Annotated in this window: 174 protein-coding genes, 4 tRNA genes and 2 pseudogenes; 92 read left to right on the top strand and 88 right to left on the bottom strand. The window is 65.9% G+C overall.

All coding sequences use genetic code 11. The features are described from left to right. Positions 1–52: 52 nt before the first annotated feature. The 6 genes from ABIR17_RS07355 to ABIR17_RS07380 all read right to left on the bottom strand — a co-directional run bounded on the left by ABIR17_RS07355 (position 53) and on the right by ABIR17_RS07380 (position 6,922). On the bottom strand, positions 53–1,099 hold the full coding sequence (locus ABIR17_RS07355) for a substrate-binding domain-containing protein (RefSeq protein ID WP_348003731.1): 1,047 nt from the start codon (positions 1,097–1,099) through the stop codon (positions 53–55). An 80-nt stretch (positions 1,100–1,179) separates the two neighbouring features. Beyond that, positions 1,180–2,199: an ABC transporter permease gene (locus ABIR17_RS07360; protein ID WP_348003732.1), complete on the bottom strand. Its 1,020-nt coding sequence runs from the start codon at positions 2,197–2,199 to the stop codon at positions 1,180–1,182. Beyond that, the gene (locus ABIR17_RS07365; protein WP_348003733.1) at positions 2,196–3,194 is read right to left on the bottom strand and encodes an ABC transporter permease; all 999 of its coding nucleotides are present in this window, start codon (positions 3,192–3,194) and stop codon (positions 2,196–2,198) included. The genes ABIR17_RS07360 and ABIR17_RS07365 overlap by 4 nt, the downstream gene beginning before the upstream one ends. Beyond that, positions 3,191–4,696, bottom strand: a complete 1,506-nt coding sequence (locus tag ABIR17_RS07370; RefSeq protein ID WP_348003734.1) for a sugar ABC transporter ATP-binding protein — start codon at positions 4,694–4,696, stop codon at positions 3,191–3,193. The genes ABIR17_RS07365 and ABIR17_RS07370 overlap by 4 nt, the downstream gene beginning before the upstream one ends. Continuing rightward, entirely contained in the window at positions 4,693–5,691 is a 999-nt protein-coding gene (locus tag ABIR17_RS07375) for an aldose 1-epimerase family protein (protein WP_348003735.1), read from the bottom strand. The genes ABIR17_RS07370 and ABIR17_RS07375 overlap by 4 nt, the downstream gene beginning before the upstream one ends. Continuing rightward, positions 5,684–6,922, bottom strand: a complete 1,239-nt coding sequence (locus ABIR17_RS07380; RefSeq protein ID WP_348003736.1) for a hypothetical protein — start codon at positions 6,920–6,922, stop codon at positions 5,684–5,686. The genes ABIR17_RS07375 and ABIR17_RS07380 overlap by 8 nt, the downstream gene beginning before the upstream one ends. 220 nt (positions 6,923–7,142) lie before the next feature. Here ABIR17_RS07380 and ABIR17_RS07385 point away from each other — a divergent pair, with 220 nt between their 5' ends. The 4 genes and pseudogenes from ABIR17_RS07385 (at position 7,143) to ABIR17_RS07400 (ending at position 12,653) form a co-directional block, all read left to right on the top strand. After that, complete coding sequence (locus ABIR17_RS07385; protein WP_348003737.1) at positions 7,143–7,904, top strand: DeoR/GlpR family DNA-binding transcription regulator; 762 nt, start codon at positions 7,143–7,145, stop codon at positions 7,902–7,904. An 87-nt stretch (positions 7,905–7,991) separates the two neighbouring features. Then, positions 7,992–9,158: pseudogene (rhaI, locus tag ABIR17_RS07390) on the top strand (L-rhamnose isomerase). Next, a complete protein-coding gene (locus ABIR17_RS07395; RefSeq protein ID WP_348003738.1) occupies positions 9,146–11,200 on the top strand; it encodes a bifunctional aldolase/short-chain dehydrogenase in 2,055 nt (684 codons plus the stop codon). The pseudogene rhaI and the gene ABIR17_RS07395 overlap by 13 nt, the downstream one beginning before the upstream one ends. A 25-nt stretch (positions 11,201–11,225) precedes the next feature. After that, on the top strand, positions 11,226–12,653 hold the full coding sequence (locus ABIR17_RS07400; RefSeq protein WP_348003739.1) for a rhamnulokinase family protein: 1,428 nt from the start codon (positions 11,226–11,228) through the stop codon (positions 12,651–12,653). On the opposite strand, the gene ABIR17_RS07405 is transcribed toward ABIR17_RS07400, so the two are convergent. After that, positions 12,632–13,732: an ABC transporter substrate-binding protein gene (locus ABIR17_RS07405; protein WP_348003740.1), complete on the bottom strand. Its 1,101-nt coding sequence runs from the start codon at positions 13,730–13,732 to the stop codon at positions 12,632–12,634. The two genes, ABIR17_RS07400 and ABIR17_RS07405, sit on opposite strands and share 22 nt — an antisense overlap. A 64-nt stretch (positions 13,733–13,796) precedes the next feature. On the opposite strand from ABIR17_RS07405, the gene ABIR17_RS07410 reads away from it, so the two are divergent. The 4 genes from ABIR17_RS07410 (at position 13,797) to ABIR17_RS07425 (ending at position 17,274) form a co-directional block, all read left to right on the top strand. Continuing rightward, the gene (locus tag ABIR17_RS07410; protein ID WP_348003741.1) at positions 13,797–14,564 is read left to right on the top strand and encodes a hypothetical protein; all 768 of its coding nucleotides are present in this window, start codon (positions 13,797–13,799) and stop codon (positions 14,562–14,564) included. A 55-nt stretch (positions 14,565–14,619) separates the two neighbouring features. Next, the gene (locus ABIR17_RS07415; RefSeq protein ID WP_348003742.1) at positions 14,620–15,264 is read left to right on the top strand and encodes a GntR family transcriptional regulator; all 645 of its coding nucleotides are present in this window, start codon (positions 14,620–14,622) and stop codon (positions 15,262–15,264) included. Between the two features lie 14 nt (positions 15,265–15,278). After that, positions 15,279–16,556, top strand: a complete 1,278-nt coding sequence (locus ABIR17_RS07420; protein WP_348003896.1) for an alpha-hydroxy acid oxidase — start codon at positions 15,279–15,281, stop codon at positions 16,554–16,556. 70 nt (positions 16,557–16,626) lie between these two features. Continuing rightward, on the top strand, positions 16,627–17,274 hold the full coding sequence (locus tag ABIR17_RS07425; protein ID WP_348003743.1) for a prolyl oligopeptidase family serine peptidase: 648 nt from the start codon (positions 16,627–16,629) through the stop codon (positions 17,272–17,274). Between the two features lie 18 nt (positions 17,275–17,292). Here ABIR17_RS07425 and ABIR17_RS07430 read toward each other — a convergent pair whose 3' ends face one another. Further along, positions 17,293–18,129, bottom strand: a complete 837-nt coding sequence (locus tag ABIR17_RS07430; RefSeq protein WP_348003744.1) for a fumarylacetoacetate hydrolase family protein — start codon at positions 18,127–18,129, stop codon at positions 17,293–17,295. After that, complete coding sequence (locus ABIR17_RS07435; protein ID WP_348003745.1) at positions 18,126–19,253, bottom strand: acyl-CoA dehydrogenase family protein; 1,128 nt, start codon at positions 19,251–19,253, stop codon at positions 18,126–18,128. Before ABIR17_RS07435 ends, ABIR17_RS07430 begins: the two co-directional genes overlap by 4 nt. Before the next feature lie 69 nt (positions 19,254–19,322). Here ABIR17_RS07435 and ABIR17_RS07440 point away from each other — a divergent pair, with 69 nt between their 5' ends. After that, complete coding sequence (locus ABIR17_RS07440; protein WP_348003746.1) at positions 19,323–19,814, top strand: DUF4870 domain-containing protein; 492 nt, start codon at positions 19,323–19,325, stop codon at positions 19,812–19,814. A 25-nt stretch (positions 19,815–19,839) separates the two neighbouring features. On the opposite strand, the gene rocD is transcribed toward ABIR17_RS07440, so the two are convergent. Together rocD and ddaH are read right to left on the bottom strand one after the other, a co-directional pair. Further along, positions 19,840–21,081 (bottom strand): ornithine--oxo-acid transaminase, encoded by a 1,242-nt coding sequence (gene rocD, locus ABIR17_RS07445; protein ID WP_348003747.1) that lies wholly within the window; start codon positions 21,079–21,081, stop codon positions 19,840–19,842. Then, entirely contained in the window at positions 21,078–21,968 is an 891-nt protein-coding gene (gene ddaH / locus ABIR17_RS07450) for a dimethylargininase (RefSeq protein ID WP_348003748.1), read from the bottom strand. The genes rocD and ddaH overlap by 4 nt, the downstream gene beginning before the upstream one ends. Positions 21,969–22,071: 103 nt before the next feature. On the opposite strand from ddaH, the gene ABIR17_RS07455 reads away from it, so the two are divergent. The 3 genes from ABIR17_RS07455 to ABIR17_RS07465 are packed head-to-tail and all read left to right on the top strand — an operon-like array spanning position 22,072 to position 24,681. Continuing rightward, positions 22,072–22,509: an Lrp/AsnC family transcriptional regulator gene (locus ABIR17_RS07455; RefSeq protein ID WP_348003749.1), complete on the top strand. Its 438-nt coding sequence runs from the start codon at positions 22,072–22,074 to the stop codon at positions 22,507–22,509. Positions 22,510–22,561: 52 nt separating this feature from the next. After that, on the top strand, positions 22,562–24,403 hold the full coding sequence (locus tag ABIR17_RS07460; RefSeq protein ID WP_348003750.1) for an FUSC family protein: 1,842 nt from the start codon (positions 22,562–22,564) through the stop codon (positions 24,401–24,403). A gap of 44 nt (positions 24,404–24,447) precedes the next feature. Beyond that, positions 24,448–24,681 carry a hypothetical protein gene (locus ABIR17_RS07465; protein WP_348003751.1) on the top strand — a complete coding sequence of 78 codons (234 nt, stop codon included), beginning with the start codon at positions 24,448–24,450 and terminating at the stop codon, positions 24,679–24,681. 21 nt (positions 24,682–24,702) lie between these two features. Here ABIR17_RS07465 and ABIR17_RS07470 read toward each other — a convergent pair whose 3' ends face one another. After that, positions 24,703–28,158, bottom strand: a complete 3,456-nt coding sequence (locus tag ABIR17_RS07470; RefSeq protein WP_348003752.1) for a bifunctional proline dehydrogenase/L-glutamate gamma-semialdehyde dehydrogenase — start codon at positions 28,156–28,158, stop codon at positions 24,703–24,705. A gap of 36 nt (positions 28,159–28,194) precedes the next feature. Between ABIR17_RS07470 and ABIR17_RS07475 the strand changes: the two genes are divergently transcribed. Further along, positions 28,195–28,701, top strand: coding sequence for a MarR family winged helix-turn-helix transcriptional regulator (locus ABIR17_RS07475; protein ID WP_348003753.1), 507 nt, complete (start codon positions 28,195–28,197; stop codon positions 28,699–28,701). After that, positions 28,698–30,248 (top strand): NAD(P)/FAD-dependent oxidoreductase, encoded by a 1,551-nt coding sequence (locus ABIR17_RS07480; protein ID WP_348003754.1) that lies wholly within the window; start codon positions 28,698–28,700, stop codon positions 30,246–30,248. Before ABIR17_RS07475 ends, ABIR17_RS07480 begins: the two co-directional genes overlap by 4 nt. A 3-nt stretch (positions 30,249–30,251) precedes the next feature. On the opposite strand, the gene ABIR17_RS07485 is transcribed toward ABIR17_RS07480, so the two are convergent. Both ABIR17_RS07485 and ABIR17_RS07490 read right to left on the bottom strand, forming a co-directional pair. Then, the gene (locus ABIR17_RS07485; RefSeq protein WP_348003755.1) at positions 30,252–31,154 is read right to left on the bottom strand and encodes a DNA-3-methyladenine glycosylase 2 family protein; all 903 of its coding nucleotides are present in this window, start codon (positions 31,152–31,154) and stop codon (positions 30,252–30,254) included. 95 nt (positions 31,155–31,249) lie between these two features. Next, positions 31,250–31,540, bottom strand: coding sequence for a hypothetical protein (locus ABIR17_RS07490; protein ID WP_348003756.1), 291 nt, complete (start codon positions 31,538–31,540; stop codon positions 31,250–31,252). A gap of 162 nt (positions 31,541–31,702) precedes the next feature. Here ABIR17_RS07490 and ABIR17_RS07495 point away from each other — a divergent pair, with 162 nt between their 5' ends. Together ABIR17_RS07495 and ABIR17_RS07500 are read left to right on the top strand one after the other, a co-directional pair. Beyond that, on the top strand, positions 31,703–32,725 hold the full coding sequence (locus ABIR17_RS07495; RefSeq protein ID WP_348003757.1) for a 6-phosphofructokinase: 1,023 nt from the start codon (positions 31,703–31,705) through the stop codon (positions 32,723–32,725). A gap of 40 nt (positions 32,726–32,765) precedes the next feature. Then, on the top strand, positions 32,766–33,173 hold the full coding sequence (locus ABIR17_RS07500) for a DUF1304 domain-containing protein (protein WP_348003758.1): 408 nt from the start codon (positions 32,766–32,768) through the stop codon (positions 33,171–33,173). Between the two features lie 13 nt (positions 33,174–33,186). Here ABIR17_RS07500 and ABIR17_RS07505 read toward each other — a convergent pair whose 3' ends face one another. From ABIR17_RS07505 to ABIR17_RS07545, 9 genes are all read right to left on the bottom strand, one after another. After that, positions 33,187–33,942 carry a uroporphyrinogen-III synthase gene (locus ABIR17_RS07505; RefSeq protein ID WP_348003759.1) on the bottom strand — a complete coding sequence of 252 codons (756 nt, stop codon included), beginning with the start codon at positions 33,940–33,942 and terminating at the stop codon, positions 33,187–33,189. Between the two features lie 23 nt (positions 33,943–33,965). Beyond that, on the bottom strand, positions 33,966–34,199 hold the full coding sequence (locus ABIR17_RS07510) for a DUF3618 domain-containing protein (protein ID WP_348003760.1): 234 nt from the start codon (positions 34,197–34,199) through the stop codon (positions 33,966–33,968). Beyond that, positions 34,196–34,624 (bottom strand): phage holin family protein, encoded by a 429-nt coding sequence (locus ABIR17_RS07515; protein WP_348003761.1) that lies wholly within the window; start codon positions 34,622–34,624, stop codon positions 34,196–34,198. The genes ABIR17_RS07510 and ABIR17_RS07515 overlap by 4 nt, the downstream gene beginning before the upstream one ends. 3 nt (positions 34,625–34,627) lie before the next feature. After that, on the bottom strand, positions 34,628–34,930 hold the full coding sequence (locus ABIR17_RS07520; RefSeq protein ID WP_348003762.1) for a hypothetical protein: 303 nt from the start codon (positions 34,928–34,930) through the stop codon (positions 34,628–34,630). A gap of 215 nt (positions 34,931–35,145) precedes the next feature. Continuing rightward, entirely contained in the window at positions 35,146–38,637 is a 3,492-nt protein-coding gene (locus ABIR17_RS07525; protein WP_348003763.1) for a choice-of-anchor A family protein, read from the bottom strand. A 335-nt stretch (positions 38,638–38,972) separates the two neighbouring features. Then, the gene (locus ABIR17_RS07530) at positions 38,973–41,618 is read right to left on the bottom strand and encodes a hypothetical protein (protein ID WP_348003764.1); all 2,646 of its coding nucleotides are present in this window, start codon (positions 41,616–41,618) and stop codon (positions 38,973–38,975) included. A gap of 369 nt (positions 41,619–41,987) precedes the next feature. After that, complete coding sequence (locus ABIR17_RS07535; RefSeq protein ID WP_348003765.1) at positions 41,988–42,896, bottom strand: serine hydrolase; 909 nt, start codon at positions 42,894–42,896, stop codon at positions 41,988–41,990. Further along, the gene (locus ABIR17_RS07540) at positions 42,890–44,857 is read right to left on the bottom strand and encodes a M13-type metalloendopeptidase (RefSeq protein ID WP_348003766.1); all 1,968 of its coding nucleotides are present in this window, start codon (positions 44,855–44,857) and stop codon (positions 42,890–42,892) included. Before ABIR17_RS07540 ends, ABIR17_RS07535 begins: the two co-directional genes overlap by 7 nt. Before the next feature lie 58 nt (positions 44,858–44,915). Continuing rightward, positions 44,916–45,992: a LacI family DNA-binding transcriptional regulator gene (locus ABIR17_RS07545; RefSeq protein WP_348003767.1), complete on the bottom strand. Its 1,077-nt coding sequence runs from the start codon at positions 45,990–45,992 to the stop codon at positions 44,916–44,918. Between the two features lie 104 nt (positions 45,993–46,096). Here ABIR17_RS07545 and ABIR17_RS07550 point away from each other — a divergent pair, with 104 nt between their 5' ends. Further along, positions 46,097–47,317 carry an MFS transporter gene (locus tag ABIR17_RS07550; RefSeq protein WP_348003768.1) on the top strand — a complete coding sequence of 407 codons (1,221 nt, stop codon included), beginning with the start codon at positions 46,097–46,099 and terminating at the stop codon, positions 47,315–47,317. Here ABIR17_RS07550 and ABIR17_RS07555 read toward each other — a convergent pair. Further along, positions 47,302–47,670: a VOC family protein gene (locus tag ABIR17_RS07555; RefSeq protein ID WP_348003769.1), complete on the bottom strand. Its 369-nt coding sequence runs from the start codon at positions 47,668–47,670 to the stop codon at positions 47,302–47,304. The two genes, ABIR17_RS07550 and ABIR17_RS07555, sit on opposite strands and share 16 nt — an antisense overlap. Before the next feature lie 63 nt (positions 47,671–47,733). Here ABIR17_RS07555 and ABIR17_RS07560 point away from each other — a divergent pair, with 63 nt between their 5' ends. From ABIR17_RS07560 to ABIR17_RS07575, 4 genes are all read left to right on the top strand, one after another. After that, positions 47,734–48,189, top strand: a complete 456-nt coding sequence (locus tag ABIR17_RS07560) for a MarR family transcriptional regulator (protein WP_348003770.1) — start codon at positions 47,734–47,736, stop codon at positions 48,187–48,189. A gap of 184 nt (positions 48,190–48,373) precedes the next feature. Beyond that, on the top strand, positions 48,374–49,876 hold the full coding sequence (locus tag ABIR17_RS07565; protein ID WP_348003771.1) for an MFS transporter: 1,503 nt from the start codon (positions 48,374–48,376) through the stop codon (positions 49,874–49,876). Beyond that, on the top strand, positions 49,876–50,571 hold the full coding sequence (nucS, locus tag ABIR17_RS07570; protein WP_348003772.1) for an endonuclease NucS: 696 nt from the start codon (positions 49,876–49,878) through the stop codon (positions 50,569–50,571). Before ABIR17_RS07565 ends, nucS begins: the two co-directional genes overlap by 1 nt. Positions 50,572–50,573: 2 nt before the next feature. After that, a complete protein-coding gene (locus tag ABIR17_RS07575; protein WP_348003773.1) occupies positions 50,574–51,245 on the top strand; it encodes an HAD hydrolase-like protein in 672 nt (223 codons plus the stop codon). On the opposite strand, the gene ABIR17_RS07580 is transcribed toward ABIR17_RS07575, so the two are convergent. The 8 genes from ABIR17_RS07580 to ABIR17_RS07615 all read right to left on the bottom strand — a co-directional run bounded on the left by ABIR17_RS07580 (position 51,242) and on the right by ABIR17_RS07615 (position 58,736). Next, entirely contained in the window at positions 51,242–52,270 is a 1,029-nt protein-coding gene (locus ABIR17_RS07580; RefSeq protein WP_348003774.1) for an FAD-dependent monooxygenase, read from the bottom strand. The genes ABIR17_RS07575 and ABIR17_RS07580 overlap by 4 nt on opposite strands. Continuing rightward, positions 52,267–52,803 (bottom strand): isoprenylcysteine carboxylmethyltransferase family protein, encoded by a 537-nt coding sequence (locus ABIR17_RS07585; RefSeq protein WP_348003775.1) that lies wholly within the window; start codon positions 52,801–52,803, stop codon positions 52,267–52,269. Before ABIR17_RS07585 ends, ABIR17_RS07580 begins: the two co-directional genes overlap by 4 nt. Then, positions 52,800–53,861, bottom strand: a complete 1,062-nt coding sequence (locus tag ABIR17_RS07590) for a type III polyketide synthase (RefSeq protein WP_348003776.1) — start codon at positions 53,859–53,861, stop codon at positions 52,800–52,802. The genes ABIR17_RS07585 and ABIR17_RS07590 overlap by 4 nt, the downstream gene beginning before the upstream one ends. A gap of 62 nt (positions 53,862–53,923) precedes the next feature. Further along, positions 53,924–55,045, bottom strand: a complete 1,122-nt coding sequence (locus tag ABIR17_RS07595; protein ID WP_348003777.1) for a bifunctional 2-methylcitrate synthase/citrate synthase — start codon at positions 55,043–55,045, stop codon at positions 53,924–53,926. After that, a complete protein-coding gene (prpB, locus tag ABIR17_RS07600; protein ID WP_348003778.1) occupies positions 55,045–55,971 on the bottom strand; it encodes a methylisocitrate lyase in 927 nt (308 codons plus the stop codon). The genes ABIR17_RS07595 and prpB overlap by 1 nt, the downstream gene beginning before the upstream one ends. Next, positions 55,971–57,488 carry an MmgE/PrpD family protein gene (locus ABIR17_RS07605; RefSeq protein ID WP_348003779.1) on the bottom strand — a complete coding sequence of 506 codons (1,518 nt, stop codon included), beginning with the start codon at positions 57,486–57,488 and terminating at the stop codon, positions 55,971–55,973. The genes prpB and ABIR17_RS07605 overlap by 1 nt, the downstream gene beginning before the upstream one ends. Beyond that, complete coding sequence (locus ABIR17_RS07610; RefSeq protein ID WP_348003780.1) at positions 57,485–58,159, bottom strand: GntR family transcriptional regulator; 675 nt, start codon at positions 58,157–58,159, stop codon at positions 57,485–57,487. The genes ABIR17_RS07605 and ABIR17_RS07610 overlap by 4 nt, the downstream gene beginning before the upstream one ends. A 100-nt stretch (positions 58,160–58,259) precedes the next feature. Further along, positions 58,260–58,736, bottom strand: a complete 477-nt coding sequence (locus ABIR17_RS07615; RefSeq protein ID WP_348003781.1) for a rhodanese-like domain-containing protein — start codon at positions 58,734–58,736, stop codon at positions 58,260–58,262. 111 nt (positions 58,737–58,847) lie between these two features. Here ABIR17_RS07615 and ABIR17_RS07620 point away from each other — a divergent pair, with 111 nt between their 5' ends. Further along, on the top strand, positions 58,848–60,224 hold the full coding sequence (locus ABIR17_RS07620; protein WP_348003782.1) for an MFS transporter: 1,377 nt from the start codon (positions 58,848–58,850) through the stop codon (positions 60,222–60,224). 56 nt (positions 60,225–60,280) lie between these two features. Next, positions 60,281–61,843 (top strand): molybdopterin-dependent oxidoreductase, encoded by a 1,563-nt coding sequence (locus ABIR17_RS07625; RefSeq protein ID WP_348003783.1) that lies wholly within the window; start codon positions 60,281–60,283, stop codon positions 61,841–61,843. 24 nt (positions 61,844–61,867) lie between these two features. Here the strand turns inward: ABIR17_RS07625 and ABIR17_RS07630 are convergent, their stop codons facing one another. Further along, a complete protein-coding gene (locus ABIR17_RS07630; protein ID WP_348003784.1) occupies positions 61,868–63,175 on the bottom strand; it encodes a DUF222 domain-containing protein in 1,308 nt (435 codons plus the stop codon). 95 nt (positions 63,176–63,270) lie between these two features. Continuing rightward, positions 63,271–63,912, bottom strand: coding sequence for a LysE family translocator (locus tag ABIR17_RS07635; protein ID WP_348003785.1), 642 nt, complete (start codon positions 63,910–63,912; stop codon positions 63,271–63,273). A gap of 40 nt (positions 63,913–63,952) precedes the next feature. Between ABIR17_RS07635 and ABIR17_RS07640 the strand changes: the two genes are divergently transcribed. After that, positions 63,953–64,924: a Gfo/Idh/MocA family oxidoreductase gene (locus tag ABIR17_RS07640; protein ID WP_348003786.1), complete on the top strand. Its 972-nt coding sequence runs from the start codon at positions 63,953–63,955 to the stop codon at positions 64,922–64,924. 18 nt (positions 64,925–64,942) lie between these two features. Here ABIR17_RS07640 and ABIR17_RS07645 read toward each other — a convergent pair whose 3' ends face one another. Further along, positions 64,943–65,860, bottom strand: a complete 918-nt coding sequence (locus ABIR17_RS07645; RefSeq protein WP_348003787.1) for a hypothetical protein — start codon at positions 65,858–65,860, stop codon at positions 64,943–64,945. 154 nt (positions 65,861–66,014) lie between these two features. After that, positions 66,015–66,100, bottom strand: a tRNA-Leu gene (locus tag ABIR17_RS07650). A gap of 119 nt (positions 66,101–66,219) precedes the next feature. Between ABIR17_RS07650 and ABIR17_RS07655 the strand changes: the two genes are divergently transcribed. The 7 genes from ABIR17_RS07655 to pknB are packed head-to-tail and all read left to right on the top strand — an operon-like array spanning position 66,220 to position 75,010. After that, a complete protein-coding gene (locus ABIR17_RS07655; protein ID WP_348003788.1) occupies positions 66,220–66,915 on the top strand; it encodes a DUF3662 and FHA domain-containing protein in 696 nt (231 codons plus the stop codon). A 6-nt stretch (positions 66,916–66,921) separates the two neighbouring features. Then, positions 66,922–67,437: an FHA domain-containing protein gene (locus ABIR17_RS07660; protein WP_348003789.1), complete on the top strand. Its 516-nt coding sequence runs from the start codon at positions 66,922–66,924 to the stop codon at positions 67,435–67,437. A gap of 53 nt (positions 67,438–67,490) precedes the next feature. Continuing rightward, positions 67,491–68,702 (top strand): protein phosphatase 2C domain-containing protein, encoded by a 1,212-nt coding sequence (locus ABIR17_RS07665; RefSeq protein WP_348003897.1) that lies wholly within the window; start codon positions 67,491–67,493, stop codon positions 68,700–68,702. A gap of 50 nt (positions 68,703–68,752) precedes the next feature. Then, entirely contained in the window at positions 68,753–70,096 is a 1,344-nt protein-coding gene (locus tag ABIR17_RS07670; protein ID WP_348003898.1) for an FtsW/RodA/SpoVE family cell cycle protein, read from the top strand. 25 nt (positions 70,097–70,121) lie between these two features. Next, the gene (locus ABIR17_RS07675; RefSeq protein ID WP_348003790.1) at positions 70,122–71,576 is read left to right on the top strand and encodes a penicillin-binding protein 2; all 1,455 of its coding nucleotides are present in this window, start codon (positions 70,122–70,124) and stop codon (positions 71,574–71,576) included. After that, positions 71,573–73,231, top strand: coding sequence for a protein kinase (locus tag ABIR17_RS07680; RefSeq protein WP_348003791.1), 1,659 nt, complete (start codon positions 71,573–71,575; stop codon positions 73,229–73,231). The genes ABIR17_RS07675 and ABIR17_RS07680 overlap by 4 nt, the downstream gene beginning before the upstream one ends. Positions 73,232–73,261: 30 nt before the next feature. Then, positions 73,262–75,010, top strand: a complete 1,749-nt coding sequence (gene pknB / locus ABIR17_RS07685) for a Stk1 family PASTA domain-containing Ser/Thr kinase (RefSeq protein WP_348003792.1) — start codon at positions 73,262–73,264, stop codon at positions 75,008–75,010. Positions 75,011–75,039: 29 nt separating this feature from the next. Here pknB and ABIR17_RS07690 read toward each other — a convergent pair whose 3' ends face one another. The 3 genes from ABIR17_RS07690 to ABIR17_RS07700 are packed head-to-tail and all read right to left on the bottom strand — an operon-like array spanning position 75,040 to position 76,654. Beyond that, positions 75,040–75,678: a gamma-glutamyl-gamma-aminobutyrate hydrolase family protein gene (locus ABIR17_RS07690; RefSeq protein WP_348003793.1), complete on the bottom strand. Its 639-nt coding sequence runs from the start codon at positions 75,676–75,678 to the stop codon at positions 75,040–75,042. Next, entirely contained in the window at positions 75,675–75,839 is a 165-nt protein-coding gene (locus tag ABIR17_RS07695) for a hypothetical protein (RefSeq protein WP_348003794.1), read from the bottom strand. Before ABIR17_RS07695 ends, ABIR17_RS07690 begins: the two co-directional genes overlap by 4 nt. A gap of 17 nt (positions 75,840–75,856) precedes the next feature. Continuing rightward, entirely contained in the window at positions 75,857–76,654 is a 798-nt protein-coding gene (locus tag ABIR17_RS07700; RefSeq protein ID WP_348003795.1) for a class E sortase, read from the bottom strand. 71 nt (positions 76,655–76,725) lie between these two features. Here ABIR17_RS07700 and ABIR17_RS07705 point away from each other — a divergent pair, with 71 nt between their 5' ends. After that, positions 76,726–76,977 carry a cell division protein CrgA gene (locus tag ABIR17_RS07705; RefSeq protein WP_348003796.1) on the top strand — a complete coding sequence of 84 codons (252 nt, stop codon included), beginning with the start codon at positions 76,726–76,728 and terminating at the stop codon, positions 76,975–76,977. A 58-nt stretch (positions 76,978–77,035) separates the two neighbouring features. Here the strand turns inward: ABIR17_RS07705 and ABIR17_RS07710 are convergent, their stop codons facing one another. Both ABIR17_RS07710 and ABIR17_RS07715 read right to left on the bottom strand, forming a co-directional pair. Continuing rightward, on the bottom strand, positions 77,036–77,971 hold the full coding sequence (locus ABIR17_RS07710) for a rhomboid family intramembrane serine protease (RefSeq protein ID WP_348003797.1): 936 nt from the start codon (positions 77,969–77,971) through the stop codon (positions 77,036–77,038). A 10-nt stretch (positions 77,972–77,981) separates the two neighbouring features. Beyond that, on the bottom strand, positions 77,982–78,521 hold the full coding sequence (locus tag ABIR17_RS07715; RefSeq protein WP_348003798.1) for a peptidylprolyl isomerase: 540 nt from the start codon (positions 78,519–78,521) through the stop codon (positions 77,982–77,984). Between the two features lie 123 nt (positions 78,522–78,644). On the opposite strand from ABIR17_RS07715, the gene ABIR17_RS07720 reads away from it, so the two are divergent. Together ABIR17_RS07720 and ABIR17_RS07725 are read left to right on the top strand one after the other, a co-directional pair. Next, positions 78,645–79,166 (top strand): hypothetical protein, encoded by a 522-nt coding sequence (locus ABIR17_RS07720; protein ID WP_348003799.1) that lies wholly within the window; start codon positions 78,645–78,647, stop codon positions 79,164–79,166. Between the two features lie 42 nt (positions 79,167–79,208). Then, positions 79,209–80,309 (top strand): crosslink repair DNA glycosylase YcaQ family protein, encoded by a 1,101-nt coding sequence (locus ABIR17_RS07725; RefSeq protein ID WP_348003800.1) that lies wholly within the window; start codon positions 79,209–79,211, stop codon positions 80,307–80,309. A 10-nt stretch (positions 80,310–80,319) separates the two neighbouring features. Here the strand turns inward: ABIR17_RS07725 and ABIR17_RS07730 are convergent, their stop codons facing one another. The 12 genes from ABIR17_RS07730 to dnaA form a co-directional block, all read right to left on the bottom strand. Then, on the bottom strand, positions 80,320–80,523 hold the full coding sequence (locus tag ABIR17_RS07730; protein ID WP_348003801.1) for a DUF1653 domain-containing protein: 204 nt from the start codon (positions 80,521–80,523) through the stop codon (positions 80,320–80,322). Positions 80,524–80,549: 26 nt separating this feature from the next. Beyond that, positions 80,550–81,119: a YceI family protein gene (locus ABIR17_RS07735; protein ID WP_348003802.1), complete on the bottom strand. Its 570-nt coding sequence runs from the start codon at positions 81,117–81,119 to the stop codon at positions 80,550–80,552. 102 nt (positions 81,120–81,221) lie between these two features. After that, positions 81,222–81,297 (bottom strand) — tRNA-Ala (locus ABIR17_RS07740). 134 nt (positions 81,298–81,431) lie between these two features. Further along, a tRNA-Ile gene (locus tag ABIR17_RS07745) sits at positions 81,432–81,505 on the bottom strand. Between the two features lie 50 nt (positions 81,506–81,555). Next, the gene (locus tag ABIR17_RS07750) at positions 81,556–81,960 is read right to left on the bottom strand and encodes a DUF3566 domain-containing protein (RefSeq protein WP_348003803.1); all 405 of its coding nucleotides are present in this window, start codon (positions 81,958–81,960) and stop codon (positions 81,556–81,558) included. Then, positions 81,957–84,509: a DNA gyrase subunit A gene (gyrA, locus tag ABIR17_RS07755; protein WP_348003804.1), complete on the bottom strand. Its 2,553-nt coding sequence runs from the start codon at positions 84,507–84,509 to the stop codon at positions 81,957–81,959. The genes ABIR17_RS07750 and gyrA overlap by 4 nt, the downstream gene beginning before the upstream one ends. A gap of 12 nt (positions 84,510–84,521) precedes the next feature. Beyond that, the gene (gene gyrB / locus ABIR17_RS07760; RefSeq protein ID WP_348003805.1) at positions 84,522–86,501 is read right to left on the bottom strand and encodes a DNA topoisomerase (ATP-hydrolyzing) subunit B; all 1,980 of its coding nucleotides are present in this window, start codon (positions 86,499–86,501) and stop codon (positions 84,522–84,524) included. 144 nt (positions 86,502–86,645) lie between these two features. After that, positions 86,646–87,152, bottom strand: a complete 507-nt coding sequence (locus tag ABIR17_RS07765; RefSeq protein WP_348003806.1) for a DciA family protein — start codon at positions 87,150–87,152, stop codon at positions 86,646–86,648. Further along, positions 87,149–88,390 carry a DNA replication/repair protein RecF gene (gene recF, locus ABIR17_RS07770; RefSeq protein ID WP_348003807.1) on the bottom strand — a complete coding sequence of 414 codons (1,242 nt, stop codon included), beginning with the start codon at positions 88,388–88,390 and terminating at the stop codon, positions 87,149–87,151. Before recF ends, ABIR17_RS07765 begins: the two co-directional genes overlap by 4 nt. Before the next feature lie 25 nt (positions 88,391–88,415). After that, a complete protein-coding gene (gnd, locus tag ABIR17_RS07775) occupies positions 88,416–89,300 on the bottom strand; it encodes a phosphogluconate dehydrogenase (NAD(+)-dependent, decarboxylating) (RefSeq protein ID WP_348003899.1) in 885 nt (294 codons plus the stop codon). A gap of 61 nt (positions 89,301–89,361) precedes the next feature. Continuing rightward, entirely contained in the window at positions 89,362–90,507 is a 1,146-nt protein-coding gene (gene dnaN, locus ABIR17_RS07780; protein WP_348003900.1) for a DNA polymerase III subunit beta, read from the bottom strand. Between the two features lie 462 nt (positions 90,508–90,969). Beyond that, positions 90,970–92,376 carry a chromosomal replication initiator protein DnaA gene (gene dnaA, locus ABIR17_RS07785; RefSeq protein WP_348003808.1) on the bottom strand — a complete coding sequence of 469 codons (1,407 nt, stop codon included), beginning with the start codon at positions 92,374–92,376 and terminating at the stop codon, positions 90,970–90,972. Between the two features lie 290 nt (positions 92,377–92,666). Between dnaA and rpmH the strand changes: the two genes are divergently transcribed. The 8 genes from rpmH to ABIR17_RS07825 all read left to right on the top strand — a co-directional run bounded on the left by rpmH (position 92,667) and on the right by ABIR17_RS07825 (position 97,646). Next, entirely contained in the window at positions 92,667–92,804 is a 138-nt protein-coding gene (gene rpmH, locus ABIR17_RS07790) for a 50S ribosomal protein L34 (protein ID WP_348003809.1), read from the top strand. Between the two features lie 5 nt (positions 92,805–92,809). Beyond that, a complete protein-coding gene (rnpA, locus tag ABIR17_RS07795) occupies positions 92,810–93,148 on the top strand; it encodes a ribonuclease P protein component (RefSeq protein ID WP_348003810.1) in 339 nt (112 codons plus the stop codon). A 14-nt stretch (positions 93,149–93,162) separates the two neighbouring features. Then, on the top strand, positions 93,163–93,474 hold the full coding sequence (yidD, locus tag ABIR17_RS07800) for a membrane protein insertion efficiency factor YidD (protein WP_348003901.1): 312 nt from the start codon (positions 93,163–93,165) through the stop codon (positions 93,472–93,474). A 6-nt stretch (positions 93,475–93,480) separates the two neighbouring features. Next, the gene (yidC, locus tag ABIR17_RS07805) at positions 93,481–94,464 is read left to right on the top strand and encodes a membrane protein insertase YidC (protein ID WP_348003811.1); all 984 of its coding nucleotides are present in this window, start codon (positions 93,481–93,483) and stop codon (positions 94,462–94,464) included. Next, a complete protein-coding gene (locus ABIR17_RS07810; RefSeq protein ID WP_348003812.1) occupies positions 94,461–95,012 on the top strand; it encodes a R3H domain-containing nucleic acid-binding protein in 552 nt (183 codons plus the stop codon). The genes yidC and ABIR17_RS07810 overlap by 4 nt, the downstream gene beginning before the upstream one ends. Positions 95,013–95,088: 76 nt before the next feature. Then, the gene (gene rsmG / locus ABIR17_RS07815) at positions 95,089–95,718 is read left to right on the top strand and encodes a 16S rRNA (guanine(527)-N(7))-methyltransferase RsmG (protein ID WP_348003813.1); all 630 of its coding nucleotides are present in this window, start codon (positions 95,089–95,091) and stop codon (positions 95,716–95,718) included. 105 nt (positions 95,719–95,823) lie between these two features. Further along, complete coding sequence (locus ABIR17_RS07820; protein ID WP_348003814.1) at positions 95,824–96,705, top strand: ParA family protein; 882 nt, start codon at positions 95,824–95,826, stop codon at positions 96,703–96,705. Next, complete coding sequence (locus ABIR17_RS07825; protein WP_348003815.1) at positions 96,705–97,646, top strand: ParB/RepB/Spo0J family partition protein; 942 nt, start codon at positions 96,705–96,707, stop codon at positions 97,644–97,646. Before ABIR17_RS07820 ends, ABIR17_RS07825 begins: the two co-directional genes overlap by 1 nt. A gap of 3 nt (positions 97,647–97,649) precedes the next feature. Here ABIR17_RS07825 and ABIR17_RS07830 read toward each other — a convergent pair whose 3' ends face one another. From ABIR17_RS07830 to ABIR17_RS07855, 6 genes are all read right to left on the bottom strand, one after another. Continuing rightward, positions 97,650–98,597, bottom strand: coding sequence for a D-alanine--D-alanine ligase (locus ABIR17_RS07830; RefSeq protein WP_348003816.1), 948 nt, complete (start codon positions 98,595–98,597; stop codon positions 97,650–97,652). Positions 98,598–98,605: 8 nt separating this feature from the next. Then, positions 98,606–99,907 carry a PLP-dependent aminotransferase family protein gene (locus ABIR17_RS07835; RefSeq protein WP_348003817.1) on the bottom strand — a complete coding sequence of 434 codons (1,302 nt, stop codon included), beginning with the start codon at positions 99,905–99,907 and terminating at the stop codon, positions 98,606–98,608. An 87-nt stretch (positions 99,908–99,994) separates the two neighbouring features. Next, the gene (gene trxA, locus ABIR17_RS07840; protein ID WP_348003818.1) at positions 99,995–100,327 is read right to left on the bottom strand and encodes a thioredoxin; all 333 of its coding nucleotides are present in this window, start codon (positions 100,325–100,327) and stop codon (positions 99,995–99,997) included. A 72-nt stretch (positions 100,328–100,399) separates the two neighbouring features. Continuing rightward, on the bottom strand, positions 100,400–101,365 hold the full coding sequence (trxB, locus tag ABIR17_RS07845; protein WP_348003902.1) for a thioredoxin-disulfide reductase: 966 nt from the start codon (positions 101,363–101,365) through the stop codon (positions 100,400–100,402). Between the two features lie 105 nt (positions 101,366–101,470). Beyond that, complete coding sequence (locus ABIR17_RS07850; protein WP_348003819.1) at positions 101,471–103,129, bottom strand: lipid II flippase MurJ; 1,659 nt, start codon at positions 103,127–103,129, stop codon at positions 101,471–101,473. Then, a complete protein-coding gene (locus tag ABIR17_RS07855) occupies positions 103,126–104,787 on the bottom strand; it encodes a DUF6049 family protein (RefSeq protein ID WP_348003820.1) in 1,662 nt (553 codons plus the stop codon). Before ABIR17_RS07855 ends, ABIR17_RS07850 begins: the two co-directional genes overlap by 4 nt. A 45-nt stretch (positions 104,788–104,832) precedes the next feature. Here ABIR17_RS07855 and ABIR17_RS07860 point away from each other — a divergent pair, with 45 nt between their 5' ends. The 8 genes and pseudogenes from ABIR17_RS07860 (at position 104,833) to ABIR17_RS07895 (ending at position 110,983) form a co-directional block, all read left to right on the top strand. Then, positions 104,833–106,266, top strand: coding sequence for a CCA tRNA nucleotidyltransferase (locus ABIR17_RS07860; protein ID WP_348003821.1), 1,434 nt, complete (start codon positions 104,833–104,835; stop codon positions 106,264–106,266). 106 nt (positions 106,267–106,372) lie between these two features. Further along, positions 106,373–106,735 (top strand): annotated as a pseudogene (gene rpsF, locus ABIR17_RS07865) (30S ribosomal protein S6); the annotation flags it as partial. A 206-nt stretch (positions 106,736–106,941) separates the two neighbouring features. Next, positions 106,942–107,448, top strand: coding sequence for a single-stranded DNA-binding protein (locus ABIR17_RS07870; RefSeq protein ID WP_348003822.1), 507 nt, complete (start codon positions 106,942–106,944; stop codon positions 107,446–107,448). A 45-nt stretch (positions 107,449–107,493) separates the two neighbouring features. Then, entirely contained in the window at positions 107,494–107,763 is a 270-nt protein-coding gene (rpsR, locus tag ABIR17_RS07875; RefSeq protein WP_348003823.1) for a 30S ribosomal protein S18, read from the top strand. Positions 107,764–107,768: 5 nt separating this feature from the next. Beyond that, positions 107,769–108,221, top strand: a complete 453-nt coding sequence (gene rplI, locus ABIR17_RS07880) for a 50S ribosomal protein L9 (protein WP_348003824.1) — start codon at positions 107,769–107,771, stop codon at positions 108,219–108,221. 438 nt (positions 108,222–108,659) lie between these two features. Beyond that, positions 108,660–110,051 (top strand): replicative DNA helicase, encoded by a 1,392-nt coding sequence (gene dnaB, locus ABIR17_RS07885; protein ID WP_348003825.1) that lies wholly within the window; start codon positions 108,660–108,662, stop codon positions 110,049–110,051. A gap of 45 nt (positions 110,052–110,096) precedes the next feature. After that, the gene (locus tag ABIR17_RS07890) at positions 110,097–110,690 is read left to right on the top strand and encodes a DUF308 domain-containing protein (RefSeq protein ID WP_348003826.1); all 594 of its coding nucleotides are present in this window, start codon (positions 110,097–110,099) and stop codon (positions 110,688–110,690) included. Beyond that, the gene (locus ABIR17_RS07895; protein ID WP_348003827.1) at positions 110,687–110,983 is read left to right on the top strand and encodes a hypothetical protein; all 297 of its coding nucleotides are present in this window, start codon (positions 110,687–110,689) and stop codon (positions 110,981–110,983) included. Before ABIR17_RS07890 ends, ABIR17_RS07895 begins: the two co-directional genes overlap by 4 nt. Here ABIR17_RS07895 and purB read toward each other — a convergent pair. Both purB and ABIR17_RS07905 read right to left on the bottom strand, forming a co-directional pair. Continuing rightward, positions 110,980–112,371 carry an adenylosuccinate lyase gene (gene purB / locus ABIR17_RS07900; protein WP_348003828.1) on the bottom strand — a complete coding sequence of 464 codons (1,392 nt, stop codon included), beginning with the start codon at positions 112,369–112,371 and terminating at the stop codon, positions 110,980–110,982. The two genes, ABIR17_RS07895 and purB, sit on opposite strands and share 4 nt — an antisense overlap. Then, the gene (locus ABIR17_RS07905; RefSeq protein ID WP_348003829.1) at positions 112,368–112,886 is read right to left on the bottom strand and encodes a low molecular weight protein-tyrosine-phosphatase; all 519 of its coding nucleotides are present in this window, start codon (positions 112,884–112,886) and stop codon (positions 112,368–112,370) included. The genes purB and ABIR17_RS07905 overlap by 4 nt, the downstream gene beginning before the upstream one ends. Positions 112,887–112,998: 112 nt before the next feature. Between ABIR17_RS07905 and ABIR17_RS07910 the strand changes: the two genes are divergently transcribed. Together ABIR17_RS07910 and ABIR17_RS07915 are read left to right on the top strand one after the other, a co-directional pair. Continuing rightward, entirely contained in the window at positions 112,999–113,277 is a 279-nt protein-coding gene (locus ABIR17_RS07910) for a hypothetical protein (RefSeq protein WP_348003830.1), read from the top strand. Then, positions 113,274–114,662, top strand: coding sequence for a hypothetical protein (locus tag ABIR17_RS07915; RefSeq protein ID WP_348003831.1), 1,389 nt, complete (start codon positions 113,274–113,276; stop codon positions 114,660–114,662). Before ABIR17_RS07910 ends, ABIR17_RS07915 begins: the two co-directional genes overlap by 4 nt. 23 nt (positions 114,663–114,685) lie before the next feature. On the opposite strand, the gene ABIR17_RS07920 is transcribed toward ABIR17_RS07915, so the two are convergent. After that, a complete protein-coding gene (locus ABIR17_RS07920) occupies positions 114,686–115,093 on the bottom strand; it encodes a phage holin family protein (protein WP_348003832.1) in 408 nt (135 codons plus the stop codon). 95 nt (positions 115,094–115,188) lie between these two features. Between ABIR17_RS07920 and ABIR17_RS07925 the strand changes: the two genes are divergently transcribed. From ABIR17_RS07925 to ABIR17_RS07985, 13 genes are all read left to right on the top strand, one after another. Next, complete coding sequence (locus ABIR17_RS07925; protein WP_348003833.1) at positions 115,189–116,274, top strand: histidinol-phosphate transaminase; 1,086 nt, start codon at positions 115,189–115,191, stop codon at positions 116,272–116,274. A gap of 5 nt (positions 116,275–116,279) precedes the next feature. After that, on the top strand, positions 116,280–117,398 hold the full coding sequence (locus ABIR17_RS07930; protein WP_348003834.1) for a thiamine pyrophosphate-dependent dehydrogenase E1 component subunit alpha: 1,119 nt from the start codon (positions 116,280–116,282) through the stop codon (positions 117,396–117,398). Then, positions 117,395–118,375 carry an alpha-ketoacid dehydrogenase subunit beta gene (locus tag ABIR17_RS07935; RefSeq protein WP_348003835.1) on the top strand — a complete coding sequence of 327 codons (981 nt, stop codon included), beginning with the start codon at positions 117,395–117,397 and terminating at the stop codon, positions 118,373–118,375. Before ABIR17_RS07930 ends, ABIR17_RS07935 begins: the two co-directional genes overlap by 4 nt. Before the next feature lie 8 nt (positions 118,376–118,383). Further along, the gene (locus tag ABIR17_RS07940) at positions 118,384–119,763 is read left to right on the top strand and encodes a dihydrolipoamide acetyltransferase family protein (RefSeq protein ID WP_348003836.1); all 1,380 of its coding nucleotides are present in this window, start codon (positions 118,384–118,386) and stop codon (positions 119,761–119,763) included. Positions 119,764–119,850: 87 nt separating this feature from the next. Continuing rightward, a complete protein-coding gene (locus tag ABIR17_RS07945) occupies positions 119,851–120,735 on the top strand; it encodes a zinc ABC transporter substrate-binding protein (protein ID WP_348003837.1) in 885 nt (294 codons plus the stop codon). Further along, positions 120,732–121,562, top strand: coding sequence for an ATP-binding cassette domain-containing protein (locus ABIR17_RS07950; RefSeq protein WP_348003838.1), 831 nt, complete (start codon positions 120,732–120,734; stop codon positions 121,560–121,562). Before ABIR17_RS07945 ends, ABIR17_RS07950 begins: the two co-directional genes overlap by 4 nt. Further along, positions 121,559–122,431 carry a metal ABC transporter permease gene (locus ABIR17_RS07955; RefSeq protein ID WP_348003839.1) on the top strand — a complete coding sequence of 291 codons (873 nt, stop codon included), beginning with the start codon at positions 121,559–121,561 and terminating at the stop codon, positions 122,429–122,431. The genes ABIR17_RS07950 and ABIR17_RS07955 overlap by 4 nt, the downstream gene beginning before the upstream one ends. Beyond that, the gene (locus ABIR17_RS07960; RefSeq protein WP_348003840.1) at positions 122,428–122,832 is read left to right on the top strand and encodes a transcriptional repressor; all 405 of its coding nucleotides are present in this window, start codon (positions 122,428–122,430) and stop codon (positions 122,830–122,832) included. Before ABIR17_RS07955 ends, ABIR17_RS07960 begins: the two co-directional genes overlap by 4 nt. A 123-nt stretch (positions 122,833–122,955) precedes the next feature. Further along, positions 122,956–123,192, top strand: a complete 237-nt coding sequence (rpmB, locus tag ABIR17_RS07965) for a 50S ribosomal protein L28 (RefSeq protein WP_348003841.1) — start codon at positions 122,956–122,958, stop codon at positions 123,190–123,192. Next, positions 123,192–123,362 carry a 50S ribosomal protein L33 gene (rpmG, locus tag ABIR17_RS07970; protein ID WP_120762131.1) on the top strand — a complete coding sequence of 57 codons (171 nt, stop codon included), beginning with the start codon at positions 123,192–123,194 and terminating at the stop codon, positions 123,360–123,362. The genes rpmB and rpmG overlap by 1 nt, the downstream gene beginning before the upstream one ends. Next, a complete protein-coding gene (gene rpsN, locus ABIR17_RS07975) occupies positions 123,362–123,667 on the top strand; it encodes a 30S ribosomal protein S14 (RefSeq protein WP_348003842.1) in 306 nt (101 codons plus the stop codon). Before rpmG ends, rpsN begins: the two co-directional genes overlap by 1 nt. A 182-nt stretch (positions 123,668–123,849) precedes the next feature. After that, a complete protein-coding gene (locus ABIR17_RS07980) occupies positions 123,850–124,137 on the top strand; it encodes an HU family DNA-binding protein (protein WP_348003843.1) in 288 nt (95 codons plus the stop codon). 110 nt (positions 124,138–124,247) lie between these two features. Continuing rightward, entirely contained in the window at positions 124,248–126,233 is a 1,986-nt protein-coding gene (locus tag ABIR17_RS07985; RefSeq protein WP_348003844.1) for a cytochrome c oxidase assembly protein, read from the top strand. Here the strand turns inward: ABIR17_RS07985 and ABIR17_RS07990 are convergent. Next, positions 126,205–127,182 carry a hypothetical protein gene (locus tag ABIR17_RS07990; RefSeq protein ID WP_348003845.1) on the bottom strand — a complete coding sequence of 326 codons (978 nt, stop codon included), beginning with the start codon at positions 127,180–127,182 and terminating at the stop codon, positions 126,205–126,207. The two genes, ABIR17_RS07985 and ABIR17_RS07990, sit on opposite strands and share 29 nt — an antisense overlap. A 23-nt stretch (positions 127,183–127,205) precedes the next feature. Then, the gene (locus tag ABIR17_RS07995; protein ID WP_348003846.1) at positions 127,206–127,487 is read right to left on the bottom strand and encodes a zinc-ribbon domain-containing protein; all 282 of its coding nucleotides are present in this window, start codon (positions 127,485–127,487) and stop codon (positions 127,206–127,208) included. A gap of 65 nt (positions 127,488–127,552) precedes the next feature. Here ABIR17_RS07995 and ABIR17_RS08000 point away from each other — a divergent pair, with 65 nt between their 5' ends. Beyond that, entirely contained in the window at positions 127,553–128,851 is a 1,299-nt protein-coding gene (locus ABIR17_RS08000) for an AAA family ATPase (protein WP_348003847.1), read from the top strand. Positions 128,852–128,968: 117 nt separating this feature from the next. On the opposite strand, the gene ABIR17_RS08005 is transcribed toward ABIR17_RS08000, so the two are convergent. The 3 genes from ABIR17_RS08005 to ABIR17_RS08015 all read right to left on the bottom strand — a co-directional run bounded on the left by ABIR17_RS08005 (position 128,969) and on the right by ABIR17_RS08015 (position 130,502). After that, a complete protein-coding gene (locus ABIR17_RS08005) occupies positions 128,969–129,616 on the bottom strand; it encodes a biliverdin-producing heme oxygenase (protein ID WP_348003848.1) in 648 nt (215 codons plus the stop codon). Between the two features lie 62 nt (positions 129,617–129,678). After that, positions 129,679–130,155, bottom strand: a complete 477-nt coding sequence (locus ABIR17_RS08010) for a hypothetical protein (protein ID WP_348003849.1) — start codon at positions 130,153–130,155, stop codon at positions 129,679–129,681. A 47-nt stretch (positions 130,156–130,202) separates the two neighbouring features. Next, positions 130,203–130,502 carry a DUF2470 domain-containing protein gene (locus ABIR17_RS08015; RefSeq protein WP_348003850.1) on the bottom strand — a complete coding sequence of 100 codons (300 nt, stop codon included), beginning with the start codon at positions 130,500–130,502 and terminating at the stop codon, positions 130,203–130,205. A gap of 77 nt (positions 130,503–130,579) precedes the next feature. Between ABIR17_RS08015 and ABIR17_RS08020 the strand changes: the two genes are divergently transcribed. Further along, positions 130,580–131,536, top strand: coding sequence for an alpha/beta hydrolase (locus ABIR17_RS08020; RefSeq protein WP_348003851.1), 957 nt, complete (start codon positions 130,580–130,582; stop codon positions 131,534–131,536). A 14-nt stretch (positions 131,537–131,550) separates the two neighbouring features. Here ABIR17_RS08020 and ABIR17_RS08025 read toward each other — a convergent pair whose 3' ends face one another. Continuing rightward, on the bottom strand, positions 131,551–132,627 hold the full coding sequence (locus ABIR17_RS08025) for a hypothetical protein (RefSeq protein WP_348003852.1): 1,077 nt from the start codon (positions 132,625–132,627) through the stop codon (positions 131,551–131,553). A gap of 88 nt (positions 132,628–132,715) precedes the next feature. Between ABIR17_RS08025 and ABIR17_RS08030 the strand changes: the two genes are divergently transcribed. Continuing rightward, complete coding sequence (locus tag ABIR17_RS08030; protein WP_348003853.1) at positions 132,716–134,287, top strand: AMP-binding protein; 1,572 nt, start codon at positions 132,716–132,718, stop codon at positions 134,285–134,287. A 17-nt stretch (positions 134,288–134,304) separates the two neighbouring features. On the opposite strand, the gene ABIR17_RS08035 is transcribed toward ABIR17_RS08030, so the two are convergent. The 3 genes from ABIR17_RS08035 to ABIR17_RS08045 all read right to left on the bottom strand — a co-directional run bounded on the left by ABIR17_RS08035 (position 134,305) and on the right by ABIR17_RS08045 (position 135,271). Continuing rightward, complete coding sequence (locus ABIR17_RS08035; RefSeq protein WP_348003854.1) at positions 134,305–134,640, bottom strand: HepT-like ribonuclease domain-containing protein; 336 nt, start codon at positions 134,638–134,640, stop codon at positions 134,305–134,307. After that, positions 134,637–135,098, bottom strand: coding sequence for a helix-turn-helix domain-containing protein (locus ABIR17_RS08040; RefSeq protein WP_348003855.1), 462 nt, complete (start codon positions 135,096–135,098; stop codon positions 134,637–134,639). The genes ABIR17_RS08035 and ABIR17_RS08040 overlap by 4 nt, the downstream gene beginning before the upstream one ends. Before the next feature lie 102 nt (positions 135,099–135,200). Next, a tRNA-Gly gene (locus tag ABIR17_RS08045) sits at positions 135,201–135,271 on the bottom strand. 68 nt (positions 135,272–135,339) lie between these two features. Here ABIR17_RS08045 and dcd point away from each other — a divergent pair. After that, a complete protein-coding gene (gene dcd / locus ABIR17_RS08050; protein ID WP_348003856.1) occupies positions 135,340–135,945 on the top strand; it encodes a dCTP deaminase in 606 nt (201 codons plus the stop codon). A gap of 9 nt (positions 135,946–135,954) precedes the next feature. Here the strand turns inward: dcd and idi are convergent, their stop codons facing one another. Continuing rightward, entirely contained in the window at positions 135,955–136,497 is a 543-nt protein-coding gene (gene idi / locus ABIR17_RS08055; protein WP_348003857.1) for an isopentenyl-diphosphate Delta-isomerase, read from the bottom strand. Positions 136,498–136,517: 20 nt separating this feature from the next. Here idi and ABIR17_RS08060 point away from each other — a divergent pair, with 20 nt between their 5' ends. Genes ABIR17_RS08060 through ABIR17_RS08085 form a run of 6 tightly spaced genes read left to right on the top strand, consistent with a single transcriptional unit; the run spans position 136,518 to position 141,576 of the window. Continuing rightward, positions 136,518–137,582 (top strand): polyprenyl synthetase family protein, encoded by a 1,065-nt coding sequence (locus ABIR17_RS08060; RefSeq protein ID WP_348003858.1) that lies wholly within the window; start codon positions 136,518–136,520, stop codon positions 137,580–137,582. Further along, positions 137,579–138,490, top strand: a complete 912-nt coding sequence (locus ABIR17_RS08065; protein ID WP_348003859.1) for a squalene/phytoene synthase family protein — start codon at positions 137,579–137,581, stop codon at positions 138,488–138,490. Before ABIR17_RS08060 ends, ABIR17_RS08065 begins: the two co-directional genes overlap by 4 nt. Next, complete coding sequence (crtI, locus tag ABIR17_RS08070) at positions 138,487–140,070, top strand: phytoene desaturase family protein (RefSeq protein ID WP_348003860.1); 1,584 nt, start codon at positions 138,487–138,489, stop codon at positions 140,068–140,070. Before ABIR17_RS08065 ends, crtI begins: the two co-directional genes overlap by 4 nt. Beyond that, the gene (locus ABIR17_RS08075; protein WP_348003861.1) at positions 140,067–140,411 is read left to right on the top strand and encodes a lycopene cyclase domain-containing protein; all 345 of its coding nucleotides are present in this window, start codon (positions 140,067–140,069) and stop codon (positions 140,409–140,411) included. The genes crtI and ABIR17_RS08075 overlap by 4 nt, the downstream gene beginning before the upstream one ends. Further along, entirely contained in the window at positions 140,408–140,713 is a 306-nt protein-coding gene (locus ABIR17_RS08080) for a lycopene cyclase domain-containing protein (RefSeq protein ID WP_348003862.1), read from the top strand. Before ABIR17_RS08075 ends, ABIR17_RS08080 begins: the two co-directional genes overlap by 4 nt. Next, entirely contained in the window at positions 140,710–141,576 is an 867-nt protein-coding gene (locus tag ABIR17_RS08085) for a prenyltransferase (RefSeq protein ID WP_348003863.1), read from the top strand. The genes ABIR17_RS08080 and ABIR17_RS08085 overlap by 4 nt, the downstream gene beginning before the upstream one ends. Before the next feature lie 28 nt (positions 141,577–141,604). On the opposite strand, the gene ABIR17_RS08090 is transcribed toward ABIR17_RS08085, so the two are convergent. Then, entirely contained in the window at positions 141,605–141,826 is a 222-nt protein-coding gene (locus ABIR17_RS08090) for a hypothetical protein (RefSeq protein ID WP_348003864.1), read from the bottom strand. Between the two features lie 218 nt (positions 141,827–142,044). Then, a complete protein-coding gene (locus ABIR17_RS08095) occupies positions 142,045–143,502 on the bottom strand; it encodes an MFS transporter (RefSeq protein WP_348003865.1) in 1,458 nt (485 codons plus the stop codon). A 236-nt stretch (positions 143,503–143,738) separates the two neighbouring features. Between ABIR17_RS08095 and dnaK the strand changes: the two genes are divergently transcribed. The 8 genes from dnaK to ABIR17_RS08135 all read left to right on the top strand — a co-directional run bounded on the left by dnaK (position 143,739) and on the right by ABIR17_RS08135 (position 151,767). Further along, a complete protein-coding gene (gene dnaK / locus ABIR17_RS08100) occupies positions 143,739–145,628 on the top strand; it encodes a molecular chaperone DnaK (RefSeq protein WP_348003866.1) in 1,890 nt (629 codons plus the stop codon). Continuing rightward, a complete protein-coding gene (locus tag ABIR17_RS08105; RefSeq protein WP_348003867.1) occupies positions 145,628–146,275 on the top strand; it encodes a nucleotide exchange factor GrpE in 648 nt (215 codons plus the stop codon). Before dnaK ends, ABIR17_RS08105 begins: the two co-directional genes overlap by 1 nt. Positions 146,276–146,329: 54 nt before the next feature. Next, positions 146,330–147,313, top strand: a complete 984-nt coding sequence (locus ABIR17_RS08110; protein WP_348003868.1) for a DnaJ C-terminal domain-containing protein — start codon at positions 146,330–146,332, stop codon at positions 147,311–147,313. Further along, positions 147,310–147,771, top strand: a complete 462-nt coding sequence (locus ABIR17_RS08115) for a MerR family transcriptional regulator (RefSeq protein ID WP_348003869.1) — start codon at positions 147,310–147,312, stop codon at positions 147,769–147,771. The genes ABIR17_RS08110 and ABIR17_RS08115 overlap by 4 nt, the downstream gene beginning before the upstream one ends. A gap of 11 nt (positions 147,772–147,782) precedes the next feature. Continuing rightward, positions 147,783–149,939 carry an AAA family ATPase gene (locus ABIR17_RS08120; protein ID WP_348003870.1) on the top strand — a complete coding sequence of 719 codons (2,157 nt, stop codon included), beginning with the start codon at positions 147,783–147,785 and terminating at the stop codon, positions 149,937–149,939. A gap of 68 nt (positions 149,940–150,007) precedes the next feature. Continuing rightward, positions 150,008–150,301, top strand: a complete 294-nt coding sequence (locus ABIR17_RS08125) for a hypothetical protein (RefSeq protein WP_348003871.1) — start codon at positions 150,008–150,010, stop codon at positions 150,299–150,301. Next, entirely contained in the window at positions 150,298–150,684 is a 387-nt protein-coding gene (locus tag ABIR17_RS08130) for a type II toxin-antitoxin system VapC family toxin (RefSeq protein WP_348003872.1), read from the top strand. Before ABIR17_RS08125 ends, ABIR17_RS08130 begins: the two co-directional genes overlap by 4 nt. A gap of 18 nt (positions 150,685–150,702) precedes the next feature. Continuing rightward, positions 150,703–151,767 (top strand): zinc-binding dehydrogenase, encoded by a 1,065-nt coding sequence (locus ABIR17_RS08135; protein ID WP_348003873.1) that lies wholly within the window; start codon positions 150,703–150,705, stop codon positions 151,765–151,767. Here ABIR17_RS08135 and ABIR17_RS08140 read toward each other — a convergent pair. From ABIR17_RS08140 to ABIR17_RS08170, 7 genes are all read right to left on the bottom strand, one after another. After that, positions 151,764–153,461, bottom strand: a complete 1,698-nt coding sequence (locus ABIR17_RS08140) for a long-chain-fatty-acid--CoA ligase (protein WP_348003874.1) — start codon at positions 153,459–153,461, stop codon at positions 151,764–151,766. The two genes, ABIR17_RS08135 and ABIR17_RS08140, sit on opposite strands and share 4 nt — an antisense overlap. 31 nt (positions 153,462–153,492) lie before the next feature. Further along, complete coding sequence (locus tag ABIR17_RS08145; protein ID WP_348003875.1) at positions 153,493–154,545, bottom strand: beta-eliminating lyase-related protein; 1,053 nt, start codon at positions 154,543–154,545, stop codon at positions 153,493–153,495. Continuing rightward, positions 154,542–155,186 (bottom strand): methyltransferase domain-containing protein, encoded by a 645-nt coding sequence (locus ABIR17_RS08150; RefSeq protein WP_348003876.1) that lies wholly within the window; start codon positions 155,184–155,186, stop codon positions 154,542–154,544. The genes ABIR17_RS08145 and ABIR17_RS08150 overlap by 4 nt, the downstream gene beginning before the upstream one ends. Positions 155,187–155,191: 5 nt before the next feature. After that, positions 155,192–156,283: an ABC transporter permease gene (locus ABIR17_RS08155; RefSeq protein ID WP_348003877.1), complete on the bottom strand. Its 1,092-nt coding sequence runs from the start codon at positions 156,281–156,283 to the stop codon at positions 155,192–155,194. Next, complete coding sequence (locus tag ABIR17_RS08160; RefSeq protein WP_348003878.1) at positions 156,280–157,161, bottom strand: ATP-binding cassette domain-containing protein; 882 nt, start codon at positions 157,159–157,161, stop codon at positions 156,280–156,282. Before ABIR17_RS08160 ends, ABIR17_RS08155 begins: the two co-directional genes overlap by 4 nt. Positions 157,162–157,187: 26 nt before the next feature. Next, on the bottom strand, positions 157,188–158,546 hold the full coding sequence (locus ABIR17_RS08165; RefSeq protein ID WP_348003879.1) for a DUF6421 family protein: 1,359 nt from the start codon (positions 158,544–158,546) through the stop codon (positions 157,188–157,190). A 128-nt stretch (positions 158,547–158,674) separates the two neighbouring features. Continuing rightward, positions 158,675–159,514, bottom strand: a complete 840-nt coding sequence (locus ABIR17_RS08170) for an exodeoxyribonuclease III (RefSeq protein WP_348003880.1) — start codon at positions 159,512–159,514, stop codon at positions 158,675–158,677. A 31-nt stretch (positions 159,515–159,545) separates the two neighbouring features. On the opposite strand from ABIR17_RS08170, the gene pyrE reads away from it, so the two are divergent. Next, the gene (gene pyrE, locus ABIR17_RS08175; protein WP_348003903.1) at positions 159,546–160,100 is read left to right on the top strand and encodes an orotate phosphoribosyltransferase; all 555 of its coding nucleotides are present in this window, start codon (positions 159,546–159,548) and stop codon (positions 160,098–160,100) included. Further along, complete coding sequence (locus ABIR17_RS08180; protein WP_348003881.1) at positions 160,097–161,158, top strand: hypothetical protein; 1,062 nt, start codon at positions 160,097–160,099, stop codon at positions 161,156–161,158. The genes pyrE and ABIR17_RS08180 overlap by 4 nt, the downstream gene beginning before the upstream one ends. A gap of 1 nt (position 161,159) precedes the next feature. On the opposite strand, the gene ABIR17_RS08185 is transcribed toward ABIR17_RS08180, so the two are convergent. Then, entirely contained in the window at positions 161,160–162,008 is an 849-nt protein-coding gene (locus ABIR17_RS08185) for a site-specific DNA-methyltransferase (protein ID WP_348003882.1), read from the bottom strand. A 16-nt stretch (positions 162,009–162,024) separates the two neighbouring features. Then, entirely contained in the window at positions 162,025–162,804 is a 780-nt protein-coding gene (locus ABIR17_RS08190; protein WP_348003883.1) for an HAD-IIA family hydrolase, read from the bottom strand. 132 nt (positions 162,805–162,936) lie between these two features. On the opposite strand from ABIR17_RS08190, the gene ABIR17_RS08195 reads away from it, so the two are divergent. From ABIR17_RS08195 to ABIR17_RS08210, 4 genes are read left to right on the top strand one after another with little or no spacing between them, the layout of a single operon-like run. Further along, complete coding sequence (locus ABIR17_RS08195; RefSeq protein WP_348003884.1) at positions 162,937–164,055, top strand: Fic family protein; 1,119 nt, start codon at positions 162,937–162,939, stop codon at positions 164,053–164,055. Between the two features lie 44 nt (positions 164,056–164,099). Next, positions 164,100–164,738: an RNA methyltransferase gene (locus ABIR17_RS08200; RefSeq protein ID WP_348003885.1), complete on the top strand. Its 639-nt coding sequence runs from the start codon at positions 164,100–164,102 to the stop codon at positions 164,736–164,738. Further along, the gene (locus ABIR17_RS08205) at positions 164,735–165,586 is read left to right on the top strand and encodes a pyridoxamine 5'-phosphate oxidase family protein (protein ID WP_348003886.1); all 852 of its coding nucleotides are present in this window, start codon (positions 164,735–164,737) and stop codon (positions 165,584–165,586) included. Before ABIR17_RS08200 ends, ABIR17_RS08205 begins: the two co-directional genes overlap by 4 nt. A 42-nt stretch (positions 165,587–165,628) precedes the next feature. Further along, on the top strand, positions 165,629–166,915 hold the full coding sequence (locus ABIR17_RS08210; protein ID WP_348003887.1) for an adenylosuccinate synthase: 1,287 nt from the start codon (positions 165,629–165,631) through the stop codon (positions 166,913–166,915). A gap of 19 nt (positions 166,916–166,934) precedes the next feature. Here the strand turns inward: ABIR17_RS08210 and ABIR17_RS08215 are convergent, their stop codons facing one another. The 3 genes from ABIR17_RS08215 to ABIR17_RS08225 are packed head-to-tail and all read right to left on the bottom strand — an operon-like array spanning position 166,935 to position 168,439. Further along, a complete protein-coding gene (locus ABIR17_RS08215; RefSeq protein ID WP_348003888.1) occupies positions 166,935–167,342 on the bottom strand; it encodes a VOC family protein in 408 nt (135 codons plus the stop codon). A gap of 10 nt (positions 167,343–167,352) precedes the next feature. Then, the gene (locus ABIR17_RS08220) at positions 167,353–167,781 is read right to left on the bottom strand and encodes a helix-turn-helix transcriptional regulator (protein WP_348003889.1); all 429 of its coding nucleotides are present in this window, start codon (positions 167,779–167,781) and stop codon (positions 167,353–167,355) included. A gap of 19 nt (positions 167,782–167,800) precedes the next feature. Continuing rightward, the gene (locus ABIR17_RS08225) at positions 167,801–168,439 is read right to left on the bottom strand and encodes a hypothetical protein (RefSeq protein ID WP_348003890.1); all 639 of its coding nucleotides are present in this window, start codon (positions 168,437–168,439) and stop codon (positions 167,801–167,803) included. Positions 168,440–168,471: 32 nt separating this feature from the next. On the opposite strand from ABIR17_RS08225, the gene ABIR17_RS08230 reads away from it, so the two are divergent. The 3 genes from ABIR17_RS08230 to ABIR17_RS08240 are packed head-to-tail and all read left to right on the top strand — an operon-like array spanning position 168,472 to position 170,365. Then, the gene (locus ABIR17_RS08230) at positions 168,472–169,101 is read left to right on the top strand and encodes a GNAT family protein (RefSeq protein WP_348003891.1); all 630 of its coding nucleotides are present in this window, start codon (positions 168,472–168,474) and stop codon (positions 169,099–169,101) included. Positions 169,102–169,127: 26 nt separating this feature from the next. Further along, entirely contained in the window at positions 169,128–169,451 is a 324-nt protein-coding gene (locus tag ABIR17_RS08235) for a chorismate mutase (protein WP_348003892.1), read from the top strand. Further along, complete coding sequence (locus tag ABIR17_RS08240; protein ID WP_348003893.1) at positions 169,448–170,365, top strand: SDR family NAD(P)-dependent oxidoreductase; 918 nt, start codon at positions 169,448–169,450, stop codon at positions 170,363–170,365. Before ABIR17_RS08235 ends, ABIR17_RS08240 begins: the two co-directional genes overlap by 4 nt. 9 nt (positions 170,366–170,374) lie before the next feature. Here the strand turns inward: ABIR17_RS08240 and ABIR17_RS08245 are convergent, their stop codons facing one another. Next, complete coding sequence (locus tag ABIR17_RS08245) at positions 170,375–171,367, bottom strand: DUF4325 domain-containing protein (protein WP_348003894.1); 993 nt, start codon at positions 171,365–171,367, stop codon at positions 170,375–170,377. Between the two features lie 123 nt (positions 171,368–171,490). Further along, positions 171,491–173,785, bottom strand: coding sequence for a phosphoribosylformylglycinamidine synthase subunit PurL (gene purL, locus ABIR17_RS08250; RefSeq protein WP_348003895.1), 2,295 nt, complete (start codon positions 173,783–173,785; stop codon positions 171,491–171,493). Between the last annotated feature and the right edge of the window lie 61 nt (positions 173,786–173,846).

A 173,846-nucleotide genomic window follows, 5' to 3' on the forward strand; every position in this document is an offset into this window, starting at 1 on the left:
GGGTCCGCGCCGCAGTGCGACGCGGACCCCCGCCCTTATTTCAGTCTCCGACTTAGAAGTCGAAGTTGTCCACGTTGGACTTGTCGAAGACGAACAGCGGGCCGAGAACGATCTCGCCGCCCTTTCCAACCGTGTAGTCACCTAGCGGGGTGGTGAAGGTGTCGCCCTCGGCGCCGGTGATCTCACCGTCGATGAGCGCCTTCGCCGTGTACGCGGCGAGCTGGCCGAGCGCTCCGACATCCCACAGGCCGAACTGGTCGAAGACACCGGCCTTGATGTAGTCGCGCAGCTCGCTCGGGAGACCCAGACCGGTCAGCCAGATCGTGTCCTGCAGGGCAGGAGTGTCCTGCAGGTAGTGAGCCGCTTCCTTCACGGAAACCGAGTCGGGCGCGATGATGCCGTCCAGCTCGGGGTGAGCCGTGATGACACCCTTGACCGCGTTGTAGGCGTCCGCGTCAACGTCGTTGCCGTAAACGACATCCACGACCTGGATGTTCGGCGCCTGCGCCACGAGCTTCGCCTTGATCGAGTCGACCCAGGCGTTCAAGTTGGTCGCGTTCGGTCCACCCGAGACGATGGCGATCTGAACGGCATTCGAGGTACCGAAGTTCTTCACCGCGAGGTCAACGAGACCCTGGGCGACACCGTCGACCGTGGCCTGGTTGATGAACGCGTCGCGGCAGTTCGTGTCGGAGTCGAAGGTGACGACCTTGACGCCGGCCGCCATCGCGTCCTTCAGGTCGGCACAGACCGCTTCCGGGTCGTTCGCGGCGAGGATGATCGCACCAGCGCCATTCTGAATGGCGGTCTGGATGAACGGCGACTGCGACGTCGGCGAAGCTTCGTTCGAGCCGGCCTCCGTGTAGGTGCCGTTGAAGCCTTCGATCGCCGACTTGGCACCCGCGTCGGATGCCGCGAAGTACTTGTTGCCCAAGCTCTTCGGCATGACGACGATGTTGTAGTTCGCCGCTCCGCTCGGGGTGCCGCCGCCGGGTCCCGTTGCGGTACAGCCCGCGAGAACGAGCGCTGAAGCCGCAAGTGCGACTGCCGCAGTGATCACACGGTGCTTACGCCCGCGCGTACGTTCGATGAACGTCATTGTTCTGCCCTTCTTCTATTGGTGTGATGCAGGTGTGGTGCTCTGGTGTTCGGTACTTCGGTAGATCAACTTCGCCACCCTTATGCGGTGGACGTGATGGCTCGTCGGCGTTGCGAGATCGCCGCGGCGACACTCGAGACGACGACGGAAGCGATGAGGGCGGTGCCGGTGATCACGTAGATCGCGTCGTCACCGATGCCGAGAACTTGGAGCGACTTGTTGACCGTCGCGATGAACAGGCCCCCGAGGATGCCGCCCAGCAGACTGCCGGTTCCCCCCCAGATCGAAACGCCGCCGAGCACGATCGCCGTGACCGCACGCAGCTCGAAGCCATTCCCGTTCGAGCCGATCGCGTTCGAGTACTGGAGGGTGAAAAGCACCCCGACGAGACCCGCAACGAGGCCACTCAAGACGAACAACGTGAACTTCGTCCGCGAGACGTTGACGCCCGAGAAGGCGGCATTCTCGGGCGACAGCCCGATGGCGAAGACTCCGCGACCAAACGCCGTGAAGTGCAGGAGCACCCCGAATCCGATCGCCATCACGATGAACATCACGATGAGCCACGGGATCGGGGTACCGGGGACGGTCGACCGCACGAAACTAGTGACCGCCGACGGGAAGCCGGTAACCGCCGTCGTACCGAGCACTCCCACCGCAATCCCGCGGAACAGGGCGAGCGTGCCGATGGTCACGGCGAGGCTCGGAAGTCCGACAACGGTGACGAGAACTCCGTTGAACGCCCCGACGAGTCCGCCGATCGCGACGCTGATCAGAGCGGCGACCGGAAGCGGTATCCCGGCCGCGAACATCAGACCGAACGCTGCACTCGACAGACCGAGAACCGACCCGATCGAGATATCGATCTCGCCCGTCACGATGATCAGCGTCAGCGGCAGCGCAAGGATGAGGATCGGGGCCGCGTTGAGCAGCAGCGTGGAGAACGTGTAGTTCGGATTCGGCCGCAGGTAGTTGGGCATCACGATGATCGAGACGACGATCACCAGAATGATCGCGACGATCAGTACCGCCTCCGGCCGCAGCAGCAGCCGACGCCAGAGCGGACGGTCGTGGCGGAGGTACGTCGTTTCGACGGTCATGCGCTGAGTCCCTTTCGAGCTTGCCGCTGCCTGACCACAAAGAACACCCGGTCGAGGGTGATCGCCCCGACGATGAGCACGCCGACGACGGCTTGCTGCCACAGGCTGGGGATGCTGAGCACCGGCAGCGCCGTGGTGAGGGTTGCGAGGAAGAAGGCTCCGAGAGCGACACCCCAAATACGGCCCGCCCCACCGACGACGGCGACCCCGCCGACAACGGCAGCAGCGACGGCCTGAAGCTCGAGACCCAGTCCGACCTTCGAGTCGCCGGTGGCGTAGATCGACACGTAGATGACGCCAGCGACCCCGGCGAGGGTTCCCGAGATGACGAACGGCAGGAGCGTGAGCCGCCTCGTGCGCAGGCCGTACAGTACGGCCGCATCGGGGTTCGATCCGATCGCGTACAGTTCCCGACCGGTGCGTCGGCTGGTCATGAACCACGCGGCGAGCAGGACGACCACCACCGCGACGATCAGCAGCCAGGGCACTCCGAACAGACCGCTCAGCGCCAGCTGGGTGAACTCCTTCGGCACCCACTCCGGCCGGATGAAGTTACCGCCGATCCAGAGGACCGCGATTCCTCGGTAGGCGTACAGCGTGCCGAGCGTGATGACTAGGGCCGGCACCTTGAGAAACGCGACGAGCAGACCATTCACCGACCCGAGGATGCCGCCGAAGAGCACGGTCAACAGGATGACAACCGGGATGGGAAGTGCGGGCGCCTGATGAAACAGGTTGCCGCAGAAGTACGCCGAAAGACCGAGGATGCTGCCGATCGACAGATCGATGTTGCGCGTGATGATGACGATCGCCTCGCCGACCGCAAGCGCGATATACAGAGCCGGGGTGCGCAGCAGGTCACGAACCCCGCCCTCGGAGAAGAGGTATTGCGGCTGAGTCAAGGTCGTGATGACCACGAGCGCGACGATCACGACGATCAGGCTCAACTCGCGGGCGCGGAAGATCCATTCCCACCACGATTGGGTGCGGGTCATGTCTCCACCGCGCTGTCTGGGGCATGGGTCGCCGCGAACATGACGCGCTCGGCCGAAGCGTCGACCCGCGCGATGTTGGCGGTGAGTCGGCCCTCTCGCACGGTCAGGACGCGGTCAGCCATCCCGAGCACTTCGGGCAGCTCCGACGAGATCATCAGGACCGCTACCCCGGTACCGGCCAGCTCGGAGATGAGCCGGTGGACCTCGGCCTTCGTGCCGACGTCGATTCCGCGGGTGGGTTCGTCGACGATCAGCAGTTTCGGGTTCGTCGCGAGCCACTTCGCGAGCACGACCTTCTGCTGATTGCCGCCCGAGAGCATGAACGCGTGGGTGTCGAGCGCGCGCGTCTTGACGTGAAGTCGTCGCGCCCACTCGGCCGCGGGAGCCTGCTCGAGCTTCGAGGTGATGAACCCAGCTTTCGCGACCTGGTTGCGGATCGCGAGCGTGATGTTGGTCGCGACGCCCGCGGTCATCGCCAGCCCCTGCTTACGGCGATCCTCCGGGACGAAACCCATACCGAGTGCCATCGCGGCGGCGGGACGGTGACGCGGGACGACCGTGCCGTCGATCTTCACGGTGCCCGAGTCGTACCGGTCGACACCGAAGACCGCCCGAGCGATCTCGCTCCGGCCAGCACCGACGAGGCCTGCGAGGCAGACAATCTCGCCCGAACGCACCTGGAACGAGACGTCCTCGAACACCCCGGCCCGGCTCAGGTGCTCGACGTCGAGGACGACGTGGCCGATCTCGGCTTCCTCTTTCGGGAAGAGATTCTCGACGCTGCGACCGACCATCTGGCGGATGATCTCGTCGACGGTGACATCGGCGATCGGGTTGGTCGCGATGTAGCGTCCGTCCCGCATGACCGTGATGGTGTCGCACAGGGCGAAGACCTCGTCGAAGCGGTGAGAAATGAAGATGACGCCCTTGCCTTCGTCGCGCAGTTGCCGCGCGACACCCATCAGGCGATCTACCTCGACGCCGCTCAGCGCGGCGGTGGGCTCGTCCATGATGAGCACCCGCGCATTCAGGGAGATCGCTTTCGCGATCTCGACGATCTGCTGGTCGGCGATCGACAGACCGCGCGCCTCCCGGTCGGGATCGATCGGCACGCCGAGCTGCGCCGTCAGCTCTCGTGCCGAGCGGCGCATCGAAGCACGGTCGATCGTTCCGAAGCGCGTATAGGGCTGCCGGCCGACGAAGATATTCTCCGCGACGGTCAGGTCGGGGAAGAGCGTCGGCTCTTGGTAAATGACGGCGATGCCGTGGTGCTTCGCGTCGGCGGTCGAGCGGAAGTCGACCGATTCGCCATCGAGCAGAAACTCACCCGCGTCGCGGCTGTACACGCCGCCGATCACCTTCACCAGCGTCGACTTCCCCGCGCCGTTCTCCCCCACGAGCGCGTGGATCGTTCCCGCGTCGAGCACGAGGTCGGCTGAGGCCAGTGCGGCGACTTGGCCAAAGCCCTTGGCCACCCCGTGCAGCTCGAGCAGATGGCTCATATCCGTGCCACCTCGATGCTGATCTGGTAGGCGACGGTCTCGCCTGGCTCGATGTGCGGGAGGCGCCCACTCTCCCGCGCGGCCGCGCGGCCCTGGATCTCCGGAGTGTTCGCGGGCTCGAGACCGAGCACGTAGTGTCCGGTCGCCGTCATCTTCCATTCGAAGAGGGCAGGCAAAGTCGCCGAGTAGCGGAGCGTCAGCTCGAGGCCGCGTGCTCGGTTCGTGACCCGGGCGGAACGCTCGGCGCCGGCCTCGTGGATGTAGACCTGCTCGCGGAAACCCGTCACGGGGGCTCCGATTTCGTACTTGGCATCGAATCCCGCCTCGGCGTCGGGGTCGCGCGCGACGACCGAGCGAGCCGGGATGTCGAGGGTAACTCCCTCGTCCAGGAGCGGCCAGCCGAGGTTGACGTGGTACAGCACCATGAGCGGGCTGGGGTTCGCGCCCTCGTTCGTCACGGTGTCGGAGATCGTGAGGATGCTCGACCCAATCTCGCTAGAAATCTCGCGCCGCAAGGCCAAGTTCTCGGCGAAGACAGCAGTTTGCCGGACGGTCCCGGCAACGATCACGCGCTCCCGAGTGGCATCGGCCATCGTGACGCGCGCGGGGAGGTGCCCTACCCGACCGTGCATCCCGACCACACCGTCTTCGTCATCGGCGGGCGGGCCGAAGCTGTCGAGCCCACAGGTCGTGACCAGACCGCCGCCGAAGGTGCGCAGCCACCCGCGGCCATCGGGCTCGTAGAACCCGGGGGCTGCGATTCCGGTCGAGCTCAGCCACGCGAGCGGAAGGCCTTCGTAGCTCGCGGCGCCGATGTCGAGTCCACGATCGGGATGAACATCGAACTCCAGCCCGCCGCCGTTCACGACGTGGAGTCGACGCGCACCGCGCGCCGGTCCTTCCGCGTCGATGAACGAGTCGATGCGGGCGACCTGATCGAGCGACCCGACGCGAAGGAGCGCCTGCTCGACGGGGAGTCCGAGAATGTTAGTCAACGTGACCGAGCTCCGTGTTCCCCGGCCCGAAGTGCTTGAGCACGACGAGGTCGTCGGTCCTCGAACGGTTGGTGATGGTCACACCCGATTTCGCTGCAGCGGCAGAGACGAAAAACTCGTCTTCGCTGAGCTGGCCGAAGCGGATCGTGGTGACTGCAGAGGTCTCGAGCGATCCAAACGTGCCATGGCCCTGGATGACGTGTGCACCATAGGCGTCGTCTTCGGTGATCGTGACCGTCTGGCCGGGCTTCACCGAGAGCTCCTTGGCGCTGTATGCGTTCGAGCGGTAAACGATCCAGTTCTCGACGTAGCCCGGGCCCGCCGACTTCGACGCGTCGGTCTCGTACGGAACCATGAACCGGTTCGCGACGAAGTTGGGGTCGACGTTTTTCTCCCAGTCGAGAAGGTCGAGCACGAAGTCGAAATCACCGTGGTGCTTCGGGGGGACGTCTTTCCAGAGCAGTTCGATGGGAACTTCGCGGTTGTTGCTCCAGGACTCGCACATGCAGAAGACATCACTTGCGGACTGGGGCTCGTAGGTGCAGATGCTTGCGGGGGCGTGCAAAACGCCGGCCGGGATATCCCACCCGGTGCCGAGCTGAGTGCGGTAGCCGAGTGCGTAATCCGTGATGCGGTTGTCGCCACCGTCGACGAAACGTTCGAGGCGTTCCTTGAGCTGCGCGCGGGTGGTGCCGGGCTGGAGGCCGAAGAACGAGATCGACTGGTCGCCCTTGTAGTTGTTCATGTGCGGCGAGTAGTAGTACGACTCAGGCTTGCCGACCTTGCCGACCAGCGCGGCCTTCTCGTCGTCGTGGTGCACGTGGAACGGGAGCGGCTGCAGGTTGTCGTAGTACTTCGAGTAGACGGTCCAGCCGCCGTGAGCATCCTGAAGTCGGTGGCCGATCGCGTCGGCCTTGTGATGAGCGACGAACTCGTCGAACGGCAGCAGGCCCCCGTCGGGGTCGATCACGAGGCTGAGGCCCTCGTACGGGCCGGTGAGTGGGCCGTTTTCGGCACGAACCGACGACCCGAGCCAACGCTCATCAATCCCCCCGCGCGTCTGCTCGAACGGGAAGTAGTCATCCGGGTGCAGCCGGATCCGGCGGCCCGGAGTGCAAAACGCCCGAGGAACCCAGGCCGGAGCGAGACGCACGATTCCGTTCCCGGCATCCAGGGCGCGATCCATGCCGGAGGCGCTGGCTGCGATGTTGGAATAGACGTCCGACGCCATCGTCGATGCTCCTTTATTCGGTGCAACGACGACTGCTGGCGCCGCTGCCATGGGGGGACGGGTTCACTGAACCGATCGATTTCGGACGCTACCACCGGGTATTGAATGTGTCAATCGAGGTGTGAGGACACGCAAAACACGCCTAAATGACAGGCGAGACCGAAGCCCAGAATGTTATATTGAGAGCGAAAGTTAACACGAAATATCACGTGAGGGAGCAATGGCGACGACGAGCACGGCGGACTCCGAAGAGCGACGAGCGCGTCTGCTCACCACCCTCGCAAGCGAGAACGTCATCCAACTCGCCGAGGCGGCCGATCGCTTCGGTGTGTCAACGATGACGATTCGGCGCGATCTCGAGACCCTCGAGGCCGAAGGGCTTCTGCGTCGGGTGCGGGGCGGTGCCGTCTCGGTGATCGGACCACGGCCGTTCGGCGAACGGCGCGCCGTGCGACTGCGCGCTAAAGAGGCGATCGCCGAGAAGGCACTCGCGCTCGTGCCCCGCGCCGGCTCCATCGCACTCGATGCATCAACAACGATTGGGACGCTCGCGGCTCAATTCGGCGTTCGGTCGGGTCTGACGGTCGCGACGAATTCGTACCAGACTTACGGCGCGCTGCGATCTGCTCACGGCGTCAATGCCATCCTGATCGGCGGTGAGACCGAGGAGATCACCGACAGTTTCGTTGGACCGCTCGCGGTGCACGCGGCGGAACTGCTGCGGTACTCCCGATTCTTCGCTTCGGCGAGCGCGATCGACACCCAGTACGGCACCTCGGAAGTGTCTCTCCGGGAGGCCGAGATGAAACGCACTTTTTTTCGGATGTCGAAGGAGCTGGTGCTCTGCATCGACTCGTCGAAACTCCGGCAACAGTCGACGGCCGCGTGTCTCCCCCTCTCGGACGTGACCGTTCTGGTCACCGAGCTCGCCCCCACCGACCCGCGTCTCGACGACTTCCGTGACCTCGTGGAGCTGCTGTAATGCCCCGTGTTGCATCTTGAAACTCTTGTTGTTACGTTTCACACGTTAGGACAGGCTCTGTGTCGGGGCCGGACAGAGAGGTCTGACATGTCTGCGTTTGCTGACATCTCCGCGCGCCTGGTCGAGCAGAGCATCGAACTGCCGTCCTGGGCATTCGGCAACTCCGGGACCCGTTTCAAGGTGTTCACCCAACCCGGCGTGCCCCGCGATCCGTTTGAGAAGGTCTCCGACGCAGCGCAAGTGCACAAGTACACGGGGCTTGCCCCCACTGTCGCGCTGCACATCCCGTGGGACAACGTCGACAGCTTCGCCGACCTGAAGAAGCACGCCGCCGACCATGGCGTCGGGCTCGGCACCGTGAACTCGAACACTTTCCAAGACGACGCCTACAAACTCGGCAGCCTCACCCACTCCGACAAGGCCGTGCGCCAGAAAGCCATCGACCATCACTACGCCTGTCTCGACGTCATGAACCAGACGGGGTCGCGCGACCTCAAGATCTGACTCGCCGACGGCACGAACTATCCCGGGCAGGATGACATGCGCGGCCGCCAAGACCGCCTCGCCGAGTCTCTCGCCGCGATCTACGAGCGCGTCTCCGAGACACAACGCATGGTGCTCGAGTACAAGTTCTTCGAGCCGGCTTTTTATCACATGGATGTTCCCGACTGGGGCACCAGCTACTCCCAGGTGGTCGCGCTCGGCGATCGCGCCTTGGTCTGCCTCGACACCGGGCACCACGCTCCGGGCACGAACATCGAGTTCATCGTCATGCAGCTGCTCCGGCTCGGGAAGCTCGGATCGTTCGACTTCAACTCGCGCTTCTACGCTGACGACGACCTGATCGTCGGCGCGGCCGACCCGTTCCAGTTGTTTCGCATCCTGGTCGAGGTCGTGCGCGGCGGCGGGTATGGAGCCGACAGCGGTGTCGCGTTCATGCTCGACCAGTGCCACAACATCGAAGACAAGATCCCCGGTCAGATCCGGAGCGTGCTCAACGTGCAAGAGATGACGACCCGCGCCCTGCTCGTCGACATCGAAGCCCTCTCGGCAGCCCAGAGCGCCGGCGACATCCTCACGGCCAACGGCATCCTGATGGATGCCTTCTACACCGATGTGCGTCCGGACCTCGCTGCCTGGCGGGAGAGCCGCGGTCTTCCCGGCAACCCGATGGCGGCCTACGCGGCCAGCGGATACGGCGCGAGCATCGCGGCCGATCGTGTCGGCGGCAACCAGTTGGGATGGGGCGCGTGAGCGACACGGACGACCTGATCAAGCGCAGCAATCGCCTGGGCGCTGATCCGCGCAACACCAACTACGCGGGGGGCAATACCTCCGCAAAAGGCACCGCCACCGACCCGGTAACCGGCGAAGGCGTCGAACTGATGTGGGTCAAGGGATCGGGCGGCGACCTCGGCACCCTCACCGAATCCGGCCTCGCGGTTCTGCGTCTCGACCGCGTCATGGCGCTGAAGAACGTGTACGCCGGCGTTGAGCACGAAGACGAGATGGTTGCCGCGCTCGACTACTGCCGGCACGGCCTCGGCGGCGCCGCGCCCAGCATCGACACCTTCATGCACGCCTTCGTGGATGCCGCGCACGTTGACCACCTGCATCCCGATTCCGGAATCGCGTTCGCGACCGCCAAAGACGGCGAGAAGCTCACGAAGAAGGCGTTCGGCTCGAAGGTCGTCTGGGTGCCGTGGCGTCGCCCCGGCTTCCAGCTCGGGCTCGATATCGCTGCCATCAAGGCCGCGAACCCGGATGCCATCGGCTGCATCCTCGGCGGGCACGGCATCACCGCGTGGGGCGCGACGAGCGCCGAAGCCCAAAAGAACAGCCTCTGGATCATCACGACCGCCGAGGACTACCTCGCGGCCAACGGCAAGAGGGCGCCGTTCGGCAAGGCCGTGGCAAAGAACGCAGCCCTTCCGAAGGCCGCGCGCCGGGCGAAGGCCGCCGCGCTCGCGGCAACCATCCGCGGCATTGCCAGCCACGACAAGCCGATGGTCGGGCATTTCACCGACTCCGACGTCGTGCTCGACTTCCTCAGCAGCGCGAACGCACCGAAGCTGGCCGCGCTCGGCACCTCGTGCCCCGACCATTTCCTGCGCACGAAGGTCAAGCCGATGCTGCTGGACCTGCCCGCCGACGCTCCCGTCGAGAAGGTCAAGGAGCGCCTCGCGGCCCTCCACGAGGCCTACCGCAAGGACTACACCGCGTACTACGAGAAGCACGCCGGACCGGACAGCCCGGCGATGCGCGGCGCCGACCCGCTGATCGTGCTCCTGCCCGGTATCGGGATGTTTTCCTACGGCGCCAATAAGCAGACCGCCCGGGTTGCCGGCGAGTTCTACGTCAACGCGATCAATGTGATGCGCGGCGCCGAGTCGATCTCGACCTACAGCCCGATCAGCGACGCCGAGAAATTCGCCATCGAGTACTGGGCGCTCGAGGAGGCGAAGCTGCAGCGCATGCCGAAGCCGAAATCCCACGCGACCCGCATCGCGCTGGTGACCGGAGCGGCATCCGGAATCGGAAAGGCCATCGCGACCCGTCTCGCCGCAGACGGCGCCTGCGTGGTGATCGCGGACCTCGACCTCGCGAAGGCGCAGGAGGCCGCCGCGGAAATCGGCGCCGCGTACCCGAACAGCGACGACGTCGCGATCGGACTGCAGGTGAATGTCACGGATGCCGCCGCGATCGAGCGGCTGGTGCAGGATGCCGTGCTCGCGTTCGGCGGCCTCGACATCGTCGTGAACAACGCCGGCGTCTCGCTCAGCAAGCCGCTGCTGGAAACCACCGAGCAGGACTGGGACTTCCAGCACGACATCATGGCGAAAGGCTCGTTCCTGGTCTCCAAGGCGACAGCCCCCGTGCTGATCGAGCAGAAGATGGGCGGAGATGTGATCTACATCGCGTCGAAGAACTCGGTCTTTGCTGGCCCGAACAACATCGCTTATTCGGCGACCAAGGCCGACCAGGCTCACCAGGTACGCCTGCTCGCCGTCGAACTCGGTGAGTACGGCATCAAGGTCAACGGCATCAACCCGGATGGCGTCGTGCGCGGCTCGGGCATCTTCGCGTCCGGCTGGGGCGCGAACCGCGCCAAGACCTACGGGATCGCCGAGGACAAGCTGGGCGAGTTCTACGCGCAGCGCACCATCCTCAAGCGCGAAGTGCTGCCCGAGAACGTCGCGAACGCCGTGTCGGTGCTCACCGGACCCGACCTCTCCCACACCACCGGACTGCACATCCCGGTCGACGCGGGAGTCGCCGCCGCCTTCTTGCGATGACGTCGCCGTCTGAAAAGATCTCGGCATGAGCGCACGTTCGGGAGTGGTCGCAGCGGTCGACCTCGGCGCGACGAGCGGACGGGTGCTGCTCGGGTATGTCGGGCATGACGAACTGGCGCTCACCGACGTCGCCCGCTTTCGCAACTCACCGGTTCGCACGATCGACGGGCTGCACTGGAGCATCCTCGAGCTGTACCGCGACGTCGTCGAAGGTCTCGCGGCGGCCGTGCGACAGGAGCCGCAGCTGGCGAGCATCGGCATCGACTCCTGGGCGGTCGACTACGGTTTGCTGCGCGACGGCCGCCTCGCTGGCGCGCCGTACTCGTATCGCGATGAACGCAACCTCGCGGGAGTCGACGCGGTGCACGCGCTCGTATCGCCCGACGAGCTGTACCGCCGCAACGGCCTGCAGTACCTGCCGTTCAACACCCTGTACCAGTTCACGGCCGACCGTCTGGCGGGACACCTCGAGGTCGCCGACCAGTTTCTGCTGGTGCCCGACCTGTTCGCGTATTGGCTCACGGGCGAAGCCGTCGCCGAGCGGACAAACGCGTCGACCACCGGGCTGCTCGGTGTCGAAACCTCGCAATGGGATGCCGAGCTCACCGCGCGACTCCTGCTGCCGACGAAGATCTTCCCGACCCTGGTCGGCGCCGGAACCGAGCTCGGTGGCCTCGGGTCTTCGGCGGTGCGCGGCATCGGCGACACCCGGGCGGTCTTCACGGCCGTCGGCACGCACGACACCGCATCAGCTGTCGTCGCGGTGCCTGCTCACGGCCCGAATCATGCCTACATCTCGAGCGGAACCTGGTCGCTCGTCGGCGTCGAACTCGAGAAGCCGGTACTCAGCGAAGGGGCCCGCGCGGCCAACTTCACCAACGAGGGTGGCGTCGACGGGCGGGTGCGGTTCCTGCACAACGTCATGGGCCTCTGGCTGCTCACCGAATGCGTCCGCGACTGGGAGCGCGACGGCACGACGATCTCCCTGCCCGCACTGCTCGCTCAGGCCTCAGCGGTGACCTCGGCGGTGCCGGTGTTCGACGCCGACGACGAGACGTTCCTGGCGCCGGGCGACATGCCGACTCGCATCGCGCGGTGGCTGACCGCACACGGTCGACCCGTTCCGGCGTCGCGGCCGGAGTTCGTCCGCTCGATCCTCGTGAGTCTGGCTCAGGCGTACGCGCAAAACATCCGCCTCGCGTCGGAGCTGAGCGGCCTGCCGGTCGAGGTCGTGCACATCGTCGGAGGCGGCAGTCAGAACGAGCTGCTCTGCCAGCTCACGGCTGACGCAACCGGGCTCCCCGTGCTGGCCGGGCCTGTCGAGGCCACCGCGATCGGCAACGTGCTGGTGCAGGCGCGGGCGCAGGGTTTCGTGTCCGGAGACCTCGAGGCCCTGCGCTCAATCGTCGCGCGCGCGTTCCCCCCGCGACGTTACGAGCCGGCCGGAGCGTAGATCGCCCGGGCAAGCGCGTCGAGCACATCGGCAGACCTTGGCCCGAAGCTCAGGATGTCGCCGTCGGCCATGTCAACGAACCGTCGGTTTTTGCCGGCAGCGGTGAGGGCGATCGCGGGCTTCGCCTTCAGCAACCCGTCGATGCCGCCGGCTGAGGCGATGCCATCCGTCATCACCAGGATGAGGTCGGGGTTCGCCGCGACGATCGCTTCGTCGGTCATGGGCTTCTCGCCGTCCCACCCGATCTCGCGCGCGACATCCACTGCGCCGAGGCCGTCGATCAAACGGTCGGCACCCGACTGCTCTCCGAAGAGGTAGTAGATGCCTGAGCTGCCGCGCAGGTAGAGAAAGATGATCCGCACGCGGTTCGCCGGGTCGGCGGGGGCGATGGCCGCGATCTCGGCGATCTTCGCGGCGACATCGGTCTGGATGCGGGTGGCCAGGAGCTCGCCGACATCCGGAGCGCCGAGCGCGGCCGCGACCGTCCGGGCGAGGTCAGCAGCCCCCGTGAAGGAGGGTTCGTTGGTCACGAACACGACCGTGACGCCGGACTGCCGCAGCTGCGTCAGCACGTCGCGCGGGCCGATCGTGCCGTCGGTGATGATCAGAGTCGGCCGCAGCTTGAGCACACTCTCGGCGTCGATGGTGTGTCCGCCGGAGGTCACGACAGGAAGATCCGCTGCCTCGGGGAAGGTCGTCGAAATGTCGCGCCCGACCAGGGTGTCACCGAACCCGAGGCCTTGGATCGTCGCGGCGATCGAGCCAGCCAGGTCGAGTCCGATCACGCGAGAGGTGTCGGAGACCGCGATGTTGAGGTCACCGCCGGGATCGTGCGAGACGACCTGCGCGGGGAGGATCTGGGAGGGGTCGACGGTGACCGGCACGATCCTCTCCGAGGCGAGCACCGCGGTGTTCGGACCAACCTGGCTGCGCGGATCGGCGACGAGGTTGAGATCCGCGAGCGGGCGATCATCCTGAACCGTCTGAACCGGCGGGGTGACGTCGGCAACGGGGACGGTACACCCGGCGAGCGCCGCCACGAGCAGCAGCGCTGGCACTAGCGGGCGGCGGACAGTCACGATCCTCGAGCTTACATAAGGGTTGCCTAACAAAGCCGGGGAGGCTCGGGATTACCATGCGGGGATGAGCAGCGATTCCCTCTTGACGATCATCGCCCTGCTGCTGAGCGTCGGCAGCGTCGTGGTGACCGGGTTGTTCTCCGTGCGCACCCAGCGGCTCAGCCACGAGCTGGAGGCGGAGCGCGACGCCCGCCAGGAGGAGCAGTCGGCGATCAAGGCTGCCGAGCGCGTCTACGAACCACTCGCCCAGGCCGCGGCCGAACTCCAGTCCCGGATCTTCAACATCGTCGAGTCCGGCTGGGTCGGGATCCAAGACCGTTACAAGAGTCACGGTGACTACGCGAAGGCTTCGACCGCCTTTCTGTTCGCGCACTACTTCGGGTGGATCGAGGCCCGGCGTCAAGCGGTTCTGTCGTCGAGCGGCGAGGGTGGTCGCGACCTCTCGGTTCAGCGGCTGATCGACAATGTGCTGAAGACCCTGCGTCGCAGCGAAGGCTCTGAGGGCTTCTTGTTCTTCACCACCGAACAGCGCGCCATCGGCGAACTCATGCTCACCTGGGAGACCCTGCCCGAGTCGTCGGTGCGCATCCCGCACGTCGCCGGCTACGCCGCGTTCGTGGCGAAGTACCGCCGCGAGGAGGAGTTTCGCGACTGGTTCACGTCAATCGACACAGGGATGGCGCTGGTATCGAAGGGGGATTTCGGCAGGCTGGTCGATATCCAGAGGGCCCTGGTCGCCCTCATCGACGAACTTGACCCGAAGCGCAAATACACCGCGGGGTACGCACTCGAGGCGATCGACCTGACCGATGGGCACCCGTCGGCGAAGTAGTCGATCCACATCTCCGTGATTGACATTGCCTGACAAGCTGTGAGATTGTCTGCCAATGTTCACGGCAGACGTCATCCCGGCGAGCGCACTGTATGAGACGCTCCGCGAGCGCATCCTCGACCAGACCGAAGCACCCGGCGCGAGCGTGACCGAAGCCTCCGTCGTGTTGCAGTTCGGCGTGGCACGGCCCACCGCGAAACTGGCGATCGAGCGTCTCGTCGCCGACGGACTCCTGCGGCGGGAGCGTCACCACGCCGCCCGGGTCCCGGATCTGAGTCGGGATGACATCGTCGACCTATACGACGCCCGCGCTCTCGTCGAACCCGAAGCGATGGCGGCCCTAGCACGTGGGGGTCGCATCCCATCGGCGGCGCTGGAGGCGCACCGGGCGCTGCTCGATTCGACTCGCACCGGTAGGTCGATCGCCCGCGAAGACGCCGCCTTCCACCGTGCCCTGGTCGCTGCGCAACCGAGTCCGCGTCTGACCCGCCTGCACGACCTGCTGATGGGTGAGATCGAACTCTGCATTGGACAGGTGCAGGCCAACCACCTGCTCAGCTCGGGGCTGGTTGCTGAGCAGCACCAAGGCATCCTCGACGCGGTCACGGCGGGCAACGCCGACCTCGCACGCGGGCGCGCGCTCGGCCACATCGAGAACGCTCGGGATGCCCTGCTTACGCACTACGACGCCACTCACTGATGAAAGACGCCTCGATGCCCACCCCGAAACCGCCCACTCCAAAACTCACCAAGGCGCAGAAGCAGCGACGCCAGGTCCCGAGCCCACCGCAGATCTTTGAACTGCTGAAGTTCAAGACGCCGGTGCTCAACGCGACGACGCGCCGTTTGCAGGGTGCGCTCACGATCGCCGACCTCAGGATGATCGCGAAACGCCGCACCCCGAAGGCCGCGTTCGACTACACCGACGGCGCGGCCGAGCAGGAACTGTCGCTCGCGCGCGCGCGCCAGGCTTTCGAGGACGTTGAGTTCAACCCCGGCATCCTACGCGGCATGTCGGATGTCGACACCTCATCCACGATCCTCGGTGGGCCGTCAGCGATGCCGTTCGCGATCGCGCCCACCGGATTCACTCGGCTCATGCAGACGCAGGGCGAACTCGCCGGTGCGAGTGCCGCGGGGGCAGCCGGCATCCCGTTCACGCTGTCGACTCTCGGCACGACCTCGATCGAGAACGTGAAGGCCGCCAACCCTGATGGGCGCAACTGGTTTCAGCTCTACGTGATGCGCGATCGCGAGATCTCGTACGACCTGGTGAAACGTGCCGCCGCGGCCGGGTTCGACACGCTGCAATTCACTGTCGACACCCCGGTGGCGGGCGCCCGGCTGCGTGACAAGCGCAACGGCTTCTCGATTCCGCCGGCGCTCACCGTCGGCACGATCATCAACGCGATCCCTCGCCCGTGGTGGTGGTGGGACTTTCTGACGACCCCGAAGCTCGAATTCGCATCACTGTCGACGACCGGCGGCACGGTGGGTGAACTGCTGAACGCCGCGATGGACCCGACGATCTCGTTGGACGATCTCGACGTCATCCGCGGCATCTGGCCGGGGAAGCTGGTGATCAAAGGTGTGCAGACCGTCGAGGATTCGAAGAAACTCGCCGACCTGGGGGTGGATGGCGTCATCCTGTCGAACCACGGCGGACGTCAGCTCGACCGGGCACCGATCCCGTTCCACCTGCTCCCCGCGGTCGTGCGTGAGGTCGGCAAGGATGTCGAGATCGGCGTCGACACCGGCATCATGTCGGGGGCCGACATCGTCGCCTCGATCGCCCTCGGCGCGAAATTCACGATGATCGGACGGGCCTACCTGTACGGCCTGATGGCCGGCGGTCGGCGCGGAGTTGACCGCACGATCGAGATTCTGTCGACCGAGCTGGTGCGCACGATGACGCTGCTCGGCACGGCATCCCTCGCCGAACTCGAACCGAAGCACGTGACCCAGCTCGAGCGGCTGACCCCGCGAGCCTGATGGCTATTTGCCCAACTTGGTGCCCACCCGCGTGCGTGAGACCTCGGTGTCGGGCAAATAGCCTGGGCGCATGACGCGCGACCACGTAATCATTCTGCCCGGCGGCGGGTACGGGCGACTTTCCGACAATGAGGCCGAGCCGATCGTCGAGTGGCTCGAGACCCTCGGCCTGTCGGCCAGCGTGTTCCGCTACCCGGTGCGCACTCAGCATCCGGCCGTGGTCGATGCGATCCGTGGCGAGATCCGGGCACGTCGGGATGCCGGAGCCGACCGGATCGCACTGCTCGGCTTCTCAGCGGGTGGGCACGCAGCCGGCCACGCCGCCCTCGCCCCCGGAGGGTCCGATCGCGAGCGGGTCGACCTCGCCATCCTCTGCTACCCGGTCGTGTCGATGATGCTCGACACCCACCGGGAGTCGCGGCAGAACCTGATCGGTCTCGACGCGTCACCTGAACTGCGGGCGGCCACCTCGGTCGACCTGCTCGTGCACCCGAAAGCGCCGCCGTTCTTCGTCTGGCACACCGCCGAAGACGCCGTCGTTCCGGTGCAGCACGCCTACCTGCTCGGGATGGCGCTCGCCGCCGCCCAGGTGCCGCATGCTTTGCATGTCTTCGAGCGCGGCAAGCACGGGCTCAACCTGGCGAAGGGTGCCGGCGAGGCCGAGCGGTGGACCGAACTCTGCGCCGACTGGCTGCGCGAGCAGGGTTGGCTCGCCTGACCCACGTGCGTGCGCGACTCAGCCGCTCACGACGACGACGTTGCGCAGCGACCCGATCCCCTCGATCGTCGTGACGACCTCCTGTCCCTCCGAAAGGTAGCGGGGGGGCGTTCGAGCGTGCCCGACGCCGCCGGGAGTTCCGGTCGCGATGATGTCGCCGGGGTCGAGCGGGAAGATCTGCGAGATGTACGCAACGATCGCCGCCGGCCCGAATACCAGGTCGTCGATCCTGCCGTCTTGCAGCAGCTCACCGTCGACCTCGGTCGTGATGCGGGCGGATGCCGGTACCTCGTCGGCCGTCGCCAACACGGGTCCGACGGGAGTGGTGTGCTCGAAACTCTTGCCCGGCAGCCACTGCAGCGTGCGGTTCTGCCAGTCGCGCATGCTCACGTCGTTGAGCACGGTGTATCCCGCGATCGCGGCAGCGGCATCCTGCTCCGACGCCCGCCGCACTCGCGTGCCGATCACGATCGCGAGTTCGGCCTCCCAGTCGACGAAGTCAGCGGCGTAGGGCGCAACGATGATGGGGTCGCCGGCGCCAATGAGCGCTTCGGGGTACTTCGTGAACAGGGTCGGGTAGTCCGGCACCTCGCGGCCCATCTCGGCGATGTGGGCGCGGTAGTTCACTCCGACGCAAATGATCTTGCGCGGCTGCGGGATGATCGGCGCCCACGCATCGCTGTCGATCACCTCGAGCGGCGTGGCGTGACCGGTCGCCCGGGTCGCAATCTCGCGCCACGCGGGATCGGCGAGAAGCGCTCCGACATCCGCGAAGCCGGAGATCTCGACCGCACCCTCCGGGTCGATGCGAACCGTGAAGGTGGCGCCATCCCGGCGCAGCGTTGCCAGCTTCACGAAAGGGGTCCCAACAGGTTGGTCGCGACGGTCGAGTGCAGGGACTCGGTGTCGGACGGGTGGTAGATGCCGGCGAGCACGTCGCGTTGCAGGCGGGCTAGTTCCGATGCGGACCGGTAGCCGCCGCCCCCCGCGACCCTCATGGCCTGATCGACGACGTACCGAGCGGTCTCGGTGGCCCGGTGCTTGGCGCCGGTGAGGTAGCGGAACCAGTCGCCGCCGTGGTTCACGAGGTTGTCGACATCCGCGGTGAGGGTTTCAAGATCGGGACGCAGCGCATCGAGGGCGAGCGCGGCATCCGCCAGACGCCACCGGATGTCGGGGTCCTGAGCGTAGGTCGCGCCGCCGTTCTTGAGGCTGGTTCGCTTCTGCGCCGCCTCGACGCCCAGTTCGAGGGCGCGGTCGGCGATTCCGGCGTAGACCGACCCGATCAGCAGCAGGAAGTTCGCGAAGATGCCGAAGACGAAGGGGTCGGCGTTGGGGCCGACCGGCAGAAAGCGCGTCACGTGGTCGGTGGCGACGAGGGCGTGATCGAGTCGTGTCGTGTTGCTCTGCGTCGCCCGCATCCCGAGTGTGTCCCAGTCGTCGAGTGTCGTGACACCCTCAACGGGGGTTGCAGCCGTCTCCCGCGTGAGGAAGCCGTGCACCAACCTCGGCCCCTCCGGGCCGTCGGACTGTTTGCCGAAGATGCCGAGTCGCGTCCAGGCGGGGGCGAGTGAGGTGAAGATCTTCGTGCCCGTGAAGGCGAAGCCGCCGTCGACGGCGTCTGCGGTGGTCAGCGAGTCCCAGAGCACGAGGTCGTTACCTCCTTCGCTGTTGCCGAACGCGAAGAGTTCGCCAGCCTCGGCATCCTTCAGCACCCAATCCAGCGAATGGTCGCCGCGCTCGGAGAGCACCCGAGCGACGCCGGTCCAGACGAGGTGCATGTTGATACCGAGCGCGGTCGCGGGGGCGTAGGCGGCGAGAAGGCGCTGGTCGCGCGCCGTCTCGAGCAGGCTGCGCGGTGCGAGGTAACCGGCGGCGCGCAGTTCGTCGAGGTCCTCAGTGAAGAACACGTTGTCGCGGTCGTACCCGGCGGCGCGGGAGCGGATGCGGTCGAGCAATTCGGGGGTCAGCGAAGACACCCGCTCAGGTTACGCGGAGGGTGTTGATGGCGCTCGGTTGAGGATGCGCAGAGCCGCTACCGTCGGACTATGTCCGATCCGAATGCGCCCACCACGCCACCCGCGTACGGCACACCGCCGCCGCCCTACGGCACGCCTCCGGGTTACCAGATGGGTCCAGCGGCCGCGGTCGCCGACCGGGGAACCCTGACCCACGCTCTCGGCTTCCTGTGCTTCATCCCGGTTCCCTTGGTCGGCATCCTCGTAGCGGGGGTGGCGATGCTGCTCAGTTACCCGTCGGTGCGCGCACGCGGCCCGATCGCTCGACGCACCGCCCGCAGCGGTGCGAACTGGGGCGCCACCCTGCTCATTCTGGCGATCGTGATCGCCGCCGTGCAGATCGTTCTGACCGGCATCGCGGCGGCAAACCACACGACGGGCTTCCTGCCGACGGGCACCCCGCTTCTGGTGCTCGGTGCTCTCGCCATCACTCACGTGATCGTGACCATCATCGGCACCGTCAAGGCATCCAAAGGCGAGGAGTTCAAGAACCCCCTCGCGATCCCCTTCTACCGGAGCTAACGGATCTACCAGAGCTAGCCGGCCCTTAGTGCTTGGCGGGCGACGCGCGCAGTTCGTCGAGCACGGCCGCGAGCGCATCAACGGCGAGGTCAAGGTCGGCACGCTCGACCACGAGTGGCGGGGCGAGTCGGATCGTCGAACCGTGCGTGTCTTTCGCCAACACACCGCGTGCCATCAGCCGTTCGCACACCTCGCGCCCGCTGCCGAGCGTGGGGTCGATGTCGACGCCCGCCCAGAGCCCAACGCTGCGAACCGCGACGACGCCGTGACCGACAAGGGCGAGAAGCCGCTCCCGCAGGTGCTCACCGAGGTCGCGCGCCCGGGCCTGGTACTCCCCGGTCTCGAGCAGGTCGACCACCGCGAGTCCGACCGCCGCCGCGAGCGGGTTGCCGCCGAACGTCGAACCGTGCTCTCCGGGGTGCAGCACCCCGAGAACATCCCGATTGCCAACGACCGCACTGACGGGGAGGATGCCACCACCGAGTGCCTTGCCGAGCAGGTAGAGATCGGGGATGACGTCGTCATTGTCACACTGGAACGTCGCGCCGGTGCGTCCGAGCCCCGACTGGATCTCGTCGGCGATGAACAGGATGTTGCGTTCGGCCGTCATTCGGCGCACCTCGGCGAGGTATCCCGGCGGCGGCACGATGACACCTGCTTCGCCCTGAATCGGTTCGAGCAACACCGCGACGGTGTCGTCGTCGAGGGCCGCCTCAAGTGCCGCTGCGTCACCGTACGGCACGCTGACGAACCCGGGAGTGAAAGGACCGAAACCGTCCCGAGCCTGCGGGTCGGAGGAGAAGCCGACGATCGTCGTCGTGCGGCCGTGAAAGTTGCCGTCCGCGACAATGATCTTCGCCCGGCCGTCGGGCACACCCTTGACCCGGTAGCCCCAGGCGCGAGCAATCTTGATGCCCGACTCGACGGCTTCAGCGCCGGTGTTCATCGGCAGCACCATCTCTTTGCGGGCCAGCTTCGCGAGCGCTTCGAGGAAGGGGCCGAGGCGGTCGTTGTGGAAGGCGCGGCTGGTCAACGTCACTCGGTCGAGCTGGTCGCGAGCGGCAGCAAGAAGCACCGGATGCCCGTGCCCGAAATTCACGGCCGAGTAGGCGGCGAGGCAGTCGAGATACCGGTTGCCTTCGGGATCGGTGACCCAGGCACCCTCCGCCGTCGCTGCGACGACCGGCAGCGGGTGGTAGTTGTGCGCACCGAACTCTTCGGCGAGCGCGATCGCTTCGTCGGAGCCGACCCCGGTGCCGAGCGTCATCGGCGCAGCTCGAGCGTGCAGCACTTGACGCCGCCGCCGCCCAGCAGCAGTTCTGACAGGTCGACACCGATGGGGGTGTAACCGCGCTCGCGCAGCGACGCCTCGAAACCGACCGCACGGGATGCGATGACCACGTTCTTGCCGTCGCTGAAGCTATTGAGTCCGAGGACCGCCGCGTCGTCGTCGTTCACGACCACCGCATCCGGATACAACTCGTCGAGGATGTCGAGCGAGTGCGCGTCGAATGCCTTCGGCAGGAAGGCGATGTTGCTGTGCCCATTCACGGGCACCGGATCGAGCACGGCGATCGCGGTATCGAGGTGGTAAAAGCTGGGGTCGATGAGCGTCAGAGTGACGACCTCGCGGTCACCGTAGATGCGCCGCAGTTCGTCGTGCGATGCGGCGTCGCTGCGAAATCCGGTGCCCGCCAGAATGCGGTCGCCGACCAGCAAAAAGTCGCCCTCGCCCTCGTTGACCGAGACCGGCTCGCGCACCTCGAAACCGTTGGCGGCAAACCACTCCATGTACGCGGGACCTTCGGGGCCACGCTCGGGGTACTGGAACTTGGCACCGTAGGCGATTCCGTCGAGCGTGAAGCCGCCGTTCGCGGCGTAGACCATGTCCGGCAATCCGGGGATGGGAGCGATCAACTCGACCTCGAATCCGAGATCGAGGTAAATCTTGTACAGCTCCTCCCACTGCCGAACGGCGAGTGAGGTGTCGGTGGGGTCTTCGGGATGCATCCACGGGTTGATGCGGTAGCTCACGGTGAAGTGTTCCGGGCGGCACATCAGGACGGTCCGTTGAGTGGCGACCCGTTCCTGCGGCGCCGCCGACTTCGCCGCAGTCGGCTCCTGAGAGGCCGACCGGCGTGCAGTATCCGTCATCCAACCAGGATGACACGCAACCATCCGCTGTTTCGCAGCGTGGTACGCACCATCACTGCAGATTGTTGCGTGGCGACGCAACGATCCCGCGTACCCTGAATCCGTGGACAACCTCGACTACGGGATCATCGACCTGCTTCGGCAGAACTCGCGCGCCGGGTACGGCGATATCGGCAACAAGATCGGTCTTTCAGCGTCAGCAGTCAAGCGGCGCGTCGATCGACTCGTCGCCGACAGGGTCATTCGGGCGTTCACGGTTCAGGTTGACCCTGTCGTCGATGGCCTTGCCACCGAGGCCTACGTCGAACTGTTTTGTCGCGGCACTGTTTCGCCCGACGACCTGCGCCGCATCCTCTCCGCCGTGCCCGAGGTGCAAGATGCCGCAACCATCACGGGCGACGCCGATGCGATCGTGCACGTGCGGTCCCGCGACATCCCGAGTCTCGAGGATGCGCTGGAGCGGATTCGGGTCGCACCCAGCGTCGATCACACCCGCAGCGCGATTGTGCTCTCGCGTCTGGTGCACCGCTCGTACGAGTAGCGGCGAGCGCGGAGCGGGCGTGAGCCCAGCCGCGGGCCGTCATGATTGACCTATGAGCGATCTGCAGCTCGCGGTCTACGCGGCCGACCCGGGTCTTCGTCGGCTGGGCGCAGCGGTGCGCGCAACCGTGAGTTTCGGCGTCGTGGTAATCGTGCTCCTGACAGCCTTCGGTCTGCTCGGGGTCGCGTGGGCGCTCGCCGTACCGGGCATCTTGGTCGCCTCGGTTGCCAGCATGACCATCGGGATGGGGTTTCGGCTCCGGTTGCGCTTTGTGCCGCTGCTGCTGCTCGCGCCCTCGGGCATCGCGGGTCTCGTGCTCGGCATCCTCGTGCTCGACCAATGGATCCTGACCGCGGTGGTCTTCTTTGTGCTCGGGATGGTCGTGGTCGCCTCGACTCTGCTCGGGCGGGCGGGCACGCTGATTGCCCTCGGCGGACTCGCCGCTTACGTGTCGGCGTCCATCGTGCGACCGACCTGGAACGACCTGCCCTGGTCAGCTGGCGCGATCTTGGTCGCCGCAGGCCTGTCGGCGGTCGTGCTCGGGGTTGTCTTGCGCGAGCGTCCGCGACTCGAGATTCGCCGGATCATCGCGAGTGTGCACGCCCTCGCCGAGCAGATGCCGCTCGCCGTTGCGCACGGTGCTGCCGCCGCGCGTCGCCACCTCGCGGCGTTCAGCGCGGCGATTTCGGCGACCCGCGCTCGCATCGCCGCCGATCCTGACGCCTGGCCCGAGGTGCTTCGCGCGGGCGACGGGTCGGCTCTTGCCGACCTCGAGGTGCGATTCGAGGTCGCCGTCGATAAGGCACTCGCGGGGGGCGACTCGGGCGACCTCGACGAACTCATCCGCGACCCGATGTGGCAAGCCGACGACCGGCTCCCCTCGCGCCGCGGAACGGCGCAGGTCACGGCGCTCCGGGCTGGGCTCGACGCGCCGCATGCGCCGGTTGCGGTCGACTGGCGGCGGGTCGGTCGAAGCCTGCTCTCGGTCGGAACCCAACTTCTGGTCGCCGTCGTCTTCGCGCTCATCGTTGGTCAACTCATCGATGCGCGGCACTGGTACTGGTGCGTGCTCGCGGCGCTCGTCATGGTGTTCGGCATGACGTCGGCAACGGCATCCCTCAGTAAGGGCTACCGCCGCGTGCTCGGAGCACTGGTCGGTCTTCCGGTCGGCCTGGCCCTCGCCTGGCTCACCCACGACGCCCTCGTGCTCGTCGCGATCATTGCTCTCGTGGCGATTTTTCTGCAGCAATATGTCGCCGAAATCGCCTACGGCGGCAGCATCTTCTTTCTCACCGTGATCGTCTCGGTACTCTTCGGGCAGACCGGTGACGATCGCCTCGACACCCTCGGATCGCGCGCCCTGCTCACCGCGATCGGTGCCGTCATCGGCGCGGCCGTCGGGTTCGCGGTCCTTCCGGCGCGCGCGGGCGAGGCCCTGCGACGCCACGCCGACAGCGCGATCGCCGAGGTCGCCACGACTCTCACCGCGATTGGCGCCGGCGAACGGGATGACGTGGTCACCCAGGCCGGACGCGTCGCCAACCAGCGCTTCGCCGAGCTGCGCACCGAAGCCCAATCGTCGCGACGTGGGTGGCCGCTGTCACGCCACCAACGCATCCTGGCCGAGCAGATCGGGGCGGGCGGTGTGGTCGCCCGCGAGCTGCGCGCAGCCGTGCACGACTACCGCTCACGGGTGGTTGACCAACCGGGCTTCAGCGACGCGGTCGCGGTCGTCGAGGCGAAGGTCGCCGCAGTGCGCGCCCAGTTGACAGGCACCCCGTCGTTGCGCCGCGAGGAGTCGACACCGGCCACCGAGGCGACCTCTCCCGCCTTCGGCCTGGTTCGGCTGGAACACGCGATCGACGGACTCGCGGTCACCCTTCGCGCGGGCTGACCGTCATCCAGCCTTTGCGCCGCCGGGTGTGGTCGGATCGTCGTATGGCTCCCCCGAAACAACTCACCACCCAAGACACCCTGGGCACCTGGTTGAAACATCCCACCGGCGGCCCGATCGTGCGCGACCTGCTGACGCAGTTCGGGGTCGACGAAAAGATGCTGGGCCCGTTCAAGCTCTTTCGCGTCGAGAAAGTCGTCGCGATGAGCAACGGGGCAATCACCCAGGACATGCTCGACGACATCGTCCGTCAGGCGAACGCGCCTACAACGTCCTAAACGCCGTGCCCTAACGCCGGGCTACAGCACCAGTCCGGCGAGGTCGCGGTCGGGGTTGCCGAACCGGTGAGCGGTGACCGAGATCGCCTGCTCCTTGAGGAATGGCAGCATCTCGATCCGGCCGGCATTGGTGACGGCTCCCGCCCAGATCGCGACGTCGGGCGACCCGCCGGTCGCCTGAGCCAACTCGGAGGCGTCGCCCCCGATGAGCCGAATTCGCGCCGGGAGTCCGCGAGCAACGCGGGCTTCGAAGGCGGCATCGGTTTCGACCTTCACCCCCAGGATGCCGAGCAGCGTTCGGCCGAACGCCGTGCCGTCGTCGACGTAGGGCAGCATCCCGGCAGGAAGGGGAACCGCGGTGCTGATCAGCAGCCGGGCCCGGGCGCGAACTCCCGCGACGAGCACGCGAGCGAGATCGGCCAGGTCTCCCGATTCGGCGAGCCGGATGACGACCTCGGCCGGGCGATACCGAAAGACGTTGCGCTCGACACCGAGCGCCGAGGGGTCGGCTGAGCGGCTGAATTCCGTAGCCCAGGCGTCTTCGTCGCCGAACGCGGCCTGACGCACCCGGTCGAAGGCGGCGAACTCGAGGGCGGGCTGGAATGCTTCGATGGTCGCGCGCACCCGATCATCGAGCCCGTCGAGGGTGATGTCGTCGGCCTGATCGAAGTCGACTGACTCCCAGTCGCCGAGTACGAGCAAGGTGTTCGGGCCGCCGGCCTTCGCGCCGGGTCCGACCGACGAACGCTTCCAGCCGCCAAACGGCTGACGGCGCACGATAGCCCCGGTGATCGGGCGATTCACGTACAGGTTGCCGGCTTGCACCGCGTCGACCCAGGCCGCGACCTCCTGCACGTCGAGGGAATGGATGCCGGCGGTCAACCCGAAATCGGTCGCGTTCTGCAGGGCGATCGCTTCGCTCAGCGTCGCCGCCGTCATCAATCCGAGAACCGGCCCGAAGAACTCGGTGCGATGAAAGTCGCTGCCTGACGCGACGCCGTCCCGCACCCCGGGTGACCACAACTTGTCGGAGTCATCCAGTTGCCTCGGCTTCACCAGCCAACTCTCGCCCTCGGCGAGCTGCGTGAGGCCTCGCGCGAGCTTGCCGGTTGGCGGTTCGATGACCGGCCCGACCTGGGTCGCCGGATCGGTCGGATCGCCGACTGCCAGACTCGTGACGGCATCCGCCAACTGGCGTCGGAAGCGTTCCGAGCTAGCGACCGAACCGACCAGGATGGCGAGCGACGCCGCCGAGCACTTCTGGCCAGCATTGCCGAACGCGCTCTTCACGATGTCGGCCACGGCGAGGTCGAGGTCGGCGCTCGGCGTCACGATGATGGAGTTCTTGCCGCTCGTCTCGGCGAGCAGCGGCAGGTCAGATCTCCACGACCTGAAGAGTGCCGCCGTCTCAATCGATCCGGTCAAGACGACTCGGCCGACCTCGGGAGCCGTAATCAGCGCCTGTCCCGCGTCGCCTTCGCCCGTGTCGACCAGGCCCAGCACCTCGCGAGGCACGCCAGCCTCCCAGAGCGCTTCAGCGAGCACGGCACCGCAGCGCAGCGCCTGCGGGGCCGGCTTGAACAGCACAGCACTTCCGGCGGCGAGCGCCGCGAGGACTCCCCCCGCGGGGATCGAGACCGGGAAGTTCCACGGCGGAGTCACCACGGTCAGCGCAACGGGTATGAAGGTCGCCCCGCTGATGCCGGCCAACTCGCGGGCGCGAGCCGCGTAGTAGTACGCGAAGTCAATCGCCTCGCTGACTTCGACATCCGCTTCGGCCAGGGTCTTGCCGGTTTCGGAGACCATGACCTCGACGAGACGCCCTCGGAAGGCGGCGAGCACCTCGCCCACCTGATCGAGAGTGTCGGCCCGCTTGCTGCCCTCGACCCGGCCCCAGTCGGAACCGGCCGCAGCCGCATCCCGAGCGCGGGCACGCACCCGGTCGACGTCGGTGAGTCGGGCCGCCGCCAGGGTCTCGGCACCCAGCGTCGAGCTCTCTGCCCGAGCGAGCAGCGCCGCCGCCCACAGTCGATTTCCGGGAACAGCGGAGTCGGTATCCGGCTCGTTGGCAAAAGGAACCGGGGCTTGAGGCAGCTCCGGATGCAGGCGGTCTTGCACTCGGTGGGCGGTCGGGATGCCGGGCCGGCTCAGCAGGTCAAGCGCGGCCTCGAAGCGGCCCTCCTCCCGAGTGAAGACACTCTCGTCGTCGAGGTCGCCGAGGGCGGGCAAGAAGTTGTCGGGGCTGGCGTTTTCTTCCAGCCGTCGTACCAGGTACGAGATCGCGGCGTCAAACTCGCCGGGATGCACGACCGGCGTGTACAGCAGCACCCCTCCGGTATCGACCCGCACCGCGTCGGCCAGGGCAGGCGCCATCCCGAGCAGCATCTCGAACTCGACCCGGCTCGCCACCCCACGGCTCTTGGCGAGCAGGTGGGCGAAGGCCAGATCGAACAGGTTGTGGCCGGCGACGCCGATCCGCACGGCGTCGGTGTGCTCGGGATGCAGGGCGAAGTCGAGCATCCGCTTGTAGTGCGCGTCGGTCTCAGCTTTCGACCCCCAGGTCGCGAGCGGCCAGCCGTGCAGCGTGGCGTCGACGCGCTCCATCGCGAGGTTTGCGCCCTTCACGATGCGCACCTTGATGCCGGCGCCACCCGCGGCGACCCGGTCTCGAGCCCAGGCCGTAAGTCGCTGCAACGCGGGCAACGCATCGGGGAGGTAGGCCTGCAGCACGATCCCGGCTTCGAGGTTCTTCAACTCCGGCTGGGAGAGCAACCGGGTGAAGACGGCAATCGTCAGGTCGAGGTCGCGGTACTCCTCCATGTCGAGGTTGATGAACTTCGTCGCGCGCGTCTTGGCGGCCTTCTCGTACAGCGGCGTCAGGCGTTCGACGACGCGCTCGACGGCCGCGTCGAACCCCCACATCGTGATCTGGCTGGCGATCGAGGAGATCTTCACCGAGACGTAGTCGACGTCGGGTCGACTGAGCAGTTCTGTCGTACCCGCCAGGCGGCGGGCGGCCTCGCGTTCGCCCAGGACCGCTTCGCCGAGCAGGTTGATGTTGAGCCGCACGCCGGGCCGTCGCAGGCCACCCAGAATCTTGCCCAGACGCTTCGACGACGCATCCACGACCAGGTGACGCACCATGCGCCGAAACACGAGTCGAGCAATCGGGATGATCGGTTGGGGCAGGATGACGCCGAACCCGCCCCCCGCGATGATGGCGACCCGCAGATACCAGGGCAGGAATTGCGGCACTCGGTGAGAGAGCCGTTCGAGATTGCGCGCCGCGACCCGCAGATCCTCGGGACGAATCACCCGGTCGACGAAACCGAGGGTGAACTCGAGGCCGCGCGGATCCTTGAGCAAACCACTCAATCGCTGCGAGCTCGCGTCGACTTCTGCCCCTTCGCTGCGATCGAGCCAACGACGTACGAGGTCGTCGACGTCCGCGAGCGTCGGGAGCTGCGAATCGGCCATGGGTTCGAGGATAGGCGGCTCGGTAGCATGGCACCCATGTCGACGGTCTCCGAGGTGTCTGCTGCGGACTGGGAGCTCTGGCGTTCCTACCGATCCATGAACCAGCAACTGTCACGTGCGCTTGATCGCCAACTGCAGCGCGACGCCGGGATTTCGCAGGCCGACTACGGCATCCTGCTCGCTCTGTTTGAGGCACCGGATCGTCGCCTGCGCACGGGGGAACTGGGCGAACTGCTCGCCTGGGAGAAGAGCCGGGTGTCGCACCAGGTGGCACGTATGGAGGCTCGCGGGCTCCTGAAGCGCGTCGAGTGTGAAGACGATGCACGCGGAACCTGGGTCACCCTCGAGGCCGAGGGGCGACGGCTGCTGCTCAGCGCGATGAGCGAACACGCCGCCGCGATCCGCGACCTGTTCTTCAACGAACTGGAACCGGAAGAAAAAGACGTCATGCGCCAGGCGGCCGTGCGCGTGCTCGGCAAGCTCAACCCGGTGGCGTGCGAGATTGACGCCGGGCTCGACGCCCAACGCACGGTCGGCGCGTGACCGATCGCGTCGATGTCGCGATCGTCGGCGGCGGCCACAACGCCCTGACTGCGGCGGCCTACCTGGCGGCGGCCGGCAAGCGGGTGGTGGTTCTCGAGCGACTGGATGCTTTCGGGGGTGCCGCGGTTTCGGCGGAAGCCTTCACGGGAATCGCCGCGCGACTCTCCCGCTACTCGTACCTGGTGAGCCTGCTGCCGCAACGGATCATCCGCGATCTCGGCCTCGACATCCGTCTGGCCCGTCGTCGCTACTCCTCGTACACGCCCGAGCCCGGCACCGCGCGCGGGCTTCTGGTCGACACTGGTGACCCGGCCGGGACCGCTGCCTCATTCGGCACCCTCGGTGCTTCGGCGGATGCCGACGCCTGGGGAGACTTCTACGGTGCGACCGCTCGCCTCGCACGGGCGTTGTTTCCCACGGTTACCGAACCCCTTCCCACCCGCTCCGAGGCGCGGCGCCTGCTCGGCGACGACGCGGCTTGGGATGCCTTCATCGAGCAACCCGTTGGCGCCGCGATCACCAGCCGGTTCAGCACCGACCTGGTGCGCGGCGTCGTCGCGACCGACGCCCTGATCGGCACCTTCGCCCCGCCGCTCGACGAGACCCTCGCGGCGAATCGCTGCTTTCTGTACCACGTGATTGGCGGCGGTACCGGTGACTGGGACGTGCCGGTGGGCGGCATGGGATCGGTCAGCGGTGCCCTCTGGCATGCCGCGGTCGAGGCGGGCGCCGAACTGATTTCGGGAGCAGAGGTCACCTCGATCACCCCGGACGGCGAAGTCGTCTATCGCGCTCTCGACGCCGAACATCGGATTGCCGCGGAGGTGGTTCTGTCGGGCGTCGCGCCGCACGAGCTCGCCCGACTGCTCGGCGAAGAGTCGCCCCGCCCCGAAGGTGCTCAGGTCAAGGTCAACCTGCTGTTGAAACGGCTGCCGCGACTGCGCGACGCGTCAGTGGATCCGGTGGCCGCATTCGGCGGCACCTTCCACGCCAACGAAGGCTGGGAGCGCCTCGCCTCCGCCTATGCCGAAGCGGTCGCCGGCCGCATCCCCGATCCACTGCCGTGCGAGATCTACTGTCACTCCCTCACCGATCCGACGATCCTGTCGCCAGAACTGCAGGCGGCCGGAGCGCAAACCCTGACCGTCTTTGCGCTTCAGGCACCGGACCGGCTCGTCACCGAGGGCACCAACGACGCACGCCGTGACGAATTCCAGGCGGCGGTGCTGAGGTCCCTCGACGCCGTACTCGCAGAGCCGCTCGCCGACCTCGTGCTGACCGACGGCGACGGGCGCCCGTGCATCGAGACGAAGACGACCCTCGACCTCGAACACGCGCTCTCGATGCCGGGCGGCAACATCTTTCACGGCCCCCTGTCGTGGCCGTTCGCCGAAGATGACGCGACGCTGTCGACTCCCGCGCAACGCTGGGGCGTCGCGACAGCGAACGACCGCATCCTGCTGTGCGGAGCGGGGGCGCAGCGCGGCGGCGCGGTCAGCGGCATCGGGGGACACAACGCCGCGATGGCCGTACTCGAGGCCTCCTAGGGTTCAGCGAGCGCGGTGCTCGGGCGGCGCGAACCGCGGCCCGTGCCGCTCGTAGCCGATTCCCGCGGCCTCGATCAGCCGCACCACCCGCTGGCGATGACCCCGCCACGGTTCGAGCAACTCGAGCATCCCGTCGTCGTCGACCCGCTTGCCGATGAGGGCCGTGCCCACGGCCTTGCTGAGATGGAAGTCTCCGACGCTCACCGCATCCGAATCACCGTGCGACCGTTGCACCACCTCGGCCGCCGTCCACACCCCGATGCCCGCGATCGTGCGCAACCGCCGGGATGCCTCCGCCGCGTCGACCGCAACGATGCGTTCCAGGGCGTCCCCCACTTTCACGGCACGCATGATCGTGTCCGAGCGCTGCGGCCCGACCCCGGCCGTGTGCCACTCCCACGAGGGAACCTTGCGCCAGCGGTCGGGTGCCGGAGCGACCCGCATTCCGCGGGGCGCCGGACCGGGTGCGGGCTCCCCGTGCCGCAGCACCAACTCACGCCACGCACGCTTCTGCTCCAGACCCGTCACCTTCTGGCCGAGCACCGTCGGCACCAGAAAAGCCATCACGCGTGCCGCTCGGGTCAGGCGCAGGCCGGGAAACCGGTGATGCAGCTCGGCGATGAGCGGATGCCGGGAGGGATCAAAACCCGACGCATCGTCGCGGGCGCCCAGCAGATCGGGAACACCCTCGAGAGCGTGAGCGGCGCCCGCCCCCCAGGACTGCGCCTCGATCCCATCGATGATCGTTCGGAGGCGCAGAGTGGCGGGGCCGTCGGGGGTAGTGAACGCGAGCCACCACGACCCCGACTCGACACGGAACGTCGGGTCGCTGCGACCCTGCGCGAGAGACCCGAGGACGAGCGCCAGCGACACCGCAGTCGCGGGGGCATAGGTCGTGCTCAGCATCGGGAGGAGGTTACTCCCGGCAGACGACGACGAGATGCAGAAGGGGTGAGCCCGAGGGTCGTCGACCGCCCCAGCCCACCCCGTGTCGAGCGTGCTTAGCCGCAGGTGATCGTCGCGCCGTTGTAGTCGTGAATGCCGGTGCCCAGCGACTGGCACGCAGCGATCAACGCCAGAAAGCCCAGGACGAGGAGGATGCCGATGATCACGTAGGCGATGATGCCGAGGATGCTGATCACGATGCCCACCGTGGCGGGGGTGTTCTCAACTCCCGCGCGCTTCGACTGACCGCGAGCGATGAGGCTCACGATGAGACCGGCGATAGAGAACACGAACGCCAGCACGAGGCCGACGATGCCAAGGGTCTTGCCGTCGGAGACGGGGGCCATCGGAGCCGGGGAAGCCGGCATGGGTGCTGACATGGGTTACTCCTTTTGGTATGCGAGGCACGACATGCGTCGGACCGACCCTGACTCTAGCGATACCGGCATTGTTTGCGCGAGACCTTGCATCCGACATGTCGGGTTCTCCGTACACGGCAGAATGTGTCTATGAGCGTCGGAATTCTCACCAGCGGTGGCGACTGTCCTGGGCTGAATGCCGTCATCCGAGCTTCCGTGTTCACCGGGAGCAAGCTGTATGACCTTGAGTTCGTCGGCTACCGCTGGGGTTGGAAGGGTCTGGTCGAGAACGACACCGTGCCACTGGGGCGTCCGCAGGTGATGGGCATCTCAAAACAGGGCGGCACCATCCTCGGTTCGTCACGTACCAACCCGTTCGACTTCGGCGGCGTTGAACGCGTGCGCCAGGTGATGGAAGAGGGGGGCGTCGACGCACTGATCGCGATTGGCGGCGAAGGCACGCTTGCCGCGGCGCAGCGGCTCTCGGCGGAAGGCATCCACATCGTCGGAGTTCCCAAGACGATCGACAACGATCTGTCCGCGACCGACTACACCTTCGGGTTCGACACCGCCGTGCAGATTGCGACGGATGCCATGGACCGCCTCCGCACGACCGGCGACTCGCACGGTCGCTGCATGGTCGCCGAGGTGATGGGTCGGCACGTTGGCTGGATTGCCCTGCACTCCGGGATGGCTGCCGGAGCCCACGCGATCCTGATCCCCGAACAGAAGACGAGCATCGACCAGATCTGTTCGTGGGTCGACAGCGCCCGCTCACGCGGTCGCGCGCCCCTGATCGCGGTTGCCGAAGGCTTCAAACTCGACACCATGGACGACGCTCACTCCGAGCGCGGCCTCGACGCATTCGGGCGACCGCGACTCGGTGGCATCGGTGAATACCTCGCCCCGATGATCGAAGAGCGGCTGGGCATCGAGACGCGCTCGACCACCCTGGGCCACATCCAGCGCGGCGGCACACCGACCGCCTACGACCGCGTCCTGGCGACCCGATACGGGATGGCGGCGATCGAGATGATTCGCGAAGAGCGCTGGGGCGAGATGGTCGCGCTGCACGGCACGGACATCGTGAAGGTTCCGTTCTCGGATGCGTTGGGGAAGCTCAAAACCGTGCCCCAAGATCGCTACGACGAGGCCCGCGTGCTGTTCGGCTGATCCGCCGGTTGCGTCAGGTTTTGCTGCGATACTTCGAATCATGAACACCGTTTTTGCGATCCTCGGGATGGCGTTTGTCGCCGTGGCCGCCATCATCCACTTGCTCATCTTCGCTCTCGAGAGTGTCCTCTGGAGCCGACCGTCGACCTGGAAGCGGTTTGGGGTAGCCAACGAACGTGACGCCGAGGTGTTGCGTCCGATGGCCTACAACCAAGGTTTCTACAACGTTTTTCTCGCGCTCGGCGCGGGCATCGGGCTGGTGCTGCTCGGCACCGGGATCTCGCGTGACGGCGGTATTGCGATCACGATCTTCGCCCTTGCCAGCATGATCCTGGCGTCGATCGTGCTGATCTCGTCGAATCCGAAACTCGCTCGCGCCGCGGCGACCCAGGGCGTGGCACCGCTCCTCGGTCTGATCTTTCTCGTGTTGTCGCTCGTTACGGCGTGAACGAGAAGCGCTTTCAGCCGACCACGTAGTCCACGAGCGCGTCAATGAGCGCGTCGTCAGTACGTTCCTCGGCGATCGCGTGCACGGGCAGCTCCGCGGCGCGCGTGTCGAACGCTGTCCGCGGTCCGATGCAGACGATCACCGTCCCGTCGGGGAGCGGTGTCAGTTGGGCCGCCACCTGTCGGGCGACACTCCCCGACGTGATGAGCAGGGCTCCGATCCTGCCGCTCGCCACGTCAGCAGCGATTTCGGGTGAGACCGGAACACCCACCGTGCGGTAGGCGGTCACGAACTCGGCCTCGAACCCGAGTTTGGCAAGCCCCGCAACCAGGGTCGGCTCCGCGACATCAGACTGCAGAACGAGAACGTGGCCATGGACTCCGCTCGCCGGCCACTCCTTGACCAACCCGCGCGCCGAGTTATCGGACGTGGGCACGAAGTCGACCCGGTAGCCGGCAGAGGAGAGCGCCAGCGCCGTGGTCTCACCGACGGCGGTGACTCGCGTGGAATCCGGGATGCGGGCACCCTGGCTGACCAGCACATCCACCGTCGTCGCACTCGTCAGCACGAGCCAGTCGAACCGGCCGCCCTGAAGTTCGTCGAGAGCCGTGGCTAAGGCTGCGGGATCTTCGGCGCTGGCGAAGTTGAGCATCGGCGCGATCACTGGAACGGCGCCGCGCTCGCGCAACTGCGCCGCAACACGGTCACCCCAGCTTCCGCCGCGCGGAACAAGCACGCGCCACGAGGCGAGGGGGCGGTCGGAACTCACCCCTTCATCATCTCAATCCCGAGTTAGTCGTCGTCGCCGCTGAAGATCGCCCACGCAACGACACCAACCGCGATGACCGCGGCGGCAACGCCACCAATGATCCACGGCAGGGAGTTCTTCTCGTAGGAGGCAACGACTTTTTGCTGCAGTTCCGCGACCCGCTTCGGGACATTCAGGCGATCCTCGATGGCGTCGAGGGTGGCGGCCAGCTCAGCGCGGGCGTTGGCAGCGTCGGATTTGGCGTCAATGGTGCTCATGATTTTGCTCGCTTTCCGGTTCCTTTGATGGCGCGAAGATCGCGTCGAATACTGTCGATCGATTCACTGGGGAAAGGCGGGAAGCCCTTCTTGAGAATTCGGTAGCCGATGAGGCCGAGAATCGCGGCCACAATCAGCAGAGCGCCCGCAACCACAAGGGCAGCTGCCCACCCCGGGAGCACGAGCGACAGGGCGAAGACGGCTGCAGTGAGCAACACCCCAACCATCGCTAGCAGAACGAGGGCAGCGCCCGCGAGTACACCGACTCCGGCGCCCAGCGCCTTGAGCTTCGTGATGATCTCAGTCTTGAGGAGATTGATCTCTCGCTGGACGAGGTCGGTGACGAGCGTCGGGATCTCCGCGAGCAGCGCGAAGATCGACTTACGCCGAGGAGGCGGTGCCGCTGTGGGAGCTGCGCTCGCCATAGGTCAGGAGGTCGACGAGGAAGAGCGCGTCGACGCAGATCGCGTCGCCGGCTTCTTGGCCGGCGTCGTCGACTTGCCCGACACCTTCTCGACGACAGTCTTGGCCGTGTCGGAGACGAACTCTGCCACCTCAGGGGCCTTGTCTTTCACGAACTCCTGCGCGGCATCCACCTGCTTCTGCACCCGTGGGTCGTTCCACACCTTGAGAACTTGCTTCTTCAACTGGTCGTACTTCTCGCGTCCGGCACGCGTGCCGAACACGTAGCCGAGGCCCACTCCGGCCAGAAAGAGAATCTTGCCTTTCATGTGCAGCTCCGTTCGTTCGTGCTTCAAGTAGGTGTCCAGCCTAGCCCCGGGATCTGTCGGGAGCCTTCTGCGGTCAGGGGGTTGACAGAAACATGCCCCGTGAGGCATGCGACGGATTGCTCGTCGATCCGCCACCGCAATTGCCGAACCTGACAGCGCCCCGCCCCTGCTCCTCGCGAAGAGCAGCGGGTCGAGCGGGGCGCTGTCGTTCAGGGTCAGTCCGCGATCGAGCGGACCGCAATCCGGCGCAGCCGGACGAATCGGATCGCGAGCAGCGCGACACCCGCCTGGAGCAGCAACAGCGCAACGACGAGCCAGCCACCCGGCGTCGAGCCGGTAAACGCGAGCGTGGTCAGGTCGCCGCAGACTGCGGTGGAGGCGAGCAGCGTCGGAGTCCACAGTGCCGTTTCGACGGTGTTGGAATCGTCATCCGCGGTGGCCGTGATCTCGTGGTAACCCACCGTCACGGTCGTGGTGAGCGACGCGACAGGCTTGCCGTCGATGGCGTAGCTGACACCTGCGAACGGTTCCACCGTGATGGTCGGCTGAACAGTCTGGCCGTTGTTGCAGACCTGAGAAGTCCAGGTGGCACCAGTCGGCAAGAACGCATGAGTGATCAGGGTGCAATCGAGCGTCGGCTTGTGCACGACGACCGCGAAGGTCGTCGTCTTCAGGATGTAGCCGGCTTCTGGGGTTGCCCAGACGTGGTAGCTACCTGCGGCGTAGGGGAACTCGTTGATCCCGTTGCCGACGACGTTCGGCAGAACGTCAACGGCGTGCTTGATGCCGTCCGCGTCGTTGCTGATCTCCCACGTGACGTGAGCGGCGTAGACGATCGTGATCGCGCCATCCGTCTTCTCGCCCGTCAACGATCCCTCGACACACTGCTCGGGGCTCGCGTACGGATCGGTCGGGAGGGTCGTCAGTTGGTCGCACTTCGTGGCGGGCCCGTCAACGGTGATCGTGTACGACTTCTGCACGACGTTCTCGCCGGTGATGAAGTACCCGTCTGCCGCGGTCACGACCAGCGTGTGATCGCCGTGCGTGACGGAGAACGCCAGGTGGTCGGCATCCACTGTCGTGCCGTCGAAGACGTACGTCAGGTGGTCCTGCAGTACGAAGGTGACCGTGCCGTTGTCGGCACCACCGTCGGTTGCGTTGCACACCTCGGGGCTTACCTTCGGGGCGACGTACGGCGTGGCCGTGTCACACCCGTCGGCCGCGCTGATCGTCACGGTGAACGACACCTGCTTCAGTCCCGCGGTACCTGTGATGAAGTAGCCATCACTCGCGACCGCCCACACGGTGTAAGTCTTCGGCGCGAGGTCGACCTTCTGAGCACCCGTGATGGCGTTCACCGGCGCGACGCTGCCGAGGTAGTAGGTCACGTTCGTGGTGTCATCGAAAACGAGCGAACCCGACTTCAGGTCACCGCTGCCCGCGACACACAGTTGATCGTTGACGGTCGGCTTCACGTACTTGACGCCCTGGTCGCAACCCGGCGTCGCGGCGACGATGACGTCGAACGATGCAGCACCGGTGTTGGTGTAGCCCGTGGCAGCAGTGGCGTGCACCGTGTGCGTGCCCGCAGCCAGCTCGACCGTCGCGCCCGGGGAGTACACGGTGCTGCTTGAGTCAACCGTGTACGTCAGGTGCTGGGTGGATGCCAGCGTGATGAAGGCGCTCGTCGCCGTCCCGGTGCCCACGGTGCAGTTCGCCGGGGTCAGGTCGGGTTGAGTCGCCAGCACGCAGTCGGTATGAGTTCCCAGGTTGCCCGAGAACTTCACCGTCTGCGAACCGTCGAAGTAGAAGTTCGCCGCCGGAGTTGCGGTGACCTGCCACGCGCCCTGGCCGTTGACCGGGGCGAGCGTGACCGAATAGATGACGCCCGGGGTGGAGACCGGAACAACCGACCCGTAGCTGCCGCACGCCGTGATCGGGGTCACCGTCGGTGCGACCGGAGTCGCGTGGTTGCACCCCGTTGGCTGCTGGATGTAGGTCGGCGACGGACCCTGGAAGCCCATGTCGTGCAGGAAGAACTCCGCGTAGGGGTCGCCCGGTCCGTTGAGCACCGACGTCGGAACGGGCTGCTCGGTGAAGGACGCGTAGATGTCACCCTGCCCGCAGGTCACGGTCGCGCCGTAGTTGTAAGTGCCGGGGTATTCGACCTTGAAGGCGCCGTCTTTCGCCGGCATCGGATTGTTGAGATCGAGCGTCTGCGGCCAGACGCCGCTGCCCGAATACTTCCAACTCGTCGCCGTGACGTAGAACGACTTGCAGAGTTTGCCGGTGGAACCAGCGACCGACGGAACCGTCACGACGCCGCTGTTGGTGGCGGGGGAGTAGGTGTAGCTGACCAGGCTGTCGGCAATACAGGTCGGCGGGGTCGTGCACGTGGTCGGACTGGTGAAGGTCACCGTGTACGAGGTCGGGTTGGTGCCGAGGGTGTACAGGGTCGCGTCGGTCACCGCCGCTGTGAACGCGAAGGTGCCGAGCAAACCTGAAGCCGAGTACGAGGTGAAGGCACCCTTGCCACCCGAGGTCCAGGTGTAGGTGACCCCGGTCACGGCGTTGACGACGAGTTGATTGCTCGGGGTCGCGCACTGAGTCGTGGTCGACCATGAGCCGGCAACGGTCGTCTTGGTCGGCACGTCAGGGATATTCGGGGTGAACGTGTGGTGGTGCAGCTCAGACGACGTGGTCACGTTGATCGACTTGGCGACGATCTGGCCGTTGAAATCCGATCCGTTGGCGTCCGTGAAATCTGCATTGGTCGCGAGGATCGATCCGCTGAACTTGGACGCGCCAGTCAAGGTGAGCGACGTCGCGTTCGGGAAGTTCCAGAGCGCGAAGCTCGAGTAGTCAGCGCCGTTGAAGCGGACGGCATTGAGCGAGACGGTGCCGGCGTCGGTGACGTTGATGATCAGGGGGGTGTCGTTGCTCGGTACCACCCCACCGTCGAAGTTGAGCGCCGTCTGGCCAGCGAGGGCGGATGCGGTGATGTTCCAGACGTTGACCTTGTTGGCCGTAAGCGTGAGGTGCATCTCGCCCGTGCTGGTGGCCGGGCCGACAACCTGGAACGTGCCGATGCTCGACGTCACGCCCGCGTAGGAGGCTGACTTAGCCGCGAGGGTCGTGAACGTCGACGCCGGGAATGCCGCCGCAAAGGATCCGGCGGTCGCCGTGTAACTGGACGCGCCGTTGCCCGAAATCGTGGTCTGGGCGACGGCCTGACTCTTGACATAGGCGTTCTGCGACGCCTTGTAGAGGCGGTTGTCGGCCGAGACGCTCATGCCGGTGGTGTCCGTCACTCGGGTGAGCCCTGAGTTGACATCCAGCTTGCCGCTACCGGGGAAGACGATCGTGCCGCCGACGAAGAGCTGCACGCCCGTGAGGCCATCGACGTTCGGCAGTGCCGAGCCGTCCTGGTTGGGCGCGAGGTCGTACTGACCGAACGTGACATTGCCGCCAGCTGCGAGGCTGCCTTCGAACTCGCCCGAATTGCCGACCGTGGCGCTGCCCTGGGTCAGCACGGTGAAGTTCTTGAGCGCGCTCAGCGGGTTTGACCCGGTGAGTGCGGATGCCGTGTCAAGCGTCGTGACCGCAGCGAGACCGGCGAAACCGATCACGAGCGCGACGACACCGGAGAGGGCGCCGAACGCGCGACGCAGGGGCGCGCGCGAAGAAGTGGGGTGGGTAATGAACACGGGGGAGGTCCTAGCGGGGGTTCTCACCGAGGGCAAACGCCGCCTCGGCTCGTTTCAACGACGCTCCGGCGGGGGCCCGGACGGGAGTGCGTCGACTGATGGGTGTCAATCGGGTAATAAGGGCAGAGCACGCTCAAAAAGGGGTAGCGCGCTGACCCAGGTTCGAAGTTACGCCGTCCTCCAAAAGGTGGACAGTCCCACAATAGGGGTCAGTCCTCTGCAATGGGGACACGCGGGGGTACAAACGGGTGGGCGGTGCCCGCCCCACGCTTGCACGTAGGGCGGACACCGCCAGGTACTGCAGCACGCTCTGCTGCAGGTACTTCAGTTACTTCTTAGTTGCCGGCCTTGACCATGCCGACCTTGCGGTTGCGGGCAGCGACCAGGAGGCCACCACCCAGCACCAGCAAGACCGAAATTCCCAGGGCGCCCGTCGCGATCCCGCCGCCGGTGAAGGCGAGGGTCGGGAGGCAGTCCACGGGAACCTTGAACACGTGGTCCCAAGTCAGCACGACCTCGCCATTGCCGAAGTCGCCATCGAAGCCATAGCCAGCAGCCGGCCGGGCCTCAATGTGAACGGCACCGGTGGGAGCGTTGTGCGTTCCCTCCGACGTCGACAGAACGGGCGTGATCGTCCAGACGATGCCGGCGTACAGGCCTGTCTCTTCGACGCCCAGCGTGTAGGTGCCGGAGGCCGCGCACTTCTGCTCCTGGAAGGTCACCTTCGGGGTCACCGTCGGGTGCTCGATCAGGTCGCCACACGCCTCAGCCTTGTGAATGGTCACGACCTGCTTCGAGAGTTGGCCCGGCGCGATGACTCGAGCCGACGGGTCGACGAGCACGTAACCGCCCTGCGGGTCGAGGGTGTAACCGTCATCCGCGAGCGCCCACACCGTGTAGGTACCCGGGGAGACATTCACCTTCGCGGTCAGCGGCACGGCCGTCGCGAAGTCGTCACCCAGAGAGTAGGTAACGTGCGGCGTGCCGGTCGGAGGCGTGATCGAACCGGAGGTGAAGCTTCCGTGATCGCTGTCATCGACGACGCAGATCTGGTCGACGACGATCGCCGGCTTGACCGGCGTCTTGTCGAGGCAGTCTCCGACGGCAGCGAACTGGTGGTCCCAGTGGCTGACCGAGTCGCCCAGCGTGAAGCCCTCGTCCGCAATCGCACGAATCCAGACGTGATCGCTCGGGTTCGTGACCTGCTTGACACCGTAGGTCAACGGGTTGACCGGGTTCCAGGTGCCGTCAGTCCCATTGGTGCTGTCGAAACTGATCTCGTAGTGGGCGTTCTCGCCAGCCTTAATCGTGTAGTAACCGCCGTCGATACCTGGTCCATTCAGCGTGCAGATCTCGTCAACGAAGAAGGGGTCGGCGACCGCGGCGTTGTCGAGGCAGTCGCCCGGGTTCGTGAAGAGGTGGCTCCACGGTCCGGTGGCGCCAACGAGCTTGTAGCCCGCATCCGGCACTGCCTTGATCCAGTACTTCACTCCGACGGCGCCGAGCTGCGGGCCGCCATCCGGAACCGAAGTCCAGGTGCCGTCGACGCCGTTGGTGCTGTCGGTGCTGACCTCGTAGTGCAGGTGGTCACCCACGGTGCCGTTGACGGTGAACGTCGGGTTGGTCGCCCCGATGTCATCGATCTCACAGACCGAGTCGGTCCACGACGGGGCCACCGGGGTGGCGTCGTTGACGCAGTCCCCGATCGTCGCGAAGTCGAACGTCCACGAGGTGGTCGAGCCGGCGGGGATCGTGTAGCCGGTCTTGGCGACAGCCTGCAGCTTGATCTGCGTCGGGAAGGTCGTCACCTGAACAACGGTGTCGCTCGAGGTGCTTCCGACGTTGACCCAGGTCGTGCCGTTCCAGATCTGGTACTGGATGCCGGTGTCCGTCGGGATCGTGTACGACGCGTCACTCGGGTTTCCGGCCGACACGCAGTACTGGTAGCTGGCGGTCGGAACCGTCGGGACGTTGCACTTCGTGCTGTCGACGGTGGTGAACACCAACGGGAACGACTTGTACCCCTGGTTGGCGTCGGTGTCGTCGAGAACGTATCCGGTCTTCGGGTAGGCGCGAAGGTAGATCGTCGACCCGTTCGTTGCGGAGTACTCGGCCGGAGCGATGTCGGTGTAGGTGCCGTTGGCCGAGGTCGAAATCTTGTACTGAACGCCCTCGAGGTCCGGGATCGTGTATGAGCCCGTGCTGACGGTGCCGTCACCGGTGCAGACTGCCTGAACGATCGTCGGCTTCGTCGGGTGCCCGTTGTACGTGCAGTCCGGAGCCGTGAACTGCTTCTTCCAGAACGTCGTACCCGTGAGCGTCCACCCATTCAGGGTGACTGCCCGTACCTCGACGTAGCCGTTGGCGGCGATCGCAACGTTCGTCACGCCAGCGGCGGCGACGTCACTCCACCCGCTGTTGCCAGCCGAGGTAAAACGGATCTGGTACTTGTACTTCGTCGTGGCTGCCGGGACCGTGTAGCTGGCCGTGCCGTACGTGCCCGGACCGGTGCACTGAGCGGTATTGAAGGTCGGATCGCCCGGCGTCACCTTCTGACAGTCGCTCGAGAAGTCGCTCGGGTGGATCGTGAACGAGTTGTCCTGGTGGTAGGTGGCGGACTTGTCGTCACCGTTGTCGTACCAGTAGCTCGTCACCGTCAGCTTGACGTCGCCAGCCGGCTTGGTCGCGAAGTTCTGGGTGAAGGTCGCCGAATGCGGGTTGGAGCTCGACTTCGCGATGGCTGTGGGGATGGTGACGGGCGAGGTGTAGCCGCCGGTCTCCGAGGTCGCCGTCACGATCGAGTTCGTGTTGTAGTCGTTGGTGATCTTCCAGGTGACCGTCCACGAGCCGTCATTGGCCGGATTACAGGCCACGGTCGCAGACACGTCATTTGAGTGGGCGCTGGCCGTTTCGGCCGTGAGCGCCACCATGCCAAGCGCGAGTGCGATTGTCGCCGCACCGGCTATGAGCTTTTTAAACATGGGGGGATGTATTCCTTCGCTGAAGTAAGGGGAGTACTCAGGCGCGTGCACGGGGATGCCCAGAAACGGGCGCTACGCGAAGCGGCGCGCAGTGAAGCACACCGGGAGACCGGCACGGGGGATGGCCGGGAGGTGAGGCAAGCAGAGGTGCGCGGAACGTCGGGTTAGCGCGCCTCGTCGGAATCGGGGTCGACGTTGAACGTGGATGAGCTCCGGGGGGCGTCGCCATATCGGGGGAGTCAGCAGCGCGGGGGGGTGGCGTTGCCGGACGACTGTCCTACCCTAGTGGTCCCCCAAAGGGTGGACAAGACCTGAGTGGATGGGAATATCCCTCTGTTGCGTCCTTCCCGGCGAGTCGAGGCCGACAGGTCAGTGCACGTGCTCCAAAATGTCCAGCCCGAGCACTCGCAACGCCTCAAGAACGCGCAACCGGGCGGCGAGGCCCGAGTCGTTGAACTGCACGGATGCGGCGTAGGCAACAGCCGCCCGCGGGCCGCGCAGCACACCAGCTTCCGAGCGCACGCCGATATCCGCCCCCGTCTTGTTGACCAGCAACATCCCGTGGTCGGAGCCTCGGTGCGACAGGGGGTCGAGGCCGAAGGCGCTCGCGACCATCGACAGGTCGGAGTTCAGCGAGAGCCAGCCGAGCACCCGGCTCGAAGTGAGGGTGTCGACGATTTCGCCGCGAGCGAGCGCCGCGAACAGCCAGGCGAGTTCGGCCGTCGACCCCACGGACAACTGGGGCGCGTCGTCGGGTCCGCGCGAGTCCCTCACGAGGTCGAGCAGCGCCGTGCGCATGAGACCGAGCGACTCCGTGCGCGCGCGCACCGCGCCCAACCCCACCTGACGCAGCAGAACGTTCGTCGCGAGGTTGTCGCTTGTCGCTCCGACCAGCGTCGCCAGGTCGGCGACCGGAAGCGACGGGGCCTGCAGGTGCTGCCAGACGCCGCTCTCGCCCACCGCATCCCGTGGCGTTTTGTCGAGGATGCCGTAGCCCGAGAAGTCGCGCTCGGTCAGCCGAGCCGACACCTCGACCAGCAGCAGGATCTTGCCGATGCTCGCCGTTGGCAGCACGATGCGTTCATCGATCGCGAGCAGCGTGCGCCCCGAGTCGAGGTCCGTGACGGATGCCGATACCTGGGCGCCGTCGTAGGCGAGGCCGCCGAGCGCGGTGAAGCTCGGGGAGAAGTCGTGGGCAGGCTGCGGATCGCGATGCCGAGGCGCGCTCGCGGCGCGCACGCGGTCGCGGCGCTGGGTGGCAGCCTGCGCGTCTACCAAATAGTCACTCGGTCCTGGGGGTCGAGCCAGAGCGCGTCCGCCTCGGTCACGCCAAAGGTCGAGTAGAACACATCGAGGTTACGCACGATCTGGTTGCACCGAAATTCTGCCGGAGAATGCGGGTCGATCGAGAGCAGCCGCAGCGCCTCCTCGTCACGCAACTTGGTGCGCCAGGCCTGCGCCCAGCCGATGAAGAACCGCTCGGCACCGGTCAGGCCGTCGATGACCGGCGCCTCCGCACCCTCGAGGGAGAAGAGGTAAGCGTTCCAGGCGATGCTGAGGCCTCCGAGGTCGCCGATGTTCTCGCCGATCGTCAGGGCTCCGTTGATGTGGTGGCCCGGCAACTGGCGCGGCTCGAGCACGTCGTACTGGTCGATGAGCGCCTTCGTGCGCTCCTCGAACGCGGCGCGGTCGGCATCCGTCCACCAGTTGGTGAGCCGGCCATCGCCGTCGTACTGCGAACCCTGGTCGTCGAACCCGTGCCCGATCTCGTGCCCGATGACGGCGCCGATCGCGCCGTAGTTAGCCGCGGCATCCCGACCTTCATCGAAGAACGGTGCCTGAAGGATCGCCGCCGGAAAGACAATCTCGTTGAAGCCCGGGTTGTAGTACGCGTTGATGGTTTGCGGGGTCATAAACCACTCATCGCGGTCGATCGGCTTACCGATCTTGCCGAGCTCGCGCTGAAACTCGAACTCGGCAATCGCCCGCACGTTCTTCACCAGGTCGTCGGAATCGATCGTGAGAAGCGAGTAGTCGCGCCACTTCACCGGGTAGCCGATCTTGGGCGTGAACTTCGACAACTTCTCGAGGGCCTTCGCCCGGGTTTCCGCGGTCATCCAGTCGAGGGCATTGATGCTGACCCGGTAAGCCTCGACGAGGTTGGCGACGAGATCATCCATCGCCGTCTTCGCGGTCGGGCTGAAGTGTCGCTCGACATAGACGCGACCGATTGCCTCGCCCATCGCACCTTCGACGGTCGAGACTCCGCGCTTCCACCGGGCGCGAAGCTCGGGGGTACCGGTCAGGGTCTTGCCGTAGAAGTCGAAGTTCGCCGCGACAACCTCGGCGTGCAGGTACGCACCCGACGACCGGATGACCTGCCACCGCAGCCAGTCGCGCCAGGCGTCCAGGCGCTCCGGCACAAGCAGGGGAGCGAGGCCTTCGACGAAACTCGGCTGACGCACGACGACCTCGGCGAACGCTTCGGCGGGAACGCCCATCGCGTCCCGCCAGGTCTCGAGCAGCCACCCGGATGCTCCAGCCAACGCGGTTGCGTCGGCCCAACTCTTCAAGTTGTAGGTCGCGTGGCTGTCGCGGCAGCGCACCTTGTCCCAGTGCACGGCGGCGATCGCGGTCTCGAGATCGAAGATCCTGCCCGCTGCGGCCGCGGCGTCGGCGATCCCTGCCATCGCCAGCATCCGCTCGAGGTGGGCGCGATAGGCGGTACGGATGTCGGCGAAGGTGTCTTCGCGGTAGTACGACTCGTCGGGCAGGCCGATGCCGCCCTGCTCGAGGAAGACGAGGTAGCGCTCGGGGTCGCCCGGGTCGTTGTCGACGAACGCCTGCACAAACCCACCGACGCCGGCGCGTTCGAGTTTGCCGAGAGCGGCGACCAACCCGGGGATGTCGGCGACAGCGGCTGCAGCCGCGAGGTCGTCGGCAACGGCCGACCAGCCGAGCGCCTCGATGCGCTTCTCGTCCATGAAGCTCGCGTACAGGTCGCCGAACTTACGCTCTTCTGAGCCCGGATCGGCAGTCTGCGCCTCGTCGATGATCTCGTGGACGGCCTTCTCGGCCTCCTCGGCAAGCACGTAGAACGAGCCGTACCGTGCCTTGTCACTCGGAATCTCCGTGCGCGCGATCCACAGACCGTTGGCGTGCCGAAACAGGTCATCGTTAGGACGGGTCGCGGCGTCGAGTTCGGTCGTGTCGATTCCAGAGGGCAGGGGCGCGTTCACGCTCGCCAGCTTAAGCGCGCTGGAGCACAGAGCGGAGGTTGCGCTCGCGCCTCAGCTCTCAACGGGGCGCTGGCCCCGTGGTCGTCCCGATCCGCAGGGTGCAGGTCAGCAGCACCGGCGTGGGTTGCTCGCCCGCGAGAGCCGCGAAGACGGCCGCCGCTGCCGCTTCCCCCTTTTCGACCGCCGGCTGCACGAGAGTCGTCAGCACGTGAGGAGCCGTGTCCTCGAGGCGTACCCCGTCGAAGCCCAGGATGCTGAGCTCGCCCGGGACCTGCAGTCCCAGTTCCTCGGCCGCCCGCAGCACCCCGAGCGCGAGCAGGTCACTCTGGGCCACGATCGCGGTCGGCCTCCTGTGCTCGGGGACGTTGAGCAGCTCCATCCCGACCGCGTAGCCGTCGCCGCTCGTGCTGCCCGACGCTGACCAGCCGCCCGCGTCGGGGTAGACCTCCCGCAGCCCGGCCAGACGTTGCCGCGCGGTCGCGCTCGTCGACGCGGCTTCGCGTTCGGGCGTGAGCACGCCGCGGATGCGGGCGACATCGAGCGCGAGCGTCACGACCGCGACGTCACGATGCCCGAGGTCGCGCAGCAACTCCGCGCCGCGACGGGAGGCGTCCCGATTGTCGAGGTCGATCGCGATGACGCCCTCGAGGGCATCCGCTTCCACCGCAACGATCGGGATGCGGCGGCGGCGCAGCGCATCGACAGACGCGGTCAGGTCGAGACCGCAGCCGAGCAGGATGGCGGCATCCATCGGGGATGCCGCGAGATCGGTTTCGGGTTCGGCAGCCAGCGGGATGACGAGCAGCCCGGCCCGTTCGTCGCCGAAGGCCTGGGCGACGCCGTCGAGGAAGGCGAGGTTCATCGGATCCCGGAAGGCGTCGACCAGGCGATCCTCGGTGACGACGGCGACCACCCCCGATCGCCCCCGGCGCAGGGAACGCGCGGTCGGGTCGGGTCCGCCGTAGTCGAGTTCGGATGCCGCGGCGAGAACCCGCTCGCGCGTCGCGGTCGCCACCGGCCCTGCGCCGCTGAACACGAGGGATGCCGTGGAAACCGAGACCCCGGCTCGTGCAGCGACCGCGGCGAGAGTCGGACGCGGGCTCGCGTCGCTCGGCGCACTTGCCTCGGGCTTCATGGGTTGCTAGCGTACTCGAAACGATTCGATCGAATCGATTCGACTTTTAGGCGTCACCGCCTCAGCTCGTACCTCCCGCCTCATCTCGCACCTCCGGAGCACCGATGTCCGCCGCACCGTCCCCCCACCGCCGCGCCATGTTCGGCGTCTTCGTCGTGTTCGCTCTCAACGGGCTCGCCGTCGCGACCTGGATCTCCCGCCTCCCCGCGATCCGCGACATCCTGCACCTCGGAGTCGCACAGGTCGGACTCGTCATCTTCGGGATGTCGGTCGGCTCGATCGTGGGATTGCTCGGGGCGGCCGCCGTCATCCATCGGTTCGGTCCGCGCCGCACGATCGTGCTCACCTTCATCGTGGGCGGCACGGCCCTCGGGTTGCTCGCTGTCGCCACGACAGTGCTGCCGTTCTTCGCGCTGGCCATTGCGTCGATGGCGGTCTTCGGGGTGGCGTGGTCGATCTGCGACGTCGCGATGAACGTCGAGGGGACCGTCGTCGAACGCGAGATGGGGCGCACGTTGATGCCCTGGTTCCACGCCGCATGGAGCCTCGGGTCCGTTTCGGGGGCAGCGATTGGCGCCGGCGCGGCGGCCCTGCTGCTCGTGCCCGGCATCCATTTCGCCGTGATCGGCGTCGTTCTGCTCGTCGCGGCGGTTTTCATCCCGCGACTGCTGCCGCGCGCGACCGATGCCGCGGCCGCTGCGGAGGCGAATGGAGAGCGGTCCGGGTTCCGGTCGCAGCTGGCCGCGCTGGCTGAGCCGCGCACCCTGCTGATCGGCGTCCTCGTTCTCGGCATGGCGTTTTCGGAGGGCACCGCGAACGACTGGCTGACGATCGCGATGCGCACCGAGCGCGGTTTCGACGACTCGCAAGCCGCCCTGCTGTTCGGCGTGTTCAGCGTCTCGATGACGGCCGGGCGCATCGCGGGTGTTCCGCTGCTCGACAAATTCGGCCGCGTGCCGGTGCTGCGCGTCGCTGTCGTGATGGCAGCGCTGGGCCTCGGCACCGTCATCCTGGTGCCGTACACCCCCATGATGATCGTCGGCATTGTGGTCTGGGGGCTCGGTGCCGCACTCGGCTTCCCGGTCGGGATGTCGGCCGCCGGCGACGATCCCATCGGCGCCGCCGCACGGGTGAGCGCCGTCGCGACGATCGCCTACTGCGCCTTCCTCGTCGGGCCGCCGCTCATCGGATTCGTCGGCGAGCACATCGGCATCTTGAATGCTCTGTGGATCACGTTCGGTCTCGTCGTGGTGGCCGGACTCGCCATCCCGGCCGCGCGCGAGGTTCGTCCTGCACCGACTCCACGAAATCAGGTCCGGTCATGAAGAGTGATCTGATATCCGTCGGGGTCGACGAAGGTGAAGGTCCGGCCGAACGGGCCGTCGTTGGGAGCCACAACGATGGTGTGACCGTCTGCGGTAAGAGCATGGTGGATGGCCTGGACTTCGGTGGCGTGGAGCCAGATCGCGACGCCGATCCCGGGCTGAGGCACAGCTGCGAGGTCGGTGCCGGGAAGGACGTCGCGGAGGGCGAACGCGATCGGCTTCGTCTCGAAAACGACGGCGTGGGGAGGTCCGGCCTGCGAACGGACGAGGCCGAGGTAGCGCTCGTAGAACGACTGCGAAGCGTCCAGATCGCTCACTTGGAGTGAGATGAAGTCGGGGCCAGTGGCGGGCATCAGGGTTCTCCTTGGTCGCGTGTCAGTTTTCTGACATACACCAACCTATGTCAGAATACTGACATGAGTCAAGACCGTGTTGATTTGGAGACATCACTGGGCTACCTGCTCAAAGAAGCCGCCAGCGCGCTCCGCGCCGCCATGGAAGAGGTACTGCGTCCGCTCGGGATGACCGTGACGCACTACTCCTGCCTTGAGCTGTTGGCCCAGCGACCTGGTTTGTCGAACTCGGAGCTCGCGCGGGGCGCGTTCGTAACCCGACAGTCGATGAACGTGCTTCTCCAAATACTGGAACGAGACGGCTACGTCACCAGGCCCGCAAAGGCACCCGCCGGAAAGGTGCTCCCCACACGACTCACACCGCACGGCCAGCGGAGTCTCGACAGAGCATCGATGGCGGTCCGCTCCGTCGAGGTGAGAATGCTTGCCGGCATGACCCAGACCGAGCAGATCGACGCATTCCGGATCCTCAAGAGCGTGGCCCGGTCCCTCGCCGGCACAGTGGCTTTGAAACGGTGAGACTCGTCATCGCCCGGGTGTTCCGTTGACGACGCCGGGCGGCTCTCGGCGTGTATTTCGCTCTTTTGGCCTGGCACGTGCTGTGCGGTACGGTGTTGAACACAGGAAGTAAAATCTCAAGAAATATCTTGAGCGCACACTCGGGTCGATGACTCGCCACTTCTCCCATCATGAGGAGTGCGCTATGAGCAATGACCGTCCGGTTCCTGAAAAGGCCGAAGAATCCCAGCCAGCATCGATTGGCGCCACCCAGCGACAGACACTGCGCTCCGCGTGGCTCGCCCTCACAGGGCTCTCAGCGGTATTCCTGTTCGAAATGCTCGACAATTCGGTGCTCAACGTGGCACTGCCGACCATCGGTCGCGAACTCGATGCTTCCACCATTGCTTTGCAATGGGTCACGAGTTCCTACGCTGTGGTTTTCGGTGGCCTGATGATCGCTTTGAGTGCGCTGGCCGACCGCGCAGGCCGACGCAAGGTGATGCTGTTAGGACTCATCTTGCTCGCGGTCGCGAGTGCCGCGACCTTGTTCGTGGGCAGTGTTGAGCAGCTCATCGCGGTGCGGGCGGTAATGGGGATTGCTGCTGCAATGACCACGCCAGGATCGCTCGCACTCGCCTTCCGACTATTCGCAGACGAGCGGCTGCGAATTCGCGCCATCACCCTCATTTCCACGGTCGGGCTCGTTGGATTGGCAATCGGGCCTACCGCGGGAGGTCTCGCGCTCAGCTTCGTACCCTGGCAGGCGCTTCTGCTGGTGAACGTTCCCATCGCCGTCGTCGCGCTTGTCTTCATCAGGCTCGGCGTTCCGGCTGACCGGCGCGACGAGCTCAGCGCCCATCCCATCGACATCGTTGGCGCAATGCTGGGCACCCTCACCATCGTCGGTGCACTGATCGCGCCAACCCTCTTCATCGACCTGGGCGCGGGTTCATGGCTACCGTGGGTTGCTGTTGTGGCAGTAATCCTTCTTGCCACCGCGTTCGTCGTGCGGCAGCGATCCACCAAATATCCCCTCCTGGACTTCGCGCTCATCGCGCGTCCCCTGGTCTCGAGCGGACTCGCATTCAAGGCGGCCTCCGGCCTTGCAGTTGCCGGGCTGGGCTACCTCGTGACCCTGCAACTTCAACTCGACTGGGGATGGACACCGGCGCAGGCGGCACTGGGCATGCTCCCCCAAGTGGTGGTCTTGATCGCAGGCGGGGCAATCATCTCGCCGTTGATCAAACGCATCGGGCTTGCGAACGCCGCGTGGGTAAGCGCCGTCGTCGTCGTCCTCGGCCTCGCCGTCTACGCCGCGTTCGGTCACGTCGGATACTTCTGGATCGCGCTCGCGCTCGTACTCGTCGCCGCCGGAATGCGCATCGTCGGAGTCGTTGCCGGCAATAACGTCATGAACGGGTTGCCTGCCGACCGCACGACGATCGGCGCCGCCCTCATCGACACCTCGAGCGAACTCACCACCGGTATTGGCATCGCCGTCTCCGGCATGATCATCGCCGCCATGTTCACGGGCAGCATCGCCACAACCGATTGGACCTCCACCCAGACCGAGGAGTTCCGGGGAGCTACCACGCTCGCGGCGATCACTCTCACAGTGCTTTCCGCACTGCTCGTGCTCCTTGGAATAGTTCGCGCAAGAAGTGCCTCGCCAAGCGATCCCGCAACCTCCATTACCTTGGGATAGTGCGTCTCGTCATCGCCCGGTGCTCGGTCGACTACGCCGGGCGGCTCTCGGCGCACCTCCCCCTCGCCACGCGACTGCTCGTTCTGAAGGCCGACGGCAGCGTGCTCGTGCACTCCGACTCCCTGAGCTACAAGCCGCTCAACTGGATGAGCCCGCCCTGCACGTTGAGCGTCGAAGAGGTGGATGACGATCTCGCGGCCGCAGGGGTGACCGAGGTCTGGCGGGTGACGCAGGCGAAGACCGCCGACCTTCTGGTGATCTCGATTCACGAGATCATCCATGACTCCACGCATGACCTGGGAGTCGACCCGGGGCTGCAGAAGGACGGCGTCGAAGCCGACCTGCAGCGCCTTCTCGCCGAGCAGATCGAGGTGCTGGGCGAAGGTCACACGCTCGTGCGCCGCGAGTACATGACCGCCATCGGTCCGGTCGACATCTTGGCGCGGGATGCCTCAGGAGCCACGGTCGCCGTCGAGATCAAACGGCGCGGCGACATCGACGGGGTCGAGCAGCTCACTCGGTACCTCGAGTTGATGAACCGCGATCCGTTGCTCGCACCCGTCACGGGAGTCTTCGCGGCCCAGGAGATCAAGCCGCAGGCACGCACCCTGGCGACCGATCGCGGCATCCTCTGCCTGGTTTTGGATTACGACTCGATGCGCGGTCTCGAGACCGGACACAGCAAACTGTTCTAACCATGAGTGACCGATATCCCTACACCGCGGTCCTCTTCGACCTCGACGGTACGATCGTCGACTCGGCCCCCGGAATCACCGCGACGCTCGCGTACACGATGCAGCAGCTGAGGCGACCGATCCCGACGCCGGCCGAACTGCTGGCCTGGGTGGGGCCGCCGATCATGGACTCGTTCCGCGATCTCGGTCACCTCGACCTCGAAGAATCCCTGCGCGCACTCGAGATCTACCGCGCGAAATATCTCGAGACCGGCGTGTTCGACGCGCAGGTCTACCCGGGGGTCGCTGAGGTGCTGCGCACGATCTCGGAAGCTCGCATCCCGCTGTCGCTCGCAACATCAAAACCCGAGACGCCCGCGACCCTCGTGCTGAAACATTTCGGCCTCGAGCACTACTTCGACGAACTCGCCGGCGCGAGCGACGACGAACTGCGCAGCGCGAAGGCGGATGTCGTGGCCGAGGCGCTGCGGCGACTTGCGGCGGATGGCGCCGATCTCACGCGTCCGGTGATGGTCGGGGATCGCATCCACGATATCCACGGCGCCGGCGAACACGACGTGCCGACGATCTACGTCACCTGGGGGTATGGCGCCCTGTCGGAAACCGCGGGGGCCGTCGCGGTCGTCGACACCCCCGCCCAGTTGCTCAAGGTGCTCGGGCTAGCACCCAACTAACGGGCGAGCCGCTCCACCGCACTGGCGAAGACACCCGGAAGTCGGGATGCCGCGGGCACCACGAGACCGCGCGCGGGAGACGCGGCCAAGCTCACGAGCGTGCCCGTGAGTCGCCGGAAATCACGGGTCTCCCGTTCCCAGGCGCGTTCGTACGACGCCGGGTCGTCGGAGCGGATCGCGTCGATCGCGGCGCGAGCCTGCGCGAACCCGATCCGCAGCCCCTCGCCGGTGAGGGCGTCGACGTAGCCCGAGGCGTCGCCAACCAGCAGCACCCGGCCGGCGGTGCGAGCCGTGGTGTGCTGCCGCAGCGGCCCGGCGCCGCGCAGTTCTGAGGTCGCGGTCGCACCGGCCAGACGGGCGGCGAGTTCGGGGCTTGCCGCAACCGCGTCGTCGAAATGCACGCCGCGTCGGGCGAGCAGGGCGACACCCACCTGGTCTTCGGCGATCGGCGTCAGGTACAACTCGCCGAGCGGCGTCCAGGTCACCTCGACGAACTCCGACCAGGGTGCGAGCGCGAAATGTTTGCGCTGCCCGAACCTCCGCCTCGGCTTCGGTGTGGGTCGTGCGAGTCCGGCCTCCCGGGCGATCGCGGAGTGCAGGCCGTCGGCACCGATCAGCCAGCGCGCCCTGATGTCTCCGGCGGCCACCATCCCGGCACGTTGGGTGAACGACTCGACGCGTGCTGACGTGAAACGCACCCCAACCTCAGAGGCGCGTGCCCGAAGTGCCGCGTGCAGAACGGTGCGTCGCACCCCGCGGCCGGGGCCACCCCGAAAGCGATGTTCAACCCGTGACCGGCCGTCGCGGTAGACGATTCCCACGAATGGCATCCCTTTCGGATCGACTCCGAGCCGTGCCAGCGCAGGCAGCGCGCCGGGCATCAGTCCCTCGCCGCAGGCCTTGTCGATGGCCCCGTCGCGCGGTTCGGCCACCACCACGTCGAGCCCCGCGAGCCGGGCCTCGATCGCGGCGGCCAACCCGACCGGTCCGCCTCCGACTACGAGAACCTCGGCGTCGTCACTCATGCTTGGACTGTAGACCCGGCCCTGAGTGCTCGCTCCTCGGCCGGGATCCGAAACCCGAGCAGCAGGATCGCGTTGAGCACCGTGAACGCGATCGCGGTGATCCACGCTGTGTGCACGAGCGGCAGCGCGATCCCTTCGATCGCGACGATCAGGTAATTGGGATGCGGCAGCCAGGCGAACCGGTATGGGCCGCGCCGTTGCAACGCCATCCCCGGCACGACGATCACCCGGGTGTTCCACTGGTTGCCGAGCGCCCAGATCACCCAGTACCGGCCGGCTTGGCACAGCAGAGCGATGGCCAACATCGGCCACCCCAACCCGGGGATGAACGGACGCGGCACGAACCAAGCTTCGGCGAGCGCGCCGAGCAGCAGCCCGGTGTGCAGCGTGACCATCGCGGGAAAGTGCCCGCGTGCCGACTCGATGCCGCCGCGCGCGAAGGCCCAGGCCGCGTGCCGCTTCGAGACGACGAGTTCGACGATCCGTTCGCCACCGGTGACGAGTATCAGCACGGTGAACAGGATGAGGCTCATGCGGCCCACCTCAGTAAGACGTACTCGCTCGTCACTCCTGGCCCGAGGGCGAACAGCACGCCGTGGCTGCCGGCGGGCTGCACGAACATGTCGGCGAGCACATGCAACACCGACGACGACGACAGGTTGCCGACAGCGTCGAGCGACTTCCACGATGCGGCGAGATCCGACCGTTCGAGCGACAGCCCCTTCTCGAACGCTTCCAGCACGCGCGGTCCGCCGGGGTGCGCGATCCAGGCGGTGACCTGGTCGCGCTCGACATCGTGGTCGGCGAGCAACCCGCTCACGTCGTTCTCGATGTTCGCGTCGATGGTCTCCGAGACCGCGGCGGTCAACACGATCCGAAACCCGGTGCCGCCGATATCCCAACCGATGACGCTTTCGCTGTCGGGATACAGCACCGTGCGCGACCCCAGGATGTCGGGGCCGGGTAGCCCGAGTTCGGCCGCCCGCTCCGCACCCGCGACCACCACGGCGGCGGCTCCGTCGCCGAACAGCCCGCTCGCGACATAGTTGGCGACGGAGTCGTCGTCGCGCTGCAGCGTCAGCGAGCAGAGCTCGACCGACACCAGCACCGCGATCTCACGCGGGTGCCCCAGCAGGTAGTCGTGCAACCTCGCCAGACCGGCGGCCCCCGCCACGCAGCCGAGCCCAAACGACGGCAGCCGTTTTACGTTGCGCCGCAACCCGAGGATCGGCACCAGGCGGGCATCAATGCTGGGAGCGGCGATACCGGTCACCGAGGTGAAGAAGAGGTAGTCGACGTCCTCCGCGGTGAGACCCGCAGTTGCGAGGGCGGCGGTGACGGCTCGAGCGGCGAGGTCGGTGCCCTCCCGAATCCAGATGTCGTTGGCATCGCCGAACGACGTCAGATCGCGATACTGCTCAAGCGGCAGCACGGTGTGGCGGGTGCCGATACCGGCCGAAGAATGGAAGCGCGCTAGCACGGCGCGCTTCTTGGCATCCTGCGTGATCAGGTCGGAGAGTTCCGCGGTGATGTCGCTCTGCGCGTAGGAGTATTTCGGCAGCACCGGAGCCACCGCCACGATTCGCGACATTCCCGGACCGTATCACCGGCTTCACCGACAAGCCGGGGGCTTGCGCTCTCCCCGCACCGGGGTCACTCCGCGATGTGACGTTCCTCGTGTCCGACGTAGAGCGAGAGCGGGCGGATGAGCGCATTGGCTTCGAGCTGCTCGCGGATGTGCGCCGTCCAGCCGGTCACCCGCGCAGCCACGAACAGCGGCGTGAAGAGCTCGGTCTCGAAACCGATCAGGTGGTACGCGGGTCCCGAGGGGTAGTCGAGGTTCGGTTTGATCCCCTTGCGGTCATCCATCGCCGCCTCAAGTGCCTCGTACAGATCGAGCAGATCGGGTCGGTCGTACTCTGCGACCAACGTGTCGAGAGCAGCCTTCATCGTCGGAACCCGCGAGTCGCCGCTCTTGTAGACCCGGTGGCCGAAGCCCATGATCTTGCGCTTCTCGGCGAGAGCGTCATCAAGCCACTTCTGCGCCTTCGACGCCGTGCCGATTTCGTCGAAAGTGTGCATGACCGCCTCGTTGGCGCCGCCATGGAGCGGACCCTTCAGCGCACCGATCGCGGCGGTGACCGCGGAGTACAGATCGGCGAGGGTCGACGTGACGACCCGGGCGGTGAAGGTGGATGCGTTGAACGAGTGCTCGGCGTACAGGATCATCGAGATGTCGAACGCCGTCACCACCACGACGTCGGGCACCTTACCGAACGTCATGTGCAGGAAGTTCGCCGAGTAGCCGAGGTCGTCCCGCGGCTCGACCAGGTCTTGACCGCGACGGCGACGCTGGATGTAGGCCACGATCGCCGGCAGTTGGGCGAACAGCGTGATCGCCTTGTCCAGGTTGGCCTCAGGCGTCGAGTTCGCCGCGTCGGGATCAGCAGCGCCGATCGCACTGACCGCGGTGCGCACGACATCCATCGGGTGGGCGTCGACCGGGAGCAGGTCGATCGTCTGCTTCGCGAGATCGGGCAGGTGCCGGCGCGAGCGCTCAAGTTGCTCGAAATCGGCGAGTTGCTTCTCGTTCGGAAGTTCGCCGTTCCAGAGCAGATACGCGACCTCCTCGAACGAGCACTTGTCGGCGAGCTCCTGAACCGGGTAGCCGCGATACAGCAGCGAGTTGGTATCGGGGTTGACCTTCGAGATCGCCGTGGTGTCGACGATGACGCCCGCGAGTCCCTTCTTGATCTCGGGCTGGGCCTCGGCCATCAGTTGCTCCTGTTGTTGTTCAGATCGAAGGTGAAGACGCCCGCGTCGAATTCGGCGTAGGCGGAGTAGTCGACGAGCTCGTAAAGTCGCGCCCGAGTCAGCATCGTGGGCACCTGCGACGTCAGCGACCCCTCGTTGGCGAGAGCATCGAGTCCGCGTTCGATCGCACCCATCGCGATCCGTAGCAGCGACACCGGGAAGATCACCATGTTCACCCCGACATCCTGCAACTGCTGCACCGTGAACAGGTCGGATTTTCCGAACTCGGTCATGTTCGCGAGGATCGGCACGTCGACCGCGGCCCGCATCGCGTCGAACTCTGAGAGGTCGGCCATTGCTTCGGCGAAGATCGCGTCGGCGCCGGCATCCACAAATGCCTTCGCCCGATCGGTCGCCGCCGCCAACCCCTCCTTCCCGGAGCCCGACACCCCACGAATGTCGGTACGCGCCATGATCACGAAGTTCGGGTCACGACGCGCCGCGACAGCGGCCCGGATGCGGTTGACCGCGGTCTGCTCGTCGACGACCTCTTTGCCATCGAGGTGCCCGCAGCGTTTGGGGTTGACCTGATCTTCGAAGTGAACGCCCGCGACGCCGGCGTCTTCGAGCACCTGAACCGTGCGGGCGACGTTCATCGGCTCGCCGAATCCGGTGTCGCCGTCGATCAAGGCGGGCAGATCGGTCGTGCGCGCGATCTGCGCGCCGCGCTGGGCAACCTCGCTCAGCGTGGTGAGGCCGATGTCGGGCAAACCCAGCTCGTTCGCCATCACGGCACCCGAGATGTAGACGCCCTCGAACCCCTTCTCTTGGATGAGAGCCGCGCTCAATGGCGTGAACGCACCGGGGAACCGTTGGATGGTTCCGCTCGTGAGGCCCGCCCGGAACGCTGCCCGCTTCTCGGTCGGCGTGACCGTGGAATGCAACATCAGAACAGTCCCTTCGGAGCGACCGGAAGTCCTGAGGCAATCACGTTGAGGCCGGCGAGCTCATCGGCAACGAGGTGCGGCAGCCGCTGCGCGACCCCGAGGAACCGCTCGATCTCGGCAGGTTCGAGCACCCCAGCGGCGAGGGTGCGGAACTTCTCGATGTACTGCTCGCGGGCGAACGGCCGGGCGCCGAGCGGATGAGCGTCGGCGACCGCGATCTCATCCACGAGTGTCGAGCCGTCGGCCCAGGTGATCTCGACGCGACCGCCGAACGCCTTCTCGGCCGGGTCGTTCGAGTGGTACCGGCGCGTCCACTCGGGGTCTTCGACGGTGTGCACTTTGTGCCACAACTCGACGGTGTCGGGGCGCTGCGCACGCTCGGGCGCATACGAAGTCTCGTGATCCCACGTTCCGTCTTGAAGGGCGACGGCGAAGATGTACGGAATCGAGTGGTCGAGCGTTTCCCGGCTCGCGGTCGGGTCGTACTTCTGCGGGTCGTTCGAACCCGACCCGATCACGTTGTGAGTGTGGTGACTCGTCGCCAACACGATGTTCTGGACGTTGGCCGGATCCCGCAGCTCGGGGTGCTCGGTTCCCAGTCGGCGGGCCAGATCGATCCACGCTTGGGCCTGATACTCGGCCGAATGCTCTTTCGTATAGGTGTCGAGGATGGCGAGTTTGGCTTCACCGGGTTCGGGGAGGGGCACCTCGTAGCGACCTTCGGGTCCGTCGAGCAGCCAGGCGATGACGCCATCCTCGCCCTCCCAGATCGGCGACGGACTGGTCTGCCCGCGCATCGCCCGGTCAATCGCCTCGATCGCCATCTTGCCGGCGAAGGCCGGGGCGTAGGCCTTCCAGGTCGAAATCGCGCCCTTGCGCGACTGGCGGGTGGCGGTGGTCGTATGCAGTGCCTGACCGATCGCCTGGTAGATCGTCTCGGCGTCGAGTCCCAACAGCGTGCCGATGCCGGCCGCCGCCGAGGGGCCGAGGTGGGCGACGTGGTCGATCTTGTGCGCGTGCAGACTGATCGCCTTGACCAGGTCGACCTGAATCTCGTACCCGGTGGCGATCCCGCGCACGAGGGCTGCGCCATCCCGGCCGGCGTGCTGTGCGACGGCGAGGATCGGCGGGATGTTGTCACCCGGGTGCGAGTACTCCGCCGCGAGGAACGTGTCGTGGTAGTCGAGTTCGCGCACGGCGACCCCGTTCGCGAAGGCAGCCCACTCGGGGCTGAACCGTCCGCCGATGCCGAAGACCGTCGCACCGAGGCCGCTCTGCGCTCCGCCGAAGACGACCGGATGCGCCTGCGCCTGCCCGCGCGCGGCAACCGCTGGCGCGCGCCCGATTGAGGCGACCGCAACTGCGGCGTTGTCGATGACGCGGTTGATCACCATCTCGGTCACGGCATCCGTGACGGCGACCGGGTCGACCGCGACCTGCGCGATCCGCCAGGCGAGTTCGTCTTCTTTCGCGAGGTTCTCGTCGGATCGGTAGGTGCGAACCGGGTAAAGCTTCATGCGCTGCCTTTCAGCGTGGGGGAATCTTGGGGAACTAAGCGGTTTTCGAGCGTCGCGAGAATCGTCGCAAGCGAGGCTTTCAGGTGCACGGTCGTGGCGGACGCGGCGAAGGTGCCGTCGCCATCCCGAATCGCCGCGCAGATCAACCGGTGCTCCTCGGCCGAACGGATCAGCCGCTCGGGGTTGTCGGTCGCGATCCGTCGAGCGCGCGCGAGATGCAGCCGGATGCCGTCGAGAGCCCCGCGGAACACCGGGTTGTCGAGGGCGACGTCGAGGGCCGCATCGAAGTCGGCGACGAGCGCGTAGTACGCCTCGACATCCCCTCGGTTCAGCAGGAGCGGGGCCGCCTCGAACCGCTCGGTGAGCCGCTCGAACACGGCCGGATCGCGCCGCAGTGACGCGATCCGCGCAGCAGCGGTTTCGAGTGCTTCGCGCAGTTCGAACAGCTCGGTGATGCTGGCCGCCGACACATCGGAAACCACCCCTGTGCGTCCGCGGGAGGTGTCGACCAGGCCCTCGAGCGACAGGCGGGCGAGGGCGGCCCGCAGCGGGGTGCGCGAAATCCCCAGGCGTTCGGCGAGGTCGATTTCCGACAGCGCGGTTCCGGGCACTAGGCGCCAGGTCAGAATCTCCTCCCGGAGTTCCTGATACGCCCGGTCGCTCGCTCGCACCGGTTCAGATTACTGGGGTTTCTTACGCTCTGTATACAGAATGAACGGAATGGATGCCGTTCAGCCCTTGATGGGCATGTTCAGTATCCAGAATGGCCGGTTAGCAGTCGCAGCTGATGCCGTCCGCGGTCGATCCTGACGTTGTTGGTGCGGTGAGGGCGTCGATGCCTCGTTCTACGGGGCCGTTGTCGTCGATCACTTGCAACCCTTCCCTGGCCCAATATTCGAAGCCGCCGATCATTTCGCGCACCTCATAGCCGAGGCGGCTGAACTGCAGCGCGGCTCGGGTCGAGCCGTTGCAGCCCGGACCCCAGCAGTAGACGACGACCGGAGTCGTGATCGGGATCTCGGCCGGTGCCCGCTCGGCGATCTCGGCGGTCGGCAGGTGGATGGCGCCCGCCGCACGGCCCTGATGCCACGATGCGTGACCGCGGGAGTCGACGAGTACGAAATCGTCGCCGTCCGCGAGGGCTGCTGCGACATCCGTTGGGTCGGTTTCGAATCGCAGTTTCGCGGCGAAGTGCTCGATCGCGCTGTCGCGGTCGAACACCGTCTGATCCGTGAGGGTGGAGGTCATGACGCCGAGCTAAGCGCCGGAACGGGGCCGAGTCGACCGGCACAACGGTCAGCCATGCGCGACAAGCCGCCAGCAAGCACGGTGTTCCACGCGCCCCGTATTCTTGGTCTAGTGAGTCACGGCGCCGGCACCAACCCCGGCAATGAGAGCGACGAGCCCACCCCGAAGCGTCGACGGTTCGTCGACATCACCCCGCTGCGCATCTCGCCGGCCTTCGCTCGGCTCTGGTTCGGTGGCGCAATTTCGGGAATCGGCGCCCAGCTCACCCTCGTCGCCGTCGGCCTCCAGGTCTACGACCTCACGAAGTCGACGTTTGCCGTGTCACTGGTCGGCGGCATCGGGCTGATTCCGATGATCATCGCCGGACTCTGGGGCGGCATGATCGCGGATGCTTTCGACCGCAAACGGGTGCTGATCATCAGCGCCCTGATCGGCTGGGCGGCGACGGCGACGATCGCGGTGATCGCTTTCCTCGACGCAACCGTGACCGGCCCGATCCCGGTCTGGCCGCTCTATCTGCTCGCGACCCTCGGTTCGGTCGCCTCGACCGTGCAGATGACGACCCGGGCATCCGTCACCCCTCGGCTGTTGCCCGCGAACCTCGTCCCCGCGGCGAGCGCGCTCAACGGCATCTCCTTCGGATTCATGCTCACGGTCGGCCCCGCCCTCGCCGGAGTTCTCGTCGCCTCGGTCGGCTTCGGCTGGACCTACCTGGTTGATGTCCTCCTGTTTTCGGCCATGTTCCTGGGCATCATCACCCTTCCCGCGATGGCACCCTCGGAGGGGGTCGAGCGCCCCGGTCTCAAGTCGCTCAGGCAGGGGCTCGACTTCCTGCGGAACGCCCCCAACATCCGTATGTCGTTCATCGTTGACATCGTCGCGATGACCTTCGGGCGACCCCACGTGTTGTTCCCGGCGCTCGGCGCGCTGGTTTTCGGGGGCGGCGCTGTGACGGTCGGCATCCTCACCGCGTCAATGGCGATCGGCACGTTTCTCGCAAGCCTGTTCTCGGGGCCGGTCGGGCACGTGCATCGGCACGGCATTGCGATCGGTCGCGCGATCACGATCTACGGCGGCTTCGTGCTGATGCTCGGGCTCACGGTGCTCGGCATGCAGGTATTTCAGGCGAATGGCTGGGTTGCTCCCATCGGCATCTCGATTCATGACGCCAACCCGGTAGCTCTCGTCGTCGCCGCGATCGCGATGCTCGGCATGGGCGCCAGCGACGAGATCAGTGCGATCTTCCGCGGCACGATGCTGCTGATGGCGGCCCCCGACGGGATGCGCGGACGCCTGCAGGGCATCTTCACCGTCGTCGTCACCGGTGGACCGCGCATCGGCGACCTCTACGTCGGCATCCTGGCCACCGCGGTGGCTCTGTGGTTCCCGCCGGCGCTGGGCGGCATCCTGATCATCGCCCTGATCGCGATTCTGGTGCGGGTGCAGCGCACCTTCCGGCTCTACGACGCCCGCACGCCGACACCGTAATCAGCTTGTCATCCGGGCGCCCGGTTCGACGCGGCCGCGGCGCGTAGGCTCCCCCCATGTCGAGCAGGCAGGTGTCGGGCGATCCCGCCAAGTCAGGCCGGGTGAGCTTGTCGAGTAGGTGGCTGTGGCCATCAATCTCGGGCGTCGTGTCCGTCGCGTTCGGGCTCGGTGTCGCCGAACTTGTGGCCGGCGTTCTTGCCCCTGCGGCGAGCCCGGTACTGGTCGTCGGCTCATTGCTGATCGACCTCGCGCCACCCTGGGCCAAGGATGCGGCGATCTCGCTCTTTGGCACCGGCGACAAAGCGGCGCTGCTAACCGGCATTGCCGTGGCCCTGGCCCTCGTTGCGGCCGCCGCCGGCGTGTTGCAGAACCTCCGCCCGCCAATCGGCCGGGTGCTCATCATTGCGGGCGGGCTGTTCGGGATGGGCGCCGCGATCACCCGTGCGGGCTCCTCGATCTTCGATTCGATTCCAGCTGCGGTCGCCATGATCGCCGCGTCGGTCGCCCTCACCGCCCTGCTGCGCCGAAAGCCGTCGGACACCCCGAAGGCCACCGATGTCAGCCGGCGCCGATTCTTGGGCTGGGCGGGCGGGGCAACCGCGCTCGGCGCACTCGGCGCGCTGGGCGGCTTCGCACTTCAGGCCGGGGCGCGCGCCGCCACCGCCGTTCGCAGCGCGATTCACCTTCCGGCCCCGTCGACCGCCGCCGCGCCGGTCCCCGCTGCGGCCGATTTCGGCATCGACGGACTCAGCCCGATCATCACCCCGAACCGTGAGTTCTACCGGATCGATACCGCGCTGCAGGTGCCGATCATCGACCCGACCACCTGGAGTTTGCGCATCCACGGTCTGGTCGAAAACGAGGTGGTCATCACTTGGGACGAACTGCTCGCCCTCCCGCTTGAAGAGAGCATCACAACCCTGATGTGCGTGTCGAACGAGGTCGGTGGATCGCTGATCGGCAACGCCCGATGGCTTGGCTACCCCATTCGCCACCTGCTCGAGCGCGCCAAGCCGAAGAGCGGCGCCAACATGGTGTTCTCCAAGAGCTCCGACGGTTTCACCGCGAGCACCCCGATCGAAGCGCTGCAAGACGACCGCAACGCGATTTTGGCCGTCGGCATGAACGGCGAGCTGCTACCGCTCGAACACGGCTTTCCGGTGCGAATGGTGGTGCCCGGTCTCTACGGCTACGTCTCAGCGACGAAGTGGGTGACCGACCTCGAGGTCACTACGTTCTCGGCAGCCGCCGCGTACTGGACCGTGCGCGGCTGGAGTGATCACGGCCCGATCAAGATCTCCTCACGCATCGACGTGCCCAATCGCAACACTGCGGCCGGCGACGTCGTGGTGGCGGGGGTCGCCTGGCATCAGCACACCGGGATCTCGAAAGTCGAAGTTCAGGTCGACGACGGCCCGTGGCGGGAAGCCGAGTTGGCCACCGCCATCTCCGCCGACACCTGGGTGCAGTGGCGGTACACCTGGAACGCCACATCCGGGTCGCACGTGCTGCGCTGCCGGGCGACCGGATCCGACGGTGAGGTTCAGACCTCGGCGCTCGCCAACGTCGTGCCCGACGGTGCGACCGGTCTGCACGAGGTGCAGGTCAGCATCGGCTGAGCCGTCGGAATCGGGTTGCTCCCGCTACGTGTTGAGCCGAGCAGCAACTCGAGATCGAGCGGGCATGGGGATCGGTGTTTGCGCCGGATCTAGGGTTCGGGGTGGCACGACTGAGTAGTCGTTGGGTCCGTTTCGGATGATCTGCCATCCGTTGTCGTGGATCAGCATGTGATGGTGTCGGCAGAGGAGGATTCCGTTGGCGATGTCGGTTTTGCCGCCGTGTGACCAGTGGATGATGTGGTGCGCTTCGGTCCAGGAGGCGGGCCGGTCGCATTCGGGGAACCTGCAGCCTCCGTCTCTGGCTTCGAGGGCTTTTCTTTGACGGGAGGAGTAGAGACGTTGAAGGTTGCCGACTTGGAATGGTTCCCCGTCGAGGTTGAACATGATGGTTTGGGTTCCGGCGTTGCAGATGTGGCGTTCCGCGGTTTCGACTGACACGGGGTCGGGCTGCCCACGGAAGAAGGCAGCTCCGGTGTGCGACCGCAAGTCGGCGGCGGTGACCAGCACTTGAACTGCATGACGAGGAGCTGCCGGGAGGATCTTCGGGTCGGCGGCGGTGGCGAGGCGGATCAGTTCGACGAACGTGTCGGCGGTGATCTGCCCGACGGTGCGTGGGTCGTTGAGGATCGCATCGTGCGCCGCCCGCGTTTCGGCGTCGACGAACCGGGGACCACCGCGCCGGGGTGAGGTGCTGGCGTCGTACGCGGCCATGACCAGCGCGCCACCTTCGCCATCGAGCAGACCGTTGACCCGCAGCATGCCGTCGGATTGTTTGACGAACGACATGTACCGCTTGTCGTGCATGAGGCGCTCACGATCTTTCACCCCCGCCTCGTCCAAGTCATCCCGATACTCCCGCGCCCGGGCGGCGACGTTCTCAACGGTCATCGTGGGGGCGAGCGTTGCGAGGCGCTGGGCGGCGTCGGCGAGGTCATCGGCCGCAACGTCACCGGTGGGGAACCCGAGACCGGCACGGATCGCATCCGCCTTCTCGATCGAAACGTGCCCAGCTTTCACCGCCGTACCAACCGAAGCAAGCCAGGGATCGGCATCCGGAGTCAATAGAGTGCCCACTCTCACCAGGCTGGCGGCCTCGCGGTGGGAGATGTCGGTCACCTGCTGCACCAGGTTCTCAGCGGTGTGGGCTCCGGTGCGTTGCGCGAGCCCCTGCAGTCCGAGCTCGCGGCGCGAACGGTGGTCGATCTCCGCCGCGACGGCGGCGCACGCGGCCCGGACCCGGCGCAGCGTCTCGCCGAGCGCACGGCCGGCATCGAGCAGGTCGACGTCGCTCATCGTCGCGGGCGCGACATCGAGGAGGTCGAGGGCGGGCATGCATCCATTGTCTCAACATTCGAACGTATGTACTAGATAGACAAAGCGTTCTGTTGAAAGCCCGCGCAACCACCCCCCTGTGGAGGACGGCCTCTCTAACTCTTCGTCCCGGTGAAGAGCAGCACGCCACCCAGGCCGATCATCATGACGCCCCCGGTCGCGCCGAGCCGTTCCACGCGCTTCGGTGACTTCGCGAACCAGTCTCGCGCCGACCCCGCCGCGAGCGCCCAACAGCCATCGCTGATTAGCGCGAGGCCGACGAAGATTCCGCCCAAGATCAGCATCTGCCCCGGGACCCAGCCTGCGCGGGGGTCGACGAACTGCGGAAGGATCGCGACGAAAAACGCGATCGCCTTCGGGTTGGTAATTCCGACGAGCGCGCCTTCACCGATCAGCCGCAACGTCGATTTCGGTGCTGCAGAGGAATTTTGCACGGCAGCCGCGGTCTGCTTGCGATGCCGGATGGCCTGGATACCGAGGTAGACGAGGTAGGCGGCACCGACGATCTTCAGGATCGTGAAGATGATCACCGACGACGCGACGATCGCCCCGACCCCGAAGGCGACCGCGAACACGATCGGCGTCATCCCGATCTCATTGCCGAGCACGCTGAGCAGTCCGCCGCGGCGCCCGAGCGCGAGCGACCGACCGACCACAAACAGCACCGTCGGTCCGGGCATGATGACCAGCACGATTGCCGCTGCCAGAAATCCGAGGAGGTTGGGCAGCGGAACCATGGCGCCACGGTACCGCCTCGCCACCTGGCAAACTGAACCCATGAGCAACGGATTGCGATGGGGCGTCCTCGGCGCCGGCGGTATTGCCCGCCTCCAGGTTTCAGACATGCAGCAGCACGGGTTCACCGTGACCGCGGTCGGTTCGCGCGGCCTCGACACCGCGCAGAAATTCGCGGATGAGTTCGGCATCCCGAAGGCGTACGGCAGCTACGAGGAGCTCGCGGCCGACCCTGACGTCGACGCGGTCTACGTCGCGACCATCCACCCGACTCACGCCGAGGTCGCACGGATCGCGCTCGAAGGCGGCAAGCACGTGCTGGTCGAGAAGCCCTTCACGATGGATGCCGCCGAGGCCCGGTCGATCGTCGATCTCGCCGCGTCGAAGAACCTCGTCATCCTCGAGGCGATGTGGACCCGCTGGCTGCCGCACATGGTGCGCATCCGCGCGATCCTCGCCGAAGGTCTGCTCGGTGACGTGCGCGCCATCCACGCCGACCACGATCAGAACAACGAAGGCAACGAGCGCATGTACAAGCGCGAGCTCGGCGGCGGTGCCCTGCTCGACCTCGGCATCTACCCGGTGTCGTTCGCGTGGGATGTCTTCGGCGCTCCCTCGTCGATCCAGGCTCACGCGACGCTGACGGATGCCGGCGTCGACCGCGAAACGGCGATCATCCTCGGCTACCCGTCGGGCGCGCACGCCGTGATGCACACCCAGATGAGCGGAACGGGCCCCAACCGCGCCGCGATCGTCGGCAAGAAGGGCCGCATCGAGATCGAGCCGGTTTGGTACAACGTCGTCGCCTTCACCCGCTACGACGACCAGAACCAAGTCGTCGAGCGCTTCGACGAAAAGGTCGGCGGGCGCGGCATGCACTTCCAGGCGGCCGAACTCGAGAGCATCGTCGCGTCGGGAAGGCTCGAGGGCGACATCCTGCCGCCGTCGGAGACGATCGCGATCATGGAAACGCTCGACACCATCCGCGACATCATCGGGCTGACCTACCCCTGAGGGTTGTCGGCCGTCACGCTACGCAGTCGAAAGTGCAGAAGGCTTCCGCAGCCGCCTGACGGCCTCGCCAACGCCGAGACCGACCGCCGCGACGACCCCTGCCACCACGAGGTGGGGCACAACGAGCTCGGGCATGAACAGTGCCTGACGCAAGACGCTCCAGCCGTAGTCAAGCATTTCGAGCGGGTACGGCAGCATCACGTACGACCCGAGCGTCGCGCTGCCCGCCGTTGCAACCGCGGGCACCACCCACAACAACAGCAACGCAAGCACCGCCGCGACGACCCGCCCCGCCGACCGGATGCCGCCCCATGCGATGGCGGCCCCCACGAGCACACTCGGCACCCACTGAAGGAGGCTCGCGAGCCAGCTCAGCTCATACGGACTGCTGAACACGCCGAGAAACGAGTTCACCCAGAACCCGGCGGCGTGAGCGGCGAGCGCTAACGCGACAACGGCGAAGGGTCGGGATGCCCGCGCCACCCAGATCAGCACGACCAGCCCGATCGCGACGGCCAACGCAACCCCGGCCGACAGAAAACCGACATAGCGGTCAGCGGCCGGTTCATCGGTCAGCCCCGACCGTGTCACGACCGCGGTCTGCGCCATCGCGATCAGCTGGAGAAACGCCATCGTTGCGCCCAGTACGACCAGCGCAAACGGTGGACGGCGAGCGCGGAACGCGCGAGCGACGATTCCAGCAACGGCGTACGGAGTCACGATCAGGCCGAGCAGCAGAGTGATCGCGTACTGACTGAACGGCAGCGCGACGATCGGCATGTCGGGGGGAAGCGTCGCCGTTGCCCAGAGGTACTGCAGGGGGAGGTGCATTCCGGAGATGATCCATGGCAGCAGTCCGACGATGACTGCGCCGACGCCGATCCCGGCCCACGCGAGCAGCGGCAACGTGCGGGAGACCGGCCTCACCGTGGTCATCGCGTCAGGCTCCATAGCGCCGCAGTCTAGGGCCCGAAGATGAGGAATCCAGAAGTTCACCCCCCTGAGTTCACGGCCGCAATCGCTTGCGGAAATGACGGGGGCAACAAAACGAAGGCCCCGGCCTCTGTATCGAGAAGCCGGGGCCTTCATGTGGTGCGCGAGGGGGGACTTGAACCCCCACACCCTTGCGAGTACTGGCACCTGAAGCCAGCGCGTCTGCCATTCCGCCACTCGCGCGCGACGGCTACGGTACCACGACGCGCTCTCACGCGGTTCCTCAGGCCCGGCGACTAACATTCGGTAGAGCAGTAACACCGTCCCCCCGTTTGGGGGCCGAGCATTTCGAGAGGGGACGCGTGGGGATCCTCGACAGCTTCGAGAAGGGTCTCGAGCGCGTCGTCAACGGCGCGTTCGCGCGAGCCTTCAAGAGCGGTCTGCAGCCCCTCGAGGTGACGGCCGCCCTGCGCCGCGAACTCGACACGAAGGCCGCGGTCGTGTCGCGCGACCGCATCCTGGTTCCTAACCGGTTCACCGTGCGCCTGGCGAAAGGTGACTACGAGCGGATGACGAACCTCGGCCCGTCGCTCATCGACGAGTTGACCCAGTTGGTTCAGCAGCACGCGACCGCTCAGCGCTACGCGTTCGCCGGCGGGATCTCGATCAAGTTCGTCGAAGACGCGGCGATCGCTGAGGGCATCGTGCGCATCCAGTCCGAGAACGTCAAGGGTGACGTCGCCTGGAATCCGGTGCTCGACATCGGAGGCAAGCGCTACCCCCTCTCGAAGCAGCGCACCATCATCGGTCGCGGTTCCGAAGCTGACATCACCGTGGATGACACCGGCACCTCCCGTCAGCACGTCGAGATCCTCTGGGATGGCAAGCGCGGCCAGGTCAACGACCTCGGCTCCACGAACGGTTCGAAGCTCAACGGAGAGCCCTTGACAAAAGCTGCACTCCCGCCGGATTCCGTCATCGAGATCGGTCGCACCCGTATCGTGTTCCGGGTGCTCGCACAGGCCGCCGACGTCGATCAGTTCGCAGATCTGCGGTAGCCGGCGATGAGCGAACTCACCCTCCTCGTTCTGCAGCTGGCTTTCCTCCTTCTGCTCTGGGGCTTCGTCTTTTTTGTCATCTACTCGTTGCGCTCCGACCTGTTCGGCCAACGCGCGCGGCGAATCGAAACGATGCCCGCCCTCGCTGCTGTGCCTTCGGCGGGTCGCCCGACGGCATCCGCCGCCGTAACGGAACCGGTTCGGCGGGCCGCGCCGTCGGCGACCGACGAGACCCCCCGGCGGCTGTTCATCACCTCGGGTCCGCGGGAGGGGATGGAGATCGACCTGCCCAACGAGCAACTCACGATCGGTCGATCGAGCGAATCGGGTCTCGTCATCCGCGACGACTACACCTCGACCCATCACGCGCGTCTGATGCTGTGGGACGCGCACTGGGTCATCCAAGATCTCGATTCGACGAACGGCACCTACCTCGACGGCGAGCGCGTCAGCCTGCCGACCGAAGTGCCGCCCGGGGTGCCCGTCACGATCGGCACCACAATCTTCGAATTGCGGCGGTAACCGTGGTCGGCACTCCGGTGAGCGCTGTCGTCTCGCACGTCGGCAAGGTCCGCATGAACAACCAGGATTCCGCGTACGCCGGACGCCACCTTTTCCTGGTTGCCGACGGGATGGGCGGTCACGCGGGCGGAGACGTCGCGTCGGCGATCGCCACCAAGAGAATCGCTGAAGCCGACGAGGCGTACGGCGTCGTCGAAGACGCCGAGTTCGCCCTTCAGTCGGCGATGATCGCGGCCAACTCGCTGCTCGCCGAGACAGTGTTCGAGCACAGCGAACTCAGCGGGATGGGCACGACAGTCAGCGGCATTGTGCTCGTCGGCGACCACGTTGCTCTCGCTCACATCGGCGACTCGCGCATCTACCGCTACCGCGGCGACACTCTCGAACAGGTCACGGCCGACCACACTTTCGTGCAACGGTTGGTCGACTCTGGCCGCATCACCCTCGACGAGGCCGCCGTTCATCCGCGCCGTTCGGTTCTCATGCGGGTACTCGGGGATGTCGATGCGGCTCCCGAGATCGATACCAAGATTCTCGACACCCGACCGGGCGACCGCTGGCTGCTGTGCTCCGACGGGCTGTCGAGTTACGTGTCCGATGAGAAAGTCGCGGCGATCCTCGCCTCGGTGCGCACCTCTCAGGGCGCCGCCGATCGGCTAGTCAAAGAAAGCCTCGACCACGGCGCTCCCGACAACGTGACGGTGCTGATCCTCGACATCGACGGAACCTCGGCCGAGATCGCGCCGCTGGGGTTCGTCGGATCCGCTGCGGCCCCCCTCGCGTTGGACGGCGTCGAGAACGAGCGCCGCCCGATTCGTCTTCCGACCCTGCTGCTTCATCCCCTTAAGTCTGGCCAGCCCGAAGACTCCCACTTCGAGCCGGAGCGTGAGGAGTTCCTCGAGCAGTTGATCGAGGAGGACCGTAAGCGCGCCCGCCGACGCCGGCTGACCTGGCTGATCGCCGCCGCGCTGATGGTCGCCGCGATTGTCGCGGCCATCGCGATCGCCTACCAGTGGACCCAGACGCACTACTACGTCGGGGAAACCGCGGATGGCACTGTCGCGATTTACCAGGGCGTGCAGCAGAACATCGGCCCGATCTCGCTCTCGCACGTCGCGCAGGGTTCCGAGATTAGGGTCTCCGACCTGCCGGCTCTGGAACGCCGTCGAGTCGAGGCGACGATCAATGCCGATAACCTGCGCGCGGCTCACGACATCCTGGATCGTTTGACGCTGCTGGTCGAGACGGGATCGGGCGGGTCGTGACCGCGAGTCCCCCGATCGAATCGAGCGCGCGCCCGACGTTCACCGGGACGATCCGCATCCGCTTGCGTGCCCGAACCCGACGCCGCAACCTCGAACTCGGGTTGCTGCTGTTCGCGATCGCGATCGGCCTCTCGTCGCTCGCGCTCGTTGAACTGGGTTCGCTCAACCGCATCGACGGCGGCATGGTCGGGCTCGTGATCGGGCTGTCGCTGCTGGTGATCGTTGTGCACCTCGCGCTTCGCGTCGTCGCGCCTGAGGCCGACCCGTTCGTCATCCCGATCGCGACCCTGCTCAACCTGATCGGCATCGCCGAGATCACCCGCATCGACATTTCGCGAGGAGATGTCGGCTGGGATGCCTACGGGGTGCGCCAGGTTGTCTGGTCGGCTCTCGCCATCCTGTGCGCCCTCGCGGTGCTTCTGGTCGTGCGCAACCATCGGGTCCTGCAGCGCTACCGCTACGTCGCCGGTTTTGTCGCGATCGCACTGCTCGGGTTGCCGTTCCTGCCGCTGATCGGGCTCAACGTCAACGGCGCGCAGGCCTGGATCCACCTCGGGGTCGCCACCTTCCAACCTGGAGAGATCGCGAAAATCGCCCTCGCGGTCTTCTTTGCGGGGTACCTCGTGACGGCGCGCGACTCGCTCAGCATGGTCGGCCGTCGGGTGCTCGGCATTACCTTTCCTCGGTTGCGCGACCTCGGTCCGATCCTCGTGGTCTGGCTGTTGTCGATGGCCGTCATCGTTTTTCAGCACGATCTCGGCAGCGGTCTGCTCTACTTCGGGATCTTCCTGGTGATGATCTATGTCGCGACCGGGCGAGCGGGCTGGGTCATCCTCGGCGTCGTGTTGTTTGCGGGCGGTGCGTTCGCGGCAAGTAGAGCGCTCAGCTACGTCGGCGGCCGCTTCGACGGGTGGCTCCACACCTTCGACGCCAACCTTTACGCGCAGGGCGGCGGCAGTTACCAACTCGCCCAGGGCCTGTTCGGACTCGCGGATGGCGGCCTCGCCGGCACCGGGCTCGGGCGCGGCAGCCCCGACATCACCCCTCTCGCCGAGAGCGACTTCATCGTCGCAAGCCTCGGCGAGGAGCTCGGTCTGATCGGCCTGTTCGCGATCCTCGTGCTGTACCTGGTGTTCGTCTCGCGCGGGTTCCACATCGGTTTCGCCGGTCAGGATGACTTTGGTCGCCTGCTCGGCGTTGGGCTGTCATTTGTCATCGCCCTCCAGGTCTTCATCGTCGTCGGCGGCGTGACCCGCGTCATCCCGCTCACCGGTCTCACCACCCCGTTCCTCGCCGCCGGAGGATCGTCGCTGGTCGCGAACTGGGTGATCGTGGCGCTGCTCGTTCGCCTCTCGGATTCCGTCCGCGCCCAACCGAGGTTGGTGATCGAGTGATCGATCACGGGAAGCGGGGCATCGAGTGAATAAGGAACTTCGCCGCGTGAGCGTGCTGGTCGTGATGATGTTCCTCGCGCTCTTCGCGTCGTCGACGATCATCCAGGTTTTCCAGCAACCCAACCTGGCCGCTGACGGTCGCAACGCCCGCGTGCTCTACAAGAGTTTCAAAACTCAGCGTGGCGAGATTTTGGTCGATGGCGAAGCCATTGCGACCTCGGTCAAGATCGATGGCCGGTACAACTATCAGCGCGTCTACTCCAACGGTCCGCTGTACTCGACGGTGACCGGGTTCTTCACGGTGTTGCCGTCGACCGGCGGGCTCGAGTCGAATCTGAACTCCTACCTCTCGGGTAACTCGAACGCTCAATTCCTCGACCGGCTGAACTCGATCCTCACCGGGCAAGACCCGCAGGGTTCGTCGGTCGAGTTGACGATCGATCCGGTCATTCAGCAGGCGGCGTGGGATGCGCTCGGCGACTACACCGGTGCCGTTGTCGCAATCGACCCGAAGACCGGCGCCATTCTGGCCCTCGTTTCGAAACCCACCTACGACCCGAACTCGCTGGCGGTTCTCGACGGAACACAGGTCGAGAAGACCTACAACGCGTTGGATGCCGACACCGGCACGCCGCTGATCGACCGTGCGATCGAGGGCAACCTCAACCCGCCGGGGTCGACGTTCAAACTGGTGGTGGCATCCGCTGCCCTGGAGAGCGGGCAGTTCACTGCCGACAGCGAATTCCCGAACCCGCCGGCTCTGCAACTGCCGCAGAGCGACTCCGTCATCCACAACTCCGGCGAAAGCGACTGCGGTGGCGAGCTCACGGCATCCATCGCCACTGCGCTGCGGCTCTCCTGCAACATCCCGTTCGCCCAACTCGGCGCGGCGCTCGGCTATCAGACGATCGCCAACCAGGCCGCCAAGTTCGGGTTCGGCTCGAGCGTCCACATCCCGATGGCGTCAACCCCGAGTGTCTACCCGCAGACCGCCAGCGAGGCCGAGCAGATGCTCTCGTCGTTCGGTCAGGCCAATGTGCGAGTGTCACCGTTGCAGATGGCGATGGTCTCGGCTGCCTTGGCGAACGGGGGAACGCTCATGGCTCCGACGGTCGTCGAGGGCATTGTGGCACCCGACCTCAACCCGATTCAGTCGTTCCAACCGCAGATCTTTTCGCAGGCTGTGAGCCCGGCGACGGCCGCCACAATGCGCGACCTGATGGTGGCCGACGTGGCGAGCGGAGTCGCGAGCGGCGCCCGAATCAGCGGGGTGGATGTCGCCGGAAAGACAGGAACCGCGGAGAACGGACCCGGTCAGCCCTACACGCTGTGGTTCACTGGATTCGCTCCCGCGAACGATCCGCAAGTCGCTATCGCGGTGGTTATCGAAGACGGCGGCGGCCGAGGACAATCGGGGTTCGGCAACTCGCTCGCAGCCCCCGTCGCGAAGAAGGTCATGGAGGCGGTGCTGAACAGATGAGACCGAGCAGCGGCCTCACTTTCGGAGGCAGGTACCAACTTTCTTCGCGCGTCGCGATCGGCGGCATGGGCGAAGTGTGGCAAGCGACCGACCTCGTGATCGGGCGCACTGTCGCCATCAAGATCCTTAAAGAGGAGTACCTCGGCGATCCCGGGTTCCTCGAGCGCTTCCGCGCCGAAGCTCGCCACGCCGCACTGGTCAACCATGAGGGCATCGCCAACGTTTTCGATTACGGCGAAGAGGATGGCAGCGCGTTCCTGGTGATGGAGCTCGTCCCCGGCGAAGCCCTCTCGACAATCCTCGAGCGCGAGCGGGTACTGCCCACCGACAAAGTGCTCGACATTGTGGCGCAGACCGCGAACGCGTTGCAAGCAGCTCACGCCGCAGGTCTCGTTCACCGCGACATCAAACCCGGCAACCTGCTGATCACACCCGAAGGTCGGGTCAAGATCACCGACTTCGGCATCGCTCGCATCGCCGACCAGGTTCCGCTCACCGCGACCGGTCAGGTTATGGGCACGGTGCAGTACCTCTCGCCGGAACAGGCCAGCGGACACCCGGCATCGCCGACGACCGACATCTACTCGCTCGGCATCGTCGCGTACGAGGCTCTCGCCGGGCGTCGGCCGTTCACCGGGGAATCGCAGGTTGCGATCGCGATGGCCCAGATCAACGAGGCCCCGCCCGAGCTACCTGTCACGATTTCCGAGCCGGTGCGCAACCTCGTCTATGCCTGCATCGCTAAGAAGCCCGCAGACCGGCCGCAAACCGCGGCACATCTCGCCCGCGCCGCACAGGCGCTTCGTCGTGGGGATGTCGCGGGTGCCGCCGCGGCGGTTCCCGGCATCGAGGGGGCCGATCCGATCGCAGCTTTCGTCTCGCCCGGTGGTGCCGCAACGACCAGTGCCGTCACCCGGGTGCTCCCGGCCGGGGGATCGAGCCGCACGAACACCGCCGAACTTCCGCAAGAGCGTCGACGGAGTCCTTGGACCTGGCCTCTCGTCGCAGCCGTGTCAGTGCTCGCCGTTGCTCTCGCCGCCATCATCATCGTGCTGCTGATTCAGCCGAAGACAGGGGGAGGTGTGAGCACCAGCGCCCCGCCGTCGAAGCCGCCGACCTCGGCGAGCCCGACACTCACCCCGACCAGCGACAAGGTCAATATCAATCCCTCCGACTACGTGGGCCGACCGTTCGACGAGGTACGCGACGCGCTCGAAAAACTCGAATTCGCGGTGTTCGAGGTCGAGGGCTCGCCCGCCTCCGACCCTGCCTCAGCCGGCACGGTGCAGAGTCTCAACCCGACCGGAAACCTGACGCGCGGCACGACCATCAACGTGCGCGTGTTCGGGGCATTCCCGACGCCGGCCGCCCCCACCACGGCGACAGCACCGGGCGGACCATTCCTGGCTGGGGCTCAGATCACAATCACCTTCCCGACCTACAACGGGTGCCCCAGCGGTCACCCGCTCAGCGGATATCAGTTCAACCTGAACAACGCGACGTTCACAACGGGTGCTAACCCGGTGTCGAGTAGTGCGACGTCTCTCGACATCACGTTGGGCAACGCGGGCAACGCGACCGTCAGCTACGCGGCGATGTGTGGATCTGGGATCACGTCGAGCACCTCCGGCACACTCACGATCACGGTCAACTGACCTCCAGGGGAGGGAAGTTACACTGACACCGTGACTGACACCGCAGCGGGCCCCCGCCTTCTCGCGGGTCGCTACCAGATCGGCGAATTGCTCGGTCGTGGCGGAATGGCCGACGTGCACCTGGGTCTCGACGCCCGGCTCGGCCGCCGGGTCGCGATCAAACTGCTGAAGCCGTCACTCGCCAACGATCCGGCCTTCCGCACCCGGTTCCGCCAAGAGGCGCAGGCCGCCGCACGAATGGCGCATCCGACGATCGTGCGGGTCTTCGACGCCGGTGAGGAAATCGCGCGCGATCCCTCGGGTCGCGAACTCCAGGTGCCGTTCATCGTCATGGAGCACGTCGACGGCAAACTGCTCAAAGACATCGTCGCCCAGGGGCCGCTCCCCGTTGATGAAGCGGTTCGCATCACCGACGGCATCCTGACCGCTCTTGAGTACTCGCACCGCGCCGGGGTTGTGCATCGCGACATCAAGCCGGGCAACGTCATGATCTCGACCACCGGACAGGTGAAGGTCATGGACTTCGGAATTGCGCGAGCGATCTCCGACTCGTCCGCGACAATCGCCCAGACCAGCGCCATCCTCGGAACGGCCCAGTACTTCTCACCCGAGCAGGCCCGCGGCGAAGCGGTCGATGCCCGCACCGACCTCTACTCGGCCGGCGTCGTGCTGTACGAACTCCTCACCGGGCGCCCGCCGTTCCACGGCGAGACCGCGGTCGCCACGGCCTACCAGCACGTGAGCGAAGCGCCGGTACCGCCCAGCCGACTCAACCCTGCGATCAGTCCTGCACTGGATGCCGTGGTGTTGCATGCTCTCGCAAAAGACCGCTTCCAGCGTTTCCAGACCGCAACCGACTTCAAACAGGATCTCGAAGCCGCAGTCGCCGGCAAAGTTCCCGATCGTCAGCCCGCACCCGACGACTTCAACTCCGCGCTGTTCGGCGTTAACCCGAGCGCTGCTGCTGCCTCTGAGGTCGCCCTTCGCAGGCTGGCATCCGACGCTGATGACGACGACCGTGGGTCGCGCACCCAGAGCCGTCCGCCGGTCGCCTGGATCTGGGGTGGCGTCGCTCTGCTCCTGGTGATTATTGTCGCCGCGGGAGTGTGGATCTTCTCGCTGCAGTCCGGAACGGGCTTCAGCAGCGGTGCGTCAATCACGGTCCCTGCTGTCGTCGGCAAAGACGTCGATGCCGGTACTCAGGCGCTCAAAGACCTTGGTTTGACTGTCGTGCAGACCACCAAAACCAGCACCGATCCCGACACGCCCGAGGGCACCATCATGGAGATGACGCCCAAGGCCGGCACCAACGTCAGCCCGGGCACACAGATTTCCCTCGTCGTGTCGTCGGGACCGCCGCTCATCACGCTGCCCGGTCTCGCGTTCAAGACCGAGGCCGACGCCCAAGCAGCCATCACGGGTCTCGGGCTGCAGTACGGCGCCACATCGCAGAACTACTCGCCCAGCGTTCCGGCGGGAGCGGTGCTGGGGGTCACGATCGACGACGACCCGACACTGGTCACCGCCTCAGTTCAAGTCAAGGGCACCGTCACGGTCAACCTGGTCGTGTCCAACGGGCTGGTGCAAGTGCCGGATCTCACCGGGCAACCGGTGACCACGGCGCGGTCGACTCTCTCGGGCGGCGCGCTCCAACTCACCGTTCGGGTGGAGCCCGACTCAAGTTGCAGCGGCCAGGCCGTTACGAGTCAGTCGATCAAGGGCGACCAGCCACAGAAGTCGACCGTCACCCTGCGCTACTGCGCGGCCACCGCGCCGTAGCGTTCGGCACCAATCGCCGAAAGGGCCGCTCAGCCCAATCGCACGAGCGGGCTGAGTTCTTTGGCACGCTCGGCGGCCTCCGGAAGCCCGGCGTTCGAGAGCCAGTTGCCCAGCATCCGGTAGCCACCCTCGGTGAGCACCGATTCCGGGTGAAACTGCACGCCGAAGATCGGCGCCGAGCGATGATGAAGGCCCATGATGACCCCGCCCTCCGTGCGAGCGGTGATCTCGAGCACATCCGGAACCGTTCCATCGACGACAGCGAGGGAGTGGTACCGGGTGGCGCGGAAGGGCTGCGGGACTCCGTCGTAGAAGTCGCTCTCGTCGTGGCGAATCAGCGAAGTCTTGCCATGCATGAGCTCGGAGGCGTGGGTGACTGTTGCGCCAAGGGCCTCGGCGATGGCCTGATGGCCGAGGCACACCCCGAGCAGTGGAGAGCCCGCCGCGAGTGCCGCATGAACGATCGGGATGGACACCCCGGCCGCCGCGGGAGTACCCGGTCCGGGAGAGATGAGCACAGCGTCGTACTCGGCAATGCGCGACCCTGCGTCGGCGGCGTCGAACGAGTCGTTGCGCACGACCTCGGTCGTCGCGCCGAGTTGCTGCAAGTAGCCGTCAAGGGTGTACACGAACGAGTCGTAGTTATCGATCACGAGGACGCGCATCATTGCCCCAGCCCGACCGTCACTTCTTGGGGTGCGACGAACTGGGCAACCCAGGGGAACACCCAGAACACGCAAACCGTGAGGATGGCTGCGACCGCGATCAACAGGATGAGGGTCCGTACCCACCAGGGGCCAGGCAGGACGCGCCACAGTGCGCCGTACATCTACAGCACCCCGCACATCAGCCGGCTCCAGTGACGGTCGCGGCGATCTCGTCGGGAGCGCCTCCGTTGGCCGCGGCGGTTTCTCGCGGGTAGAAGCGGTCGAACACGCCGAACGCGATCAGGCGTTCTGCGGTCGAGAAAAACGGGTTACACGTCGTGAGCGTGATGTACCGCGCCGTCGGTTCCATCCCGTCGAATTGCGGGACCGGATCAATCACGCCGACGCCGGACGGGTGCACGTACTCGATGTTGCGGAACGTGTACTGGTACCACCCGTCCTGCGTCTCGACGTAGATGTGGTCGCCGACGTGGAGCTCGTGGATGATGTGGAAGTTGCCGCCGCCGCTGGTGCGGTGCGAGGCAAGTGCGAAGTTGCCCAGCTCGCCCGGCATTTGGGTGGTCGGGTAGTGCCCGATGAAGCCCTTGTTCAACACGTCGGGAACGCCGATGCCCTGGGCGATCTTCCGGTCGAAATCGGCGCCGAAGCGCGGGATGATCAGGTTCGCGAACGGCACGGCGTTGGCGGGCGGCGCCTGCACGGGTGGATCGGTCGGGTCGGCGGTAGCGCCGCCGGTGCCGTAGTCGTGGCCTTGCCAGGCCTGGGACTGCTGGGCGCCCTCACTGTCGAGTTGGGTTCCCATGATGAGATCGCCGAGCCAGATCTGCCAGCCTAGGAAGGCGAGCACCAGGACCCCGCCCGTGATCAGGAGTTCGCCGAGGATACCGACCACGGAAAGTCGGCGCTTGGCGACGCGCTGCACGCGCGCCGCGCGTCGTGGGCTGTGCACGAGGCCGGTGCCATCCCCCTGCGTCATGCCCCCGATTCTACGGCCCGACATCAGCAGGTGAGGTCGTTCGCAGAAAGCGCTCGGTTAGACTGCTCCGCATGGCACGTCCCAAGACCACGTCCTCTAACCGCGCGGCTGTCGAATCCGCTCGCGAGGGCCGCGAGAACCTTCCGAACCCGGTGTGGTTCAAGCCCCTCATGTTCGGCTTCATGCTGCTCGGGCTGGCCTGGATCATCGTCTTCTACTTGAGCAGCAGCACGCTGCCGGTCCCCGGCATCGGTGCCGGCAACATCGCGATCGGATTCGGCTTCCTGATCATCGGGTTCTTCATGACGACCCGGTGGCGCTGACCGAATTACAGCGCTGTGATTCATCCACATGTGGATGAGCCTGTGCACTCTTGCCGTTTTACGACGCGAGCGACCGGATGACAGCGATCGCCACAAAGCCGAGGGCGATCGCCGCAATGATGAGATACGGCGTGCGAGCACCTGATCGGGCCCGGCCTTCATAGCGCTGGAAGATGTAGGTCGCACCAGCGCCCATCACCAGGCCGCCGACAGCTTGCGGAAGCGAGCCGCCGCCGAGGGCGATGATCAGGACGAGGTTGATCCCGATCGTGATCAGCACCCGGGCGCGGGCGGGTGGATACGTCCAGGCCTGGATTGCGTAGGCGCCCAGGAGGCCGAACAGAGCCCCAAACAGCCCGAATCCAAAGCCGCTCACGAGAACCATGGCGGCAGCGCCGACCGCTCCCGACGCCACCACGATTGCCATGAACCGCGCGCGGCCGAGAATGCGTTCAACCGACGGGCCGTTGAGCAAGAAGAACAGCACCCCGAGGATGACGGAGAAGACCACCGTGAAGGATGCAACGGACGGGTAGGCAATCGTCGCGGTGACGAAGCGCCACACCTCGAGCGGCTTGTCATACCGAGCGACGAGCCATTCGAAGGGCAGGCCCGCGACGGTGGTGCCCTTCGCGATGAAACCAACCAGCCATAGCAGGACCGCCACTCCGGCGATTCCCCAGGTGAGCACCGGAGTCGATGACCCGGGCCGCAGCATCTCACCGACTGCCTGCTGCCATCCCGGACGAGAGTTCGACGACCGAATCGGTCGCACCGGGCGGGGAGAGCGCGCGGCCGGCGCGGGCTTGCCACCCACTCGCTGCCAGTTCACCGAACCGCCCGCCTCTTTGACGCACTCCGGGCACTGCACGCCGACCGGTGCCAAAATCTGGCACTCCGGGCAGATGGTGCGACCGCAACGCTGACACAGCACCCAGCTCTCACGCTTGGGGTGCCGGTAACAGACGTCTGGCGAGGTCTCGGTATCGCTCACGAGGTGTCGATCAGACCTGATCGACGGTGATCGTCGAGATGACGACATCCTTCAGCGGCTGGTCACGGCCGTTCGTCTCGACGGCTTCGATCGCGTCGACGACCCGTTTCGACTCGTCATCGGCGACCTCACCGAAGATCGTGTGCTTGCCATTGAGCCACGGGGTGGCGATCGTGGTGATGAAGAACTGCGAACCGTTGGTGCCATGGCCGCCCTGAATGCCGGCGTTCGCCATGGCGAGCAGGTACGGCTCGGTGAAGTGCAGTTCGGGGTGGATCTCGTCGTCGAAGTTGTAGCCGGGGCCGCCGATGCCCTTGCCGAGCGGATCGCCGCCCTGAAGCATGAACTGCTTGATGATGCGGTGGAAGATCACGCCGTCGTAGAGCGGGGTGGTCTTCTTCTCGCCGGTGACCGGATCGGTCCACTCTTTCGTGCCCGACGCGAGGCCGACGAAGTTGTCGACGGTGACCGGGGCGTGGAACCCGAAGAGGTTGAGGCGGATGTCGCCGAGGTTGGTGTGGATGGTCGCGACAGCAGTGGGCGAAGGCATTGGGCCATTCTCGCATGCACATCACGTCTGACGCCGCGATGCAACCCCTTGCCGAGTCTTCAGGGACCCATGGCAGGATTGTGATAGATCCGCGATTTTGCGGGCTGTGAACCGGAGGTCGATATGGCACTCTCACGTAAGCGTCAGCGCGAATTGAACCGCCTCAAGCGGGATGCCGATCAGCTCTGGAGCGAGCAGCGCGAAGCTATCGAGCACGCGACTGCGGTTCTGAAGGATGCCCGCCGCCAGGCGGCCAACTACGCACGCGAAGAGGTTGGACCTCGTGTCCGCGAGGGATTCGGGGCCGCACGCGGTGCCGCATCGAGCGCCCGCGAGCGGTTCACCGACGACGTCCTCCCGGCGATCACCGGCACGATCGGCTCCGCCCTTGCCGTTCTCGAAGCGGTCAAGAATCCGCGGGTTCGGGATGTCGTTCGTCGCGTGTCGAAAGCCGGTCAGCGAGTCGGCGTCGTTACACCCGTGAAGTCGGCCGGCCCCGGCCGCTACATCCTGATCGGCCTCGGCTTGGTCGCTGCGGTCGGAGTTGCCTACGCCGCCTGGCAGACTCTCCGCGCCGACGACGACCTGTGGATTGAAGATCTCGGCGACCCGGGCAGCGCCGATGTCGACGACGACGAGTTCTGACCCGACGCTTCTGCTCACCCGAGACGTCGTCGCACGTCGCTGATGGCTGTCGTTCCGGTCGAGTTGTCGCGGGCCGACGCCCGTAAACTCGCCGTGCGAGCTCAACTGCTTGACGCATCCCGACCGGTCTCGGTCGTCGAGGTCGTTCGCAAGCTGACGGTCGTGCAGGTGATGCCCTACGCCGACATCGCGCCGAGTGCTGACCTCGTGTTGTGGAGTCGGCTCGGCTCACGCTACGAACCCGACGACCTGCAGCGCGAACTCGAGGTCGAGCGGTCGCTGCTGGAGTTGGACGGCATGATCCGCCCGATGGATGACCTCGGGCTGTTCCTCGCCGGGATGAAGTTGTGGCCGCCGCATGAGAAGACTCGCGAGTGGATCGAGATCAACCAGGAGTTTCGGGATGACATTCTGAGCGAGCTCTTCGACCGAGGGCCGGTGCTCGCGCGGGAGATCCCCGACACCGCGCGATTCCCGTGGCCGTCGTCGGGGTGGACGAACGACCGCAACGTCACGCAAATGATGCAGTGCCTGATGATGCGCGGCGAGGTCGCGATCTCGGGCCACGAGGGCGGGCAGCGCACCTGGGATCTCGCTGAGCGGATCTACCCCGACGGTATCCAGGAGGTTCCGTTCGAGGAGGCGTTCGCGATCCGCAACGACCGACGGCTGCGATCCCTGGGGGTCGCACCCTCGAAAGCGGCGAAACAACCGTTGGAGCCGACCGATGTCGGGCCGGTCGGCCTGCCCGCCACCATCGAAGGGTCACCGGTCGCCTGGCGGGTGCATCCCGACGTACTGCCCTGGCTCGATGAGGACTTCGAGGGGCGCACCGCGCTGCTCTCCCCGTTCGACCGGCTGATCTACGACCGGGTGCGTGCGCAGGGCATCTTCGAGTTCGAGTACACGCTCGAAATGTACAAGCCGAAAGCATCCCGAAAGTGGGGCTACTTCGCGCTGCCGATCCTGCACCACCACCGGCTCATCGGAAAGGTCGACGCCTCGGTCGATCGCAAGTCATCCGTCCTGACTGTCAACGCGATCCACGAGGACGAACCGTTTTCAAGCGAGACACGGGATGCCGTGCGCCACGAGATCCGCGACCTCGCGCGCTGGCTGCGGGTGCGTGTCGAAGGCGTCTAGCCTCCGGGCTCTAGTCGGTTTCCGGCGTGAAGCGCGCAACCGTCCGACCGTCGTGCTCGACGACCTCCCTCCACATCGCTTCGGGTCGCACCCACATCGACCCGTCGGCCGCGCGATAGACGACGAGGCTCTCCTCGGTCTCGGAGTGTCGCGCGGTGCCGACCACCTCGTACTGCCCGCCCTTGAAGTGGCGGTAGGGGCCGGGTTCGATCATGCCGCCACCGTACCCGGCCCGGTCGCCTACTTCTGCAGGACGAGCTGCAGGTTGAGTTCGATCGAGACGTCGTCACCGAGCGTCATGCCGCCCGCTTCGAGTGCGGCGTTCCAGCTCACCCCGAAGTCGTGGCGATTGATCTTCGTGCTCGCGGTGACCCCTGCCTTGGTGTTGCCGTAGTTGTCGGTGACAACACCCTCGAACTCACCCGTGAGCAGCACCGCTTGAGTGACTCCGCGGAGGGTGAGGTCGCCGCCCAAGGTGAATTCACCCGACGCCGGGTCACCCTCGAACGACGTGGAACGGAAGGTCATGGTCGGGTGGGTGTCGACGAGGAAGAAGTCGCTCGTGCGCAGGTGGTTGTCGCGTGCCGCGACCTTGGTGTTGACCGACGAGACGTCGACGGTCGCCTCGACGGTGGAGGCGTAGGGGTCGGATGCTGACGTCTCAACCGTCACGTCAAAGTTCTCGAAGACGCCCCGCACCTTGGTGATCTTGAGGTGACGCACCGTGAAGGCGAGCTCGGAGTGAGTGAGGTCGAGCTTCCAGGTGCCGGCGATGTAGTCGGGATGGATGTCGGTTGCAGAAGTTGTCATGTCAACCAGTAACGTCGCGGGCGGGTCGCTCCATTCCCGATGTGCGTGATCCGTGCGATTGCGCTGTGCGACGACATACCCGTCGGGCCGGAAACTTCGCGGTGGTGGAGCCTAGGGGAATCGAACCCCTGACCTCCTGCTTGCAAAGCAGGCGCTCTACCAATTGAGCTAAGGCCCCGCGCGCCCCGCTTGGAGCGAAGGCCATTTCTGGCCTTCGCCGCGGCGCCAGCGCTGGGCGCCGTCTCGGCGCCCAGGTCACTTAGGGGCCGACTCGACGGGTGAACGACGAAATCCCCTCACGGGGATTTCGAGTGGGGATACGAGGACTTGAACCTCGGACCTCTTCGTTATCAGCGAAGCGCTCTAACCGCCTGAGCTATATCCCCGAGTGGCCGATTCCTGGTGAGGTCAGGGCCGCCGTCAAGAGTATCAGCAGCTATTGGTTCTGGAATCCGACGAGAAGGCCGCCGGTGAACCGCACACTCAGGTTGTAGATGAACCCGCTGACAGCGCCCAGTGCGGTGCCGACGAGGGTGTTGAGCACGGCGATGATGAACGCGAACAGCGCGACCTGGCCAATGCCGAAGCTCTTCTCGATCGAGAATTCGGGCTGGTTGAGCACGTCGCGAATGGTCTTATCGAGGCTGTCGAAGACGTGGGTCGAGTACAGAACAACCCAGATCAAAACACTGGCGACCAGAAGCACGATCCCCAGGCACAGCCAGATCAGGAACGTCAGCTTCACGAGCGACCAGACATCCACGTAGACGAGCTTCAGGCGCACCTGACGGCTTGACGTCTGCCGCATCTCTTTGCGCTGCAGTTTCTCGGCGACACTCACTCGATCTCGTCCTCTCCGTCGGCGGGGGTGCCAAACACCTCGGTGGTCGGCGCCTCAGCCGATTCGGCATCCACGGTCTCCACGGTGCGTTCGCTGTTCTTGGCGATCGCGATGATTTTGTCTTCGGCGTCGAAACGGGCGAAGACCACGCCCATGGTATCCCGGCCCTTGGCTGGAACCTCGGCAACTGCTGAACGTACGACTTTTCCACCTTCGAGCACCACGAGCACCTCGTCGTCGTCCTCGACGATGAGGGCGCCCGCGAGGTCGCCCCGAGTCTCGCTGAGCTTCGCGACCTTGATACCGAGCCCGCCGCGATTTTGCACCCGGTACTGGTCGACCGCGGTGCGCTTGGCGTAGCCGCCCTCGGTGACCACGAAGACGTACCCCTGCTCGCCCACGACCGACGCTGACAGCAGAGCGTCGCCGTCACGGAAGTGCATGCCGATCACACCCGACGTCGAGCGCCCCATCGGACGCAGCGCGGCATCCGATGCGGTGAACCGAATCGACATGCCGTGGCGTGAAACCAGCAGCACATCGGTGCCATCCTCGACCAGCATTGCCGAGACGAGTTCATCGCCCTCTCGGAGGTTGATCGCGATGATTCCCCCGGTTCGGTTGGTGTTGTATTCGGTGAGCGCGGTCTTTTTGACCAGACCGTCGCGGGTTGCCAGAACGAGGTAGGTCGCGACCGAATAGTCCCGGATGGCGAGCACCTGAGCGATCTGCTCGTCGGGTTGCAGCGCTAGAAGGTTCGCGACATGCTGACCCTTCGCGTCGCGGCCGGCCTCCTGCACTTCGTAGGCCTTCGCTCGATAGACCCGACCGGTGTTCGTGAAGAACAGCAGCCAGTGATGGGTTGTCGTGACGAAGAAGTGCTCGACCACGTCATCCGCTCGCAGAGACGCGCCGCGAACGCCGCGCCCGCCACGGTGCTGGGAGCGGTAGTTGTCGCTGCGGGTGCGTTTGATGTACCCGCCGCGGGTGATGGTGAGCACCATCTCCTCTTCGGGGATGAGGTCTTCGACGCTCATGTCGCCGTCGAACCCCATCAGGATCTCGGTGCGACGGTCGTCGCCGAACTTGGCGACCAGCTCGGTGAGCTCTTCCGTGACGATCTCGCGCTGACGCGCCGGGCTCGCGAGGATCGCCTCGTACTCGGCGATCTCGCGTTCGAGCTCCTCAAGGCGATCGCGGATCTTCTGGCGCTCGAGCGCCGCGAGCCGACGCAGCTGGAGGGCGAGGATGGCGTCGGCCTGCAGCTCGTCAACATCCAGGAGCTGGATGAGACCCTGCCGGGCTTGGTCGACGTCGGGCGAACGCCGGATGAGGGCGATGACCTCGTCGAGAGCGTCGAGCGCTTTGCCGTAGCCACGCTGAATGTGCGCGTCCGCCTCGGCCTTCGCGAGGCGGAACCGGGTGCGACGCACGATGACCTCGATCTGGTGATCGATCCAGTGCGTGATGAACCCGTCGAGCGCGAGTGTGCGCGGTACCCCGTCAACGATCGCCAGCATGTTGGCGCCGAAGTTCTCTTGCAGCGGGGTGTGCTTGTAGAGGTTGTTGAGCACGACCTTGGCAACTGCGTCCCGCTTGAGAACGATCACCAGGCGCTGGCCGGTGCGGCCCGAACTCTCGTCACGGATGTCGGCGACGCCCGCGAGCTTGCCTTCCTTGACGAGGTCCGCGATTTTGATCGCGAGGTTGTCGGGGTTGACCTGGTACGGCAGTTCGGTGACCACCAGGCAGGTGCGACCCTGCAGCTCCTCGACGTTGACAACGGCACGCATCGTGATCGACCCGCGCCCGGTGCGGTAAGCATCCTGGATGCCTTTGATCCCGAGGATCTGCGCGCCGGTCGGGAAGTCGGGGCCTTTGACGCGCTGGATGAGAGCCTCAAGCAGCTCCTCGCGCGACACGTCGGGATTCTCCAGCGCCCACAGCGCAGCAGCGGCAACCTCTCGCAGGTTGTGCGGCGGGATATTGGTCGCCATGCCGACCGCGATGCCGACCGAACCGTTGACGAGCAGGTTGGGGAACCGTGCGGGCAGAACGCGCGGCTCCTGGGTGCGGCCGTCGTAGTTCTCTTGCATATCGACGGTGTCTTCGTCGATATCGCGGACCATCTCCATGGCGAGCGGCGCCATCTTGGTCTCCGTGTACCGGTGGGCGGCCGCGCCGTCGTTCCCGGGCGAGCCGAAGTTTCCCTGACCGAGCGCGAGCGGATACCGCAGCGACCACGGCTGCACCAACCTGACGAGCGCGTCGTAGACCGACGAGTCACCGTGCGGGTGGAACTGCCCCATCACGTCGCCGATGATGCGCGTGCACTTGGAGAACGCGCGATCGGGGCGGTAGCCACCGTCGTACATCGCGTAGATCACGCGTCGGTGCACCGGCTTGAGTCCATCGCGGACGTCGGGCAACGCGCGCCCGACGATCACGCTCATCGCGTAGTCAAGGTACGAGCGCTGCATCTCCAGCTGGAGATCGACCGGCTCGATCTTGTCGTGACGGTCGGGGTCGACCTCAGTTACATCTGCCATGTCGTAGGTGCCTTAGATGTCGAGGAAGCGAACGTCTTTTGCGTTCTGCTGGATGAAGTTGCGGCGAGACTCAACGTCGTCGCCCATGAGGGTGGAAAACACACCGTCGGCGACGGCGGCGTCGTCGAGCGTGACCCGCAGCAGGGTGCGCGATGCGGGGTTCATCGTCGTGTCCCACAGCTCCTGGTGGTTCATCTCGCCCAGACCCTTGTAGCGCTGCACGCTGTTGTCCTTCGCAAGACGCTTGCCGCCGGCGAGTCCGGCCGCCAGCATGGCGTCGCGCTCGCGGTCGGAGTACACGTACTCGTGATCCGCGTTCGTCCACTTGAGGCGGTACAGCGGTGGCTGAGCGAGGTAGACGTAACCCATCTCGATGAGCGGTCGCATATACCGAAACAGCAGCGTCAGCAGCAGTGTCGTGATGTGCTGGCCGTCGACGTCGGCATCCGCCATCAGCACGATCTTGTGATACCTGGCCTTGGTGCCGTCGAAGTCTTCGCCGACTCCGGTGCCGAAGGCCGTGATCATTGCCTGGATTTCGGCGTTGCCCAGCGCCCGGTCGAGTCGAGCCTTCTCGACGTTGAGGATCTTGCCGCGCAGCGGCAGGATCGCCTGAGTTTCCGGATCGCGACCGGTCTTCGCCGACCCGCCGGCGGAGTCACCCTCGACGATGAAGATCTCGCTGCGCTCCGGGTCTTTGCTCGAGCAGTCGCTCAGCTTGCCCGGCATGCCGCCACCTTCAAGCAGTCCCTTGCGGCGGGTCTGCTCGCGCGCCTTGCGGGCCGCCATCCGAGCCGCGGCCGCCTGGATCGACTTGCGGATGACATCCCGACCCTGATTCGGGTTGCGCTCGAACCAGTCGGTGAGCTGATCGCCGACCACCTTCTGCACAAATGACTTCGCCTCGGTGTTGCCCAGCTTCGTCTTGGTCTGACCCTCGAACTGCGGTTCGCTCAACTTGATCGAGATCACGGCGGTGAGTCCTTCGCGCACGTCGTCGCCCGACAGGTTCTCGTCCTTTTCCTTCAGCAGTCCCTTTTCGCGCGCGTACTTGTTGACCAGCGTCGTGAGCGCGGCGCGGAAACCCTCTTCGTGGGTTCCGCCCTCGTGGGTGTTGATCACGTTGGCGTAGGTGTGCACGCTCTCGGAGTACGAGGTCGTCCACTGCATCGCGATCTCAAGCGACATCCGGCGTTCTTTGTCTTCAGTCTCGAACGAGATGATCTCGTCGTGGATGACATCGGTCTTTTTCGCCGAGTTCAGGTACTCGACGTAGTCGACCAATCCGCGCTCGTAAAGGAACACGTCGGAGCGCTGCGTCCCGTCTTCCTGCCGGCCGACTTCGCGCTCGTCGGTCAGCGAAATGCGCAAGCCCTTGTTCAGGAACGCCATCTGCTGGAAGCGACTGCGGAGGGTCTCGTAGTCGAAATCGACGGTTTCGAAGATCTCGGCGTTGGGCCAGAAGGTGATCGTCGTTCCCGTGTCGGGAGTCGTGGCACCCTGGGCCAGTGGCGCGACCGGGACGCCGTCGTGGTATTGCTGGCTCCAGACGAAACCTTGACGTCGCACCTCAACGTCGAGCGTGGACGAGAGCGCATTCACCACCGAACTACCGACACCGTGGAGTCCGCCCGAGACCGCGTACCCGCTGCCACCGAACTTGCCGCCCGCGTGGAGGATCGTGAGCACGACCTCGACGCTCGACTTCTTCTCGGTGGGATGGATGTCGACCGGGATGCCACGGCCGTTGTCGACGCAACGCACGCCGCCATCGGCCAGCAGCGTCACCTCGATGTGATCGCAGTACCCCTGAAGAGCCTCATCCACGGAGTTGTCGACGATTTCTTGGACGAGGTGGTGCAGCCCCCGCGGACCCGTCGACCCGATGTACATACCGGGGCGCTTGCGGACGGCCTCGAGTCCCTCGAGCACCTGAATGTCGCTCGCGCCGTAGTTCTCGTCGGGCGTGTTCGAACGAGGGGAAGTGGCCATAACGAGAAGGCTCCTGACGGGGTCGGGCGCGTCGACCGGACGGGTCGGGCGGGACCGCTCGATTCTACCGCGTAGCGACCTCTGAAACCGGCGTTTTCGGCGATCTGAGGGGTTTTCGTGAGGCGGTCGACCAGATTTGCCTTCTCAGCCGTAGGTATCGCGTGGACCGCGCCCTGGGATTGCCTTGGGGCCGTGTTTCCAGGAGGGGGCGTGGGGTGCCAGAAAGCGAGCCGCTTCGACCTGCGCGGCCGGAAACCGCTCCGCGATGCTCGCCAGAACCGTCGCGTTCATCAATCGGAGCTGCTGCGCCCACGCCGTCGAGTCGCACTGCACGGTCAACACGCCGTCCTCGATCCCGATCGGTGACGCGTGCGCTGCGGTGTCGACGCCAACGATGTCAGGCCAGGATGCGACCAGTTCCGCGCGCGCGATCGGCGACTCCCAGCCGCGCGCGGAGGTCACCGCAAACAGCACATCGCCGACCCCGCGGGGCTCGCGGCCGAGCCCATAGGGCTCGCTGGGTGCGGCGTCAGCCGCGCGACGGCGTCGTCGGGCATCGGGCGAGCGCAACTCCGGGTTTCCGAACGCGCGACGCAGCCTTCGGTACACCGACAGGTGCTCGGGGACGTGCTCGGGGACCTCGTCGGTCACGAGTCCTCCCCAGCTTCAGCGTGCTCAGCCTCGGCGTGGTCGGCTTCGGTCGGCTCGGCTTCGGCCGGCCCCTGCTCGACGATCGCGCCGCCGCGGATGTGCACGGTGCGGACCCGCAGTTCGCGGGGGACGTCATCCAGAACCGCCGCAGTAATCAGCACCTGCTCGTAGTCGGCGATTCCGCCCGCCAGCCGCCCGCGTCGCGACTCGTCGAGCTCAGCGAAGACGTCGTCGAGAATCACGACCGGGTCGCCCAGGGCCGAGTCGGCCCGCAGGGTTGCGGCCGCGGCCAGCTTGAGAGCGAGAGCAAACGACCAGGACTCGCCGTGACTCGCGTAGCCGCGCGCCGGCAGCCCGTTGAGGGTCAGCACCAGATCGTCGCGATGCGGTCCGACCAGGGTGAGACCGCGATCCAGCTCTGCGCGCCGTACTCGGTCGAGTGCGGCGGCGAAGGCGGCGCGCACGTCGTCGGGTCCGGGAAGGGGGATCGCCGGGTCGGACGAATCCGGCTCGCCATCGGTGCCGTCATCCGAAACGGAACCCATGATGCTCAAATGCGCGGCCAGTTCGGCGACGTGGTGATCCCCGGCGATGCGTCGATACGCGTCGGCGACGTGTGGGCGGATGCGGTCGATGAGCGCGGAGCGCTCGACCATAATTTGCGAACCGAGGTCGATAAGGCGCTCGTTCCAGACTTCGAGCGTTGAGAGCTGGGTGTCGGCAACCCGCGACGCGCGCACCGACTTCAGCAGGGTGGTGCGCTGCCGCAGCACCCGGTCGTAGTCGGCGAACACCCCCGCTAGCCTCGGGCTCAGTTGCACGAGAAGTTGGTCGAGGTACCGTCGCCGCCCGCCCGGGTCGCCGCGCACGAGCGACAGATCCTCCGGCGCGAAGAGCACGCTCGTCACGTAGCGCGGCACGTCGCGGGTCTTCGCGGCGACCCGATTCACCTGCGCCCGGTTCGCCGACGACCGGTTGAGTTGTACCTCGACGAGTACCGTGCGCTCGGCGTGCTCGAGCCGCGCGCGAATGATCGCCGCATCCTGGCCGGAGCGGATGAGAGCCTGATCGGTCGAGACCCGGTGCGACCCGAGAGTGCTGAGGTACCCAATCGCTTCGACCAGGTTGGTCTTGCCCTGCCCGTTGCTGCCGACAAACAGGTTTGGTCCCGCGCCGAGTTCGACCTCAGCCGTGACGTAGTTGCGGAAGTCGGAAAGCGAGAGGTGGGTGACGATCACGGCTGGGCTGTCGGGGGCATGGCGATCAGGCCTTGCGCACCGCGTGTCCGCCGAACTGCTTGCGCAACGCTGCAACCGCCTTCATCGACGGTGAGTCCTTTTGGCGCGAGACGAACCGGGCGAAAATCGCTGCGCTGATTGTCGGCACCGGCACCGCGTGGTCGAGGGCGTCGTGCACCGTCCACCTTCCCTCGCCGGAGTCTTCGACGTAACCCTCGATGTCAGCGAAATCGGGGTCTTCTTCCAGAGCCTTCACCAGGAGCTCGAGCAACCAGCTGCGCACCACGGTTCCCCGTTGCCACGCCTTGAAGACTCCAGGGACGTCGTGAATGAGATCGCTGCGTGCCTCGAAGAGTTCAAACCCTTCGGCCCAAGCCTGCATCAGCGCGTACTCGATGCCGTTGTGCACCATTTTCGCGTAATGGCCGGCGCCGACCGATCCGGCGTGCACGAAGCCCTCAGCCCGTGGACCTTCGGGGCGCAGTGCGTCGAAAACGGGCAGCAGCTCGTCGATGTCTGCTTTCTCGCCGCCGGCCATCAGTCCGTAGCCGTTGGTCAAACCCCACACCCCGCCCGAGACGCCGCAGTCGACGAAGCGGATGCCAGCCTTGGCCAGCGTCGCCGAGTGCACCTGATCGTCGGTGAAACGCGAGTTGCCGCCGTCGATGATCAGATCGCCTTTCGACAGCAGTGCCGAGACGTCGGAAATCACCTGATCCGTGATCGGGCCGGAAGGAACCATCGCCCAAATGATGCGCGGCGTCGGGAGCGCGGCGATCAGCGCGGGCAGATCCGGCACGTCGGTGACGTCAGGGTTGGGGTCATAACCCGTGACCTCGACCCCTCCGCGCCGAAGGCGCTCGCGCATATTTCCGCCCATCTTGCCCAGGCCAATCAGGCCAATGTGCATCGTGGGCTTGACGTGCTTCAGGGGCTGAGTGGCCTTCGCCATGAGCGTGTTTCCTTAGAACTCAGCGCAGCAGAAGGTTGGGCTGCAGCAGGTACTTGTAATTATCGGCGCCCGGCTGGTCTTTCGACGACTGGCTCGTGATCAGCACCGGACCCGGCTTGTTCGGGTTGTCGGTCTTGGTGAACGAGATCCGCACGAACTCCGAATGCACGGCGCCCAGTCCATCCAGGAGGAAGGCCGGCTTGAGCGACACCACGGTGTCTTCGCCGTGCAGGAGGCCCTCGATCGTTTCGGAGGCCTGAGCCTGGTCGGATCCGGCCGCTTCGAGGGTGACACCGTCGACCGAAAAGGTAAACCGCAGCGCGGCTTCACGCTCAAGCACAAGAGATACCCGCCGGGTGGCCTCGATCAACTCGGCGGTGTTGACGACCGCGTAGTTGTCGACGGTCTCAGGGAACAAGCGCTTCACGGGAGGGAAGTTGCCCTTGATCAAAAGTGAGGTGACCGTCTTCTTGTCGGCGCTGAACGCGATCAGCTCGCGGTCATCCCCTCGAGTGATCGTGACTGACACGGTGCCACTGTGCGCGAAGGTCTTGCCGATTTCGGCGAGCGTGCGCGCCGGGATGAGCGCGGTCGTGCCCTCAGCCGACGAATTCCCGGAATCCCAATCGATCGCGCGAACCGCGACGCGGTAGCGGTCGGTCGCTACGAGCGAGAGGTTGTTGTCGCCCACTTCGAGTTGCACGCCGGTGATCACCGGGGTGACATCGTCACGGGATGCCGCAACCGTCACCTGGGAGACGGCGGCCGCAAAGTCTTCGGCCGGCAGCACACCGGTGCGTTCGCCCACTTGCGGCAGGCTCGGGTACTCCTCCACCGGCATGCTCAGCAGGGTGAATTTCGCGGACCCACACTGCACCGCGATCTTGCCGTCGATCGTCGAGAACTGCACGGGAGCGTTCGGCAACCGACTGGCAATGTCGGCGAGCAGCCGACCCGAAACGAGCGCACTGCCCGACTCTTCGACGTCAGCCGTGATCTCGGTTCTTGACGACACTTCGTAGTCGAACGAGCTCAACGACAGGGCACCATCTTGGGCCTCGAGCAGAACGCCGCTCAAGATGGGCTGCGTGGTGCGCTGGGGCAGCAGCTTGACGGCGAACGACACGGCCTCGCTGAACACGTCCCGGTTGACCTGGAACTTCACGAGCGACACTCCTTGCGCGTCGAAGGGCGGGGATCCTGGGCGGTCAGCATCCCACGTCGATCCTGGCATAGGAAGAGCGTGAGTCAATTTCTGTAGCCGGAACGGGGCTCAAGGTTGTCGAACGACTGAAGATGAAAGGTCTCGTTAATCTTCTTAACCGGTGTGCATATGTGGATAACCCGGTGCCGGCTGTGCCGGGGTATGGGAACTACATCGGTGTGAGATGTTGACGACGGGTGGATGGCGACCCCGACATCGGTGGAGAACGCTGAGGTCAGTGGTCTGGTTCCACAACCGAGGTGCTCGGGTTGCACACCCTTTCCCGGCGCGGCGGGGAGGTTTTCCACAAGTTGTGCACAACTCTGTGCAATTCACCGATCGAGACGAGTTCGTCTAGTCCCCCGTTAGGGGGTAGATCGAATCGTCGCCCTGTTCGCCGCCCGAATCCTGGGATCTGGCGGGTCAGATCTTGTTGAAACGCTGGTTCTGCTTGATGCGGCTCGTCAGTTCTGTCACCTGGTTGTAGATCGAGCGACGCTCTTTCATGAGTTCGCTGATCTTCTTGTTGGCGTACATCACGGTCGTGTGATCGCGGTTGCCGAACAGTTGTCCAATCTTCGGCAGCGACAGGTTCGTGAGTTCGCGGCACAGATACATCGCGATCTGGCGGGCAGTGGCCACAGCCTGGGACCGGCTCGAACCGTAGAGGTCGTCGACGGAAAGTTTGAAGTAGTCGGCGGTGTGATTGATGATGTCGACTGGCGCGATGACGTTGTCTTCGTCGAGGGTGATCAGATCCTTGAGAACGGTCTGCACGAGCTGCAGGTCGACGGGCGTGCGATTCAGGCTCGCGAAGGCGGTGACGCGAATGAGCGTTCCCTCGAGCTCGCGGATGTTGCTCGACACCTTCGTCGCCATGAACTCGAGGATCTCGTCGGGCACCTGCAACTTCTCGCTCTGTGCCTTCTTGCGGAGGATCGCGATGCGCGTTTCAAGGTCGGGCGCCTGAACATCGGTGATCAGACCCCACTCGAAGCGGGACCGCATCCGGTCTTCGAAGCCGGTGAGGAACTTCGGCGCGACGTCGCTCGTGATGACGACCTGCTTGCTGTGGTCGTGCAGCGTGTTGAAGGTGTGGAAGAACGCCTCCTGCGTCTCGACCGCCCGCTGCAGGAATTGGATGTCGTCGATCAGCAGGATGTCGATCTCGCGGTAGCGAGACTGGAACGCCGCCGACCTGTTGTTCTGGATCGAGTTGATGAAGTCGTTCGTGAACTCTTCGCTCGACACATAACGCACCCGAATGCCGGTGTAGAGGTTCTCCGCGTAGTGCCCGATCGCGTGCAGGAGATGGGTCTTACCGAGGCCCGAGTCGCCGTAAATGAAGAGCGGGTTGTACGCCTTGGCGGGAGCTTCGGCGACAGCGACCGCTGCCGCGTGAGCAAACCGGTTCGAGCTGCCGATGACGAAGTTGTCGAAGTTGTACTTCGGGTTCAGACGCGAGTCGGCGCGTCGAGCCGCCGCATCCGCAGGCGGTCCGGGCTCGGGAGTGAACATCGGAAAGTCGTCACCCGGTTCAGCGACCGGGGTCAGCGTGGCGGCCGGCATGTCAGGATTCACGACGATCGCAAAGTTGACGACCTCCTCGGCAGCGCCGGTGATCGCCTCGATCAGAGGAACGCGAATGCGTTGCTCGAGCATCGCGCGGGTTAGTTCGTTCGGAACTTCTAGGTAGAGAACGCCGGCCAGCACACCCTTCGGTTCGACCAGATTGACGAACCCATGGAGCTGCGGGGTGATCCGCTCGTCGGCCCCCAACTGGGCGAGAACGGACGACCAGAGGTCGCGGGTCGGGTCGATGTCGCTCATGGCCTTTTCATTGTGGGGTGCGCGGGAAGTTCTGCACAGGGTTATCCACCGGCCTGATTCCTGTGGACTCGTGTCGACGGCCGTGTTTTGCGGGGCCGAGGCGACGAGGATTACCTTAGTTCTCCACCCCGATTGGCCGTCAACCGCGTGTGGATTGCGAAGCGATGACAGAGCGTCGTTTGACCGCTTGCAGACCAGCCCGTATCTTTAATCAGTTCACCCGCACTCTTCGCGGGATACCTGATCTTCCCGGCCTCCTCCCACTGGCCGCCGGGTTACCGGAGATAACCATGACCAAGCGAACTTTCCAGCCGAACAACCGGCGCCGCGCCAAGGTGCACGGCTTCCGCCTCCGCATGCGTACCCGTGCGGGTCGCGCCATCCTCGGTGCCCGCCGCCGCAAGGGTCGCGTCGAGCTCTCCGCGTAGTTCGCGTGCTCGCCAGGGCGAACCGGGTGGTCCTCCCTGCGGACTTCCGAAGTGCGGTTCGACGTGGGCGGCGTGCGACAACTCCGTCGGCGATCTACTACCGTCTCGCCACCACGCCGAGCTCTCCGCTGCGCGTTGGCGTCATTGTGACTAAGGAGATTGGCAACGCCGTGCACCGCAACCTTGTTCGTCGCCGGCTGCGTGCGCTTGGCCGCGGACTGGTGGATGCCGGGCTCCGGGGCGAAGACGTCGTGATCCGGGTACGACCAGGCTCCGCGCAACTCAGCTGGGATAGTCTCTCGGCCGACATGCACGATGTGCTCGACTCGCCGGTGGCTCACTGATGCCCGTGACCGCGATGGGGCGCGCGGTGACGACGCTGATGTTGCTGCCGCGCAACGTCTGCGTGCTCATCCTTCGCGGCTACCGCGCGGCGATTTCGCCGCTGTACGGCGACGTCTGCCGGTACTACCCGAGCTGCTCGGGATACGCGCTCGGCGCCATCCAGCAGCACGGTGTCATCAAAGGTGTCGCCCTCGGAACATGGCGCATCGCGCGCTGTCATCCGTGGGCACGGGGCGGCGTCGACGACGTGCCCGCCCGGCGCATCCCGCGCTATCAACTCACGAGTTTCGGTTTCGTCATTCCGGCGAGCCAGGGAAAGGGATGACCTGACATGGACATTCTCGGCTTTCTGAACACCATCCTCTGGCCGATCAAGTGGTTGATCGAGGCGATCCTGGTGGGGTTCCACGCGCTGCTGTCGGCGATCGGCATGGACCCCGCTGCCGGCGTCACCTGGGTGTTCTCGATCGTGGGCCTCGTGCTCGTGGTTCGGGCCGCGCTCATCCCGATCTTCGTTCGCCAGATCAAGAGCCAGCGCAAGATGCTCGAGGTCGCGCCGCAGCTCAAGAAGATCCAGGACAAGTACAAGGGCAAGCGCGACCAGTTCTCCCGCGAGGCGATGCAGCGCGAAACGATGGATCTGTACAAGAAGGCGGGGACGAACCCGTTCTCCTCGTGCCTGCCGCTGCTGATTCAGATGCCGATCTTCTTCAGCCTGTTTTCCGTACTCACCGAGGCTCGTCAAGACAAGGCCGGGGTCGGCCTGCTGACGAAGGAACTGTCGGATCAGTTCGGCAAGGCCTACCTGTTTGACGGTGACTTCAAGGCCCCGCTGAACCTCAGCATCCAGACGGCGCTCGAGGCGGGCAACACGATCGTCATCGTCATCGCGGTCACCATGGTGATCCTCATGACAGGCTCGCAGTTCTTCACCCAGCTGCAGATCATGTCGAAGAACCAGTCGCCTGAGATGAAGGCCAGCCCGATGTACCGCCAGCAGCGGATCCTGCTGTACATCCTTCCGCTGGTCTTCGCGTTCTCCGGTTTCGCCTTCCCCATCGGCGTGATGTTCTACTGGCTCACCTCGAACGTGTGGACGCTCGTTCAGCAGTTCCTCGTCATTCGCACGATGCCGACTCCGGGAAGCGAGGCGGCTTTGGCTCGCGAAGCCCGGCTGGCGAAGCGCCGCAGGGCGTCGATGGCGGATGACGCCGACGCGATCGCGGAGGTTGTCGAAGAAGAGCCGAAGAAGCCGCAGCGCCAACAGCCGGTGGGCAAGAGCCGAACCAAGAAGAAACAAGGCGGACGTCGATGAGTGACCTGACCGAAACTGACCCCGCGGTTGCGGCGGAAGCATCTGAGACCGATCCGCTTGAGTCGGCCGAAACGGATGCGCCTGCGACCGAGCAAGAGATCATCGACGAAGGCGACGCCGCCGCCGACTACATCGAAGAACTTCTCGATATCGCCGACATCGACGGCGATATCGACATCGACGCCCGCGCCGGGCGCGCCTACCTTTCGGTTTCCGCGACGGCCGACTCCAACCTGCGACTGCTGTCGAAACCCGACACGGTCGCAGCCCTTCAGGAGCTCACCCGCCTCGCGGTGCAGAACCGTACGGGACGCTTCTCGCGGTTGATCCTCGACGTCGGGGGATCTCGTGACGCCCGTGTGACCGAACTCACGGCACTGGTCGACCACGCTGTGACGAGACTCGAGGGCGGAGCATCCACCGCTTCCCTCCCGCCGATGTCGAGTTACGAGCGCAAGCTGGTGCACGACATCGTTGCGGAGCGCGGGTTCGTTTCGGAGTCCGAGGGTGAAGGCCGTGACCGTCACACCGTGATCTCGAAGGCGTGAGCCCCGTTTTTGACCGGTGTTAGCGCCGCGAGCCCGTCGGCGGGCGGATGTTTCACGTGAAACATAGGACGTGATCATGGAACAGGAACCGGCTGCAGCGGCCGCCCTCTTCGGTGACCGCATCGACGTCGCGCGTGACTTCGCTCACGAACTCGGCACCCGCGGGGAGGAGCTCGGACTGATCGGTCCGCTCGAGGCCGATCGCCTCTGGACGCGCCACATTCTGAACTGCGTGCTGGTGGCGCCTTTGCTGCGACCAGGTCGCGTGGGGGACGTCGGCAGTGGCGCCGGACTGCCCGGCCTCGTGCTCGCGATCGCCCGACCGGATGTCGAGATGGTCCTCATCGAACCGATGGAACGACGCACGGATTGGCTAACGGCTGAGGCCAAGCGACTCGGGCTCGACAACGTCATCGTTGCGCGCGGGCGGGCCGAAGACGTGCGTCCTGACCCGCTCCTCGATCAAGTCACCGCGCGAGCGGTATCGGCCCTGAGCAAACTCATTCCGCTCTGCGTTCCGTTGCTCCGGCGCGGCGGCGAGTTGGTGTTGATGAAGGGCGCGCGGGTCGAGGACGAACTTGTTGCCGCCAAGAAGGTAATGCGCCAAGCAGGTATCAAGAACCCTGAGGTGCTCATCCTGGGGGAGGGAATCGTCCCCGAGGTCACTCGGGTCTTTCGGGCTAGGGTTGGCGCGCTGGAGGATTAGCGCGGCCACCACTTCTGGCCGATGTGACGCCGTCAGCGACGAGCGTCGGATCGGACGGTCGGGTTACGTTTCACGTGAAACATCAGTTCTGAAAGGCAGTCCCTCGTGAGCAGTTACGACGACACGACCCCGCTCGCACGCGAGGTCGCCGAACTGACCCGTCGGCGGATCGCGCTTGCGGACTCCTCGCTTCCCGTGCCCGCCGCGACCCGCATCATCACGGTGGCCAACCAGAAGGGCGGGGTGGGCAAAACCACCTCGACCGTCAACCTGGCTGCGGCGCTGGCCCAAGCCGGCGCACGGGTGCTCGTCATCGACCTCGACCCCCAAGGAAACGCGTCAACGGCTCTCGGGGTTGAGCACCGGGCCGACACCCCGAGCGTCTACGACGTGATCATCGGCGACACCCCGATGATCGATGTCGTACAGTCGAGCCCGGAGTTTCCCGGCCTCGCGTGCATCCCAGCGACCATCCATCTCGCTGGCGCAGAGATCGAATTGGTCTCCCTCGTGGCCCGCGAACAGCGTCTCCGGACGGCTCTGGAAAACTTCCTCGATCAGACCGACGAGCGCTACCACTACGTCTTCATCGACTGCCCGCCGTCGCTGGGCTTGTTGACAATCAACGCCTTCGTCGCAGCGAGGGAGGTGCTCATCCCGATTCAGTGCGAGTACTACGCGCTCGAAGGCTTGAGCCAGCTGCTCGACAACATCAAACTCATCCAGCGCCACCTCAACCCCAAGCTTGCGGTGTCCACGATCCTCCTCACGATGTATGACGCGCGCACCAACCTCGCCAACCAAGTCGTCGAAGAGGTTCGGTCGCACTTTCCGAAAGAAGTGCTCACGACGGTCATCCCGCGTTCGGTACGCATCTCCGAGGCGCCTAGCTACGGCCAAAGTGTGATCAGTTATGACGGCAACTCACCGGGGTCAATCTCCTACCGGGAAGCGGCAGCAGAGATCGCGCGACGGAGCGCAGCCTGATGGCCGCCCCAAAGCGCACCGGTCTCGGCCGGGGCATCGGTGCCCTCATTCCCACGTCGGATCCCGCCGGGAGCGACATCGGCGAAGCCGTCTTCCGGCGCGAACCGAACCTGCTTGCCGTTCCGGGAGCTCGTCTCGCCGAAATCGAACTCACCGACATCGTTCCGAACGCCCACCAGCCGCGGAGCGAATTCAGGGATGCTGAGCTCCAAGAGCTCACGATCTCGATTCGAGAATTCGGCGTGCTTCAGCCGATTGTCGTGCGGCCGCGCGCCGGCGCCGTCAACGGTGAGCCCGCCTACGAGCTGATCATGGGCGAGCGGCGGTTCCGCGCCTCGAAACTCGCTGGGCTGACGCGCATCCCTGCGGTCGTCAAGGACACCGCCGACGAGGCCATGCTTCGGGATGCTCTCCTTGAGAACATCCATCGCGCCGACCTCAACCCTCTCGAGGAGGCGTCGGCGTACAAGCAGCTCCTCGAGGACTTTGGCATCACGCAGGAGCAGCTCGCCACGCGGATCGGCCGCTCCCGCCCCCAGATCACCAACACCATTCGTCTGCTGCAGCTGCCTGAATCCATCCAGACGAAGGTTGCCGCCGGGGTGCTGACCGCGGGCCACGCACGAGCGATCCTGTCAGTGGTCGACGAGTCGGCGAGGCGGAAACTCGCCGACAAGATCATCAACGAGGACCTCTCGGTGCGAGCCGCCGAGGCCGCGGCAGGACTTCTCGCGCCGGAGAAGCCGAGAGCTACCAAGCCCACGGCGGGCAAGCGTCAGGATCACCTTGCCGAACTCGCCGAGCGGTTGGGCGACAAGCTCGACACCCGCGTGAAGATCGCCCTGGGCACCTCGAAGGGCACGATCACGATCGACTTCGCGACGGTAGCTGACCTGCGCCGCATCCTCACCGAGCTGGGCGTTAATCCCGAGGTCGGTTGACGGTTAGCCGTTGAGGGCTGCTTCGGCGAGAGTCGTGTAGACCCACCCCAGGTCGTGGCCTGCGGCCTCGAGCGCCTGCGGCAGGAGTGAGGTCTCGGTGAGTCCGGGCAGCACGTTCGCTTCGAGGAACCAGGGCGTGCCCGCACCGTCAACGATCAGGTCGACGCGTGAGAGGTGGCGCATCCCGAGCGCGGCGTGTGCGGTTAGAGCGGTTTCGGCCGCACGTTCGGCAACTTCGGGGGAGAGCCGCGCCGGCGTGTAGAACCGGGTCTCGCCGGCGTTGTAGCGGGCCTCGAAGCTGTAGACACCCGAGAGCGGTTCGATCTCGACAGCGGGCAGGGCGACCGGTCCATCGCCGGTGTCGATGACGCCGACCGCGATCTCGGTGCCCGTGATGCGTTGCTCGACGAGGGCGACATCCCAGTACGTGTAGGCCTCGACCATCGCGCGCGCAAGGTTCTCGCGCACCTCGACGATCGTGACGCCCTGTGCTGAGCCACCTTGCGCGGGCTTCACGACGAGCGGAACTGTCAGCTCGTCGTCGATGGCCGCAAAGATGGCGTCCATCCCGAGCTCGCGAAAAGCGTCGCGCCCGAGTGTGATCGAGCGCGGAGTGGCGACCCCGGCACGTCCGACGATGATCTTCGCGGTCGGTTTGTCCCAGGCGAGACGCGCGGCCGACGACGACGACCCGACGAACGGGATGTCGAGAAACTCCAGCAGCCCCCGGAGCGCACCATCTTCGCCGCTCGCGCCGTGCAGCGCGGGCCACACAACATCCGGTCGGGTGTCGCGCAGGTGCGCGAGAAGCGTGGCGTCAGGATCCCGCAGCTCGACCTCGAGCCCGTGCTCGGCCAGGCTGTCGGCGACCTGTCGGCCGCTGCGCAGCGAAATATCGCGTTCGTGGGAGATGCCGCCCGCGAGGACGACGACTCGCGCCAGACGGCTCACGCGCGCGCTCACCCGGCGTACGGGGGCAGGACGCCCTCGGGTTCAGAGGGCAGGGTCGACACCGGTCCGGTCTGCGCGAACTCGGTGAGCAGCGCCAACTCGCCGTTGATGACAGTGGCGAGGCGGCGAACCCCTTCGCGGATGAAGTCGGGCGTCGGGTAGCAGAACGACAGGCGCATCGCGTTGCGACCGGTTCCGTCGGCAAAGAAGGCCGTGCCGGGGGTGTACGCCACGAGCTCCTTGACCGCGCGCGGCAGCATCGCCTTCGAGTCGAGATGTGCGGGCAACGTCAGCCAGACGTAGAAGCCGCCGTTCGGCACCGTCCAGGAAAGGGTCGGGAGCTGCTCAGCGAGGGCGCCCAGGAGGGCGTCCCGGCGCTCGCGGTACACACCGCGGAACGTGTCAATTTGCCCGCGCCAGTCGGCGGTCGAGAGGTACTCCGAGACCACGGTCTGGGCGAAGGTTCCCGGTGAGAGCACGGCGGCCTCGTTCGCCAAGATGAGTTTCTCTCGAATCGCGTGCGGAGCAACAGCCCACCCGACCCGGAATCCCGGAGCGAGGGTCTTCGAGAAGGTGCCGAGGTAGATGACCCCGTCCTCTTCGACCGATCGCATCGCGTGCGGCGGTGCCTGGTCGAAGTAGAGCAGGCCGTAGGGGTTGTCCTCGAGCACCAGAATCTCGTTCTGCCGGGCGATCTCGAGGATCTCCATCCGGCGCTCCCACGGCATCGTCACGCCCATCGGGTTCTGGAACGACGGAATCGTGTAGAGGAACTTCATCCGACGCCCTTCGGCGCGCAGTCGAGCGATCGTGTCGCGCAGGCCCTGCGGGATGAGCCCCTGGTCATCCATCGGGCTGTGCACGACCTCGGCCTGGAACGACTTGAACACGGTGATCGCGGTCACGTACGACGGGCCCTCGGCGAGCACGACATCCCCGGGGTCAAGAAAAAGCTTCGCTACCAGCTCGAGCGCGTGCTGCGACCCGGTCGTGACGACCAGATCATCGACGCCCGCATGGATGCCTTCGAGCGCCATCACCTCGAGGATCTGCTCGCGCAACTTCGGCATCCCCTGGCCCGAGCCGTACTGCAGGGCGACGGCAGCTCGGTCGTGGATGGTGCGCTCGACGGCTGCGGTCAGCAGTTCCTTCGGCAGAGCCGACACGAACGGCATCCCCCCGGCTAGCGAAACCACCTCAGGGCGGCTGGCGACGGCGAACAGGGCACGCACCTCAGAAGCGGCGAGCCCGGCCGTGCGAGCGGCGTAGAGCCCCCGCCACGGGTCCATGTTGTTGCCCTGCGTCTGCATGGACGACAACGTTACCCGGCGAAAGGAAGTGGCCCCCTCCCCAGGACGGGGAAGGGGCCACCAAAATCCGAGTGGATCAGCTGCGTCTTAGCGCAGGAATTCGGCCAGGTCGGCCTCGAGGGCCGGCTTCGGCTTGGCTCCGATGACGCGCTTGGCGACCTCGCCGTCCTTGAAGACGTACATCGCGGGGATCGAGGTGATGCCGTATTTGGCGGCCGTCTCCGGGTTGTCGTCGACGTTGAGCTTCACGATCGAGAGCTTGTCGGAGTTCTCTTCGGCGATCTTGTCGAGGATCGGTCCGACAGCGCGACACGGGCCGCACCATTCGGCCCAGAAGTCGACCATGATCGGCTTCGTCGACGAGAACTCGATGACGTCGGTCGCGAACGAGGCGTCGGTCACATCCTTGGCGCTAGACATTTCTTTCCTTCTTCCTGGAGGCAGGTCTTGAGTGTGTAACCGCAAGCCGCGGTGATCTGTTCCCGAGCGGGACTAGGCGGTGACCGCTGAGCCGGTCGCGCGAGCCAGCAGCGCGGGGTCGAGGTCGGCGAGGTAGTGCTCGGCATCGAGTGCGGCGACAGTGCCCGAACCCGCAGCGGTGACAGCCTGCTTGTAGGTCGGGTCGACGACATCTCCGGCCGCGAAGACGCCCGCGATGTTGGTACGCGACGATCGGCCCTCGACGGCCACGGTTCCGGCCTCGGTGAGGTCCAATTGACCGTGGATGAGGTGGGTGCGCGGGTCAGATCCGATCGCGACGAACACTCCGGTGACATCCAGTGTGGTCTCGGAGCCGTCGACGGTGTCGACCAGGCCGATTCCGGTGACCTTGTCATCGCCGTAAATGTGCGCGACTTCCTTGTTCCAGAGGAACTCGATCTTGGCGTCGGCACGGGCGCGGTCTTGCATCGCCGCTGAGGCGCGCATTTCGTCGCGACGGTGCACCAGGTAGACGACGTCGGCGAATCGGGTGAGGAAGGTCGCCTCCTCCAGCGCGGAGTCGCCCCCGCCGATCACGGCGACCTTCTTCTGCTTGAAGAACGCGCCATCGCAGGTCGCGCACCACGAGACGCCGTACCCCGACAGGCGGGTTTCGTCGTCAAGGCCGAGCTTGCGGTACTCGGAGCCGGTCGCGTAAATGACCGTCAGCGCTTCGTGCACGGTGCCGTCGCCCATCGTGATGCGTTTGACATCACCGTCGAGTTCAACCTTCGTCACGTCGTCGTAGACGATTTCGGCGCCGAACCTTTCGGCCTGCGCCTGCATCTTCATCATCAACTCGGGACCCATGATTCCGTCCGGGAATCCGGGAAAGTTCTCGACCTCGGTCGTCTTCATCAGTTCGCCGCCGAACGCGACAGACGACGCGATGACGAGCGGCTCGAGGTTGGCGCGCGCCGCGTAGATCGCCGCGGTATATCCCGCGGGACCCGATCCGATGATCACGACTTGACGCATGATGCTTCCTGCCTTCACGTTTGTCTCGAGAACACCGTTGAACGTGTTCCACAGCAGTGCAACACATTCTAGGTAGTCGGTATTTCCCATTCGGAGCGCTCAGTCTCAGCGACGGGGGGTGAACCGCTTCAGGATGCCGGCCAGCCCGGCGAGTTCGGGCGCCCGGCTCAGCGCGAGCAGCCCCAGGTGCACGATCAGCACTGTCGACCCGACGATCGCCGTCGACACCAAACCTTCGACCTTGCCGGCGGTTGCGAAGCCGTCGGGGGCGAATCCGCCCAACAGCGCGAGCACGCCGATGCCGGCCGCCGCCGCGGGAAGGGCGGCGAGTGCGTAGATGCCGAAGCGTTTCACGAGTCCTCGGCCGCCCCCCCCGAGCCGCCGCCGCAGCAGGAGGGCCGCAAGGATCGCCTGGACGATCACCGAAAGTGAGGTGGCCAGAGCGATCCCAGCCGCGACGTACGGCGAGACCGCGGCATCCAATTTCAGGGCGAACAGGATGCCCAGGGTGGCGGCGATGAAAAGAACCGCTTGCACGACCTGCAGCACGAACGGAGTGCGGGTGTCGCCGAGGGCGTAGAACGCACGCTGCACGACAAACAGCGAACTGAAGGGCACCAGCCCGACGAGGAACGCGAGCAGTACCGCGGCGATCGCCTCGGTCAGGCTCCGTGAGGTCGAGAAGAACGCGGCGAACGGCAGAGCGGCAGCCGCGATCGCGGTGCCGCATCCCGTCACCAACATCGCAATTCCGCGTAGCGATGCCGACAGATCGCGGCGCAGGGCTCCGATGTCGCCGTCGCGCGCGTGGGCGCTCATGCGGGTGAAGTAGGGAGTCGCGATCGAGATGGCGACGATCGAATGCGACAACATGAAGATCAGCCAGGTGGTGCGCAGCACGGCAGCCGAGACATCGCTCTCGTTCGCCTGGAGGGCGACATTGAACTGCACGATGTTGGTGGCTTGCACGACGAGCACGAGTCCGAAGATCCAGCCCGACGCACGCGCGGGGGCTCCGAGCCCGGCACCACGCCACCGGAAGTCCGGGCGGAAGCGCAGACCGGTGCGGGGCCAGAACAGGATCAGCAGAATGGCCTGCAACACGACGCCCAGCGTCGCGCCGCCGGAGAGCAGGGCGATCTGCGGCAGATCCCACGAGTTCGCGGAAAAGTGGTCAGGAGCGACGCCGTAGATCATCGCGAAGGCGATGAGCGTCGCGATCATCACGACGTTGTTGAGCACCGAAGCCCAGGCGAAGGGCCCAAAGATGCCACGGGCGTTGAGCACTTCGCCGACGAGGCTGTACACGGCGTAGAAGAAGATCTGTGGGAGGCACCAGTACGCCATCGTGACCGCGAGTTGGAACCCGCCGTCCGGCAGGGCGCCACTCGAACTGCCGATTGAATACAGCCCAACGACCCACGGTGCGCCGAGGGTGGCGGCAACCGTCACGCCGAGAAACGCCACGATTCCGAGAGTGACGAGTCGATTGACGAACCCCTGGCCGCCGTCGGCATCCTTCGCCGCCCGCACGATGTGCGGAACCAGCACCGCCGAGAGCAGTCCGCCAGCCACGATCGCGTAGATGTAGGACGGCAACTGGTTGGCCAACGCAAAAGCGTTCGGGCCGGCGCCCTTTTGACCGACGACACTCGCCAGCAGAGCGGCGCTGGCGAAGCCCAACACGCGAGAAATGATCGTGCCCGAGGCGAGCCATACGCTCGCCCGTCCGACCGTGGGACCCGTGTCGCTCGGTGCTGTCATTCCGCGGGCCGACCGGAAGTGCGGGCGGCGGCAGCTCGTCGGCGACGCAACAGCACGTTGCGCACGATCCCGACCGCGAAGACGAGTGCCGCGACGCCCCCGACGATCAAGCCGACGGTCTCCCACTGCGCCTGCAGGTCAACCGGCAGCAACCGGGACACGCCGATCTGCGCCCCGGTGGTCGGGCTGGTCAGCGTGACCCGCACCTGCACCGCGCCGTTCGTGATTGCCTGGGCGTTGAGTTTGACGACCTTCGACGAACCTGGCTCAACCGTGACATCCTGCGGGCTTTCGATCTGGATGCGGGGCTGCAGGGGACGTGCGGTGACGCGCACGGTGACCGCGAAATCCAGACCGTTCGAGATGCGGATCGGCAGGATCGTATTGCTGCTCGTGACGAGCAAGGGTGTGCCCTCGACGATCGAGACGGAGTCGAGAATCGCGGCCGACCGCGTCACGAAGCCATCCGCGTCTTTGCTAAAGGCCGCGTCCCCGTCTCGCACCGAGAAGAGGGTGAGCAGATCGAGCCGGCGCGGCGCGGTCAGTTGGAGCGGATCGGCGAGGATGTTTGCGAACGCTTCTTCAGCCCGATCCGCGGCGAGCAGGGCCGGAGCACGTTGCTCGCGGATGCCGGCTGCCGTCTCGACGACAGTTGCCGGCTCGGCGGCTCCCGCAAGCACCCGCGAGAGGCCGACGATCCGGGTCGAGGCCCGACTCTCGACACTCGACAGGGCCGACGCCAGGCCGAAGGGGGTCGAGGTCGCGTCGCGGTCGAGGGCGAGGATGACGCTGCGACCCGGATGCGCGGCGTCAAGTCCGTCGAGCGCGGCACCGAGGCGCGCGGATGCGTCCAGTCGCGCGGCGTCGTCACCCGGCGCGGTGGCCTGGCGTAGCAGCTCGGAGACGGCCGAATCGGAGACCAACCCGGCGACTCCGCCCAGGTCGACCCGGGCGCTCGAAGTCTCGGACGCATTCGCCGAGCTGAGCAGCACGGCGTCGTAGCCGGCATCTCGATACGCGGGCAGATCGTCGCTGGTCACGGATCCGGCGGCAGGCCAGGCGATGCGACCCACGACGCCGGGCAATGCCAACAGCTCGTCGGTCGTCGGGTACGGGTGCGGTCCTGCGGGGCCAGCCGATGTCGGGCTCGGCGTCGGAGTGGGCGATGCCGTCGGCGTCGTGGTCTGTTCCGGGCTGAACTGTGTCGCGTCAATCGCAAATCTGAACCCGAGCGGTTGGGCAAGGTCAAGGGATCCGGCGCGGGCGAAGGGCGACAGGTCGGCGTCGGCGTACGCCAACAGGAAGACATCGTTCGGCGCGGTCTCAAGTCGGTCGAGCCACTCGAGCGCCGACGATGGCGCGGCCGCACCCAGCACCCGGATCGACGCCAAGATCATCGGGTCGACGGCGATCGTCGCCGAAGTCGGCAGTACCGCGTTGAGTTTGCGGGTGAGCGCGCCCGTTGGTGCCGTCGCGAGCGCGAGCTCGTCAGCATCCAGGAGGCTGCCGTCATGCTCCGGTGCCGTGATCGGAACGACGATTGCGACGGTCATCGGGATGGGCTCGTCGCCCTGAGCGGCGCTTGCCTGAGCCGCGGTGGCGGCCGCAAACGCCACGATGAGGAGGGCGGAAGCCGCGACGTGTGCGGCCCGTCTCATCACGGGTTGAGCTTACGGGCTGCCATCGCGGGCCAGAATGGGCGCATGGAGAGCGTCGCGGCGGCGATGGACCGCTTGCGCGACCTCGCGAGCCGGCCCGCAGTGGCTGAGTTGGCAGCGCTCTACCAACGCGCCGGACACGAACTCGCCCTGGTTGGCGGGACGGTACGGGATGCCTTCCTCGACCGAGGGCTCAGCGGCGACGACATCGACCTCGATTTCACGACCGACGCCACGCCCGAGCAGACCGAGGCGATTCTCGCGCCGCTGGGCAAGAACCTCTGGGACACCGGTCGTCGGTTCGGCACGATCGGCCTGCGCCTGGGCGGTTACATCTGCGAGATCACCACCTACCGCAGCGACTCCTACGACGGCAGCACGCGCAAGCCGGAAGTGCAGTTCGGCACGAGCCTTGAGGCCGATCTCACCCGTCGAGACTTCACCGTGAACGCGATGGCGCTTCGGGTGCCAGACCTGGTTCTGGTCGACCCGACGGGCGGGTTCGACGACCTCGTAGCTGGCCGCCTGCGCACCCCGGGGGCTCCCGAGATCTCGTTCGGCGACGACCCGCTCCGGATGCTGCGCGGCGCCCGCTTCCGCGCTCAACTCGGTTTCGAGCTCGATGCCGATGCTGCTGCGGCCGCCGCGCGGATGGCGGATTCGCTAGAAATCGTCGCGCCCGAGCGGGTTCAACAGGAGTTGTCGAAACTGCTGTTGGCGGAGCATCCGTCCGACGGTATCCGGGTGCTGGTCGACACCGGGTTGGCCGACCGCATCCTGCCCGAGGTTCCCGCGCTGCGCCTCGAAATCGACGAGCACGCGCGGCACAAGGATGTCTACGAGCACAGTCTCACCGCGCTTGATCGTGCGATCGCGCTCGAGGGCGAGCGCGGCCACGCCCCCGACCTGGTGCTTCGGCTCGCCGTACTGCTGCACGACATCGGCAAGCCGGCGACTCGGGTGATCGAGCCCGGCGGCGGGGTGACTTTTCATCACCATGACGTTCTCGGGGCGCGTCTGGCCGCCAAGCGATTGAAGGCGCTGCGCTTCGACAAGGTGACGACCGAGGCGGTAGCCGACCTCATCCGACTGCACCTGCGGTTCTTCGGGTACGCCGAGGGAGTGTGGACCGACTCCGCGGTGCGCCGCTACGTGCGCGATGCCGGCGAGCATCTCGAGCGGCTGCACATCCTGTCTCGGGCCGATGTGACGACCCGCAACCACCGCAAAGCTGAGCGGCTCGCGCACGCCTACGACGACCTTGAGGCGCGGATCGCGGTGCTCGCCGAGGAAGAGGAGCTCGCGGCCCTGCGTCCCGATCTCGACGGCGAGGCGATCATGAGCATTCTTGGCTTACGTCCTGGGCGGGAGGTGGGCGAGGCCTACCGGTTCCTGATGGAGATTCGGCTCGACGAGGGCCCGCTGGGCGCTGCCGAGGCCGAACAGCGACTGCGGAGCTGGTGGTCGGCACGAGGCTGACCTATGATCGACAGGTTGCCCATCGGGAGTGAATTCCTGGGGCGGCACGTCACTACCCTCCTGCTGCAGAACTTCTGCAGCCGCTGAGACCAGAGGAGGTGGGTTTATGACGCACCAGTATGAGCTGATGGTGATCCTCGATCCCGAGATCGATGAGCGCACCGTTGCACCCAGCCTGGACAAGTTCCTCAACGTGATCCGCAACGATGGCGGCACGATCGAGAACGTCGACATCTGGGGCAAGCGCCGGATGGCGTACGAGATCCAGAAGAAGGCCGAGGGCATCTACGCCGTCGTCACCTTCACCGCGAACTCTGCTGCCACCGTCGAACTCGACCGGCAGTTGAAGCTGTCTGAGGCTGTTCTTCGCACCAAGGTGCTGCGCGCCGAGGAGGCCGTCGCCCGCGTGGCGGCGCACGTCGTCGAGGAAGAGAAGAAGGCCGTTCGCAAGGCTGCCGCTGCCGCGAAGAAGCCGGCCGCTGCTGAGAAGCCTGCCGCCGAAAAGGCGGTCGCTGCTGAGAAGCCCGCTGCCGCCGAGAAGCCGGTTGCTGAGAAGCCCGTCGCTGAGAAAGCTGCCAAGGCCGAGAAGCCCGAAGCCGAGGCACCCGTTGTTGAGGCTCCCGCGGCTGAGGCGGCTGTTGCCGAAGCTCCCGCCGACGAGGTCACGGAGTAACCATGGCCGGCGAGACGATCATCACCGTGGTGGGCAACCTCACCGCCGATCCCGAACTGCGTTACACGCAGGGCGGCCTGGCCGTCGCCAACTTCACCATTGCGTCGACCCCGCGCACCTTCGACCGTCAGGCCAACGACTGGAAGGACGGCGATGCGCTGTTCCTTCGGGCGTCGTGCTGGCGCGAGTTTGCCGAGCATGTCGCGGGATCGCTGACCAAGGGAAGCCGAGTCGTTGCGACCGGCCGCCTGAAGCAGCGCAACTACGACGACCGCGACGGTAACAAGCGCACCGCGATCGAGTTGGAGGTCGACGAGATCGGCCCCAGCCTGAGGTACGCGACCGCTCAGGTCACGCGCGCGGCGGGCGGCACCGGAGCATCCGGTGGCGCAGGTCGCGGTCAGGTGGCAGGTGGCGCCGAGGAGCCGTGGGCCGCAAGCGCCCCGACCGGTGGAGCAGACGACGTCTGGAACACCCCCGGCAACTACAGCGACGAGACCCCGTTCTAAAGCCTCAGGCTGCGGAACGCACACACGTAGAAGGAAGAACCAAGCATGGCTGGCAAGAGCAGTAGCAGCAGCAGCGGCGATCGCCGCAAGCGGGTACCTAAGGGCGGCAAGACCGTCGCCCCCGCGAAGAGCATCCGGGTCGGCATCATCGACTACAAGGACGTTGCAACACTTCGCAAGTTCATCTCCGAGCGCGGAAAGATCCGTGCCCGGCGCATCACCGGCGTCTCGGTGCAGGAGCAGCGGCTCATCGCCCGTGCGGTTAAAAACGCGCGCGAGATGGCTCTTCTCCCCTACGCGGGCTCGGGACGGTAGAGATCATGTCGAAACTCATTCTCACCTCCGAGGTTTCTGGCCTCGGCTCTGCCGGTGACGTTGTTGACGTCAAGAACGGCTACGCCCGCAACTACCTCGTTCCGCAGGGTTTCGCGGTCGCCTGGACCAAGGGCGGCGAGAAGCAGATCGAGTCGATCAAGTCCGCGCGCGCCGCTCGCGAGCTCGCAACTCTTGAAGAGGCTCAGGCCATCAAGGCGAAACTCGAAGGCGCAACCGTCAAGGTCGCCGTGAAGGCGGGCCGCGAGGGTCGTCTCTTCGGGTCGGTTAAGCCGTCCGACATCGCTGACGCGGTGGCTGCGGCCGGGCTCGGCACGCTCGACAAGCACACGATCGAGATCTCGACCGCGGTGAAGTCGATCGGTCGGTACGACGCGACGGTTCGCCTCCGCAGCGATGTCATCGCGGCGCTCTCGTTTGACGTGGTAGCCGCCAAGTAGCACCTCCGTACGAACGGCGCACCTCGAAAATGAGGTGCGCCGTTCGTCGTGTCCGGCGACACATCGGCCCCGCGGAGGGCCGGGCGTCCGATGTTTCGTCCACAGGAGACGTGTCAACCCCTCAACCCTCAAGCACCGCTCCAACCCAGTTTGAACACGCCGCATGTGGAAACATAAAGCCCTGATCAAGTGGATGTTTGCCCCCAAAGTCCGGAAATTATCCACAACTCTCTCCACAACTTCTTCACACGGCACACGGCGTTTCTCGTGATTTCCACACAGCGTCATCCACAGGGCAGGTTGTTCCGTCACGGGCGTCCTCTTTAGCCTGAGCGAGCGCTCCCCGGCGATTCGGGGCAACACTGTCGCCGGCCGGTTCGGGGTGTCGGATGGCGATGTCGGCGTGCGCGCCTAATCTGACCCGCAGGAGGTCCCTTCATGTCGATCGCCCATCTGGGACTCGCCGCAGACCGCGGTTCGGGCGATCAGCGCGCCCCGGGCGAGGGCTGGCAGGGTGAGCGCACTCCGCCCCACGATCTGCTCGCCGAACAGAGCACGCTCGGCGGAATGATGTTGAGCAAAGACGCCGTTGCCGACGTCATTGAAGTCGTGCGCGGGCTCGACTTTTACATGCCGAAGCACGAGGTCGTCTACGAGGCGATCCTCACCCTTTATTCCCACGGTGAACCGACCGACGTGATCGCTGTCACCGATGAACTGACCAAGACCGGGCTGCTCGGTCGCGCCGGCGGTGCCGAGTATCTCCACACGCTCACCGGTCTGGTACCTACCGCTGCTAACGCTGGCTACTACGCCTCGATCGTCGCCGAGAAGGCCGTGCTTCGGCGTTTGGTCGAGGCCGGCACCCGCATCGTGCAGATGGGCTATGCAAGCGAGGGCGAAGTCACCGACCTCGTCAACAACGCTCAGGCCGAGATTTACGGCGTCACGGGCGGCACCGAAGCCGAAGACTACGTTCCCCTCGTTCAGGCGATCGACACCGCCGTCGAAGAGATCGAGTTGGCGCGCGGCCGCGACGGTGAACTCGCGGGCGTTCCGACAGGCTTTAGCGAGCTGGATGAACTCACCAATGGGCTGCACGGCGGCCAACTGATCATCGTCGGAGCTCGACCTGGCGTCGGCAAGTCGACGCTCGCACTCGACTTTGCACGAACCGCCGCGGTGAAGCACCAGATGCCGGTGCTGTTCTTCTCGCTCGAAATGGGCCGAAGTGAGATCGCGACGCGTCTGCTCTCGGCGGAATCCAGCATCCCGATGCATGTTCTGCGCAAGGGCAACATGGACGAGCGCGACTGGACTCGGCTGGCGAGCGTGCGCGGAGACATCGGCGACGCCCCGCTGTACATCGACGACAGTCCGAACATGACGCTCGTCGAGATCCGCGCCAAATGCCGGCGGCTCAGCCAGCGCGTTGGGCTCAAGATGGTCGTCGTCGACTACCTGCAGTTGATGACCTCGGGCAAGAAGGTCGAGTCGCGTCAGCAGGAGGTCAGCGAATTCTCGCGAGCATTCAAGCTGCTCGCCAAAGAACTGCAGGTGCCGATCATCGCGCTCGCTCAGCTCAACCGTGGCCCCGAACAGCGCGCCGACAAGAAGCCCGCCCTTTCTGACCTCCGCGAGTCGGGGTCGCTCGAGCAGGACGCCGACATTGTGATCTTGCTGCACAGAGAAGACGCCTACGAGCGGGATCACCCGCGCGCAGGCGAGGCCGACCTGATCGTGGCGAAGCACCGAAACGGACGCACCGACACCATCGAGGTCGCGTTCCAGGGGATGTACTCGCGCTTTGCCGAGATGCCGCGCACGTAATTTTCCCGGCGAGAGTCGCAGCTCCTCCCACGTAGAGTGGTCGGCGTGGTAGCAGCCTGGATCCCCCAGCTTTCGCGCGGAATCCTGGCGCTCGCCCTCGGGCTTGTCATCACCTTGACGCTTGAGCACTCTCCGGCTTTCGGGCTCCTCACCTTCGGGGTCTTCGCCGCGCTGACCGGCGCCGTTCTGGTGGTCGGAACGCTGCGGGGTGCCTACGCCGGGCGGATGAGCGCAGCCTTCGTGGCGCAGGGGGCGATCAGCGTGGTTGCGGGCGTCGTGTCGCTCGGTCTCGCGCCGACGGGGACGACGGTCACGTTTGCGGTTCTGGTCGGCGTCTGGGCTGTCGTGGCCGGGATGCTCGAAACGGTCAGCGGCATCTTCTCTCGCGGGCGGCTATTGATCGCTCGGGACTGGATCATCGCCGGAGTGTTGACGGCGGTTCTCGGCGCCGTCGCCCTGCTCGTACCGCCCGACTTCGTTCAACCCTTCTCGGGGCAAAAGGGTGTTTCGGGAACTCTCACGGCATCCGTGATTTTGATTGGCATCGTGGGCGCCTGGGCGATTCTCGTCGGCGTGCTCCAGACGATCTCTGCCGTGACCCTGCGTACGGCGCGTGTTTCCAGAACGGCGACTTCATGACCCAACCGCGCAAGCCCGACCCGAGCAAGCCCGACCCGCACAATCCCGCCCCGCACAATCCCGCCCCGTCGCGGCGGGATCGCACGCGACCAGCCGAGATTCTCGGGCTGGCCGCGGTGTTTGCGCTCTTCGTCGGCGCGGGCGTGATGTTCTCGAGTCGGGAGTTCGTGCTCGCGCTCGAGTTCACGGGCGCAACCTTCGTGGTGTCGATCGTCGTGCTGGCGACACTGCTGCTGGCGATCTCGAAACCCGAACCGCCCGAAGGCGACGAATCGGATCGCTCGGGCCACTAGCGCCCCGGCGCTATCCCGTCGACCATCTCGTCGGCGAGCCCCGTGTAGGTTGCGGGCGTCAGGGCGAGCAAGCGGGCCTTGGCCTCGGCGCCGATATCGAGCGCGCCCACGAACTCCCGCAGATCGTCGCCCGTGATCCGCTTGCCGCGGGTGAGCTCTTTCAGAACTGCATATGGGTCGGCGATCGAGCTGCGCCCGGCGGTGACCTCGGCCCGAATGACGGTCTGGACTGCCTCCGACAGAACTTCCCAGTTCGCCTCGAGGTCGGCGGCGAGGGCGGTGTGAGCGACCGATACCTCGGTTAGGCCACGAGCGATGTTGTCGAGCGCGAGCAGGGAGTGACCGAGGGCGACCCCCACGTTGCGCTGGGTTGTGGAATCGGTGAGGTCGCGCTGGAGTCGGCTGGTGACGAGAGTCGCGGCGAGCGAGTCGAGCAGGGCCCCAGCGAGTTCGAGGTTCGCCTCGGCGTTCTCGAACCGGATCGGGTTCACCTTGTGCGGCATGGTCGACGATCCGGTGGCGCCGGCCTGAAGAATCTGCGTCAGGTATCCGATCGAAATGTAGGTCCAGACGTCGGTGCAGAGATTGTGCAGGATGCGACCGGCGTGAGCGATCGCCGTGTACAACTCGGCCTGCCAGTCATGCGATTCGATCTGGGTCGTGAGCGGGTTCCAGCCGAGTCCGAGTCCGGTGACGAACTCCCGGGAGAGGGCGGGCCAGTCTGCGTCGGGGTCGGCGACGACATGGGCCGAGAACGTGCCGGTTGCGCCGCTGAACTTGCCGAGGTACTCGACGGCCTCGATGCGGGTGATCACGCGTTCGAGGCGGGAGACGAAGACCGCCATCTCCTTTCCGAAGGTGGTCGGCGTCGCGGGCTGGCCATGAGTGCGCGCCAGCATCGGGGTTGCGCGCTCGGCGACAGCGAGTTCGCGCAACGCGGCAACGACATCCAGCAGCCGCGGTAGCCAGACGCCGGTCACGGCCGCGCGGATGGTGAGCGCGTAGGAGAGGTTGTTGACGTCTTCGCTCGTGCAAGCGAAATGCGTGAGCTCGGCGATCGCGTTCAGGCCCATGTCGGTGAGCTTGCGGCGCACCAGATACTCAACCGCCTTGACGTCGTGGCGGGTGGTTGCTTCAAGAGTGGCGAGTTCGGCGATCTCGTCAGCGCCGAACTCGGCGGCAAACAGGCGCAGCTCGCGTTGCTGCTCCTCGTCGAGGGGGACCGAGCCAAACATGCCGCGGTCGGTGAGAAACAGCAGCCACTCGACCTCGACGCGTACTCGCGCCCGGTTGAGCCCAGCCTCGGAGAGGTGCTCGCTCAGTTCTGCGACGACGGTGCGGTAGCGACCGTCGAGCGGACTCAGCGGTTGGGGGGGCAGCGGGCTCATGAGACTCCCTGTCTGAGGACGGGTTCGAGCTGGCGGAACAGGGCCACGCTCGCTCGTTCGATTGTGGCCAAGACCGTGTCGAAGAGGGCGGCATCCGAATAGTACGGGTCGGGAACGTCGGCGGCCGGACCCGACTCGTCGAACGAGAGCAACAGCTGCACCTTTGCGGCAGCGGCTTCGTCGGGTGCCCACTCCCGCAAGGTGCGCTCTTGACCGTGATCGAACACGACGACCAAGTCGAGGTCGGGAAACCAGGCGGGATCGAACTGGCGCGCACGGTGGGCGGTCGCGTCGTAGCCGCGGGTGGCGAGGGCGGCGACAGTACGGGCGTCGGCGTGTTCGCCGACATGCCAGTCGCCGGTCGCTGCCGATCCCACTTCGAGACGGGATTCGTAGCCGCCGGTCGCGATCAGCCGCCGGAACACCGCCTCGGCCATCGGCGACCGGCAGATATTGCCGGTGCATACGAAGCAGATGCGGAAGACCGGTCCCGGATTCGCGGGGCCACGTGCCATGGGTCCATCATCGCAGCGGCACGAGTCCTCCACAGCCCCCTAAATCGTGGGGAGACGCGCGGAGTGCGGGGGAGCCTGGTCGCTCCGGGGCAGCGATCGTGAGGATGTCGTCATGCCCGCAACCCTCCTCACCGGCGTTACTTCCCTCGCCGACACGCCGTCGCTTAGAGCCACCCTTGAACAGCAGTTCGCGTTGCTCAAACCGGTGCTCGATCACCTTCGGCATGCGGCGCTTGAGCCCAGCCCGATGCTGTCTGAAGACTGGCGGGGGCCAGCCGCCGAATCCGCCGCGATCTTTACCCGAGAACTTCAGACCAAGATCGGCGCGGCCGAGAGTGTGATCGATGACACGCTGCGCAGCCTGAGCGCGCAGATTGCGTACCTGCTGTGACCGCGCTCGATGACGACCCGGGTGGTCCGCTGCTCGTGACGCCGGCCGGCACGACCGTCGTCTGGACTGACGCAATTCTTGCCTCCGCCGATCGACTCGGGGCGTTGCAGGTCGCCCTTCACCTCGACCTGAGGCGGGTGAACGCGGCCGACCATCTCGGCGGAGTATCGATGCACAGCGTCATCCCGCCTCTTGAACAGGCTCGCGCGCTGTGTGCTGACGCGGCCGACAAGATGCGACTCGTTGCCGAGCAGTACAGCTCCGCCGAACAGCTCAATGAAGACCTTCAGCGCCAACTCGCGGCGATGATGGCGACGGCTCTCGGCGAGGTCCTGCCCTTGTTTGCCGCCTTGGTGATTCTCAATCCCCTTCCCCTAGGCGTTCTGGCGGTGGGTGGCTGGCTGGCGTTGCCCGACGATGGCGAGGGTCGGCTCGCGACCCTGCGCGACTGGATGCTCGCGCATCCCCAGTTGGTGACCAGCCCAGAATTCGTCAGATTCGTCAGCCTGCTGGCAACGAGCATCGACGACGGCGCACGCGGAGCCACCGGGGTTCCGTTCTGGTTGTCGCCGCTCTTTTCCAGCGACGACAACGGGGTGGCGTCCGGGGCGCTCACCGTCGCGACCCTCGGCGGAGTGTTCGGAATGTTCCACGAGTCGGACGTCGTCGTCGAGCGCGTCCGCCTTGAGACTCCCGCCAGCGCGCCGACGGGTGCGCGAGATCTTCTCGACCGGGTCCCCGAGGTGAATCAAGTGCGGATCGAGACCTACGAGGCTCCCGGAATGCCGACCCGGTATGCGGTCTACATCGGGCCGACCGAGACCTTCTCGCCGTTTGCAACGACCGAACCGTGGGACATGACGAGCAACGTGTATGGCGTGGCCGGCCTCTCGCCGGGATCCCTGCGCGCGGTCGAAGATGCGATGGTGGATGCCGGCATCCGATCGGGCGACGAGGTGCAGGTCGTGGGCTTCTCGCAGGGCGGTCTAATCGCGACCATGGTCGCCGCGTCGCCCGACTGGAACGTGGTCGGGGCGGCGACCTATGGCGCCCCGGCGGGCAATATTTCCCTTCCCGACGGCGTCGCCGGAATCGCGGTGCGCAACACCGACGACTTCATCCCGGCGCTCGCCGGTCCGCAACTCGACCATCACCTCGTGCAGATCGAGCGCGAAGCGTTCGCCGGCGACACCGCGCCCCCGACCGGGATCGCGGCCCCGGCGCACCAGAGGTTCTCGTACGAAGCGACCGCCGACGCCATCGACGAGGCGCAGTCGCAGGCGATCCGGTCGCAGCTCTCCGAATTAGAGCGCTTCGGCGACGGGTACGTCGAAAACGGCGGATCGATCACGGTGTCGACCTATCACGCCGTTCGGGTGAACTAGCCGTTCGGGTGAACGACCGGCGGTCAGCGCCTCTTCTTCGTGCCCGTGAAGGGACGAAGCAGGATGCCGATCAGCCAACTGATCACGGCGACTACTACCGCTCCGAGAACACCCCACCAGAAGCCGTCGACGGTCAGACCGAACCCGAGCACACCGCTGATCCAGGCGACGAGCAAGAAGAGCAGCCCGTTCACCACGAGGGAGATCAGGCCGAGGGTCAGTACGTAGAGCGGGAAGGCGACGACGCGGATGATGCCGCCGATAATGCCGTTCACGAGGCCGAAGATGAGCGCCGTGATCAGCAGAGTGATGACGAACTCGACCGTGGTTCCGGGAGCGAACGCGGCGATTGCCACATGCGGCGCAAGCACGAGAGTCGTCAGCCAGAGGGCGAGCGAGTTGATCAGCAGACGGAGGATTAGTCGACCCATGTCTTCATCTTCTCGTATCCAGCCGCTCGTGACCAGGAGGCCACACCCACCGGGGCCGCACCGACGGCACCCTGAGCGACCCTAGGCTTGGCGGCATGGTTGTGACGCTCCGCCCGGAGATTGCCGCCCTGCCGCCGTATCGTCAGGGCCGCATGGCGTCTGATGATGCTTTCAAGCTCTCCAGCAACGAAAACCCGAACCCGACCCATCCTGCGATCCTGGCGGCGATTGCCGAGTCGAACCTCAATCGCTACCCCGACGGGGCGGCCACCGCGCTCCGCGCCCGACTTGCCGAGCGTGCCGGGGTCAGTATTGATGAGGTCCACGTCGGAGCCGGGTCGGCATCCATCCTGTACCAGCTCGTTCAGGCCGCTGCCGGTGCGGGCGACGAGGTCGTGTATCCCTGGCGGTCATTCGAGGCCTACCCGGGCATCGTCACCGTGAGCGGGGCGACGAGCGTGCGGGTTCCGAACCTTGCGGGCGGCCTGCACGACCTTGACGGGATGGCGGCCGCGATCACCGACCGCACCCGGGTCGTCATCGTCTGCTCACCTAACAACCCGACGAGCACGCTCGTCACCGCGGCGCAGTTCAGCGCGTTCATGGCGAAGGTTCCGCAGACGGTGCTGGTCATCCTCGACGAGGCGTACTTCGAGTTCGTCACCGACCCGCATGCGGTCAACGGTTTGCGCGAGCTCGAGAACCACCCCAACCTCGTCGTGTTGCGCACCTTTTCGAAGGCGTTCGGCCTCGCCGGCCTTCGGGTCGGCTGGGCGGTCGGTGCGTCCTACATTCTGGATGCCGCGCGAAGCGCCGCCATCCCGCTGGCGGTGACCGAACCCGCGCAGCTCGCCGCACTCGCCGCGCTCGAGGTCGAGGCGGACCTGCTCGCCGGCGTCGACGACCTGATTGCCCGTCGCGGCCGGGTCGTGGCGGGACTCGCGGAGGCGGGCTGGAGCATCCCCGATCCGCACGGCAACTTCGTCTGGTTTGCGACCGGGGATGAGTCGACGGCGGTCGCCGCGATGTTCGAAGACGACGGAATCGTCGGTCGCGTCTTCGCTGACGACGGCATCCGAGTGTCGATCGGCGAGGAGGGCTCTGTCGAGAGACTCCTGAGTTCTGCCGCCCGGGTTGTGGGAACCCTCCCCCGGGCCGTCGAAAATGCCCGGTTAGGGTAGGCACCATGTCCTATACCGAGGCGACCCTCCAGTTGCTCTCGCCGGAGGGCTCCCTCGTCGAGAACGACGCGACGGCGCCGTACCTGCCGCGGGTCGCGGCGATCTCCGACGCACAGTTGCGTGACTTCCACCGGCAGATGGTCGTCATCCGTCGGTTCGACATCGAGGCGGGCAACCTTCAACGCCAAGGGCAGCTCGCGCTCTGGATCCCGAGCGTCGGCCAAGAGGCCGCCCAGGTCGGCTCGGGATACGCCGCGCGCCCGCAGGATCACATCTTTCCGGCCTACCGCGAACACGTGGTCGGCCGAATTCGGGGCCTCGACCCGATGCGCATCATCGAACTGCTGCGCGGCCTGAGCCACGGCGGCTGGGATCCGGCGAAGACCGGCAACTTTCACCTCTACACGTTGGTGATCGGCTCGCAGTCGCTGCACGCCACCGGCATGGCGATGGGCATGACCCTCGACGGCTCGACCGCGACCGGGCATCCCGAAACGGATGCCGCCGTGCTGGCCTACTTCGGCGACGGCGCGTCGAGCCAGGGCGACGTCAGCGAGGCGATGGTCTTCTCTGCCTCGTTCCAGGCGCCGATCGTCTTCTTCCTGCAGAACAACCACTGGGCGATTTCGGTTCCGGTGCAGCGACAGTCGCGCACGCCTCTCTATTTGCGCGGCACCGGGTTCGGCATCCCGTCGGTTCAAATCGACGGCAACGACGTGCTCGCCAGCTACCTGGTGACCGCCGAGAACCTCGAGGCCGCGCGGGCGGGCCAGGGGCCGCGGTTCATCGAGGCGCTGACCTATCGAATGGGCGCTCACACCTCGAGCGACGACCCGACGAAGTACCGCGATTCTGAAGAGATGACGTTCTGGGCGCAGCGTGACCCGATCGCACGGTTCGAGACCTTCCTGCGGGCGAAGGGCGAGGGGGATGCCTTCTTCGCCGAAGTCGCCTCCGAAGCCGAGGACCTCGCGGCCGACGTGCGAGCCCGCACGCAGAGCCTCGGGAGCCCGCCGGCCGACAAGATTTTCTCCCACGTGTACTCCGACCCGCATCCCCTCATGGAGGAGCAACGGGCCTGGATGGCTGCCTACGAGGCATCCCTCGAGGAGGCTCGCGAATGAGCGCCGAAACTCTGACGATGGCGAAGGCGATTAACGAGGGACTGCGCGCCGCCCTCGCGAATGACGCCAAGGTCCTGCTGATGGGCGAAGACATCGCCACCCTCGGCGGAGTGTTCCGTGTCACCGAGGGACTCAAGGCCGAGTTCGGCGAGACCCGGGTGATCGACACCCCGCTTGCGGAGTCGGCGATCGTCGGCACCGCGATTGGACTCGCGATGCGCGGGTTCCGCCCGGTGTGTGAAATCCAGTTCGACGGATTCATCTACCCCGGCTTCGACCAGATCACCTCGCAGCTCGCGAAACTCACCGGTCGACACGAGGGCAACCAGTCCTTCCCTGTGGTGATCCGCGTGCCATATGGCGGGCATATCGGCGCGGTCGAGCACCACCAGGAGAGCCCCGAGGCGTACTTCGCGCACACCGCGGGCCTTCGACTGGTGAGCCCCGCGACTCCCGAAGACGGCTACTGGATGATCCAGCAGGCAATCGCTTCCAACGACCCGGTGATGTTCTTCGAGCCGAAGAGTCGCTACTGGCAGCGTGGCGAGGTCGACCGCTCCGGCGAGCCGAGCGCGTTGCACGCGAGCCGGGTCGTGCGCACCGGCACCGAGGTCACGCTCGTCGGACACGGCGCGATGGTCGCCACTCTGCTGCAGGCGGCCGAGATCGCCGCCGAGGAAGGCACGAGCATCGAGGTCATCGACCTGCGCTCGCTCTCGCCGATCGATTACGACCCGATTCTGACGTCGGTGCAGAAGACCGGCCGGCTTGTCGTCGCTCAGGAGGCACCGGGTTCGGCAAGCGTCGGCTCTGAGGTCGCGGCAACGATCGCCGAGCGCGCCTTCTACTCGCTGCAAGCCCCGGTGCTGCGCGTGAGCGGCTACGACACCCCGTTCCCTCCGGCCAAACTCGAGGCCGTCTACCTTCCGGATGCCGACCGCATCCTCGAGGCCGTCGACCGGTCCCTCGCCTACTAGGAGCTGACATGGCGCAATCCGAGTTTCCGCTTCCAGATGTCGGGGAGGGCCTGACCGAGGCCGAGATCGTCTCGTGGAAGGTCAAACCCGGCGACACCGTCACGGTTAACCAGGTGCTGGTCGAGATTGAGACGGCGAAGTCTCTGGTCGAACTGCCCTCTCCGTTCGCGGGCATCGTGACGGCGATCCTCGCCGAAGAGGGCGCGACTGTCGAAGTCGGCACCCCGATCATCCGAGTGGATTCCGCGGGCGGCTCGATCGAGCTGCAGGCGCCGCGCGGTACCGAGTCGCTGGGGGGCGAAATCGCTGACCCGGTGGCCTCCGCGAAGGCCGAAGAGGCGGAAGCTGCCGAGAAGCCGGGTGCGGTTCTGGTCGGCTACGGCTCAAAGGGCGGGCGTGCGACGACGCGCCGACGTCGGCCGGGTGCCGTCGTGCTGGCCGAAGGCGCCCCGACCATCGAAGGCGCGACCGCGGAGGGCGCGAAGGCATCCGCCCGCCGTCCGGCATCGATCCCGGCCGCATCCGCCGCCCCGGTGATCGCGAAGCCGCCGATCCGCAAGCTGGCCAAAGATCTCGGGGTGGAGATCGCGACCGTCGAAGGAACAGGCCTCGCCGGCGAGATTCTGCGGGAGGACGTCATCCGGATCGCGCAGCAGGCAAGCGTGTTCCGCAACCTCGAAACGCCGGCCTGGAGTGAGGAACGCGAAGAGCGCATCCCGGTCAAGGGCGTGCGCAAGGCGATCGCGACGGCGATGGTGTCGAGCGCCTTCACCGCCCCGCACGTCAGCGTCTTCACCGACGTCAACGCGACCCGCACGATGGAGTTCGTGCGCCGGCTCAAAGACTCGACCGATTTCGCCGGGGTGCGCGTCAGCCCGCTGCTCGTGATGGCCAAGGCGGTCATCTGGGCCGTGCGGCGTAACCCCACCGTCAACTCGAGCTGGACCGACAAAGAGATCATCGTGCACCACTACGTCAACCTGGGGATCGCTGCGGCGACTCCGCGCGGACTCATCGTGCCGAACATCAAGGACGCGCAAGATCTCAGCCTGCTCGACCTCGCGCGGGCGCTCGAGCAGCTCACCCTCACGGCCCGCGACGGCAAGACCACTCCGGCCGACATGTCGAAGGGCACAGTGACGATCACCAACCTCGGCTCGTACGGGATGGACACCGGCACGCCGATCCTCAATCCCGGCGAAGTCGGCATTGTGGCGCTGGGCGCGATCAAGCAAAAGCCGTGGGTGGTCGATGGTGAAGTGCGACCGGCGTGGGTCACCACGGTGTCGGCAGCATTCGACCACCGGGTCGTCGATGGGGACGTCGCGAGCCGCTTCACGGCGGATCTTGCGGCGGTCCTCGAGGAGCCCGCTCTACTGCTCGACTGAGTTGCCGACGCGCTGAGTTGCCGACGCGCTGACTTGCCGACGTGTTGAGTTTGACAATCGTTCTCAACAAAGGGTAGCGTCCGCAGAGTGATCCGTCGTCTTGCCGTGCTTCCCGTCGCCGCCTTACTCGCGGCGGGACTCACCGCCTGTTCCGCACCGACCGATCCCGCGCACGATGGCGTCGTGAAAGTCGTCGCCTCGACGAACGTGTATGCCTCGATCGCACAGGCACTCGCCGGCAGCGGTGCCGACGTCACCGCGATCATCGACGACCCGACCGCCGACCCGCACAGCTTTGAGGCGAATCCGCGAGTGCAACTCGAACTCGCCCAAGCCGACCTGGTGATCGCCAACGGCGGCGGCTACGACGACTTCGTCGACACGATGTACGCGGCGTCGGGCAACTCCTCGGCGGTCGTGTTGCACGCGGTCGACTTTGGATTGGCCGACCCGACTGCCGCCGGGTTCAACGAACACGTCTGGTACGACTACCCGACGATGTCGCGTCTCGCGGCGACGATCGCGTCCGACCTCGATGCGATCGACCCCGACCCCGCTCGGGCCGGGTTGCTGGCCGACTTCCAGACCTCGCTCACCGCTCTCGAAGACCGCGTCTCGGCGATCGCCCGCGACCACTCCGGCGAGGGAGTCGTCATCACCGAGCCGGTGCCGCTCTACCTGCTCACGGGCGCCGGCCTGATGAATCTCACCCCGCCGCAATTCAGCGCCGCGATCGAAGACGATTCCGACGTGCCGCCGACGCTTCTGCAGGAAGTGCTCACCGTCATCCCGAACGCGTCGGTCGTCGTCGTGAACGGGCAGACCTCCGGGCCGCAGACCGACGCCATCCTCGCCGCCGCAGCCACCGATGGCGTGCCGTCGTTCGCCGTGACCGAGACGATCCCCGCCGGCCTCGACTACCTCACCTGGCAGTCTGGTGTTCTTGACCAACTCGAGGGAGCCCTTGGATGAGCGCGCAGCATCCCGACGGTGCCGTGCTCAGCATTCACGACGCCGAGTTGCGCCTCGGCACCCGCACGCTCTGGTCGGGGCTCGATCTCGATGTCGCACCGGGGCAGTTCGTCGCCGTACTGGGGGCGAACGGGTCGGGTAAGACCAGCCTGTTGCGCGCGATCCTCGGCCAGCACGAACTGAGCGCGGGTGACATCCGGGTGCTGGGCGAACGGGCTCACCGAGGGAACCGTCGCATCGGGTACATTCCCCAGCAGCGCCTCGCCGATGAGGGCACCGCACTTCGGGGTCGCGATCTGGTGCGCCTCGGTATCGACGGCCACCGCTTCGGAGTCGGCCTCCCGTCCCGTTCCCGTCGAGCCCAGGTGGATGCCGCGCTCGAGGATGTCGGAGCGACGCACTTCGCGAACGTCCCGGTCGCGCGGCTGTCGGGTGGGGAACAGCAGCGACTTCGCGTCGGGCAGGCTCTCGCCGGGCAACCTGCGCTGCTGCTGTGCGACGAACCTCTGCTCTCGCTCGACCTGAAGCAGCAGCGCACGGTGAGCGACCTGATCGACGACAACCGGAAGCAGCGCGGCTTCGGCGTTCTGTTCGTGACCCATGACGTGAACCCGATCCTGGGTGCGGTCGACCGGGTGCTCTACCTCGCGGGCGGCAGGTTCAGCATCGGCACGCCCGACGAAGTGCTGCGCAGCGACGTGCTCAGCGACCTCTACGGATCGCCGGTGGATGTCATCCGCTCGGGTGATCGCGTGGTGATCGTCGGTGCTCCCGACCAGTCGCATGCGCACGAGCATGAGCATGACCACGCGGGAGATTTGCCATGACGGGCGACTGGTGGTCGGCGCTGTTCAACTTCTCGGACTACGGAGAATTGATCTGGTTGCTGCACAATTCGATCCTGGCTGGACTCGTGCTCGGAATCGTCGGCGGGCTGATCGGTGTCTTCGTGATGTCGCGCGACCTCGCGTTCGCCGTGCACGGGGTGAGCGAACTGTCGTTTGCCGGCGCGGCGGCGGGTCTACTCACGGGTGTCGGCGTGGTCACCGGGTCGATTGCCGGATCACTCGTCGCGGCGGTGCTGATCGGCCTTCTCGGTGCGCGGGCACGCGACCGCAACTCGATCACCGCGGTGCTGATGCCTGCGGGGCTGGGGCTTGGCATCCTGTTCCTCGCGTTGTATCCGGGCCGCGCATCGAGCAAGTTCGGGCTGCTGACCGGCCAGATCGTCGCGGTCGATGATCCGCGGCTCGGGGTCCTGGCCATCGTCGGTGCCGTCGTCGTGCTCGGCTTGCTCGTGTTGTGGCGGCCGCTCACCTTCGCGAGCGTGGATGCGGAGGTCGCCGCGGCGCGCGGCATCCCGACCCGGGTGCTGTCGATCGCGTTCATGGTGCTGCTCGGACTCTCGGTCGCGATCGGTGTTCAGGTCGTCGGCGCGCTGCTCGTGCTGTCGGTGCTCGTGACGCCGGCCGCCGCAGCTCTGCGGGTGTCGTCGTCGCCGGTGGTTGTCACCGCATTGAGCGTGACGTTCGCGACAGTTTCGCTCGTGGGCGGCATCCTGTTGGCGCTGGGATCAAGCGTGCCGATTAGCCCGTACGTGACGACGATCTCGTTTCTGATCTACGTGGTGTGCAGACTGGTAGGGCGAGCCCGCTTGAGAGGAAAACACAGTGGCGGAAGGACGGTACTGGCATGAAGCGCAACACTTGGCAGCGCGACGCCGTGCGCGACGCGCTCGGTGACGCCGACGGGTTCGTCAGCGCGCAGTCGTTGCACGCCGCCCTTCGCGACTCCGGGTCGGGGGTCGGTCTCGCGACCGTCTATCGAGCGCTCGCCGACCTCGCGGTCGAGGGCGACGCCGACTCACTGCAGCAAGACGGCGAGAGCCTCTACCGCGCCTGCACTCCCGGCACGCACCACCACCACCTGATCTGCCGCAACTGCGGCACCACGGTCGAGATCGCGGCGGATGAGGTCGAAACCTGGGCGCATGCGGTCGCCGCCCAGCACGGATTCACCCAGCCGCAACACATCGTGGATGTCTTCGGCCTCTGCCCGGACTGCACGCGCATTGCGACGGCGGGCACAACGACCTAGTATCAAGAGGTGTCTCGGAAACGGGGCTTCTTGTACGTACCGCTCCGAGAGGGGCGGGATCGCGTGCCGACAAGTGATCTTGGGTGAAGCACTCGCTTCACGGTAACCCGTAGGAGGAAAGTCATGGCAGCTGTCTGCCAAGTGACCGGAGCCGTTCCCGGCTTCGGACACAACATCTCAAACTCGCACCGCCGCACGAAGCGCCGCTTCGATCCGAACGTGCAGAAGAAGAAGTACTACGTCCCGTCGCTCAAGCGCACCATCAGCCTCACGTTGTCCGCCAAGGGCATCAAGGTGATTGACGCTCGCGGCATCGAAGCTGTCGTTCAGGATCTGCTGAAGCGTGGGGAGAAGTTCTAATGGCCAAGAAGGCACAAGACGTTCGCCCCATCATCAAGCTGCGCTCCACGGCCGGTACCGGGTACACCTACGTGACCCGCAAGAACCGCCGCAACGACCCCGACCGCATCGTGCTCAAGAAGTACGACCCCATTGTGCGCAAGCACGTCGAATTCCGTGAGGAGCGGTAATGGCTAAGAAGAGCAAGATCGCCAAGAACGACAAGCGCGCCGTCATCGTTGAGCGGTACGCCGCGAAGCGTCTCGAGCTGAAGAAGGCGCTCATCGACCCGAACGGTACCGACGCAACCCGCGACGCCGCCCGCCTCGGGCTGCAGAAGCTGCCGCGCAACGCGTCGCCGGTCCGTCTGCGTAACCGCGACGCCATCGACGGTCGCCCGCGTGGTGTGCTGAGCAAGTACGGAATCTCTCGTGTGCGATTCCGTGACATGGCTCACCGCGGTGAGCTGCCCGGAATCACCAAGTCGAGCTGGTAACAGCCCAGATTTCACCCGAAAGCCCGGTCCCACGCGGATCGGGCTTTCGTCATTTCATCCCCAGATTCCGCCACGGTCCCGACTTCACAGGGATTCACGGTGTTTTCTGTTAGTTTCAATGCGGTTCCGGGGGCGTTTCGACTCCGGCCGCCAACGAAACAACAAGGTCCGAGGAGGACATCATGGCTGACAAGTCACTCAACAAGGCTGATCTCGTGGCCGCTATCGCCGCGGACTCGGGCCAGGGTCAGACCGCGGTTGCCGCCGTCGTCGATTCGCTGTTCGCCGTTCTCGCCAAGTCGCTCCACGACGGCGCGAAGGTCAGCATCCCCGGGTGGTTGAGCGTCGAGCCGACGCAGCGTGCCGCACGTATGGGCCGCAACCCCGCCACCGGCGAAGCGATTCACATCAAAGCCAGCACGGGCGTCAAGGTCTCGGCCGGCAGCAAGCTGAAGGCTGCCGTCAAGTAAGACGTATCGCGAAGGGCGCCGACTGTGTAGTCGGCGCCCTTCGCCGTTTCCGGGCGCAGGTAGCACGGGGGGCGCAGGTTGCACAGGGCGGCGCGGCTTAGGCTTGCGCCGTGCTTCGCCTCATCCGGATCGCCGGGCCAGCCATCCTGCTGCTTGCAGCGTTCGCGGCGGTGCTGATCGGGCTCTCGCTGGGCGGGGGTGCGAAGCCGGGCGTATTCGGCGGCGATCCGATCGTGCTGTACGGCATCCCGATCGCGACCATGATCTACCAGTTCGGGATCGCAACGGCCCTCGGTGCTCTCGCCCTCGCGATCTTCGCGTTCAGTGCACGCGAGCCCGAGTTCGGGCGTGCGCTCGACATCGCCGCCGCAGGCGCCGCGGTGTGGACCGTGGCGGGCGCTGCCGCCGCGTTCCTGACCTTCTCGAGCGCGTACCAGACGTCGCTCAGTTTCGACGAGCGTTACGGCCAAGAGCTCGGGTCGTTCCTCACCCAGCTTCCGGCGGGTCGGGCCTGGCTGATTTCGGTTCTGGTCGGCGCTCTTCTCACCGTGGCGTGTTTCGCGGTGCGCAACGTCACGGTTCTGGGTGCCGTCACGATTGCCGCGGTTCTCGGGCTGGTGCCTCTGGCCAACGACACGGGTCACGCTGCCGGCAACTCGAGCCACGCCGCCGCCGTGACGGCGATCTGGCTGCACACGCTGTTCGCCGCATTCTGGGTCGGCGGGCTGCTGACGATCGCCCTCACCCGCTCGAAACTCAGCCCCGCTCGGCTTGCCGCCGTGATGCCGCGGTACTCAACGATCGCGCTGATCTGTTTCATCGTCGTTGCGGCGTCGGGCTACGTCAGTGCCGCCATCCGGGTCGGAGATTTCCCCTCGCTGCTCACCCCGTACGGGCTCCTGGTGCTGATCAAGGTGGGGGCTCTTGGCGCCTTGGGACTTTTCGGAGCACTCCAACGTCGAGCCATCCTGAAGCGCATTGCCGCGGGCGCCGCGCAGAAGTGGTTCTGGCTGCTCGTCGGGTCGGAGTTGGCGTTCATGGGGATCGCGTCGGGAGTCGCGGCCGCGCTCGCGCGCACCGCTAACCCGGTCTCGCTCGCGCTCCAACCGACGACCCAGACCGCGGCTGAGGTTCTCACCGAGGGCACCCCGCTGCCACCCGAACTGACCGCCGACCGCTGGTTCACCTCATGGAATCTCGACCTGCTGTGGTCGCTCGTGATCGGGTTCGCGATCTTCTTTTATCTCGTCGGCGTGTGGCGCCTGCACCGCCGCGGCGACCGCTGGCCGGTGCATCGCACGATCCTGTGGGTGGCCGGGATGCTCGCGCTGTTCTGGGTGACCAACGGTGCGCTGAACGTGTACGAGCAGTTCCTCTTCAGTCAGCACATGCTCGAACACATGCTGCTGAGCATGACGATCCCCGTGCTGCTCGTGCTGAGTGCGCCGATCACCCTGGGTCTTCGAGCGATTCACAAACGCGACGACGGCAGTCGGGGCCCGCGCGAGTGGATCATGGTGCTCACCCACTCGAAGGCGGCTGCCCTCCTCACGAATCCGATCGTCGCGGGCATCCTGTTCGCGTCCTCGCTGTGGGCGTTTTACTACACCCCGCTGTTCCGGTGGGCGACCGAAGATCACGTCGGCCACACCTGGATGATCATCCACTTCTTGGCGGTCGGCTATTTGTTCGCGGAGGCGCTCGTCGGGGTCGATCCGGTGGCCGAACGCGCGCCGTTCCCGCTGCGGCTGATCCTGTTGCTCGCCGTGATGGCGTTCCACGCATTCTTCGGCCTCTCCCTGATGACGGGTACCGGGCTGTTGCTCGCCGACTGGTACGGAGCGACGGGTCGCACCTGGGGTGATCCGCCGCTCATGGACCAGCAAAACGGCGGCGGGATCGCGTGGAGCGTCGGCGAGATCCCGACCGTCGCGCTGGCCATCCTCGTGGCGTTCCTCTGGAGCCGCAGTGACGAGCGCGATGCCAAACGGGGAGACCGCGCTGCCGCTCGCGACGGGGATGCCGAGCTCACCGCCTACAACGACATGCTGGCGGAGCAAGCCGCTCTCAATCGTCGTAGTGCGGGACGATCCTGAGGGTCGTGTCGTCGGGCTCGATCGTCACACCGAACCGCACGGTGAACTCGACGTCATCGTCGAAGGTGGTGACGGTGCCGTCGAACAGCGACTTCACGTCGACGGTCAGGTGGGCGGTGCCAGTGGTCGGGGGAACGCTCCACTGCCCGAAGGTCGCCGACGCAACAATGTCGAGGTTCGGGTAGTCGACGATCGACCAGGTCGGAGTCGAGACGACGCGGTCCGCGATCGAATGGCCGAGCGGGCATCCGGTCGGAAAGAGCACGAGCTGCGTGGCACAGGTCGTGAGGGTGGCATCCACTTCTTTCATCACCCGGCTCGCGAAGGCGGGCGACGGCTCGATGTCGAGGCTCTCCGCGATCGTGGACGAGGGTCGATCGGGGATGGCGACGACGGCTTCGGCCTGCAGGTAGGTCGAGGTGTGGTCGATCGTGTAGTCGCCGGGCACGAGTACGGCGTAGTCGACGGGATCGGCAGCATCCACTCCGCTGGTGGCGTCGATCCCGTTGATGGTGAAGCGCTGGTCGTGTTCAACGGTGAGGTGCAGCGTCGCGACCGGGGAGATCGCGAACTCCCACCTCGGAAAGATCGCGAAGCGGGTGCCCGCGGCGCGCACCGTGAAACTGCTCAGTCCGTCGCCACTCGGGGCACGCCAGGCGAACGTGACGACCGTGGTGCCGTCGTCGCCGGGCACCTCCGACACTTCACGCAGGTCGGTCAGTCCCACGAGCGCGCGGTCGTTGAGAAAGTCCGTGCGAGCTGCCGGGTCGACGGTCACTCCGGCGAGCCCGAGAGCTCCGGTGGCGTCACCCCGAGCGACCGCCTCGAGGTAGACGCGTACGAAACCGGCCGGGCCGAAGGTGGTCGCGTTGAGCGCCCACACGCCGCCGGTTGCTGCCGCGGTCGCGAGCAGAGCGGCGACCAGCCAGGGCACTACCGCGCGTCGCACCCTTGCATCCTACGAAAGCGCGATCAGTTCGCTTCGAGCCGCTCGTCGAGATCGCGTTCGATCCGCTGGTTGTCGATGAACTCCTGGTAGTGATCGACCTGCTGTTTGTTGATCTCAGTTGTGCCGCCGCAGTTGACACAGGTCACGAAATACCGCGTCGAGACAGGAAACAACGGGATGAAGAAGAGGGTGAACTTCGTCACGCGCTTAAAGATGCGCTGTGCGGCCTGCACCTTGCAGAAGCCACAGAGGAACGAAATGACCGCGAGGGCAATCGAGCTGGTGCGCGTACCGAAGATGATCATCTCCTCACGCTACTCGGCCTTCGGGTGGGGCCAAGGGATGCATTCACAAGGCCTAGAGTTGCCCGGTGGAGCTGCCCGACCTCTCGCCCGAACAGGCGGCAGTGGTCGCGGCGATCGAGAACACTCGGGACCACATCTTCGTCACCGGCCGCGCGGGCACCGGCAAGTCGACGCTCTTGGAGTACCTCTCCTGGTTCTCGTCGCACACGCTCGCGATCTGCGCCCCCACCGGGGTTGCCGCGCTCAACGTCGGTGGCCAGACCATCCATTCGCTGTTCCGGTTGCCGATCGGCGTGATTGCCGATCACGACCTCGAGCAGCCGCCCGAGTTGCGCAAACTGCTGTCGGCGATCGACACCCTGGTGGTCGACGAGGTCTCGATGGTGAACGCCGACCTGCTGGATGCCATGGACCGCTCGCTGCGCCAAGCTCGGCAGCGCCCGCACGAGGCCTTCGGTGGGGTGCAGATCATCCTGTTCGGAGATCCGTATCAGTTGGCTCCGGTGCCGGGTGAGAACGAGGAGCGCGCCTACTTCGCCGATCACTACAAATCGATGTGGTTCTTCGACGCGAAAGTCTGGGACGAAGCCGACCTGCGCATCTACGAGTTGACGACGATCCATCGTCAGCACGAACTCGAGTTCAAGCGACTGCTCACCGCCGTGCGGCATGGCGCCGTGACCGCCGAGATGGCCGGGCGACTCAATGAGGTGGGGGCTCGTCCGGCGCCGACCGAGGGCGCGATCACCCTCGCCACGACGAATGCCGCGGTGGCGAGGATCAACGCTCAGGGTCTCGGCCGCCTGCCGGGTATCTCGAGGTCGGCGGTCGCCGAGGTGACGGGCGAGTTCGGAAACCGCACCTTTCCGGCCGACGAGAAACTCGACCTGAAGCTCGGCGCCCAGGTGATGTTTCTGCGCAATGACACCGGCATGGATCGGCGCTGGGTGAACGGCACGATTGGCGAGGTCGTCAGTATCGGTCGTGGCACGGTCACGGTGGAGGTCGATGGCGAAGACTTCGAGGTGCAACCCGCTGTCTGGGAGCGTTACAAGTACTCCTATGAGGCCGCGACGAAGACCCTGAAGAAGGATGTCGTGGCCGAGTTCACGCAATTTCCGTTGCGGTTGGCGTGGGCGGTCACCATCCATAAATCCCAGGGAAAAACTTATGACCGCGCGATCGTCGATCTCGGGCCGCGCTCGTTTGCGCCGGGGCAGACCTACGTCGCACTCAGCCGCATCACCGAGCTCGAGGGGCTCTACCTGACGAGGCCCCTGCGGCCCAGCGACATCATCGTCGACGACAACGTGCGGCGGTTCATGTCGAAGGTGCAGGCGATTCCCGGTATCCAGGCCGGCTGACCGTAGGGTTGGCGGCTAGGGGGCGGCCGGTCGCGCTTGGCTGGAGCCATGCGCGGATGGACGGACATCGAGCGGGGTCCGACCACGCCTGGCTGGAGCCAAGCGGGACCGTAAGCGCTACGCAGCGGCCTTCGCTGCCGCGAGATCTTCGAACAGGTCGGTGTTGAGGCGGTACGCGGTGATCACCTCGTCGATGACCCGCTCAGACTCGTCCGTCTCCCAGTCGGCGGCGTCGAGCTGCTCGCGGTAGGTGTCTTTGAACGCGCGCGGGTCGGCGATCTGGTCGAACAGGTAGAACAGGATGCCGTTGGTCTCGAACCCGAAATAGCGCGACATCAGGCGGCCGATCGCCTGCCCACCGGAGAGGTCGCCGAGGTAGCGCGTGTAGTGGTGAGCGACGAAACCGCCGCCCCATCCTTCGGCTTCCACCTCGCGGATGCGGGCGACGTAGCGTTCGGTCGCGGGCACGGCGTGGATCTTTTCGCGCCAGTCGGGGCCGACCAGAAACTCCAGGTCGCTTTCGAGCGCCGGAAGACGCGTGAGCTGTTCGTTGATGAAGGGCGCGGCATCCGGGTCGTTGACGAACCGCGTCGCGGCGGCCTCAAGTGCTTCGTAGACGAAGTAATGCTGCGCGACGAGTGCGATGTAGTCGTCGCGGGTGCCGACGCCGGTCATCAGGTCGTGCATGAAGCCCGCCCCTTCGCTCTCGCCGTGACCGGTGCGGGTACGTTCGCGAAGCGCCTGAGAGAAGGGGATGACGGACACGGTCTCATGGTGCCACACGGGCTGAGCGCGACCTAGTTCGTGGCGGAGGGGTGCACGGCGGGCTAGTGCCCGACGTGGGGTGGTGTGGGCACCGGGAGGTGATCGATGGCCCCGGTTGCCAACAGGGCAGGCACCGAGATGAGCGTGACGAGGAGTGCCGCCACGGCGATACCGATCGCGGGCCGACGGGATTCTCGGCCGGTCGGTCGACGCAACCCCATCGCGATTCCGACGGCAATGGCGAGATCGAGCAGCGTCGCGGCGAGCATCGGCAACAGCCGGGGTCCGCTGACCGAGGTGGCGAGAACCAGCACCCACGCGATCGGGGGCACGAGGGCGCCGGCGAGGGTAATCCGGGGCGCGGGGAGACCGGGGCGGGAGACCGCGAGGACGCCCCACAGAATTTCGACCGCACCCACCACCCCGAGACCGACGGCAAGCCCCACCTCGGCGCCGATCGCAAGTGCCAGGTGGATCAGCCCGGCCCCGAGTGCCGCGAATCCGAGAGAGCTGCGGGTGACGACACTCCAGGGGGTCACGGCGCGTTGGGGGTCACGGATGCGGAGGGAGCGTCAGCGCACGTGGGTCAGTGCACTCGGGGGGTGACGCCGAGTTTTTCGCACGCGGCGTCGTAGAGCACGACGACCTCGCGGCGGATCTCGGGTCGTTCGCTCAGCGGGGCGCTGGGCCACGGGATGTGCAGCTGGTGCTCCTCGCCCTCGGCGACGTACCGCCAGGTGCCGCCCTGCTCGTCGAGGTCGTTCATCGTCGCCTCAGTTGCTTCGCGCCCCGAGAAGGCCTTCACGATGAGCACGTTGTCGTCGACATGGTCGCCGTTCATGTGATTCAGCACCGCGTCGACCACTTCGGGAGAGAACACCGTCATGCCCACACGGTAACTCAACGCTCCTGTGTGCCGGGATGGGGTGTGCCGGGATGGGGTTCTCGACTTACGCTCCTTCCATGGATTCGCCCCGCCGCCGCCTCGATGCCATCGCCTGGATCGCGCTCGTGATCGCCGCCGCCGCCGTCGTCGTCGTTGTGTGGGCACTCGTCACGGAGTGGGGCGGCGTCACGCACGGCCACCCCGCGTACGGCGTCCTGCTGGGCCTCGCGGTGCTCGCGGCAATCGTCGCCACTCTGCTCACGCTGCGCCGACGCGGTGTTGCCCGCCGGGGTGGCATCCGCAAGGTCGGCCGGATCGTGCTGCTAATCCTCGCCGTTGGCGGGGTCGCGCTGATCGCCTGGCTGCGCCCGCACTCGGCCCTCGAGCCAGCGCTCGCCGCGATGGAGTCTGGTGGCGGGATCACGGTGACCGAGACCGCGACCGAGATCGTCCTGGCGCCCGCAACACCCGGCTCGATCGCCGTGTTCTACCAGCCCGGAGCGCTCGTCGACCCCCGCGCCTATGCCGCGGTGCTGCGACCCGTGGCGGAGGCCGGCCACACAGTGGTCATCGCCAAGCAACCGCTCGGCATCGGGTTCCTGGCGCTCGGCGCCTTCGACGCGGCGCGGGCTGCGCATCCTGGATTCGCGGGCTGGGTGCTTGCCGGTCATTCGCTCGGCGGGACGGTAGCGGCAATCGAAGCGGATGCCGCCGACGCGGATGCGGTGGCACCGGCCGTCGGCCTGGCGTTCTGCGCCTCCTACCCCGCTGGCGACATCAGCAGGTCATTGACGATCCCGGTCGAATCGATCTCGGGCACACGCGACGGACTGGCAACGCCTCAGAGCATTGCGGCCTCGCGGCCCAACCTGCCCTCGGATGCTGAGTTCACGATCATCGACGGCGCTGGGCACGCCCAGTGCGGCGACTACGGGTTGCAGTCGGGCGACGGTACCCCGTCGATCAGCGACGACGACGCGCGGTCTCAGATCTCGGCCGCGCTGGTTCGTTTCGTGGAGACGGTCGCGGGCTGACCAACAGCCCGCTCTTAGTGGCAGTGTCCGTCGTGGATCGACTTCGCAAGCGCATCAGTTTCGGCGGACATCAGGTACTGGGGGTAGCCCTGCGACCGAGCTTGAACGGCATCGTAGTCAGCGCCGAGGTAGATGACGGAGTATGAGTTCGCCACACCCTCATTGTGGGAGCCAGTAATCGAAGGGCTGCCCGTGCCGCAGATTCCGAAAATTTGCTCGTGCGAGAGCTCATGCTTGATCACATAGATGAAGTCGATGCGTGAATACTCCGCGGGGTAGTAGCTAGTAGCCGCGTTCACGTACACCACGGTCGGGCTATAGCCGCAGAACGCAGCGGCAACATTCGCGCTAGAAGAGCCTTCGGCTGATGGGCAGTACTTTTCGATCACTGAATAGTCGTAGTTGAGCACCACGCCGAACTGGGCGGCGAGAAGCTCCGCGGCCCCCTGGTAGCTACCGTTGGCGTCGGTCTGCGGCTGGAAGTCGCGGGCGTATTGTTCCGGGTCGGCCGCGATCGGGTTGCCATCCGGAGAATTCGGCACGCCGTCCGATTCGTAGACCGTTCCGTCGTTCGAGACCCACCGAATGTGGGTCTCGAAGTCTTCTCCGGCAAGAAAGCGCCGCTCTGTCTCCAGAGTTTTGTCTTTGGCCGCAGCGATTTGTGCGTCCAGGTCCTCAGGATCGGTGCTGGTCAGATCGTCCATGAAAATGAGCGCTGCCTTTTGGTCCGACAGGATGATGAAGAAGTTTTTGTAGTAGTCAGGGCTGCTCGTCAAGGGAACCGGGGTCAGATTGATGATCGTCCCGTCAGTGAGCGCGGCGTCATATTTGTCGTAGACCCCGTGGATGGTGTCGTACATGTCCTGCCATCCGGGGCGCTCCGACATGACGTAGACCGCGACGGGATCGGGCGATTCTTCGGCGACCTGGTGTGACGCATCCGACCAGAGCGAATTGATCCAGACACCGACAAACACCACGATCAGGATGGTGACGACGACGATGCTGCCGCAGGAGATCAGAAGCGCCTTGGCGAACGTGTTGTTGCTTCTCGGGGGCATCGGCGGTTGACCACTTGGGTATACGGACATTCCGAGACTCTATCGGGATGGGGTTTCGCCCCCATTTCGCATTGCGGCCGAAAGGCAGAGGATGAAGGGAGCGATCAAAGGAGATCCCATGTTCCGCAGCCCCTACCCCGACGAGGTCATCCCGAATGTCAGCGTCTTCGACTTTCTGTTCGCCGACCTGAGTGCTGCCGACTCGGAGCGGGTTGCCCTGATCGACGGGCCGACCGGGGCGACCACGACCTTCGGCGCGCTGGTTCAGCAGATCGAAGGGGTCGCGGGGGCGCTCGCCGCACGCGGCCTCGGAGTCGGGGATGTCGTGGCGCTGCACAGCGCCAACGTGCCGGCTTTCGCGGCGGTGTTTCACGGCATCCTGCGCTCGGGTGCGACCGCGACGACCCTCAACGCGCTGTATACCGCGGAGGAGATCGAGACCCAGTTGCGCGACTCGGGCGCGACGTTCATGTTTACGCTCAGCGTGCTCTACCCACAGGCGAAGGCGGCGTGCGACAACCTCGGAATCGACGCCGACCATCTCGTCGTGCTCGACGGGATGGAGGGTCACCAGAGCCTGCGCGACCTGCTCGGCGAGGGGCACGCGGCGCCCGCGGTGTCATTCGATCCCGCCACTCACGTTGCGGTGATGCCCTACTCGTCCGGCACGACCGGGCTGCCCAAGGGCGTGCAACTCAGCCACCGCAACCTGGTCGCCAACGTCGTGCAGACCTATCCGGTGCTGGATGTCGTCGCGGACGATGTCGTGCTCGCCGTGCTGCCGTTCTTCCACATCTACGGCATGACCGTGCTGCTCAACATCGCGATCAAGAAGCGCGCGACGCTGGTCACGATGCCGCGGTTCGACCTCGTGCTATTCCTGACCTTGATCCAGGAGCACCGCTGCACGTACCTGTTCATCGCGCCGCCGATCGCGGTCGCGCTCGCGAAGCACCCGCTGATCGACGAGTACGACCTGTCGAGCGTGCGCGCCATCCTCTCCGGTGCGGCGCCGATCGGGGCCGACCTGATGGCGGCCGTCGCGACCCGACTCGGTGCCCGGATGCGGCAGGGCTACGGGATGTCGGAGGCCAGCCCGGTCACACACGTGCACCCGCCGGAGCGCGACGACCTCTCGATGGGGTCGATCGGAGTGCCGATCGCGAACACCGAGATCCGGTTGGTGTCGGTCGACTCGGGTGGCGACGTCGAGTTGCCTGCTGACGGCGTCAGCGAGCCCGGCGAGATCTGGGTGCGCGGTCCGCAGGTGATGCTCGGCTACCTAGGCCGCGAGGAGGCAACCCGCGAAACCGTGGATGCCGACGGCTGGCTGCACACCGGCGACATCGCGACGGTCGGTGCGAAAGGCGAGTTCTACATCGTCGACCGGCTGAAGGAACTCATCAAGTACAAGGGCTACCAGGTCGCGCCGGCCGAACTCGAAGCGCTGCTGCTCACGCATCCCGACATCACCGATGCCGCCGTGGTCGGTGCGACGGATGAGGACGGGCAGGAGTTCCCGCGCGCCTTCGTCGTGCGTCGGGAGGGCGCCGAACTCGACGGCCCGATGGTGATGGACTTCGTCGCCGAACACGTCGCGCCGCACAAGAAGGTGCGCGAGGTGGAGTTCATTGACGTCGTGCCGAAGTCGTCGTCGGGGAAGATCCTGCGGAAAGACCTCCGCCGCTGAGATTCGGCGGATGGGATTCAGCTCAACAACGCCAAGGCGACTGCGGGGAACTGCACGGCGATCGCCTGCCACAAGATCTCTTCGTCGGTGCCGTCGTAGTCGTGCGCGATGAAATTGCGCACCGCACGGATGCCCCTCCAATCAACCTCAGGGTGGGTTTGCCGGAACGGCTCGGACAGCCGATCGGCCGCCGCTGACAGGTCAACGAGTAGAGATCGCGCGATGCGGCGCTGCTCATCATCCGCAGGGTCGACGAAGTGAGCGTGGCCACGGTCGACCACGCGTTGCGCACTGGCGGCGAAGCGGGCGATGTCGGCAAGGATCGCGGGGGTGCGATCCAGGTCGTCGGTCATACGGGGATGGCTTCTGCGCGAATGCGCTCCATCGCGGGGCCGGTACCGCGATCCGACACCACGTCAACGCCGACACCGAGCAGGTCTTCGACCTCAGACATGAAGCCTGCGAGGTCGAACACCGACGCCTCGGGGGCAGGGTGAACGAGCAGGTCGACATCCGATTCGGCGCCGGCCTCACCGCGGGCAACTGACCCGAACACGCGCACGTCGCTGAGTTGCCGGCCCGTAGCGGCACGGATGATCGCCACCCGCTGCGCCTGCACCTTCTCCAAGGTCGGAGCGTTCAGCACCGCGATCAGGCGATCAAGGGTCGCGGCGGAGGGCGCGCGCCGCCCACTCTCGTATGCGGCGATGTTCGGCTGCGGCACGCCCGCGCGCAGCGCGAGCGCCCGCTGCGACAACCCAGCGTTCAGCCGTCGCACGCGGAGGATGTCGCCGACCGCTTCCTCAGACATGTCGCCATGATAGCGCGGCGATATCAGCGAAGCCTGGTCCGGAGAATAGAGACGGTGAACGGGTTGGAAGTTACAACCGCGTTCGCTGAGAGGTGACGACGGAGCGGATGACGGGAATCGAACCCGCGCTATCAGCTTGGGAAGCTGAAGTTCTGCCATTGAACTACATCCGCGTATCGGTGCGGGGGTGGAGCCCCAGCACCGACTGAGCAAGTGTAACCAACCCCGCTAATCTCGACACATGCTGCTGAGCGACCGCGACATCCGTAAAGAACTGGATGCCGGGCGCATCGGTCTGGAACCTCTCGACCGGGAGATGATCCAGCCGTCGAGCATCGACGTACGGCTCGACCGGTTCTTTCGCCTGTTCGACAACCACAAGTACCCGTTCATCGATCCGGCTGAAGAGCAGCCTGACCTCACCCGTCTCATCGAGACGCGACAGGATGAGCCGTTCATCCTGCACCCCGGGGAATTCGTACTCGGGTCGACGTTCGAACTCGTCACGCTTCCCGACGACATCGCGGCCCGGCTTGAGGGCAAGTCGAGCCTGGGACGCCTCGGGTTGCTGACGCACTCGACCGCCGGGTTCGTCGATCCCGGCTTCTCGGGACACGTGACGCTCGAGTTGAGCAACGTCGCGACCCTGCCGATCAAACTCTGGCCGGGCATGAAGATCGGGCAACTGTGCTTCATCCGCACCAGTTCGCCGGTCGACAACCCCTACGGCTCGGGCCAGTACGGCAACCGTTACCAGGGGCAGCGGGGGCCGACGGCATCCCGATCGTTCCAGAACTTCCACCGCACCGACGTCACGACGACGGATGCCGGCTCGCCGGGCAACTAGGAGCTCCCGCTAGGCAGCTATGGGATCCCACTGCTGCAGTTGCAGCACCAGCCACGGACTGAACGCGAACGGCGCCGCAGTCACCGCTTTCACGAGGTCACCCGGTTTCACCCAGGCCCAGTCGTCGACCTCATCGGGCCGCGGCATCGGGTCGTCGCGCGCGAGCGACCGGTAGACCGGGCAGATCTCGTTTTCGACGACGCCGCCGGCATCCACCGCTCGGTAGCGGAAGTTGGGCAGCACGACCTCGAGATCGTGGATGGGCAGGGCCAGTTCGCGCAGACCGCGGCGGCGGATGGCATCCAGAGGGTCTTCACCGGGAGCCGGGTGCCCGCAGAACGCATTCGTCCAGACGCCGGGAAAGGCAGCCTTGCCGAGCGCGCGGCGGGTGACGAGCATGCGGCCGCGGGCATCGAAGACGTGACACGAGAACGCCAGGTGCAGCGGAGTGTTGTCGCCGTGCACGGTCGCCTTGTCGGCGGTGCCGATCGGGTCGCCATCCTCCGATAGCAGAACGACCTGCTCCGGGGAAGAACCTGAGGGGTATGACATGCCGCCTGTAGTCTGCGTAAATGGATGCGGGCCCGGCGGTTGCCGCTGAGCGGCAGTCGCACGTCGACGCCGTTTTGGCGCGTTTGTTCAGCCTAGCCCGCAAGCGCGCCGAGCCTCTGGGGCCGACATATGTCGAACTCTGGCGACAGATCGAGGCGTCGACGACCGGCGGCAAACGTTTTCGTCCGCGGATGGTTTTTGCCGCATACGGCGCCCTCGGCGGAACCGATTACGAAGCCGCCGCGAATGTGGGAGCGGCTTTCGAGCTGCTGCACACGGCCCTTTGTCTGCACGACGATGTGATCGATCACGACTTCGCGCGGCGCGGAACGCCCAACGTCGCCGGCGTCTATCGCGACGAGGCTCTCGCCGCCGGGGTGGAACTCTCGGCGGCCGAGCACCACGGCTCAAGCGCGGCAGTGATCGCCGGCGACCTCGCCCTGTTCAACGCCTACCGGTTGATCGACCGCAGCGGAGTGAGCGACGACGTGCGCGCCCGACTACTCGAAGTGATGGATGACGCCCTCTTTGCCAGCGCGGCAGGCGAACTCATCGACATCGACTTCGCCCTGAAACCCGAAGATCCGCACGTTGACGACATCCTGACGATGGAGCGTCTGAAGACCGCGGTCTACTCGTTCGAGGGGCCGCTGCAGGCGGGGGCGATCCTCGCCGGGGCGGCCGAGGAGATCATCGAGACCCTGGGTGAGTTCGGCCGCGACATCGGCATCGCCTACCAGTTGGTCGACGACGTGCTCGGAGTGTTCGGTGCCGAAGCCGAGACCGGTAAGACCACGATCGGCGACCTGCGGGAGGGTAAGCGCACGGTGCTCATTGCCTACGCCGCCGCGGCCCGCGGCTGGGATGAACTCGCGCCGCTGTTCGGCGATCCGTCGCTAACGGACGCTGACGCGGCCCGACTGCGCACTCACCTCGTCGATTCCGGAGCCCGAACCTTCGGGGAGGGCCTCGCGCGGTACTACGCCAACCGCGCCGTTACGCGGCTGGTCGAGTCACACATCCCCGAACGCCTGCGCGCCGAACTGCACCCGGTGGCCGACGCCGTGCTCGGGCGGGCAAAGTGAGCCGCTCGAAAACGTCGAAGAAACGGGATGACGGCGGCCCGCGACTCGATCTCTATGGGTCGGTTGCCGAACAGACCGCGTCTCTCGTCATCCGTCGCTATTCAACGTCGTTCGGGATGGCGTCTCGCCTTCTCGGGGTCGGCGTGCGTCAGTCGGTCGAGAACATCTACGCCCTCGTGCGGGTCGCGGACGAGGTCGTTGACGGCGGGGCCGAGGAGGCGGGTGTCGGAGTACTCGTCGCCGGACGCATCCTGAACGAGCTGGAAGCCGAGACCGAACGCGCTCTCGACGAGGGGTACAGCGCGAACCTCGTCGTGCACGCTTTCGCGCGCACCGCTCGGGATGCCGACTTCGGTTCCGAGTTGACCCGTCCGTTCTTCGCCTCGATGCGCGCCGATCTGACGGCGACCCAGCACGACGCCGCGAGTTTCGCCGCCTACGTCTACGGGTCCGCCGAAGTGGTCGGGCTGATGTGCCTGCGGGTTTTCATCCGCGATGCCGCGGTGCCGTACACGCCCGACGAGCTGGAAACTCTGGAGGCCGGAGCCCGCGCCCTCGGGGCAGCGTTTCAGAAGGTGAACTTTCTGCGTGACCTCGCGGCCGACCACGACACGCTCGGGCGCAGCTACTTTCCGGGGATCGACGTCGCGCATTTGACCGAGGATGAGAAGGTGCGACTTCTCGGCGACATCGACCACGATCTCGAGGTCGCCGCGCGAACGCTGCCGCTGCTTCCGATCAGTTCGCGGCGGGCGGTCGCGCTCGCGCAACGACTGTTTGCCGAACTCTCGCGGCGCATCCGGCGTACCCCGGCATCCGAGCTGGTGCGCACCCGGGTGCGCGTGCCCGATCCGGTGAAACTGCGCATTGCGCTGGGCGCCGCGGCTCTGAGCGGTGGCCGAGCATGAGTCGCGTGGCGATCATCGGCGGTGGAATCGGCGGGCTGGCAACGGCCGCACTGCTCGCTCGCGAAGGTCACGACGTCGTGCTGCTTGAACGCAACGAAACTGTCGGCGGTCGCGCGGGCTCGTGGGAAAGCGACGGGTTCCGCTTCGATACCGGTCCGTCGTGGTACCTGATGCCCGAAGTGTTTGACCACTTCTACCGGCTGATGGGCACAACGGCTGCCGAACAACTCGATCTCGTGCAGCTCGATCCGGGCTACCGGGTCTACGCGGAGGGCCACACCGAACCGCTCGACGTCGCAGCCGATGTCGAAGAGACCCTCGAGACGTTCGAAGCACTGGAACCGGGATCGGCGCTGAAGGTCGCGAAGTACCTCGACCGGGCGAAGGAGATCTACGACCTCGCCCTCGCCCGCTTTCTCTACACCACGTTCGCGCGACTCAGGCCTGTCTTCGGCGGAGACGTCGCGGCGAAGGGTGGTCGACTCGGCCGACTTCTGCTCGAACCCCTCGACCGGCTCGTGAACCGAACGGTGCGCGACTCGCGACTTCGACAGGTACTGGGCTACCCGGCAGTTTTCCTGGGCTCGGCGCCCGCGCTCACCCCGAGCATGTATTCGCTGATGAGTCACCTCGATCTGGTCGACGGCGTCTACTACCCGGTCGGTGGTTTCACGACCGTGATCGAGTCGGTCGCCGCTCTCGCGAGGGATGCCGGAGCCGAGCTGCGCACCGGCGTCGAGGTGCGGCGGATTCTCGTGACGAAGCGCGCCGCTACCGGCGTCGAGGTGCTGGGACCGAACGGCGTGGAGTTCATCGACGCCGACCTCGTGATTTCGGGCGCCGACCTCCACCACACCGAAACCCAACTGCTCGACGATCCGGCGACGCGCAGCTACCCCGAGGCGTACTGGCGCAAAGCGGTCGCCGGCCCGAGCGCACTCCTGGTGCTGCTCGGCATCGAGGGAGAACTGCCGCAGCTCGAGCATCACACGCTGTTCTTCGCCGAAGCCTGGGCCGAGAACTTCGAGGCGATCTTCGGCTCCCACCCGCGCGTACCCGGTACGCCGTCGTTTTACGTGTGCAAACCGAGCGGCGTCGATGCGTCCGTGGCGCCGGAGGGGACCGAAAACGTGTTCGTGCTGGTACCGCTTCCCGCGGATCCCGGCCTCGGGCACGGCGGCGTCGAGGGCGCAGGCGATGCGGCGATCGAGGCGCTCGCCGACGAAGTCATCGCCCGGATGGCGGACTGGGGCGGCATCCCGGATCTCGCGTCGCGCATCGTGCTGCGCCGCACCATCGGACCGGCCGACTTCGTCGACACCCTGCACGCCTGGAAGGGCACCGCTCTCGGGCCCGCCCACACCCTCCGGCAGAGCGCGTTCTTCCGCCCGGGCAACAAGAGCAAGCGTGTCGACAATCTGTACTACGTCGGCTCGTCGACGATCCCGGGGATCGGGTTGCCGATGTGTCTGATCTCGGCGGAACTGATCGTGAAGAGGTTGCGCGGTGACACATCGGCTGGACCGTTGCCCGAGCCGTTGCGGGCGACGAAGGCCAAGACTTCCGAAGCGCTCGCGTGAGCTTCCTCTATCTCGCCGGCCTGCTGGTCGCACTTACCGGCATGGTGGTTCTGGATGCTCGCTTCCGCCTGTTTTTCTGGGTCGCGCCGGCGCGCGCGGCGATCACCCTGGCGCTCGGGATCGCGTTCTTCCTGGTCTGGGATGTCGCCGGCATCTCGCTCGGCATCTTCTTTCGCGGTAACCCCGGCATCCTCACCGGGGTGTTGATCGGCGCGGAGTTGCCCCTCGAGGAGGTCTTCTTCCTCGCCCTGCTCTGCTACCTGTGCATGAACTTGTACGGTGCGGTAACCCGCTGGTTGAGCAGTCGCGGAACGCGGCGTGTCGAAACCGAGCCCCGATGACCTATTGGGCGCTGAATGCACTCTTTCTGGGTGTCGTCGCCGTGGTGGCAGTGGCCGCGATCCTCACCCGCCGATCCCCCCGCTGGCGGGCGGTCGGGCTCGCCGCGATCCCGCTCCTGATCCTCACCGCCGTGTTCGACAACGTGCTGGTCGGCACCGGCATCGTGGGTTACGCGCGCGACCGGATCAGCGGCATCCTGATCGGCGTCGCCCCCCTCGAGGATTTCTGTTACGCGATCGCTGCCCTCGTCCTGCTGCCGTCGCTGTGGTCGTTGCTCGCTCCGCGGAAGGTGACCCCGTGATCCGCGCGCTCTTTCTCACCAGTCGTCCGCTGAGCTGGGTGAACACGGCCTTCCCCTTCGCGGCGGCCTACCTGATGACCACTCAGGCCGTCGATGCGACCCTGATCATCGGAACACTGTTCTTTCTCATCCCGTACAACTTCGCGATGTACGGCATCAACGATGTCTTCGACTACGAGTCCGATCTGCGCAACCCGCGCAAGGGCGGCGTCGAGGGTGCCCTGCTCGACCCGAAGTGGCACCGGCTCGTGCTCTGGCTGTCGGGCATCGTGGCGCTGCCGTTCGTCGTGTACCTGGTGGTCGTCGGGGGTCCGGCATCCTGGATCGCTCTCGCGGTCAGCCTGTTCGCGGTCGTCGCCTATTCGGCGAAAGGGCTGCGCTTCAAGGAGCGGCCGTTCCTCGACTCGCTCACCTCCGCCACCCACTTCGTCTCGCCTGCCGTCTACGGTCTGCTGCTCGCCGGCGCCACCTTCACGTCTGGCCTGTACGCGTTGCTCGCCGCGTTCTTCCTGTGGGGCGCGGCGTCGCATGCGTTTGGAGCGGTTCAGGATGTCGTAGCCGACCGCGAAGGAGGCATCGGCTCCGTCGCAACCGTGATCGGCTCTCGCCGCACCGTGAGGCTGTCGGTGACGCTGTATCTGCTCGCCGGCATCCTGTTGCTCGCCCTGCCGTGGCCGGGGTGGCTGGCTGCCGTTCTCGCCGTGCCCTACGTCGTCAACGCGCTGCCGTGGTGGCGGGTCACCGACGAGACCGCGCCGACCGCCAACCGCGGCTGGCGCCGGTTCCTGTGGCTCAACTTCGTCACCGGATTCGCCGTCACGATGTTGCTGATCGTCTACGCCGTGCTGTCGTGCCTCTGCTAGCGCGGATGACATCCCGCGATATCAGTGGTTACCACTCGTAGGAGTACGCCCACTTGCCGTCGTAGGGGCGCAGGTGGCAGCCCTCGGTGATGGTGGCTCCTTGCAGGCGCTTGCCGTAGGCAGACCAGGAGCAGTCGCTATAGGTGTTGAACCCCGTGAGGTACCAGGCGGACGCCGGTGCGGCAACGCCAAATACCAAGGCTCCTGCCGCGACAAACCCCGCCAACCCCAGCGCGAACTTCTTCTTCATTCCCGATTCCTCCCCTATCCGGTTGATATCTCGACGCTAGCATTTTCTTCACGCCCGACTGAGAAAAGAATGGGCGCAGAGCACCGATTCGCTGTCACGATCCTGTTGATCGCGACCGTCGTCAACGCCCTATGCGAGCGGTCCTTCAGGCAGCCGGTCGTCGACTTCACCCGCGACTCGCCGCGGTGAACGGATCGGGATGAGGAGCGCGAGCCCGCCTAGTCGAGCGCCCCGGGTAGTTCGCCCTTCGGGTGTGCCCGGAGGTCGGGCAGTTTCACCAGCAGGAGCAACACGAGGCCAACGACGAGCACGATCGCGATGCCGAGGACCCCGAAGATTGTGGATCCCGAGATCGCGATGAACAGCGTCCACATCGCCGGCGATAGGAACGACGCGACACGACCCGTCGTGGCATACAGGCCGAAGATCTCGCCCTGCAATCCGATCGGGGTGACTCGCGCGAGGAGTGAACGGCTCGCCGCCTGCGCCGGCCCGACGAATGCCGAAAGGACAAGTCCGCCAGCCCAGAAGACAACCTTGCCCGCGTCGTGGAAGGAGAAGACGACGATTGCCATCGCGACGAGTCCAATGAGCGCGAACACGATGACGGCCTTCGGGCCGAAGCGGTCGTCGGCGCGTCCGGCGAAGATGGTCGAGATGCCAGCGACGACGTTCGCGGCGATGCCGAAAATGAGCACCTCGGTATCCGAGAAGCCGAACGCCACTGACGCGAGAATGGCGCCGAAGGCGAAGACCCCCGCGAGACCGTCGCGGTAGATCGCACTCGCGAACAGGAACCAAAACGCCGGACGCGAGTTCTTGAACAGCCGAACGAGGTCTTTCACCAGGAGCACGTAGCCCTGGAAGAAGTTGACCTTGCGTCGAGAGGCGTCGGCAGAGGGAAGCCCCTCCGGAACGTTCACGAAGATTGGGATCGAGAAGATCACGGTCCACACCGCGCACCCGACTGCGATCAGCCGATAAGCAAGACCGTCGGAGATATCGATGCCGAACCAGTCCGCGAACTTCAGCGCAACGACAATGATGAGCGCGACAATGCCGCCGATGTAGCCGAGACCCCAGCCGAGACCGGAGACCTTGCCGATCGTCGCGCGGGTCGACACTTGGTGCAGCATCGCGTTGTAGTTGACACCGGCGATCTCGGAGATCACGGCACCGATGGCAAGGATCGCGGCGCCCGTCCAGAAGTACGTCGGGTCGGCGTGGATGAAGAAGAGCGCGAACTGCAACAGCGCAAGGATGCCGGTGAAGAGCATCAGCGCGCCCTTCTTGCGACCGGTGGCATCCGCGCGTTGCCCGAGCACCGGGGCGAGCAAGAAGATCAAGACCCCCGCAAGGGTCGTGACGAGCCCGTAGCCGCTCGCGAGGCTCGCGAGAGCCTGCTGCTTCACCGGATCGGTGTCGGCGAGCGCCGCGACATCCGCGGGCAGAAAGTTATCGGAGACGAGGTAGAGGGAGGCGAAGACGAAGGTCAGGATGACCGAGTTGAACGGCTGTGTCGCCCAGTCCCAGAAGGCCCAGGAGACGACCTGCTTGCGCGGAACGACCTTGCCGTCGTCGGGCTCGGAGTGCAGCGAGCCGAGCGGCCCGATGGACAAGGTGTTGGCGGTGGGCGGCGGCGTGGGAACGGAGTCGCCGGGCTTCGGATCGGTCATGGCGGGCACGCTACTTCCGTGAGGTGAACGCCCGGTATCCACGCTGATTCCGGGTCACGTGCAACCTACTCCGGAGGCGCTGACTGTGAGTTGAGTCGGGGACGCTCAACTTCTCTTGACAAAGCGGTCACTCGCGATGAAACTTGACACAACGCGACTCAAGGCTTCGACACGTCGGCTACGCCGACTGCTCAGCCACCGGGCCGCATCCACGAACTCAAGGAGCACAACCGAACATGGCACGCGCAGTCGGAATCGACCTCGGCACCACGAACTCCGTGGTGGCCGTGCTCGAAGGTGGAGAACCCACCGTCATCGCGAACGCCGAAGGCTTCCGCACGACCCCCTCGGTCGTCGCCTTCACGAAAGACGGCGAGGTGCTCGTCGGCGAGACCGCGAAGCGCCAGGCCGTCACCAACGTCGACCGCACCATCTCCAGTGTCAAGCGCCACATGGGCACCGACTGGAAGACCGACATCGACGGCAAGAAGTACACGCCGCAAGAGATCTCGGCCCGCATCCTGGCGAAGCTGAAGCGCGACGCCGAGCAGTACCTGGGCGAAGACGTGACGGATGCCGTCATCACCGTTCCAGCGTACTTTAACGACGCCGAGCGCCAGGCCACCAAAGAGGCCGGTGAGGTTGCCGGGCTCAACGTGCTGCGCATCATCAACGAGCCGACCGCGGCCGCGCTCGCCTACGGCCTCGATCGGGGCAAGGAAGACGAGCTCATCCTGGTCTTCGACCTCGGTGGCGGCACGTTCGACGTCTCGCTGCTCGAGGTGGGCAAAGACGACGACTTCTCCACCATCCAGGTGCGCTCGACCGCAGGCGACAACCGCCTCGGCGGCGACGACTGGGATCAGCGCATCGTCGAGTACTTGATCAAGAAGTTCAAGGAGACGACCGGGGTCGATGTCTCGAAGGACAAGATCGCGCTGCAGCGCCTCAAGGAAGCCGCGGAGCAGGCGAAGAAGGAACTCTCCTCCTCGACGACCGCGACCATCCAGTTGCCGTACCTCTCCCTGACCGAGAACGGCCCGGCGAACCTCGACGAGTCGATCACTCGGGCCCAGTTCGAGAAGATGACGGCCGACCTGCTTGACCGCACCAAGAAGCCGTTCCAGGACGTCATCAAGGAAGCCGGCATCAAGGTCGCCGACATCTCGCACGTCGTGCTGGTCGGTGGTTCGACCCGCATGCCCGCCGTCGCAGAGTTGGTCAAGAAGGAGCTGGGCGGCCGGGATCCCAACAAGGGCGTCAACCCGGACGAGGTGGTCGCCGTCGGCGCCGCCCTCCAGGCCGGCGTGCTGAAGGGCGAGCGCAAAGACATCCTGCTGATCGACGTCACCCCCCTGAGCCTCGGGATCGAGACCAAGGGCGGCATCATGACGAAGCTCATCGAGCGCAATACCGCCATCCCGACCAAGCGCAGCGAGACGTTCACGACCGCCGACGACAACCAGCCGTCGGTCGCGATCCAGGTCTTCCAGGGCGAACGCGAGTTCACCCGCGACAACAAGCCGCTGGGCACCTTCGAGCTCACAGGCATCGCTCCGGCCCCCCGTGGCGTGCCGCAGATTGAGGTCACCTTCGACATCGACGCGAACGGCATCGTGCACGTCTCGGCGAAGGACAAGGGAACCAGCAAGGAGCAGTCGATGACGATCACCGGCGGCTCGTCGCTGCCTAAGGAAGACATCGAGCGCATGGTTCGCGAAGCCGAAGAGCACGCAGCCGAAGACAAGGTGCGGCGCGAGTCGGCGGAGGTTCGCAACAGCGCCGAGCAACTCGTGTACTCGATCGACAAACTGATCAAGGAGAACGACGACAAGCTGCCGGATGACGTCAAGACCGAGGTTCAGGGCGACGTCGATGCGCTGAAGACGGCACTGCAGGGCGAGGATGACGACGTCGTGAAGTCGGCGTTCGACAAATTGAACGCCAGTCAGACCAAACTGGGTGAAGCGATCTACTCTGCTGCCACTCCGGAGCCCGAGGAGTCGGGTGCCGGGTCGGCTGCGGCGGGCGAGGCGACTGACGAAGACATCGTTGACGCCGAGATCGTCGAAGACGATGACGCCAAGCCCGATGACACGAAGCCCGACGAGCCCAAGAAGAAGTAATGGCTGACCAGGACGAAGACGAGCCCAAGATCAACAACAAGCGCAAGATCGACCCCGAAACCGGGGAGGCGCGTACGGATGAGTCGGTCACCGAACCGGTGACCGACTCGGACGAACCCGCGATCGACGAAGCGCCCGACGGCGGGGAAGACATCCCCCTGATTCAGGCCGAGGGGCCCGATTCGGAGTTCTCGGACGAAGACCTTGAACTGCTGGCATCGGCCGAACGCGATCTGGTCGGGGAGTACCGGGAGCGCGCAGCACGCGCGGAAGCGGAGTTGAAAAACTTCCGCACCCGCGTCGAACGTGATCGTCAGGCGAACCGCGACGCGGTCATTGCCGAAGTCATCCGCTCGCTGTTGCCCGCGATCGACGACCTCGATCGGGCCGAAGCTCATGGTGATCTCACCGAGGGCGGCCCGCTCGCGATCGTGGCGCAGAAGATCAGGGCCGCTTTCCAGAAGTACGGCCTGACTCAGGTGGGCGCAAAGGGCGAACGGTTCGACCCGAAGCTGCACGACGCGGTCGTCCGGCTGCCGAGTTCGGACGTGAAGTTCGACACCATCGCCGATGTCATCGAGACCGGTTACCAGATCGGCGATCGCCTCATCCGCGCCGCCAAGGTCGCCGTCTCCTCCCCCGAATAGCGCCGTCCCACCCCGCGTCCCCGACGCATCGCACGAGTAGGAATCCGAGGACGAATGGCCAGTCAGGACTGGTTCGACAAGGACTTTTACGCCGTGCTCGGCGTCGCTAAGGATGTCGCTGCGCCCGACCTCAAGAAGACCTACCGCAAGCTCGCGCGGCAGCATCATCCCGACTCAAATGCCGGGGATGCGAAAGCCGAGGCGCGCTTCAAAGAGATCAGCGAGGCCTACGCGGTGCTCTCGGATCCCGAGCTGCGCACCGAGTACGACCAGATTCGCGCGATGGGGTCAGGTGCACGATTCACCTCGCCGGGTGCTGGCGGCGCGGGCGGCAACGCCGGCTTCGAAGACATCTTTCGCGGCTTCGGTCGCGGTGGCCGGGCGACGGCGAGTGACTTCGACGACATCCTCGGCGGAATGTTCGGTGGCGGCAGCGGCCGGTTCGGTCAGACGTCGGGCGGCTTCGGCGGATTCGGCGGCCCGACCAAGGGCGGCGACATCACCGCGAACACGACCCTCGACTTTCTGACCGCGATCCGTGGTGACACGGTCGGCCTCAAGATGCAGGATGGGCGCGAGGTCAAGGTCAAGGTTCCGGCCGGGGTCGCCGACGGCCAGAAGATCCGCCTCAAGGGCAAGGGTCAGCCGAGCCCCGACGGTGGCGAAGCCGGAGACCTGGTCATCACGGTGAGTGTGCGCCCGCATCCCGTGTTCGAGCGCGATGTGCTCAATCTTCGCCTCGAAGTTCCGGTCACCTTTGCCGAGGCGGCGCTCGGCGCAACGATCGAGGTGCCGACGCTCGAGGGTGACGTTGTGAAGTTGCGGGTCGCGGCCGGCACCCCGAGCGGCCGAGTTTTGCGCGTGAAGGGTCGTGGCGTCACGACGTCGAAAGGCACCGGCGACCTGCTCGCCGAGGTCGTCATTGCGGTGCCCGACAACCTCCCGACTCCCGCAATCGACGCACTTGAGGCGTTTGCGAAGTTGGCTCCCCAGAACCCCCGCGACGAGTTGCTCGCCCGGGCTCGCGGCGGGCGATGAGTGCCATGCCTCACGTTTCGGGAGGCTCAGGAGAGCGCCTCGACGAGAACAGCCCTCTGTTTGCGATCGCGGTCGCGGCCGAACTCAGCGGCATGCACCCGCAGACGCTGAGGCAGTACGACAAGGTCGGGCTGGTCAGTCCGCGACGAACCCCGGGGCAATCGCGCCGCTACTCGATGCGGGATGTTGTGCAACTCCGCGAAATCGCGCGGCTCTCGGCAGAGGGACTCAACCTCGAGGGCATCCGGCGCATCCTCGAGTTGGAAAACCAGGTATCCGGGCTTGCGATCAGGGTCCGCGAACTCGAACATGCGCTCGCCGAGGAGCTGCTCAACCGCCCAGGACGGCGTGTGTTCGCCGCCGGATCTGAGGGGGATGTCATCCCGCTGCGGGCGGGAACACGCACCAAGAAGCCGACCTCGATTGTTGTCTGGCGACCGTTCGGCGCGCGGGACTAGGGGGAGACGGATTGGCGAATATGCAAGGGGCTCCGAGCAGCCAGGAGGAGCAGAAGACTCCGCTCGAGCAGTACGGCATCAACCTCACCGAAATCGCGCGCGCCGGAAAACTTGATCCGGTCATCGGGCGTGACTCTGAGATCCGTCGCATCAGCCAGGTGCTGACCCGCCGCACCAAGAACAACCCGGTGCTCATCGGGGAACCCGGCGTCGGCAAGACCGCGGTCGTCGAGGGGCTGGCTCAGCGCATCGTCGCGGGAGATGTCGCCGACTCCCTCAAGGGCAAACAGCTCATCTCGCTCGACCTCGCAGCCCTCGTCGCGGGCGCGAAGTACCGCGGCGAGTTTGAGGAGCGGCTCAAAGCGGTTCTCAAGCAGATCACCGAGTCCGACGGTCAGATCATCACCTTCATCGACGAACTGCACTCCCTGATGGGAGCAGGCGGCGGCGAAGGCTCGGTCGCGGCGGCGAACATGCTCAAGCCGATGCTCGCCCGTGGTGAGCTGCGCCTGATCGGCGCAACGACGCTCGATGAGTACCGCCAGTACATCGAGAAGGATGCCGCGCTTGAGCGCCGCTTCCAGCAGGTCTACGTGGGCGAGCCGTCGGTCGAAGACACGATCGCCATCCTGCGCGGACTCAAGGAGCGGTACGAAGCCCACCACAAGGTGACGATCGCCGACAGCGCGCTCGTCGCCGCGGCATCCCTCTCCAATCGTTACATCACGGCCCGTCAGCTTCCCGACAAGGCAATCGACCTGATCGACGAGGCGGCGAGCCGACTCAAGATGGAAATCGACTCCAACCCGGTCGAAATCGACGAACTCAAGCGCGCCGTCGACCGCTTGCGCATCGAAGAGCTGGCCCTCAAGAAGGAGAAGGACGACGCCTCGAAAGCGCGGCTCGCGAAATTGCGCGAAGACCTGGTCGGCAAAGAGAGCCAGCTCGATTCTCTGCAGACCCGCTGGCAGGCCGAGAAAGCGTCGCTGCATTCGATCGGCGACCTGAAGACCCAGCTCAGCGAGGCGACGATCGCGCTCGAGAAGGCGCTACGCGAAAGCGACCTCGAGAAGGCGTCGAAGCTCAAGTACGGCGCGATCCCGGGCATCGAGCAGCGGCTCGCCGCGGCCGAGCAAGCCGAGCCCACCGGGCCGCGGATGGTCAACGACCAGGTGACCGATGAAGACATCGCGTCGGTCGTCGCGGCCTGGACCGGCATCCCGGTCGACAAGCTCAAGCAGGGCGAGACCGAGAAGCTGCTGCACCTCGAGGCGGAACTCGGCAAGCGTCTGATCGGGCAGCGGGATGCCGTGCGTTCGGTCGCCGACGCCGTGCGGCGCACCCGGGCAGGCATCTCCGACCCCGATCGTCCGACCGGCTCGTTCCTGTTCCTCGGCCCGACCGGTGTCGGCAAGACCGAACTCGCGAAGGCGCTCGCTGAGTACCTCTTCGACGACGAGAAGGCGCTCGTGCGCATCGACATGTCGGAGTACGGCGAGAAGTTCTCGGTCTCGCGGCTCGTCGGCGCCCCTCCCGGGTACGTCGGCTACGAGCAGGGCGGGCAGCTGACCGAAGCTGTGCGGCGTCGGCCGTACTCGGTGATCCTCCTCGACGAGGTCGAGAAGGCGCATCCCGAAGTGTTCGATCTTCTGCTGCAGGTGCTCGACGACGGGCGGCTGACCGACGGCCAGGGTCGAACGGTCGACTTCCGCAACACGATCCTGATCCTGACCTCGAACCTCGGCTCGCAGTTTCTGGTCGACTCGAAGCTGTCGCGGGAGCAGAAACAGGATGCCGTGCTCGACCTCGTGCGTCAGGCGTTCAAGCCGGAGTTCGTCAACCGCCTCGACGACATCGTGGTGTTTTCGCAACTCACCGAAGAAGACCTCGGGCAGATTGTCTCGCTCTATATCGATCGACTCGAACGAAGGCTCGCCGAGCGCCGCTTGCAGCTCGCAGTCACCCCTGACGCTCGGGCGTGGCTCGCGGTGCGAGGCTACGACCCGACCTACGGAGCGCGTCCGCTTCGTCGACTCATGCAGCACGAGATCGATGACAGGCTCGCCCGGGCGCTGCTCGGCGGCGATATCCGTGACGGCGATACGGTGCGGGTCGATCTCGACGGCGAAGGACTGGGAGTCTCGCGACAGGCGACTGCCGCGGTCTAATCCGGTGAGCCACCCGGTGGCGCGAGGCACCCACAAGAGCATGTGGTGATGCATGCTAAAATGCATGCATGGTCGCCATCCAGATCCGAGATGTTCCTGAAAGGGTTCGGGACGCCTTGGCTCAAGAAGCTGAACGTCGCGGCACGTCCCTCCAGTTCTTTCTGGCCGAGGTGCTACGTCGAGAGGCGGCGTCGGCAGCGAATCTGGCGTGGCTCGAGGACGTGCGTCGTCGACCCCCTCGGATCGCGGAGGGGGTCGACATCTCAGAATTGATTCGCGAAGGGCGCGCAGAACGTGACCGTCAGATCCTTGGCGCGATCGGCATTTCCGCCGTCGAGGCTGTCCGCGGCGAGCCCGGGTGATCGTTCTTGACGCCTCGGCGTGGCTCGAGGTCACCCTCGGCACAGCATCCGCAGTCGTGACAGATCGGTTGGCTCGCGATCCCCACTGGGTCGTGCCAGAACACTTTCGAGTCGAGGTGCTCAATGCGCTCCGGGGGGCTCGCCGTCGCGGGGTCATCGACGACGCAGAGTTTCGCCACCAGGCAGACGTTCTTATCGCTCGCGAATTCGACGTCTGGCCAACCGTTCCGTTAGTTCCGCGAATTGTTGAATTGGCTGACAACGCGACCTCTTACGATGCGGCATACGTGGCACTCGCCGAAGACCTAGGGGCGATGCTCGTCACGGCCGACCGCAAGTTCGCGGGTATCCCGGACATTCGCTGCACTCTGGTCGGCATCTAGCGGGCTTACCGTGGGAGTGTGCACGCGACTCTCATCTACGGCGACCACGATATCCGCGCCGAAGAAGTTCCCGACCCGATTCTGCTGACCGGCGATGACGCGATCGTTCGCGTGGTCGCGGCGTGCGTCTGCGGTTCCGACCTGTGGCCGTATCGCGGCGTCGACGCGGTTCGCGCCCCGCGACGGATCGGGCACGAATTCGTGGGCGTTGTCGAGCAGATCGGGCCGAAGGTGTCGAAGATCGCCGTCGGGGACTTCGTGATTGCACCGTTCTACTACTGCGACATGACCTGCGCGAACTGTCTCTACGGCTATTCGGCGTACTGCCTGAACGGTGGATTCTGGGGCACTGACGATCGGCAAGGCGCGTTCGCCGATGGCGGTCAGGGCGAACTGGTGCGCGTGCCGATGGCCGACGGCACGCTGGTCGCGACCCCCGGCATCCCGGATGCAGCTCTCATCCCCGACCTGCTCGCGCTCTCGGATGTCATGGGCACCGGCCACCACGCAGCTCTCTCTGCAGGAGTCGGCAGGGGCGACACGGTTGTGGTCGTGGGTGACGGCGCGGTGGGACTCTGCGGAGTGCTGGCCGCGACCCGATTGGGAGCCGGTCGGGTGATCGCGATGTCGCGCACCCCGCAGCGTCAGCAGCTGGCCCGCGACTTCGGGGCGACCGACATCGTCGAGGAACGTGGGGATGAGGGCGTCGAGCGCATCCGCGAACTCACCGGCGGAATCGGGGCGGATCGCGTGCTCGAATGCGTCGGCACCGAGGAGGCGATGGATCAGTCGCTGCGCGTCGCACGAGTCGGCGGGCAGGTCGGGTTCGTCGGCGTGCCGCACGGCGCTGACCTTAGGATCGGCCGTCTGTTCCGCAGCAACGTCGGCCTGCGCGGCGGCGTCGCGTCAGTTCGAAACACTATGCCGGAACTACTGCCCGAGGTGCTCGACGGACGCCTGCGCCCCGGCCGCGTCTTCGACCTCGAGCTGCCTCTCGCCGAGGTTCCCGAGGCGTACCGCGCGATGGATGAGCGCCGCGCGACGAAGGTGCTGCTGCGCCCTGAGGCCCCGCTCAGCCGTTAAGACTTTGGCGTGGTGTCGCCTTCGATGATGGAGTCGCGAACCTTCTTGCGCAGCACCTTGCCGATCAGGGACTTGGGCAGTTCCTTCACGAACACGACGCGCTTGGGCACCTTGTACGGCGTCAGGGTCTCGCGCGCGAAGGAGCGCAGCGCATCCGGGTCGACGGTGACGCCCGGGGCGGCCACGACAGCGGCCACGACCTCTTCTTCGCCATCGGACTGCGGGATGCCGACGATCGCGATGTCGGCGACCCCGGCGAAATCGCGCAGAGCATCTTCGACCTCGCTCGGCGCGACCTTGAAGCCGCCGACGATGATCATCTCTTTGATGCGGTCAACGATCTTGACGAAGCCGTCGGCGTCGATTTGAACGATGTCGCCGGTCTTGAACCAGTCGCCGTCGAACACAGCGGCGGTCTCTTCCGGCTTCTTCCAGTAGCCGCTCATCACCTGCGGTCCGCGCACCCAGAGTTCGCCGGGCTCGCCGGTTGCGGCATCCTTTCCGGTCTCCGGATCGACCACCCGCACTTCGGTGTTCGGCAGCGGCAAGCCGACGGTGCCAGCTTTGCGGCTCGTGGCAACCGGGTTCGCCATCAGCACGGGGCTGGTCTCGCTCAGGCCGTAGCCCTCGACGAGGTAGCCGTGAGTCTCGGCCTCCCACGGTTCGACGACCTTGGCCGACAGCGGCATCGCGCCGGAGATCGAGATCGTGATGCCGTCGAGGCTCACGCCCTTCTCTTGGGCCGCAAGGGTCAGACGTTCAATGATCGGTGGCACGGCGGGCAGGAAGGTCGGCGGGCGCTTCTTGATGACCGGCAGCACCAGGTCGGGATCGAAGCGCGGAAACATCACCAGGCGAGCGCCCATGCTCATCGCGAAAGTCAGGCACAGCGTGAGTCCGTAGGCGTGAAACAGCGGCAGGACCGCGTAGACGACGGAGGTGCCGCGCTTGACGTCGGGCACCCAGGCTCGAGCCTGCGCCGCATTCACGCCGAGGTTCAGATGGGTGAGGGTCGCACCCTTGGGGTGACCCGTCGTGCCGGAGGTGTATTGGATGAGGGCGACATCCCCCACGGCCGGCCCGGGCACCTCGGGCGCGAGGGGTACGTCGGCGAACACCTTCTCCCACGGGGTCGTTCCCGACACTCTGGTGGTCAACGCGGTACGACTCTCGCGGGCGCGTTTGATGGGCAGCCGCAGCAAAGCGCGGGTCGCGAACGGCATGGCACGCGTCATGTCGACCGACACGATGTGGTCGACCGCGACGTCGGCGGGGAAAGCCTGGATGGTCGCGACCACCTTGTCCCAGGCGATGACGACCTTCGCGCCGTGATCTTCAAACTGGTGGCGCAACTCACGCGGCGTGTAGAGCGGATTGTGCTCGATCACGATCGCGCCAAGACGCAGGATGGCGTAGAAAGCTGCGACGTGCTGAGGGCAGTTTGGCAAAACGATGGCGACAGTGTCGCCCCTCTTGACGCCGAGGCGACGCAGGCCCTCGGCCGCGCGTTCGATCTGATCGCCTAGCTCGGCGTACGTCGTTGTGCGTCCGAAGAATTCCAGCGCGACGTTGTCGGGGTAGTTCGTGACCGACTCGGCAATGAGATCGGCCAGCGATGTCGTGGGCAGCTCAATCTCGTGAGGCACCCCCGGAGCGTAGGAGTCGAGCCAGGGCCGTTTCGCATCGGTAGTCACAGTCCTAAGCCTGTCACCTCCCGAGGTCGACTCAGGAGAGTTCGGCGCGGATGACCTCGACGAACGCGTCGACATCAGCTTCCGTGGTGTCCCAAGCCGTCATCCACCGCACCTCGCCGGACGCGCGGTCCCAGTCATAGAAGCGCACCTTCTCGCGGATGCGGTCGGCCGCCGCGTTGTCGAGCACGGCGAAGACGGCGTTGGCCTGGGTCTCTTGGCTGTAGCTGAGTCCGGGCAGGGTGAGATCGTCGAGAGCCGCGCGCAGCCGCGTGGCCATCGCGTTGGCGTGACCCGCGGCGGCGAGCCCGAGTCCTCCCTCGAAAAGTGCCAGCAGTTGCGCCGACATGAAGCGCATCTTGCTCGAGAGCTGCATGGTCGTCTTGCGCAGGAAGATCAGCCCCTCAACCCGTGCCGGATCAAGCACCACGACCGCCTCGGCGGCGATCAGCCCGTTCTTGGTCCCGCCGAAACTCAGGATGTCGACGCCAGCATCCGACGTGAATGCAGCGAACGGCACGCCCAAGGCGGCGGCCGCGTTCCAGACGCGGGCGCCATCCATGTGCAGCGCCATGCCGTTCGCGTGTGCGTAGTCCGCGATCGCCCGCACCTCGGCCGGCGTGTACAGAGTGCCCAGCTCCGTGGTCTGGGTGATGCTCACGGCGAGGGGTTGGGCGCGGTGCTCGTCTCCCCAGCCCCATGCCTCAGTAGCGATCAGGTCGGGGGTGAGCTTGCCATCCGGAGTCGGCACCACAAAGAGTTTGAGCCCCATCACCTTCTCGGGTGCGCCGCCCTCGTCGCTGTGGATGTGCGCGGTCTTCGTCGCGACGACGGCGCCCCAACGCGGCACGAGGGAGGTGAGGGCGACCACGTTGGCTCCGGTGCCGTTGAACACCGGGAAGACCTCGGCCTGCGCGCCGAACTGCTCGCGCATCACCTCATGAAGACGCTCGGTGTAGAGGTCTTCGCCGTAGGAGATCTGATGTCCGCCGTTAGCCTCGGCGATCGCGGTGATCACTTCGGGGTGAACCCCGGCGTAGTTGTCGGAGGCGAAGCCTCGCCAGTTCGGGTCGTGGAGCGTGGTCACGTTCCCATCGTGCCACCGGTGGCCGGGCCCGACGCGCGCGCGATGACGAACAGCCAGGTTTCTCGAGATCCCGCGATTCGCTCGATCACGATGTCAGTCCAGCCCGCGGCCTCGAGCTCTGCCCGCACATCGTCGATCTGCCAATACGTGAAGAAGCGCGGCTGGTCGATTTTGGTGGTCGACCAGCCCGATCCGTCACCTTCCTTCAGCGTGATGCCGAGCGTTCCGGTCGGCTCGACGGCCGCCCGACAGGCGCGGAGGGCGCGAGCGAAGTCGATCCGATCGAGGTGCAGCAGCACCGCATCCGCCAGAATCCCGCGGTAGGGGCCGCCGAGTGGATCGCTGCGTACATCGAGGGTGAGCGCGTCGTGACCCGCCGCACGAAGCCGTTCGACGAAGGCGGGAGTTGCATCACTGAGAGTCACGTGGATGCCGAGCCCCGCGAGATACTCGGCATCCCACCCCGGCCCGCTGCCCAGCTCGAGTACCGGGCCTCCGCGCGTCAGACGGGCGAACTCATCGAGGTACCCCGTGAGCGCGGCGCTCGGGCGTCGGCTGCGCTCGAGGTAGACAGCTGCCGCGTCCTGGTAGGAGGCGATGGTGATGTCGGTGGCGTCGTGCTCACCTGGCTCAGCGCTCACTTGTCTCAGCGGGCAAGCGCTTCGCGCCACGACACTCGGGCGCCGAGCTTGAGCAGCGAGCGTTCGTAGATGCGCGCCCCGACCCGGATGACCAACAGCGTTGTGAGCGCAAGAAGCGCGAGGGAAAGGAGGGGCTCCCACCACTGGGCAGTGCCGAGGAACACCCGCAGCGGCATCGCGATCGGCGCCGAGAACGGCACGTAGGACATCACCGTGACCACGAGGGGGTTGTCGTTGAAGAAGATCACCAGGAAGTACGGGATCATCACCAGCATCGTCACGGGAGTGGTTGTCGATCCGATGTCTTCCTGGCGCGACACCAGGGCGCCGGTGGCCGCAAAGAGCGAGGCGAGCAACACGAAGCCGACCACGAAGAAGACGCCGAACCAGGCGACTGCCGGTCCCAGGTCGGGAATCAGCGAGAGCTGTCCCGTGATCGCGGCCCCGGCCACACCGAGCAGAGCGATGAGCAGAATCTGAGCGATGGCCAAGATCGAGGTGCCGACAATCTTGCCGGTCAGCAGAGCTCGGGTGGGGATTGCGGCGAGCAGAATCTCGATGACCCGGGTCGACTTCTCTTCGACCACCGACTGCGCGATCGTCATCCCGAACGTCATTGCCGAGACGAAGAACACGATCCCGAAGCCAAACGCGACGAGGTAACTCAGAAACGGGTTGACGGCGTTCGAGTCGAGCAGTTCGACCGGCGGGGCGACGCTCAGAAGCTGGATCAGTTCCGTCGGCACCTTTTTGTCGCCGAGCACCTCGATTCCGAGCGGCGGCCTCGCGTCGGGCACGATCGCGGCCTCGACGTCGCCCGAGCGCACCAGCGCCTCGGCGGCCGCGCGGTCGGCGACAGGAACCATGACGATGCCGGGCATGTTGCCGACATTCGCTCCCGATACGACGGCGACCCGCAGCTCGGAGGGGTTCGCCGCCGAGAGTCCCCCGATGATGATCGACGCGAGCACAATCGCCAGCAGGATGCCGGTCGAGACCAGGAACGCGACGCTACGCAATCGCATCGTGATCTCTCGAGCGGCAACCAGGCGCACGATCCGGGCGGACCCCATGCCGGAACTCTTGGTCACGTTCATCGCACGATCTCCCGGTAGATGTCAGCAAGCGTCGGATTCTGGCGCCCGAAGTCGGTGACGGCACCCCGGGCGAGGGCTGCAGCGAGCACCTTTTGAACGGTCTCGGCGGTGTCGGCGTCGAACAGCACGCCGTCGGCAGAGCGGTCGGCGATCGTGACGCCGGGGAAGGCATCCAGCCAGTTCGTGTCGTTGGCCACGAGTCGGTAGCGCAGCGACGCGTGCTGGGCCTGAAGGTCGGCGCGGGGGCCGGCCGCCCGGATACGGCCGTCGGCGATGATCACCAGGTCATCGCAGAGACGCTCGACGATGTCGAGCTGGTGGCTCGAGAACAACACCGGAACTCCGCGCGCGGCACGCTCACGCAGCACGTCGACGACGGTCTCCACCCCCATCGGATCGAGGCCCGAGAAAGGCTCGTCCAGCACGAGCACGGCAGGATCGTGCACCAGCGCGGCGGCGATCTGCGCACGCTGTTGGTTACCCAGCGAAAGTTTTTCGAGAGGGTCGTTCTCCCGCTCGCCAAGCCCGAGCCGCCCGAGTAGTTCCCGCGCGTTGGTGCGAGCCGCATCAGGGTCGAGTCCGTGGAGGCGTGCGAGGTAGACCAGTTGCTCGAGCAACCGCATCTTCGGGTAGAGGCCGCGCTCCTCCGGCATGTAACCGAAGCCGCGGCGGTCTCCCGAACCGAGGTGCTTCCCGTCGAGAGTCACATCACCCGAATCGGGCTCGAGCACCCCGAGGATGATGCGCATCGTCGTGGTCTTGCCGGCACCGTTGCCGCCGACGAACCCTGTCATCCGCCCCTCGATCACGTCGAACGAGACGTCCTCGAGAACCTGTCGCGTGCCGAAGCGCTTGCCAACTCCCCGAATCTGCAGCATCACCCCAGGCTACGTCGTACTCGGCCCTACGCAGCAGTACCCGTGATGCCCTTCGTAGATTCGATGACGTCGCCCATCTTCTTGCTGAGCGCTTCGTAGAACATCGACAGCGGGAACTCGTCGTCGAGCACGGCATCCGTCATCCCGCGTGGGGGGCCGGTAAGGATGTCGTCGGAGAGCCCGCGGGCCCAGTGCGATGCGGGATGCGGGTCGAGCACCGAACGCACCAGGTCGTACGCGGCGAGCCAATGTGCGGTCTTCGGGCGGTCGATGCTGCGCCAGTAGAGGTCGTTGATCGCGTCGGACAGCTGAACCACGACATCCGGAACATCGGCCCAGTCGATTGCTAGTTGGGTGTCGGTCCAGTGCAGCACGTTGTGCTGGTGCAACCAGGCGAACAGCAACTGGCCGCCGAGGCCGTCGTAGTTGCGGGTGCGGTCGCCGGTGAGCGGAAAGCGGAACATCCGGTCGAACAGGATGGCGTACTGCACCAGGGCGGCGTGCTCGCGGGTGACGTCATCCGTGTCTTCGGCCCTGACCAACTTCACGGCCTCGCGGAATGCGGTCAGGTCGCAGCGCAACTCTTCGAGCGAGTAGAGAAAGTACGGCATCCGCTGCTTGATCATGAACGGATCGAAGGGCAGGTCGCCGCGCATGTGGGTGCGGTCGTGGATGAGGTCCCACATCACGAAAGTTTCTTCGGCCAGCTTCTGGTCGGCGAGCAAGCGTTGCGCGTCGTCGGGGAGGTCGAGCTTCGTGATCGCGGCTGCCGCGAGGGTCACCCGGCGGAATCGTGCGGCTTCACGATCGGCGAAGATCGCGCCCCAGGTGAACGCTGGGATCTCGCGCATGGCGACAGTTTCCGGAAACAGCACGGCGGAGTTGGTGTCGTAACCCGTCGTGAAGTCGAGAAACCGGATCGGCACGAACAACGCATTCGTGTAGGTCTGCTCGAGTGCGCCGATGAACTCAGGCCAGACGACCTCGATCAGAACGGCCTCGACGAGCCGGTCGGTGCTGCCGTTCTGGGTGTACATCGGGAAGATCACGAGGTGCCGGAGGCCGTTCTCGCGGTGACGCTCGGGATGAAACGCAACGAGGGAGTCGTAGAAATCCGGGATGCCGAACCCTTCGGCCTGCCAGCGCTCGAAGTCGGCACTCACAAGATTCAGGTAGTCCGCGTCAAAAGGGAACAGATCGGACAGTTTTTCGACGTTCGCCCTGATTCTTGTGACCAGTCCGCCGGCTTCGGCATGGCTCGCGGAGTCCGGGATGCTGCCGTCGTGAATCTGCAGCGGCTGAAGCGCGGCGACCGCGGCCTTCAGGTCGAGCCAGGCTGGGGACGCGACGACGTCGTCGACCGTCGGGGCGGGGATCATCGTCATGTATCGAGCCTAGGAAGGACGCTTCCGGAAAGGGTTGCGAGTGGCGCACGATCGTTGCGTGGATGCCATTTCGACAGCCGAGGACGTGCGTCGAGCGCTCGCCGACGCTTCGAATCCGGCGGATCGGGTCAGTAGAACATCGGCCGATCGTCGTCGTCAGCGTCGGCAGGCTGCAGATCGAGGTCGACGACCACGGGCACGTGGTCGCTCGGGGCGTCGCCCTTGCGTTCATCCCGATGAATTTTCGCTCCGGTGACTGCCGCCGCGAACGACGGGGAGCCGAGCACGAAGTCGATGCGCAGCCCTTCGTTGCGTGGAAACCGCAGTTGCTGGTAGTCCCAGTAGGTGTAGCCGGTAGGGATCAGCGGGCGCACGACATCCGTCAGTCCTGCGTCGAGAAGAGCAGCGAAGGCCGCACGCTCGGGGGGCGAGATGTGGGTCGACAACCCGGGGATGAGCGTGGGGTCGCCGACATCCGAGTCCAGCGGCGCGATGTTGAAGTCACCCGTCAGAGCGAGTGGTTCGGCCGACGAAGCCCAGCTCTTCGTAGCGGCGGTCAACTTCGCGAGCCAGTCGAGTTTGTAGAGGTAGTGCGGATCCGCGAGCCCGCGGCCATTCGGCACATAGAGCGACCACACCCGCAGACCACCCGTCGTCGCGCCAATCGCGCGGGCTTCGATGGGGGCATCGGGACCCTCGACATCTTTGGCGAACCCCGGCATCCCGGGAAATCCCACCTCGACGTCGTCGAGAGGATGCCGGCTCGCGATCGCGACCCCGTTCCACTGGTTGAGCCCATGCAGTGCGATCTCGTACCCGGCATCTTCGAATGCCTGCATCGGAAACTGTGCGGCCGTGCACTTGATCTCTTGCATCGCGAGCACGTCGACGCTCTCACGCACCAGGAAGTCGGTGATTCGGGCAACCCGGCTGCGCGCCGAGTTGACATTCCAAGTGGCCAGGCGCATGACACATAGTCTTGTGCCTGTGACCGTGCCTGTGAACGACGCTCGGGATGCGCTCATCCGCTCCATCACCGACGGAGCCGTCTTCCATGGCGACTTCACGCTGACCAGCGGCAAGAAAGCCACCTATTACATCGACCTGCGCAAGGTCAGCCTCGACGGCCGGGTCGCCCCGCTCATCGGTGAGGTGATGGTCGACCTGATCGCCGACATCCCGAATGTGGATGCCGTAGGCGGGCTGACCATGGGAGCTGACCCGATCGCGGCCGCGGTACTCCATCGCGGAGCGGCGATCGGGCGGCGCTACGACGCATTCGTCGTGCGCAAGGAGCCGAAGGATCACGGTCGGGGTCGCCAAGTCGAAGGGCCCGACCTCGCGGGTCGTCGCGTCGTCGTGCTCGAAGACACCTCCACCACCGGCGGCTCGCCACTCAAGGCGATCGAGGCGTTGCTCAAAGTCGGCGCTGAGATCGCGGCCGTGGCCGTCGTCGTCGACCGCGACACCGGGGCGAAGGAAGTGATCGAGGCCGCCGGCTATCCCTACTACGCCGCCATCTCGCTTCAGGATCTGGGGCTTGAGAAGCAATGAATCCCGACACGGGTGAAAACGCCGAGGATTGGTTCGCGAAGTTCGAGCGGGAGGCACGCGAAGCGGCCGCTGCTGGTGCGCCGGCACAGCCGGTGCAGCCGACCGAACCCGCCGTGCCGCTGGTTGAACCGCCCGCGCTGGTCAACCCGTTCGATCCGATCGGGGTCCCGCAGTTTGAGCCCGCGCCGCATCCGACGACTCCGAGCTGGGAGCCCATGGCGACCCAGGCGATGTCGATCGAGCCTGAGCCGACGCACCTGAATCCGGTCGCTGAACCGACTCAGGCGCTCGTGCCGATGCCGCTCCGACCGCCGACCGTTGAGTCGGACTCGGCGCTCGACTCGCTGTTCAGTGACACCGCCTTTCGCGAGTACCAGCCCGGTCCCGATCCCAACGAAGCTCCCTTCGCCCGGCGGCCATCGAAAGAGGTGGTTCGTGTTGCGGGTGGTGACGGGGGAGAACCGCCCCCACCGCACGGACTCGGCACCCTGCAACGTGTGCTCATCGGCGTCGGCGGCGGGCTCCTCGCCGTCATCGCGCTCATCGCGCTCTTTCTCGTCGGCACCCGGTTGACCGATCTGCTGGGACCCGCGCCGGCCGTCGCGACGCCGACTCCGACTCCCACGCCGAGCATGACCGCCCTGCCGATTGGGCCGGTCGAACCCGGAACCTACGCCTGGGACGAGTTGGCGGGCGGCGAGTGCCTTGAGCCCTACGTTGACGCCTGGCAGGAGGAGTACACGGTCGTGGACTGTGCCGATCCGCACGCAGCACAGATGGTCTACCGTGCCTGGTTCCCCGAGTCGCTTCCGGATTCTCCCGACAAGACCTTCCCCGGAGCCGATGCTCTGAAGACCCAAATCACTCTGCTCTGCTCGGCTCCCGGCATCATCGATCTCGCGGCTGCGGGCGTCTACACCGACGCGCAAATCCAGGGTGCCTACCCCGTGACGAAGGAGGAGTGGAAGGCCGACCCGTCGTACTACTGCTTCATCAGTCGCTCGTCGGGTGACGCGATGACCGGTTCGGTCGCGGTTCCGCCGGCGACGAACGGCTGACCTACAGTTCGACGAATCGCGCGTCGGGCAACCGGGTTCGCATGACCGCGACAGCATCCGGGTTTTCGTCGACGAGCAGAAAACGACGACCGAGGGATGCGGCAACGGCACCCGTCGTTCCCGATCCGGCGAACAGGTCGAGCACCGAGTCACCGGGAGCGCTCGACGCCTGCACGATTCTGCGCAGGATGCCTTCCGGCTTCTGCGTCGGGTAACCGGTGCGCTCGCGGCCGTTCGTCGGCACGATCGTGTGCCACCACACATCCGTCGGCAGTTTGCCTCGCTCGACCTTCTCGATCGTCACGAGCCCCGGCGCCATATACGGCTCACGGTCAACTGACGTCGAGTCGAAGAAGTACCGGTCGGGGTTCTTCACGTAGACCAGGATCGTGTCGTGCTTCGCCGGCCAGCGCCGGGTCGACTTGGCGCCGTAGTCGTAGGCCCAAATGATTTCGTTGAGAAAGCACTCCCGGCCAAACAGCCCATCTAGGGCGACCTTCGCGTAGTGCGACTCCCGGTAGTCGAGGTGCAGGTAGAGCGTGCCCTGGTCGTCGAGGAGGCGGTGGGCTTCGCGCAGTCGCGGTTCGAGAAAGGCCCAGTAGTCCTCGAAGGTGTCGTTGTACTGCGACACCGTGCCGCTCTCCCGGAGGTAACCGTGACCGCCGAAGCCGGCCCGGCCTGCCTCGTCGCGGGTCGCCGTGACCCGTTGGTGGCGCTGCGTGCGGCCCGTGTTGAACGGGGGGTCGAGGTAGATCAGGCGGAACGCGCCATCCGGGATGCCGGCGGTGACCGCCAGGTTGTCGCCGAGCACGACGGTGTCGGGGTCGTCGTCTCTCCAGGTCCAGGCCATGCCCGGAGGTTAACAGTTACGAACGGTCGACGAGTTCGTGCACTCCCGTGAGGATCTCGTCGGGGCGGAACGGGTAGCGCTCGATCTCCGCAGCATCCGATATGCCGGTCAGCACGAGCACGGTGTGCAGGCCCGCCTCGATGCCGGCGACGATGTCGGTGTCCATCCGGTCGCCGATCATCCCGGTGTTCTCACTGTGTGCGCCGATGCGGTTCATCGCCGACCGGAACATCATCGGGTTCGGCTTGCCGACCACGTACGGCTCCTTGCCGGTGGCTTTGGTGATGAGTGCCGAGACGGCGCCGGTGGCGGGCAGCACGCCATCCGCGCTGGGCCCGGTGGCATCCGGATTCGTCGCGATGAAGCGCGAGCCCGCGTTGATCAGCCGGATCGCGCGGGTGATCGCCTCGAACGAGTAGTTGCGGGTCTCGCCGACGACGACGTAGTCGGGTTCGGTGTCGGTCATGATGAAGCCCACTTCGTGCAGCGCATTCGTGATGCCGGCCTCACCGATCACGAAGGCCGAGCCGCCCGGAATCTGCGAGGCACAGAAGTCGGCCGTGGCCAGGGCTGAGGTCCAGATGCTCTTCTCGGGCACGTCGAGCCCCGACGCGCGCAGCCGGGCGGCGAGGTCACGCGGCGTGAAGATCGAGTTGTTGGTCAGCACCAGGAACGGGATGTCGCGGTCCCGCCACTGTTTGATCAGGTCGGCCGCACCGGGCAGCGGGGTGTTCTCGTGCACCAGCACGCCGTCCATGTCGGTGAGCCAGCACTCGATATCTCCGCGTTCACGCATGGCCCCATGCTAGGGAGACTCTGCGCCACCAACTTTGCCGTTCATGTAAAGCCGCGGGGTACGTACTCGTGACGTGTAAAAAATATAGGGATTTTTTTACACGTCACGCGGAAGTGTTACTAGACTTTGCATATGGCCTGGATTGCAAGCGAGCCTTACAACGACCTCCCGCCGCTGCCACCCGACGTCGAAGTCGAGACGCGCGAGGTCCTGAAGGCGACCATTGAGGCTCGCGCTGCACTTGCCGCTCTCGATCAGGCAGCGCGAAGGATCACAAATCCGACGGTTCTGATCAACGCGATCCCGCTCCTCGAGGCGCAGGCAAGCTCGGAAATCGAGAACATCGTCACCACCACCGACGAGCTCTTTCGGTACGCGCATGATGAAGCCTCCGCGACTAACCCCGCGACCAAGGAAACGCTGAGCTACCGCAGCGCTCTCTTCGCAGGTGTGAGGCTCATTCAGTCGCGACCGCTTTCAGCGACGACCGCTTCGGAGATTTGTACGGCAGTCAAGAGCCGCGAGATGTCAGTTCGTCGGCTGCCCGGGACGTTCATCGGCAACCCCGTGACCCAAGCGGCGATCTACACACCGCCGATTGGCGAGGCGCGCATCCGCGAGAAGCTCAGTGACTGGGAAAAGTACATCCACGCTCGCAATGGCATTGATCCTCTCGTCGTCATGGCTCTCGCGCACTACCAGTTTGAAGCCATCCACCCGTTCGAGGATGGCAACGGGCGTACGGGCCGAATCCTCAATGTGCTCATGCTGATGAGCGCTGGACTGATCGAGCAGCCCATTCTTTACCTCTCGCGTTACATCATCGAAAACAAGGATGAGTACTACCGGCTCTTGCTCGCCGTGACGCGTGACGGCGCTTGGACGGACTGGATCCTCTTCGTCATCGAAGGCATTCGGCAGACAGCGGCGTCGACGGTGATCAAGATCGACAAGATCCAGTCGCTTCAGGACCGGATGCTCGACGCGATCAGGCAAGCGACGGGAGGGGCAAATGCCGACTTGCTCGCAGTCCTGTTCGAACAGCCGTACTGTCGCATCGCCAACGTGATTGATCAGTGCAAGGTGTCGCGTCCAACCGCGACGAATTGGCTGAACGCGTTGGTGAAGACGGGGTCTCTGCTCGACATGCGTCGCGGTCGCGAGCGGCTGTTCATCAATACCGCGCTACTCGATCTGCTCGTCCGTGCCGATTCCGTGGTCATCGCCGAGGCCGACCCGACACTTTTCTAGCGAGGTCGAGCAGCCGACGTCCACCCCGACATAAGGTCATGCTCGTGAAAGACGAGTTCCTCAGACGCGAGATCGGAGTCGGGCCGTGGCCCGGTGGCCGCGATGCGTGGCCGACCGATGAGCGCTACGACCCCGAGTTGCTCGAACACGGTGACACCCGCAATGTCGTGGATGTCTACCGCTACTGGTCGATGGAGGCGATCGTCGCCGACCTCGATTCTCGTCGCTACCCGTTCCATGTCGCGATCGAGAACTGGCAACACGACATGAACATCGGCTCGATCGTGCGCACCGCAAACGCCTTCCTCGCCGAGGCCGTGCACATCGTCGGCAACCGGCGCTGGAACCGTCGCGGCGCCATGGTGACCGACCGCTACCAACACATCGTCGAGCATCCCGATGTTGCCGATCTCGTCGCCTGGGCGCGGGAACGCGACCTACCCATCGTCGCGGTCGACAACATCGAAGGGTCGGTGGATATTGTCACCGCCGAGCTTCCCGAACGCTGCGTGCTGCTCTTCGGGCAAGAAGGACCGGGTTTGACCGCCGAGGCGCTCGCCGCCGCTGACCTGGTAGTCGAAATCGCCCAGTTCGGGTCGACTCGCTCGATCAACGCGGGAGCTGCGGCCGCGATCGTGATGCATGAATGGGTCCGCAGGTACGTGCGACACAATGAGGCATGAGCGAAGGCAGACGAGGACTCCGCGGACGGGTCCGTGAGGCGCTCGATTCCTCCGCCGACCTCGACCCGGCCGACATCCGGGTTGACGCGACCGGCGGCGTCATCGTTCTGCACGGTTCCGTTCGCACGCATGCCGAGCGGCTGGCCGCCCACGCGATCTCGGTGACGCTCGACGGCGTGGAGGTCGTCGACAATCGACTGTCGGTGAAGGCGGGAACGCGCGGGGCCGAACTCGGCGACGACGAGGTCGCCACAGCGGTGCGTGCCGCGCTCGTGGCCACCGGGATTTCGCTGACCGAGGTGGTATCGACCTCCGTCCAACACGTCGTTACGCTCCGAGGGCGGGTTGCGACGACGGCGGCACGCCGCTCGCTGCATCACGCGGCAGCCGAAGTCTCTGGAGTCGACTTCGTGATCGACAACCTCGAGGTGGATGCCGACCGAGCCGAGGTCGCCCGCGGTGGCGACGCGCTCGACGACACCGAGATCTGGCGGCTGTTGAGTCGACAGGAGGTCGGCAGACTCGCGATGCGTCGTGACACAGGGGTCGACATCTTTCCGGTGAACTACCTCGTTGGCCGGAACGCGCTCTACTTCCGCAGTGGGCCCGGCGCCAAACTCGAGCTCCTGACGGCACATCCCGAGGTTGCCTTCGAAACCGACGGCGGTCGCGGCGCGACCCGGTGGAGCGTCGTCATCCGCGGGCGGGTACAGCGTCTCGACTCGGATGTTGAGATCGAGTCATCGGGCGTGACCCGGATCGCGACCTGGGACCCGAGCGAGAAGCTCAACTACCTGCGTCTTGACCCCGACACGATCAGCGGTCGCCGGTTCACTCATCCTCGATAGGATGGGGTGTAATCCCTCCGTTACTTTCTAGGGAGTCCCCGCATGCCCGCAATCGTGATCGTCGGCGCCCAGTGGGGCGACGAAGGCAAGGGCAAGGCCACCGACCTGCTCAGCAGTCGGCTTGACTACGTCGTCAAGTTCAACGGCGGCAACAACGCCGGCCACACCGTCGTGATCGGCACCGAGAAGTACGCCCTGCACCTGCTGCCCTCCGGCATCCTGACGCCCGGGGTCATCCCGGTCATCTCGAATGGCGTCGTCATCGACCTCGACGTGCTGTTCGAGGAACTCGATGCACTCACGGCACGCGGGGTGGATGTCTCGCGGCTTCTGGTCAGCGCGAACGCGCACGTGATCACCTCCTACCACCGCACCCTCGACAAGGTCACGGAGCGGTTCCTCGGCAAGCGGCAGATCGGCACGACCGGTCGCGGCATCGGGCCGGCGTACGCCGACAAGATCAACCGGGTCGGCATCCGCATCCAAGACCTGTTCGACGAGAACATCCTGCGCCAGAAGGTGGAGGGCGCGATCGGCCAGAAGAATCACCTTCTGGTGAAGATCTACAACCGTCGTGCGGTCACCGTCGATGAGGTCGTCGCCGAACTGCTCAAGCACGCAGAGCGCCTGCGGCCGATGGTCGCCGACACGGCTCTCGTGCTGCATCAGGCACTGGATGCCGGCAAGACCGTGCTGTTCGAAGGCGGCCAGGCCACGATGCTCGACATCGATCACGGCACCTACCCGTTTGTGACATCCTCGTCGGCGACTGCGGGTGGAGCGGCGACCGGCTCAGGCGTCGCGCCGGCTCGCCTCGAGCGGATCATCGGCATCGTCAAGGCGTACACGACCCGCGTCGGATCGGGCCCCTTTCCCACCGAGCTGTTCGACGAGATGGGCGAGTTCCTGCGGGCCACGGGGCACGAGTTTGGCACCACGACAGGGCGCCCGCGCCGCGTGGGTTGGTACGACGCCCCGATCGCGCGCTACGCCTCACGCATCAACGGCGTCACCGATTTCGTGCTGACGAAGCTCGACATTCTGACCGGCCTGGCCACCATTCCGGTCTGCGTCGCCTACGACGTCGATGGCGTTCGGTTTGAGGAAGTGCCGGTCAACCAGAGCGACTTCCACCACGCCGTTCCGATCTACCAGGAGTTCCCCGGCTGGACCGAAGACATCACCGGTGCCCGTACCTTCGGCGATCTGCCGAAGAACGCGCAGGACTACGTGATCGCTCTCGAGGGGATGTCAGGGTCGCGGATCTCGGCGATTGGGGTCGGGCCAGAACGCGACGCGATCGTCGTACGGCACGACCTGCTCGGTTAGCCGCTAAGCCGCTAAGCCGCTAAGCCGGTTGGGCGATGCGGATCATGTTGCCAGCCGGGTCTCGGAAGGCGCAGTCTTTGACGCCCCAGCCCTGATCCATCGGCTCCTGCAGCACCTCGCCGGTGCCCGACGACCGTGCGCGCTCGAAGGCGGCGTCGACGTCGTCGGTGCGCAGCACGATCGGACCGAAGGCGCCCTTGGCGACGAGGGCGAGCATCTCGTCACCCTCCTGCTGTGACCGGCCCGCGTGCGGTTCGCTGAGCACGATCTGCGCATTTGGGTCGTCGGGTGAGGCCATCGTGACCCAGCGATATGAGCCGTTGGGAACATCCATCACAACGGTGAAGCCGAGGGCGTCACGGTAGAAGGCGACGCTCGCGTCGACGTCGGGGGCGCTGACCGGAAAGTGCGAGATCGAGATCGTCATGACCGCCACGTTACGGGCGGGATGCCGGGGCCGCTTCTCGATTCCTGCTCGGTCGCGCTCCGGTCATGACGGTCTTCGGGGGGAGCAGTGCGTGGCCGGAATGGTCGCCCGTGCGATATGCGGTGGGCGTCATGCCGACGATCTCGGTGAACCGGGCGCTGAACGAGCCGAGCGACGTACACCCGACGGCGAGGCAGACGTCGGTCACCGAGAGGTCGCCGCGGCGCAGCAGGTCTTGCGCTCGCTCGATGCGGCGGGTCATCAGGTAGCCGTACGGAGTCTCACCGTAGGCAGCCCGAAATTTGCGAGCGAAATGGGAGGGTGACATGAGCGCCTTCTGCGCCATCGCCGGAACGTCGAGGGGCTGGGCGTATTCGCGGTCGATGTAGTCGCGCGCTCGGCGCAGGTGCGCGAGGTCGGCTAGCTCATCCGGCGTCATGTCGAATCGTCGGCGGGCTCTACTGCGGGCCGGAGTTCGCGACAGCAGAGAAGGTCGCGAGCGCCAGGTAGATGCCGAGGGCTGAGCCGAGAATCGTGATGCTCAGGCTCACCAGCCAGTCGGTGGCGGTCGGCGCGATCGGTTCGCGATCGTCTTCGCGCCCGAACGGCGCCGCGAGACGGGATGCGGCGGAGGTGTCACCGAACGGGTGGCCGTTGAGAGCCGTGCTTCCGACGAGCACCGGGCGCCAGTCGGCGCGGAAGGCGATCACCAGCGGGACTAGCCCCATCACGATGAAGACCACCGCGATGAAGATTCCCGTCGGGTCGCCGGACAGTGCGCTGAGGAGAAACTGCACGCCCAGACCGCAGAACAGGATCGGCCAGGCCCAGGCGGCGAGCGGGGTGCCGAAACCACGGGCGAGGTAGACGCTGACGCCGACGATGACCAGCCCCCCGACGATCGAGAGCGGCGTGAATGCGACGACGGAGTCGGGACACTCGGTTGCGATCACGTAGGCACCACCGGAGGCGCAGAAGCCGCCGAGCCCCATCACCACACCCGCCGACAGGTACAGCAGCGTGAAGCAGAACGAGAAACCGAGCCAGCCGACGACGGCGCCGGCGAGACGCCAAGGCTGACCTGAAAAGCGCTGCATGGCGTCACGTTAGCGGCTGCGAGGATTGCAAGGTGACTGCCACCCGCCCCGACCGCCGCGTGCTCGAAGGCCGCGTCATCCAGCTCGAACCTTTCACGACCGAACATCTGCCCGGCCTGTGGGCTGCACTCGGGCGTCCCGAGGTCTTCGCGGGTGGCTACGGGGGCGGCCCGGAGGGTCTCCCTGCCGACCAGACCGCCTACGCAGAGTGGGCGCCCCGCTACTTTCCCCACGAGGCTGGCATTACCTACGTTGCTCGTCTCACGGTCGGCCCCGATGCCGGCACCATCGTCGGGTCGTCGAGCCTTGCCGACTTCGACCTCGCGTTGGAGCATGCGCACATCGGCTGGACCGGCTGGCACCCGAGCATCTGGGGCACCGCGGTGAACCCCGAAGCAAAGTTGCTGATGCTCGGGACGGCTTTTGACCACGGGTTCGGCCGCGTGAAACTTCAGGCGGATGCTCGCAACGAGCGATCGAGGGCGGCGATCTCGAAACTCGGCGCCACCTTCGAGGGCATCACCCGTCGGGACCGACGGCGCGCCGACGGCACCTGGCGCGACACTGCCGTGTTCTCGATCCTGGTCGAGGAATGGCCGGGGGTTCGAGCCGGGCTCGAAGAGCGACTCAGGTCTGCACCGACCCCGACCTTGGATCGGTAGCTAGGTTGGATCGGTAGTCTGGCCGCATGGCCGAGATGGATGACGCGACGCGCGCCGAACTCGCCGAGCTGCGTCAGAGCATCGACAACATCGACGCTGCCCTCACGCATCTTCTGGCTGAGCGGTTCAAAGCGACACAACGGGTCGGCCGGCTGAAGGCCGCGCGCGGGCTGCCACCGTCAGATACTGAGCGCGAGAGGGTGCAAACCGCGCGACTCCGGGCGCTCGCACTCGACGCCCAACTCGACCCCGCCTTCGCCGAGAAGTGGTTCAACTTCGTCGTCGCCGAGGTCATCCACCACCACGAGCAAATCGCCTCCACCGGCGCGATCAGTACCCCGCAACCGTGACCTGGGATCCAGTTCACCTCCCGTCGCAGGAGGGACGAACTTTCGTTGTCACCGGCGGGAGCACCGGCATCGGCTACTGGGCGTGCGAGCAGCTCGCCGGGGCCGGTGCCCGCATCATCCTGGCGGCCCGACATGCGCCCAAGGCGAACCAGGCGATGGCGTCGATTCGTGCTCGGGTGCCGCACGTCGACATCCACCACGTGCCCTTCGACCTCACCTCGATCGACTCCGTTCGCGCGACGGCTGATCACATCGCCGAACTCGGCGGAGCGGATGTGCTGGTCAACAATGCCGGACTCGTGATCTCTCCGGCGACGCGGAAGACGACCAAGGACGGCCTCGAACTCGAGGTTGGCGGCAATTTCGTCGGGCACTTCGCGCTGACGGCGCTGGTCTTTCCCGTGCTTCGAGATCGCGTCGTCGGACTCGGCTCGATGGCGACCGCGATGACTCGACTCGACCCCGATGACCTGATGTCCGAGAAGAAGTACCGACCGTTCCGCGCGTACGCCTTCTCGAAGCATGCGGTGCACGGCTTCGCGTTCGAACTCGATCGTCGACTACGCGCGGCCGGGGATGCGCGCAAGTCGATGCTCGCGCACCCCGGGTATGCGGTCAACGAACTCTCCGAGAAACGGCCCGACGTCATCACCAACTCGTCGTGGTGGCAGCGGGTCGGCGGCTTCGCGTCGGCCGTCGTCGCGCAAGGCAAAGATCACGGCGCCTGGCCGGTCGTGCGTGCGGCGACCGATCCTGACGCGGAGTCGGGTACGTTCTTCGGCCCCGGCCAGATGTTCGGGATGCGCGGCCTGCCGGTTGCCCAGGCGCCGGTCACCTCATCCGCGTCGCCGGAGTTCGGCGCGAAACTGTGGGCGCTCGCCGAAGATTGGTCGGGAGTTAAGTTCGCGGTCTAGGGTCGAAACTCAACCTCGACGCGCCCGATTCACCATGAACTCGACTGCCTCATTCATGTTGGTCGGAACGAGGCGCACGCCGCCGTGCTCGGATGGCCAGACCCTGAGCAGTTCATCGACGAAGCCCTGGCCGACGTCATCTACTCCGGCGAAGTCGAGATCGATGTCGTCGAAAGCCTCCATCCCCTCCATGAGACGACGCGCTTCCGACCGCGAGATGAACGCGAGTCCCGTGCCAAACAGCTTGACTGTGGGGCGACTCCTCACGAATCCGCGATCCTCGGTCGTGAATTCCTCGAAGACCGAGCGCAAGGTGCGAGCTGGCGGAAGGGGAAGCGTGAACTCGACGAGGGTGCCGATCCGGACTGGCGAGACCCCGAGTGCGACGTCGCCGCGGAGGTTGTCGACCGTCAGTCGAAGACCGTTTGCCGAGAGCCGAAACACCCCGGCGACTTTGGAGGTGAAGAAGATCCCCTCTCCGCTATGGCGTTCGCGCCAGGTCGTGCGCTTTCCCTTGGTGAGCTCAGCCGCGGCCTCGATGGGGCGACTGAGGCCCAGGCCGGACTGAAGGTGTGCGAATACCCCGTCGCCGTGGTCCCGGATGCGGAATGCGAACGCGGATGATGTCGACCAGACCTCGGAGTCAGCCCACTGACTTCCGCTGTGATCGATTGCGTTGTTGAGCATCTCGGTGAATGCGTAAGTCGCTGCGCGTCCTGCGTCTGTGCTGCCATCTATCTCGAGACCCGTTCTGGCGCGGAGCCACACGTCTGACTCCGACAGCCCGTCAAGCTCGTCGCGGGAACTCCACTCCGGCGGGCGCGCCGGCATTGTGGAGTCGGTCGTGGCGAGCGCAGTGCGGACCCCCTCAAGATCGAACCGACGGTGTCCGCCAGCCGACACGCTGGACGGGATCTCACCGCGATCCGCGAGGCGACGGAGAGTCTTGATCGGGAGCCCGAGGTTTGCGCTGAGTTCGCCAATGCTCACGAGGTCGCTCACTGTGACCCTCCGAATCTGCCCGTCGGGGAGATTCTGACACGATGCTCCCGAAAAATCTACCCGGCGGGAATGTTTTGCCCTTCCCCTGCCCGCGATTTCTTCCCGCTGGGCAGTAATCCGCTCCTAGCGCGCCGGGTACCCGACCACGGGACCGAAGTGCGCCGCGAGGGTGCCACGTGAAACATCCTGAAGTTCGGCCAGCGGGATCGTGAAGTGGTCTTGCACCTCGAGGTCTCCCTCGGTGTCGGTCACGCCCATCCGCAGCACCGGGTAGCCGCGACCTTCGCAGAGCCGGGTGAACTTGACGTCTTCTTCGCGAGGAACAGCGACGAGCACGCGACCGGTCGACTCGGAGAACAGCGCCGTCGCGACGTCGATTCCATCGCGTTCGCAGAGTTCGTCGAGGAACACCCGGGCGCCAACGCCGAAGCGCAGGATGGCGTCGGTCAACGCGATCGCGAGCCCCCCGTCGGCGAGGTCGTGGGCTGCGTTCAGCAGTCCTTCGTGGGCGGCCGCCGCGAGGAGGGCGCCGAGGTCTTTCTCGCGACTCAGGTCGACGGCGGGGGGACGTCCGCCGAGGTGACCGTGCAGCACGCCGGCCCAGGCCGAGCCGTCGAGTTCGAGCGACGTCGTGCCCAGCAGGTAGACGTTGTCACCACCGTCTTGCCAGCCCGACGGAACCCGCCGCCCGACGTCATCGATGGTGCCGAGCACGGCGATCACCGGCGTCGGATGGATCGGCACGTCGCCGGTTTGGTTGTAGAACGACACGTTGCCGCCGGTCACCGGGATGCCGATCTCGAGGCAGCCGTCGGCGAGGCCCGTGACGGTGCGCTCGAACTGCCACATCACCTCGGGGTTCTCCGGGGAACCGAAGTTGAGGCAATCCGAGACTGCGACCGGGGTCGCACCCGTCACGGCAACGTTGCGGTAGGCCTCGGCGAGCGCGAGTTTTGCACCCTCATACGGGTCGAGGTAGCAGTACCAGCTGTTGGCATCCGTCGCGACGGCGAAGCCGAGGCCGGAGGTCTCGTCGACCCGCACCATGCCGCCGTCGTCTGGGTAGGACAGCGCGGTGTTGCCCAGCACGTACCGGTCGTACTGGTTGGTGACCCACTTCTTGTCGGCGAGGTTCGGGCTGCCCAGCAGGTGCAGAAGGTCGGCGCGCTGCTCGTCGCCGGTCGCCGGGCGCCGCAGAACTGATGCCGAGTCGGCGTTGAGCGCGTCGATCCACTCGGGGCGCACCATCGGGCGGTCGTACACCGGGCCGTCGACGGCGACGGTGCGGGGGTCGACATCGACGATCGTTTCGCCGCGCCAGGTGATCGTGAGGCGGCCCGAGTCGTTGACCTCGCCCAGCACGCTGGTCTCGACATCCCACTTGGCGGTGACGGCGAGAAAACCCTCCAACTTCGACGGCTCGACGATCGCCATCATCCGCTCCTGGCTTTCCGACATCAGGATCTCTTCGGCCGTGAGTGAGGGATCGCGCAGGAGGACGGCATCCAATTCGATGGCCATGCCGCCGTCGCCGTTGCTGGCGAGTTCCGAGGTGGCGCACGAGATGCCGGCAGCTCCCAGGTCTTGGATGCCTTCCACCAGGTCGGCGGCGAACAGTTCGAGGCAGCACTCGATGAGCACCTTCTCGGCGAACGGGTCGCCGACCTGAACGGCTGGACGCTTGGTCGGTCCGCCGGCTGAGAACGTGTCGGAGGCGAGGATGCTCGCGCCACCGATACCGTCGCCACCGGTGCGGGCGCCGAACAGCACGACCTTGTTGCCGGCTCCGCGGGCGTTCGCGAGGTGGAGGTCTTCGTGGCGCAGCACCCCGACCGCGAGGGCGTTCACCAAGGGGTTCGCCTGGTACACCGGGTCGAACCAGGTCTCGCCGCCGATGTTGGGCAGGCCGAGGCAGTTCGCGTAGAACGAGATGCCGCTCACGACTCCCGGCACCACGCGAGCAGTGTCGGGATGATCGATCGCCCCGAAGCGGAGGGCATCCATCACGGCGACCGGGCGCGCACCCATCGAGATGATGTCGCGCACGATGCCGCCGACTCCGGTGGCTGCACCCTGGAACGGCTCGATGTACGACGGGTGATTGTGTGACTCGATCTTGAAAGTGACCGCCCAGCCCTCACCGATGTCGACGACGCCGGCGTTCTCGCCCATGCCGACCATGAGGTTCTTCGTCATCTCAGGCGAAACCTTCTGCCCGAACTGCTTCAGATGCACCTTCGACGACTTGTAGGAGCAGTGCTCACTCCACATCACCGAGTACATCGCCAGCTCGCACGAGGTCGGGCGGCGGCCGAGGATCTCCTTGATACGGGCGTACTCGTCGACCTTCAGGCCGAGTTCGGCCCAGGGCTGGGAGTCGTCTGGGTTCTGCTCGGCATTGCTCACGGTGTCGGCCACGGCCGCAAATCTATCGTGGCAGGGGCTGCCCTCCTGCTCTCGTCCGCGTACCCTGACTGCC

The sequence above is a fragment of the Pseudolysinimonas sp. genome (assembly GCF_039912695.1).
Lineage (GTDB): Bacteria > Actinomycetota > Actinomycetes > Actinomycetales > Microbacteriaceae > Pseudolysinimonas_A.

Excerpts from the sequence above, each read along its gene's own strand:
- ABIR17_RS07825 (WP_348003815.1), top strand. The coding sequence starts at position 96,705 with ATGGCCGCCCCAAAGCGCACCGGTCTCGGCCGGGGCATCGGTGCCCTC.
- ABIR17_RS08095 (WP_348003865.1), bottom strand. The coding sequence starts at position 143,502 with ATGACCGATCCGAAGCCCGGCGACTCCGTTCCCACGCCGCCGCCCACC.
- ABIR17_RS08180 (WP_348003881.1), top strand. The coding sequence starts at position 160,097 with ATGAATCCCGACACGGGTGAAAACGCCGAGGATTGGTTCGCGAAGTTC.
- ABIR17_RS08165 (WP_348003879.1), bottom strand. The coding sequence starts at position 158,546 with ATGACGATGATCCCCGCCCCGACGGTCGACGACGTCGTCGCGTCCCCA.
- ABIR17_RS07365 (WP_348003733.1), bottom strand. The coding sequence starts at position 3,194 with ATGACCCGCACCCAATCGTGGTGGGAATGGATCTTCCGCGCCCGCGAG.
- ABIR17_RS07420 (WP_348003896.1), top strand. The coding sequence starts at position 15,279 with ATGCCCACCCCGAAACCGCCCACTCCAAAACTCACCAAGGCGCAGAAG.
- ABIR17_RS07680 (WP_348003791.1), top strand. The coding sequence starts at position 71,573 with ATGAGACCGAGCAGCGGCCTCACTTTCGGAGGCAGGTACCAACTTTCT.
- ABIR17_RS07425 (WP_348003743.1), top strand. The coding sequence starts at position 16,627 with ATGACGCGCGACCACGTAATCATTCTGCCCGGCGGCGGGTACGGGCGA.
- ABIR17_RS07720 (WP_348003799.1), top strand. The coding sequence starts at position 78,645 with ATGGCACTCTCACGTAAGCGTCAGCGCGAATTGAACCGCCTCAAGCGG.
- ABIR17_RS07905 (WP_348003829.1), bottom strand. The coding sequence starts at position 112,886 with ATGGCACGTGGCCCCGCGAATCCGGGACCGGTCTTCCGCATCTGCTTC.
- dnaK (WP_348003866.1), top strand. The coding sequence starts at position 143,739 with ATGGCACGCGCAGTCGGAATCGACCTCGGCACCACGAACTCCGTGGTG.
- gnd (WP_348003899.1), bottom strand. The coding sequence starts at position 89,300 with ATGCACATTGGCCTGATTGGCCTGGGCAAGATGGGCGGAAATATGCGC.
- ABIR17_RS07475 (WP_348003753.1), top strand. The coding sequence starts at position 28,195 with ATGTCGACGGTCTCCGAGGTGTCTGCTGCGGACTGGGAGCTCTGGCGT.
- ABIR17_RS08030 (WP_348003853.1), top strand. The coding sequence starts at position 132,716 with ATGTTCCGCAGCCCCTACCCCGACGAGGTCATCCCGAATGTCAGCGTC.
- ABIR17_RS07520 (WP_348003762.1), bottom strand. The coding sequence starts at position 34,930 with ATGAAAGGCAAGATTCTCTTTCTGGCCGGAGTGGGCCTCGGCTACGTG.
- ABIR17_RS07510 (WP_348003760.1), bottom strand. The coding sequence starts at position 34,199 with ATGAGCACCATTGACGCCAAATCCGACGCTGCCAACGCCCGCGCTGAG.
- yidC (WP_348003811.1), top strand. The coding sequence starts at position 93,481 with ATGGACATTCTCGGCTTTCTGAACACCATCCTCTGGCCGATCAAGTGG.
- ABIR17_RS07860 (WP_348003821.1), top strand. The coding sequence starts at position 104,833 with ATGGAGAGCGTCGCGGCGGCGATGGACCGCTTGCGCGACCTCGCGAGC.
- ABIR17_RS07595 (WP_348003777.1), bottom strand. The coding sequence starts at position 55,045 with ATGGCCGAGGCCCAGCCCGAGATCAAGAAGGGACTCGCGGGCGTCATC.
- rpmG (WP_120762131.1), top strand. The coding sequence starts at position 123,192 with ATGGCCAAGAAGGCACAAGACGTTCGCCCCATCATCAAGCTGCGCTCC.
- ABIR17_RS08125 (WP_348003871.1), top strand. The coding sequence starts at position 150,008 with ATGGTCGCCATCCAGATCCGAGATGTTCCTGAAAGGGTTCGGGACGCC.
- ABIR17_RS07870 (WP_348003822.1), top strand. The coding sequence starts at position 106,942 with ATGGCCGGCGAGACGATCATCACCGTGGTGGGCAACCTCACCGCCGAT.
- ABIR17_RS07850 (WP_348003819.1), bottom strand. The coding sequence starts at position 103,129 with ATGACAGCACCGAGCGACACGGGTCCCACGGTCGGACGGGCGAGCGTA.
- dcd (WP_348003856.1), top strand. The coding sequence starts at position 135,340 with ATGCTGCTGAGCGACCGCGACATCCGTAAAGAACTGGATGCCGGGCGC.
- gyrA (WP_348003804.1), bottom strand. The coding sequence starts at position 84,509 with ATGGCAGATGTAACTGAGGTCGACCCCGACCGTCACGACAAGATCGAG.
- ABIR17_RS07440 (WP_348003746.1), top strand. The coding sequence starts at position 19,323 with ATGTCCGATCCGAATGCGCCCACCACGCCACCCGCGTACGGCACACCG.
- rpsN (WP_348003842.1), top strand. The coding sequence starts at position 123,362 with ATGGCTAAGAAGAGCAAGATCGCCAAGAACGACAAGCGCGCCGTCATC.
- ABIR17_RS08090 (WP_348003864.1), bottom strand. The coding sequence starts at position 141,826 with ATGAAGAAGAAGTTCGCGCTGGGGTTGGCGGGGTTTGTCGCGGCAGGA.
- ABIR17_RS07735 (WP_348003802.1), bottom strand. The coding sequence starts at position 81,119 with ATGACAACTTCTGCAACCGACATCCATCCCGACTACATCGCCGGCACC.
- ABIR17_RS07690 (WP_348003793.1), bottom strand. The coding sequence starts at position 75,678 with ATGATGCGCGTCCTCGTGATCGATAACTACGACTCGTTCGTGTACACC.
- ABIR17_RS07410 (WP_348003741.1), top strand. The coding sequence starts at position 13,797 with ATGAGCAGCGATTCCCTCTTGACGATCATCGCCCTGCTGCTGAGCGTC.
- ABIR17_RS08060 (WP_348003858.1), top strand. The coding sequence starts at position 136,518 with ATGGATGCGGGCCCGGCGGTTGCCGCTGAGCGGCAGTCGCACGTCGAC.
- ABIR17_RS07700 (WP_348003795.1), bottom strand. The coding sequence starts at position 76,654 with ATGACGCAGGGGGATGGCACCGGCCTCGTGCACAGCCCACGACGCGCG.
- ABIR17_RS07370 (WP_348003734.1), bottom strand. The coding sequence starts at position 4,696 with ATGAGCCATCTGCTCGAGCTGCACGGGGTGGCCAAGGGCTTTGGCCAA.
- ABIR17_RS07545 (WP_348003767.1), bottom strand. The coding sequence starts at position 45,992 with ATGAAGCCCGAGGCAAGTGCGCCGAGCGACGCGAGCCCGCGTCCGACT.
- ABIR17_RS07605 (WP_348003779.1), bottom strand. The coding sequence starts at position 57,488 with ATGAAGCTTTACCCGGTTCGCACCTACCGATCCGACGAGAACCTCGCG.
- ABIR17_RS07810 (WP_348003812.1), top strand. The coding sequence starts at position 94,461 with ATGAGTGACCTGACCGAAACTGACCCCGCGGTTGCGGCGGAAGCATCT.
- ABIR17_RS07995 (WP_348003846.1), bottom strand. The coding sequence starts at position 127,487 with ATGATCATCTTCGGTACGCGCACCAGCTCGATTGCCCTCGCGGTCATT.
- ABIR17_RS07550 (WP_348003768.1), top strand. The coding sequence starts at position 46,097 with ATGTCCGCCGCACCGTCCCCCCACCGCCGCGCCATGTTCGGCGTCTTC.
- ABIR17_RS08210 (WP_348003887.1), top strand. The coding sequence starts at position 165,629 with ATGCCCGCAATCGTGATCGTCGGCGCCCAGTGGGGCGACGAAGGCAAG.
- dnaB (WP_348003825.1), top strand. The coding sequence starts at position 108,660 with ATGTCGATCGCCCATCTGGGACTCGCCGCAGACCGCGGTTCGGGCGAT.
- ABIR17_RS08205 (WP_348003886.1), top strand. The coding sequence starts at position 164,735 with ATGAGCGAAGGCAGACGAGGACTCCGCGGACGGGTCCGTGAGGCGCTC.
- ABIR17_RS08190 (WP_348003883.1), bottom strand. The coding sequence starts at position 162,804 with ATGCGTGAACGCGGAGATATCGAGTGCTGGCTCACCGACATGGACGGC.
- ABIR17_RS07530 (WP_348003764.1), bottom strand. The coding sequence starts at position 41,618 with ATGTTTAAAAAGCTCATAGCCGGTGCGGCGACAATCGCACTCGCGCTT.
- ABIR17_RS07590 (WP_348003776.1), bottom strand. The coding sequence starts at position 53,861 with ATGTCGCGAATCGTGGCGGTGGCTCCGGTGCTGCCGAAATACTCCTAC.
- ABIR17_RS07555 (WP_348003769.1), bottom strand. The coding sequence starts at position 47,670 with ATGCCCGCCACTGGCCCCGACTTCATCTCACTCCAAGTGAGCGATCTG.
- ABIR17_RS07660 (WP_348003789.1), top strand. The coding sequence starts at position 66,922 with ATGAGCGAACTCACCCTCCTCGTTCTGCAGCTGGCTTTCCTCCTTCTG.
- ABIR17_RS07575 (WP_348003773.1), top strand. The coding sequence starts at position 50,574 with ATGAGTGACCGATATCCCTACACCGCGGTCCTCTTCGACCTCGACGGT.
- ABIR17_RS08235 (WP_348003892.1), top strand. The coding sequence starts at position 169,128 with ATGGCCGAGATGGATGACGCGACGCGCGCCGAACTCGCCGAGCTGCGT.
- ABIR17_RS08015 (WP_348003850.1), bottom strand. The coding sequence starts at position 130,502 with ATGACGGTGTTCTCTCCCGAAGTGGTCGACGCGGTGCTGAATCACATG.
- ABIR17_RS08220 (WP_348003889.1), bottom strand. The coding sequence starts at position 167,781 with ATGACGCCGGATGAGCTAGCCGACCTCGCGCACCTGCGCCGAGCGCGC.
- ABIR17_RS07380 (WP_348003736.1), bottom strand. The coding sequence starts at position 6,922 with ATGGCGTCGGACGTCTATTCCAACATCGCAGCCAGCGCCTCCGGCATG.
- ABIR17_RS07485 (WP_348003755.1), bottom strand. The coding sequence starts at position 31,154 with ATGCTGAGCACGACCTATGCCCCCGCGACTGCGGTGTCGCTGGCGCTC.
- ABIR17_RS08020 (WP_348003851.1), top strand. The coding sequence starts at position 130,580 with ATGGATTCGCCCCGCCGCCGCCTCGATGCCATCGCCTGGATCGCGCTC.
- rplI (WP_348003824.1), top strand. The coding sequence starts at position 107,769 with ATGTCGAAACTCATTCTCACCTCCGAGGTTTCTGGCCTCGGCTCTGCC.
- ABIR17_RS07920 (WP_348003832.1), bottom strand. The coding sequence starts at position 115,093 with ATGGGTCGACTAATCCTCCGTCTGCTGATCAACTCGCTCGCCCTCTGG.
- ABIR17_RS07400 (WP_348003739.1), top strand. The coding sequence starts at position 11,226 with ATGAGCGCACGTTCGGGAGTGGTCGCAGCGGTCGACCTCGGCGCGACG.
- ABIR17_RS07705 (WP_348003796.1), top strand. The coding sequence starts at position 76,726 with ATGGCACGTCCCAAGACCACGTCCTCTAACCGCGCGGCTGTCGAATCC.
- trxA (WP_348003818.1), bottom strand. The coding sequence starts at position 100,327 with ATGTCTAGCGCCAAGGATGTGACCGACGCCTCGTTCGCGACCGACGTC.
- ABIR17_RS07560 (WP_348003770.1), top strand. The coding sequence starts at position 47,734 with ATGAGTCAAGACCGTGTTGATTTGGAGACATCACTGGGCTACCTGCTC.
- ABIR17_RS08155 (WP_348003877.1), bottom strand. The coding sequence starts at position 156,283 with ATGAACGTGACCAAGAGTTCCGGCATGGGGTCCGCCCGGATCGTGCGC.
- ABIR17_RS07395 (WP_348003738.1), top strand. The coding sequence starts at position 9,146 with ATGGGGCGCGTGAGCGACACGGACGACCTGATCAAGCGCAGCAATCGC.
- ABIR17_RS07515 (WP_348003761.1), bottom strand. The coding sequence starts at position 34,624 with ATGGCGAGCGCAGCTCCCACAGCGGCACCGCCTCCTCGGCGTAAGTCG.
- ABIR17_RS08035 (WP_348003854.1), bottom strand. The coding sequence starts at position 134,640 with ATGACCGACGACCTGGATCGCACCCCCGCGATCCTTGCCGACATCGCC.
- ABIR17_RS07925 (WP_348003833.1), top strand. The coding sequence starts at position 115,189 with ATGGTTGTGACGCTCCGCCCGGAGATTGCCGCCCTGCCGCCGTATCGT.
- ABIR17_RS07960 (WP_348003840.1), top strand. The coding sequence starts at position 122,428 with ATGAAGCGCAACACTTGGCAGCGCGACGCCGTGCGCGACGCGCTCGGT.
- ABIR17_RS07910 (WP_348003830.1), top strand. The coding sequence starts at position 112,999 with ATGCCCGCAACCCTCCTCACCGGCGTTACTTCCCTCGCCGACACGCCG.
- ABIR17_RS07665 (WP_348003897.1), top strand. The coding sequence starts at position 67,491 with ATGAACAACCAGGATTCCGCGTACGCCGGACGCCACCTTTTCCTGGTT.
- ABIR17_RS07615 (WP_348003781.1), bottom strand. The coding sequence starts at position 58,736 with ATGACCTCCACCCTCACGGATCAGACGGTGTTCGACCGCGACAGCGCG.
- gyrB (WP_348003805.1), bottom strand. The coding sequence starts at position 86,501 with ATGGCCACTTCCCCTCGTTCGAACACGCCCGACGAGAACTACGGCGCG.
- prpB (WP_348003778.1), bottom strand. The coding sequence starts at position 55,971 with ATGTTGCATTCCACGGTCACGCCGACCGAGAAGCGGGCAGCGTTCCGG.
- ABIR17_RS07460 (WP_348003750.1), top strand. The coding sequence starts at position 22,562 with ATGAGCGATCTGCAGCTCGCGGTCTACGCGGCCGACCCGGGTCTTCGT.
- rsmG (WP_348003813.1), top strand. The coding sequence starts at position 95,089 with ATGGAACAGGAACCGGCTGCAGCGGCCGCCCTCTTCGGTGACCGCATC.
- ABIR17_RS07930 (WP_348003834.1), top strand. The coding sequence starts at position 116,280 with ATGTCCTATACCGAGGCGACCCTCCAGTTGCTCTCGCCGGAGGGCTCC.
- trxB (WP_348003902.1), bottom strand. The coding sequence starts at position 101,365 with ATGCGTCAAGTCGTGATCATCGGATCGGGTCCCGCGGGATATACCGCG.
- purB (WP_348003828.1), bottom strand. The coding sequence starts at position 112,371 with ATGAGCCCGCTGCCCCCCCAACCGCTGAGTCCGCTCGACGGTCGCTAC.
- yidD (WP_348003901.1), top strand. The coding sequence starts at position 93,163 with ATGGGGCGCGCGGTGACGACGCTGATGTTGCTGCCGCGCAACGTCTGC.
- ABIR17_RS07635 (WP_348003785.1), bottom strand. The coding sequence starts at position 63,912 with ATGGTTCCGCTGCCCAACCTCCTCGGATTTCTGGCAGCGGCAATCGTG.
- ABIR17_RS07625 (WP_348003783.1), top strand. The coding sequence starts at position 60,281 with ATGTCGAGCAGGCAGGTGTCGGGCGATCCCGCCAAGTCAGGCCGGGTG.
- ABIR17_RS07835 (WP_348003817.1), bottom strand. The coding sequence starts at position 99,907 with ATGCAGACGCAGGGCAACAACATGGACCCGTGGCGGGGGCTCTACGCC.
- ABIR17_RS07495 (WP_348003757.1), top strand. The coding sequence starts at position 31,703 with ATGAGCGTCGGAATTCTCACCAGCGGTGGCGACTGTCCTGGGCTGAAT.
- ABIR17_RS07465 (WP_348003751.1), top strand. The coding sequence starts at position 24,448 with ATGGCTCCCCCGAAACAACTCACCACCCAAGACACCCTGGGCACCTGG.
- ABIR17_RS07935 (WP_348003835.1), top strand. The coding sequence starts at position 117,395 with ATGAGCGCCGAAACTCTGACGATGGCGAAGGCGATTAACGAGGGACTG.
- ddaH (WP_348003748.1), bottom strand. The coding sequence starts at position 21,968 with ATGACGGATACTGCACGCCGGTCGGCCTCTCAGGAGCCGACTGCGGCG.
- ABIR17_RS07470 (WP_348003752.1), bottom strand. The coding sequence starts at position 28,158 with ATGGCCGATTCGCAGCTCCCGACGCTCGCGGACGTCGACGACCTCGTA.
- ABIR17_RS07490 (WP_348003756.1), bottom strand. The coding sequence starts at position 31,540 with ATGGCCCCCGTCTCCGACGGCAAGACCCTTGGCATCGTCGGCCTCGTG.
- ABIR17_RS07695 (WP_348003794.1), bottom strand. The coding sequence starts at position 75,839 with ATGTACGGCGCACTGTGGCGCGTCCTGCCTGGCCCCTGGTGGGTACGG.
- ABIR17_RS07385 (WP_348003737.1), top strand. The coding sequence starts at position 7,143 with ATGGCGACGACGAGCACGGCGGACTCCGAAGAGCGACGAGCGCGTCTG.
- ABIR17_RS07895 (WP_348003827.1), top strand. The coding sequence starts at position 110,687 with ATGACCCAACCGCGCAAGCCCGACCCGAGCAAGCCCGACCCGCACAAT.
- ABIR17_RS07715 (WP_348003798.1), bottom strand. The coding sequence starts at position 78,521 with ATGCCTTCGCCCACTGCTGTCGCGACCATCCACACCAACCTCGGCGAC.
- rpsR (WP_348003823.1), top strand. The coding sequence starts at position 107,494 with ATGGCTGGCAAGAGCAGTAGCAGCAGCAGCGGCGATCGCCGCAAGCGG.
- dnaA (WP_348003808.1), bottom strand. The coding sequence starts at position 92,376 with ATGAGCGACATCGACCCGACCCGCGACCTCTGGTCGTCCGTTCTCGCC.
- ABIR17_RS07855 (WP_348003820.1), bottom strand. The coding sequence starts at position 104,787 with ATGAGACGGGCCGCACACGTCGCGGCTTCCGCCCTCCTCATCGTGGCG.
- rpmB (WP_348003841.1), top strand. The coding sequence starts at position 122,956 with ATGGCAGCTGTCTGCCAAGTGACCGGAGCCGTTCCCGGCTTCGGACAC.
- ABIR17_RS08115 (WP_348003869.1), top strand. The coding sequence starts at position 147,310 with ATGAGTGCCATGCCTCACGTTTCGGGAGGCTCAGGAGAGCGCCTCGAC.
- ABIR17_RS08110 (WP_348003868.1), top strand. The coding sequence starts at position 146,330 with ATGGCCAGTCAGGACTGGTTCGACAAGGACTTTTACGCCGTGCTCGGC.
- ABIR17_RS08040 (WP_348003855.1), bottom strand. The coding sequence starts at position 135,098 with ATGTCTGAGGAAGCGGTCGGCGACATCCTCCGCGTGCGACGGCTGAAC.
- ABIR17_RS07645 (WP_348003787.1), bottom strand. The coding sequence starts at position 65,860 with ATGACCACGGTGAGGCCGGTCTCCCGCACGTTGCCGCTGCTCGCGTGG.
- ABIR17_RS07415 (WP_348003742.1), top strand. The coding sequence starts at position 14,620 with ATGTTCACGGCAGACGTCATCCCGGCGAGCGCACTGTATGAGACGCTC.
- ABIR17_RS07940 (WP_348003836.1), top strand. The coding sequence starts at position 118,384 with ATGGCGCAATCCGAGTTTCCGCTTCCAGATGTCGGGGAGGGCCTGACC.
- ABIR17_RS07565 (WP_348003771.1), top strand. The coding sequence starts at position 48,374 with ATGAGCAATGACCGTCCGGTTCCTGAAAAGGCCGAAGAATCCCAGCCA.
- rpmH (WP_348003809.1), top strand. The coding sequence starts at position 92,667 with ATGACCAAGCGAACTTTCCAGCCGAACAACCGGCGCCGCGCCAAGGTG.
- ABIR17_RS08080 (WP_348003862.1), top strand. The coding sequence starts at position 140,408 with ATGACCTATTGGGCGCTGAATGCACTCTTTCTGGGTGTCGTCGCCGTG.
- ABIR17_RS07730 (WP_348003801.1), bottom strand. The coding sequence starts at position 80,523 with ATGATCGAACCCGGCCCCTACCGCCACTTCAAGGGCGGGCAGTACGAG.
- rocD (WP_348003747.1), bottom strand. The coding sequence starts at position 21,081 with ATGACGCTCGGCACCGGGGTCGGCTCCGACGAAGCGATCGCGCTCGCC.
- ABIR17_RS07725 (WP_348003800.1), top strand. The coding sequence starts at position 79,209 with ATGGCTGTCGTTCCGGTCGAGTTGTCGCGGGCCGACGCCCGTAAACTC.
- ABIR17_RS07950 (WP_348003838.1), top strand. The coding sequence starts at position 120,732 with ATGAGCGCGCAGCATCCCGACGGTGCCGTGCTCAGCATTCACGACGCC.
- ABIR17_RS07355 (WP_348003731.1), bottom strand. The coding sequence starts at position 1,099 with ATGACGTTCATCGAACGTACGCGCGGGCGTAAGCACCGTGTGATCACT.
- ABIR17_RS08185 (WP_348003882.1), bottom strand. The coding sequence starts at position 162,008 with ATGGCCTGGACCTGGAGAGACGACGACCCCGACACCGTCGTGCTCGGC.
- ABIR17_RS07585 (WP_348003775.1), bottom strand. The coding sequence starts at position 52,803 with ATGAGCCTCATCCTGTTCACCGTGCTGATACTCGTCACCGGTGGCGAA.
- ABIR17_RS07360 (WP_348003732.1), bottom strand. The coding sequence starts at position 2,199 with ATGACCGTCGAAACGACGTACCTCCGCCACGACCGTCCGCTCTGGCGT.
- ABIR17_RS08215 (WP_348003888.1), bottom strand. The coding sequence starts at position 167,342 with ATGACGATCTCGATCTCGCACTTTCCGGTCAGCGCCCCCGACGTCGAC.
- ABIR17_RS08195 (WP_348003884.1), top strand. The coding sequence starts at position 162,937 with ATGGCCTGGATTGCAAGCGAGCCTTACAACGACCTCCCGCCGCTGCCA.
- ABIR17_RS07500 (WP_348003758.1), top strand. The coding sequence starts at position 32,766 with ATGAACACCGTTTTTGCGATCCTCGGGATGGCGTTTGTCGCCGTGGCC.
- idi (WP_348003857.1), bottom strand. The coding sequence starts at position 136,497 with ATGTCATACCCCTCAGGTTCTTCCCCGGAGCAGGTCGTTCTGCTATCG.
- ABIR17_RS08225 (WP_348003890.1), bottom strand. The coding sequence starts at position 168,439 with ATGCAGCGCTTTTCAGGTCAGCCTTGGCGTCTCGCCGGCGCCGTCGTC.
- ABIR17_RS07630 (WP_348003784.1), bottom strand. The coding sequence starts at position 63,175 with ATGCCCGCCCTCGACCTCCTCGATGTCGCGCCCGCGACGATGAGCGAC.
- ABIR17_RS07955 (WP_348003839.1), top strand. The coding sequence starts at position 121,559 with ATGACGGGCGACTGGTGGTCGGCGCTGTTCAACTTCTCGGACTACGGA.
- ABIR17_RS07640 (WP_348003786.1), top strand. The coding sequence starts at position 63,953 with ATGAGCAACGGATTGCGATGGGGCGTCCTCGGCGCCGGCGGTATTGCC.
- ABIR17_RS08025 (WP_348003852.1), bottom strand. The coding sequence starts at position 132,627 with ATGTCCGTATACCCAAGTGGTCAACCGCCGATGCCCCCGAGAAGCAAC.
- ABIR17_RS07580 (WP_348003774.1), bottom strand. The coding sequence starts at position 52,270 with ATGAGTGACGACGCCGAGGTTCTCGTAGTCGGAGGCGGACCGGTCGGG.
- ABIR17_RS08170 (WP_348003880.1), bottom strand. The coding sequence starts at position 159,514 with ATGCGCCTGGCCACTTGGAATGTCAACTCGGCGCGCAGCCGGGTTGCC.
- ABIR17_RS08160 (WP_348003878.1), bottom strand. The coding sequence starts at position 157,161 with ATGCTGCAGATTCGGGGAGTTGGCAAGCGCTTCGGCACGCGACAGGTT.
- ABIR17_RS08105 (WP_348003867.1), top strand. The coding sequence starts at position 145,628 with ATGGCTGACCAGGACGAAGACGAGCCCAAGATCAACAACAAGCGCAAG.
- crtI (WP_348003860.1), top strand. The coding sequence starts at position 138,487 with ATGAGTCGCGTGGCGATCATCGGCGGTGGAATCGGCGGGCTGGCAACG.
- ABIR17_RS07980 (WP_348003843.1), top strand. The coding sequence starts at position 123,850 with ATGGCTGACAAGTCACTCAACAAGGCTGATCTCGTGGCCGCTATCGCC.